The 224,035-nt window shown below is 70.1% G+C and carries 230 protein-coding genes and 13 pseudogenes (1 of these 243 running past the window's edge); 119 read left to right on the top strand and 124 right to left on the bottom strand.

Annotated features, from left to right (window positions below):
* The 4 genes from AMK16_RS26965 to AMK16_RS26950 form a co-directional block, all read right to left on the bottom strand.
* On the bottom strand, positions 1-199 hold the 5' end (the start) of the coding sequence (locus AMK16_RS26965; protein ID WP_073919928.1) for a polymorphic toxin-type HINT domain-containing protein. 1,634 nt of this gene lie to the left of the window's left edge; 199 of the gene's 1,833 nt are visible here — the first part of the coding sequence; it begins with the start codon at positions 197-199; the stop codon falls past the left edge of the window.
* Positions 200-467: 268 nt separating this feature from the next.
* On the bottom strand, positions 468-653 hold the full coding sequence (locus AMK16_RS35945; protein ID WP_143196883.1) for a hypothetical protein: 186 nt from the start codon (positions 651-653) through the stop codon (positions 468-470).
* 148 nt (positions 654-801) lie between these two features.
* On the bottom strand, positions 802-1,104 hold the full coding sequence (locus AMK16_RS26960; RefSeq protein WP_073919927.1) for a hypothetical protein: 303 nt from the start codon (positions 1,102-1,104) through the stop codon (positions 802-804).
* A 1,137-nt stretch (positions 1,105-2,241) separates the two neighbouring features.
* Positions 2,242-2,505: a hypothetical protein gene (locus tag AMK16_RS26950; protein WP_143196882.1), complete on the bottom strand. Its 264-nt coding sequence runs from the start codon at positions 2,503-2,505 to the stop codon at positions 2,242-2,244.
* Between the two features lie 1,296 nt (positions 2,506-3,801).
* On the opposite strand from AMK16_RS26950, the gene AMK16_RS26945 reads away from it, so the two are divergent.
* Both AMK16_RS26945 and AMK16_RS38385 read left to right on the top strand, forming a co-directional pair.
* Positions 3,802-4,257 carry a methyltransferase domain-containing protein gene (locus AMK16_RS26945; RefSeq protein ID WP_199885591.1) on the top strand — a complete coding sequence of 152 codons (456 nt, stop codon included), beginning with the start codon at positions 3,802-3,804 and terminating at the stop codon, positions 4,255-4,257.
* The gene (locus AMK16_RS38385) at positions 4,179-4,454 is read left to right on the top strand and encodes a hypothetical protein (RefSeq protein WP_073919924.1); all 276 of its coding nucleotides are present in this window, start codon (positions 4,179-4,181) and stop codon (positions 4,452-4,454) included. The genes AMK16_RS26945 and AMK16_RS38385 overlap by 79 nt, the downstream gene beginning before the upstream one ends.
* Positions 4,455-5,014: 560 nt before the next feature.
* Here the strand turns inward: AMK16_RS38385 and AMK16_RS26935 are convergent.
* Positions 5,015-5,227: a cold-shock protein gene (locus tag AMK16_RS26935; RefSeq protein WP_073919923.1), complete on the bottom strand. Its 213-nt coding sequence runs from the start codon at positions 5,225-5,227 to the stop codon at positions 5,015-5,017.
* A 679-nt stretch (positions 5,228-5,906) separates the two neighbouring features.
* Between AMK16_RS26935 and AMK16_RS26930 the strand changes: the two genes are divergently transcribed.
* From AMK16_RS26930 to AMK16_RS26915, 7 genes and pseudogenes are all read left to right on the top strand, one after another.
* Positions 5,907-6,158, top strand: coding sequence for a hypothetical protein (locus AMK16_RS26930; protein WP_443333609.1), 252 nt, complete (start codon positions 5,907-5,909; stop codon positions 6,156-6,158).
* A 218-nt stretch (positions 6,159-6,376) separates the two neighbouring features.
* Positions 6,377-6,649: a hypothetical protein gene (locus tag AMK16_RS38380; RefSeq protein WP_079191745.1), complete on the top strand. Its 273-nt coding sequence runs from the start codon at positions 6,377-6,379 to the stop codon at positions 6,647-6,649.
* A gap of 2 nt (positions 6,650-6,651) precedes the next feature.
* A complete protein-coding gene (locus AMK16_RS38375) occupies positions 6,652-6,795 on the top strand; it encodes a hypothetical protein (protein ID WP_338014481.1) in 144 nt (47 codons plus the stop codon).
* A gap of 36 nt (positions 6,796-6,831) precedes the next feature.
* Positions 6,832-7,017, top strand: a complete 186-nt coding sequence (locus tag AMK16_RS38370) for a hypothetical protein (protein WP_338014480.1) — start codon at positions 6,832-6,834, stop codon at positions 7,015-7,017.
* Between the two features lie 274 nt (positions 7,018-7,291).
* Complete coding sequence (locus AMK16_RS37630; protein ID WP_242438922.1) at positions 7,292-7,435, top strand: hypothetical protein; 144 nt, start codon at positions 7,292-7,294, stop codon at positions 7,433-7,435.
* Entirely contained in the window at positions 7,395-7,874 is a 480-nt protein-coding gene (locus AMK16_RS38365; RefSeq protein WP_338014479.1) for an SbtR family transcriptional regulator, read from the top strand. The genes AMK16_RS37630 and AMK16_RS38365 overlap by 41 nt, the downstream gene beginning before the upstream one ends.
* A 23-nt stretch (positions 7,875-7,897) precedes the next feature.
* Positions 7,898-8,608: pseudogene (locus AMK16_RS26915) on the top strand (transposase); the annotation flags it as partial.
* A gap of 309 nt (positions 8,609-8,917) precedes the next feature.
* Here the strand turns inward: AMK16_RS26915 and AMK16_RS26910 are convergent.
* The gene (locus tag AMK16_RS26910; protein ID WP_073919922.1) at positions 8,918-10,996 is read right to left on the bottom strand and encodes a pectinesterase family protein; all 2,079 of its coding nucleotides are present in this window, start codon (positions 10,994-10,996) and stop codon (positions 8,918-8,920) included.
* A gap of 474 nt (positions 10,997-11,470) precedes the next feature.
* On the opposite strand from AMK16_RS26910, the gene AMK16_RS36335 reads away from it, so the two are divergent.
* Positions 11,471-11,614, top strand: coding sequence for a hypothetical protein (locus AMK16_RS36335; RefSeq protein WP_158071247.1), 144 nt, complete (start codon positions 11,471-11,473; stop codon positions 11,612-11,614).
* Positions 11,615-11,735: 121 nt separating this feature from the next.
* Here AMK16_RS36335 and AMK16_RS26905 read toward each other — a convergent pair whose 3' ends face one another.
* Together AMK16_RS26905 and AMK16_RS37620 are read right to left on the bottom strand one after the other, a co-directional pair.
* Complete coding sequence (locus tag AMK16_RS26905; protein WP_073919921.1) at positions 11,736-12,140, bottom strand: MFS transporter; 405 nt, start codon at positions 12,138-12,140, stop codon at positions 11,736-11,738.
* A gap of 63 nt (positions 12,141-12,203) precedes the next feature.
* A pseudogene (locus AMK16_RS37620) lies at positions 12,204-12,308 on the bottom strand (DUF6247 family protein); the annotation flags it as partial.
* A gap of 388 nt (positions 12,309-12,696) precedes the next feature.
* Here AMK16_RS37620 and AMK16_RS35940 point away from each other — a divergent pair.
* Positions 12,697-12,954 carry a hypothetical protein gene (locus AMK16_RS35940; RefSeq protein ID WP_143196881.1) on the top strand — a complete coding sequence of 86 codons (258 nt, stop codon included), beginning with the start codon at positions 12,697-12,699 and terminating at the stop codon, positions 12,952-12,954.
* A gap of 199 nt (positions 12,955-13,153) precedes the next feature.
* Here AMK16_RS35940 and AMK16_RS26895 read toward each other — a convergent pair whose 3' ends face one another.
* Entirely contained in the window at positions 13,154-13,987 is an 834-nt protein-coding gene (locus AMK16_RS26895) for a PIG-L family deacetylase (RefSeq protein WP_073920042.1), read from the bottom strand.
* A 705-nt stretch (positions 13,988-14,692) separates the two neighbouring features.
* Here AMK16_RS26895 and AMK16_RS38360 point away from each other — a divergent pair.
* Positions 14,693-14,865: pseudogene (locus tag AMK16_RS38360) on the top strand (ATP-binding protein); the annotation flags it as partial.
* 158 nt (positions 14,866-15,023) lie between these two features.
* Positions 15,024-15,254 carry a hypothetical protein gene (locus tag AMK16_RS26885; RefSeq protein ID WP_073919920.1) on the top strand — a complete coding sequence of 77 codons (231 nt, stop codon included), beginning with the start codon at positions 15,024-15,026 and terminating at the stop codon, positions 15,252-15,254.
* 47 nt (positions 15,255-15,301) lie between these two features.
* On the opposite strand, the gene AMK16_RS26880 is transcribed toward AMK16_RS26885, so the two are convergent.
* Both AMK16_RS26880 and AMK16_RS26875 read right to left on the bottom strand, forming a co-directional pair.
* Positions 15,302-16,552 carry an MFS transporter gene (locus tag AMK16_RS26880; protein WP_073919919.1) on the bottom strand — a complete coding sequence of 417 codons (1,251 nt, stop codon included), beginning with the start codon at positions 16,550-16,552 and terminating at the stop codon, positions 15,302-15,304.
* 72 nt (positions 16,553-16,624) lie between these two features.
* Positions 16,625-17,311, bottom strand: coding sequence for a hypothetical protein (locus AMK16_RS26875; RefSeq protein ID WP_206780524.1), 687 nt, complete (start codon positions 17,309-17,311; stop codon positions 16,625-16,627).
* A gap of 127 nt (positions 17,312-17,438) precedes the next feature.
* On the opposite strand from AMK16_RS26875, the gene AMK16_RS26870 reads away from it, so the two are divergent.
* Positions 17,439-18,095: a TetR/AcrR family transcriptional regulator gene (locus AMK16_RS26870; protein ID WP_073919918.1), complete on the top strand. Its 657-nt coding sequence runs from the start codon at positions 17,439-17,441 to the stop codon at positions 18,093-18,095.
* A 235-nt stretch (positions 18,096-18,330) separates the two neighbouring features.
* On the opposite strand, the pseudogene AMK16_RS38575 reads toward AMK16_RS26870, so the two are convergent.
* Together AMK16_RS38575 and AMK16_RS26860 are read right to left on the bottom strand one after the other, a co-directional pair.
* Positions 18,331-18,605 (bottom strand): annotated as a pseudogene (locus AMK16_RS38575) (transposase); the annotation flags it as partial.
* Positions 18,606-18,624: 19 nt separating this feature from the next.
* Positions 18,625-19,131 (bottom strand): hypothetical protein, encoded by a 507-nt coding sequence (locus AMK16_RS26860; protein ID WP_143196880.1) that lies wholly within the window; start codon positions 19,129-19,131, stop codon positions 18,625-18,627.
* A 783-nt stretch (positions 19,132-19,914) separates the two neighbouring features.
* Between AMK16_RS26860 and AMK16_RS26850 the strand changes: the two genes are divergently transcribed.
* From AMK16_RS26850 to AMK16_RS26845, 3 genes are all read left to right on the top strand, one after another.
* The gene (locus tag AMK16_RS26850; RefSeq protein ID WP_073919915.1) at positions 19,915-20,508 is read left to right on the top strand and encodes a TetR/AcrR family transcriptional regulator; all 594 of its coding nucleotides are present in this window, start codon (positions 19,915-19,917) and stop codon (positions 20,506-20,508) included.
* A 113-nt stretch (positions 20,509-20,621) separates the two neighbouring features.
* A complete protein-coding gene (locus AMK16_RS37610; RefSeq protein WP_242438920.1) occupies positions 20,622-20,834 on the top strand; it encodes a ketopantoate reductase family protein in 213 nt (70 codons plus the stop codon).
* Positions 20,741-20,983 (top strand): hypothetical protein, encoded by a 243-nt coding sequence (locus AMK16_RS26845; RefSeq protein WP_242438919.1) that lies wholly within the window; start codon positions 20,741-20,743, stop codon positions 20,981-20,983. Before AMK16_RS37610 ends, AMK16_RS26845 begins: the two co-directional genes overlap by 94 nt.
* A gap of 514 nt (positions 20,984-21,497) precedes the next feature.
* Here the strand turns inward: AMK16_RS26845 and AMK16_RS26840 are convergent.
* Together AMK16_RS26840 and AMK16_RS26835 are read right to left on the bottom strand one after the other, a co-directional pair.
* Entirely contained in the window at positions 21,498-22,772 is a 1,275-nt protein-coding gene (locus AMK16_RS26840) for a glycosyltransferase (RefSeq protein WP_073919914.1), read from the bottom strand.
* Positions 22,769-23,233, bottom strand: a complete 465-nt coding sequence (locus AMK16_RS26835) for a tetratricopeptide repeat protein (RefSeq protein ID WP_073919913.1) — start codon at positions 23,231-23,233, stop codon at positions 22,769-22,771. The genes AMK16_RS26840 and AMK16_RS26835 overlap by 4 nt, the downstream gene beginning before the upstream one ends.
* A 512-nt stretch (positions 23,234-23,745) precedes the next feature.
* Between AMK16_RS26835 and AMK16_RS37605 the strand changes: the two genes are divergently transcribed.
* The 5 genes from AMK16_RS37605 (at position 23,746) to AMK16_RS37590 (ending at position 27,711) form a co-directional block, all read left to right on the top strand.
* Positions 23,746-24,063 carry a hypothetical protein gene (locus AMK16_RS37605; RefSeq protein ID WP_079191742.1) on the top strand — a complete coding sequence of 106 codons (318 nt, stop codon included), beginning with the start codon at positions 23,746-23,748 and terminating at the stop codon, positions 24,061-24,063.
* Positions 24,064-24,177: 114 nt separating this feature from the next.
* Positions 24,178-24,654 carry a hypothetical protein gene (locus AMK16_RS37600; RefSeq protein ID WP_079191741.1) on the top strand — a complete coding sequence of 159 codons (477 nt, stop codon included), beginning with the start codon at positions 24,178-24,180 and terminating at the stop codon, positions 24,652-24,654.
* A gap of 24 nt (positions 24,655-24,678) precedes the next feature.
* On the top strand, positions 24,679-26,055 hold the full coding sequence (locus AMK16_RS37595; RefSeq protein ID WP_079191740.1) for a hypothetical protein: 1,377 nt from the start codon (positions 24,679-24,681) through the stop codon (positions 26,053-26,055).
* 339 nt (positions 26,056-26,394) lie between these two features.
* Positions 26,395-26,952, top strand: coding sequence for a hypothetical protein (locus AMK16_RS35920; RefSeq protein WP_079191739.1), 558 nt, complete (start codon positions 26,395-26,397; stop codon positions 26,950-26,952).
* Positions 26,953-27,084: 132 nt separating this feature from the next.
* Positions 27,085-27,711: a hypothetical protein gene (locus AMK16_RS37590; RefSeq protein ID WP_079191738.1), complete on the top strand. Its 627-nt coding sequence runs from the start codon at positions 27,085-27,087 to the stop codon at positions 27,709-27,711.
* Between the two features lie 924 nt (positions 27,712-28,635).
* Here the strand turns inward: AMK16_RS37590 and AMK16_RS26815 are convergent.
* Positions 28,636-28,818 (bottom strand): annotated as a pseudogene (locus AMK16_RS26815) (alpha/beta fold hydrolase); the annotation flags it as partial.
* Between the two features lie 85 nt (positions 28,819-28,903).
* Between AMK16_RS26815 and AMK16_RS26810 the strand changes: the two are divergent.
* The 7 genes and pseudogenes from AMK16_RS26810 to AMK16_RS38570 all read left to right on the top strand — a co-directional run bounded on the left by AMK16_RS26810 (position 28,904) and on the right by AMK16_RS38570 (position 34,102).
* The gene (locus AMK16_RS26810) at positions 28,904-29,407 is read left to right on the top strand and encodes a GNAT family N-acetyltransferase (RefSeq protein ID WP_073919910.1); all 504 of its coding nucleotides are present in this window, start codon (positions 28,904-28,906) and stop codon (positions 29,405-29,407) included.
* Positions 29,408-29,644: 237 nt separating this feature from the next.
* Positions 29,645-29,740, top strand: a pseudogene (locus AMK16_RS37585) (IS5 family transposase); the annotation flags it as partial.
* Positions 29,741-29,756: 16 nt separating this feature from the next.
* Positions 29,757-29,981, top strand: a complete 225-nt coding sequence (locus AMK16_RS26800) for a Tn3 family transposase (protein WP_274535386.1) — start codon at positions 29,757-29,759, stop codon at positions 29,979-29,981.
* A gap of 82 nt (positions 29,982-30,063) precedes the next feature.
* On the top strand, positions 30,064-30,825 hold the full coding sequence (locus tag AMK16_RS26795) for a GNAT family N-acetyltransferase (protein WP_073919908.1): 762 nt from the start codon (positions 30,064-30,066) through the stop codon (positions 30,823-30,825).
* A 414-nt stretch (positions 30,826-31,239) separates the two neighbouring features.
* A complete protein-coding gene (locus tag AMK16_RS26790) occupies positions 31,240-32,562 on the top strand; it encodes an MFS transporter (protein WP_079191736.1) in 1,323 nt (440 codons plus the stop codon).
* 509 nt (positions 32,563-33,071) lie between these two features.
* Positions 33,072-33,245, top strand: a complete 174-nt coding sequence (locus tag AMK16_RS26785) for a CsbD family protein (RefSeq protein WP_073919814.1) — start codon at positions 33,072-33,074, stop codon at positions 33,243-33,245.
* 158 nt (positions 33,246-33,403) lie between these two features.
* Positions 33,404-34,102, top strand: a pseudogene (locus AMK16_RS38570) (transposase).
* Here AMK16_RS38570 and AMK16_RS26770 read toward each other — a convergent pair.
* The 9 genes from AMK16_RS26770 to AMK16_RS26730 form a co-directional block, all read right to left on the bottom strand.
* Positions 34,092-34,634 (bottom strand): GNAT family N-acetyltransferase, encoded by a 543-nt coding sequence (locus AMK16_RS26770; RefSeq protein WP_073919905.1) that lies wholly within the window; start codon positions 34,632-34,634, stop codon positions 34,092-34,094. The pseudogene AMK16_RS38570 and the gene AMK16_RS26770 sit on opposite strands and share 11 nt — an antisense overlap.
* 991 nt (positions 34,635-35,625) lie before the next feature.
* Positions 35,626-36,600: a pseudouridine-5'-phosphate glycosidase gene (locus AMK16_RS26765; RefSeq protein ID WP_073919904.1), complete on the bottom strand. Its 975-nt coding sequence runs from the start codon at positions 36,598-36,600 to the stop codon at positions 35,626-35,628.
* An 11-nt stretch (positions 36,601-36,611) separates the two neighbouring features.
* Positions 36,612-36,845, bottom strand: coding sequence for a tautomerase family protein (locus AMK16_RS26760; protein WP_073919903.1), 234 nt, complete (start codon positions 36,843-36,845; stop codon positions 36,612-36,614).
* Between the two features lie 14 nt (positions 36,846-36,859).
* Complete coding sequence (locus AMK16_RS26755; RefSeq protein WP_073919902.1) at positions 36,860-40,798, bottom strand: non-ribosomal peptide synthetase family protein; 3,939 nt, start codon at positions 40,796-40,798, stop codon at positions 36,860-36,862.
* On the bottom strand, positions 40,795-41,499 hold the full coding sequence (gene upp / locus AMK16_RS26750; RefSeq protein ID WP_199885585.1) for a uracil phosphoribosyltransferase: 705 nt from the start codon (positions 41,497-41,499) through the stop codon (positions 40,795-40,797). Before upp ends, AMK16_RS26755 begins: the two co-directional genes overlap by 4 nt.
* Positions 41,500-41,531: 32 nt before the next feature.
* Positions 41,532-42,722: a questin oxidase family protein gene (locus tag AMK16_RS26745; protein WP_073919900.1), complete on the bottom strand. Its 1,191-nt coding sequence runs from the start codon at positions 42,720-42,722 to the stop codon at positions 41,532-41,534.
* Entirely contained in the window at positions 42,704-43,171 is a 468-nt protein-coding gene (locus AMK16_RS26740; protein WP_073920041.1) for a DMT family transporter, read from the bottom strand. Before AMK16_RS26740 ends, AMK16_RS26745 begins: the two co-directional genes overlap by 19 nt.
* A gap of 3 nt (positions 43,172-43,174) precedes the next feature.
* Positions 43,175-43,645, bottom strand: coding sequence for a DMT family transporter (locus tag AMK16_RS26735; RefSeq protein WP_073919899.1), 471 nt, complete (start codon positions 43,643-43,645; stop codon positions 43,175-43,177).
* Positions 43,642-44,403 (bottom strand): HAD family hydrolase, encoded by a 762-nt coding sequence (locus AMK16_RS26730; RefSeq protein WP_073919898.1) that lies wholly within the window; start codon positions 44,401-44,403, stop codon positions 43,642-43,644. Before AMK16_RS26730 ends, AMK16_RS26735 begins: the two co-directional genes overlap by 4 nt.
* A gap of 1,139 nt (positions 44,404-45,542) precedes the next feature.
* Here AMK16_RS26730 and AMK16_RS26725 point away from each other — a divergent pair.
* Both AMK16_RS26725 and AMK16_RS26720 read left to right on the top strand, forming a co-directional pair.
* Complete coding sequence (locus AMK16_RS26725) at positions 45,543-46,802, top strand: glycoside hydrolase family 16 protein (RefSeq protein WP_073919897.1); 1,260 nt, start codon at positions 45,543-45,545, stop codon at positions 46,800-46,802.
* A gap of 110 nt (positions 46,803-46,912) precedes the next feature.
* Complete coding sequence (locus tag AMK16_RS26720) at positions 46,913-48,577, top strand: glycoside hydrolase family 64 protein (RefSeq protein ID WP_073919896.1); 1,665 nt, start codon at positions 46,913-46,915, stop codon at positions 48,575-48,577.
* A gap of 566 nt (positions 48,578-49,143) precedes the next feature.
* Here the strand turns inward: AMK16_RS26720 and AMK16_RS26710 are convergent.
* Positions 49,144-49,659 (bottom strand): winged helix-turn-helix transcriptional regulator, encoded by a 516-nt coding sequence (locus AMK16_RS26710; protein WP_079191734.1) that lies wholly within the window; start codon positions 49,657-49,659, stop codon positions 49,144-49,146.
* A 100-nt stretch (positions 49,660-49,759) separates the two neighbouring features.
* Here AMK16_RS26710 and AMK16_RS26705 point away from each other — a divergent pair, with 100 nt between their 5' ends.
* Positions 49,760-51,151 carry an MFS transporter gene (locus tag AMK16_RS26705; RefSeq protein ID WP_158071245.1) on the top strand — a complete coding sequence of 464 codons (1,392 nt, stop codon included), beginning with the start codon at positions 49,760-49,762 and terminating at the stop codon, positions 51,149-51,151.
* A gap of 363 nt (positions 51,152-51,514) precedes the next feature.
* Here AMK16_RS26705 and AMK16_RS26700 read toward each other — a convergent pair whose 3' ends face one another.
* Positions 51,515-51,781, bottom strand: a complete 267-nt coding sequence (locus tag AMK16_RS26700; protein ID WP_073919894.1) for a hypothetical protein — start codon at positions 51,779-51,781, stop codon at positions 51,515-51,517.
* A 116-nt stretch (positions 51,782-51,897) separates the two neighbouring features.
* The gene (locus AMK16_RS26695) at positions 51,898-52,494 is read right to left on the bottom strand and encodes a TetR/AcrR family transcriptional regulator (RefSeq protein ID WP_073919893.1); all 597 of its coding nucleotides are present in this window, start codon (positions 52,492-52,494) and stop codon (positions 51,898-51,900) included.
* Positions 52,495-52,663: 169 nt separating this feature from the next.
* Between AMK16_RS26695 and AMK16_RS26690 the strand changes: the two genes are divergently transcribed.
* Together AMK16_RS26690 and AMK16_RS26680 are read left to right on the top strand one after the other, a co-directional pair.
* A complete protein-coding gene (locus AMK16_RS26690) occupies positions 52,664-53,623 on the top strand; it encodes an alpha/beta hydrolase family protein (RefSeq protein ID WP_073919892.1) in 960 nt (319 codons plus the stop codon).
* Between the two features lie 676 nt (positions 53,624-54,299).
* Entirely contained in the window at positions 54,300-54,947 is a 648-nt protein-coding gene (locus AMK16_RS26680) for a hypothetical protein (protein WP_143196879.1), read from the top strand.
* A gap of 78 nt (positions 54,948-55,025) precedes the next feature.
* Here the strand turns inward: AMK16_RS26680 and AMK16_RS26675 are convergent, their stop codons facing one another.
* The 5 genes from AMK16_RS26675 to AMK16_RS37570 form a co-directional block, all read right to left on the bottom strand.
* Entirely contained in the window at positions 55,026-55,676 is a 651-nt protein-coding gene (locus tag AMK16_RS26675; RefSeq protein WP_143196878.1) for a hypothetical protein, read from the bottom strand.
* A 305-nt stretch (positions 55,677-55,981) separates the two neighbouring features.
* Complete coding sequence (locus AMK16_RS26670; protein WP_143196877.1) at positions 55,982-56,455, bottom strand: hypothetical protein; 474 nt, start codon at positions 56,453-56,455, stop codon at positions 55,982-55,984.
* A gap of 274 nt (positions 56,456-56,729) precedes the next feature.
* On the bottom strand, positions 56,730-57,950 hold the full coding sequence (locus AMK16_RS26665) for a GNAT family N-acetyltransferase (protein ID WP_073919887.1): 1,221 nt from the start codon (positions 57,948-57,950) through the stop codon (positions 56,730-56,732).
* A 187-nt stretch (positions 57,951-58,137) separates the two neighbouring features.
* Positions 58,138-58,383, bottom strand: coding sequence for a hypothetical protein (locus tag AMK16_RS26660; RefSeq protein ID WP_073919886.1), 246 nt, complete (start codon positions 58,381-58,383; stop codon positions 58,138-58,140).
* A gap of 53 nt (positions 58,384-58,436) precedes the next feature.
* Positions 58,437-58,565, bottom strand: a complete 129-nt coding sequence (locus tag AMK16_RS37570) for an ester cyclase (RefSeq protein WP_242438918.1) — start codon at positions 58,563-58,565, stop codon at positions 58,437-58,439.
* Positions 58,566-59,223: 658 nt separating this feature from the next.
* Here AMK16_RS37570 and AMK16_RS26655 point away from each other — a divergent pair.
* The gene (locus tag AMK16_RS26655; protein WP_073919885.1) at positions 59,224-59,643 is read left to right on the top strand and encodes an FKBP-type peptidyl-prolyl cis-trans isomerase; all 420 of its coding nucleotides are present in this window, start codon (positions 59,224-59,226) and stop codon (positions 59,641-59,643) included.
* Between the two features lie 504 nt (positions 59,644-60,147).
* Positions 60,148-60,684, top strand: a complete 537-nt coding sequence (locus tag AMK16_RS26650; protein ID WP_073919884.1) for a hypothetical protein — start codon at positions 60,148-60,150, stop codon at positions 60,682-60,684.
* 399 nt (positions 60,685-61,083) lie between these two features.
* On the opposite strand, the gene AMK16_RS26645 is transcribed toward AMK16_RS26650, so the two are convergent.
* Positions 61,084-61,746, bottom strand: a complete 663-nt coding sequence (locus tag AMK16_RS26645; protein WP_073919883.1) for a rhomboid family intramembrane serine protease — start codon at positions 61,744-61,746, stop codon at positions 61,084-61,086.
* Positions 61,747-62,043: 297 nt separating this feature from the next.
* Positions 62,044-62,535, bottom strand: a complete 492-nt coding sequence (locus AMK16_RS26640) for a hypothetical protein (protein WP_073919882.1) — start codon at positions 62,533-62,535, stop codon at positions 62,044-62,046.
* Positions 62,536-62,770: 235 nt separating this feature from the next.
* On the opposite strand from AMK16_RS26640, the gene AMK16_RS26635 reads away from it, so the two are divergent.
* Positions 62,771-64,039, top strand: coding sequence for a PD40 domain-containing protein (locus AMK16_RS26635; RefSeq protein WP_073919881.1), 1,269 nt, complete (start codon positions 62,771-62,773; stop codon positions 64,037-64,039).
* Between the two features lie 430 nt (positions 64,040-64,469).
* Positions 64,470-65,231 (top strand): MerR family transcriptional regulator, encoded by a 762-nt coding sequence (locus AMK16_RS26630; protein WP_073919880.1) that lies wholly within the window; start codon positions 64,470-64,472, stop codon positions 65,229-65,231.
* A gap of 308 nt (positions 65,232-65,539) precedes the next feature.
* Here AMK16_RS26630 and AMK16_RS26625 read toward each other — a convergent pair whose 3' ends face one another.
* The 7 genes from AMK16_RS26625 to AMK16_RS26595 all read right to left on the bottom strand — a co-directional run bounded on the left by AMK16_RS26625 (position 65,540) and on the right by AMK16_RS26595 (position 73,196).
* Complete coding sequence (locus AMK16_RS26625; RefSeq protein ID WP_073919879.1) at positions 65,540-66,922, bottom strand: S41 family peptidase; 1,383 nt, start codon at positions 66,920-66,922, stop codon at positions 65,540-65,542.
* 414 nt (positions 66,923-67,336) lie between these two features.
* Entirely contained in the window at positions 67,337-68,455 is a 1,119-nt protein-coding gene (locus AMK16_RS26620) for a DUF6923 family protein (RefSeq protein ID WP_073919878.1), read from the bottom strand.
* A 491-nt stretch (positions 68,456-68,946) separates the two neighbouring features.
* The gene (locus AMK16_RS26615) at positions 68,947-69,708 is read right to left on the bottom strand and encodes an ATP-grasp domain-containing protein (RefSeq protein ID WP_079191773.1); all 762 of its coding nucleotides are present in this window, start codon (positions 69,706-69,708) and stop codon (positions 68,947-68,949) included.
* A 245-nt stretch (positions 69,709-69,953) separates the two neighbouring features.
* Complete coding sequence (locus AMK16_RS26610; RefSeq protein WP_242438917.1) at positions 69,954-70,478, bottom strand: hypothetical protein; 525 nt, start codon at positions 70,476-70,478, stop codon at positions 69,954-69,956.
* 1 nt (position 70,479) lies between these two features.
* A complete protein-coding gene (locus AMK16_RS26605) occupies positions 70,480-71,064 on the bottom strand; it encodes a TetR/AcrR family transcriptional regulator (protein ID WP_073919876.1) in 585 nt (194 codons plus the stop codon).
* Complete coding sequence (locus tag AMK16_RS26600; protein WP_073919875.1) at positions 71,057-71,893, bottom strand: alpha/beta fold hydrolase; 837 nt, start codon at positions 71,891-71,893, stop codon at positions 71,057-71,059. Before AMK16_RS26600 ends, AMK16_RS26605 begins: the two co-directional genes overlap by 8 nt.
* A gap of 427 nt (positions 71,894-72,320) precedes the next feature.
* The gene (locus AMK16_RS26595; RefSeq protein WP_073919874.1) at positions 72,321-73,196 is read right to left on the bottom strand and encodes a LysR family transcriptional regulator; all 876 of its coding nucleotides are present in this window, start codon (positions 73,194-73,196) and stop codon (positions 72,321-72,323) included.
* A 98-nt stretch (positions 73,197-73,294) separates the two neighbouring features.
* On the opposite strand from AMK16_RS26595, the gene lpdA reads away from it, so the two are divergent.
* The gene (gene lpdA / locus AMK16_RS26590; RefSeq protein ID WP_079191731.1) at positions 73,295-74,755 is read left to right on the top strand and encodes a dihydrolipoyl dehydrogenase; all 1,461 of its coding nucleotides are present in this window, start codon (positions 73,295-73,297) and stop codon (positions 74,753-74,755) included.
* Positions 74,756-74,790: 35 nt separating this feature from the next.
* Here lpdA and AMK16_RS26585 read toward each other — a convergent pair whose 3' ends face one another.
* Positions 74,791-75,768: a quinone oxidoreductase family protein gene (locus tag AMK16_RS26585; RefSeq protein WP_073919873.1), complete on the bottom strand. Its 978-nt coding sequence runs from the start codon at positions 75,766-75,768 to the stop codon at positions 74,791-74,793.
* A gap of 110 nt (positions 75,769-75,878) precedes the next feature.
* Between AMK16_RS26585 and AMK16_RS26580 the strand changes: the two genes are divergently transcribed.
* A complete protein-coding gene (locus AMK16_RS26580) occupies positions 75,879-76,271 on the top strand; it encodes an ArsR/SmtB family transcription factor (RefSeq protein ID WP_073919872.1) in 393 nt (130 codons plus the stop codon).
* 323 nt (positions 76,272-76,594) lie between these two features.
* On the opposite strand, the gene AMK16_RS26575 is transcribed toward AMK16_RS26580, so the two are convergent.
* Together AMK16_RS26575 and AMK16_RS26570 are read right to left on the bottom strand one after the other, a co-directional pair.
* Entirely contained in the window at positions 76,595-77,380 is a 786-nt protein-coding gene (locus AMK16_RS26575) for a hypothetical protein (protein WP_073920037.1), read from the bottom strand.
* Positions 77,381-77,391: 11 nt separating this feature from the next.
* Entirely contained in the window at positions 77,392-78,027 is a 636-nt protein-coding gene (locus AMK16_RS26570) for an ABC transporter ATP-binding protein (protein ID WP_079191729.1), read from the bottom strand.
* A gap of 254 nt (positions 78,028-78,281) precedes the next feature.
* On the opposite strand from AMK16_RS26570, the gene AMK16_RS26565 reads away from it, so the two are divergent.
* Complete coding sequence (locus tag AMK16_RS26565; protein ID WP_073919871.1) at positions 78,282-79,475, top strand: flavin-containing monooxygenase; 1,194 nt, start codon at positions 78,282-78,284, stop codon at positions 79,473-79,475.
* Between the two features lie 107 nt (positions 79,476-79,582).
* Here the strand turns inward: AMK16_RS26565 and AMK16_RS26560 are convergent, their stop codons facing one another.
* Positions 79,583-80,062 (bottom strand): CGNR zinc finger domain-containing protein, encoded by a 480-nt coding sequence (locus AMK16_RS26560; protein ID WP_073919870.1) that lies wholly within the window; start codon positions 80,060-80,062, stop codon positions 79,583-79,585.
* Between the two features lie 106 nt (positions 80,063-80,168).
* Here AMK16_RS26560 and AMK16_RS26555 point away from each other — a divergent pair, with 106 nt between their 5' ends.
* The 6 genes from AMK16_RS26555 (at position 80,169) to AMK16_RS26530 (ending at position 84,821) form a co-directional block, all read left to right on the top strand.
* Positions 80,169-81,035, top strand: coding sequence for an alpha/beta fold hydrolase (locus AMK16_RS26555; protein WP_073919869.1), 867 nt, complete (start codon positions 80,169-80,171; stop codon positions 81,033-81,035).
* Positions 81,036-81,485: 450 nt separating this feature from the next.
* The gene (locus AMK16_RS26550; RefSeq protein ID WP_073919868.1) at positions 81,486-81,968 is read left to right on the top strand and encodes an HIT domain-containing protein; all 483 of its coding nucleotides are present in this window, start codon (positions 81,486-81,488) and stop codon (positions 81,966-81,968) included.
* 219 nt (positions 81,969-82,187) lie between these two features.
* Positions 82,188-82,433: a hypothetical protein gene (locus AMK16_RS26545; RefSeq protein ID WP_143196876.1), complete on the top strand. Its 246-nt coding sequence runs from the start codon at positions 82,188-82,190 to the stop codon at positions 82,431-82,433.
* An 18-nt stretch (positions 82,434-82,451) separates the two neighbouring features.
* Entirely contained in the window at positions 82,452-82,910 is a 459-nt protein-coding gene (locus AMK16_RS26540) for a MarR family winged helix-turn-helix transcriptional regulator (protein ID WP_242438915.1), read from the top strand.
* A 26-nt stretch (positions 82,911-82,936) separates the two neighbouring features.
* Complete coding sequence (locus tag AMK16_RS26535; RefSeq protein ID WP_073919865.1) at positions 82,937-84,415, top strand: MFS transporter; 1,479 nt, start codon at positions 82,937-82,939, stop codon at positions 84,413-84,415.
* 112 nt (positions 84,416-84,527) lie between these two features.
* Complete coding sequence (locus AMK16_RS26530) at positions 84,528-84,821, top strand: DUF1330 domain-containing protein (protein WP_073919864.1); 294 nt, start codon at positions 84,528-84,530, stop codon at positions 84,819-84,821.
* A 45-nt stretch (positions 84,822-84,866) separates the two neighbouring features.
* Here the strand turns inward: AMK16_RS26530 and AMK16_RS26525 are convergent, their stop codons facing one another.
* On the bottom strand, positions 84,867-85,604 hold the full coding sequence (locus tag AMK16_RS26525; protein WP_073919863.1) for a dienelactone hydrolase family protein: 738 nt from the start codon (positions 85,602-85,604) through the stop codon (positions 84,867-84,869).
* A gap of 846 nt (positions 85,605-86,450) precedes the next feature.
* On the opposite strand from AMK16_RS26525, the gene AMK16_RS26515 reads away from it, so the two are divergent.
* Both AMK16_RS26515 and AMK16_RS26510 read left to right on the top strand, forming a co-directional pair.
* Positions 86,451-87,326 (top strand): MEDS domain-containing protein, encoded by an 876-nt coding sequence (locus AMK16_RS26515; protein ID WP_073919862.1) that lies wholly within the window; start codon positions 86,451-86,453, stop codon positions 87,324-87,326.
* A complete protein-coding gene (locus tag AMK16_RS26510; protein ID WP_073919861.1) occupies positions 87,323-88,273 on the top strand; it encodes a sensor histidine kinase in 951 nt (316 codons plus the stop codon). The genes AMK16_RS26515 and AMK16_RS26510 overlap by 4 nt, the downstream gene beginning before the upstream one ends.
* Positions 88,274-88,453: 180 nt before the next feature.
* On the opposite strand, the pseudogene AMK16_RS26505 reads toward AMK16_RS26510, so the two are convergent.
* The 6 genes and pseudogenes from AMK16_RS26505 to AMK16_RS37560 all read right to left on the bottom strand — a co-directional run.
* Positions 88,454-89,134: pseudogene (locus AMK16_RS26505) on the bottom strand (hypothetical protein); the annotation flags it as partial.
* Positions 89,135-89,708: 574 nt separating this feature from the next.
* Positions 89,709-89,852, bottom strand: a complete 144-nt coding sequence (locus AMK16_RS36325) for a hypothetical protein (protein WP_158071244.1) — start codon at positions 89,850-89,852, stop codon at positions 89,709-89,711.
* Between the two features lie 832 nt (positions 89,853-90,684).
* Positions 90,685-91,416 carry an alpha/beta fold hydrolase gene (locus tag AMK16_RS26495; RefSeq protein ID WP_073919858.1) on the bottom strand — a complete coding sequence of 244 codons (732 nt, stop codon included), beginning with the start codon at positions 91,414-91,416 and terminating at the stop codon, positions 90,685-90,687.
* A gap of 101 nt (positions 91,417-91,517) precedes the next feature.
* A pseudogene (locus tag AMK16_RS26490) lies at positions 91,518-92,797 on the bottom strand (IS701 family transposase).
* 156 nt (positions 92,798-92,953) lie between these two features.
* Positions 92,954-93,388 (bottom strand): arsenate reductase ArsC, encoded by a 435-nt coding sequence (locus AMK16_RS26485; RefSeq protein WP_073919857.1) that lies wholly within the window; start codon positions 93,386-93,388, stop codon positions 92,954-92,956.
* Positions 93,389-93,435: 47 nt separating this feature from the next.
* Entirely contained in the window at positions 93,436-93,675 is a 240-nt protein-coding gene (locus AMK16_RS37560; RefSeq protein ID WP_073919856.1) for an arsenate reductase/protein-tyrosine-phosphatase family protein, read from the bottom strand.
* Between the two features lie 238 nt (positions 93,676-93,913).
* Between AMK16_RS37560 and AMK16_RS26475 the strand changes: the two genes are divergently transcribed.
* Entirely contained in the window at positions 93,914-94,228 is a 315-nt protein-coding gene (locus AMK16_RS26475; protein ID WP_073919855.1) for an ArsR/SmtB family transcription factor, read from the top strand.
* A gap of 40 nt (positions 94,229-94,268) precedes the next feature.
* Complete coding sequence (locus AMK16_RS26470) at positions 94,269-95,045, top strand: aquaporin (RefSeq protein WP_079191728.1); 777 nt, start codon at positions 94,269-94,271, stop codon at positions 95,043-95,045.
* A 317-nt stretch (positions 95,046-95,362) separates the two neighbouring features.
* Here AMK16_RS26470 and AMK16_RS26465 read toward each other — a convergent pair whose 3' ends face one another.
* Together AMK16_RS26465 and AMK16_RS26460 are read right to left on the bottom strand one after the other, a co-directional pair.
* Positions 95,363-95,860, bottom strand: coding sequence for a GNAT family N-acetyltransferase (locus tag AMK16_RS26465; protein ID WP_073919853.1), 498 nt, complete (start codon positions 95,858-95,860; stop codon positions 95,363-95,365).
* Positions 95,857-96,225: an ArsR/SmtB family transcription factor gene (locus AMK16_RS26460; protein ID WP_073919852.1), complete on the bottom strand. Its 369-nt coding sequence runs from the start codon at positions 96,223-96,225 to the stop codon at positions 95,857-95,859. Before AMK16_RS26460 ends, AMK16_RS26465 begins: the two co-directional genes overlap by 4 nt.
* A gap of 196 nt (positions 96,226-96,421) precedes the next feature.
* Here AMK16_RS26460 and AMK16_RS26455 point away from each other — a divergent pair, with 196 nt between their 5' ends.
* The 6 genes from AMK16_RS26455 (at position 96,422) to AMK16_RS26425 (ending at position 102,161) form a co-directional block, all read left to right on the top strand.
* Positions 96,422-97,789, top strand: a complete 1,368-nt coding sequence (locus tag AMK16_RS26455) for an NAD(P)-binding domain-containing protein (protein ID WP_073919851.1) — start codon at positions 96,422-96,424, stop codon at positions 97,787-97,789.
* 97 nt (positions 97,790-97,886) lie between these two features.
* A complete protein-coding gene (locus AMK16_RS26450) occupies positions 97,887-98,024 on the top strand; it encodes a hypothetical protein (RefSeq protein WP_242438914.1) in 138 nt (45 codons plus the stop codon).
* A 1,001-nt stretch (positions 98,025-99,025) separates the two neighbouring features.
* On the top strand, positions 99,026-99,844 hold the full coding sequence (locus AMK16_RS26440) for a DUF6042 family protein (RefSeq protein WP_073919849.1): 819 nt from the start codon (positions 99,026-99,028) through the stop codon (positions 99,842-99,844).
* A gap of 484 nt (positions 99,845-100,328) precedes the next feature.
* Entirely contained in the window at positions 100,329-100,727 is a 399-nt protein-coding gene (locus AMK16_RS26435) for a DUF6153 family protein (RefSeq protein ID WP_073920035.1), read from the top strand.
* A gap of 123 nt (positions 100,728-100,850) precedes the next feature.
* Positions 100,851-101,480, top strand: coding sequence for a DUF305 domain-containing protein (locus AMK16_RS26430; protein ID WP_073919848.1), 630 nt, complete (start codon positions 100,851-100,853; stop codon positions 101,478-101,480).
* A gap of 159 nt (positions 101,481-101,639) precedes the next feature.
* Positions 101,640-102,161, top strand: a complete 522-nt coding sequence (locus AMK16_RS26425) for a DUF4396 domain-containing protein (RefSeq protein WP_073920034.1) — start codon at positions 101,640-101,642, stop codon at positions 102,159-102,161.
* A gap of 221 nt (positions 102,162-102,382) precedes the next feature.
* Here AMK16_RS26425 and AMK16_RS26420 read toward each other — a convergent pair whose 3' ends face one another.
* From AMK16_RS26420 to AMK16_RS26410, 3 genes are all read right to left on the bottom strand, one after another.
* Positions 102,383-105,916, bottom strand: coding sequence for an NB-ARC domain-containing protein (locus tag AMK16_RS26420; protein WP_143196875.1), 3,534 nt, complete (start codon positions 105,914-105,916; stop codon positions 102,383-102,385).
* A gap of 106 nt (positions 105,917-106,022) precedes the next feature.
* Positions 106,023-106,679, bottom strand: coding sequence for a hypothetical protein (locus AMK16_RS26415; RefSeq protein WP_073919846.1), 657 nt, complete (start codon positions 106,677-106,679; stop codon positions 106,023-106,025).
* Positions 106,676-107,566, bottom strand: a complete 891-nt coding sequence (locus tag AMK16_RS26410) for an ATP-binding cassette domain-containing protein (RefSeq protein ID WP_073919845.1) — start codon at positions 107,564-107,566, stop codon at positions 106,676-106,678. Before AMK16_RS26410 ends, AMK16_RS26415 begins: the two co-directional genes overlap by 4 nt.
* Positions 107,567-107,888: 322 nt before the next feature.
* Between AMK16_RS26410 and AMK16_RS26405 the strand changes: the two genes are divergently transcribed.
* From AMK16_RS26405 to AMK16_RS26380, 5 genes are all read left to right on the top strand, one after another.
* The gene (locus AMK16_RS26405) at positions 107,889-108,119 is read left to right on the top strand and encodes a hypothetical protein (RefSeq protein ID WP_206780523.1); all 231 of its coding nucleotides are present in this window, start codon (positions 107,889-107,891) and stop codon (positions 108,117-108,119) included.
* 47 nt (positions 108,120-108,166) lie between these two features.
* Entirely contained in the window at positions 108,167-109,090 is a 924-nt protein-coding gene (locus tag AMK16_RS26400; protein ID WP_079191771.1) for an arabinan endo-1,5-alpha-L-arabinosidase, read from the top strand.
* A gap of 1,028 nt (positions 109,091-110,118) precedes the next feature.
* Complete coding sequence (locus tag AMK16_RS26390; RefSeq protein ID WP_079191726.1) at positions 110,119-111,492, top strand: poly(ethylene terephthalate) hydrolase family protein; 1,374 nt, start codon at positions 110,119-110,121, stop codon at positions 111,490-111,492.
* A gap of 270 nt (positions 111,493-111,762) precedes the next feature.
* On the top strand, positions 111,763-113,163 hold the full coding sequence (locus AMK16_RS26385; RefSeq protein ID WP_073919840.1) for a glycoside hydrolase family 43 protein: 1,401 nt from the start codon (positions 111,763-111,765) through the stop codon (positions 113,161-113,163).
* A 49-nt stretch (positions 113,164-113,212) separates the two neighbouring features.
* Positions 113,213-115,210, top strand: a complete 1,998-nt coding sequence (locus AMK16_RS26380; RefSeq protein ID WP_073919839.1) for a ricin-type beta-trefoil lectin domain protein — start codon at positions 113,213-113,215, stop codon at positions 115,208-115,210.
* 137 nt (positions 115,211-115,347) lie between these two features.
* On the opposite strand, the gene AMK16_RS26375 is transcribed toward AMK16_RS26380, so the two are convergent.
* Entirely contained in the window at positions 115,348-115,938 is a 591-nt protein-coding gene (locus tag AMK16_RS26375) for a TetR/AcrR family transcriptional regulator (RefSeq protein WP_073919838.1), read from the bottom strand.
* Positions 115,939-116,049: 111 nt separating this feature from the next.
* Here AMK16_RS26375 and AMK16_RS26370 point away from each other — a divergent pair, with 111 nt between their 5' ends.
* Complete coding sequence (locus tag AMK16_RS26370) at positions 116,050-117,060, top strand: NADP-dependent oxidoreductase (RefSeq protein ID WP_199885583.1); 1,011 nt, start codon at positions 116,050-116,052, stop codon at positions 117,058-117,060.
* A 630-nt stretch (positions 117,061-117,690) separates the two neighbouring features.
* Here the strand turns inward: AMK16_RS26370 and AMK16_RS26365 are convergent.
* From AMK16_RS26365 to AMK16_RS26320, 11 genes are all read right to left on the bottom strand, one after another.
* Positions 117,691-117,906, bottom strand: a complete 216-nt coding sequence (locus AMK16_RS26365) for a DUF6243 family protein (protein ID WP_199885582.1) — start codon at positions 117,904-117,906, stop codon at positions 117,691-117,693.
* A gap of 506 nt (positions 117,907-118,412) precedes the next feature.
* Entirely contained in the window at positions 118,413-119,180 is a 768-nt protein-coding gene (locus tag AMK16_RS26360) for an SDR family NAD(P)-dependent oxidoreductase (protein WP_073919836.1), read from the bottom strand.
* Between the two features lie 63 nt (positions 119,181-119,243).
* Positions 119,244-120,011 (bottom strand): glucose 1-dehydrogenase, encoded by a 768-nt coding sequence (locus AMK16_RS26355; protein WP_073919835.1) that lies wholly within the window; start codon positions 120,009-120,011, stop codon positions 119,244-119,246.
* Between the two features lie 99 nt (positions 120,012-120,110).
* Positions 120,111-120,458 carry a cyclophilin-like fold protein gene (locus AMK16_RS38355; RefSeq protein WP_073919834.1) on the bottom strand — a complete coding sequence of 116 codons (348 nt, stop codon included), beginning with the start codon at positions 120,456-120,458 and terminating at the stop codon, positions 120,111-120,113.
* Between the two features lie 206 nt (positions 120,459-120,664).
* Positions 120,665-121,330 carry an SDR family NAD(P)-dependent oxidoreductase gene (locus AMK16_RS26345; RefSeq protein WP_073920032.1) on the bottom strand — a complete coding sequence of 222 codons (666 nt, stop codon included), beginning with the start codon at positions 121,328-121,330 and terminating at the stop codon, positions 120,665-120,667.
* A 213-nt stretch (positions 121,331-121,543) separates the two neighbouring features.
* A complete protein-coding gene (locus AMK16_RS26340; RefSeq protein WP_073919833.1) occupies positions 121,544-121,954 on the bottom strand; it encodes a (R)-mandelonitrile lyase in 411 nt (136 codons plus the stop codon).
* 25 nt (positions 121,955-121,979) lie between these two features.
* Positions 121,980-122,996: a zinc-dependent alcohol dehydrogenase family protein gene (locus AMK16_RS26335; RefSeq protein ID WP_073919832.1), complete on the bottom strand. Its 1,017-nt coding sequence runs from the start codon at positions 122,994-122,996 to the stop codon at positions 121,980-121,982.
* Positions 122,997-123,290: 294 nt separating this feature from the next.
* Complete coding sequence (locus AMK16_RS26330) at positions 123,291-123,485, bottom strand: hypothetical protein (RefSeq protein WP_073919831.1); 195 nt, start codon at positions 123,483-123,485, stop codon at positions 123,291-123,293.
* 70 nt (positions 123,486-123,555) lie between these two features.
* Complete coding sequence (locus AMK16_RS26325) at positions 123,556-123,993, bottom strand: DUF3592 domain-containing protein (protein ID WP_073919830.1); 438 nt, start codon at positions 123,991-123,993, stop codon at positions 123,556-123,558.
* Positions 123,994-124,052: 59 nt separating this feature from the next.
* Positions 124,053-124,427 (bottom strand): putative T7SS-secreted protein, encoded by a 375-nt coding sequence (locus tag AMK16_RS38565; RefSeq protein WP_443333612.1) that lies wholly within the window; start codon positions 124,425-124,427, stop codon positions 124,053-124,055.
* Positions 124,375-125,505 carry a serine hydrolase domain-containing protein gene (locus AMK16_RS26320; RefSeq protein WP_073919829.1) on the bottom strand — a complete coding sequence of 377 codons (1,131 nt, stop codon included), beginning with the start codon at positions 125,503-125,505 and terminating at the stop codon, positions 124,375-124,377. Before AMK16_RS26320 ends, AMK16_RS38565 begins: the two co-directional genes overlap by 53 nt.
* Before the next feature lie 145 nt (positions 125,506-125,650).
* Here AMK16_RS26320 and AMK16_RS26315 point away from each other — a divergent pair, with 145 nt between their 5' ends.
* Positions 125,651-126,337 carry a TetR/AcrR family transcriptional regulator gene (locus AMK16_RS26315; RefSeq protein ID WP_073919828.1) on the top strand — a complete coding sequence of 229 codons (687 nt, stop codon included), beginning with the start codon at positions 125,651-125,653 and terminating at the stop codon, positions 126,335-126,337.
* A 98-nt stretch (positions 126,338-126,435) separates the two neighbouring features.
* Positions 126,436-126,812 (top strand): annotated as a pseudogene (locus AMK16_RS37550) (hypothetical protein); the annotation flags it as partial.
* Positions 126,813-126,928: 116 nt separating this feature from the next.
* Here the strand turns inward: AMK16_RS37550 and AMK16_RS26305 are convergent.
* From AMK16_RS26305 to AMK16_RS26295, 3 genes are all read right to left on the bottom strand, one after another.
* Positions 126,929-127,420, bottom strand: a complete 492-nt coding sequence (locus AMK16_RS26305; protein ID WP_143196874.1) for a hypothetical protein — start codon at positions 127,418-127,420, stop codon at positions 126,929-126,931.
* Positions 127,421-127,782: 362 nt separating this feature from the next.
* Entirely contained in the window at positions 127,783-128,439 is a 657-nt protein-coding gene (locus tag AMK16_RS26300) for a class I SAM-dependent methyltransferase (RefSeq protein ID WP_073919825.1), read from the bottom strand.
* A 113-nt stretch (positions 128,440-128,552) separates the two neighbouring features.
* Entirely contained in the window at positions 128,553-128,822 is a 270-nt protein-coding gene (locus AMK16_RS26295; RefSeq protein ID WP_073919824.1) for a hypothetical protein, read from the bottom strand.
* Between the two features lie 318 nt (positions 128,823-129,140).
* Here AMK16_RS26295 and AMK16_RS26290 point away from each other — a divergent pair, with 318 nt between their 5' ends.
* Entirely contained in the window at positions 129,141-129,749 is a 609-nt protein-coding gene (locus tag AMK16_RS26290) for a hypothetical protein (RefSeq protein ID WP_073919823.1), read from the top strand.
* Positions 129,750-130,275: 526 nt separating this feature from the next.
* Here the strand turns inward: AMK16_RS26290 and AMK16_RS26285 are convergent.
* From AMK16_RS26285 to AMK16_RS26265, 5 genes are all read right to left on the bottom strand, one after another.
* Positions 130,276-130,680, bottom strand: coding sequence for a VOC family protein (locus AMK16_RS26285; protein ID WP_073919822.1), 405 nt, complete (start codon positions 130,678-130,680; stop codon positions 130,276-130,278).
* A gap of 309 nt (positions 130,681-130,989) precedes the next feature.
* Complete coding sequence (locus AMK16_RS26280) at positions 130,990-131,934, bottom strand: helix-turn-helix domain-containing protein (protein WP_073919821.1); 945 nt, start codon at positions 131,932-131,934, stop codon at positions 130,990-130,992.
* Positions 131,935-132,369: 435 nt separating this feature from the next.
* On the bottom strand, positions 132,370-133,077 hold the full coding sequence (locus AMK16_RS26275; RefSeq protein ID WP_143196873.1) for a hypothetical protein: 708 nt from the start codon (positions 133,075-133,077) through the stop codon (positions 132,370-132,372).
* A gap of 59 nt (positions 133,078-133,136) precedes the next feature.
* A complete protein-coding gene (locus AMK16_RS36315; RefSeq protein WP_073919819.1) occupies positions 133,137-133,322 on the bottom strand; it encodes a hypothetical protein in 186 nt (61 codons plus the stop codon).
* A gap of 1 nt (position 133,323) precedes the next feature.
* Positions 133,324-133,899, bottom strand: a complete 576-nt coding sequence (locus AMK16_RS26265; protein ID WP_073919818.1) for a TetR/AcrR family transcriptional regulator — start codon at positions 133,897-133,899, stop codon at positions 133,324-133,326.
* A gap of 95 nt (positions 133,900-133,994) precedes the next feature.
* Between AMK16_RS26265 and AMK16_RS26260 the strand changes: the two genes are divergently transcribed.
* Complete coding sequence (locus tag AMK16_RS26260; protein ID WP_073919817.1) at positions 133,995-134,441, top strand: DUF1772 domain-containing protein; 447 nt, start codon at positions 133,995-133,997, stop codon at positions 134,439-134,441.
* Positions 134,442-134,474: 33 nt separating this feature from the next.
* Here AMK16_RS26260 and AMK16_RS26255 read toward each other — a convergent pair whose 3' ends face one another.
* Positions 134,475-134,693, bottom strand: a complete 219-nt coding sequence (locus tag AMK16_RS26255; protein ID WP_073919816.1) for a hypothetical protein — start codon at positions 134,691-134,693, stop codon at positions 134,475-134,477.
* A 354-nt stretch (positions 134,694-135,047) separates the two neighbouring features.
* Positions 135,048-135,926: a helix-turn-helix domain-containing protein gene (locus AMK16_RS26250; protein ID WP_073919815.1), complete on the bottom strand. Its 879-nt coding sequence runs from the start codon at positions 135,924-135,926 to the stop codon at positions 135,048-135,050.
* Positions 135,927-136,289: 363 nt separating this feature from the next.
* Here AMK16_RS26250 and AMK16_RS26245 point away from each other — a divergent pair, with 363 nt between their 5' ends.
* The 5 genes from AMK16_RS26245 (at position 136,290) to AMK16_RS26225 (ending at position 140,271) form a co-directional block, all read left to right on the top strand.
* On the top strand, positions 136,290-136,463 hold the full coding sequence (locus AMK16_RS26245; RefSeq protein WP_073919814.1) for a CsbD family protein: 174 nt from the start codon (positions 136,290-136,292) through the stop codon (positions 136,461-136,463).
* Between the two features lie 348 nt (positions 136,464-136,811).
* Positions 136,812-137,390: a GNAT family N-acetyltransferase gene (locus tag AMK16_RS26240; RefSeq protein WP_073919813.1), complete on the top strand. Its 579-nt coding sequence runs from the start codon at positions 136,812-136,814 to the stop codon at positions 137,388-137,390.
* 214 nt (positions 137,391-137,604) lie between these two features.
* Positions 137,605-138,591, top strand: coding sequence for a phage baseplate protein (locus tag AMK16_RS26235; RefSeq protein ID WP_073919812.1), 987 nt, complete (start codon positions 137,605-137,607; stop codon positions 138,589-138,591).
* 207 nt (positions 138,592-138,798) lie between these two features.
* Positions 138,799-139,824, top strand: a complete 1,026-nt coding sequence (locus AMK16_RS26230) for a LysR family transcriptional regulator (protein WP_073919811.1) — start codon at positions 138,799-138,801, stop codon at positions 139,822-139,824.
* A 99-nt stretch (positions 139,825-139,923) separates the two neighbouring features.
* The gene (locus AMK16_RS26225) at positions 139,924-140,271 is read left to right on the top strand and encodes a VOC family protein (RefSeq protein ID WP_073919810.1); all 348 of its coding nucleotides are present in this window, start codon (positions 139,924-139,926) and stop codon (positions 140,269-140,271) included.
* Positions 140,272-140,447: 176 nt separating this feature from the next.
* Here AMK16_RS26225 and AMK16_RS26220 read toward each other — a convergent pair whose 3' ends face one another.
* Positions 140,448-141,731, bottom strand: a complete 1,284-nt coding sequence (locus tag AMK16_RS26220; RefSeq protein ID WP_073919809.1) for an MFS transporter — start codon at positions 141,729-141,731, stop codon at positions 140,448-140,450.
* Positions 141,732-141,787: 56 nt separating this feature from the next.
* Between AMK16_RS26220 and AMK16_RS26215 the strand changes: the two genes are divergently transcribed.
* Positions 141,788-142,798 carry an ArsR/SmtB family transcription factor gene (locus AMK16_RS26215; RefSeq protein WP_073919808.1) on the top strand — a complete coding sequence of 337 codons (1,011 nt, stop codon included), beginning with the start codon at positions 141,788-141,790 and terminating at the stop codon, positions 142,796-142,798.
* An 81-nt stretch (positions 142,799-142,879) separates the two neighbouring features.
* On the opposite strand, the gene AMK16_RS26210 is transcribed toward AMK16_RS26215, so the two are convergent.
* Entirely contained in the window at positions 142,880-143,752 is an 873-nt protein-coding gene (locus tag AMK16_RS26210) for a MerR family transcriptional regulator (RefSeq protein ID WP_079191724.1), read from the bottom strand.
* Between the two features lie 23 nt (positions 143,753-143,775).
* The gene (locus AMK16_RS26205; protein WP_242438913.1) at positions 143,776-144,792 is read right to left on the bottom strand and encodes an alpha/beta fold hydrolase; all 1,017 of its coding nucleotides are present in this window, start codon (positions 144,790-144,792) and stop codon (positions 143,776-143,778) included.
* Positions 144,793-145,296: 504 nt separating this feature from the next.
* Here AMK16_RS26205 and AMK16_RS26200 point away from each other — a divergent pair.
* Both AMK16_RS26200 and AMK16_RS26195 read left to right on the top strand, forming a co-directional pair.
* Entirely contained in the window at positions 145,297-146,847 is a 1,551-nt protein-coding gene (locus tag AMK16_RS26200) for a sigma-70 family RNA polymerase sigma factor (RefSeq protein ID WP_079191769.1), read from the top strand.
* A gap of 504 nt (positions 146,848-147,351) precedes the next feature.
* A complete protein-coding gene (locus tag AMK16_RS26195; RefSeq protein WP_073919806.1) occupies positions 147,352-149,715 on the top strand; it encodes a non-reducing end alpha-L-arabinofuranosidase family hydrolase in 2,364 nt (787 codons plus the stop codon).
* Between the two features lie 653 nt (positions 149,716-150,368).
* On the opposite strand, the gene AMK16_RS37545 is transcribed toward AMK16_RS26195, so the two are convergent.
* Positions 150,369-151,220 (bottom strand): GNAT family N-acetyltransferase, encoded by an 852-nt coding sequence (locus tag AMK16_RS37545; protein ID WP_242438912.1) that lies wholly within the window; start codon positions 151,218-151,220, stop codon positions 150,369-150,371.
* Between the two features lie 444 nt (positions 151,221-151,664).
* On the opposite strand from AMK16_RS37545, the gene AMK16_RS26180 reads away from it, so the two are divergent.
* Positions 151,665-153,281 (top strand): MFS transporter, encoded by a 1,617-nt coding sequence (locus AMK16_RS26180; RefSeq protein WP_107417267.1) that lies wholly within the window; start codon positions 151,665-151,667, stop codon positions 153,279-153,281.
* 305 nt (positions 153,282-153,586) lie between these two features.
* Entirely contained in the window at positions 153,587-154,147 is a 561-nt protein-coding gene (locus AMK16_RS36310; RefSeq protein WP_158071242.1) for a hypothetical protein, read from the top strand.
* A 317-nt stretch (positions 154,148-154,464) separates the two neighbouring features.
* On the opposite strand, the gene AMK16_RS26170 is transcribed toward AMK16_RS36310, so the two are convergent.
* Positions 154,465-154,791, bottom strand: coding sequence for a hypothetical protein (locus AMK16_RS26170; RefSeq protein ID WP_199885580.1), 327 nt, complete (start codon positions 154,789-154,791; stop codon positions 154,465-154,467).
* A 322-nt stretch (positions 154,792-155,113) separates the two neighbouring features.
* On the opposite strand from AMK16_RS26170, the gene AMK16_RS26165 reads away from it, so the two are divergent.
* Positions 155,114-156,304 (top strand): cytochrome P450, encoded by a 1,191-nt coding sequence (locus tag AMK16_RS26165; protein ID WP_073919803.1) that lies wholly within the window; start codon positions 155,114-155,116, stop codon positions 156,302-156,304.
* A 320-nt stretch (positions 156,305-156,624) separates the two neighbouring features.
* Here the strand turns inward: AMK16_RS26165 and AMK16_RS26160 are convergent, their stop codons facing one another.
* The 3 genes from AMK16_RS26160 to AMK16_RS26150 form a co-directional block, all read right to left on the bottom strand.
* The gene (locus AMK16_RS26160) at positions 156,625-157,281 is read right to left on the bottom strand and encodes a fasciclin domain-containing protein (RefSeq protein ID WP_073919802.1); all 657 of its coding nucleotides are present in this window, start codon (positions 157,279-157,281) and stop codon (positions 156,625-156,627) included.
* Between the two features lie 95 nt (positions 157,282-157,376).
* Positions 157,377-158,954, bottom strand: a complete 1,578-nt coding sequence (locus AMK16_RS26155) for a molybdopterin-dependent oxidoreductase (protein ID WP_073919801.1) — start codon at positions 158,952-158,954, stop codon at positions 157,377-157,379.
* 233 nt (positions 158,955-159,187) lie between these two features.
* On the bottom strand, positions 159,188-159,427 hold the full coding sequence (locus AMK16_RS26150; protein WP_073919800.1) for a chaplin: 240 nt from the start codon (positions 159,425-159,427) through the stop codon (positions 159,188-159,190).
* 368 nt (positions 159,428-159,795) lie between these two features.
* On the opposite strand from AMK16_RS26150, the gene sigK reads away from it, so the two are divergent.
* Positions 159,796-160,380, top strand: a complete 585-nt coding sequence (gene sigK, locus AMK16_RS26145; RefSeq protein ID WP_073919799.1) for an ECF RNA polymerase sigma factor SigK — start codon at positions 159,796-159,798, stop codon at positions 160,378-160,380.
* Positions 160,377-161,123 (top strand): anti-sigma factor, encoded by a 747-nt coding sequence (locus tag AMK16_RS26140; RefSeq protein WP_073919798.1) that lies wholly within the window; start codon positions 160,377-160,379, stop codon positions 161,121-161,123. The genes sigK and AMK16_RS26140 overlap by 4 nt, the downstream gene beginning before the upstream one ends.
* A gap of 49 nt (positions 161,124-161,172) precedes the next feature.
* On the opposite strand, the gene AMK16_RS26135 is transcribed toward AMK16_RS26140, so the two are convergent.
* The gene (locus AMK16_RS26135; RefSeq protein WP_073920029.1) at positions 161,173-161,922 is read right to left on the bottom strand and encodes a ZIP family metal transporter; all 750 of its coding nucleotides are present in this window, start codon (positions 161,920-161,922) and stop codon (positions 161,173-161,175) included.
* A gap of 251 nt (positions 161,923-162,173) precedes the next feature.
* On the opposite strand from AMK16_RS26135, the gene AMK16_RS26130 reads away from it, so the two are divergent.
* From AMK16_RS26130 to AMK16_RS26120, 3 genes are all read left to right on the top strand, one after another.
* Positions 162,174-162,623: a helix-turn-helix transcriptional regulator gene (locus tag AMK16_RS26130; RefSeq protein ID WP_073919797.1), complete on the top strand. Its 450-nt coding sequence runs from the start codon at positions 162,174-162,176 to the stop codon at positions 162,621-162,623.
* Positions 162,620-163,105, top strand: coding sequence for an STAS domain-containing protein (locus AMK16_RS26125; RefSeq protein WP_073919796.1), 486 nt, complete (start codon positions 162,620-162,622; stop codon positions 163,103-163,105). Before AMK16_RS26130 ends, AMK16_RS26125 begins: the two co-directional genes overlap by 4 nt.
* A 276-nt stretch (positions 163,106-163,381) precedes the next feature.
* Positions 163,382-163,936 (top strand): hypothetical protein, encoded by a 555-nt coding sequence (locus AMK16_RS26120; protein ID WP_073919795.1) that lies wholly within the window; start codon positions 163,382-163,384, stop codon positions 163,934-163,936.
* Between the two features lie 183 nt (positions 163,937-164,119).
* Here AMK16_RS26120 and AMK16_RS26115 read toward each other — a convergent pair whose 3' ends face one another.
* Positions 164,120-164,851: an SDR family oxidoreductase gene (locus tag AMK16_RS26115; protein ID WP_073919794.1), complete on the bottom strand. Its 732-nt coding sequence runs from the start codon at positions 164,849-164,851 to the stop codon at positions 164,120-164,122.
* A gap of 219 nt (positions 164,852-165,070) precedes the next feature.
* The gene (locus AMK16_RS26110; RefSeq protein WP_073919775.1) at positions 165,071-165,349 is read right to left on the bottom strand and encodes a GlsB/YeaQ/YmgE family stress response membrane protein; all 279 of its coding nucleotides are present in this window, start codon (positions 165,347-165,349) and stop codon (positions 165,071-165,073) included.
* A 263-nt stretch (positions 165,350-165,612) separates the two neighbouring features.
* Here AMK16_RS26110 and AMK16_RS26105 point away from each other — a divergent pair, with 263 nt between their 5' ends.
* Together AMK16_RS26105 and AMK16_RS26100 are read left to right on the top strand one after the other, a co-directional pair.
* Positions 165,613-166,797 carry a PP2C family protein-serine/threonine phosphatase gene (locus AMK16_RS26105; protein WP_107417249.1) on the top strand — a complete coding sequence of 395 codons (1,185 nt, stop codon included), beginning with the start codon at positions 165,613-165,615 and terminating at the stop codon, positions 166,795-166,797.
* Between the two features lie 213 nt (positions 166,798-167,010).
* A complete protein-coding gene (locus AMK16_RS26100; RefSeq protein ID WP_242438911.1) occupies positions 167,011-167,427 on the top strand; it encodes a MarR family winged helix-turn-helix transcriptional regulator in 417 nt (138 codons plus the stop codon).
* A gap of 103 nt (positions 167,428-167,530) precedes the next feature.
* Here the strand turns inward: AMK16_RS26100 and AMK16_RS26095 are convergent, their stop codons facing one another.
* On the bottom strand, positions 167,531-168,727 hold the full coding sequence (locus AMK16_RS26095; protein ID WP_073919792.1) for a PP2C family protein-serine/threonine phosphatase: 1,197 nt from the start codon (positions 168,725-168,727) through the stop codon (positions 167,531-167,533).
* A gap of 228 nt (positions 168,728-168,955) precedes the next feature.
* A complete protein-coding gene (locus AMK16_RS26090; RefSeq protein WP_073919791.1) occupies positions 168,956-169,504 on the bottom strand; it encodes a MarR family winged helix-turn-helix transcriptional regulator in 549 nt (182 codons plus the stop codon).
* 584 nt (positions 169,505-170,088) lie between these two features.
* On the opposite strand from AMK16_RS26090, the gene AMK16_RS26085 reads away from it, so the two are divergent.
* From AMK16_RS26085 to AMK16_RS26030, 12 genes are all read left to right on the top strand, one after another.
* On the top strand, positions 170,089-170,799 hold the full coding sequence (locus AMK16_RS26085) for a GAF domain-containing protein (RefSeq protein WP_073919790.1): 711 nt from the start codon (positions 170,089-170,091) through the stop codon (positions 170,797-170,799).
* A complete protein-coding gene (locus tag AMK16_RS26080; RefSeq protein WP_073919789.1) occupies positions 170,694-171,356 on the top strand; it encodes a PP2C family protein-serine/threonine phosphatase in 663 nt (220 codons plus the stop codon). The genes AMK16_RS26085 and AMK16_RS26080 overlap by 106 nt, the downstream gene beginning before the upstream one ends.
* 317 nt (positions 171,357-171,673) lie before the next feature.
* Positions 171,674-172,081: an ATP-binding protein gene (locus tag AMK16_RS26075; RefSeq protein ID WP_242438910.1), complete on the top strand. Its 408-nt coding sequence runs from the start codon at positions 171,674-171,676 to the stop codon at positions 172,079-172,081.
* A 198-nt stretch (positions 172,082-172,279) separates the two neighbouring features.
* Positions 172,280-172,636, top strand: a complete 357-nt coding sequence (locus AMK16_RS26070; protein WP_073919787.1) for an STAS domain-containing protein — start codon at positions 172,280-172,282, stop codon at positions 172,634-172,636.
* 141 nt (positions 172,637-172,777) lie between these two features.
* The gene (locus AMK16_RS26065) at positions 172,778-172,981 is read left to right on the top strand and encodes a hypothetical protein (protein ID WP_073919786.1); all 204 of its coding nucleotides are present in this window, start codon (positions 172,778-172,780) and stop codon (positions 172,979-172,981) included.
* Between the two features lie 318 nt (positions 172,982-173,299).
* Positions 173,300-173,602 (top strand): chaplin, encoded by a 303-nt coding sequence (locus AMK16_RS26060; protein ID WP_073919785.1) that lies wholly within the window; start codon positions 173,300-173,302, stop codon positions 173,600-173,602.
* A 300-nt stretch (positions 173,603-173,902) separates the two neighbouring features.
* Entirely contained in the window at positions 173,903-174,127 is a 225-nt protein-coding gene (locus AMK16_RS26055; RefSeq protein ID WP_073919784.1) for a hypothetical protein, read from the top strand.
* 181 nt (positions 174,128-174,308) lie between these two features.
* Positions 174,309-174,650, top strand: a complete 342-nt coding sequence (locus AMK16_RS26050; protein ID WP_073919783.1) for an STAS domain-containing protein — start codon at positions 174,309-174,311, stop codon at positions 174,648-174,650.
* Between the two features lie 191 nt (positions 174,651-174,841).
* A complete protein-coding gene (locus AMK16_RS26045; RefSeq protein ID WP_073919782.1) occupies positions 174,842-175,288 on the top strand; it encodes an RrF2 family transcriptional regulator in 447 nt (148 codons plus the stop codon).
* A gap of 95 nt (positions 175,289-175,383) precedes the next feature.
* A complete protein-coding gene (locus tag AMK16_RS26040; protein ID WP_073919781.1) occupies positions 175,384-176,577 on the top strand; it encodes a globin domain-containing protein in 1,194 nt (397 codons plus the stop codon).
* A gap of 136 nt (positions 176,578-176,713) precedes the next feature.
* Positions 176,714-177,142, top strand: a complete 429-nt coding sequence (locus AMK16_RS26035) for a hypothetical protein (protein WP_073919780.1) — start codon at positions 176,714-176,716, stop codon at positions 177,140-177,142.
* A 354-nt stretch (positions 177,143-177,496) separates the two neighbouring features.
* Positions 177,497-178,192, top strand: a complete 696-nt coding sequence (locus AMK16_RS26030; RefSeq protein WP_073919779.1) for a scabin-related ADP-ribosyltransferase — start codon at positions 177,497-177,499, stop codon at positions 178,190-178,192.
* Positions 178,193-178,258: 66 nt separating this feature from the next.
* Here AMK16_RS26030 and AMK16_RS37540 read toward each other — a convergent pair.
* The 3 genes and pseudogenes from AMK16_RS37540 to AMK16_RS26020 all read right to left on the bottom strand — a co-directional run.
* Positions 178,259-178,395, bottom strand: a pseudogene (locus tag AMK16_RS37540) (RNA polymerase subunit sigma-24); the annotation flags it as partial.
* A gap of 8 nt (positions 178,396-178,403) precedes the next feature.
* Positions 178,404-178,811 carry a YciI family protein gene (locus tag AMK16_RS26025; protein ID WP_073919778.1) on the bottom strand — a complete coding sequence of 136 codons (408 nt, stop codon included), beginning with the start codon at positions 178,809-178,811 and terminating at the stop codon, positions 178,404-178,406.
* A gap of 175 nt (positions 178,812-178,986) precedes the next feature.
* Positions 178,987-179,580 carry an isochorismatase family protein gene (locus tag AMK16_RS26020; RefSeq protein ID WP_073919777.1) on the bottom strand — a complete coding sequence of 198 codons (594 nt, stop codon included), beginning with the start codon at positions 179,578-179,580 and terminating at the stop codon, positions 178,987-178,989.
* Between the two features lie 292 nt (positions 179,581-179,872).
* Between AMK16_RS26020 and AMK16_RS26015 the strand changes: the two genes are divergently transcribed.
* Positions 179,873-180,400 (top strand): hypothetical protein, encoded by a 528-nt coding sequence (locus AMK16_RS26015; protein ID WP_143196872.1) that lies wholly within the window; start codon positions 179,873-179,875, stop codon positions 180,398-180,400.
* A gap of 221 nt (positions 180,401-180,621) precedes the next feature.
* Here AMK16_RS26015 and AMK16_RS26010 read toward each other — a convergent pair whose 3' ends face one another.
* The 6 genes from AMK16_RS26010 to AMK16_RS25985 form a co-directional block, all read right to left on the bottom strand.
* Positions 180,622-180,900, bottom strand: a complete 279-nt coding sequence (locus AMK16_RS26010; RefSeq protein ID WP_073919775.1) for a GlsB/YeaQ/YmgE family stress response membrane protein — start codon at positions 180,898-180,900, stop codon at positions 180,622-180,624.
* Positions 180,901-181,018: 118 nt separating this feature from the next.
* Positions 181,019-181,615 (bottom strand): hypothetical protein, encoded by a 597-nt coding sequence (locus AMK16_RS26005; protein ID WP_073919774.1) that lies wholly within the window; start codon positions 181,613-181,615, stop codon positions 181,019-181,021.
* Between the two features lie 327 nt (positions 181,616-181,942).
* On the bottom strand, positions 181,943-182,836 hold the full coding sequence (locus tag AMK16_RS26000) for an SDR family oxidoreductase (RefSeq protein ID WP_073919773.1): 894 nt from the start codon (positions 182,834-182,836) through the stop codon (positions 181,943-181,945).
* 284 nt (positions 182,837-183,120) lie between these two features.
* Positions 183,121-184,092, bottom strand: a complete 972-nt coding sequence (locus tag AMK16_RS25995) for an NAD(P)-dependent alcohol dehydrogenase (protein WP_073919772.1) — start codon at positions 184,090-184,092, stop codon at positions 183,121-183,123.
* On the bottom strand, positions 184,089-184,346 hold the full coding sequence (locus AMK16_RS25990) for a helix-turn-helix transcriptional regulator (protein ID WP_274535381.1): 258 nt from the start codon (positions 184,344-184,346) through the stop codon (positions 184,089-184,091). Before AMK16_RS25990 ends, AMK16_RS25995 begins: the two co-directional genes overlap by 4 nt.
* Entirely contained in the window at positions 184,343-184,771 is a 429-nt protein-coding gene (locus AMK16_RS25985; protein WP_199885578.1) for a hypothetical protein, read from the bottom strand. The genes AMK16_RS25990 and AMK16_RS25985 overlap by 4 nt, the downstream gene beginning before the upstream one ends.
* Positions 184,772-185,008: 237 nt before the next feature.
* On the opposite strand from AMK16_RS25985, the gene AMK16_RS25980 reads away from it, so the two are divergent.
* A complete protein-coding gene (locus AMK16_RS25980; protein ID WP_338014478.1) occupies positions 185,009-185,923 on the top strand; it encodes a hypothetical protein in 915 nt (304 codons plus the stop codon).
* A 93-nt stretch (positions 185,924-186,016) separates the two neighbouring features.
* Here AMK16_RS25980 and AMK16_RS38350 read toward each other — a convergent pair whose 3' ends face one another.
* Positions 186,017-186,370 carry a hypothetical protein gene (locus tag AMK16_RS38350; protein WP_073919770.1) on the bottom strand — a complete coding sequence of 118 codons (354 nt, stop codon included), beginning with the start codon at positions 186,368-186,370 and terminating at the stop codon, positions 186,017-186,019.
* 210 nt (positions 186,371-186,580) lie between these two features.
* On the opposite strand from AMK16_RS38350, the pseudogene AMK16_RS25970 reads away from it, so the two are divergent.
* The 3 genes and pseudogenes from AMK16_RS25970 to AMK16_RS38560 form a co-directional block, all read left to right on the top strand.
* Positions 186,581-186,841, top strand: a pseudogene (locus AMK16_RS25970) (DedA family protein); the annotation flags it as partial.
* A complete protein-coding gene (locus AMK16_RS25965) occupies positions 186,841-187,446 on the top strand; it encodes a phosphatase PAP2 family protein (protein WP_073919769.1) in 606 nt (201 codons plus the stop codon). The pseudogene AMK16_RS25970 and the gene AMK16_RS25965, both read left to right, overlap by 1 nt.
* Complete coding sequence (locus AMK16_RS38560; RefSeq protein WP_443333608.1) at positions 187,443-187,949, top strand: cold-shock protein; 507 nt, start codon at positions 187,443-187,445, stop codon at positions 187,947-187,949. The genes AMK16_RS25965 and AMK16_RS38560 overlap by 4 nt, the downstream gene beginning before the upstream one ends.
* 10 nt (positions 187,950-187,959) lie before the next feature.
* Here the strand turns inward: AMK16_RS38560 and AMK16_RS25955 are convergent, their stop codons facing one another.
* Together AMK16_RS25955 and AMK16_RS25950 are read right to left on the bottom strand one after the other, a co-directional pair.
* Complete coding sequence (locus AMK16_RS25955) at positions 187,960-189,183, bottom strand: PP2C family protein-serine/threonine phosphatase (RefSeq protein WP_073919767.1); 1,224 nt, start codon at positions 189,181-189,183, stop codon at positions 187,960-187,962.
* A gap of 185 nt (positions 189,184-189,368) precedes the next feature.
* The gene (locus tag AMK16_RS25950) at positions 189,369-190,268 is read right to left on the bottom strand and encodes a helix-turn-helix domain-containing protein (RefSeq protein WP_073919766.1); all 900 of its coding nucleotides are present in this window, start codon (positions 190,266-190,268) and stop codon (positions 189,369-189,371) included.
* A 370-nt stretch (positions 190,269-190,638) separates the two neighbouring features.
* Between AMK16_RS25950 and AMK16_RS25945 the strand changes: the two genes are divergently transcribed.
* From AMK16_RS25945 to AMK16_RS25935, 3 genes are all read left to right on the top strand, one after another.
* Positions 190,639-192,075: an ice-binding family protein gene (locus tag AMK16_RS25945; RefSeq protein ID WP_073919765.1), complete on the top strand. Its 1,437-nt coding sequence runs from the start codon at positions 190,639-190,641 to the stop codon at positions 192,073-192,075.
* Between the two features lie 148 nt (positions 192,076-192,223).
* Positions 192,224-192,928: a DUF5819 family protein gene (locus AMK16_RS25940; protein WP_242438908.1), complete on the top strand. Its 705-nt coding sequence runs from the start codon at positions 192,224-192,226 to the stop codon at positions 192,926-192,928.
* Positions 192,929-192,989: 61 nt separating this feature from the next.
* The gene (locus AMK16_RS25935) at positions 192,990-194,000 is read left to right on the top strand and encodes an HTTM domain-containing protein (protein ID WP_107417266.1); all 1,011 of its coding nucleotides are present in this window, start codon (positions 192,990-192,992) and stop codon (positions 193,998-194,000) included.
* 137 nt (positions 194,001-194,137) lie between these two features.
* Here the strand turns inward: AMK16_RS25935 and AMK16_RS25930 are convergent, their stop codons facing one another.
* From AMK16_RS25930 to AMK16_RS25915, 4 genes are all read right to left on the bottom strand, one after another.
* Positions 194,138-194,449: an SCO5918 family protein gene (locus AMK16_RS25930; RefSeq protein WP_073919762.1), complete on the bottom strand. Its 312-nt coding sequence runs from the start codon at positions 194,447-194,449 to the stop codon at positions 194,138-194,140.
* Positions 194,450-194,498: 49 nt separating this feature from the next.
* Entirely contained in the window at positions 194,499-194,903 is a 405-nt protein-coding gene (locus AMK16_RS25925) for a CBS domain-containing protein (RefSeq protein ID WP_073919761.1), read from the bottom strand.
* 46 nt (positions 194,904-194,949) lie between these two features.
* Entirely contained in the window at positions 194,950-196,464 is a 1,515-nt protein-coding gene (locus AMK16_RS25920) for a DEAD/DEAH box helicase (protein ID WP_073919760.1), read from the bottom strand.
* Between the two features lie 332 nt (positions 196,465-196,796).
* Positions 196,797-197,000, bottom strand: coding sequence for a cold-shock protein (locus tag AMK16_RS25915; RefSeq protein WP_073919759.1), 204 nt, complete (start codon positions 196,998-197,000; stop codon positions 196,797-196,799).
* A 425-nt stretch (positions 197,001-197,425) separates the two neighbouring features.
* Between AMK16_RS25915 and AMK16_RS25910 the strand changes: the two genes are divergently transcribed.
* Entirely contained in the window at positions 197,426-197,947 is a 522-nt protein-coding gene (locus AMK16_RS25910; RefSeq protein WP_073919758.1) for a DUF1203 domain-containing protein, read from the top strand.
* A gap of 28 nt (positions 197,948-197,975) precedes the next feature.
* Here AMK16_RS25910 and AMK16_RS25905 read toward each other — a convergent pair whose 3' ends face one another.
* Both AMK16_RS25905 and AMK16_RS25900 read right to left on the bottom strand, forming a co-directional pair.
* Positions 197,976-198,242, bottom strand: coding sequence for a hypothetical protein (locus AMK16_RS25905; RefSeq protein WP_443333607.1), 267 nt, complete (start codon positions 198,240-198,242; stop codon positions 197,976-197,978).
* A gap of 204 nt (positions 198,243-198,446) precedes the next feature.
* Positions 198,447-199,247: an alpha/beta fold hydrolase gene (locus AMK16_RS25900; protein ID WP_079191721.1), complete on the bottom strand. Its 801-nt coding sequence runs from the start codon at positions 199,245-199,247 to the stop codon at positions 198,447-198,449.
* A 61-nt stretch (positions 199,248-199,308) separates the two neighbouring features.
* Here AMK16_RS25900 and AMK16_RS25895 point away from each other — a divergent pair, with 61 nt between their 5' ends.
* Together AMK16_RS25895 and AMK16_RS25890 are read left to right on the top strand one after the other, a co-directional pair.
* Positions 199,309-199,728 (top strand): MarR family winged helix-turn-helix transcriptional regulator, encoded by a 420-nt coding sequence (locus AMK16_RS25895; protein WP_073919757.1) that lies wholly within the window; start codon positions 199,309-199,311, stop codon positions 199,726-199,728.
* Positions 199,729-199,832: 104 nt separating this feature from the next.
* On the top strand, positions 199,833-200,315 hold the full coding sequence (locus tag AMK16_RS25890) for a hypothetical protein (RefSeq protein WP_143196871.1): 483 nt from the start codon (positions 199,833-199,835) through the stop codon (positions 200,313-200,315).
* Positions 200,316-200,401: 86 nt separating this feature from the next.
* On the opposite strand, the gene AMK16_RS25885 is transcribed toward AMK16_RS25890, so the two are convergent.
* The gene (locus AMK16_RS25885) at positions 200,402-201,073 is read right to left on the bottom strand and encodes a hypothetical protein (protein WP_073919755.1); all 672 of its coding nucleotides are present in this window, start codon (positions 201,071-201,073) and stop codon (positions 200,402-200,404) included.
* A gap of 152 nt (positions 201,074-201,225) precedes the next feature.
* On the opposite strand from AMK16_RS25885, the gene AMK16_RS25880 reads away from it, so the two are divergent.
* The 6 genes from AMK16_RS25880 to AMK16_RS25855 all read left to right on the top strand — a co-directional run bounded on the left by AMK16_RS25880 (position 201,226) and on the right by AMK16_RS25855 (position 209,865).
* Positions 201,226-201,969, top strand: coding sequence for an SDR family NAD(P)-dependent oxidoreductase (locus AMK16_RS25880; protein WP_073919754.1), 744 nt, complete (start codon positions 201,226-201,228; stop codon positions 201,967-201,969).
* Between the two features lie 193 nt (positions 201,970-202,162).
* Entirely contained in the window at positions 202,163-202,579 is a 417-nt protein-coding gene (locus tag AMK16_RS25875; protein ID WP_073919753.1) for an SseB family protein, read from the top strand.
* The gene (locus AMK16_RS25870) at positions 202,579-203,136 is read left to right on the top strand and encodes a hypothetical protein (protein WP_073919752.1); all 558 of its coding nucleotides are present in this window, start codon (positions 202,579-202,581) and stop codon (positions 203,134-203,136) included. The genes AMK16_RS25875 and AMK16_RS25870 overlap by 1 nt, the downstream gene beginning before the upstream one ends.
* A 29-nt stretch (positions 203,137-203,165) precedes the next feature.
* The gene (locus AMK16_RS25865; protein WP_073919751.1) at positions 203,166-207,776 is read left to right on the top strand and encodes a putative T7SS-secreted protein; all 4,611 of its coding nucleotides are present in this window, start codon (positions 203,166-203,168) and stop codon (positions 207,774-207,776) included.
* Entirely contained in the window at positions 207,773-208,270 is a 498-nt protein-coding gene (locus AMK16_RS25860) for a hypothetical protein (RefSeq protein ID WP_073919750.1), read from the top strand. Before AMK16_RS25865 ends, AMK16_RS25860 begins: the two co-directional genes overlap by 4 nt.
* A gap of 347 nt (positions 208,271-208,617) precedes the next feature.
* Positions 208,618-209,865 carry a PP2C family protein-serine/threonine phosphatase gene (locus AMK16_RS25855; RefSeq protein WP_073919749.1) on the top strand — a complete coding sequence of 416 codons (1,248 nt, stop codon included), beginning with the start codon at positions 208,618-208,620 and terminating at the stop codon, positions 209,863-209,865.
* A gap of 111 nt (positions 209,866-209,976) precedes the next feature.
* Here AMK16_RS25855 and AMK16_RS25850 read toward each other — a convergent pair whose 3' ends face one another.
* Positions 209,977-210,693, bottom strand: coding sequence for a TetR/AcrR family transcriptional regulator (locus AMK16_RS25850; RefSeq protein ID WP_073920023.1), 717 nt, complete (start codon positions 210,691-210,693; stop codon positions 209,977-209,979).
* A 185-nt stretch (positions 210,694-210,878) separates the two neighbouring features.
* Here AMK16_RS25850 and AMK16_RS25845 point away from each other — a divergent pair, with 185 nt between their 5' ends.
* Positions 210,879-212,519, top strand: a complete 1,641-nt coding sequence (locus AMK16_RS25845; RefSeq protein ID WP_199885601.1) for a CocE/NonD family hydrolase — start codon at positions 210,879-210,881, stop codon at positions 212,517-212,519.
* Between the two features lie 13 nt (positions 212,520-212,532).
* Here AMK16_RS25845 and AMK16_RS25840 read toward each other — a convergent pair whose 3' ends face one another.
* From AMK16_RS25840 to AMK16_RS25825, 4 genes and pseudogenes are all read right to left on the bottom strand, one after another.
* On the bottom strand, positions 212,533-212,898 hold the full coding sequence (locus AMK16_RS25840) for an amphi-Trp domain-containing protein (protein WP_073919747.1): 366 nt from the start codon (positions 212,896-212,898) through the stop codon (positions 212,533-212,535).
* 141 nt (positions 212,899-213,039) lie between these two features.
* Positions 213,040-213,471 (bottom strand): annotated as a pseudogene (locus tag AMK16_RS37530) (helix-turn-helix transcriptional regulator); the annotation flags it as partial.
* A gap of 621 nt (positions 213,472-214,092) precedes the next feature.
* Positions 214,093-214,320 carry a hypothetical protein gene (locus AMK16_RS38345; RefSeq protein WP_073919746.1) on the bottom strand — a complete coding sequence of 76 codons (228 nt, stop codon included), beginning with the start codon at positions 214,318-214,320 and terminating at the stop codon, positions 214,093-214,095.
* Positions 214,317-215,195 (bottom strand): LysR family transcriptional regulator, encoded by an 879-nt coding sequence (locus AMK16_RS25825; RefSeq protein WP_073919745.1) that lies wholly within the window; start codon positions 215,193-215,195, stop codon positions 214,317-214,319. Before AMK16_RS25825 ends, AMK16_RS38345 begins: the two co-directional genes overlap by 4 nt.
* 99 nt (positions 215,196-215,294) lie before the next feature.
* On the opposite strand from AMK16_RS25825, the gene AMK16_RS25820 reads away from it, so the two are divergent.
* Positions 215,295-215,660 (top strand): YybH family protein, encoded by a 366-nt coding sequence (locus AMK16_RS25820; RefSeq protein ID WP_107417248.1) that lies wholly within the window; start codon positions 215,295-215,297, stop codon positions 215,658-215,660.
* A 100-nt stretch (positions 215,661-215,760) separates the two neighbouring features.
* Here the strand turns inward: AMK16_RS25820 and AMK16_RS25815 are convergent, their stop codons facing one another.
* The 4 genes from AMK16_RS25815 to AMK16_RS25800 form a co-directional block, all read right to left on the bottom strand.
* Positions 215,761-216,954 (bottom strand): PP2C family protein-serine/threonine phosphatase, encoded by a 1,194-nt coding sequence (locus AMK16_RS25815; RefSeq protein WP_073919744.1) that lies wholly within the window; start codon positions 216,952-216,954, stop codon positions 215,761-215,763.
* 324 nt (positions 216,955-217,278) lie between these two features.
* Positions 217,279-217,440 (bottom strand): hypothetical protein, encoded by a 162-nt coding sequence (locus tag AMK16_RS25810; RefSeq protein WP_030964779.1) that lies wholly within the window; start codon positions 217,438-217,440, stop codon positions 217,279-217,281.
* 132 nt (positions 217,441-217,572) lie between these two features.
* Complete coding sequence (locus AMK16_RS25805) at positions 217,573-218,196, bottom strand: pyridoxamine 5'-phosphate oxidase family protein (protein WP_073919743.1); 624 nt, start codon at positions 218,194-218,196, stop codon at positions 217,573-217,575.
* Between the two features lie 93 nt (positions 218,197-218,289).
* Positions 218,290-219,555: a globin domain-containing protein gene (locus AMK16_RS25800; RefSeq protein WP_242438907.1), complete on the bottom strand. Its 1,266-nt coding sequence runs from the start codon at positions 219,553-219,555 to the stop codon at positions 218,290-218,292.
* A 921-nt stretch (positions 219,556-220,476) separates the two neighbouring features.
* On the opposite strand from AMK16_RS25800, the gene AMK16_RS25795 reads away from it, so the two are divergent.
* The 3 genes from AMK16_RS25795 to AMK16_RS25785 all read left to right on the top strand — a co-directional run bounded on the left by AMK16_RS25795 (position 220,477) and on the right by AMK16_RS25785 (position 222,592).
* Positions 220,477-221,121: an expansin EXLX1 family cellulose-binding protein gene (locus AMK16_RS25795; RefSeq protein ID WP_338014476.1), complete on the top strand. Its 645-nt coding sequence runs from the start codon at positions 220,477-220,479 to the stop codon at positions 221,119-221,121.
* 131 nt (positions 221,122-221,252) lie between these two features.
* Positions 221,253-221,783 carry a SigE family RNA polymerase sigma factor gene (locus AMK16_RS25790; RefSeq protein ID WP_073919741.1) on the top strand — a complete coding sequence of 177 codons (531 nt, stop codon included), beginning with the start codon at positions 221,253-221,255 and terminating at the stop codon, positions 221,781-221,783.
* On the top strand, positions 221,780-222,592 hold the full coding sequence (locus AMK16_RS25785; RefSeq protein WP_073919740.1) for a hypothetical protein: 813 nt from the start codon (positions 221,780-221,782) through the stop codon (positions 222,590-222,592). The genes AMK16_RS25790 and AMK16_RS25785 overlap by 4 nt, the downstream gene beginning before the upstream one ends.
* Before the next feature lie 193 nt (positions 222,593-222,785).
* Here the strand turns inward: AMK16_RS25785 and AMK16_RS25780 are convergent, their stop codons facing one another.
* The 3 genes from AMK16_RS25780 to AMK16_RS37515 are packed head-to-tail and all read right to left on the bottom strand — an operon-like array spanning position 222,786 to position 223,901.
* Positions 222,786-223,328, bottom strand: coding sequence for an MOSC domain-containing protein (locus AMK16_RS25780; protein WP_073919739.1), 543 nt, complete (start codon positions 223,326-223,328; stop codon positions 222,786-222,788).
* 41 nt (positions 223,329-223,369) lie between these two features.
* Entirely contained in the window at positions 223,370-223,711 is a 342-nt protein-coding gene (locus tag AMK16_RS37520) for a TetR/AcrR family transcriptional regulator C-terminal ligand-binding domain-containing protein (protein WP_242438940.1), read from the bottom strand.
* The gene (locus AMK16_RS37515) at positions 223,602-223,901 is read right to left on the bottom strand and encodes a hypothetical protein (protein ID WP_242438906.1); all 300 of its coding nucleotides are present in this window, start codon (positions 223,899-223,901) and stop codon (positions 223,602-223,604) included. Before AMK16_RS37515 ends, AMK16_RS37520 begins: the two co-directional genes overlap by 110 nt.
* Positions 223,902-224,035: the final 134 nt, after the last annotated feature.

The raw sequence follows: 224,035 nt of genomic DNA, 5'->3' as shown, positions 1-224,035 counted from the left end.
ACTCCTTGCGGCACTTCGGCCGCTCCAGCAGCGGCAACTGCCGGCACTTCGAGTACTGCTCCACCCGGGCCGCTATCTCCAGCAGCGAGGGATCCCGCTCGGCCGGCTCGGCCGCCACGGCCGAGCCGGCGCCCGCGCCCACGGTCAGGCACAGGACCGTAAGCAGGGTGAAAATCTTCTGTTTGACGTGCTGATACATGCGTTCCTCACGGTGCGGACCCGCGAAGGGCCCGCTCCCCCTGGCGGCAACTGCCGTGTGTTACTTGCGCGTAGCGCGCGTGGTCACGACAAACCGTAAGCCGTTACCGCAAGTCATGATCATTTCGTTATGGCTGGCATCGACGAGAGCGGGAGCCGACCGGGCCCTGCACGCACCGGGACCTCGAACCGCTGGTGCGGTTCGAGGTCCCGGTGCGTGGCGGGTCAGAGGTCGATCCGGATGTCCTGGAGGTCGGTGGACTCCACCTTCAGGCCGTGGGCGCGGCGGCCGTGGTGTCGTCGGCGGTGTAGCAGAACCGGGCCGTGGTGGTCAGCACGATGCCGTCGGTGGAGACGGCCTTCTGCTTGGCCTTGGCCCTCAGCTGGGGCGGCCCGCACTTCTCCACCTCGCGCACTGCGGGGGCGGCGCATCGGCACCCATCCGTTCCATCCACTCGCGCACGGTCACTGCTCGCTCGATGCGGCTACGGCGGCCTCCTGGGCCAGGTCCAGGAGACGAGCTGCGTCGACGGCTCGGACAGTGCGGGGAAGCGTCGGGGTCATGTCGCGATGATGCCAAGAAGCCTGTGCGGCGCCGAGAGGTCAGCTGGGCCGGGAAGCCATCTGCTGACGGGCAGGACCCCAGATTTCCTCGAACTCCTCGGAGGTGAGTTGTTCGGGGTCGTGGCCCTCCCATTCCGAGACGGGCAGCTCGGCTGTGATCCCGAACTTGCTGTCGTACTCATCGAGGCGGCCTGCGTCGCGGGCCTCCTGCCACTCGGCGAGGGAGGCAGCTGCGATCGGGGTCAGCTCAGGCCCTTGGAGTTCAACCTGCCGGATCACCCAGCCTTCGGCGTCGACCTCGAAGTAGAACCAGGTGTCTTCCTCGTCCCAGTAGCAGCGCATCCGTGTGGTCACCAGTCCATGATGCCGGGCCAGATGCGCCGCCTGCTCCGCTGTGTCTCATAACTGGGCGGAGAATGTGGTGGATCGGCCGAGCTGGAAAGGAGAACCGCCGGATTGGCTCCCAGCCCAGCCTTGATCCCGTGCCTGTCAAATGCTGGCAGCAACATGAGCTGGGCGAATGGGCGCCGTCTCGACGCCCACCCAGTTACTGGGATGGGCCTGGGCGGTGGGGACGATCAAGTTGCGCCCGGTTGACTGCCGCTGGCCGCTTCGACCCCGTAGTCATCGGTGTCCAGCAGAGTCCCTGCATGGAGGAAGGCTTTCTGAGGAGCCGCCAGCGGTACTCGGTCCCGTCAACGGTTACTGAGGATTTCGGGTTGTCGTCGGGTGGGGGCTTGACCGCTGAGTCGGGCGTTTCGTGAGGGGATCCGGCTTCAGGCCGGCGTGCGTGCACGGCCGCCCTCGCGCCAGGCACGGCGCCATCGTTCCACCGACGGCACACTCACGCCGCAAGTCCTTCGCGACCGCAGCGGCCTTCTCACCCGCCTCCGCTTGTGGAGCGCAACCCGCGAGCAGGCCCCACGCACCGCCGCAGCCCTTGAGCTCGTCCCCCGTACAGAGAGCGAGCTCGCCATCCACGCCGCGCGTTCCACCAGACCGTGATCGGACCTTGGAGGGACGGGTTGCGGCGGAAAGCACGGTCGGCAGGCCGCGGGAGAGGCTACCGGTCCCCGCACGGCGCTGCTGCTCGGCGCCGGACCGGCGCGGAAGCTGCGCGCCGAGGCCGCCGCGTACACCGCACGCACCCTCCCCACCGAGGAAGGCGGCCGCTGAACCCGACGGGTTCGCCGTACGGGTTCGCCGGCCGGCCACGGGAAGGAACCCGGGACCGGCCACCCGGCCCCGGAAGCGGCGGCCGCCCGGGCGCAGCCGGCGCGGACTTGCCGGGCCGACCGGCGGTGTAGAGGGCGTGAGCGTCGTCGTACCCGCCGCCGTCCAGCTCCCCGGCCGTCGGCCGCGCGCCGGCGGCTCAGGTGAGTCCGTGCCTCGTACAGCGGCTAAGGGCTTCATCGGGCCCGGCAGGTACGGCCCAGCAGCGTGGCCGGCGCCGCGCGGGACGCGGCGCCGGGCAAGTTCCTAGGCGGACCTGCGACGCAGCGCTCGGCGGACCAGGTACAGGACCACGATCAGCACGATGACGAGAACCACGACGATGAGGAGGGTCTTGAAGAACCCGCCCTTCTTCTTGCTCTTCTTTTTCTTCTTGATACCGGCGGTGACCCGTACCTGGGCCGACGTCGGTGCCTGGAGGCCGGTCACCACGCCGGCCCCGGCCGGAAGGGCGCTCTGAGGGGCCGCCGGCGCCGCCGCCGCCGCAGGAGCCTGTCGGACGGACGGCACGGCCGCCGTGGCAGCCGCTGCGGAGCCCAACACCAGCCCGACGACTACCAGGAACGGTACAAGTGCAGATGCGGCGCCTCCGAGACGCTTCCTCGGAGTGTGGTGGTTGGTCATTGTCTCCCCCTGTTTCTTCGATGCCCCACGGTCCCGGTGGAGTCCGGGTTACCGGGGCTTTGCAGCATCGTCGGCGAGTTCGACCACCCCGGCAAGGAGATGAGCCCGAGAACACCCCGCCGACCGCCTCCGGGCCCAGCATACGGACCCGTCGGGAAGGACGAGCATGACAGCAGCGCCGCCGCCCGACTGACCACGACCCCAGCCCGCCCACGGATGGCCGCCGGGGTCCCGCCGTCCCCTCGACCGCCCTGCCCGGCACCGCACGGCGACCGAGGGCAGCGCACAACGGGCTTTACGTCGAGGTCTCCTCCCGGCCCGCGGGAGGGGGCGGTCCTGACCAGAGCTTCCGCCAGCTCAGCATCGACGCGGCCATCCGCGGTTCGGACGGCACCCTGCTCCTGTTCCAGAGCCGGCGACCCGGTGCCCCGCCGCCGGGCGTCAGCCAGGACGGCTCCGTCGCCAGCCATCCCCTGAACCTGGCCGATCGGTCGGCTGCGATCTCGGCGTAGCACCCGCGGTCGCTGACCGACCAGCGGCCCCGGCTGCTTCAGATGCTGCAGGCCCTCGTCTTCGCGGATCACCACTGGCAGAATCCCGGGCCGTCTCCCCGCCCGCACCCGCGGGCACCAGGCACTGCCGGCCAGCGACCTCATCAGCTGGCGGACGTTGCCGAGTCGGTGGGACAGGGAGAACCGCAGTTGGCTGCGTGTCCTGCGCTGGACGCACTCCGCAGGAGGACGCGCAGCTCGAGAACTTCGAGAGTCCCCTCGTCGGCGTCCGCCCGCTTGCCGGGCCGCCCGGACAGTACTACGCCGAGGACGCCCGGCTGGCAGCACTCCCCTCGCCCAGGTCAGCCCCTCCCACTGCGGGCCCCGTACCCGCAGCCGATAGCGGCCGGGAGCGCCCGGGGAAGGCGGAATGCAACCCGTCGGACGGCTGAACCCCGGACGCGGAGAAAGCAGAGAAAGCAGAGGACGTGGACGTGGACTGGCAGACTCCCGCGCGCGGCTGGCCGACACCGTCGTCCGGCCGGAGTCCAAGTGGTGGAAGCCGATCGCCTCAACGCCTCGCCACCTCTTCGTCCCACGCTGGTGGGAGCGAGCGGCCGGCGGACGTGTAGCCCGCGACGGGGCGGCCGACACCGGCGCGTGGCTGGCCACCGCCTACGCCGATGACACCGTGGTGACACGCGTCGGCCCCGCACACGCCGACCACGCCGCCCCCGGCACGACCGCCCCCTCCGGCATCCCGACGTCGTCCTGGACCCTGCCGATGCTGGTTGTCACCATGTACCGGCACGCGGTGCTCGCCGACGGCTGCACCACGCTGGTGACGACCGGCACCGGCGACGGCACCGCGCTGGCCTGCCACCGGCTCGGCTCACGGCTGGTGACCAGCGTGGACGTGGACCCGTACCTGGTGCAGGCCGTCAACGAGCGCCTGGACACCATCGGTCTGCACCCGCACATCGCAGTCCACGACCTCACCCGGGCGCCGCTGCCCGGGCACTTCGACCGCGTCGTGTCCACCGCGTCGGTACGGCCCGTGCCAGCCGCGTGGCGGAGGCACTGCGTCCGGGCGGCCGGCTGGTCACCACCATCACCGGCACCGGCACCGGCACCGGCACCGGGCTGATCCTCGTCGCCGACAAGATCCCCGACGGCGGCGGGCGGCGCGGGCGACCTGCGGGCGGCCGGGGGTCGGGCTACTACCGTCTGCGCAGGTACTCCACACCCTCACGCTTGAGCTTGCGGCGTACCCTCTCCCCCATCGCCTCTTCCTGCCCGGCCTTCATCGCGGCCTGCTTCCAGGTGAGCCCCGTCTCCGCGTAGCAGCGGGCGGCCCCTCAGCTCGTCGGGCGAGAGCTTGGCCAGTACGAGGTCGGCCTCCTCTTTCGGTCCCAGGTCCTCATCGACAGCGCCACCGTCCGCGATGAGGTCGACATCGTCCAGCGGCATCACCCGCTGCTGGCGGACGGTGCGCTCCCAGAGCAGATCGTCGGGACATCTCCGCTCGCGCTGAGACCACGTACCGTCGGGAGGCGGCGTCATCTTGTGCTCCGGGACACCTTCGCTCGAGCAGAGGTGAGCCGTCCACCCTGCAACCTCGGCGTCGGCGTCGGCGTAGTCCGTCCTCTCCGCGAGAGCGGAGGTGAACCGCAGGCGTCAGCGCGGGTCTGCGTGCCGATGTAGTCCTCTCCGCGCGAGCAGAGGTAAGCCGTGTGTCGTACATCGGTTCTCCCAGCTGGGTTAGGTGGTGTCCGGTGGCTCTTTGATGAGGTGGTGGAGCCAGATCACGTGGCCGCTGTGGCCAGGGTGCCGTTGAAGATGTAGTCGCGTTTGTCGTCTCGAGTCGCGACCGCCCCAGCGGTTCCCGGCCCCCACGGCGCGGTCTACTCGGGGCGGACCTGTGCGGCCTGCATGCCCTTCTGGCCCTGCTCAGCCACGAAGCTGACGGTCTGGCCTTCCTTGAGGCTCTTGAAGCCGTCGGCCTCGATCGCCTTGAAGTGGACGAACAGGTCGTCGCCACCGCCCTGCGGGGTGATGAACCCGAAGCCCTTCTCGTCGTTGAACCACTTCACCGTGCCGGTCTGTCGATTGCTCACGCGGCTTCCGTCCTTGCTTCATGATGTTGACCAACCGATGGAGATCACTCCCCCGCCGCCGTGGGGGGTAACCCTCCCCCGCCCCAGCCCTGGACGGCCCAGCCGGGAACGAGAGTGAGCAACCCGGCCTTGGCGCTCAAGGACCGAATCCGGGAACCTGCGCCGTCACCGCGTACGCCCCACGCCCCTGGCCGGTGCGGCCTGCTGCCGGTGGGCGGGGACGGCGGCTTCCGTCGGGGCCGGCTGTCAGGCGGTAGGCCATCGCGGCGGTCTGTGCCGCTTCCCCGAGCGCTTCGGCAAATGGTTCGGGCCGGGGCGGGTACGTCATCGGCAGCAAGCTCCGGCCTCGACGAGCTCCGGCTTCGTCGTGCAGCCGGAGGTGGTGGCCCACACCGGCAGGTGCCGCAGGTTCGGCAGCGGCCGAGGCGAGCCGCATGGGGTAGCACTCGACGATTTCCCCGCTCATTCGCCCGGAATCGTTCGGAGCATTCACGGACGGGACACCGGGGGCGGAGGCTAATCAGCAATACACCAACCATAGAAGGCCCCCAGCCCGAGAATCAGAACAATGGCAGCGAATTTGGCAAATTTCACGGTTCCTCCTAGATTTGGAGCCCGGCTTGGCACCTCTCGCCGCAGTCATCGACGAGGGGCGCCCACTGGGTTCTGTGGGCTTCATATGGATCAGCGATTTCGTCTGCTGTGGCCGCTGGTGCGCCGCAAGTTCGAACGGTCACCGTCCGGCCCGGCGTCCGCGGCAGCCAGGCCGTCGATCGTCGCCGCCACCGACGACGTGCTGACCGGGCGGACGGGCGTCGTCATCGGTCCCCGAGCGCGTCCGGTCGCCCCGTTCCGCCCGGCCACCGACCGTCGCGTCGCCGAGGCCGTACGCCGGCTCAGCAACGTTCACGCTCCCCTCGCGGTCAGGTAGGCAGTGCGCCCGCTCCGGGGGACCTCGGCCAGCCCGCCTCAACTCCGCGATGCGGGCCCAGCGCCACCGGTGAACAGCGCCGGGCTCTCGCGCAGCCTTGTCGTTCCACGCCCCGCACGCCGCCGCGCAGACGCGCACGGCCAGCCGCGGCGGTCATCGAAGAACTGAACGCCGCACATCGCTACTCCTGCACGCTTTCGCCAGATGAGGACACCTCCATGAGCGCCCCATTCCCGAACACCCACACCCGCCTCATCCGCGGATCCGGCCCCGGCCTCCTCCCCGCCCACGGCGCGGGCGGCGGGATCGAGGCCAACTACGGGCCGATCATGGAGGGGCTCGCCGCGCAGCGCACCGTCGTCGGGGTCGACTACTCGGGCTCACGAAGGATTCCCGCCACGTCCACGCCCCTGGAACTCGACGTGCTGGCGGACCAGCTCGTCGCCGCGGCGGACGTCGAGGGGCTCGACACATTCGCCGTCTGCGGCTAGTCGTGGGCGGCCTGGTCGCGATCCGTGCCGCGGGCCGCCACCCGGAACGCGTCACCTCCCTCATCCTGACCACCGCGTTCGCCCGTCTGGACACCCGTACCGAGCTGGCCGCCGCGGTCTGGCACCAGCTCTACGAGTCCGGATAGCACGTACTGCTCGCCCCGTATCTGACCCAGCTGACCGTGAGCGCGCTGGTGCTGAACTCCCTCACCCCAGAGCAGGTGGGCGCGGCCGCCGAGCAGGCCGCCCCTGCACTGCCGCCGGGCACCGGGGACCAGGTCGATCTGGTTCGCCGCGCCGACGTGCGCGCAGACCTCGCGCTGATCGGCGTCCCGCCCCCGTCGTCGTCACCATCGCCGACAACCTGATACCCCCTGCCCTCCAGCACCAGCTGTCCGAGGCCATCCCTGGCGCGCGGACCGCCGAACTCGCCACCGGGCACCTGCCCTTCCTGGAGCAGCCCTAGGAGTGGCTGGAGATCATCACTGGCTTCCTCGGCCGGCAGCCGGGCCAGGGCTGACGTCGCGGGCGGGTGGGTCACGCGGCCCGCCCGCCACAGCGCCGACCTCCCAGCCGGGAACGGCTGCGTATGATCGAACGCCGTACATGCATGGTGGGACACGCGACAGGGACTGGCCAGATATGACGACCACGCGGCTACGCAAAGACGCTGCCCGCAACTGGGACCGGATCGTCGCCATCGCCCGCGCCCCGGTCGACCAGGGCGTCACGCTGCAGCTCAACGATGTCGCCCGCCGGGCCGGACTCGGAGTGGGCACCGTCTAACGGCACTTCGCCACCCCCGAGGCGCTGCTGGAGACCGTGGCTACCCCCTGCCTGGAAGGCCTGGCCGCCCACGGCGAACAGGCGCTGGCTGACACGGACCCCTGGCGCCACCCTCAAGGGCTTCCTGACGCGGACCCTCGACGCCCAGATCACTGACGCCTCCCTGGCCCTGGTCACCGCCGCACCTACCGACTCCCTCCCCCGCACCACGGAGCTCAGGCAGTCACTGGCATCGATCGGAACCGACCTCCTCAACCGGGCCCGCGAGGCCGCAGTGGTCCGCCCCGATCTGTCGGTCGCCGATCTCGTCCCGCTGATGTGTGGCATCGCCCACGCCGTGAACGTCTACAACGGCACTCCTGCCGACCGAATCGACACGGCACACCGCTACCTCGCCACCCCGCTCGGCGGTCTGCGAGCCGCCCCGTCGGACAGGTGATGCGCAGTACTACCTGCCCGTGGCGGCGCTCCTTCTGTCACACCTTCGGTCGGGGCCTGGGCAAACATCAGATGGTCCCCGGCTGGCCGTACTCGATCGTCGCCGCGCTGGAGCCGGGCCGGACTTCGTGGACGGCCCGGCTGGACGTGATCCGGCTGGGAGCCGGGCGCCGACTTGGCTGCGGTCACCGCCGACCAGATCCGCGACGTCGTCGAACGCCTCGTGGAAGCCTGCCAGTGGCAGGCAGGGGCGCCGAACATCTTGGTGGTCCTCGACGCCGGCTACGACGCACCCCGCATCGCCCACTCCTGAGTGATCTGCCGGTCGAGGTGCTGGGCCGACTGCGCTCGGACCAGGTGATGCGCAAGCCGGTCCCGGTGCCATGGATCTGCCCGTCTCAGGGCGGACGCACGCCCAAGCACGGCGGTGAGTTCGTCTTTGGCCGGCCTGAGACCTGGGGCGAGGTCACCGCGGTGACCGTCACCAGCACCGACAGATACGGGACGGTGACCGCACAGGCGTGGGACCGCCTCCATCCCCCGCTGACCCGCCGGGTCGCGTGGCTCGACCACAAGGGCCCATTGCCGATCATCGCGGGCACCGTGATCCGGCTGACGGTCGAGAAGCTTCCCAGTGGCGGGGTGAACAAGCCCGTCCGGCTGTGGTGGTCGGGCACCGACGCCGTTCCGGACGACGTCGACCGTTGCTGGCAGGCGTTTCTCCGCCGCTTCGAGGCGGTGCCCGGTGGCTGGCACCGATGCAGGCAGGGGCAGGAAGTGGCGCGGTCTCCCTCCCCGCCGAAGAGCGACCTGATGGGGAGGGAGACCGCGGTGGTGATCGGGTGCAAGCTGCTGATCGACGGCTGGCTCTTGCTGGTCTCGATCTGCGTGATCAGATTCGTGGACACCCGATCTCCCGCGCGAGCCCGCGCAGGCTCATCCCCTGTGCCGTGAGCGCGCGCCGGACGTGTGTGCCGACGGTAAACACCACTACACGCGGGGCGTCACCCGAAGGGGCCCGGGGGGAGCGCCGGATCTTGGGTCTCAGGAGGCGCTGGGTGTCCAGTTGCCCAGCCAGTCGGCGATCTCCTGGCCGGCGGCCTGGGCGTCGGTCAGCTGTGGGCGGTCGCCGCTTGCGCTGCCGGCGCCGGGCCCGGTGTTCTTGTACTCGGCGAACCGGTCCTTCTTCCAGGAGAAGCCGCCCATGTCGCTCCACGGGGTAGTGGTCTTGATGGCGCTGGGGAGGTAGGTGTTGCGCACGGTGGCCTGCGGGCGGAGGCCCGCGTCACCACCCCCGTGCCAGTTGCGGCCGAGGTAGAAACTCCCGTCGGACACGTCACCGTTCACGGTCGAGTTGATGACCAGGAAGCCCTTGCGGTCCGGCGGGGTGCCAGGCGCGAGGATGTAACCGCCCGAGGCGCCGTTCCAGCGCTTCTTCAAGGTGATCACGGACTTGTCCACCACAGCGGTCGCGCGGCCGTAAATGAAGTCGACGCTGCCCACGATGTAGGAGTTGGTCACGTAGACCCGGCTGAGCTTGTCCTCGCCGGCGAAGTCCATCAGCAACGTGTCCTGGTCGCCGTTGAGGATGAGACTGTCGAGAACGACCTTGTCGGCGGCAGTGCGCAGGGCCAGCGCCTGCTGTCCCCCCTTGCCCTGATTCGCGTCCTCGTCGAAGTCGTTGGTGATGGTGAGGTTGCGGGCCTGGAACTCGTCGGCCAGTGCTATGACTGCGGCGCAGTCGGTGCCGTAGTCGCCCGAACCGTCGGGCTTGGGGGTGCCGGTGGATGCGTTGGAGATGATGACGGTGTCGTGGCGGCTGGGGCCCGAACCCTGGATGGTGACGAACGGCTTGTTCGCCGGAATCTTGACATGCTCGCGATAGGTGCCGGGGGCGACCATGATGACGATTCGTGAGGTGTTGTTGGCCGGGACGGCGTTCACCGCTGCCTGCACGGTGGTGTACCGGGCGGAGCCGTCCTGGGCCACGGTGAGGGTGGCTGCGGCGCCTGCCCCTGCGGAGGCGCCGGCCGGCTTACCGAACATGGTCTGGGGCCCGGAACCGGACTTCACGCGTGCGGGCACGTCGGCAGCCGCGTCGAGGGTGTACTTGTAGTACTTCTTCGGATCGAATGCCTCGCCTCCGTGCTCGTTGCGGCCGGTGGTGCCGACGAAGACGTTGCCGCGCTGGACGAGGGCGGCGGTGTCGTCCTTGATGACCGGGTTCCTGAACCCTTCGAAGTAGCTGTTCTCCAGCACCATCTTGGTTTTACCCCGGGCGTAGTTGCCGTAGGACGAGGTGATGGCCGTGCCCGGATCGTCCTGGAGGTAGTTGTTGTAGAGGTGCGCGTGCGCGACGTTGTCGGCGGACGGATTGCGCTGCTCGGTCTCGTGGAACCAGTTGTGGTGAATCGTGATGTCGGCGGTGGTGTTGGGCGTCCAGCCGATGCCGAACGCCTTGTTGTGGGTCCGCAGCCGGTTCCAGGACACCGTCAGGTACGTCGTGTCCTTACGGCTGTCGATCAGGCCATCCGCCATGTGGCTCAGATCGTTGTGGTCGATCCACACATGGTGGGCGCCATCCATCTGGATCGCGTCGAAGTCGTCAACCTTGTCGCTCCAGCGGCCCTGATAGGAGTCACGGATCGTCAGATTGCGGATGATGACATTGTGCACGCCCTGGCCGAGGAAGAACCCGCCGCCGACGATGTGGCCCGAGGTCCCCGAGCCGACGATCGTCTTGTCCGAGGCGACCTTGATCTCCTTGCCCTTGGGATTCATGGTGATCTCCGCCGCCACGACGATGACGTACGGCTTCGTCGCGGTGGCGTACTTCTCCAGGTCGGCGAGGGTCTTCACGGTGACGGTCTCGCCGTCCCGTCCGCCGTACGTGCCCTTCTGACCCATCGCGGTCACGGAGGCGAACCCATCGGCGACCTCGCTCGCCCATGTCGCCGGCTTCGCCGCCTTCGCCGCCGACGCCTGCGGCTGGGCGTCCTTGCCGAACAACCCTGCCGCTCCGCCGTACGCCATACCAGCCGCCAGGACCACCGCCGTGGGGATCCCCACCGCCATGCGGAGCCCGCGCCTGCGGTGCCGCGCCTTGTACTGGATCGTTTCCATCGTCTTGCCCGCCTTGGTGACCGAACTTGAAATCATTGCCTCGGCTAGTTGCCACTGCGGGCGGAAAGGTTGCCGTCGGTTGCGCATCGGTCGGGGAAAACCACTGCTCGGGTGCTGGTGGCGGTGACAGTGGTTCGAGCTGCTGCCACATAGTCGTCGCGTTCGCCGAGCCGCGAGGCGTTCTCTCCATGCGACCGGCACGGTTCGTCCTCGTTCAGCACCGTCCAGTACCGGCCGCCGAAGGCATCCGTACCAAGAAGGGTCGCATCCGTAGCTGCCTGTTTTCCATCACGGGTGCATCTCAGCAACACCTGCGACGTCCGCGACACCGGTTGGGGAACTGTCGGGCACAGGTTCACCGCGTGGAGTGACGCGACAGTGCGCGACCCCTATTGGAACCCAAGGGAACGTTGCCCAGTACCACCTGGTGATGGCCGTGATGCTGGGCCTGGTCTGGGCTGTCCTCCCGCTTCAATGTCCTTCACCGGCCTGGCGGCGGGGCTGGCTGTCTCGGCGGTGACGCATGCGTTCTTCGATCGCCGGTGGCCTGTCCGCTGGCTGCTGGAGCACATCGGCTCCAAGGGGTTCGCGAAGCTAATTGGTCGTTTTCACCTGTGATGCCCGATTATCGGCGGAGTCTCTAGGCGGTGGATGATGGTACGGGTGAGGTCGTGGAGACCGTCGATGTCAGCGGGGCATGGGAGGTAGCGGATGGGGCGGAAAGTGACGTAATCCTGTCTCATCCCAAGATGCCCGGCCTTCGAGGTCGTGTGCTTCGGCCGCCGCTGCCGTGCGCCTGGGCGCCTTCGGCCGCCACCTCGGCGACCCCGTACACCAGGGCCAGCACGACCAGCAGTGCGACACTCGTCAAGTCTGCAACCGTCACGGCCAGGAGGGTGAAGGTCGCGAGCACGCGTATCGCGTTCGCCGCGCGGATGATGGTGGACCGGTTCATCCGGTCGACGAAGACACCGATGAGCAGGCTTCCGAACAACCATGGCAGGTAGCTCGACGCGACAACGAGAGACACCTCGAAGCCGGAGGCACCCCAGGCCAGGGCCAGGAGCGGCAGCAGGATACGGAGCAGCCCGTCTCCGAAATTCGAGGACGCGGTGGATACCCAGAGGCGGTAGAACTTGATCACGTTCGACTCTCTGAAAGGTGTCGCCAGCCGTCGGCAGGAGGGAGCGCGAGGGCAGTCAGAGGGTCACGCGTGGGCGAGGCGGCCCTGCCAGTCCTGGACGAGCTCGTACAGCCCGGCGAGGGAGAACGTCCGGCGGGATTTTTCCAGCGCGGCCGTCCACTCCCCCTCGAAGGCCGGCGCCCACTAGGGGGCGCGCTGGTCGGCGCGCAGCTGGGCGAGGAGTTCGGCTGGGGTGCCGGGTGCGGGCGTGTAGGACGGAGTGGGCGTGTGCTCGGGCGGGGCGTTCACGGGCTCCTCCAGGCGGTTCTCACCGCTACGGTAGTCGTCGCCGTGGCGGCCGAGGAGGGGTTGGCGGTCATTCGCCCTCCCCGGGCAGCGGGTAGCTGGCCACCATGCGGCAGGCGGGCCGGTTGGCGTGGAATTGCGGGACGAGTTCTGGGTCCTGGCCCGGCACGGGCGGCACGGGCGCGAGCCAGGTAGCCGCTGCCGGTGATGCGGTCTGCGCAGTGGGGACTGCCAGCGCGCGGCGGGGAGCGCGAAGGAGGCTTCGCGCCGGGTGAGTTCCGCCCTCAGCTCGTCGGCGGCCTCCTGCTCCTGGCGGTCGTTCGGCGGCGCGGCGGTTCGCTTCGTACTCGGCCTCGGTCTGCGGCGCGGCCTCAAGGGCATCCACGACGTGTGGCCGAATCGGTGGCATCGTCAGCAATCAGCAATTGTGACGGAGCATGGTTTCCTGGCGTTGGCGCCGCAGTACACCGCGCTTCGGCTCAAACGGATGAGCCGAAGCGCGGTAGTTGTCACCGGCAGGGCCACTTGAGCTGGTGGATCAGCCCGGGCGAAGCAAGCTGGTTGTCACCAGTGAGGCACGCGGCTTGCCACTCTGCGGGAGCGGTCGGCGGCTATCGCTCCCGACACGGCTGCTGCTGACCGCCGTAACCGCCTGGCCTGCCTCCCAAGCCCGCTCGATCGCGCCGTGCGGCCGATGAGCTTTCCCGGACCCCAGTCGGACGGGCGGATCAGCGCAGTCCGGCGAAGAGATCGTTCTCGGGTACGGCCGCGCCGGTGGAGTCCTTCACACGTACGAAGGTCTCCATGCCCATCAACTCGCCGAACCTCTCCGTGCCCATCTTGAGGAAGAAGATGTTCTCGCCCTGGCTGGCGTGCGCGGCCAGCGCATCGAACTTCTGACCGCTGAACGCGGTGGTGTCCACCCACGTGGTGATCTCATCGTCGGGGAGACCGATCTCGGCCATCGCGGCGGCCTCGGCGGGATCCGGCTCCGGCATGTCCTCATGAAACTCGCGCATGATCTCCCCGAACCGCTGCATCCCTGAGCGGGGCATCGTCGTCCAGTACACCTTCGGGGTCAGGGCGGTCATCTCCAGCGCCGCCATCGTAATGCGGTGCGCCTGGATATGGTCGGGATGTCCGTAGAAGCCGTTCTCGTCGTAGGTGACGACCACATCGGGCCGGTAGTGCCGCATCAGTTCCGCAAGTCGGGCGGCTCCTTCCTCTACGGGGGTCTGCCAGAAGGATCCGGGGACGTCGTTGCTCGGCCAGCCCATCATCCCGGAGTCGGCATAGTCCAGCGTCTCCAGATCGCTGACCTCCAGGACATCACAGCTCGCCTGGAGTTCTTGCTGGCGCATCAAGGCGACGGCCGCCGGATCGTGCTCGGGATCGCCCGGCTTGACACCCCCCGGTCCGTCACCACAACGGCCGTCGGTACACGTCACCAGAACCGTGCGGATGCCTTCCGCCGCGTACCGCGCGAGGACCCCTCCGGTTCCGGTTGCCTCGTCGTCGGGGTGGGCGTGCACTGCCATGAGCGTCAAAGGCCGGTCGGTCATGAAACAGTCCTCCTGCATAAATACGTCTTGGTCCGATTGGTCCGAGCGCGCGGCGGGCGTACCGCATCCTTTTAGGCCGGATCCTGGTGGGGCGGACGACCATGTGGCCTCCGTGTTCCCCGCCCGTGCGGAGCCGGGCCCTCGGTCGATGCAACCGCGCCGACCGGACCATCTGTTCCCGGCACGGCCGCTTGGCCTACCAGACCGCATGCGTCCTGGCCCGCCTGGCTGGCCCTTTGTGCGGGACGGCCTCTCGTGCCGCGATGAGACGACACCCCCAGTCGGAGTCAGCAGCCCTGTCGATCGTCCAGGGCAGGGCCGGAAACGCCGTGTCGACTGAGCTGCTTATAGGGAGATTCGAGCGGTCCAGCAACTGAACGAAGTCAGGGAGTCACGTGGGGTGGAAACGCGCGTTTCGATGATGAGGCGATGGGGGTACTGAAGGAGGTACGCACGCAGCTGGCGCGCCTGGACGACCCGACAGTGGCGGCGCGGAAGTCGGTGTTCATGGAGACCCGGATGGCGTCCGCGTCCAGCCGCGCCCAGTGCGGGAACGATCCAGGCGCCGGGGTGCGGCCTCCAAGGTTGCGCCGCACGACCAGGAGCAGCAGCACGGCGGCCGCCGCGAGAGCGAGGCCGGCGCGCCCGGCGGGCCCAGATCCACCCCGATGAGTTGGGGGCCAGGGGCAGCTTCTTGTCGGCGAGGCTGGCCGGGCCGGCTACTCGGTCTACTTCACCAGCCTCGACGACATGGTCCGCAACTCAAAGCCGCCGAGGCAGTCGGCCGCCTGGCCAACAAGCTCTGCACCTGCCTGCGGCCGGGGCTCCTCGTCGTCGACGAGGTGGGCTGCGAGATTCTCGAGCGCGGAGAAGCGAACACCCTGCAGGCTGACCAGTAGGTCGCGCGCGAGCGTCCGAACCTGACGCCACCCGACGTCGGTGGCCAGCGCTTCCCTTGACCAACGCTCGGCGTGCTCTATGCCGCTCATCTCCCCGAGCACCGCGTCAATCAGCTGGAGCTCGCCCAAGGCTTCGCGTGGTGGAGCAGGGCGGCGAGGACGCGCTCGCGCTGGGCGAGGGCGTTGGGGCCGACGGGGACGTGGTCCATGAGGCGCCGTACCTCACCGAGCACGTCCGCCGCTTCGGCGAGTACTCCGCCCGCGAACTCGGCATCCAGCCCGAGGGATACGCCCCGCACCTCGACGTCGCCTTCAGTCCGCTGCGCGGCGATGGCCCCGGCGCGGACGGCCATGGCCAGGAGGCCTGACCACCCATGCCATGCAAGGGGGAAGACTCCTGACACCTACTCCCTGATCATCCCGTCACTTCCACGGCAACGCCCTGCTGCGGCCGGGTCCGCATGCCCCAGCGGGCAAGAGGGGGGCCGGCAGCGCCCAGCGTCGCGAAGAACAGCGCCAGCAGCAGCCAGCCCGTCGTGCCGAGGCCGAGCACCACCGTGGTGAGGATCGCGGGGGCAAGGGCCTGGCCCGCGCTGAAGCCGAGGCCGAAGAGACCTTGGTACTGGCCCTGGGCATGGTCGGGGGCGAGACCGAAGCCCAGGGCGAAGCCCGCCGAGGACTCCCAGACCTCTCCCAGGCTATGGACGAAGATCGCGGCCAGGACCAGTCCCGCTGCCGCCCAGACCGGGGTGTACGCCGCCAGCGCCATCATCGGGCAGCTGACGAGGAAGAGCAGCCCCGCCGTGCGAAACGCCCTGCCACCGTCGTGCGGGGTTTCGATACGGGAGCCGATCCTGGTCTGCATCAGCACGCAGAAGGCGGCATTGACGGCGAACAATGCCGCCACCGTCCAGCGCGGCGCTTCGGTGTGTTCGGAGATCCAGATCGGCAGGAGCAGGGAGACCACCGGGTATTGCAGTCCCATGGCCCCGTAGAGGGCGGTGAACGTCAGGAACGGACGGTCTGTGAAGGCGACCCAGCGACGCTGCTGCGGCGGCGCTGGCAGCACCGGGTAGCGGGGCAACAGGAGCAGAAGCACCGCGCACAGGGCGAAGCTCGCCGCATTGCCGAGGATCAGCGTGACATAGGCGCCGCGGGTGTCCGCGGCCAGCGCCAGCCCGGCACCCACCGTTCCGAGAATGACGCCCAGGTTGACGAAGGTGCGCAGCTTCGCCCGGAACAGGGCCGGGCGATCACCCCCGACCCGGACCACCAGAACGCCCCAGGCCGCCCCACCCACCGCCGCGGCGATCTGGTCGACCGTTGCGATGACAGTGAGCGCGGCCCAGCTCTCGACGAGGACGAGGGCCGCCATCGAGATCGCCTGGACGGCGAGGGCCAGCATCATGATCGTGCGCGCCCCGCGCCGGTCGGCGAGATGCCCTCCGGGTACCCCCGCGCACAAGCCGATCACTCCGGCGATGGTGAGCGCGGCGCCGACCTGCACCGCGGGCAGGCCCACGACCGAGGTGAAATAGAGCGCCGACGCCGCGTTGAACAGACCGTTGCCGACCCGGTTGGTGAAACTGGCGGCGATCAGCACGCGCTCCGGCCTGCTGTCCCCCGCCATGCGGCCTATTCGGCCTCCCAGGCCACCCTTGATCATGGACGGCAGGCTAGCAGCGGTCATAGAACCCGCCGCAGTTGCACCACTGTCCGGGGTGCAGCGGTGCCGGGGTCAGGCCGGGTGGGGGGTGTCCTGGCCGGCCGGGCGGACGCGGAGCGCTGCCGGGCGGACCAGGAGGCAGGCCAGGGCGCCCAGGACGAATCCGTACACGGACACGAGGCCGTGTCCGTTGGCCTGGGTGAACCACATGGCCAGGCCGAGTACGGGCACACCGGCCGCGAGCAGGGCTTCCGTGCGCCGCCCTCTGGTCAGGCCCGTGCGCAGGACGCGCAGGAGGAGGGCGGCGGCGAGGGTGGCGCCGAGGAAGTAGGTGGCTCCTGAACTGCCCGCGAAGTTGCGGGGGTCGGTGCTGTGGTGGCCGCCCGCGCCGACGAGTGTGTCGATGTGTTCGGGCAGCACGATCCCGGCGAGGAACAGGCCCAGGGTGAGCGGGGTGCCCCAGAACCAGTCGGCCAGGGCCGCGATGACGGCGAGCGTAATGATGTTCCAGGTCCCGCCGAACAGGCCGCCGTTCTGCATGAACACCGAGGTCAGGACCCGCCACCAGCCCGGCCTGGCCGGGTCGGCGTCCAGGGCGTCCATCGCCCCGGACCAGCACATCTGGAGCGCCGCACCCGCCAGGGCGAGGCCGGTCAGGGTCACAGCGGCCCAGGGGATGCGCCGGCTGCGCAGTGTGCCCTCGCCGAGCAAGGCCAGTCCGCCTTTGAACATCAAAACCATCAGTGCTGCCGTGGTCACGTTGAACACCAGCGCATCCACCGCCACCACCCCCCTTCGATCCCCGGTCGTGTACTTCGGGAACGTCAGTAGCCCGGACTGCCCCAGAATTCAAACACTGTTAGAAAATGCGCGTAGAGTGCCTCCCATGAAGCTGACGCGAGAGCGGATCATCGACGCGGGCATGGCCGAGTTCGCCGTGTCCGGATATCACGGCCTGTCCATGCGCAAGGTCGCGCAGCGCCTGGACGCGCAGGCCGGGAGCCTCTATTACCACGTGCCGAACAAGAGCACCCTGATCCAGCTGATGGCGGACCGCGTCGCGCGCCGGGCCTACGAGGCCGGCACCGCGGCCCTGTCCGCACTGGATGCGGCAGCGGGCTGGCAGGACAGAGTTGAGGCGCAGCTCGTCACCCTCCGCGAGAGCATCCGCCTCCACCCTGGCGGCGCGGTGATGCTGGCCGACAGCCCCCGGGTTCTCAGCACCGGCGCCCTGTCCCTGATGGAACGACTCCTGGAAACCTTGCGCGATGCAGGCATCTCCGCCGAGCACGCAGCGATCGGCGCCGACGCACTCCTGAGCCACACCACCGGCTTCGTCCTGCAGGAACAGAGCGAATCCCCCACCGTGGACGTCAGCGCCGAGGAAGCAGCGTCCCTGCACGCACGCTTCCCCCTCACCGTGGCCGCCGCCTCCGCCTTCAGCGAGGACGACAAGTTTGCCCGCGGCGTGCGGCTCCTGTGCGCCGGCCTCGGAAGCCCCAATCCCGCCGACCCCGCCATGAAAGGCGCAGCCGACGCGTGACCGGGGCGGGGAGACCTCGGCCGGGTGCAGACGGGCGCCGAAGAACCGTAAGCCTGCTCGGCGTCTCGCCTTCAGCGGACGCGTTCCGTGTGGGCGACGGGGCCGTCACCGAGCGGGAGTTCCGCCGTTTTCTGGGCACGTAGGGAAGCCAGGCGTGCCCTGCGACCTGCGGTGCCGTTCGCGCAGTCGGGCCGGCAGCGTCTGCCCCGCGTCCCGGTCGGTGACCGATGCCGCCCATCACCGTCAGCAGCAGCCCGAGGGTGTCCACCACGATGTGCCGCTTACGGCCGTTGACCTTCTTCCCGCCGTCGAATCCCCCGCGACGCGGCCGGCACCGATGCGGCGCCCTTCACCGACTGCGCATCGATGATCCCCGCGGTCGGCTCCCGATCACGGCCCGCCTCCTCGCGGACCCGCGCCCGCAGGCGGTCATGGAACTCGGCGACCAGCCCCCTTCTCCCGCCAGCGCCGGAAGAACGCGTAGACGCGCTCCCGTGCGGGGAACCACCGCCGTCACCCGGGGCTGGGCTCACGGACACCAGGAGCCGCCGCTCTGGCTCGCCCGGGCCTCCACCAGGTAGCCCTGCTCCCCCTCGAATGCCCAGGACACGGCGAGATGGGAGGTGGCGCCGTCGATCTGCTTGGTGAAGCAGAGGCCGATCCGTTCGCCGGCCGGGTCATAGCGCCAGGCGGGCTCGTCCGGCTCGGGCGGGGTGGGCAGCCAGCCGTTGCGGGCGGCGGCCGCCCGGTAGTAGGCGACGACGTCCGCTCGGCGGGCGGGCTCGGTGTACCCCCGGCCGAAATACGCGAAGCGGTCGTCGTCGTCGCAGCCGGAGTAAGGCCCGTCGTCGGCCTGCGCTCCTTGCGGGGTGCCGAGCATCCGGACCTGGTCAGCTACCTGGTCCTGCAGTGCCGCGTCCGCTTCGGTGCAGCCGTAGATCCCGCCGTTGAGGGCCCACCATCCACCCATGACGGTGAGTGCGCCCAAGACCATTCCGCCCGCAACGACGGACACTCCCACCCGAAGATCGTTCACGGGCGGGAGCGTACCGGTGGGCAGCGGCGGGGAGTACCCGGGCACCCGCACCATGAGCAACAAGGCTGCCCCGGCCCCTCAGGCGGATTCCACGCTCACCAGCAGCAACTCAAGGATCTTGTTCGGTACGGCAACGGCTTCTCAGCTCAGGTCAGCTCAGGGGCTGGCGCGGGGCAGCGCTGTGGGAGCCGGCACTGGTGGCTTCGCGGCGGGCGCGCGGCAGTCACTACGCCGATGGCGGCATCTCCCCCTCCATCGGATTCACGCTGGATCCATTGGCGGGCGGTAGGCCCGCCCTGGCCCTGATCATGTCGGCCCGCGCCTCAATCAGCAGAGCGTACGCCTTCAAGATCGCGGCGATCCCTGCCCCGACCGCCGTAGCCAGAGCGCTTACAGACGTGATGACCTGCGCGGTGTCTGAGACTTGGAACCCGTGGTCCGGCACTCGTGCGATCAGCCCTCGTGCCGCCAGGTACGCGATTACATAGCCCAACGCGGCGACTGTGACGAGCCCCAGGACGAACCATGCCCTGACCCGGCGCGGGCGCGGAACTGAGGCTCAAGCTGCGCGGGAGGGGCCGGACACGGGCTGCCTGGAATGGTGCAGCCCACACGGCCTGTGCCCAGCGGCTCTGCGGCCAGACATGTCACCCCCTGCTCTGTCCGGGCACTGTGGTCGGGCCGCCCGTTTGACCGGATGCCCCCTCCGTTTTATTTTCGAATGTGTACGGAGGCAGCATCCGTTTTGATGCGGCCGCACGATCACGCCAGGCAGGAGGGCGCATGAGCGCCGGTGAACTGCGGGGACGCAAGCCCCGCGCGGACGTCCAGCGCAACCGCGCAGCCCTCTTGGAGACCGCGCAGCGTCACTTCCTGCAGCACGGGGTCGGCACCTCCCTTGAGGCGGTGGCCAAAGATGCGGGCCTCGGGCCCGCCACCCTGTACCGGCACTTCCCCACCCGGGAGGCGCTGCTGGCGGCTGTGCTGCAGACGCGTTCCGAGGAGCTGGCGGCCCGCCAGGCGGACATCGAGCAGCTCGGCGACCCGGCCGAGGCGCTGGAGCAGTGGCTGCGGGCGATGGAGGAGTACTTCAGCGCCTTCAGCGGGCTGCCGGACCCGCTCATGGCCGCGGCCAGGGCGCAGGAGCCGGACAACCCGCTCACGATTCCCTGCCACATCCTCATCTCCGCCACCGATCAGTACGTGCGAGCCGCGCAGCTCGCGGGGCACGTGCGGGCGTCGGTGCGGGGGCGCGACCTGTTCCTCGCGGCCTGTTCCGTTGCCTGGATCAAGGGCACCGGCACCGAGGAGGAGTCGCTCGACCGGCTCCGCACGCTCATCGCGAGCGGCTACCGCCAGCAGGACACCCAGGCGTAGACCGCCAGACACCCCGCCCCGCCCCTTAGCGCAGCGCCAGGCGGGACTACACCACCCAGCCATCACATCGCGCGCTGCCCCCAGGGGCGGCACAACCTCTGAAGGAACACATCATGAAAATTACTGTCATAGGCACCGGCGCCATCGGCGGGAACCTCGCTGCCAGGCTCAGCACGGCGGGCCACGACGTCCAGGTGGCGGATGCCCGCGGCCCCGAGGCCATCCGGGCCTGGTGGACGACACCGGCTTCGACCCCTACGACGCCGGCACGCTGGCCGACTCCTGGCGCCAGCAGCCGAACAGTCCCGCCTACTGCACCGAGCTGACCCTCGACGAGCTGCCGGCGGCTCTGGCCGCGGCCGACCGCGTCAAGGACGCGACCATCCGTGACAGCCTCCCGGAACGCTTCGCCGTCCTCGGTGCCGATCCCACCGTCGACGACGTCGTCGAGATGAACCGCGCCGCCCACCGCTGAGTCACCCGGTGCGATTCTCACGCACGCATCGGCACGAGGCGGCAGCGCTGGTACGCCGCGAACACAGACGACGAACACGAAGAGCGGCGCTCGCTTCGGCAAGGTCGTCATCACTCACCTACACCACCGCGTCCGCGGTCGGCTTCAGCCCCGGTCGCGCCGCTGACCAAAGGGAGCCGTGGTTCGCAATCCCTGAGCGGCAGACGCCCACCATCTGCCAGGACTCGGTACGGGCATGGCCGGGGGCCTGCTCCATGCCGAGCCCCTCACGTCGAGGCGCTGTACGGTCTTCGCCGCGCTGGCGGAGTTCATCGGCGTTCCCCAGGACAGGTGCGAGGCTCGCTGACGCTTCCACGCAACCTGGCGGCTGCTGTCACGTGCATCGCGCCAAAGTGACCAAGGGGGAGCCGAAGTCACGAACCGGAAGGAGGGAAAGTCCTCCCCCGTCGGCGCCGGACTCCGTCGACAGGGCCGCACGCCCCACATCGGGACAGGAGGCCGGCGCGCGAGGGGCTCACACCAGCAGCGGGCCGCCGCAGCGCTCCGCGCCGTCCTTCATTGCGATCAAATTGGCCTGCACGTAGGAGATGTGGTTTCTGGAGTGCCAGTCCGTCGGGTAGTAGGTGACCAGCCGCGAGCTCTGGAACCGGGCCTGGATCTCCGGTACGAAGGCGCGGTACTGGTTGTCGGTGTAGTACCAGAAGGAGTTCTCGTTGTAGTAGGCGACATGTGTCGGGTCCTGGTACGCGCCCCGGCCGTCGGAGCTGGGAGTCTGGCTGAGGAGCATGCCTCCCGGTGCCAGCAGCCGGTACAGCTCGTTGATCAGGGGAATCTTCGCGGGCACGTGCTCCAGAAAGTCCACCGCTCGGAGCAGGCCGACCGAGCCGTCCGGAAGGTCCAGCGGATCGGGCAGCGTCGCGACGATGTCGACGCCGTCCTTCGGGTACTGGTCCACGCCCAGGTACCCGGACGGCTTGCGGTGCGCGGCGCCGAGGTCCAGCGCGAGCAGCCCGCGCCGCCTGGTCCAGGCGAGCGCCGCGTCCTCGATGTATTTGTCGTACAGGGCGACGGTCTCGCGCTGGATGTGGGCGTTGACTTCCGTGTCGCGCTGGGTGTTGTCGGGGTGCATCCGCTGCAGATACAGGCATCGGGGGATGCGGTGGAAGTCACCGGCCTGGAAGAGACGGCACATCAGGTCCTGGTCGTCCAGCACCGTGCGCGTGGCGTCGTACCCGCCGACCTGCTCGTAGGTGTCCTTACGGAATGCCCGGACGTGGTTGGGGGCGTACCAGATGTAGGAGACGTTGTGCGGCGTCGGTGCCATGGAGATGGCTTGCAGGAGCCGGCGGCCGTCGACGTCCACTTCCTCGTACTGCCAGCCGTGCGCCTCATTGAACCGCGTGTCGTCCCGGCTTCCGTTCTCGGTGATCTGGGCGGTATGGCTGTAGACGAAGACCGTGTCGGGATTCTCGTCGAACGCCGTCGCCAGTTCCGCCAGGCAGTCCTTCGCCAGCAGGTCGTCGTGGTCGAGTTCGACGAGGATCTCACCGCGTGCCAGTTCGCAGGCGCGACGCTTGGCGGCTCCGACGCCCCGGAGGTCATCCGCGACCTCCAGCCTGACCCGGTCGTCGGGGTGTTCGGGCCGCCAGCGTGCACCGTTGTTGAGGAGGACGATCCACTCCCAGTCGGAGCGGGTCTGCGCTTGCAGGGTCGTGAGGCATTCGTCCAGGAAACGCGGTCGGTGGCTGGGGGTGAAGACAGAGAACTTCGGGGTCGGGGAAGATGTCATCTCGTGGTACCTGTCTCAGTGGCCGTCGATGCTGTGCTCGCGGCGTCCCGGAAGTCATCCGGGACGAACCGCAGGAGCGATGGGTCGGCGCGGACGGCGAGGGCGAAGGCGTCCTCCGCCTCGCCGTCACGGTCCTTCTTCGCCAGGGCCTGTCCAAGGTGCAGATAGGCCGTGGCGGCCTTGGGGTCGGCGCGCACGATGCGCCGCAGGATTGCGATCGTCTGATCGGGGTGGCTCGATTCGATCAGGAGCGCCTTGTTGTAGAGGGCGGATGCGAAATTCGGGTCGATCTTGAGGGCGTGGTCGTAAGCCGTGCGGGCGTCGGTTGTCCTGTTGTCGTGCTGGGCGATGACGCCGAGGTTGTACCAGGCGAGTTTGGTGGCGGGGTTCAGGTCCAGGACCTGCCGGAAGCTACGCGTCGCTCCGGCGAAGTCCTTGTTCTCGCCCTGCTTGATGCCCACTTGGAGCAGTGCCTCCGCCCGCGCTGCACGCTTGTCCGCGGGCGCCTGGGGTCCGGAGACAGATGGAGGAGTGGGCTCGGGGCCCCCTGTGAACAGCTGAACCCAACCGGTCGCCGCATTGGCGAGCACGACTGCTGCGGCGAGTCCGGTCCACAGTACGATCCGCTTTTTCACAGGGGTCTACCTCTACCTCGCCGATGGGGTAACGCGACTGAGCGGGCCGCCGGCAGAGACAGCGGGGAACTCACGGCTTGGGCTTACGGTGTGCATACCGCGTATACGGTGATCGTCCGCACGGTATTCGCGGTGGCCTGCCAGCCGATGGCCGGTGAACCGCCGACAGGGCCGTCGAAGTTGATTTTGGAGCTGCCTCCTCCTGCCGGGTCCGAGTAGCCGCCACCGACGGCGAAGGTTCCTGCGGGGCACAAGGCAACGGCGTTGCCTGTGTCGCTGGCGGCCGTAACGACCGTGCTCTGCGCTCCGGCCCTCGTGCCCTGGGTGCCCTGGGCGCCTTGGGCCCCCTGGAAACCCTGGCTGCCCTGCACGCCGGCGCCGCCCTGACTGCCCTGCACGCCGGCGTTGCCCTGGAAACCCTGGCTTCCCTGCACGCCTGCGATGCCTTGGCTGCCCTGCGCGCCGGTACCACCTTGAACGCCCTGGGCGCCGGCAGCTCCCTGGCCGCCCTGGGCCCCGGTGCCACCCTGGAATCCCTGCGTGCCCTGGAACCCCTGGGCGCCGCGGGCCCCTTGTGCACCGGTGGCCCCTTGGTTGCCCTGGCTGCCCTGCGCGCCGATGCCGCCTTGGACACCCTGCGCGCCGGTAGCCCCTAGGCCGCCCTGGGCCCCGGTGCCGCCCTGCGCACCTTGGGTTCCGGAGCCTCCCTGGAACCCTTGCTCGCCCTGCAACCCCTGCGCGCCCTGGCTCCCTTGTGAACCGGTGGCCCCTTGGTTGCCCTGCATGCCCTGCGCGCCGATGCCGCCTTGGACACCCTGCGCGCCGGTAGCTCCTTGGCCGCCCTGGGCCCCGGCGCCACCTTGGGTTCCGGTGTCGCCCTGGAATCCCTGGGTGCCCTGCAGCCCCTGGGCTCCCTGCGTTCCCTGCGTGCCGGTCTCGCCCTGGGACCCCTGACTGCCCTGGGTTCCCTGCGTGCCGGCGCCACCCTGGAACCCCTGACTGCCTTGAGCGCCTGTGTCACCTTGGCTGCCCTGGTTGCCTTGCGGGCCATTACCGCCCTGGCTGCCCTGGCTGCCGATGTCACCCTGGCTCCCCTGGACTCCGGCCCCGCCTTGGAATCCCTGGCCGCCCTGGAACCCCTGGGTGCCTTGGGCCCCTTGCACGCCGGTGTTGCCCTGGCTGCCCTGGCTGCCCTGGAACCCCTGAGTGCCGGGGCTGCCCTGACTGCCCTGCGGACCGGCTCCTGAGCCCCCCGGGCTGCCCTGCGCACCTTGGGAGCCCTGCGGGCCGATACCACCCTGACTGCCCTGCACACCAGGGCCCCCCTGGACACCAGGACCGCCCTGGAAGCCCTGGCCGCCCTGGGTGCCCGGCGTGCCCGTGTCGCCCTGGGTTCCCTGACTTCCCTGGGTGCCCAGACCCCCCTGGCTGCCCTGGGCCCCGGTATCGCCCTCGCCTCCCTGGCTGCCCTGGAAGCCGGTACCGCCCTGGCTCCCCTGGGTTCCGCTACCGCCCTGGGTTCCCTGCACACCCGTGTCGCCCTGGAACCCCTGGCTGCCCTGGGCCCCTTGCGTACCGGTGCCGCCCTGGAATCCCTGACTGCCCTGCGCGCCTTCGTCGCCTTGGCTGCCCTGCGCGCCGAGACCGCCTTGGCTGCCCTGGGCTCCGGTACCGCCCTGGCTGCCCTGACTGCCCTGCGTTCCCGAGCCGCCCTGACTTCCCTGGGCTCCGGTTCCGCCCTGGCTGCCCTGGGCTCCGGTATCGCCCGGGGTGCCCTGCACGCCTTCGTCGCCTTGGCTGCCTTGGCTGCCCTGACTGCCGGTCCCGCCTTGCACGCCCTGGGCCCCGGTGCCGCCCTGGCTGCCCTGGAAGCCCTGCGTCCCCATGTCGCCCTGGCCACCCTGGACTCCCACACCACCCTGGCTGCCTTGCGGCCCGGTGCCGCCTTGGGTGCCCTGCGCCCCGGCCTCGCCCTGGCTGCCCTGGCTGCCCTGACTGCCGGTCCCGCCTTGCACGCCCTGGGCCCCGATGCCGCCCTGGCTGCCCTGGAAGCCCTGCGTCCCCATGTCGCCCTGGCCACCCTGGACTCCCACACCACCCTGGCTGCCTTGGCTGCCCTGCATGCCGATCCCGCCCTGCACGCCCTGGGCTCCGGTGCCGCCCTGGGCACCCTGAGTTCCGCTGCCGCCCTGGAACCCCTGGCTGCCCTGGAACCCCTGGCTGCCCTGGTCACCTTGCACACCGGTGTTGCCCTGGTTGCCCTGGCTGCCCTGGAACCCCTGAGTGCCTGGACTGCCCTGACTGCCCTGCGGGCCCGCTCCGGAACCACCCGGGCTGCCCTGCGCACCTTGGGAGCCCTGCGGGCCGATACCACCCTGACTGCCCTGGACACCCGCACCCCCCTGCACACCAGGACCGCCCTGGAAGCCCTGACTGCCCTGGGTGCCCGGCGTGCCCATGCCGCCCTGGGTTCCCTGACTTCCCTGGTTGCCCAGACCACCCTGACTGCCCTGGGCCCCGGTACCGCCCTCGCCGCCCTGGCTTCCCTGAACGCCGGTACCGCCCTGGTTACCCTGACTGCCGACAGCGCCCTGACTGCCCTGGCTGCCGGTGCCGCCCTCGGTGCCCTGAGTTCCCTGCGCTCCTGAACCGCCCTGACTGCCCTGGCTGCCGACGACGCCCTGGAAGCCCTGGCTGCCCTGCGTGCCTTCGCCGCCCTGACTGCCCTGCGCTCCGATGTCACCCTGACTGCCCTGGGCTCCGAGACTGCCCTGACTGCCCTGGGCCCCGGTACCGCCCTGGCCGCCCTGGCTTCCCTGCGTCCCCGCGTCACCCTGACTGCCCTGGACACCGGCGCCACCCTGACTGCCCTGGCTGCCGGTGTCGCCCTGACTGCCCTGGCTTCCCTGCGTCCCCGCATCACCCTGACTGCCCTGGACACCGGCATCACCCTGACTGCCCTGGCTGCCGACACCACCCTGACTGCCTTGGTCGCCCTGCGCGCCGATACCGCCCTGGCTGCCCTGCGTGCCCTCACCGCCTTGGCTTCCCTGGGCCCCCGTGCCGCCCTGCACTCCCTGGCTCCCCTGGAATCCCTGGGTGCCCTGATCCCCTTGTGCGCCAGTGTTGCCCTGGACCCCCTGGCTGCCTTGACTGCCCTGGAATCCCTGGCTACCGGGGCTGCCCTGACTGCCCTGCGGGCCGGCTCCGGAACCACCCGGACTGCCCTGCGCGCCTTGGGAGCCCTGCGGGCCGATACCACCCTGACTGCCCTGGACACCCGCACCCCCCTGAACACCGGGACCGCCCTGGACACCTGGACCCCCCTGGGACCCCGGCGTACCGGTGCCACCCTGAAAACCCTGACTGCCCTGGCTGCCCTGGGATCCGGTCCCGCCCTGACTGCCCTGATCACCCTGGCTGCCGGCGCCGCCCTGAGTGCCCTGCGGCCCGGCGCCGCCCTGACTCCCCTGAGAGCCGTCACCGCCCTGATTGCCCTGGCTGCCCTGCGCACCGGATCCGCCCTGACTGCCCTGCGTTCCTAGACCGCCCTGACTGCCCTGACTGCCCATACCCCCCTGAGTGCCCTGACTGCCCTGTGCACCCGCATCCCCCTGACCGCCCTGCGCTCCCGTACCGCCCTGGCTCCCCTGCGCGCCGAGACCACCCTGACTGCCTTGGCTGCCCTGCGTTCCCGCGTCACCCTGACTGCCCTGCGCTCCCGCGTCACCCTGACTGCCCTGTGTTCCCGTGCCGCCCTGACTGCCCTGGCTGCCCTGCGCTCCCGCGTCACCCTGACTGCCCTGCGCTCCCGTACCGCCCTGACTGCCCTGCGCGCCGAGACCACCCTGACTGCCCTGCGCACCGGCGTCACCCTGACTGCCCTGCGGGCCCCTACCACCCTGGCTGCCCTGGCTTCCCTGGCTGCCCGTACCACCCTGGCTGCCCTGGAACCCCTGGCTGCCCGCACCACCCTGACTGCCCTGACTGCCGGTACCGCCCTGACTGCCCTGGCTGCCCTGGAACCCCTGACTGCCCGTGCCTTGAGACCCCTGACTGCCCTGACTGCCTTGGGGTCCTTGCGGGCCTTGGGGGCCCTGCTGGTGAGGCGGGCGTGGGTGCTGATGAGGGTTGCCGCCGCCCTCTTCATGGCCGCCCGATGCGTCATCGTCGTCATCGTCGTCATGGGCCGCCTGCGGTGGGAAAGGCTTGAAATCGGCGCTCACAGCACCGTTCGGGCCTGGCACACGGACGGAGTAAAGGACAGACTCCGCCGCCGGGCTGGCCGGAGCGGGCGTCGATGAAGCAACACTTGCAAACAGGCCGAAAGTACCCGCCGCCGAGAGCATCGTGACGGCCCGGACCCACGCCCCACGAAGAGACTGACGCCTCATTAAGGAACCTTCCTGTCCCAGGGAAGCGAATAAACGGAGAGCAGTCACTTGGCGTGTCGCGCGGGTAGACCCGGCTGGCCGGACAGCAAGAACGCACGCACACTTTGCGCAGCCATACCGGCTTCAGCGCGCAGCGTCCGGATTGCACCGTAACAACGTGGAATTCCGTGCCGTGGTTCATGGCAACGTCTAACAGTGAATATCGCCGCGCTTCACGCGCTTGGCTTACATGCCCGCCTCTGGACCGCTCGGCCGCAGGCATGCGGAGCACGACGGCAACGTCCCCCTCTCCGCCACCTCGGCTACGCACCGAAGGCGCCGCCGCAACCTTGGCGGAGAGCAGGGCGCCCTTCGGCCGGCCCCGCGACGCCAGGTCCGCATCGAGGAGGTGGATCGCGTGCTCACCGGTCGGCCCCCGTACGCAGTTCTACGGACAACAGAAAGGCCGGCGCGGTACCTGCGGGCCGACGGCAGCTGGTGTAGCAGATCCTTCGGTACCCGGGCTCTGAGGCCGACGGCAGCGAGGGAGGGCAGAGACACTCCCCGATCCGGGGCCGGGCGGCCGTCGATCGTTGGAGGTGAGCAGGTTCCCTGCCGCGTCACGGCGACTCACCGCGACCGCCGCGGGCGAGGGCGGCCTGCGCGAACGCGTCCGCTGCCACCTGCACCGCGTCCGCACGAGGGCCGGAGCCTCCGCGGCGCGGGCGGCCAAGAGGGCGCCGAGGGGGGCGGCGTCCCCGGCACCTTCGTCCTGCACGGCGCGGCCCGAAAGCGGGATGCTTCCCGGATCCAAGCCTCGTCCAGCGCCCAGTCGGCCAGGGCGGCGACCGGTTCGCAGAAGCTGTTGGTCAGTTCCTCGCCGAGTTCCGGCCGCTCCGCGTTGCCCACGATCACCAGTGCCATCGCCGCCGACCAGCCCAGGTAGTTCGGCTCCAAAGACTCCAGCAGCTCGTCGATGTCCTCGGCGCTGAACCCGCCGCGGTAGTCCTCGTCATCGACGTAACGGGGAGAGCGGGCACTGCCGGGCATAAGAGCAGGGCCTGGCGGTATACGGGGAGAATCCAGAGGAGCGGACGGCCGCGCGCTGCTACGGTCGGGCGCTATGAGCTGGCTCCCCGACAACTTCGTCCATCCCGTCCTGGTACCGCTGCCGGGCAGTGGTCATCACCTGCGGCCGATACGGGAGGCGGACACCCCGCTCGACTATCCGGCCGTGATGGGTTCGCGCGAGCGGCTGTGGACCATCTACGGCCCAGCCTGGGGCTGGCCCGCGGCCACCATGACCTACGAGGCCGACCAGGCCGACCTGTTGCGGCACGAGAAGGAGATCGCCGCACACCAGTCTTTCAACTACGCGCTGTTCGACGCGGCGGAGACAGCTCTGCTCGGCTGCGTCTACATCGACCCACCGGAGAGGGCCGGCGCGGACGGCGAGATCTCCTGGTGGGTGGTGGACGAGCTGGTGGGCAGCAAGGTCGAGCAGGCCCTCGACGAGCTGGTGCCGCAGTGGATCGCCGCCGACTGGCCGTTCGAGCAGCCGCGCTTCCTCGGCCGAGAGGTCTCCTGGTCGGACTGGCTCGCCCTGCCGGAGCACCCCGACGCGTAAGTGGCTCTTATCGTAATGCTCTGGGGACTGGTGCTCGAACGGCCGTCTCGATTGGGTGGTCGTCGGGTGCTCGGCGCATGCGAAGACGGCCTCCTGAACAGCTCGCTGGTGCCGAATCACCGAGCATCAGGAGGCACTGGTGTCGCAGTCTTGCGTGCCGATGCCCGTGCAGTCCACCGCCGGTACTCGGGAGCGTGACTGTCTGGCTCACCGGGGCGCGGGGGCGCGGTCCTTTCGATCGTCGACCGCAGCGATGACATGCGCGGTTTCGTGGTGCTGCCCAAGCAGTGGATCGTCGAGCGGTTCTTCGCCCACCTGATGGGAACTCGCCGCAGCCCGCTACGCCGGGCTGCGCATGGTCGGCCGCGTGATCCGCACCGTCCACCTGCTGACGTATTCCTCCGACGCGTCCATGCGTCGGCGGGTGACCGCCGGCCCGAACGAGGTTGAGGCGGACAACGGGTTCTCCGAGTGGTTGCACTTCGGCAACCGCGAGGTCGTCGCCGACAATGACCCCATCGAGCAGGAGAAAGCCATCAAACTCCCTGTTCACGAACAGGGCCATCTTTCATAACATTGAAGGTCCCCAAGAAGCCTTCGCCCCACCGGGGGTAATTCGTAGGCGGCCATGGTCCACGGCCGCCTACGCTCCCCCCATGCCGAACTCAGAGCTTCAGCGGGTCAACTCCTTCCTGTCGGCCTTCGCTCGCCGCCAGGCCGCGCGCACCGTCGACCTCCCGGGCGGGTTCGCCGTATATGACGACGCCTTCGCGCATTCCCGCGCGAACAACCAGGTCATCATCGACACGGTCAGCGACTCCGAGGCGGTGCCCGCCATCGCGGAGGAGGCACTGGGGCATCTGCCTCACCGACGGATCTCCGTCCTTGACGACGAAGTCGCAATGGCCTGCGCAGAACCGCTGATCCGGGCTGGATACACCCACTCCACCTATCTGGTCATGCTGCACGCAGGCCCGCTGCCGGCCGCCGGGCCCGCGGAGGAGGTGGACCTCGACGCGATACGCATCCCACTCGCCCGGCGTTGGCAGGGCCTTCTTCCGGATGTCGACGACGAGGTCATACGCCACCTCGTCGAGCGACGCGAGGCCCGCCGCCGCGGGGCCGACGTCGTTCGCTTCCTCGGTGCCCGCACGGAGGAGGGCGAGGTCGCCTCATGGGCCGACCTCTATATGGACCCGGCAACTGGCACAGCCCAGGTCGAGGACCTGATCACCTCGGAGGCCCACCTCAGGCGCGGTTACGCCGATGCCGTACTGACCGCCGCCTTGCGCCTGGCCGCCGACAAGGACTGCGATACCCGGTTTCTGATCGCTGATGCGACGGACTGGCCACGGCACTGGTACGAGCGCCGCGGCTTCTCCGTCATCGGCCACTCCCACTGCTTCGAACGGGGCTGATTGCGAGACACCGGGTGCCGGTGACAGGACGCCCGTGGTCCTCGGCTGCGCGAGCGCGGTGTCGGCTTCACCTCGCTCCGCGAAAACCTGGACACCCGCCCGGTGGGCGTCTGCGCCCTGGACGCCGGTCCCCTCGCGTTCGGCCGACGCCTCTACGACGAGAGCCGCGTCTCCTGCCTTCCCCCGGGCCCGACCCACCGTCGACATCGAGCCGGCCGCGGTCCAGAGCCCCGCAGGTGCGCACTGGCTGCGGATCGCCTTCCGCCAGCGACCGGCCCGTCTTCAAGGCCCGGACCAAGCACTGCGCACGTTCCTGGCGGACCATGCCTGAGGCGTACGCGGACCACGCCTGGGGCGTGCGGCGGCGGGCCGGACAGTTTGGCGACAGAAGAACAGGAACGGACGGACGTAACCATGGCAACTGAGGACCCCACGTCGGTGGCGGAGCCGGCGCCGGCCACGACGCCCGAGCGCCGTTGGCGCGGGCTGCTGACGAACCGTGACTTCATGATCGTCTGGGGCGGGTTCACCGTCTCCTCGGTGGGCACAGCGCTCTCCAACCTGGCCGTGCCGATCCTCGCGCTCGGGCTCTCCGGCTCACCGACCGTGGCCGGCCTCGTGGGAGCCGCCCGACTCGCCCCCTACCTGTTGCTGAACCTCCTGGCCGGGGTGTTCATCGACCGCTGGGACCGCCGCCGCGTCATGATCGTCGCGGACCTGGGCCGCTTCGCCGCGCTGACAACGATCCCGGTCGCCTACGCCTTCGACAGCCTGACCATCGCGCATCTGGCAGCGGTCGCCTTCCTGGAGGGCGTCGGGCACGTCTTCTCGGCCGTCTCCCACCTGTCCGCCCTGTCGAAGCTGGTGCCCCAGGAGCAGCTGGCCTCCGCCAACGCCCTCAACGAGGTGGCCGACTCCGCGGCCGGCGTGGGTGGATCCGCCCTCTCCGGGGCTCTGATCGGCCTGGCCAGGAACTCCACGCTCGGCGCTGTCTACAGCTACGCCGCCGACGCCGTCACCTACCTGCTCTCGGGCGCCTCGCTGCTGTTCGTACGGAAGTCGTTCCAGGAGGAGCGGCCGGCCGACGAACAGCGCTCCGTGATGGCCGACCTCAAGGAGGGGATGTCGTTCCTCTGGCGGCAGCGCCTACTGCGCCTGCTCATGGTGATGGTCACCTTGATCAACTTTCTTCAGGCGCCGCTCAGTCTGGCCACCATCGTCCTCGCCACCGACAACCTCGACATCAACGCCGGACTGATCGGCCTCATCCTCGCCGTAGTCGGCCTCGGTACGGTGGGCAACGCGTTCGCCGCGTCATGGCTGCGTGAGCGCATCAGCCTGCGCACCATGGCACTCGGCTCCGTCGCCCTGTGGGCCGTTGCGGCAGCCATGATGGCCGCCGCACCGTCGATCGTCCTCCTCGCCGCCGGCGTCCTGATCACGAACCTGCTGTGGCCGATCTTCGCAGTGTCGCTGGTGACCTACCGGCTGACGGCCACACCGGACCACCTCCAAGGCCGCGTCAACAGCGCCTTCCGCACCCTGTCGTTCGGCGTGGAACCCCTGGGACTGGCCATCGGTGGTGCCCTGATCGCCTCCCAGGGCCCACGCTTCCTGTTCTGGGGAGCCGCGGCGGGCCTGTTCGCGATCTTCCTGGGCAGCCTCGCCACGTGGCGGCAGACACTGACGCCGGAAACGGCTGCGGCCGCCCTGCCCGAGGATGCCAGAGGGGGCTGAAGGGCCCACACCGGATGAGAGAGGGGGCCTCGGGGGCCCTGTTCGCGGGTAGCGGCGCCGCACCTTGCCGACCACAGCAGGGTGCACCCCGCTGAGGTCTTGAGCCGGGGCGGCTCGTCCAATACCAGACGACTGAGCCCGCTTCCCGATGGCCCGAAGCAGGCACCACGGGCTTCGACCCGTGGCGGATACTGTCACGGTGACCGCCGTGGGGATGCCTCGACGGCGGTACAGCGTCAAGGTCTGCACCGGCAACGACCGCGACACCCACCGCGACGTCTACCAGGACCGCCACCAGTGCCTCTGGGACGAGCGCCACACCACCACGCTCCGCTGCAACCACGGCACCGTCACCGACACCGAAGGCTGGGGCCACCGCCGCCGATACCAGGCAGCACCCACGCGCCTGGCGGCAGCAGCACGCTGCGGGCAGCGCCCGGGGGTTTACGGGCGGCGCTTGCGAGCAGGAGAGCGGCACGACCAATCCGGTACTTCACGAGGAGGTCCCCATGTCGGGCACCGAAAAGAGCAAGGCGCACGCCGAGCAGGTCAAGGGCAAGGTCAAGGAGACCGTCGGCCGCGCCGTCGGCAACGACCGTATGACGGCCGAAGGCCGCGCCGACCAGGCCAAGGGCAGCGCCCGCCAGGCCAAGGAAGACACCAAGGACGCCTTCCGCCACTGACCGCCCGCAACACACTGCGCGCCGCAGACCACTGTATGACGCCGGACCCCGACCCTCCCCCGGGTCGGGGTCCGGTGATGTCCGAGGTACCTGCGCGTGCGCGTTTTTGCCACGTCGTGTATCGAAAGTAGATCTCGAGCTGTAGATGATCTCGGCTCATGGGGCGGGGAGATCTCACGGATGAGCAATGGGCGCTGCTGGAGCCGTCGTTGCCGAGGAGGAGTCAGGTGGGGCGGCCGCCGGTCTGGTCTCGGCGGCAGTTGATCGACGGCATGCGGTTCCGGTTCCGGTTCCGCACCGGGGTGCAACGGCGGGCGTGCCCGTCAAGTACGGGCCGTGGGGCAAAAAGAAACCACCGGGAGGTGCCTTCGGCGAGCCCGGTGGGCATGGGCTGGGGCGTTCGCGTGGGGGGTTCACGACCGAGCTGCACTTGGCTGTCGAGCAGGGACAGAAGCCCATGTCGATCGTGGTGACGCCAGGGCGACGGGGGGACTCGCCGCAGCGAACGGGTGCTGGACGAGGTCCGTGTGCCCCGCATGGGGCCGGATCGGCCTCGCGCCTGCCCCGACCGCGTGCGGACTGACATGGCGTAGGCCTGTCGGAAGAACCGCGCCTGCCTGCGCCGCCGGGGAATCCGCTGCACCATTCCGGACAAGGCCGGCCTGGTCCGCAACCGCAAGGAGCGCGGGCCCAGCGGTGGCCGGCCACCGAAGTCCGACCCAAATGACTACGCGGCCCGGCACGCGGTCGAGTGCGGCATCCATCGCCTCAAGAGGCATCGAGCCGTGGCCACCAGGTACGACAGACTCGCGGTCCGCTACGAGGCTACCGTCCTCGTTGCCGCCATCAACGAGTGAGTGTGGCGTACTCGTCTGACGACAAGTCGAACACCCGGACTCGCCGACCGCCGGTGGGATTGACGGTCTCACGGACCGGATGCATTCCCAGTTTGGTCATGACCCGTTCGGAGGCGTCATTGCCCACTTGAGTGATGCTGACGATCCGCTCCAGCCCCCGCTCCTCGAACCCGAACCGTACAGCGGCCGCAGCGGCCTCGGTGGCCAAGCCCTGCCCCCAGTGGGGACGTCCCAGCCGCCAGCCGATCTCAACCGCCGGCAGCACCTCCGGCAAGAAGTTGGGCACCGAAAGGCCAGTGAACCCGGCAAGCTCGCCGGTGGACCGGATCTCCACAGCGAACAGGCCGAAGCCCTGTGACTCCCACTCGCTCTCCCATGCCTGGATCCCGCCGCGGGTCTGCTGTTCGTCACGGATGCTGCCGTCACGGATCCACCGCATGACCTCGGGGTCGGCATTGATGGCAGCCATGGGCGCAACGTCGTCCTCGCGCCAGCGACGCAGGATCAGTCGGGAAGTCTCGAGCGTGACCATCCCATCATTCTGGATCACAAAATGGGCTCCCCGCCATCCTCACCAGGCACTTTTAATGCAGGGCATGTGGAGTTTCTGGGGATGGGCAGACTGCCTTCGCTTGATCCTGTGTTCCGACCAAAGAGGTACCTGCCCAGCACGAAGGCCGTGGGAAAATGAGGTGACCGGAGGCCGAGGCTCGCCTGCTCCGCTTGCCGAACGCGGCTGGCCGAAGAGACCGCACCCATGCTTGCTTGCCAAGCCACAGAAGACCCAGGGCGCCTCTCCGCGAGGCGCCCTGGGGTCTGTTCAACGCAGAATGGGCCGACGTCCGTGCCGCTCTGTCGGCTCCGGGCCGGCTGGAGGGCCGGGGCCGCCAGTCGGAGGGCTATTACAATGGCAGATGGTCGACGCGATCCGCTAGCGGTCGCGGGCGGTATCACCTGGCGGCCGATGCCAGCAGACTTCCCCGCGCCGGACCACGTCTACGCGCCGTCACCGACCGGGACGCCGGGCAGACCCTGCCGGCCCGGCTGCGTGAGCGGCACTGACGCATCACGCGGTTCTGGGCGGACGGTGGCTACACCGGCCAGCTCGTCGACTTCGCCCGCAGCAAGCTGCGGATGGTGCTGACGGTGGTCAAACGCAGCGACCACGCGATCGGCGTCTCCCGTTGTCCATGACCATGGTCATCAGCCGCAGCCTCGCCCGGCGACGGCACTGAACACTCCCGGACGCCCTCGACGGACAGGCACTCGTTGAGGCCGTCGCTGTGCAGGGCGACCTGGACGTCGTGTGATCTGCGCCGTCACTCCCCTACGCCGTCACCCCCCTCGTCGTGGAGGTCCTCGACCGCGTCCTCACCGGCCGCACCCGTACGGCCGGCATGGCGTGTCCGGGAGGGATCTTCGGCGCCCCGACTTCCCGGGTGCCTTCTCCCCTCACATCGGCCTGGGACCCGCCGGCCGTTGAGGAGCGCGGGGCCGGTCCGGGCGAGCCGCGGAGGTGTACGTTACTGGGCGGCTGCTTCCCGGCGCAGCCTCGCGTGGGCTGCCGCGAGCCGCCCGCCGGTCTCGGCCGTGCTGATCAGAACCGCCATGTTCGCCTGCGAGGTCCGCCCCCCGGTCGTCCTGTCGATCGCCCGCATCAGGTATTTGGTGAGTGCGTTGCCCCGGACCCCGTCCCGCTCGGCGTCCGCCAGGGCTTCTCGCAGGGCCGCCTCGGCAACCTCGCTGTCCACCGCGTCCTGGGGGCGCGGCGGTGTCGTGATGACGACGGAGCTGTTGCTCCCGGTCGCCCAGTGGTTCTCGATCACGCGCGCGATGACCTCCTCGTCATCGATCCGGTGCGGGCTCCGGATGCCGCTCGACGCGCAGTAGAACGCCGGGAAGTCGTCCGAGCGGTACGACAGGAGCGGCACGCACTGGGTCTCCAGATACTCCATCGTCAGCCCCAGGTCGAGGATGTTCTTCGCTCCGGCACAGACCACCGCCACCTTGCTACGGGTGAACTGCACCAGGTCGGAGGAGATGTCCATCGTCGTCTGGGCGCCCCGGTGCACCCCGCCGATCCCCGCGGAGGCGAAGAACGGGATGCCCGCCAGCTCTGCCGCGACCAGCGAGGAGGCCACCGTGGTGGCGCCCTTACCGCCCCGGGCGAGGACTACCGGCAGGTCACGGCTGCTCACTTTGGGAATGCCGGGCGTGGACGCGAAACGCTCGATGTCGTCCTCGCTCAGCCCGATGAGGAGGCGCCCGTCGTCCACGCCGATGGTCGCGGGGACGGCGCCGCCCGTGCGGACGGCGGCCTCGACCTTGCGGGCGGTGGCGGCGTTGTCGGGGTAGGGAAGGCCGTGGGTGATGACGTTGGACTCCAGGGCCACCACCGGGTCACCCGCGTGGAGGGCTTCGGCGACCTCGTCGGAGTAGATCAGCGGGATGGGGGTGTGCGGGGCGGAGAGGGGCGGGAGGGAGGGGCTCGGCGACATCTGTTTTCTCGTCACTTCTGTTCGTAGTCCGGGTACTTCAGGAGCGTCGAGCTCCGGCCCTCGATCTCGGGCGTGTAGACGGAGGTCTGCCACTCCTTCGGATCGACGGCTTCCAGGGAGATGGACACGGCCCCGGAGGACGTGCCGAAGCGCTCCGCGATCAGCGTGGTGAGCGCGTCGGCAAGCTCGCGTTCCTGCGCTGGGGTGAAGTCCTTCGGAAAGTGTTTGATGGAGAGGTGGGGCATGGCGAGACCTTTCGTCAGCCTGTGGAGTGCGCCAGGCCCGTGGAGTGCGTCAGGCCGGTGGAGTCCGTCGAACCTGCGGAGGTGGAACGGATGGCTTGCGCCAGCTCGGCGACCCCCGACTCCTTGAGCACTTCGTAGTGATCTCCGGCGAGGTCCACCACCACCGGAGGCGCGGCGGCGTAGCCGGAGCTGGAATCGATGAAGGAGTAGTCGTCGCCCCGAGCTCGGAAGAGGGTTACCGGAGCCCTTAGCCGGCGCTCGGCCAGTTCGCGGAAGCTGTACTCGAACTCGTAAGTGGCGCCGACGAGCTTGGTGATCCTGCGGATCATTTCCGGGTCCAGCTCGGGGACCGCCGTCCGTACGCAGTCGGTGAAGCTCTCCTCGTCACGCGTCCGGCTCAGGCAGCGTTCCAGTTCGGGTCCGCTGATGGTGCCGGTGAAGACGGAGAAGAGGATGGTGACGTACGCCGGATCGGTGAACGCCGCAGTACGGCCGTGCGCCGCCGCCCCGGCCGGGCGGACCTTGGGATTGCCCGGGCAGATGAGCAGAAGCTGCGCCACCTCCTCGCCCGCCTGCTCCAGCTGCCAGGCGGCCTCGAAGGCGACCCGGGCGCCGAAGGAGTAACCCCACAGGGTGTACGGGCCGTGCGGCTGGGTCCGCCGGATCTCCGCGAGGTCGGCGGCGGCCGTTTCCCGGACCGTGGCATACGGGTCCTCCCCGGGGTTGAGGCCGTGGGCCTGCACACCGTAGAAGGAGCGGCCCTGTGCCGCCTCGCGGGCGAGGTGGCGAAGGTTCATCGGATAGCCGCCGAGCCCCGGCCAGCAGAACACCGGGCTGCTCGCGTCACCCCGGTGCAGCGGCACCAGCCGGCCGACAAGGGTATCGGCGTCACCGTCGACCCGGGCGGCGAGCTCCGACAGGCGCGGGCACTCGAAGATCACCTGGAACGGCAGCCGGGTGCCGTACCTGCGGTTGACCGCGTTGACGAGCGCGACCGCGGAGAGGGAGTTGCCGCCGGAGGCGAAGAAGTCGTCGTGCGCCGAGACCCGTTCGCACTTCAGCACCTTCTGCCACTTCTCGGCGAGCCAGCGCTCGGTCGGGGTGGAGGGCTCGGAGTACGGTCTGTCCGGAGCGGGTGCGCGCACCTTCTCCGAGGCCGCGAGCGCCCGCGTGTCGATCTTGCCGTTGGCGGTGAGCGGCAGGGCGTCCAGGACGAGGACCCGGCTCGGGAGCATGTACTCCGGCAGCAGCTGCCCGAGCTCTTCCTTGATGAGCTCGGTGGGGCCCTTCATGTGGACGGTGTCCTCGTACATGCCTTCGCTGAGGATCTGCTCCTCGCTGACCCGGCCGCCGACGAAGAAGTACGAGGCATCGGCGGGGGCGTGTCCGGCATCGGCGAGGATCGTGTCCAGGCGCCGTGCCGTTGGCAGCGGGTGGCCGGACCGGGAGCTGTAGCCGGAGGACATGAAGCCGATGCCGATGTCGTTGCGCTGGAGCCGGTGGAGGGCCGCACCGAGTTCCACGTAGGCGAGCCAGGGCGCGCCGCCCCGGCTCACCGCGGTGATGCCGAAGGAGGCCCGGTCGTACACCCGCTGGTTGATGGCGATGACGTGCTTGCGCAGGATCAGCTCGCCGCAGACCCGTTCCAGCGAACCGCCGCGGCGGTAGCGGTACTGCCCGGCGGCGAGTCCTGTCACCCCTCCCGGGTGCACCTGGAGGTAGAACTCCACGGAGTCGGGGTGGGCGGCATCACGGGGGGCGCCGTCGTGCGGGGCACTGGCGCGGGAGGGGGCGTCGTAATGCGGGACAAGTGCGAACGTCCCGACGTAGTGGTCGTCGTCGGCGACGTCCAGGAGGGCCTTGGTGGCCGGGGCACGGCCGACGGGCCGGACGTCGAGGCCGTACTCGGGAAGGACTTCCCTGAGCACTCCGAGCATGTGCCCGGCCTCGAACTCGACGACCTCGTCGATGTTGTTGCGGTACACCGGTTCGATGGCGCTCCTGCGCCCGCAGAAGTGCACCAGCGGAGCGGCGTCAGGAGCCAGAGCGCTGTCGCCCACGCGTACCAGGGTGTGCGTGAGGGGGTGGTGGTAGTAGACCCCCGCGGCGAGGCCCGCGATCGCACCCCCGGTCTCCAGGTAGAGCTGGGTGGCGTACAGGGCGCCCGGCGAGGCGTACACGTACTTCGGCAGCAGCCGCCCCGTGCTGTGGAACTGACCGAACCAGCGCAGCATTTCGCCGAGCCCGGCCAGGTCGAGCGTCTCGCTCCCGTGGCCGGTGACGGTGGTCGGCGCGAGCAGTTCCAGCAGGTCGTCCTTGTCGACCGGACCGCCCTCGTAGAAGCGGTACGTCTTGCGGGCGAAGGCTGCCGCGCGCTGGCGCCCAGTGGCTCCGGAGCCCGCGAGCGCCACAACGGTACGCCCGGCCAGCTCGTCGGCGCGGCGCAGCCCGGCATCGGCGAGCTGCGCCTTGACCTGGTGCTTTCCTGACTTGGAGCGGTGGTGGCCGGCGTCGTGCCCCTGGTCCATCAGGGCGGCTTCCTTCGGATCGAGCTCCACACAGGCGACCATCTGCTGGTGTCCGGTGCGCTCGTCGTCGACCACGACCGCGGCAGCCCTGCGGACCCAGGAGTGCTGCTCGATGGCGGTGGCCACTTCCTCCAGCTCGATGCGGTGACCGCGGAGCTTGACCTGGTTGTCGGCGCGGCCCGCGAACTGGATGGTGCCGTCCGGATTCCAGTGGGCGAGGTCCCCCGTGCGGTACAGGCGCTGCGTCGGGTTGAACGGGGACGGAACGAACCGCGCGCGGGTCTGCTCGGCCTTGTGCAGATATCCCCGGGCCAGCTGGGTGCCGCCGATGTACAGCTCCCCGGTCTCACCGATGCCTGTCGGGGCGAGGTTCTCGTCCAGGATGAAGCAGGGGGTGTTGTCGACGGGGGTGCCGATGGGCAGGGTGCCGGCGCCCTCAGGTATCGCCTCGGGGTCGACCACGTGGGCGGTGGCGTTGATGGTCGTTTCGGTGGGCCCGTACAGGTTGACCAGCGAGGCGCCGGGCAGTTCGGCGAAGAAGGCCCGGGCGAGCTGCCTGGTCAGCGCCTCCCCGCCGGAGAACAGCCGGGTCAGGGTGGTGCACCGGCGCAGGCCCTCGGTGTCGATGAGTGCCTGGAGGAGGGTCGGGACGCACTGGAGGGTGGTGACCTCGTGGGCGATGACGGCGGACAGCAGGGCCTGGGGGTCCCGGTGGCTGCCGGGAGCGGCGGTGACGGTGCGGCCGCCGAGCGCGGGGGCGAGGATCTCCCACTGGGCGGCGTCGAAACTCATCGGGGTCTTCTGCAGGACCGCCGTGCCCTCGCCCAGGTGACCGTGGGTGTGCATCCAGCGCAGCTGGGAGACGACGGCCCGGTGCTCGACCATCACGCCCTTGGGTCTGCCCGTACTGCCCGACGTGTAGATGACGTAGGCGAGGGAATCGGGCCGCCAGCCGGCGGACGGCAGCTCGTCGGTGGGGACCGCGTCCGCGAGCGACACGATCCGGGTACCGGGCGGGGCGAGCCGCGCGAGGTCACCGGCGAGGTGCTCCTGGGTCACCACGACCCGGGTGCGGCTGTCCTCGATCATGTAGCGCAGCCGGTCGTCCGGGTACTCGGGGGAGAGCGGAAGGTAGGCGCCTCCCGCGAAGAGGATGCCCCACACCCCGGTGACCAGGTCCGGGGAGGGCTCGGCGTAGAGGCCCACGACGTCGTCGGGGCCGATGCCGAGCCCGGCCAGGCGGGCGGCGAGCCCACTGGCGCCGCGCACCAGTTCCCGGAACGTCAGGCCCCGGGCGGACCCGGTGACGGCGACCGCTTCGGGGCGGCATCTGGCGCGGTCGATGAGGAGGTCCGGCAGTCCGGCGTGGACACCGGTTCGCAGGGGGGTGCCCGCCAGCGCGATTTCCTGGTAGACGGTGCTCATCGCACCACCCCGGCGTCCGGGGTGCCGAAGTAGCGGTCCCCGAAGTCCCCGATGCCCGGGATCATGAACGCGTGCTCGTTGAGCCGCTCCTCGATGGAGGAGGTGACGATCTGGACCAGGGGGTGTGCCTCGTGGACGGCCCGGATGCCCTCGGGGGCGGCGAGGAAGTCGACGAGGACGATGTTCTCCTCGGGTACGCCCGCTTTCAGCAGCACCCCGATGGCCGCCTTGGCGGATCCTCCGGTGGCGAGCATCGGCTCCAGGAGCAGCACATGGCGCTCGGCTATGTCGGAGGGGAGGTGGGAGTAGAACAGCTGGGGCAGTTTCGTCTGCTTGTCGCGCTGGATGAGTACCTTGCCGATGCGTATGGAGGGGTGGAGCTCGCGCAGCTCGGCCTCCATGCTCTCCCCGGCCCTGATGACGGGGACCGCGCACAGCTTCGATGTGAACTTCAGACCCGGGTAGCTCTCGCCGACCGGAGTGCGTACCTGGTGCTCCTCGAACGGGAGCTGGTCCAGCGCGTGCTCCAGGAGGAGGCGGATGATCCTGCGTGCGTACCGTACGAAGTCCTCGCGACGGGCGTCACGGTCGCGTATGACGGTGTGCAGGGCGCGCAGCTGACGGGTCTGGGGCAGCAAGTGCACCCGATCGCGGCCGGGCTCGGCGGGTAACGCGGCAGCGGTAGTCGGATTGACTGACATGTGAGGGGTTTCTCCTGTCACCATGCGGCTTTTCAGTCGGCGGGGGGCGCTTCGAAGGTGTGGGGGAGTTCGGGGGTCGCGGTGAACTGGGCGGCCGCGACCCGGTAGAGGGACCGGCGGTCGCCGCGCTGCCACACCTGGCGCAACGCGTGGACGAGCTTGGGGTTGTGCTCTTCTTCCTCCAGCACCGCGCGGGCTACGGTCTGTCGCCAGTCCTGCTCCAGATACGCGTCGGGCGCGGTGTCGCGGGCGTCGGCGAACAGCTCGTGCAGGGCGGCGAGTTTGTGGCGCTCGGGGAAGTCGCCGCCGGAGAAGACGATGCCGAGCAGCCCGGTCCAGAAGCACCGCACGGCGAACTGCCTCTGTCCGGCGGGGAGTGCGGCGCAGATGTGCTCGACTGCGTACAGCGAGGTGATCAGGTGGAGCAGGATGAAGTCACCGGGGCGCGCCAGATAGAGCAGCGTCGCCGCGTAGTACAGCTCCTCCCACTCGACCGGGGCGGCCTCGTCGGCCGCCCACGCCTCGGCGGGGCGGATCAGCGCAGGGCCCGCATCCAGGGTCCGGGCGATACGGAACTGCAGTCCGGAGCGCAGGAGTTCGGGGTGGATACGGCCGTCGTCGACCGGGCGCGTGTCGGCGATCAGTTCGGCGACCGACCGCTTCAGCTCCTCACGCCGCTCGTCCCAGGCGCCGGCGACGCGCAGCAGCGAATCGATCGGCGTGGCCTCCTCGTACCGGTCCACGATCCGTTCGGGGTGACAGTCGACGTAGGTGAAGGCCATGTAGGCCAGCCCTTCGATCGCCATCCAGCGGCTGCCGTACTCCAGTGCCCAGCCGAGGTGGATGGTGGCGTGGGTGAAGGCCCCCGCCCAGCCGGGCAGCAGCGCGGGCACGTAGCGGCGGACCACCTCGTCCAGCCCGAGTTCCTGGACGCGCCCGTCGAAGAAGGCGGTGTACGACCAGAAACTGGAACGCTGCCCCAGGTGGGTGCGCCAGTTCTCCTCGGTGATGGTGACCCGGTCGGGTTTGGGCGGCTCCAGGCCGAAACCGTACGTGGTGAGCTTCGCGTAGTTCTCGTAGTACGCCTTGATCCGGGGCGCGGGCACGCCGAGCCCGGCGAGCGCGACGACCGCGTGCTTGGAGTGGTTGGTGAGATGTCCGTTGAACTCGATGTGGTACGTACGGTCGTCGAGGAGTTGGTCGATCAGTTCTCGGTCAGACATTGGGTGGAATCCTTGTCCCGGCTGGTGCGGTAATGGGCTTTGATCCGGGGCAGGCCCAGGCCCAGGAGGACGAGCGCGACACCCAGGAGGCGCAGCGCCGAAGGGAGTGACCGCTGCTGGACGCAGTCGATGGCGACGGCGGAGAGCACCTGGCCGCTGATGACCAGCAGCGAGGCGTTCATCGCGCCGAGCCGGGGGAAGACGTGGCTGTTGACGGCGACGAAGAGCGCGCCGACCACTCCTCCCAGATACGCGGTGAGGGGAACGGCTCCCAGATCTGGCCAGCGGAAGAACGCGAACAGGACCACAGTGAGGAAGGCGAAGCCGACCACGTGGTTCCACACGGATGCCCGGAAGGGGCCCACACGTGTGGAGAGCTGGCCGTTGACGGCCCTGCTGGTGGCGATGAGGACACCGTTGAGGAGCGCGAGAAGAACATAGAAGATCACGGATCAGGCTCCTACGACGATCAGCACACTGCCGGCGAGCACGCATCCGGCGACCGTCAGGTCCATGCGGGTGATGGGCCTTCGGGGGGTGCGCAGCAGGCCCCAGCGGTCGGAGACGACGCCGAAGAGGATCTGCCCGGTGAGCATGAGGGCGACCGTCCCGGCCAGTTCCAGAGCGCTGTTGACGCTGATCGCGGAGAGCATCACCACGACCGCGCCGGCGATGCCGCCGAAGTAGAACCAGAGCGGCGCCCTGCCCGGCGCCGGTCCGTCGGCCGGCAGCTCCGGGCGGCGCAGCGGGCGGACGAACAGGGCCACCAGCACGAGCGCCACCGCCGCGCCGAGGCCGTGCGCCGCCCACGAGGCGAACACGGGGCCGGTGTGGTGGGCCAGGTCACCGTTGAACTGGGTCATCAGCGTGAGCAGCACGCCGCCGCTGACGGCCAGCAGCCAGTCGGCGGCGCGCCCGGTCATGTCGCGGCCCCCTCGGGTGCCAGGGTGAGTGCCGCCTCGGGTGCCCGGGGCAGTGCGGGCTCGGAGGCCGGTAGCAGTGCGGCCTCGGAGGCCGGGAGCAGTGCGGCCTCAAGGTGGGCGACCACCTCGTCGAAGGTGTGGGCGGTCCAGGTCGGCGCGGCGGTGGCGAGCTCTTCGGGGCTGTGAATCCCGTAGGTGACGGCGACGGACCTGAGCCCGGCGGCGTTCGCCATCAGCAGGTCGTGTGTGGTGTCGCCGACCATGACGGCCCGGTCGGCCGGGACGTCGAGGGTGCGCAGGATCAGCAGACCTGATTCCGGGTGCGGTTTGTGGTTGCTGACGTCGTCGGCGCCGACCACCTGGGCGAAGAGTTCGCGCAGCCCGGCTGCGCGCAGCAGCGCGTCGGCGCTGGCGTGGAACTTGTTCGTCGCGACGGCGAGCCCGATGCCCTGCGCGTGCAGCCTCCGCAGGCCCGACTCGACACCCGGGTAAAGGAGTTGGGCGGCGCGGGGTAGAATGAGCTCCCGGAAGTGGAGCTGGTACTGCTCGACGCCGCGCCGCACGTACGGGTCTTCGGGATCGACACCCAACAGGCTGCCGAAGGCCCGCTCCAGGGGGATGCCGATGGTCGCGCGGATGGCGGCGGGGTCGGGAACGGGCTCACCCAGCGAGGCGAAGGCCGCACTGAAGGTCTCGACGATGGCTCGGGGCGTGTCCACTAAGGTTCCGTCGAGGTCGAACACGGCCAGGTGGCGCATGGGGGGTCCTTTCGGCGTTACGGGTGGAGCGACAGGGGCCCGTGTGACGACAGTGCGCCACTTCTGCTCCGCGACCGACCACAGTCGGCCGTTGCTGGGGCGTTCACTGCGGACATCACGGGACAGCGGTGCCCCCGTCCACGCCGGGGCCCCGGCCCGCGGACTTGTGCAGCGGTTCTGAACCAGCCGACAGATCCGAGGACGTGGCATCGCTTCAGGGGGCTGATCTTCATCGCCCGCCCCAGTACGTGTCAAGGCCAGCCATCAGCACTGATGACCGGTTGGACGGCACGTCCGGCCGCCTGATTGGCTCGTTGTCGGGGGTCGCTCGCATCACTTCTCATTCTTCGGCCGAGAGTGACGGCGGGGCGCCTCGCGGCTGTACGCCGGTGGGACATGGAGTCAACATCCCGGGACCGCCCCGATCGTGACGGAACGGCCTCCGGAATGGAACTTCCCCTTCCGGTAACCCAGTTGGCTGATTCGCGGCGGCGCGGGTGAGAGACAGAACACGTCACGCACCCGCGTCGGCGACGGCTGCCGCAAGTCCGGGGTGTCTCAAAGCCACGTGCTCCCGGGGTACGTGCTGCCAGGGCGCGGGCTCTCGGGGTGCGTCGACCAGCCGTCGGCGGAACCGGAGGTAGGCAAGCCAGGCGCTTTACGTGTCAAGGCCAGCAAGTGCCCGTCGCGCGGCCTTCAGGGCGCCCTCAAGCAGTCCCACGGCCTCGTCCATCGACGGTCCCCGTGTCATGACCGCGTACCGGCTGCGCCGGACACCGGCTCGTGGACGAGAACCGTCCGCCGGGGCTGGGTTCGTGGCCGGGAGGGCGCAGTCCGACGGCCTCCGACGGACGCGCGGAGTACCCGCAGCGGCCGTCCGGCCGTCGATCACGGAACTCCGATCCACCCCGCTCTGCATCAAGCCAGCCTTAAGAGAGTGTTAAGCCGAAGGCCACGAGAGAAAACCGCAGCTCAGAGGCGGATAAGGAGTGACGCCTGACGTTGCCATGGCATTTACCCTTCCGTAATACTCACTGCCTCGGGGTGACATCGCGTCACGTTTGAGAGCGCTCTCGGACCACAACCCCATGACTCGCCCTGCCCGGCCGCCTCTTCCCCCCAGACAAGGAAGCATGCCCATGGCTGCTGCTCATCACGCACGTCGCCGCTCCTTCGGCGGAGTGGTGCTCCTCGTCACCACCGCCCTGGTCGCGGCGGTGCTCATATCCTTCACCGGCTCGGTCGCCCCACTGGCCGGTGCCGCAGTCGCCGCACAGACGTGGTCCGACGAGTTCGACGGCCCGGTCGGCCGCGCTCCCGACGCCGCCAAGTGGACCCTGGAGAGCGGCGGGTCGGGCTTCGGCAACCACGAGCTGCAGTACTACACCGACAGCACCTCGAACGCGGCGCTCGACGGCCAGGGCCACCTGGTCATCACTGCGAGAAAGAACATCGACGCCGGCCTCGGCTGCTGGTACGGGCAGTGCCAGTACACCTCGGCCCGGCTGAACACCGCCAAGACCTTCACCCAGGCTTACGGCCGCTTCGAGGCCCGCATCAAAATCCCGCGCGGCCAGGGCATCTGGCCCGCCTTCTGGATGCTCGGCAACGACCTCGGCACCGTGGGCTGGCCCAACAGCGGCGAGATCGACATCATGGAGAACATCGGCCGCGAACCCCATACCGTGCACGGCACGGTGCACGGCCCCGGCTACTCCGGAGCGGGCGGCCTCGGCGCCGCGTACGACCTCCCCGGAGGCCGCGCCTTCGCCGACGACTTCCACGTGTTCGCCGTCGACTGGAGCCCGAACTCCCTCGTCTGGTCGGTGGACGGCACCACGTTCAAGACCCTCACGCCGGCCGACACCGGCGGCAACAAGTGGGTTTTCGACCACCCGTTCTTCGTCATCCTCAACCTGGCGGTCGGTGGGGACTGGCCCGGCAGCCCGGACACCTCCACGTTCTTCCCGCAGACGATGACCGTCGACTACGTCCGCGCCTCCTCCGGCAGCGCCCCCGCCGCACGCCCGATCCGTGGCATCGGCGGCATGTGCCTCGACGTCGCCGGCGGCTCCGACGCCGACCGCACCCCCATCCAGCTGCACGACTGCACCGGCAGCGCTGCCCAGCAGTGGACCATCGGCGGCGACGGCACCGTCCGCGCCCTCGGCAAGTGCCTGGACGTGGCGGGCGGCTCCACCGCGGACGGCGCCGTCGTCCAGCTCTACACCTGCAACGGCACCAACGCCCAGAAGTGGGCGTACACCGCCGCCCACGACCTCACCAACACCGGCGCCGGCACATGCCTGGACGCCAAGGGCAACTCCTCTGCCGACGGCACCCGGATGCAGACCTGGACCTGCACCGGCGCCGCCAACCAGAAGTGGACGGTCGGCTGACCGACCAGCCCCGCCGCCCTCCCTCCTCCCCCGTCCTTGTGTCCGACCGCTCCCCCCACCCGACCTCACGAAGAACGGACTCCACCGTGACGGCTCGCCATCAGCGAACGATGCCCCGCAGAAAACTCCTCGCCGCGACAGCGGGCCTGGCCCTGGCAGTACCCGCCGCGGCCACCTGGTTCGAGGTGAGCGCCAACGCGTCCACCACCGCCACGCTCCCCCTCGACCTGGTCAACACCACCGGCAACAACACGGTGTACGCCTACGTGCTCGGCCGCGACCCCGCGGCCGGCGGCAACTGGGCCTTCATCCAGACCAACGGCTCCAGCCTGTACCACCCGCCGGCCCCGGCCAACGATCAGACCCCGCTCGGGGTCGACTGCGCCATCCCGCTCAACGCGTCCGGCGCCGGGGCACGAAGGGTGACGCTGCCGCGCCTGGACAGCGGCCGCATCTACTTCTCCGTCGGCACGAAGCTCACCTTCCTGATGAACCGCGGCGGCGGCCTGGCCCTGCCGTCGGTGAGCAACCCCACCGACCCCAACGCGAACGTCCCCCACGACTTCTGCGAATTCACCTTCAACAGGGACCAGTTGTACGCCAACATCACATTCGTCGACATGGTCTCGCTGCCGATCGCCTTCCAGCTGGAGACCGGGCAGGGCACCCAGACGGTGCGCGGGCTGCCCGCCGACGGACTGTCCCGGGTCGCCGCCGCGCTGCGGGCCCAGTCCGCCGCCGACGGCAGCGACTGGAGCAGGCTGATCGTCGCCGCGGGCGGCCGCGACCTGCGCGTACTCAGCCCCAACCTGGCGATTCGCGGCAACAGCGCCTTGTTCCGCGGCTACTTCGACGGCTACGTCGACGAGGTGTGGAACAAGTACCGCTCCACCGACCTGCGCATCGACACCCAGTTCACCTGGGGAACCGTCACCGGCCGGGTGAACGGTGACATCCTCGCCTTCCCCGGAGTCGGCAGCTTCGCCAAGCCGTCGACCCTGTCGATCTTCTCCTGCAGCGACGCGCCCTTCACCACGGGCAACGACCTGATGGGCAATCTCAGCGCACGGCTCGCCGCTGCCTTCAACCGCACCACCCTGCTGGACAATCCCCGCCAGCCGACCGCCGAGAACCCCGCCGCCTTCTACACTCGGCCGCGCACCAACCACTACGCCCGTATCCTGCACCAGACCACCCCCGACCACCTCGGGTACGCCTTCCCGTACGACGACGTGCACCCGGCCGGAGTCGACTTCGAGGGCAAGGTGCAGTCCGGCAGCCCCGGCCGCTGGACCATCACGGTCGGCGGTGTGGCCGGCGGCGGCACACCGACCCCGACGCCGACCGCCACCGCCACGGGTGGCGGAGTCAGCGCCTTCACCACCATCCAGGCCGAGGCGTTCAACGCCCAGTCCGGAGCGCAGGTCGAGGCCTGCTCCGACAGCGGCGGCGGATCCGACGTGGGCCATCTCTCCACCGGCGACTGGCTCAAGTTCTCGGCCGTGGCCTTCGGCTCCACCGGCGCCACCCGTTTCGACGCCCGCGTCGCTTCCGGCGCCGCCGGCGGAGTCAGCGGCCTGGTCCAAGTCCGCCTCGACAGCCCTACGGCCACCCCGGTCGGCGGCTTCGCCGTCGCCAACACCGGAGGCTGGCAGGCCTGGCGCACGGTCCCGGCCGACATCGGCCGCACCACCGGCACCCACGACGTCTATCTGACCTTCGACAGCGGCCAGCCCGCCGACTTCGTCAACATCAACTATTTCTCCTTCGCCTAAGGACTGTCCCGTAAATGATCTCCGAGGCGCCTCGGGCGAGGCCGGTCATCGTGCGAGTCCGCCGGCCTGCCCGGCGAGGGGGAGGTCGTGCATCCGGGTGATGCCGAGCATGGTGTCTGGTAGCTGCCGTCGGCGATCGTGGTCGTGTTGCCGGCGGCGGCCTTGGCACCGGATTCCTCCCAGCCGCGGGAGTCGTGCGGGTAGCTCGACCGGTGGGCCTGTATCCAACGCATTGGGATCGACGCCGTGAGCTCCGGCTTGCGGCTGGTATCGAGGGCCACCGCGATCGGCGTCTCCGCTCTGTCGCCGTGCTCGGCCAGAAGGTCCAGCAGCAGCCGGCAGCCGTCCAGGTCGTCGTAGATCCGGCACCTTCAGGTGCAACCCTGCTGCGGCTCCTACCGGCTGCCGCGGTGCTCGTAGACCGATGCTTTCGCCATCGCAGACGATCGGGCAGAACGGCCGGCTCTTCTCGATCCACTTGTTGGGCATCGGGTCACGCTTCAAAGGGGCTGCGCTGCCCATCGGGCCAATCCAGGCGCCCCCTTCACTCCTGATCGCTGCTGAGTTCAGAAGTCTTTGAGTGGCCCGGCCCGGTCCCATCCAGGCGCTCTCACGTCGATCGTGAGACTTCCCGACCCGACCTCCTCCCCGCAGGTCCGGCATGTCGATGCCAGATCGAGGTCGTGCTCGGAGCCGGGGCCGCCGCGATGCCGGAAGGCGACCGGCGGCGTGTCCACCGCCCAGCGGTCGCCCCAGGTCAGCAGTGCGCGCATCACCGGTGCGAGATCGCGGCCGGCTTCCGTGAGGTGGTATTCGAAGCGCAATGGGCGCTCGCTGTAGGCGCGGCGCTCGACCACGCCTGCCTCTGCCAGCGCGCGCAGTCTGGCGGCGAGACGGTCGCGGGGGGCGCCGGTGTTGCGGACGATCTGGTCGAAGCGCTGGTTGCCGTAGAAGATCTCGCGGATCGCCAGGAGGGCCCAACGTTCGCCGACGAGTTGCAGCGCGGCGGCCACCGAGCACGGGCGACCGGGCAGTTCGGGGTGCGGAACCGAGTTCTCGTCCTGCTTCGCGTTCGAGGTCACGCCCCCATCCTCTCCCGAGTCCGTTGTGTTTTCAAACTCGTGTGGCTAGCCTTCGATCATGAGAGTTGGTATTTCAAACCCACAAAGGGCGTCGCGAGCCGTGTTCGCGACGGTCGCGGCCGCGGTCTTCATGTCGAACCTCGACCTCTTCATCGTCAACGCGGCCCTCCCGGCGATCGGCCGCTCGTTCGGTGGCAGCGGCCTCGGCTCCCTGTCCTGGGTCCTCAACGGCTACGCGATCGTCTTCGCGGCGCTCCTCGTGGTCGCCGGCCGTGTCGCCGACCGCTCCGGCCACAAGCCGGTCTTCCTTACCGGATTGGCGCTGTTCACCCTCGCCTCCGTCGGCTGCGCACTCGCTCCCGACGTCGCAACGCTGGTCGCGGCACGGCTCGTTCAGGCAGCCGGGGCCGCATTGCTGATGCCTACGTCGCTCGCGCTGCTGCTCGACACGACGGCGCCCGAGAAGCGCGCCGGGGCTGTGCGGGCCTGGGCCTCGATCGGCGGGATCGCCGCCGGACTCGGCCCGGTGGCCGGCGGCCTGCTGGTCGAGGCCGGATGGCCCTGGGTGTTCATCGTCAACCTGCCCGTGGGGATCGCGGCGTTCACGCTCGGCGTCAAGGTGCTGCCGTCGCCCGCTGGGGCGGAGAAGAGTCCGCTGCCCGACCTGTTCGGCGCCGCCCTTCTCACCGCATCGATCGCAACGCTCGCGCTCGGTCTGATCAAGGCTCCCGACCGGGGTTGGACGAGCACCGGGACCCTCGGCGGCCTGGCTGCCGCGGTGCTGCTCGGAGTCTGGTTCGTCCTGCGCTCGGCCCGCCACCCCGCTCCGATCGTCGAGCTGCCGCTGCTCCGGGTTCCGGCGTTCGCATCAGCCGCGGCCTCCCTGACGCTGTTCACCGTCGCGTTCGCCGGAATGCTGCTCGGCACGGTGCTGTGGTGTCAGGGCGTGTGGGGCTACTCGGCTCTGCGCACCGGTTTCGCCATCGCGCCGGGACCATTGCTGGTGCCGCCGGTCGCGTTGCGGATCGGACCCGCCGTCGCCAGATTCGGTGCGGGCCGCATCGCGCTGGCGGGAACCGTCCTGTTCGCGGCCGGCATCCTGTGGTGGGCCGCCACGCTCGACACCGGCTCGGCCTACGCGACCTCGCTCCTGCCCGGCATGATGCTGACCGGCCTCGGCGTCGGCATGACGCTCCCGGTCCTGACCGGGGCGTCGGCGGCCGCCCTGCCACCGGCCCGCTTCGCCACCGGCTCGGCCATCACCTCGATGGGCCGCCAGATCGGCGCCGTCCTCGGCGTCGCGATCCTGGTGGGCATCCTCGGCACCCCGGCCCCCGGAGACGCTGTCGCCGCGTTCCAGCACTGCTGGTACGCGGTCGCCGCAGCGTCCCTGCTCGCCGCGTGCGCGACGGTCCCGCTCGTCCGCAAGCCACAACCGGCCGCCACCAAGGCGGCCGACGTCATAAAGGCCGCAGAGGCCGGCGCCGCCTGAGAATCATGTCCCGTCCGTCGATGGACGGAACCTCCCCATGCAGGGCAGCCGGTACGCCGCACGATGAGGTGGTGCGGTGATCGGGAGCGCGGCGCACCACCGAAGCGCACCGGTGGGGTGGGGCGGGAGTGCACGACATCGTCGGCGCGCGCACGGTGCGCACGATGCTGCGCATCGTCACCACCCGGTGCGCACTGGATGCCGGGATGTCGTGCACTCCCCCACCGGCCGATGTCCATCGGGTGGAGAAAGCCCCCTTCCACCCGATGGACATCGCGGTGGACCCCGCCCCCACCGGGGTGCTCGCCACGGGGGGCTCCCCTCTCCACTCGATGCAGCCCGAACACGTGCGGTTGGGATCCCTCACCGGGCGCGGCCGGGTCCCGTGCCCTGGTCAGGCCGGGCGGTGTGGTGCTGCTGCTGAGCGGTAGGGCGGACCGCTGCCGTGGCCGGTTGCCCGGTCTGCTGGAGATGCCCGGGGACGGCCCGGCGGCGGGTGGCGGCGTCTTGGCTGCGCGCGGCGGGGCGGGCGATGTCCTCCGGGGTGCGGGCGGCGGGGCGGGCGATGTCCTCCGGGGTGCGCAGCCATGTGCCGGGTCGCCTCGTGCGGCCCCAGGTACTCCTCGGCATCGCGGCCTGCTGGTGGGCAGCTCAAGGGCACTGTTGCTTGCCGGTGGGTCCGGCTGCCGAGAAGCGGCCGTTCAGATCGCGCGGCAGTGTCCGGGGCGCGATGTTGCTCGTCGGGATCAGGTCGCCTGGGATCGCTGGAGTCCCTGGAGGAGGAGGGCGATCAGGCGTCGGGGGTCGTAGCGGGGGTCGTTGTCGCGTCCGATACAGAGGTTGCCGATGCCGCGCATCAGCTCGTAGGGGTGCGTGCCGGGCCTGATGTCGCCGGCCTCGACCGCGGCGTCGAGCAGCTGGGCGCAGACGGGCAGCAGGCGGTCGAGGAAGTAGGCGTGCAGCGCGGCGAAGCGGTCGCTGTCGGACTGCAGGGCGTCGGCGAGGCCGTGCTTGGTGACCAGGAAGTCGACGAAGAGGTCGATCCATTGGCGCAGTGCGTCGAGCGGGGAATCGGCGCCGGCCAGCAGGTTCGGGCCGGCTTCGGCGCATGCCTCGATCTGGTGCTGGTACACGGCGGTGACGAGGTCCGCCCGGGTCGGGAAGTGGCGGTAGATCGTGGCCATCCCGACGCCCGCCTGGGCCGCGATCTGGCGGATCGGGGCGTCGACGCCGGAGGTGACGAACACCTCGGCTGCGGCAGTGAGCACCGTCTCCCGGTTGCGCTGAGCATCGGCACGCTTGCTTCGGGACGGCGAATCGCCTGCAGGACCCTCGGCGGCCATCACATTCTCCTTCGACACCGGTTGACAAAACGGAGCGACGCTCCGGATACTAAGTGGAGCATGGTTCCGTTTCAGCTTAGCCGAAACGGGACACCCCTGACCGCCTTGTCCGCCCGCCGACCGCAGTAGACCGGCGGACGGCAGGCGCCACCGAAAGGGAACCCACACCGTGAGCACATCCACCGCCGCCGGGGCCCTGGGCGCGCCCGTCCCGGTCCTGTCCTTCAGCCCCGTGGTCCTGTCCGTGCCCGGACGTCCCGTGGATCTCCAGGTGCGCGTCTCCGCACCCTTTACCGGCACCGGCCTCCCCGTCATCCTCCTCTCCCACGGCCACGGCCCCTCGAACAACCTCTCCTCGCTCAACGGCTACGCGCCGCTCGCCAACTTCTGGGCAGCACACGGATTCGTCGTCGTCCAGCCCACCCACCTCACCTCCAGGACACTGACCGACCTGGTCGCGGACGCCGCCGGAGCACCTGACTTCTGGCGCTCCCGCGCCGAGGACATGACCCACATCCTCGACCGGCTCGAGGTGATCGAGAACGCCGTGCCGCAGCTCGCCGGGCGGATAGACCCCGCCAAGGTCGCCCTCGCCGGACACTCGCTCGGCGGCTTCACCGCCGCCCTCCTGCTGGGCGCCGGACTCACCGACCCCGACACCGGGAACCTGGTACACCTCCTCGAGCCCCGCATCAAGGCGGGTGTACTGCTCGCCCCGCCGGGCAGGGGCGGCGATGTCTTCAACGGACCCATGGCCGAGCACTGGCCGGTCATCGGGGCCGTCGACTTCTCCACCATGACCGCACCCGCGCTGGTCGTCACCGGCGACAAGGACAACCCCCGGCACTTCACCGACATGGGCCCGGACTGGCACGCCGACCCCTACACGCTCGCCCCCGGCCCCAAAACCCTGCTCACCCTGTTCGACGCGGAGCACGGACTCGGCGGGATCGCCGGATACGACGCCGCCGAGACCACCGACGAAAACCCCGGCCGAGTCGCCGCCCTCGCCCAGCTCACCGCGGCATATCTCCGCACCCAGCTCCACCCCGGCGACAACGCCTGGCAGACAACCTACGAGGCACTGACGACCGGACCCAACCCGGCAGGACGAGTCGAATCCAAGTAGGCCCCTGCCGCGTCGGCCTGAGGGGATGAATTGGGGTCACTCAGTGGGCTGGTACTCGACGACGGTGTCCGGGCAGCGAGCCGCCACGGCGTGAAGTCCACCGCCGATCAGGGCCATCGCGACGAGCAGGTGGATCCCGGCGACGCCGAAGGTCCTTGAGGGTGTCGCCCACCCGGTCGGCAAGCTACCCGAACCGCTAGGTTCTGCCCCGCCGATCGTGGACCGCGAAAGGATGCCGTCCACGATGTGCATCTGGAGGAGCCGTGCCGCCAGGCACTACTCACTGGTCACTACGTCCCGCTGCCGTCGGGCGCGGGTATAGGGCCTCCGCCACTGCGCCGGTACGCCTGCGGGCCGGCGCCGCGGCGAGGCCTCCCGGAGCCTGCGCCAAGAGCAGGCTGCCAGGGCACGCGGCATCGCGAAGGGCCGCCCCCGACGAGATGGGGGCCCTCGGCCTGCGCAGCCCTGCGGGGCGGGGGTGAACTCCACGTCGTACCGCCGCAGCCGGCTGGGATGTCCAGCAGCCGGTCCCGCTCCGCATCGTCGACCGCGAGCCCCCACCGGAGCTTCGTCGGCGTGCACTCGCCGCGTCCGAGCAGGGCCGTGCATCATGCCTGAGCCGCCTGGCGCCGCGCGCGCCCTTCCCCAACGGGTGACGCCGCCCTAACGTTGTGTCATGAACAGCGTGCGGATCGACCGTTCGAACCCCGACGTGGTCGACCTGGTGCTTCGCGAGGAAGTCGGGCCGCTCGTGTTCGCCGCCAAGCGTTGGCCCGGGGAGGTAATCGGGTCGCTCGCAGCCGGCGCCCTCTACGGCACCCCGGTCTATGCGGTCATGGCAATGGTCCTCAGTCAAGGGCCCGGCCGGATCTGGGCTGCGGTCGGGATCGCCGCCGCGGTGGGACTCGTCGTCAACACGTTCGTGATCTTGTACGGGGCCTTCCGGAGCGTAACCCGGTTGCGGTTCTCGCCCGTAGCCGCCCCGGAGACCATGACCCTCGTCCGGGGCTCCCGTACGGACCGGCCGCGGCCCCTTACCGACGTACAGCAGATCTGGATCGACCATTCCATCATCGAGTCGCACGATGGGGACCGGAAGCCGGTGTCCGCCAAGATCACCCTGTACGTGCTCCTGAAGAACAGCCGCCTGATCCGGCCTATGCCAGTCCTCCCGTGGACAACCGACACCACGGCCCTCCACCAGCAACTGCAACAGACACTCGCCCCCGCCGCCGTCCAGGTGGACCTGGTCGTCCAACGCCGCGTGCAGTCCCCTCCGTGGATGGTCGCAGGCCACGGCGGCTCGACCGGCAGCGGAGGCTGACAAGCTGTAGCTCCGCTGCACACCTGGGTGCGCGTGATCACCCAGATCTACGTCCTGTTTGCGCCGCAGGCCACGGCCTCAGGCGGCGAACGGGTGCGCGTGGCCGGGCAGCTGCTGCCCCGGGCGCAGGAACCGCTGGTCGCCTTGTTCGTCGCGTACCGCGAGGAACCCGGCGTCCGTCAGCCGCTGTGCGATCTTCCCGCGGCGGATCGCGCCCACCTTGAACGCCACGGTGATGAGCAGCGCGACCGCCGCGCCGGAGGCGACCGCTTCGACCGGCGATCTGTCGATGAGCAGGAGGACGGTCAGGACCGCGCAGGCGAGGTAGCCCATCACCTTCTGGCTCCGGTCGGCGACGTACAGGGCCATGACGTCGAAGGTGATGAGGTCCTTCAGCACACCCACGGCACCGACCGCTTCGGGGAGCGGCTTCAGCGAGCCCTGCTCCAGCCCCGGTGCTGTCCCGCCGTTGCCCGCCTGCGGATGGGCGGTGATGGTGGCCGCCTCGCGGACACGGGCGTCGGGCTGGGGGTCCCGGTACATCCGGACCTGGACGAGCGAGTTCTTGAACCCGGTCCTGTACGCCATGCCGTACGTGTAGCCGTACTGCTCCGCCACGTGCGCCAGGGCCGCTGCCTTCGGCGTGGAGCCCTGGGGGGCGATCTCGACGATGTCCTGCTGACGGGCGATCTGCTGGAGCATTCCCGCTATGTGACGTTCTACGGACATCCTGTTCCCCGCCAACTGGGACCCCGCGCCTGGGGCCGGCCGGCGCACAGCCTAGGGGGTGCGCCGCCGATCGGAACACGCGCGGTCCTCCGGCCGTGGACCGGGAGACCTCGCGTCCGGCGGGGTAAGGCCCCTACGGGGTTGCGGGCCGTGACGATGAGCTGCACCTGGTTCGTGCCCTTGGCTCCGGCCGCAGGATTTCGGGGAGCCGTCCCAGAAGACCCTTGGGCAGGCCCGGGTGTGGACGATCGCGTTGTTCCCCAGAGGTAAGGTCACGTAATTCCCCGGGTCCTGGCGGGGGAGGGCTAGGTTGCGCCGGGCAGCCCCAGGGCGACGATGAGGGCTGAGGCGAGCTCTTCCGCGAATAGGGCCGACCCGGTGAGCGTCTGCCGGATGGCTTCCTCGTCGGGCGTCAGTCCGGAAGCGGCCGCCCAGGCGAGTGCGCCGGCCACGGCGGGCTCGACGGGGAACTGCTCCAGAGGTATCTCATAGCTCATCGCCTTCTCGCGGTTCAGCAGGCCTTCCCAGCTGTTGCCGCCGGGCGTGAGGGCCTCGATGAACCCCACGTCGCTGTCAAGGAAGGACACCATGACGGCTGGTGTCTCGGTTTTCTGGACGAGGGCTGGCAGGCTGCGCCGTCCGGCGTCGGCGAAATGCGTCGTCTGCCAGCCCTCCGCCAACGCCTCTGTGTCGTCAATGCCCGTGAAGCCGGCTGCCCGCATGAGCTGGTGCAGTTCGCCCGTGGACCGGGTCGTCAATGATCCGCCTGAGTTTCCCATGGTCCGCAAGCTAACCGATGCCTCTGACAGGCCGGTTTGCGCCCCTGCGAAGCCAGCGGCAGCAGCCGCGAAGACTGGCCTGGTGACCTGAGTCCGAGATTCGATTGCAGTAGGCGGCCGCGGGAGCAGGCGGCCATGGGGCCGATCGGGCGGCCTCGGACGTGGTCGCCGGTTCGATCCGATCGGCCACGCGCCGCCATTGTCGCTCGCACCTGGAAGGCGACCAGCGTGTAGCCCGGCCCACCAGCCTTCTGCGGAGTCGGCAGGTGCGCGGTCAAAACCATTGCAGACAGTGCGGGGAGCGTTCGGCGCGGAAGAGAGCGTCGGCGAGCGCGGGCGCGCCCGGGCGGTGGGCCCGGATGTGGCCGGCGCGCACGAGCGTGCTCGGGGCGGTGCCGCCGAGGTAGACCGAGCCCAGGTCCCTCACGTCCAGGGACAGGTCGGGCTCCCGTTCCGTCGGGACGCAGTCGGCCTTGCCGTTCCGGACGGTCAGCAGATAGCGGTCGCGCTCGCCCAGGAACGGGTCGTCGACGTCGAGAACGAGCTCGCCGTCCGTGAACCAGCCGCGTGCGGTCAGCGCACCCGGGACGTCCAGCAGCCGCACCCAGAGCCAGTCGGTGTCGCCGCTCAGCTGACTGGCGTTGAAGTCCGCGAGCTGCCAGCGCAGCGGGTGGTCGGGCGGGAAGTGCTTGAACACGACCTGATCGACGAGGTCGTGTACCAGTACGAACCGGGCCAGGGCCGAGGAGACGGCGTCGTCGATGGCGATGGTCTCGTCGACCGTCAAGGTGTCGGACTCGCCGAGCGAGTAGCTGGCGTATCCGTCCGGGACACCCTCCGCGTCGCGGTGGACGGCGACGTAGCGCGGTGCCGGAGAGACCGGGGGCTGCCCCGCGCCCAGGGCCCACCAGCGGTGCGGCCGGGACAGTGCGCCGGGCTGGGCGCGGCGGTACCGGTCGTAGACCTCCTCCAGGATGCCGCCGCACTCGGCACGCCGCAGCACCTCGACCGAGCCGGTGGCCGGGGCGTCGGCCCCTGCGCGCGCCCGGGGGCGGGCGAGGGCGGCCCGGTGGCGCGGCACCGTCAGCCGCCGCGTGTAGGTCGCCGGACCGTAGCCGAACCTGCCGTAGATCAGGGCCTCGGAGGCCAGCAGCACGGAGAGGAACTCCCCTCGGGCGCGCAGCGCGGCGAGCTGATGCCGCATCATCGCGCTGAGTACGCCCTGGCGTCGGTGCGAGGGCAGGACGCAGACGCCGGTCACCCCGGTGACCGGGACGAGGGCCCCGCCGGGCAGGGTGAGCTCGAAGGAGTACGCACCTGCCGTGCCGACGGGCCGCCCGTCCGCTGCAACGGCGAGCAGGTTGCGGTCCATTTCGTACGCCGACCACAACAGCCCCGCGCCCTCGGCCGGAGATTCCCGCAGGCGCCCGAACGCGGCAAGGATCGTGTCGACGAAGACCTCGCGGTCCTGGTCGGTCGTGGGACGGATCTCCATCACCGCTACTGCCTTTCCGGGGTGCCGGCACCACTGCTGTGGCGCCTGGCCACAGTGCGGCGTCGATCACTTGAGGGTGCTACCACGTGCCGAACGCGGCTGCCGCCACCACCTCGCGCCCGAACCGCCTTCAGGACGCATCCGCTTCCCCGGGTACCGGGCGCACGAGGTGGCGCATCGTCGCGTCCTACTCCTCGGGGTCCCAGGCTATGAGCTGGTCGAAGAGGCTTCGGTCGCCGTCGAGCTCCAGGGAGTCCAACGCGATACGGCCGTAGAAGACGAGGACCAGCTCACCGGCCGTGCCCCGGAGGGAGGCGCCCGCCGCTGCCGGGGCCTCGCCGACAGCGGTGCCGGGCGTGGGGATGCGGGCGGCGCCACATCCCTGAGCCCCCGGCCAGGGTCTGTTGTGAAGGTGCTGGTCACAGCCATTCATTGATGGCTGTGACCAGCGCGGTCACCGCGTGGCTACTCAGTCTTCGGCCACTCCTATCCAAACTGGAGCAAGAGACCGAGGCGGTCACTCACGGCACGGATCTCGATGATCTTGCCCTCGGCCAGGGTGAAGATCCAGATCGCCTCGTTCTCGAAGCTCCGGCAGTTGGCTCGGGCATGCACGGGTGGGTCCCACGCGTCGAACGGGGCAGCCAATCGCCGAGTTGCCACCACGCGAGGTCTTGGCGCTCGCGGTCGAGGGGGACCAGCTGGTGGGCGAGGTAGCCGAGCGGGCTTTCGCCCCGCGCCGGGTCCGAGCACGGCGCCCTGGGCTGTGGGCCGACAGCGTCCCGTTCCGGGGCGCGGCGCCGGTAGACCGCAGGCACGAAACCCGCCGGCAGGTGTTCGTCCAGGCTCTTCACCGAGGGGAACCGGGTGGCCTCCAGGAGGTCGGCGGGATTCCGGTCGGGTGGTCTGGCTGCACAGGCCGTTCCACCCCTGCCCCGACCGCCGCGGCGGCGCCGGGCGCCGGGGCAGGCGGCTCCGGTCGGGGCGGCGGTCCTCTCCACTCGCTCACCGGCAATCCGCCGCCCATCAGGGGGGCGGGTGCATGGGGCGGCCGGCAGCCACCCCGGACCCGCACGCACCGTAGTCGGCGCCTCGGAACACGACGGACATCGGCTCACCCTGGTGAGGTGAAGCGCCTGTGCGGGGCCCTCGCAAGGCTCCTTACCGGACGTCTCGAAGATTGCCGTAGCGTGATCACCGGCTGCATGGAGTGTCCATGCGTCCGGCTGGTCCGTACGACGGCTGTCCGGCGGCGAGGGATGGGCCAACCGCAATGGGTGAACTGACGAAGCCTGAGATCGATGTTCCGGAGGGTGATGCCCCCACCGAGCTGACGACCCGGGACCTCGTGGTCGGGGACGGGGCTGAGGCCAAGCCGGGCCGGGTCGTCCAGGTTCACTACGTCGGGGTCACGTTCGAGACGGGGAGGGAGTTCGACTCCTCCTGGGACCGGGCCCAGCCGTTCAAGTTCGCCGTGGGCGGGGGCAAGGTCATCAAGGGCTGGGACCGGGGCGTGAGGGGAATGAAGGTCGGCGGTCGGCGGGAGATCATCGTTCCCCCGCGTCTGGGCTACGGGAAACAATCGCCCTCCCCGTTGATCCCGGTGGGCTCGACACTGATCTTCGTCGTGGACCTGCTCTGCGTCTGGGGCGGGCCCACCAGTGGGACATCGGGATCGACTCGCTCGGCCTGACCTGGGGCAAGCTCGCAGTCACGGCCGGCGGGGGTGAAGAGGATCGCGCGGTGGCCGTCGAACTTCTGTTGAACAGTCCGCGAGTACTGTCCGGGGCCATGCGGATCACGGGCTGGCGGGGCCCTTCACTCGCCGCGAACGCGACGTGGCCCCCGGTGGCCACGCCGTTGACCAAATGATCAAGGAGTTCAACGGCCTGTTCACGCGGCTGACAAGGGCTGGACGACCACCGTGTACCCGAGGGCGAGCCGTTCCTGCTCGCCCCGGGAGGCCGCCCGCCGTATGGACCATCACCAGCACGTACTGCCCGAGCGGCTGCCGCAACTCCGCAGTGCCCAGCTTCAGCCCCAACGCATGCACCCTGAAGCGCACTTCCTGACGACCGCGACCACCAGGGCAGCGAGGCCGAAGGCCCGGATCGGCGGCAACCCGCCCGGGCATGCGGGGACGGAGGAGGGGTACTCGACCTCAAAATCCCCTGTGCAGTCCGGGAGTTGATGGCGTATGAGAGCAGTGAACGTGTGGCTTGCCGAGCATGTGTGGGCTCAGGTCCTGCTGACCGTGGCCCTGTCCACGACGGTCATCATGGTGATCAGCCCCGGCCGTTCCCCCCTCGAGGTCCTCCTGCCCGTGGCCACGGCGTCACTGGGCGGCCTGGGCATCTTCCTGGCCCGGCGGCGCAAAGAACAGCGTGCGGCCCGCACCTCCACCCGGGAGTGGGCCTCGCTGGACGACCGGCTCCGGCACGGGGAGGTACCGCAGGAGGCGGACGAGCGCGCGTCCATGCGGCGGCTGGTCCAGCAGCGAGCGCACACGACCCGGCACCGCCGGCTCGCCCTGGCTTTCCTGTACGTGCTGTTCCTCGGCATCACGGTCCTCGTGGGCGCCTCCTCCGGCATCCGCCAGAGCCTGGCCTTCGGCCTGTTCTCCCTGGTCTTCCTCACCTGGGCAACCTGGCAGAGCCTGCGGCAGCGCCGTGTCCTGCAGGAGATGACCCGGGCTCTCGGGGCGGCCCCGGACCCCGGTCCGGCCCCGCACTGAGCTTGCGCGCCGAAGCGAGCAATCCCCGGGACCGGGCAGGGCCACCACTCCGCTTGACCGTGACAGCGGTGGGGTGCTGGTCAGGCTACTTGCGTGACCTCGGCGGGACTCCGCCACCAGCCCCGGGCGCAACAAACACCACGTCCAGGGCATCACGGCTCCCCCACGCCGATGCAAACCGCACACCCTCCCACGGATGCCCGGGCATCGGGCCCCGATGCCCGGGCCCGATGCCCGCCCCCTGCTGAGCCTGCGCCGGGCGCCGCCGCGGTACCGGCCGGCCGACCACGCCCAGGCGTCCGGGTGGTAGCGGCCGAGGACGCGGATCTGCGGGCGGGCGAGGGTGCCCGCGATGACGCCGGTGACCGCTTCGGTGATGTCTCTGCGGGTCACACTGAGTCAGGCCGCCAAAGCTGAGCGGGCGAAAGTTGCTGCCAGCCCGACTCCCAGCAAGCTGCCGACGAGGAGGCCTACTCCGTGGTTGTTGGAGAGGAGACAAAGGACAAGACCTGCGGCGGGGATGAGGCAAGCCACTCGCCGCACGGCGACGGCGCTGCCACGTACCGCGTACCACGTGGCCAGTGCGCCCACGAGGCCGCAGATCGCCACCGAGTCGCCGCCGCCTTGGCGGCTCCAGCCGGCCATGCTCACCGCCTGCGCCGTCACACCGCTTGTCGCGAAGACCAGCAACATCCGCCAGGATCCGAACCGCCGCTCGGTGATCGGAGCGACAACGGCCAGCGAGACGAGGTTGAACAGGAGTTGCAACCATCCCGACGACTGCACCGTCAACGCAGTCACAGCTCGCCACCACGCACCACCGGGGTGCCGCTCCAGCGCATCGATCATGGCGGGGACAGCCAACTGGGCCACACCGAGCGCCGCCATGATGCCCACCAGCGCCGCGGCGGCTCTCGGGACCGGCCGCCGCCACGCCCGCAGCAAGGCCAGCGGAGCAGGCGCCTCCTCACAGTCCTCCAGGGCGAGCGTCACCAAGAGCCGGATGCCCACCGTGACGACGATTGCCGCACACCCGTAGAGCAACACACTGTGCATGTTCATGATCGAATCCTGTCAGACACTGCGACGCCTGCAAGCGTCCGCAGTCGCACCCCCGGCCCGTCAAAGACGCCGAAACCACCGGTCGCCAGCCAAAATCTACGCACGCGCGCATGAGCCGAGCATCCCGGCGGATCCGGCGCGGTCGCGACAGGTTTCCGGCCTCTCGGTGGGTGGCCGTCTCGGACAGCGGGCCCCGAAGCCCTGTCAGGATCGCGTGGCAGAAACCTGCTGCCATCGAGATCACTTGGCGATCGGTCAAGATCACCTGTCGGAGGACACCGCCGGCCGATGGGGGGTCTAGCAGCTGGGAAGGGCGTGACGCGGTGGCCGGTTTTCGGGCACCTGCGTGCGGAGGCCGGCGCGCGTGGGGCTCACACCAGCAGCGGGCCGCCGCAGCGCTCCGCGCCGTCCTTCGTTGCGATCAGATTGGCCCGGGGCGGCCACGGACGCACAGAAGTCGACGGGCATCCCGGCCAACCGTGGATCGGTGGTCGCCGCGATGGAGGCCTCCTGGCGCACCCTTCGCCAGGTCGCGTCCACCCCCTGCAGGGCCGGGGTGACCATCCCCAGTCCGATGACGGCGATCTGCGCGCCGCTCACCCACCGACAGCCACGGGGACGCCACCTGGCATCGATTGCCGCTGCCACCTCGACGAGCGTGGCGTCCTTCCCACGTCCTCGCCGCTCACCTGGCCCGACCCCCTCCTGCACGATCGCGGCGAGCTCGGCCACCGCCAGGGAGTCCAGCTCCAGATCGGCCAGGCTGACACCGGCCCGCACATCGGCCACACACGAGACGTTTCACCAAGATCTGTGCCGCACCCCGCAGTGGGCGCGAGAGGAGCCGGAACCCTGCCCTCACCAAAGGGGGGATGGTCGGCGGATACCCGCTCATCCGCGACGGGACCCGCGCCCGCTCCCCCGATGCCCGTGGTCCTCGTCGCGGTTCGGCAGCTGAGCCAGGCCCTCGCGCAACAGCATTACAATCACCATTTTCTGATCAAGTGTCTGACGGGGGATGGGCATGCAGTTCACGCATCGGGTGTCGGCCTTCGCAGCGGCAGTGCTCGCGCTGCCGCTGCTGGCGGCCTGCGCCAGCAGCGGCACGACAGGGACGACGGGGGCGACCGGGACCGTGCCGCCGGGCAGCGGGGCACCGGCAGCCCCGAACGCGGCCGGCGGGAGCACCGGCGACGCGACGTTCCGTGGCAAGGACCTGGTGATCAGCGCTGGCTGCACCGTGCCCGCCTCCCGGCCCGCCACGGTGTGGGTCCAGGGATTCGACCCGTCCACCTGGAAGAAGGTGGCCTCGGTGGAGTTCACACTGCCCGCTCAGGCGGTGATCGACAAGCGGGACGGGGAGGAACTCAGCGCCCTCTACTCCTTGTGCGCGGAGAACCTCCCACACGAGGAGCCGGCCGTCGGCCTCGCAGCCTCCGACATGGCCTTCGGCCCGCGGGTCCGGCAGCTCTTCGACCGCGACTTCACCAAACTCGCGGTCGTCACCGCCGACGACAAGGCAGGCGCACGCCACGTCGGATACGTCGACCGCACGGGCAAGTTCACCGACCTCACCGGGGACGGCAGTGGCTTCTCCACCACCCCGAAGGAGCAGGACGCCCTCTTCGCCCCCGACGGCGAAAGCGTCTGGTTCACCCACCTCGACGCCACCCGCCAACAGCACATCGCCAGCCGCTCCACCTCCGGGACCCACCAGCTCACTGAACAGTGGGCCAGCGAGAAGCCCGCCACCGTCGACAGCATCCTGATGCTCGGGGGCACTCCGCTGCGGGGCGTACTCGGCGAGAGCCCGCGCTTCAGCCCTGACGGCAAGCGCGTCGCCGATTTCATCCTCGGGCGCGGCCGCAGCATCGCTCCCGTCACCGCGAACGGCCCGTTGCCGACCAACAGCGCCGTCCCCCTGCCCGACTTCGAGTGCCAGCCGTCCGGGTGGCTCGACGACCACACCCTGCTCTGCGCGCACGACGCGTCAGGTCGTGACCTCAAGCACGTCAACAATTTCTGGACGGTCGACGTCGACCGGCTGCGCCCCGAGAACTCCAGCCAGGCCACGGACGGCGCGGGCCCCGACCTGCTCCCGGTGACCGACCGCAAGAACCTCCCCCTCGCCGTCTCATCGGACGGCAAGCGCCTGCTCTTCCGCTCCGTCCAGGGCAAGGTCGAGCAGCCGTACGTCACCGCCCTGACCCCGGGGGCCCAACCCCAGCAGATCAGCGCTCAGGACGCCGCCACCGCACTCGGGTACGGCGACGTCGTCCTTGAATGGCGTTGAAGCCACGACGCCGAAGATCAGATTGAACAACTACACCACGAAGATCCTTGGGATCTGGGTCGAGCCATGGGGCGAGGACTACTGGATGCGCCTCGACGAGCAGTTGACGGCGCATGACTCCGGATAGGTGCTCGGTCATTCGTCCCGGCGGCCGGCGGCTCCGCCGGAGCCGGCTGCGGCGGAACCAGCTCCGGGCCCAGTGCCTGCACTGGGTCTTCGGCGCGTGGTCAGGTGGCCGGGTGGGAGTTGTCCCTTCGTTCGGTGAGTAGGTCGCGGACGTGGGGCCAGTCGTCGCGGGTGACGGAGTACAGGGCGGAGTCGCGTCAATTCCGCAATCTGGTGCCGGTTCCGGCTTGCGGTTTCCGCTGCGTCAACTTCTACCGTCTTCGGTGTGGCCGGAGAGACCGGCCCGGTGATGGGAGGCGGGGCAATGGCCTGGTCGATCGCGGATGTGGCCCGGATGTCCGGGGTGACGTCCCGGACGATGCGGCATTACGACGACATCGGTCTGCTGCCGCCGGCGTGGATCGGGAGCAACGGGCACCGCTACTACGAGGAGGCCGATCTGCTGCGACTGCAGCAGATCCTGCTGATGCGGGAGCTGGGCCTGGGACTGCGCGAGATCCAGGGGGTCCTGGACAGCCAGGTCGATCAGCTGGCCGCGCTCCGCGCGCACCACCGACGGCTGCTTGCGGAACGCGACCGGTTGGAGACGCTCGCCCGCACGGTCGGCCGCACCATCGCCGAACTGGAGGAAGGGAAGGACGACAGCGACATGGCAAAGATCAACAGGCCGGAGAACCTGTTCGAGGGCTTCGAGCCCGGTCGCCACGAGGCGGAGGCGCGAGAGCGGTGGCCGGAGCAGTGGGAGCAGTCCCAGCGAGCCATCGCGGGGATGACCCCCGAGGATATGGAACGGTGGCAGCGTGAGGTGACGGCGCAGATGATCCGCATGGCGGCGTTCATGGTGGCCGGCACACCCGTCGCCGATCCCGCGGTGCAGGCCGAGGTGGACACCCACTACCAGGGCGTGTGCCGGTTCTGGACCCCGTGCGCGGCCGCGTACAAGGGACTGGGCCAGACCTACGTCGACGACCCTCAGTTCCGTACGAATTTCGACAGGATCACCGACGGACTGGCGCTCTACCAGCGCGACGCGATGGCCGTCTACGCCGATGCACGGCTGAGCTGACCAACGGCTCACACGGCCGGGGGGGCTGCAGACCCCTGGCGGCAAGCATCGGCGGATACCACCAGAACGACCGGACCACCACAGGCCACCCGGCACGGAGCCGAGAAGAGTTCAGGGTGACCCGGTGCGGAGACACCACGGGGGTGTGGGTCCGCACCGGGCATCACCGACACCCTCTCGTGGGCTCCCTGCCGGTGCCGGTGCCGGTGTCACCACCGGTCGCTTTCCCCGAACCGACCTCGCCCCTCCCAGCAGGTTGAAGAACAAGCCAGGCGGGCGGGGCCTGGGCGCCTGCGGGATGAGCCGTCCTAGTCCCGCAGGACCTTCACGGCCCGGTCGAAGGCCGAGTCCTTGTTCTGGTCGAACTCCTCCGTGGTGAAGACCGGCTCGGTGAGGTGCGGCGGGATGCCCGTGCCGTCGAAGGTCCTGCCCGACCGGGTCAGCATCTCCTCGTTCGGCAGCCAGACCGACATGCCGTTGGGGAGCTTGCGCACCATGACGTCCGAGAAGACGCCCTGCGTGGGCTGCCCGATCCGCACAGTCCGGCCGGGCCGGTCCATGAGGGCCTGGGTGAAGGTCTCTCCCGCGCTGACCGTCGAGCCGCCGGTCAGCACGGCGACCGGTCCGACGTAGCGCGGGACCTGGGCGGGCGTGACGTACAGGGGTTGGGGACGGGTGTGCCGGGTGGGGTCCGCGGGATCGTTGCGGGCCCGCTTGGAGTAGGCGAGGTAGGGGGTGTCGGTCAGCCGCCCGGCGATGTGGAGCCCCATGGCGTCGGAGCCGCCGCCGTTGACCCGCAGGTCGATGACCAGGCCCTTCAGGTACCGGGTGCGCTCCTGACCGAGGACCGTGTCCAGCGCCTTGTCGAGCTCGGCCAGCTCGGCGGCGTAGGAGGCCTTGCCGCCCGCGTAGCCGCCGAAGCCGGAGATCCGCAGGTAGCCCTGCCCGCCGGGGAGGTCGGCGTAGGTGATCCGCCCGGCGGCGAAGTCCTGGATGTTCCGGGCGTTCTTGAGGTCGCGCTCCACGACGAACTTCTTGACCTCGGCGTCGAGCTTCCCGTCGGGCCGGACGGTGCCTGGGCGGACCTGCGCGAAGGCCCGGTCGGGGTCGCCGTCGCCGTCGCCGTCGACGTCCCAGACCGCGATGTGGGCGTCGTGGAGCGGCTCGACCATCTTGCTGAAGACGGCGAAAAGTTCGTCCGGGGTCGTCCCTTCGTGGACCGTGGGCCGGTACCGGTCTCGTACGGCGTGCCAGTCGATGCCCTTGGCGGCGAAGAAGGGGTAGTTCTCCTCGAAGGTCTGCCAGAAGACGTCGAAGGAGGCGACGGGACCCCCGGGGGCGGAACGCGTGCAGGCGTCGGGCAGTTCCGTCATCCGGCGCACATTCCGCTCGCCGACGTCGCCGTCGAGCCGTACGGAAGCGCGGTCGCGGTCCCCGCGGGTGCCCACGGTGAGGACGGTGCCTCCTGGCATGGTGTAGGCGCCGGGGCCGGTCTGCCGCGCGGTGTCGCCCGCGATACAGCTGACGGCGGTGGTCTGGTACTCATGGAGGGTTCCGTTCCGGATGGACAGCACGGTGCCGTAGCCGTCGGTGCGCCAGATTCCGTCGGTGGCCGGCTGGTGGGCGGTGGCGGCCGGCGCGGCTGCGCCGACGAGGGCCAGGACGACGGCGGTGGCCGTGACGATGCGCACGATCTTGCCTTCTCTGTAGGCGAACTTGCCGGGTACCGCCCCACCGTCGCCGACACGGCACCCACCGGGCCATCCGGCTGTCCGGACGATCGGGGGTGGGGCCAGCCCCCGCTACTCGCGGTATCCCGGGGCCACACACCTGGCAACCGGCGCGCCACAGCGGGCGTTCCGCGCCTCCCTGTGCTTCCTCGTCGAGGGCCTCGACATCACCGGCGAGCGGGGCGTGGAGGCGATCTGCTTCACCGACACCCCCGGCTCACCCAGCCCGGCACCCTAGGCCACGTCCCACCCGTCGAGTACGAGACATTCAGAGGCCCTCTCGGGCTGGAGGTTCCACTTCGATGTGTCGTAGATGTGTGGGAGGTGACGCCTGGCATCGATCCGCGACCGAGGTGGTTGTCCAGTCGGACGTGATCAGCGGCTGGGCAGGCGTGTGGCCTTGAGGCCGTCGAGGGGGTACTCCTGGGGCAGGTGAGCCGGGTCGCCCGGGACGGTGATCTGTACGGTGATCGGCCGGGACGTGCCCGCGGCAAGGAACTGGTCGTTCTGGGACTGCAGGTATGCCTTGCCGTCCTGGGCGATGACATCGACGCCGGATGCTTCGGCTTTCGCGCCCTTCACCGTGGGCAGGTCGAAGGAGATCCGGAACCTTTTGACGTCCTCGGCTTCGCCGCTGTCTTTGGTGACGGCGGTGAGCGTGAGATCGAAGCTGTACACCCTGCCCCGGGGCTCGCTGCTCTCCCACGTCCGGTTGAACTTCTTGGACACGGCGATCTCGTCATAGCTGGGCGGGACCGGCAGGGGGGTGATACGCCCGGCCCCGTTCACGATCTCAAGGTCGCCGACGGGCACCCTTCCCCGCCCGATGCGCTGCGAATGGTTGGGGGTCGCGGCCGTGGTCAAGTCGAGGTGGTTGACGTTGCCCGCGGAGTCGACCGCGTAGAAGTTGCCGTCCTGGTCGAAGAAGGTGGCCGAGTAGGACTTGCGCGAACCTGTCGCGGCGCTGGCTTCCGCCGGCGGGAAGACCCGCTCCTTGAGGACGGTCTTCATGGGCTGCCGGCTCGGATCGACGAGCAGCAGGTCGCCGTTGTCGCCCTCCACCGAGATCAGCCGCCCGTCCCTGGGGTGGTAAGCGAAGTCATCCCACCGGCCGCTTCCCGGTGCGTTCCGAGGCATGGCCTTCCGGGCCGCCACGTCGATGGCATAGCTGGGTGCGTCAGGGTTGCCGACGGCGAAGAGGATCTTGCCGTCGGGATCCATGTCACCGTCGAACCAGGGTCCGTTCGGCAGCCCGTCGATGACCTGGTCCTTCAGGGTGCCGGCCGCCACGTCGATGGTGATGAGCTTGTTGTGGCTCACCGCCAGCAGCAGCGGTTCCTTGTCATCGCCGCGGTACTGCGCGCCCATGGCGGTGTAGCCGGGCTCGTAGGGCGGGACATTGTCGACGACGCGGGTGTCACCGTCGATGGGGTCGAAGCGGTAGATCCGGGTGTTGGTCCTGCCGACGGCGAGATACACCTTGCGGTGAGCCATGACCTGGGCGTCCTTCCACGAGACTGAGGGACCACTCATGATCCGCTCACGCTCACGAACATCGCAAGCACCCTACGTGTCCGTTCGAACACAATGAGCCACCACTGAGGGCATCTGGGCAGCGGGAGATCACCATCGGGAGGCGGTGGTCGTGATGGGCAGGGTGGATAGCCATGACCGCGGCCTTTGCCGTCATCGGTGCCGGGTTCGCCGCGGTGGTGGTCACAGCCACCGGGACCGTCGTCGGCGATGCGCCGACCGGATACGCCGGGGTCCTCGGTGGGCCCAAGCAGACTGCCAAGGTTCGCCTCGTACCCGGCCTCGGTCTGCGGATTCGGGAACGGCGTGCCGACGCAAGACGGCTGTCACCAAGATCGGTAGCGGCCTGCGGGATCCGCGTAGCTGAAGCGCAGCAGTTGTCCCGGAGCGGCACGGCACTGGGCGCCGAGCCTCGGGGCGGCACGGTTGTTGTCACTGGTCACACCGGCATCTCAGCCGGCGAGGTGAGCGTCCTCGATGTTCTGGCAGAACCGGCGGTCTCGCTCCGCCATCTGTGCCCGCGGACCAGCTGAGCGCAGGACGACGTCCAGTACCCGGTCAGGATCCGCGGCATAGCAGTTGCTGAACCACGCCATGTTCGCCTCGACCACCGCCCACTGGTCGGCGGCGCCGTGCTCGGGTGCGGCCAGGAGCCCGACGTCCACCACCACCGCGCTGGGCAGGCCATCGCCGCATGTGGCGAGGAGATCATCCGCGAACTCCAGGACAGCGTCTTCGTAGCGGTGCCCGTCCAGCCGCTCGGCGTCGAGACGGCCGAAGGTGGCGTACTGCGAACCAGTGCGGACCTCGCCGTCCAGGAGGTACAAGCGAAACTCCGCCGCCCAGGTCACCACGTCGCTGATCTGTACCGGCACGTCCAGTGACAGCTCCGGCCGTGTCGGGAGGCAACTGCCGCTGGCGTAGACGGCGGCCGGGAAGCTCTTGTCACTCGGCGGCTTGACGAACGCCGGCCGGGACAGACAGCACGCCTCGCCCAGGGTCGCCATGGCGATGCGCCGTCCGGTGTACTCGCGGGGCAATGTGGCCAGCCAGTCGTCAGACGGCTCCAAGAGTGCGACCTCAAGGGCATCCACGACGCGTGTCGCGAAAGCGGGGCCGCCATAGTAGTGGCCACCGCGCCTGCCCATGGCGGTGCCCACACCGCCATGGGCGGGAAGTACGTCTACATCCATCCCCCGCCGATGCGCCGACATCGAGAGCAGCTCGGATGTCGTGGTGTACTGCGGCGCCAACGCCAGGAAATCATGCTCCGTCACAATTGCTGACGATGCCACCGATTGGGCCGAACAGTCCACAGCAGTCCGGCTGCCTTCGTGACGCTCGGCGGGGCCGCCCTCTACATCAGAGCGCAGACGTGGCGCGGAAGGACCTGTTCGACGACCTGCCCACGGCGCGGCTGATCGTACAGTCCACTCTGACAGAGCCCAGGTCTCCGCGGTCACCGGCGCGCTGGGCGCTCAGCTTGATCGTGGGTCGCACTCATCAGGGCTCGCCAGCGCGGTAGCTCGGTAAACGGCACGACCAGGCACAGGACGGTCACCGTTGCGGCGATCCACGTCCCCCACAGCGCCCACGCAGACGCTGCCGCCGCCACCAGATGGAGCACGACCAGCAAGATGGTGACGATGCCCGGCACCGCAACGGGGGCGTCTGCGCCGGGCCGGTCGCCCGGGGTGCTGAAGACGGCAGGCAGCCCGATCAGCAGCAGGACGGCGCCGATCGCCAGCGGGATGGAGTGCGGCCACAGGGCCCAGGGGGTGCACACCCAAGCGGTCAACTCGCCGGCGAAGCGCATGCCGCCTCGGACGTAGTCGTGCCCCGGCGGTTGCGTCCTGGTCCTCACGGTGCTGACGGCGGCCTCCCGACCCCGGTCGGCGAAGGGCGCCTCGGACAACGGTTCGGCCGGAGTCTTCCCGTTCACAGGTATCTGTGGGGCGGACAGGGAGGGATCGGTGGCGGCCATGTCATCCTTCGGAGGCGTGATCAGGAGGGTCGGCCTGGAAGCCGGCGATCAGGGTGTCGACGAGGAAGTGGAAACTCCGCGTGGCGTCGCGGGCCATCCGGAAGCCGCCGGCGCCCTCAAGGGTGACGAACCCGTGAAGTGCTGACCGCAGCGCCCGTGCGGAGTCCACTACCCGCTCGTCGGGCAGGCCGAAACCGGCGAGGACGTCGAGCAGGACCTGCAACGCCGCTTCGCTGACGCGGCGGTCCTCCTCGTCACCGGCCGCCGGAGCGGGGATGGTGGCGGCGTAGCGGCCGGGATGCTCCAGGGCCCAGTGACGGTAGCTGTCGGCGAACGCCCGGACCGCGTCCGGGCCGGAACGGCCGACGGACTTCCGGGCCAGCTGATGGGCGAATTCACGCTTGGCCTGGACGGAGATGCCGTGCCGCAGTTCGTGCAGGGAGCCGACGTGCTTGTACAGGGACGGCGGCCGTACGCCGAGCCTGTCGGCCAGCAGACCCATGGTCAGGCCCGCCAGACCGACCTCGTCGGCGAGCGCCGCTCCCGCCGCGACGACGGCGCTCGTATCGAGGCCCGCCCTAGGCACGGGCGTGTGCTTTCAGGAAGGCCAGCATCAGGGACGCCGTCTCCTCGGGGTACTGGTCGTGCGGGTAGTGGCCGGCTCCCTCGATCACGGCGAGCTCTCCGAGACCGGCCGGCATCGCAGCCACGATCGCTTCGCCCTCGGCGCGCGGATCGACCCAGTCGGGGTCGAGCGAACCCTGCACGATCAGGGCAGGGCACCGTACGTTGCCCAACTGGGCGCCGGCGTCGGTCGGCGCCGACTGCCCCATCTTCTGCATCGCCCGCATCCGGCCGGGCTCGCCCAGCATCGCTTCTATGCGGGCCAGGCGGTCGGTCCAGTCGGCCGGCTTGCGGCCCGGGTAGGCGTGGTCGAGATAACGGGACCACAGTCCCACGCTGCCGAACAGGCTGGCGCCGAGCAGCCGGAAGGCACCCTTGCGGTAGCTCTTCGAGCGGAAGTCGCCGAGCTTGATCGACTGCGCGCGCGTGAAGGGGCCCAGCTCGATGATGCCCCTGACCAGGCCGGAATCCTGGGCGGCTGCGATGGTGGCGGCGCCGCCGGAGATCGAGTGGCCGACCAGGACGGCCGGGCCGCCGTCGATGTGGCGGATCACCGCGAGCAGATCGCCCGCGATGTCGGTGCGCGAGTAGGAAGGCCACTGCGCGCTCGACTCGCCGCAGCCCCGCAGGTCGACCGCGGCCACTCGATACCCCGCCGCCGCCAGACGCGGCAGGACGAACCTGTACGCCGCGCGGCTGTCCCCCATGCCGTGGGCCAGGACGACCAACGGGCCTTCTCCAGCGACCTCGTAGGCGATGGTGCCGCCCGGGACGGAGACGAACTCAGCCATGACATCTCCCTGCTCGTTAAGCGCAATAGCTATAAGCTAATGCGACTAGCTAGAAGCTAATGCCAGTAGCCAAGAGAGTCAACCCCGGCCGGGTGCCAGGCGAGGGCGAGGGGGGAAAGTCCGGCTCAGTCCGGGGTGGAGCGGTAGGGGAATGAGCTGACGCGCAGCTCGGCCGGGTCCGCGTCGTCGTCATTGCGGTGATCCCCGTTCGGGAGGCGCCTTCCCGATCCCCCGAGGGCCTCTGCGTGCGCGGGGCAGGCATGCCCGCTCAGCAGCCGGTGCTGAAGCCGGCCAGTACTTGCCCACTCCTCGCGCTCCGGCGGCGAACCGGAAACGGACGGGATCAGTCGAACTGGCGCTGACAGTTGGGCCGTTACCCCTGAGCAGCCCACCGCTGCGGCCGGGACATCACGCCTGAGACGATCAGTTAGGGCGTTTCTTCCAACAGGTCCGTGAAAGACCGGGCCGCGCCGGTCAGGGGCTGCCGGGAGAAGACCGCCAGGGGGCGGTGCCACGGCGGGTCGACCGGGAGCAGGACACAGTCCTCGCCGATCGCGCTGCGGGCCAGGTGGGCGGGGGCCGCCACGATGCCGATGCCCGCGGCGGCCATCCGTACGGCGGTGGAGGTGTGTTCCGTATGCACCGCGGTGCGCGGGGTGAACCCCGCCAGGCCGCACACCCGGTCCAGGAAGGGTTCGCCCTGGACCCGCGGTTCCATGGCGCAGCGGATCCAGTCGCGGTCGGCGAGTTCGGCCAGGCGGACCGCGGCGCGCCCCGCGAGCGGGTCGTCGAAGGGGACGACCAGGACGATCTCCTCCCGGCCCGCCGGGATCAGCGGGCCCGTCCAGTCCTTCGGCTCCGGGCCCACGGCGAGGTCCGCCGCGCCGCGCTCCAGCTGTTCCTCCAGGGTTTCGGTGGAGGCGTACTCGCGCAGCACCAGCCGGACCCCCGGGTGCAGGGCGCGCCAGCGGGCGACCACGCCGGGCAGCAGGCCGACGGCCAGCGCGTGGACGGTGGCAACGTGCAGTTCGCCCCCGGCCGCCCCGGTGGCGGCGCGGGCCGCGCGTTCGGCCTGGCGGGCGCTGCGTACGGCGAGTTGCGCGTGCGGCAGGTAGGCCCGGCCCATGGCGGTGAGCCGGACGCCGCGCGGCATCCGTTCGAGCAGGTCACCGCCAAGGGCTCGTTCCAGCGCCTTGATCTGGTGGGACAGGGCGGGCTGGGTGACGTACAGGATCTCGGCGGCCCGGGTGAAGGAGGACTCCTCCACGACGGCGAGGAAGTACTCCATCTGGCGCAGGCTCATGATGGGCCATCATGCGCTACGAGCCATGAGGGACGTACATGGAACCTACAAGATCATTGACTTGGACTCCCCGCGGCCCGGCGCCGCACGCTGGAGCCATGAACACAGATGGCGTGACCGGAGCGACCGTGACCGAAGCAACCGTGACCGAAGCAACCGTGACCGACGTGATCGTGATCGGCGGCGGAACCGGCGGGTACAGCACCGCCCTGCGCGCCGCGGCCCTCGGCCTGAAGGTCGTCGTCGCGGAGCGCGACAAGCTCGGCGGCACCTGCCTGCACCGCGGCTGCATCCCCAGCAAGGCGATGCTGCACGCGGCGGAACTCGTCGACGGGATCGGCGAGGCGCGCGAACGGTGGGGTGTGAAGGCGACCTTGGACTCGGTGGACTGGTCCGCGCTGACCGCCACCCGCGACGACATAGTCGGGCGCAACCACAAGGGCGTCGAGAGCCACCTGAGCCGTGCCGGGGTCACCGTGGTCCGCGCCGCCGCGCGGCTGACCGGGCCGCGTTCGGTACGGACCGAGGACGGCAGGGAGTTCACCGCCACCCGGGGGATCGTGCTCGCGACTGGATCGCGGCCGCGGCTCCTGCCCGGTCTGGAGCCGGACGGCAGGACCGTCGTGACCAGTGACGACGCGCTCTTCGCCCCCGGTCTCCCCGAGTCGGTGCTGGTGCTGGGCGGCGGGGCGATCGGAGTCGAGTACGCCTCCTTCCACCGCTCGATGGGCGCGGAGGTCACCCTCGTCGAGGCGGCCGGCCGGCTGGTCCCGCTGGAGGACGTGGACGTGTCCCGCCACCTGGCGCGGGGGTTGAGGAACCGCGGGATCGACATTCAGACGGGGGCCAAGCTGGAGGGCGCCGTGCGCACGGCCGACGGGACCGGGGTGCGCGCCACCGTCCGCACCGCCCGCGGCGAGCTGCGTGAGATGACCGCCGAGCGGCTGCTCGTGGCGGTCGGCCGGGTGCCGGTGACGGACGGGCTGGACCTGGAGGCGGCCGGAGTGGCGTTGGACGAGCGGGGGTTCGTGGCCCCCGCCGACTGGTCGCGGCTGGAGACAGCGGTGCCCGGCGTCCACGTGGTCGGCGATCTGCTGCCGCCGCCCTCTCTCGGGCTGGCGCACGCCTCGTTCGCGGAGGGGCTGCTCGTCGCGGAGACCCTGGCGGGGGTGGTGTCGGCCCCGGTGGACTACGCGGCGGTGCCGCGGGTGACCTACTCCTCCCCGCAGACGGCCGCCGTCGGACTCACCGAGGCGCAGGCACGGGAGCGGTCCTACGACGTGGTGGTCAACTCGATGCCGCTGACGGCCGTGGCCAAGGGCATGGTGCACGGGCAGGGCGGCGTGGTGAAGGTGGTCGCCGAACGGGACGGGCGGGTGCTCGGGGTACACCTGGTCGGGCCGCACGTGTCGGAAATGATCTCGGAGAGCCAGCTCATCGTGGGCTGGGACGCCGAACCGGCCGATGTGGCCCGGCACGTCCACGCCCACCCGACCCTCTCGGAAGCCGTCGGCGAGGCCTTCCTGAGCCTGGCGGGCCGCGGCCTGCACCAGCAGTAGATCCGGTCGGACCGGGGAGACCTGGGTGTATGCGGTCAGCCGGTGGCGCGCAGCAGCAGCTTGCCGGTGGAGGTGCGCCCGCCCATCAGCCTGTGGGCGCCGGCGGCGTCGGAGAGGGGGAATTCGGCGGTGACAGGCAGGGACACCGTGCCTTCGGCGACTGCGCGCAGGGCGGCTTCGGTCAGGGCGCGCACGGCGCCGGGTGCGCTCTGGGCGAGCGCCAGCACGGAAAAGCCGCTGATGGAGCGGCCCTGCGCGTACAGTTCGGGCTGCCCGACCTGCCATGGCGCGGCGCCGCTGGCGTTGCCGAACGACACCAGGCGCCCGAAGACGGCCAGTGCGCCCAGCCCGCGGCGCAGCGTGTCACCGCCCACCGGGTCGAGGATCAGGTCGACCCCCCTGCCGCCGGTCGCGCGACGGACGTCCTCGGCGAAGGTGTCGGCCCGGAACACTTCGTCGTAGCCGTGCCGGAGGGCGTAGTCGGCCTTGGTGTCGGTGGAGACCACGCCGTACACCGCGCCGGCGCCCGCCGCCCGCGCGAGCTGCCCGACCGCCGTGCCGATGCCGCCCGCCGCGCCGTGCACCAAAACACTCTCCCCGGCGCGCAGCCGCCCTACCTCATGGATGAGGGCGTGCGCGGTCGGCAGCACGGTCGGCACTGTGGCCGCGATCCGCAGGCCGAGTCCGTCGGGCAGTGCGAACACGGACGCGGCCTCGGCGACGACCACCTCGGCGTAACCGCCCCCGTTGACGAGCGCGGCCACCTCCTGCCCCGCCCGCAGCGCCTCGACGCCCGCGCCGACCGCCCTGATGCGCCCGGAGACCTCCAAGCCGGGCCGGTGGGGCAGCGACGTGACCCGGTAGCCCTCGGCGCGCGCTTTGATGTCCGCGAAGTTCACCCCCGCCCAGGCGGTATCGATGGTCACCTGGCCCGGTCCGGGCTCGGGAACTTCGGCCTGCACGACCTGTAGTACCTCGGGGCCGCCGTAGGTCTGGAACTCGACCGCACGCATGCGTGAACCACCCTTCCATCAATGTTCAACGGGAAGCGAACATCGCCCAATGTAAGATGGATATCGAACATTGCACAAGCAGGTGTGACCGCCACGAAGGAGCGAGAGGCATGTCGGACCAGGCTCCACCCACGGGACACAGACCGGCGCCCGTACACACCCACCCCGACAACGTCCCCCTCCTCTCTGCGCTCTCGGCTCTCGCCGACCCCGTACGCATCCAGTTGGTCCGCGACCTGGCCGGCCACGCAGACTGGACCCTCAGTTGCAGCGACTTCGACGTCCCCGTCGGCCGGGCGGCCAAGAGCCACCACTTCGGCGTCCTGCGCGACGCCGGCCTCGTAGAGCAGCGCGACCAGGGCACCAAGCGCTTCAACCGGCTGCGCCGCGAAGAATTCGATGCACGCTTCCCCGGCCTCCTCGACCTCACCCTTCGCACCGACGACACCGCCCGAACAGCGACCAACCCTGTGCTCAACCCTTCCGGGACGGCCCTGAGCTGACTCCCCCGGCATGCAGCGCTTGGGTCACCGCGGCCGGCGACTCGGACATCGGCGGGATCCACCCGTAGGTGGCCGGGTTCTGGGCAGGCCATCCCCCGTAGAGGTACAGGTCAACAGCTCGCCGTCGAGGACCAGGCCGTCGGGAAGCTGCTGCTCCACGGCCACCGGATCAGGGAAACGCTTGGTGTCGGTCCGTCGTGATCGTCGCAGTGCGCGGTCTGCCGGGCAGCGGCCGCTCCCGCCGGCGCAGGCACGCGTCGCAGACCAAGCCCGGCCGGCGACCGGCGGGGACCGGCGACCAGGGGCCGGGAGGAGGGCCGTCCCTACGGTGACCCCCCTGCCTGCACCCTCGTCCTGCGGGACCACGGGGAGCGGGAAGGGCGGTGAGTGTGGAGGACGAGGAGCGCCAGGGTGCCGGTCGCAGCGGACCAGGTGAGGGAGAGCAGGCCGTGGGACCAGGGGGCGTGCGGGGTGAGGGCTGCACTCAGCGCGAGCTGGTTCACGCCGTACAGAGGAAGGGCGGACACGCCTGCCACATCCATGAGCGTGTTGAAGACGGGATTCTGCAGGCCGGTGTCGACCAGGCTGAGCATGATGATGAGGAAGAAGCCCTCCAACTCGCCGTGGACCAGAGAGCCGAGCAGAAGGCCGATGCCGCCGTAGGCGAGGCCGGCGCCTGCAAGGGCCAGCGCCAGGGGGCCCGGATGGCGTACAGGCAGGGAGATCCACAGCAGGATCGTGGTGTAGCACGCCAGCAGAGCGGCGGTGAGGGCGACGGCAGCAAGTTTCGCCAGCAGTATCGGCAGCCGGGGGTAGCCGGCCAGCAGCAGGCGGCGGTCCATCTGCCGGGACTGAAAGGTCTCTGTGAAGGTGATGAAGCCTGCGACCAGAGTGACGGCGCCCAGCGCGCTGGCCACCTGGCCCACCTGGCTGGCCCGGGCGGAGACGGAGGCGCTGATGGCGGCCAGCCAGATACGCACCACTTCGTCGGACGTGCACAGGCGTGCCACGGTGATCCAGACCGGAATGAACGCGACCGCCAGAGCCAACGCCAACCGGTTGCGCAGATGGCCCAGCAGAGTGCAGCGCAGCAGTTCGGTGAAGGCCATCCAGAAGAGTTTCAACGGTTGGTCTCCTCGAAGTGCAGACGCCCCTGGCGCAGATGAGCGATCGCGTCGAAATGGTGCAGGTCGTGCAGCAGGTGCGACACCACGATGATCGACCGGCCCTGATCACGGAGATCGGCGGCCAGGGCCCAGAACCGCTGATGGGTGTCCCAGTCGAAGCCCTGGTAAGGCTCGTCCAATACCAGCACCTGCGGATCGTGCATGAGAGCGATCAGCAGGTTCAGCTTCTGCCGCGTTCCGCCGCTGAGCTCGCCGACCTGCTGTCGCCGGCAGCCGGTCAGTGCCAGCAGCTCCGTCAATTCGCCGGCGCGCTCCAGCGTCGGCAGCCGGTAGGCCATTTGGAACAACCGCAGATGCTGTCCGACGGTGAACGCATCGTTCAACACCGCTCGCTGTGGGCAGTACCCCACTGACCCGGTCCGCGTCACTGTCCCGCGGTCGGGTGCAAGGTGTCCTACGGCGATTTGCAGCAGAGTGCTCTTCCCCGCCCCGTTCTCGCCGACGATTCCCACCAGCGTCCCGGCGGGCACATCAAGGTCGACGTCGCGCAGCACCTGCCTGCCGCCGTACTCCTTGCACACTGCGTTGATCTGCAGCCGTGGCGGGTGGCACGTCGTCACTGCCTGCACATGAGCCCCTCGAAAGATCGGACAGTCGCAGCGAGCCAGCCCCGAGGACGAGGCGGCCCCAGAAGCCCGGGCCGAACAGGCTCATGCCCCCGGCCCGCGAGGTGAGGCGCTACCGCTCGGTGTCAACGAGTCCGTGCCGCCGGTGTAACGGCAGCCACCCGCTGCTGCGGTGAACAGCCGGCACCGCCAACCCACAGGCTGTATGCCTCCCCGTTGAGCGTGACGTGAGCCGCGGTCCGCCGTTGTAGGAGGCGATGCCACCGACACCACAGCGAGACTTCGGCGCTCCCACGATCGTGATCGGAGCCGGCCCCCACGGCCTTGCTGCGGCCGCACTGCTGCGCCGCTCCGGAGTGCCGGCCGTGATCCTGGAACGGTCGGACCGCGTGGGAGCGAGCTGGACGCAGCGCTATGACCATCTACGCCTGCACACCACCCCCGGCGCCTCGAAACTCCCCGGCCTGTCGGTGCCGCGCCAGGCGGGCCCGTGGGTGAGCCGGGACGAGTACGTGCGATACCTGGAGCGTTACGTCGTCCATCACCGACTCGATGTCCGGGTGGCCACCCCGGTGCAGCGCATCGAACGGGCCGAGCCGGGTCGGGGCACACAGTGGCTGGTCCACAGCTCCGACGGCCCGGTGCCAGCTGGTGCGGTCGTGGTGGCCACCGGCCGCTGCCATACCCCGAACCTCCCCCACTGGCCCGGGCGTTCGACCTTCACCGGCACGCTGCTGCACTCGGCCCACTACCGCTCACCGGCCCTCTACCGCGGGCAGCACGTCCTGGTGGTCGGCGCCGGCAACAGCGGTACCGAGATCGCGAGCGTCCTGGCCGGAGCCGGTGCCGGACGGGTACGGATCGCAGTCCGTACCCCACCTAATATCCTGCCCCGCTCCAGCGCCCGATGGCATGCGGTCGGCCGGCTGACGGAGGCCCTCCCGCTCGCGTGGCGCGACCGCACCTCCCTGCTCACACAGCGTCTCGCGGTGCCCGACCTGACATCACGGGGACTGCCGCGGCCCCGCGCCGGCCTGTACACCCGCAATGTCCGCGAAGGGGTCAACCCGGTGCTCGACCATGGCTTCGTGGACGCTGTGCGGTCCGGGCGGGTCGAGCCGGTCGAGGCCGTCCAGGCGTTCGACGGCCCCGACGTGTTACTGGCCGACGGCACCCGGCTGCGACCCGACACGGTCATCGCCGCCACCGGGTACCGGCCCAACCTGCACGACCTGGTCGGGTCCCTGGGCGTACTCGACGAGGCCGGACAACCCCTCGCCGTCGGGGCACGGACCCATCCCGAAGCCCCGCGCTTGTACTTCGCCGGATACACCAATCCCCTCACGGGTGTCCTTCGCCAGGCGGGCATCGAGGCGCGCGCCATCGCCCACGCATTCCGAGGCGAGACGGCGCGGTCACCCCTTCCCGCCCCCAGGTCGGCGACCGCATAGCCGGCACGGCCGAGAGCCAGGATGCGCTCCGCGGTCTCCTCTCACGACACAGCACATCATCGCCGGTCGGACAGGCCCGCGAAAGCATGATCCGATGGGACGGGACATCAGCGGGTGCGTTCGTAGTGGCGGCGCGCCTTTTCGCGGTTACCGCAGACGGCCATCGAGCACCAGCGGGCACGGTTGGCGCGGCTGCGGTCGAGCAGGAACAGCCGGCACTCGTCGTTGGCGCAGGGGCGCAGCCGGCCGGGCAGTTGCTGCTCGGTGGCGGCCCAGGCGAGAACCACCTCGACGGCCAGCCGGGCGTGCGGAGGAGTCTTGATCATCCACTGAAGACCATCCGACGTGACCTCCGGGATTTGGTGGACCCCTTCGAGTAGCGGGCTCAAGGCGGCGGGCGAGCCTTCTCCGCGCACTATGTCCCGCAGGATGTCCCGCGTCTCGCGCAGCAGCGCCAGTTCCGCGGGGCTGCCTTCGCCGCCGTGCTCCCGCGCCCAGCGCCTGCCCCCGGCCGGGTCGCCGAGCGCGTCCTGCTCCTCGCCGTTGACCAGTGGCCTGCTGTTGAGCAGGTCCAGCAGCGTGTCCATCGGATCCCACTCCCTTTCTAACCTGATTGAGTCGCTTGACAGGTTAGCTCATGCCGTGCTTGCATGACGAGGAACTAACCGGATAAAACATTCGAAGGGGTTAGACATGAGCTCGGTGCACCACCGGACCGCCACCGTCGACGGCCACGAGATCTTCTACCGTGAAGCCGGCCCCGCCGACGCCCCCGCGATCGTCCTGCTGCACGGCTACCCGACCAGCTCGTTCATGTTCCGCGGACTCATCCCGCTGCTGGCCGACGACTACCACGTCATCGCCCCGGACCATCTCGGCTTCGGCCACTCCGACGCTCCCCCCGCAGGGGAGTTCGCCTACACCTTCGACGCCCTCGCCGAACTCACCTCCGGACTGCTCGACCAACTGGGCCTGGACCGCTACGCGCTCTACGTCCAGGACTACGGCGCCCCCATCGGATGGCGCCTCGCGCTCAAGCACCCCGAACGCATCTCCGCCCTCGTCACCCAGAACGGCAACGGCTACGAGGACGGTTTCGTCGAGTCGTTCTGGACCGACGTCTGGGCCTACGCGGCGAACCCCGGCCCCGACACCGAACCCGCCGTCCGCGCCGCACTGAGCGTCGACGCCATCCGCTGGCAGTACGTGCACGGCGTGCCCGACCCGAGCCTGGTCAACCCGGACACCTGGGAGCACGACTTCGCCCTCGTCTCCCGCGAGGGCAACGACGAGGTCCAGCTGGCCCTGTTCCGCGACTACCCGAACAATCGCCCGCTGTACCCGCTGCTACACGAATTCCTACGCACCAGCGAGGTCCCGGTGCTCGCCGTATGGGGCCGCAACGACGAAATCTTCGGCCCGGCCGGCGCGCGAGCCTTCGCCCGCGACGCCAAGGACGCGGAGGTGCACCTGGTAAATGGCGGTCACTTCCTGTTGGAGAGCCACCTGGACGTCGTCTCGGGTTACCTGCGCGGCTTCCTCGGGCGGGTGCTGGGTTGACCGGGCTGCGCCGAGGGGCATCGTCCACGTGCTCTGCAAGAGCGTGCGCTGGCAAGGCTCTGGTCTGGGCAGAACCCGCTGGGTCGTCGAGCAGACCCTCGCCTGGCTCCACCGCCAGTTCACGAGCTTCGGACCGCTGCCAGATACGTGCAGACCTTCACCTCGCACTGCTCAGCAGGCGTAGAGCACAGCCGAGGAAGGGCGGCCTCGCCCGGCCGCGTAACCGCAGTACCCCCGGCAGGACGCACGCGATGACACGGGAGTCGGGAAGTTCGCGCAAGATGGCGGGGGTGGCTCCGGCTGCGGCAGCCTGCTGCTCGGTGACCATGTCGTCGCCCTGTCCCCCTGCAAATCGGGGACAGTTCCGATGATCTTTGACATGCGGCGAGCCCATAGCCGGACTCTGAGACTGCCTCCAGAAGCTCGCGGTTCTCCTGATATCCATGGGGCATGGGTCACTGGACAGATGATCGGTTGGGCGCCGCCGAACGAGGCGAGAACCCGACGGTGCTGGCGCGTATGCAGACCGGCTGGGCCGTGATCGGCGACATCCAGCACCTGCCTGGATATTGCCTGCTGTTGTACGCCGGCCAGGCGAACCACCTCACGGATCTGCCCCGCGCCGAGCGGGCCCGCTTCCTGCGCGACCTCTCTTTGCTCGGCGAGGCCGTCGAGACCGTGTGCAGCGAGCGGGACCCGGACTTCCGCCGGCTCAACTACGAGGTGTTGGGCAACTCCTGGGAGCACCTGCACGGCCACATCCATGCGCGCTACCACTGGGAGCCGCCGCACCTTCTGCACGGCCCCGTATGGCGCTACGGGGAGCAGCGGACCGCTCCCGAGCACCGTCTCGGGCCGCGCCACGAAGAGCTGCAGGCGGAGATCACACGCGCGTTGACGAGCGTTCTCGCCGAGGCGTACGAGCAGGACTGAGACCGTCCAGCCTGGCAAGCCCAACGACGGATCAGCGCCTGCAGAGGGTCATTGCCGGGGCGGCGGTCCATGACCCTGGCGGCTCCGTTCTCGAGGCGCTGCCGTCGATGCCACCGCGGTCGCGGTTGACGTCGCGGCTGCGTCCTCGGTCGGGAAGCGGTCGCCGACCGCGGACGGACGGTGGTGCAGGCCGCGCGCGACTTCTAGGTGTCGTGGCCGGTGGCGAACACCGCGTTCACGGCCGCGGCCGAGGCTGCGCTGCCGAAGGACCCGCCGCCGGTGACGCACCTGGGGATCGACGAGACCCGACGCGGGAAGGCGAAGTTCCGCCTGGGCAAAGTGCCCGACGGCGGTGAGACCTGGGAAGTCGTCGCCGACCGGTGGCACGTCGGGCTGGTTGACCTGGTCGGCGGTGCCGGTCTGCCGGGGCAGGTCGAGGGCTGCACACATAAAGGATTCATATAAAATTGCTATGCTTCAGGCATGAGTCACCGAGACGCCGCGCACGGCGCTTCCGATGCCATCGGGTCAGCCCTCTACGGTCTGGCCACCAGGGCTGTGAGACACCTTCCCCGCGACATGAGCCTGACGTCCGCCGCCACCTTGGCCACCCTGGACAAGACCGGCCCGCGACGGATCACCGATCTGGCGGTGGCCGAGGGCGTCACCCAGCCCGCGATGACCGTCCTGGTCCGGGTGATGGAGAAGTCCGGGCTGGTCGAGCGGAAGGGCGATCCGTCCGACAAGCGCGTCACGCTGGTGTGCCTGACCGAGGCCGGCGCGTCGTACGTCCGGACGCGACGCCAGGCGGGCGTCGACGCGTACGCGCGGTTGATCGACGAACTCACCGGTGACGAGGTCGAGGCCTTGGCGGCGGCCCTTCCGGCGCTGCTGCATCTGGCGGAGCTCGAAAGCCACGCCCGAGAGGAGTCGGACCGGTGACCGCGGTCCAGGCTCATGACCAGCCTATGAGCACTGCCCTGATACGTGCCGAGGCACGTCTGCTGGTCCCCGCCCTGGCGTTCATCGCCCTGGTCGTGGCGGCGGTCGCCAGCCTCGGGACGCCGCTCATCACCAGCGTGGCGACCACGTTCCACGTCTCCCTCGACAGCGCGCAGTGGACGCTGACCATCGCCCTGCTCAGCGGCGCCGTCGCCACACCCGTCCTCGGCCGGCTCGGAGCCGGTCCGCACCGGCGTGCCACGGTTCTCGCCACGCTGGCGGTCGTCGTCGGCGGCAGCGTGCTCACCGTGCTGCCGCTGCCGCTGCCGCTGCCGTTCGCCTGGCTGCTCGTGGGCAGAGCGGCCCAAGGCGTCGGACTCGGTCTCACGGCGCTGATGATGGGCGTGGCCCGCGACCATCTTCCCGAGGAGCGCAGCGCGGCCACGATCGCCCTGCTCTCGGTGGTCTCCATCATCGGAGCCGGCGTCGGCTACCCGCTGGCCGCGCTGCTCGCCGAGTTCGGCGGACTGCGGGCCGCCTACGGCCTCGGCCTGCTCGTCACCGCCATCGCCTTCGTGACCGCGTGGCGCTCCATGCCCGCAGCTCCCGAGGGCCGCTCCGCTCACGTGAACGTGGCCGGTGCGCTCGCCCTGGCGGGTGGACTGCTCCTCGTCCTGTTCCTGGCCGGCGAGAGGAACCTGTGGAGCCGACACCTCGCCGTGGCGGTGACCCTTGGCGTCGCCGCCGTACTCCTGCTCTGCGTCTGGACCGTTTCCGAACTGCGAACCAAGACGCCCCTGGTCGACGTCCGGGCGGTACGGCACCCGGCCGTCGCCGGGGCGAACCTCGCCATGTTCGTCGGCGGGAGCGGCATGTACCTCCTGCTCACGCTCATCACCCGCTACGCGCAGACGCCGCACGGCGCCGGCTACGGCTTCGGACTGACCACCTTCGTGGCGGGGCTGATCCTCATCCCGTTCTCCGTGCTGGGGTTCGTCGCCGGCAAGATCACGCCGCGGGTCCGGACGCGGATCGACGGCCCCCTGCTCCTGGCCGGCAGCGCCGCCGTCGTCGGCGGCGGGTTCGTCCTGTTCGCCACCGCCCGGTCCAACCTGGCCGAACTGCTCGCGGCCATGGGCGTGCTGGGCTTCGGCGTCGGCAGCTTCTCGGCCGCCATGCCCGGCGTCATCCTGTCCGTCACCCCCAGGAGCGAGACGTCGAGCGCCATGAGCTTCAACTACGTCGTCCGCAGCGTCGGGTACTCCGTGGGCAGCGCCATCGGCGGTCTGGTCCTGGCCGCCGGCACCGCCACGGGCCGCCTCTTCCCGAACGACGACGCCTACACGAGCGCGGCGCTGGTCGGCGTCGCCGCGATGGCGGTCACGACGATGGCCAGCCTCGCCCTCGCCCTCGTCCTCGCCCGCCGGCGCTCACCCGAGACCAATCCGATCACAGCCGCAGTCGGTGTGCCGGACCTGGGTCGGTCGAATCGACCCGGAAGCTGAGGACCGAAGCCGTCCGACTTCGACGCCGTCTCCGTCGGCTCGCTGACCCCCAGCGCGCCGGCCATTCATCTGAGCATGCTTCCGAGCAGCAATTCCCAACACAGGAGGTACCGTGGTCAAGGGCTATTGGGTCAGCGCCTACCGCATCATTGCGGACCCCGAGAAGCTGGCTGCCTACAACAAGCTGGCTGGTCCAGCCGTCGAGGCCGCGGGCGGGAGGCTGCTCGCCCGCGGCAGCCGGGTCGTCGCACACGACGCCGGAATCGCCGAGCGCACCGTCCTGATCGAGTTCGACAGCTTCGAACAGGCGGTCGCCGCACATGCGAGTGCGGCCTACCAGGAGGCGCTGGCCGCGCTTGCCGACGGCGTCGAGCGCGACTTCCGCATCGTCGAAGGCCTCGACTGACGATCGAGGCTGCGTCGGCGACGAACACGAAGCCGACTGCCTGGGTCATGCCCCCAGGTCCTCCCTCACAGGCAGGCACTCGGCGAGCAGGTCGACGACGTCACGCCAGGCTCGCTGCGCGTGCTGTGGGTGGTAGCCGACGCCGGGGACCACGGGGTGGTCGACCGGCGGGTGGTGGAAGGCGTGCAAGGCTCCGCCGTACACCGCGAGGCGCCAGTCGACGCCCGCGGCCTGCATCTCAGCGGTGAACGCGTTTCGTTGCGCGGGCGGCATGATCGGGTCTTCCGACCCGACCCCGGCCCACACCGGGCAGCGAATGCGCGCCGCCTCGCCCGGTCGGCCCGTGGTAGTTGCGTTGACTGTCCCGATCGCCCGCAGGTTGACGCCGGCGCGCCCGAGTTCCAGCCCGACGGCGCCCCCGGTTCCGTAGCCGACGGTGGCGATCCGGTCGGGGTCGGTCCGGGGCTCGGTGCGCAACACGTCGAGCGCCGCATGGCCGATCCCCCGCATCCGGTCGGGATCAGCAAGCAGTGGCATGCAACGGGCCAGCATCTCCTCGGGGTCACTCAGATAGCGCCCGCCGTGAAGGTCGAAGGCCAGCACTACGTATCCCAGCTCGGCGAGAGCATCGGCCCGGCGGCGCTCGACGTCGCTGAGCCCCATGCCCTCCGGTCCGAGCAGCACCGCGGGCCGGCGGTCGACACCGGCCGGGAGCGCGAGGTGCCCGATCATCGTCAAACCGTCGGCCGGGTACTCGACCGTACGCGTCGTGATCTTCGTCATGGGACTGGACTGTAGTGATCGTCGAGCCCGGTCCGGCCGGTGTTCTGCCGCTGGCAGAACTGCGCGGGTGTCCCTCTGAAATACGGGGGGTCGGAGCCAGTCCCTTGTGCGACGCGCACAAAGCCGCGCGCCGGGCGCAGTACAGGGGCTGAAGCCGTGTCCGTCCTGCCGGTCCCCCTGCCTCGACTGCGGACGCCTCTCACCTACCTGCGCGTCGAACTCGGCCGGGCCGAGAAGGCCCTGGCCGCCGCCGAGGAACAGGAGAATCTCGCCGCGTCCAGACGGCCGCCACAGGAGCCGCCCGCGTGGCCGGCCGAGCGCGGGATCGCAGACGGCCGACTCCCGGCCGATCTCCCCACCACGGACAACGGCAGGGAAGAAGAGGGTGGTGACGGTGCGCAATTCGATGCGAGGCGCCTCCCCGCGGGCGCTGCCGCTGCGGCCGGAGCTGACCGCCGGAACGACCCTTGCGGTCAACGGTGACGGTCGGCGACGAACGAACCCCTTCGTTGCCCCCTCGCCGCCCACGACATGCCGGCCCTTACCGGCGGCCTGGACACAGACGCGGGAGACGGGTCCGGGACCGTCCGGCCTCGAGTGCGTTTACGCTGTCCTCATATGCGCGGCCGTCGAGGTGGCCTTGGAGGTACTCCCGGGCATCCCCGCCGGCACCAGAATCCGGAGCGACGGGACCTCATGAAGCCGAAACGGGTGGTCCTCTCCGGTAGCACTCAGCCCCATCGCCGTGGAGGAGTGACTAGTTGCGGGTGCACAGGACGGTCTCCCCGACCGGCACAGCACGGCCACGGAACGTCCTGATCCGGCCATGACACTGGGAGCAAAGGCGTGACCTCGGACTCACATGGGCCTGTCGGGCAGGTGCGCGGCCACCTGTGCGATGTCTACAACGACGACCAAGAATGGGCGCGTATCGCGACCGGATTCGTCCGGGAAGGCTTGGCCTACGGGCAGCGCGTCATGTACATCACCGACGACCACTCGCCGCAGGCCGTTTTTGACGCCCTGCGCGATCGAGGGGTCGACGTGGAGGCGTTCGTCGGCCGGGGCCAGCTCCTCGTCGAGGAGGCCGCTCGATCGTATCTGCAGGAGCTCCCGTTCGATCCGGACAGAGTCCTGGCGGGAATGCGGTCGGCGTGCGAGGAAGCGCTGGGGCTGGGGTTTCCGGGCCTGTGGATCGCGGGTGAAATGAACTGGTGCGCCCGCCAGGTGGCCGGTGCTGAGAGGATCCTGGAGTACGAGCTGCGCCTTGACAGGGAGGTCTTTGCTGATCTTCCGCTGACGGGCCTGTGCTTGTTCGGCAGTGAGTCCGCCCCTGATGCCGCGTTGGCCGTCGCCTCCCACCATCAATTCGTGCCCGCCCCTGGCGTCCCGCAAGGCTTTGCGGCGCAGGATCTGCCGCTGTCCGTCAGGCCAGCCCCCGACGGTCGCGGTGTGAGGCTGCGGGGGCACGCGGACCTCGATACCCGGTCCGCTCTCGCGCTGGTTCTGCAGAATGTCGCCCAGATGCCCGGCCCCGTGGTGCACCTGGATCTGGCCGCTATGGATTTCCTGGACGTCGAAGCTCTCGCGCAGCTGGTGTCCACGACGGAGTCCCTCCAGGAGCAGGGCCGACGCCTGGTACTGCAGAGCCCGCCGGCAAGCCTGGTGCGCGCCGCTGCGATGTTCCCCGACGAGTGCGATGTCCTGGAGTTTGCCGCATGACGACCACCGTAACCACGTCCCCCGATTCCGGAACGTTCGTCCACCCGGCCTTGTTCTACAGCACCCAGGACGAGTACGTGCGCGAAGTGGGAGGCTTCGTGCGTACCGCGGTGGAGGCCGGTGAGCCCACTTTCGTCGCTGTTCCCGGGGACAGGCTCGCTCTCCTGCGCGACACGCTGGGAGATATTGCCGCAGCGGTGGATTTCGCGGACATGACGGTATTGGGCCGCAACCCGGGCCGGATCCTGTCCGCCCTCCAGGCCTTCGCCGACAAGGCTGCCGGGCGGGCGGCGCGTATCGTCGGAGAGCCGATCTGGCCTGCCCGTACCCCTGCGGAAATGCTGGAAGCCACCCGCCACGAGGCTCTGATCAACACGGCGTTCGCCCACCGCGACGCCACGATCCTGTGCCCCTACTTCGTGCCCGGTCTGCCGGAACACGTGCTTGCGGATGCCCGGCGCACCCATCCGACTCTCATCGTTGACGGCCACGACCACATGAGCGAGGTCTACGTCGACGCCTCGGTGGTCTGTACTGACTGCGACCAGCCCCTGCCGCCTCCGCCGGCTCACGCGCTGATCATGGCCTACACCACCGGGCAACTCGGGGAGGTACGCGACCGGGTCACCGGCTGGACAGCGCACACCGCCCTGGACCCGGCCAGAGCCGGCGATCTGGTCCTGGCGGTCAGCGAAGCGACCACCAACTCCCTGCGGCACGGCGGCGGCGCCGGCACCCTGCAGCTGTGGACGACGCCCGACGGCACCGTCATAGCGGAGATCCAGGACGCCGGACACCTCCGCGACCCCCTCAAGGGCCGCAGCCGGCCCACTCTGACCTCCACCAACGGCGGCCGCGGCCTGTGGATGATCCACCACCTGTGCGACCTCGTCGAGATCCGCGCCACCCCCACCGGCCTGACCCTGCGCCTCCACCTCATCCCCTGAAGGCAAAGGGCGCGGAGGCGGCCTCCGTCACCTCCCTGGCCCGCTGAACGCCACCGGCACAGCGCTCACCGCTCACCGCTCACCGCTCACCGTGGCCACACTGAGCGGGCCGTTGGTGTTCTGGAGGGCCAGGTGCAGGTCACAGGTGAATTGCACGGCTGTTCTGCAAGCTCGGGCTCAGACCCGGTTCATCGGCATGGAGCCATCGGTGTGACTGTGGAGCATGCCGCAGCTTGCCGGTGCGGTGGCTTCCTGAGGGAGGTTCGGGTCGAGTTCACTCTTGCCCTTGCCGAAGTCGTACTTGCCGTTGCCGTTGGGGTCGATCCCGTGCTGCACCACATGCAGGTTGGCGATGTGGTCGGCCACGGCCTGGGAGACCTGGATGGTGCGCGTGTAGGACACGTTCCCGTTGTGGTCCGCGACAGGCATCCGGGCGACGGCGAGTCCGCTGGCCTTGGAGGTGTCGCCCGACGTGGTCAGCGAGATGTTGATGTCTCCGTACGCGGGCAGTCCCTCTGCGGTGGTGACGATGCCGTCGCCGTTCTTGTCCGCGCTCGCGTCGGGGCAGCGGAAGTCGTGGCCGGTGGTGGAGCCGTGGATGTGCTGGGCGTGCGGCTGTCCGGGGACCAGGCCATGGGCGTTGATTTTCACGGTGAGCTGGCGTCCGTGGAGACTGAGGAGCGCTGTGCCGCTCGCGCCCGAGTGGTTCAGCGGGCGCAGACTGACCTGGTAGTCCTGGCTGTGCCTGGAGTGGGAGCCGCTGCTGTGTCCGCCGGCCAGGGCTGGGGCCGCGAGGGCCACGGTGAGGGCCGCAGGAACGGCCATGAGGGCGATCAGACGGGTTGAATGCTTGGCTGTCATGGCAACGCATCTCTTCCGGGGAGGTTTCACCGGCTTGAGGCCGGTATCCATGTTTGGGCGTTTAATCCCTTTCGGGTGCTATTCGTTGCCGCCGACGAGAAGGATTGCCCGGGATGCCGCTGGGACTCGGGCCGGGAAGGTGACGCTGGCTTGAGCCGGACGTCGCGGGTTGTCGGCGGCTGCTGTGGGCTGGAGCCCCACCGGAGTCGTCAGCCGGCGGGGACGAGTCCTTTCACCGTGGGGGCCAGTCCGACGATGATGAACAGGCGAGGTCGCCCCAGGACGGCTTGGCTGGGAGAGCTTGCGAAGCGCCTGCTCATGTCGTGCTTGGGGGATGGTGCGCGGGTTTCGTCGCGCAGCGGGCGAATCCGGCGAGGGTGAGGTCAGACAATGCCGAGGCCGTGATTGGCGACAGGGCGTATCCGCAATGCTTCTGACGTTCGCTCTGTCGTGACTGCCCGTCCGGCGGGCTACGGTTCTGGAGCACGTGCGTAGCCTCGATGGCCCCCAGAAGCACCCCCGTGCGCCTCCGCCGGCGGCTTGTACCGCGCGTCTTGGGTCCGCCGTGAAGCCCTCAGTGGGCTGACGCTCCGAATTCCGCGTGCTGCGGATGAAAGGCGTACTCCGCATCGTCGTCGCAGGAGGGCGGAGGAAACGAGATGCGGTGTACCTCCACCCGCGCTTCCGCCATGAGATGTTCGAACTCTTCGTCAGCCACGTACCTCACCTCGCACATTCTCCTACAGGTGATTCGCGGCATGACCTCTGCCGGATTGGCCCGGTGCACAAGCGGGGAGGGCGCACACGGCGGATCTCCCGCCACCGCACCGGTCGGCTCACCAGTGCCTGAACCCGAGTAGGACGCCGGACATCAACTGCATCACCACCCTGTCGGCGGCCGCCCCTGCAGAGCCCTTTTGCGATCGCCAGAGCGTGATCAAGCAGGCTTCGCCGACCCGCATGCCGTCGGCGTGCAGGGTGCTCTTCGGCGCCCCTGACCTGGTGTAGGCACAGTTGGGCTCCGCTGTGTGACCTCGGGACGCTCCCGAGTCGCGTCGTGCACTCCGTGTACCCTCCCTTGACCTGTACACATCCCAGGGGGATCCCTTGTCCACTCGTCTTTCCGCTGTGCCCATCGGCCTGTGCATCGCTGCCCTCAGCCTCGCTGCCTGCGGGCCCCCAGAGTCGGCCTCAGGCGGTAGCAGTCGTGCTGCATCCACGTCTATGCCAAGCGGGACGCCGAAGCATTGCGGTCTGCCCTGAAGGGGACGAAAGAGCAGGAGGACGCGGCGGTCGAGCGGGTCGCCGGCCGCTGGATCAAGCTGGGCGCCGATCAGTCGGAGGCCAAGGGCCTCGCTTACGGGTGCCAACTCGCGCATCCCACCGTCCTTTTGGGCGAGGTCGGGGAAGCACCCGAGGTGTCCAGGGGTGCTTCCGCCCCTGTCGACGGCTAATACTCCAGTGCGGTTTCGTAATCCACCCAACGACTCGTGGCTGAGCACCGCATTGGCTGGTGGGCATGGGGTGCCGGTGCCCCGGTGATGGCGCACTCAGCTGACGGCAGGGAGCTGCCGAGCGAAGCGGCGAACGGCATCGGTGAAGGCGTCTGGGTCGTCGAAGTTCGCGAGATGTCTTGCGCGCGGGATCAACTCGACGCGAGCGTGGGGATGTGCGCGGGCGAAGTCCGCCTCGCCGCCCCGGAAGACGGCGTCCTTCTCGCCGTTCAGGATCAGTACCGGAGCCTCCACAAAACGCATCGCACCCGCGTCGAAGCGTCCCAGTACCTCGCCCCAGGCTGCTGGCAGGGTATGGAAGGCGTAGCCGGAATGGATGGTCGCCTCCACCACTTCTGACGGGTAGAGCCGCCGCAGTAACCGGTCGTTCCACTGGGCAAGCCAATCCGCCGGTATGTGAGGGACCAGCCTGGCTACCCACCGATATGGCGCTGCCCAGATGCCGCGGGTGGAGGCGCTGGCTCCCGCGAGGATCAGCCCGCGCAGTTGTTCTGGACGACGCCGCGCGAACTCCAGCGAGGCGTATCCGCCGAGCGAGTGCCCGACGACCAGGGCTGGCCCACGGTCGAGCGAGTCCACCGCGGAAGCGATGATCTCTGTCGCACTGCTCAGGCTCCAGGCTTGAGCCGAGCGCTCCCCATGGCCGGGCAGGTCGACGGCGGCTACCGGGAACTCGTCCCGGAGTTCAGCAATCTGCACGCTCCACTGCCCCGCGCTGAAGCGCGTCCCGTGAACGAAGACTATGGGCACTGCATCCGCTGCCGTCATCAGTTCCCCCAGGGTGGTACCGTCCAGACGACTCTACCGGCGCGGTCTCCCTCGCAATCAAGGGAGCTAGGAGTGCTTAACCAGTCAACTGTGCTGGCTGGTCACTCGTGTTCATCGGTACACCGTCGTCGGTAGTGGCTGCGACGGGCTGTTGCCTGGTGCGTCTGCGCCAGGTGGACCAGTGCAGCAGTCTGGCCGCGGTCACGGCCGGTGGGTCGAAAAAGGCAGCGAGCAGATGGCGGATCTCGGGGACAGTCAAGGTGATCAGGTCGTTGTTGCTGGCTGAGTGGTGCGGGTCGGCAGGCCGGTTCGGAGCCGCGCTGGCGGCGACGGCGGTCAGGAAGGCGAGGGCGAACATGGCGAGCGTGATATGCCGGTGCCATGAGGTCCAGTGCCGGACCTGGTAGTGGTCGAGGCCGACCTGGCTCTTGGCGGCCTGGAAGCACTCCTCGACGCTCCAGCGTGCACCGGCGACGCGGACAAGTTCGGACAGCGTCACCGTGGTGGGTGACCAGCACAGGTAGAAGGCGAGTTCACCACTGGTGCGGTTGCGGCGAATCAGCAGATGGCGGTGGCTGTCGCTGCCGATGTGGATTCAGGCCCAGTCGTAGTAGCGCGGGCCCTTCGCCCCGGGACCGGCGCTGTGCCGCTACCAGGCCGTGGCGGGTAGACGCGGGGCGAGGACACCGGCGCGGGCAGGAGTGCGGCCGTGATTGATGCGGACCCGAGTGGAGCAGGCCACGGCCAGCACGTAGCCGATGCCGCAAGCCTCCAGGGCAGTCCGCAATCGCGAGTCCTGGCCGTAAGCCTCGTCGCCGGTCACCCAGGAGGCGGTGATGCCAGCGTCCAGCGCGGCGATGATCATCTCCTCGGCCAGGCGGGGCTTGGTCGCGAACTGCACCGTCTGGGGTATCCCGGCCGCGTGGCGACGCTCGTCATCGGTACACCACGAGTGCTCGGGCAGGTAGAGCCGGCGGTCGATCAGGGCCCGCCCCCGGCTGGTGGCCAGGGCGAGGAACACGCCGACCTGGGAGTTCTCGATGCGTCCCGCCGTCCCGGTGTACTGCCGCTGCACCCCCGCCGAGGTGCGACCCTTCTTCACAAAGCCGGTCTCGCCCACGATCAACACACCGCCCTCGGTGCCGAGGTGGTCGGCAACGTAGGTGCGCAGGTCATCACGAACGGCATCAGCGTCCCAGCGGGCGTAGCGCAGCAGGCGCTGCATCGGCCCGGGTCGGACGTGGCCAGCCTGCTCGGCCAACTGCCAGCAGTTCTTGCGCTCGACATCCGACAACAGCCCGAGCAGATAGGCGCGGGCCGTGGCCCGAGGCTCAACTCGGCCGAAGCGGCCCGCGATCCGGGCCATGACTTGGTCGAACATCGCCCGCCAACGGACAGGGTCTACGCTATGGCCCGCGGCCACCGCACGATCTTCGTTTGTCCACACACCAACCGATGATCATGCGGTGGCCGTACCCGTTCCCAGCCGGGTCCGCCGCAAGATCGCGAAACCAGACTGGAGTACTAACCGTGTGCCTCAGGCCTTCGACTTGGCGTCGATCTCGGCGATCAGGCCTTCGATGAGGCCCTTGATCTCGTCACGGATGGGGCGGACGGCCTCGACGCCCTGGCCGGCCGGGTCCGCGAGCTGCCAATCGAGGTAGGTCTTGCCGGGGAAGTACGGGCAGGCGTCGCCGCAGCCCATGGTGATGATGTAGTCGGATGCCTGGGCGGCCTCGGGGGTGAGGACCTTGGGCTTCTGATCGGAGATGTCGATGCCCAGCTCGGCCATGGCGGCGACGGCGGAGGGGTTGATCTGCTCCCCCGGCATGGAGCCGGCGGAGCGGACCTCGACGCGGTCACCGGCGAGGTGGCGCAGGAACCCGGCCGCCATCTGGGAGCGGCCCGCGTTGTGGATGCAGACGAACAGGACGGAGGCGGCAGAGGCGGAGGCGGCAGGAGCGGAGGACATCTGTTCTTCCCTTGGGTGAGGCGACCGCGGTGGGGATCTGTGGGCTTTCAGGGGGCGAGCTGGGTGAGGAGCTCGGCGCATGGGGCGTCGATGGCGTCTCGGATGTCGCGGACGGCGGCGATCGGCGCTCCGTCAGGGTCCGCCCGGTGGGCGAGGAGGGCGGCCGCCATCTGGGAGCGGCCGGTGTTCTGGCTGCACACGAACAGCACCCGGGCCGGTCCGCTCGCCAGCCCTTGGGCGCGGGCGAGGGCGTTCAGGGGTTCGGCGGTCAGCCGTTCCGCCGCCACGACCAGGTGCGTACGGAGCCTGCTCGGTATGACGCGTGCAGGAGTCGGCGAGCAGACCCGGCACGGTTTCCGGCGCGAAGTGGCCGACATAGCGAGTGGCGAGGCGAGTGGCCCCCGCGGCCAGGCGGTCGTCCGACAGGAGGGGCGAGGAGGGCGAGGGCATGGCGATCCCGTTCAAGGAGCCAATGAGGTCAGTGCGGGCTGGTGTCAGCCCCAACTGATGTGACAGTATCAGTCCATGATGACGTCAGTCGACACTGAGCTGATCCGGGTTCTGGCCGACCCGCTCAGGCTCCGGATCGTGATCCTGCTCGCCCGCGAGACGCTCTGCACCACCCACCTCGTGAAAGAGACGGGCGCCAAGCAGACGAACCTCTCCAACCACATGAAGGTGCTGCGGGAGGCGGGGGTCGTGGAGACGGAGCCATGCGGAAGGTACATCTACTACCGACTGCGTCCGGAAGTCATCGAAGCCCTCGCCGGTCAGTTCGCCGACCTCGCCCAGACCGCGCGTGCCACCGCCGAAGCCAACCTCAAGCGGTCCTGCCCGTAGCCTTCCGTGCTTTGCCTCACCTGCCCGAGGAGAACCAGCCGTGACCGCCACCGAGCCCGTCGGCACATCGATACCTGCCGACGTGCCCCAGCCCGCCCCCGGCGCGATCCCGCCCCGCACCCCGCTGATCGCCCGCGCCGCCGCCGAGCTGCTCGGCAGCGCAGCCCTCGTCGCGGTCGTCGTCGGCTCGGGCATCCAGGCAACGAAGCTCACCCAGGACATGGCCCTGCAGCTGCTGGCCAACTCCACCGCCACGGTCTTCGGGCTCGGCGTGCTGATTGCCCTCCTCGGCCCCGTTTCGGGCGCCCACTTCAACCCGGCCGTCACGTTGGCCGAGTGGTGGACCGCCCGCCGCGGCGGCGCAGGAGTCAGCGCCGGCGAGGTCGCCGTCTACGTGCCCTCGCAGATCGCCGGTGCCATTGCGGGCGCGATCCTCGCGGACGCGATGTTCGGCGAGCCGCTGGTCAAGTGGTCCACCCACGACCGCTCCGCCGGGAACCTGCTGCTGGGCGAGGTCGTGGCGACCGCGGGCCTGATCCTGCTGATCTTCGGCCTGGCCCGCACCGACCGCCTCCGCTTCACCCCCGTCGCCGTCGCCTCCTACATCGGCGCCGCGTACTGGTTCACCTCCTCCACCTCCTTCGCCAACCCGGCCGTCACCATCGGACGCGCCTTCACCGACACCTTCGCGGGCATCTCCCCGGCTTCGGTACCTGGCTTCATCTGCATGCAGCTTGTCGGTGCCGTGGTGGGCCTGGCCCTGGTGGCGGTCGTCTTCATGCGCGGAAAGACGGACAGCGGGACACCTTCGGCATGACGGCGCGCACCGAGGTAGTGGTGATCGGCGGCCAGTCCGGGCTCGCCGCCGGCTGCCAACTGCGCCGCTGGGCATCGAATTCTTCATCCTCGACGCGACCCTCGGAGTGCTGCTCACCCCCCGCTCCGAAGGCGGTCGGTCCGGGGACGCCAGCACCCTGCCCATCCACGGAGACCTCGAAATCCCGCCGGAGGACCTGGAAAGCTACAGCGACGTGTGGAACCGCGCCTTCGAAGGTGGCGATGTGGTCGACCACGACCCAGCCGAAGGACCCACTGCACCGACTGCGGGGTGAAGCCGGCTTGCCCTGACCGCTCTCACCCGACGTTCGGGCTGCGGCGCTCCAACAGGACGACGTCCCGCCAAACGCCGTGGTGACGGCCGATCCGCTCGCGGGTGCCGATGACGCGGAAACCGGCCCGTACGTGGACGGTGAGGCTGGCGGTGTTCTCGGGGAAGATCCCGGACTGGATGGTCCAGGTGCCCGCGGCCTCGGTCGAGGAGATCAGGGCGTCCAGGAGCGCGCGGGCGACGCCGCGGCCGCGCGCGTCGGGGTGGACGTAGACGGAGTGCTCGATCACACCCGCGTAGGCGCACCGGTCCGAGACCGCGCTCGCCGCGACCCAGCCCACGACCCGGCCGTCGTCGCCGACGGCGACAAAGCGGTGGTCGGGCAGCTTGGCCTTGTCGAACGCGGCCCAGTCGGGGGCCTGCGTCTCGAAGGTCGCATCGCCCTCGGCGATTCCCGCCTGGTAGATGCCCAGCACCTGCTCGGCATGCTCGGGCAGGAGCTCCTCGATCCGCACGTCGGTCATGCCGCCTTCCCGGCGCCGGCCAACAGCGCGCCCATGGCGGCGAGTACGGACGGCTCGACCCGGTAGTACACCCACGTCCCGCGGCGCTCGGAGGACAGCAGGCCCGCCTCCTTGAGCTTCTTCAGGTGGTGGGAGACGGTGGGCTGGGAGACGCCGACGTCGGAGATGTCGCACACGCACGCTTCTCCGCCCTCGTGCGAGGCGACGGCGGAGAACAGCCGTAGCCGCACGGGGTCGCCGAGGGCCTTGAACATCTTCGCGGCGACCTCGGCCTCCTCGGCCGACATGGGGCGCTCGTTCAGCGGCGGGCAGCAGGCCGCGGCGGGGTCGGGTTCCAGGAGCGGCAGAACCTTCGTATTCGACATATGTCTATGTTGACATACATCGAACTAGTGCGGCGGGGGGTCAGCTGCGGGCCAAGCGCGCGGGCAGGCGGCGGACCGCTCGGGCCGCGCCCGACAAGGTTACTTCGACAAATGTCTATGTTGACGGACATCGAAACAGGTGGGATGCTGGCAGCGCAAGCCATCGACAGACATCGAAACAACCAGGGAGCCGACCGTGAACGCGCCAGCCATCACCGACCTGCCCGTCGTCGTCATCGGAGCCGGCCCGGCCGGTCTCGCGGCCGCCGCCCACCTCACCGGCCGCGGCATCGAACCCCTCGTCCTGGAAGCCGGCCCGGTGGCCGGAGCCGCGGTCCGAGAGTGGGCGCACGTACGGCTGTTCTCCCGCTGGGGCGAGCTCGTCGACCCCGCCGCCGAGAAGCTCCTTGCCCCCACCGGCTGGGTCAAGCCCGCCGGGGACACCTACCCCTCCGGCGGGGACTGGGCCGACCTCTACCTCCAGCCCCTCGCAGACGTCCTCGGTGAGCAGGTGCGCTACGGCGCGACCGTCACCGGCGTCTCGCGCACCGGCCGCGACCGCGTCGTCGACGCCGACCGCGAGGCCCAGCCCTTCGTCGTCCACTACGAGAGTGTCGACGGCCGCGAGCAGCGGGTCCTGGCCCGCGCCGTCATCGACGCCTCCGGCACCTGGTCCGCCCCCGGCCCGGCCGGGGGCAGCGGCCTCGCCGCTCTTGGCGAGAAGGCCGCCGCGGACCGGATCACCTACCGGGTACCGGACCTGAAGGATCCCGCCGTCCGAGCCCGGTACGCGGGCAAGCGGATCGCGGTCATCGGCTCCGGCGCCTCCGCCTTCACCGCACTCGCCTACCTCGCCGATCTCGCCACGTCCGAGGACGGCAAGGGAACGCACGCCACATGGATCCTGCGCCGAGGGATCTCCGGCTCCACTTTCGGCGGCGGCGAGGCCGACCAGCTCCCCGCCCGCGGCGCGCTCGGCCTCGCCGCCAAGGCAGCCGTCGACGGCGGGTACGCCGACGCGGTCACCGGTTTCCGCACCGACACCTTCGAACGCGATGGTGACGGCCGCCTTGGCCTCGTCGGTGAGGACGGCCGCCGCCTGGGCCCGGTCGACGAGGTCGTCGTCCTCACCGGCTTCCGTCCCGACCTGGCCTTCCTGGACGAGCTCCGCCTCGGTCTCGACGAGCGCCTGCAGGCCCCGAGCGCGCTCGCCCCGCTGATCGACCCCAACCAGCACTCCTGCGGCACCGTCTACCCTCACGGCCAGGCAGAGCTCTCCCACCCGGAGAAGGACGTCTACCTGGTCGGCATGAAGTCCTACGGCCGCGCCCCCACCTTCCTCGCCATGACCGGCTACGAGCAGGTGCGTTCCATCGCCGCCGCCCTCGCCGGCGACCGTGAGGCCGCGGAGCGGGTCGAACTCACCCTCCCCGAGACCGGCGTCTGCGGCGGCGCCGGCCTCTTCGACGAGCCGGCGGCCGCGGAAGCGACCGGTGGCGGCTGCTGCGCCGCGCCGGCCACCCTCACCATCGGCAGTGCGCCCGCCTCCTCCGGCGGCTGCTGAACGTGCCCGACACCCAGGCCGGCGTGGCCGCGACCGGAACAGGGGACCGGTCGCGGCCACGCGCCGTCCTGCCATCGGCGCCAACATCCGCTTCACCATGACCATGGCCGCAGGCTCGATCCTCGGCGCAGTGCTGGGCGGACTACGGCTGGGAGTCTTCCCGGACCTCATCCTCATCCCCCTGCTGACCGTGATCCTGCTCGTCTCCGCGATCAAGCTCGCCCGCCACGACTGACACCGCCGAAACGATGTGTCGTGACTCGCGGCTATCGCGAGGAAGGGCACCTCATGCAGTTGAGCCGTCAAGCGGAGGCCAGTCCCTGGCGGAAGTCGGGTACTCGCCGCGGATACGGCCTGAGAGGCTGTGGGGGTGGCTGAGACGACCCCCTACGACGCCGACCGTGCCCGATGCACCCGTCAGGCGCTGGCGCGTCTCGTCCTGTGCTGGTTGAACAGGTGCCGCAGAGGCTGCATGTGCCAGCCCCCACCGGCCCGGTGGAGTCCGCGCCGGATGAACCGCTCAGGGAGGCAAAGGCCCACACGTGGCCGACCTGGTTGAGCCAGTTGTTCCTCACGAAGCGGCGCCCGACGTGACGGCGTTTACCGGAGGCCCGCGTGATCGGGGCCGAGCCGGCGTGGGCCTTCAACCCTCCGGCCGTGGCGAACCGGATCCTGTCGTCCAGGGACGGCCTCGCCGCGTAGCCCCCAGGCGGGCCGTGGCCGCCGTCGAGTTGGACGCCCACGTGCCGAGCGGGATGCTCGCGACCGTGCTGCCGCCGAGGGGCGCACCGACTTGGACGAGGGGCGTCGCAGCGAGGCCGCCACGGAGGACGCCCGGCTGCGCGCAGAGTTCGTCGCTCATAATCCGGAGCTTGGAGCTTGCCGCCGTCAGCCCGACGGTCCCGTTCTGACCCTGAGGGCTGGATTCGTCCGGATCTTGCCCTCAACTGTCGTTGCGACCGCCAGGATGTCCGCATGCTGAAGAGACGCAGTCCGCGCGCGCAGCCCGTCCTCTCGAACCCGAAGCCCTCGATGCCGGCCTGTCGCTGTATGACCTCGGCTTGTATGTGCAGGTCAGCGAGTGGCTCCCGGACGTCGACGACGACGTCAGCGCCGACGACTTCATTACTTGACGACCAGAGGGATGGCCCACTCGCCCATCTTCTGGCCGAGCGGATCAAGAACCTCCCGCCGTACTCCCCGCCTTCCCAGCAGCTCTCATAAGGAGATCGATCCATGTCTGTCGACCAGGACACGAACCGGGACAGCGACGGTCACCTGGCCCTGCACAACGGCTGGTTCCCCAGCGGATGGCCGAACTACCTGCCGCAGCACCAGGCGATGATGCTCTGCATGGTCTTCGGCACAGCCGCAGTCCGCGGACTGCGGGGCAGCCTCGATGAGGTCACCCAGCAACTCTTCAACGGCGAGCCCGGCGCCTTCTTCGGCCGGCCCGGAGGCACTCTCGACTCCCCCGTCGTGTGGAGGGACGACGACGAACTGGAGTACCTCGAGACCGACGAGGACAAGGACCAGTTCCGTACGGATGCCGCAGAGCACCAAGCCAGGTGCGAGGGCCTGTTGCGCGCCGCAGGCGTGGCGGTTCCGACGACCGTCCGTGAACTCGCGGACACCATGCTCGCGCTGGGCATCGCCACGGTGCAGGACGGCGTGTGGTCCATGCAGGACCCCATCCCGGGACCCGAGACGATCCTCGACCTGACGGACGCCGAGCTGGCTCGGATCGCCGACATGCGTCGCGTCTGGGAAAGCGGCCCCGCAGAGAGCACGCTGCTCAACTACCTCACGGACGTCCTGGGCCAGCCGGACGAGGTCTTCACCTCTGTCGACCGGCTGGCCCAGGCGTCGAAGCTCAGGGAGGACGACGTCCGGTACGTGCTCGGCCGAATGATCCAGGAGAACGAGGCCCGGGTCGAGCGCGGCACCCCCCGCAAGCAGGTGAACCTCGACGACCTGAAGAACCACGAACGGTTCCACCTCGTGGCGGACTGGCAGCACTTCAACGAGAACCGCATCATGATCATGCGGGACTGACCCGCAACCTCCCGACGCTGGGGCGCCCCGACCAGGCCCGCCCCGGCAAAACACTCAACTCGGAGGAGCGTGGCCGGCCTCGGTGGCCTCCATCAGGTCTGCCCGCTCTCCGTTCGCCGGGTGGACAATCCGGATGAGACCGCGGTCGTGGATGAGACGGCGGTCGTGCAGATCGATGCGATCAGGCACAGCACCAGTGCGGTCGGCGCCGACGGGCCTCCGGCAGTGCCAGAAGCCGCGTCCGCCATTCGGCGGCGCGGGAGGCGGCCGGGCGGCGGGCGGCGCGGACGGACCGCCGGCGCGAGGTGGAGCAGCGCGGCGGCCCAGCGGCGGGACGGGTCCGCAGGGTCGTGATACACGCCGACTGCCGGCTTGCAGATCACGCGGCCGTGCCCCGGCGATCCCCAGGGGCAGGTGAATCCCAGCCGGCAGGGAGAAGCGAAGTGGCCGGGCGGGATCGTACGATGACCGCGTGACCAGCACGATGCAGCCGTCGACCCGTCGCCCTGCCGGGCGTGGGTTCGTGCTGCTGGTGCTGGCGGTGCTGGCCGGTGTGCTGGCGATGCACGGCCTCGGGCCGGGCCCCGCTCCCGCGAAGGCGCCGACGGCCGCCGGTGGCCACGTCGTCGCGATGGTCCACGAAGAAGCCGACCAGCAGGTGGCGGGTCACTGCTCGCACACTGATGGCGGGATGGGCCACGCGGACCATGCGGATGCCACGTGTGCGGCGGCCGGTGTCGGCGCCGCGTACGCGCCTCCCGTCCTGGCCGCAGCTCTCGATGCCGGGCCCGTGCCTGTGGCGCTGCCCGGCAGGGCGGCAGGGATCCCGGAGGGCGGGCGGGCGCCGCCCGATCTCGCCGAGCTGCAACTCCTGCGGATATAGGACCGCCCGCGCGGCACCTCCTCGCCCCGGCTTGGCCGGCGGGGGCTGCCGTGCTCCGGCACGTCCCCCTTTCTGTATCGGCGCCTGCCCGCTCGGGCCGGCGCATCAAGGAGTCGCACCACCATGCACAAGAACCTCATCCACCGGACCGCCCTCGTCGTCGCCGCGGGCGCCGCATCCCTCGTGCTCGCCGCGTGCGGGTCGAGCGACGACACCTCCGCCGGGCACAGCGGTCACGGTCCGTCGTCGCCGTCGGCGTCCCCGTCCGCTCCGACCTCCCAGGGGCAGCACAACGCGGCCGACGTCGCGTTCGCCAAGGGCATGATTCCCCACCACCATCAGGCCGTGGAGATGGCCGGCCTCGCTCCTACCAGGGCAGAGTCCGCTGAGGTCAAGAAGCTCGCCGAGGAGATCGAGAAGGCCCAGGACCCGGAGATCAAGACCCTCTCCGGCTGGCTGACCTCCTGGGGTGAGCAGGTTGCCGCCGAGGACGCCATGGACCACTCCATGCACGGGGCCGACGGCGCAATGATGACGCCCGAGGAGATGGACAACCTGAGGAAGACGTCCGGCAAGGCCTTCGACACCGCCTTCATGCAGCTCATGATCAAGCACCACACGGGCGCGGTGGCGATGGCGAAGACGGAGAAGGCCGACGGTTCTTTCCCTGAGGCCAAGACGATGGCGGCCGCGATCATCACTTCGCAGACCGCCGAGATCACCCGGATGAACGACCTGCTCGGCAAGAGCTGACCCAGCCGGCCGGAGGGGGGTGGGCGGGCTGAATGCCCGCCCACCCCCCTCCGCTTTCTGCCGGGCTCAACACCTCGCGGAATACCCTGGGGGGGTATAAGGTTGTGATGTGGGTCCGCTGGAGCGGAGTCACACTGGACGGGATTGGGGATGACGGGCATGGACCACAGCGCACACCACACAGCCGCCGCGAACGACCACAGCGCGCACCAGGCGCACGCGGGACACGGCGGGCACCAGACGGGCCAGGTGACCTGGGGGGCAGCCGCGAAGGCGACGCTGCACTGCCTGACCGGTTGCGCCATCGGCGAGATTCTCGGCATGGCTATCGGCACTGCCCTGATGTGGGGCAACGTCCAGACGATGGTCCTGGCGATCGTCCTGGCGTTCGTCTTCGGCTATTCGCTGACCCTCTTCGCGGTCCGCAAGGCCGGCCTGGACTTCAAGACCGCGGTCAAGGTGGCCCTGGCCGCCGACACCGTCTCCATCATCGTCATGGAGCTCGTCGACAACGGCATCATCGCCCTGGTCCCCGGTGCGATGGACGCACACCTGAACGAGACCCTGTTCTGGACGTCGCTGCTCGGCGGCTTCGTGATCGCCTTCCTGCTCACGACCCCGGTCAACAAGTGGATGATCGGCCGCGGCAAGGGCCACGCCGTCGTCCACGCCTACCACTGAGCGCCCGCGATCACCGCGCCCGGCCGCACCCCTGGGGGTGCGGCACCATCGGCGACGGCAGCGGCTTCCCCAGTGCCGCCGACCTCGCCTGCTGGAGTGAACGCCTGGCGCCGAGCCGGCGGTCCGCGGCATCCCGCCGGACAGCTTCTTCCTGGTATCTGCACGCAATCCGGCTCGGCGGCCTCACCGCGCTCGCCGGAGAGATCAATCAAGCGACAGCCCTAAGCAGGCCGGAACGCGTAGACGTACATCCCCCGCTCCCCGCCGATAGCGAGTCCACCGCCGTCGGGGCGCCAGCTGCACGTGTGCAGCGCGCCCTCCGTCCGCTGCGCGGCCACCAGTTGTCCCCCTGTCCGGTCCCAGATCCGCACCGTGGCGTCGTCACCCACCGAGGCGATCCAACGCCCGTCCGGGGAGATGGCCACCGACCGCACGGGCCGGGCATTGCCGGTGCTCAGTCCCCGGTACGCACCCCTGCGCGCGTCCCAGAGGCGTACGGTCCCGTCGTGTCCCGCACCGAACAGCCAGCGGCCGTCCGAGGTCATGGACAGCGCCCACACCGCCCCGCGGCCGCCCCTGAGCCGCGCGGTCCGGCTCCGGCTGAACAGGTCCCAGATCCACACGTCGCCGTTCTCCTCACCGGTCACCAGGCAGGACCCGTCCGGGGAGAACAGGACCGCGTGCACCTGGCTGAGGGTGTCGAGCATCTCCGGCGGCTCCCCCGAGACGGGATCCCACAGCCGTACCCCCCGGTTCGTGCCTGCCGCCAGCAGGCTGCCGTCGGGTGCGCTGGCCACCGCATGGACGACGGCGTGCCCGTAGTGGTCAGTCTGAGCCCTTCGGCTTCCGGATACCGGGTCCCATATCGCCAGCGTGTCACCCCTGCCGCCACACGCCAGCCAGGACCCGTCCGGGGCGAAGCAGATCGGCGCTGCTGTATAGCCGTCGTCGGCGAGTCTCGCCGCCACCACGCCGTCCTCCGCCCGGTGCAGCAGCACCGCACCGTCGTAGTGCGCCACCGAGGCGACGCGGGCGCCGTCCGGTGCGTAGGCGACGGCGGTCACCTTCCGGTTCTGGTGGCCGTCGGCCCCGGTCACCGGCCGCCCGTCCGTCGTCTCCCACACCCGCAGTCCGCCGAACTGCCCCACGGCGGCGAGCCAGGAGCCGTCGGGTGAGATCGCGAGGGCGCGGACGGTGTTGGTGTGGCCCGTCAGTACCGCGCGGGGGCGGCCGTCGGGCAGGTCCCACAGGCGCACCGGCCCGTCGCTGCCGGCGGTCGCGCACCAGGAGCCGTCCGGTGCGACGGCCAGCCGTCGCACCGGACCGGCGGCGCGGGTGACGAGGTGGGAGGCGTCTACGCCGAGCTCCCCGGGGAGTTGACCGGAGACCGGCCACCGGCGGACGACGCCCCGCTCGTCCGCGGAGACCAGGAAGGCCCCGTCCGGAGAGAAGGCCGCGGTGCACGGGGACGTGCGGCTCGCCTGGATACGCGTCACGGGCCGGGGTGATCCCGTGTCCCACAGCGTCATCCGTCCGCCCGCGTCGGACGCCGCCAGCAGTCGGCCGTCCGACGAGGCGGCGAGCGTGTCTTTCAGGCTGACGCCAGCCGATCTACCGGAAGTCAGGCGAGTCGCCGGATCCTGATCCTCCACGCGCACATGTCCGTTGGACGCCTGCTCGGCGTACCAGCTGCCGTCCGGGGCCACCGCCACGAGGTTCACTCCTTCGGCGGCGGTGACGAGGGGCACGGCGTCTTGCGGGCGCAGCGGGTCCACCCGCAGCACCGTCCGGCCCGAAGCGACGATGAGCGACCCGCCGGCCGGATCGGTCACCACGGCCGACACGCCGCCGGGGTACCGATGGCGGGCCAGTACGGTTCCCGTGCGGGGCTCCCGGACGACCAGCTCGCCCGTGATGTCGCCCGTGGCCACCCAGGCTCCGCCCGGTCCTGCCGCCATCGTGAGCACGGCGTGGGCGGGATCTTCCGGCCCGGTGAGGCTGCGCAGCAGCGCGGGGTCCGGTGTGTCGGGCAGCGGCCAGTGGTTGGTGAGCAGCGGGCGCAGGCCGGGGTCGGTGGCCTGGCGTACGGATATCTGCCGGTCCCAGTGGGCGAGGCCGGCCAGGCGGCTGTGCAGCACGGCGGTCAGGATCCGGGCGGGCTCGACGGGGGTGAGCAGGTGGGCGATCCGGCTGAGGTCACGGGCCAGGGTGGCGGCGCCCTCCGTGGGGATGCGGGCGAGGTCGTTCCAGGGCGCGGACGGACCGCGCTGGTGGAGGCGGGTCTCCACCCACCGGAGGTCCCCCGCGATCCGTTCGGCCCGGGCGCTCTCCCCCGCCGCCATGAGGTGCTCGATCAGGTGGTCCAGCAGGTAACCGTCCGCGGCCGCAACCCGAAGCGTCCCGGCCACGTCGGCGGCGGGGAGGGCGGCGGTCCCCAGGGCCGACTCCACCAGGGCGGCGTTCAGCTCGCGCAGCGCGGTGGCGCCCAGTTCGCCGCGCAGGTAGTCGCGCAGCACGTCGTGGAGGGTGATCCGGCCGCCGTCCCCGGACGACAGCGTCACGAGGGAGAGCCGGTCGAGATCCGCGCACAGGTCCCGGGAGCGTGCCTCGGCAAGGCCGGCGGTGGCCTCCCACAGCCGCACCACGAGCGGTACGGGGATGGACTCGTCCTCCACGAAGACGCCCAGTTCGGCGAGCCGTCGGGCTCCGCCGGCCGGGAGCAGGGTCGTCGCCGCCTCGACGGTCGCCCGTACGGCCCGGGAACGGCGGACGGGTTCATCCAGGTCGAGTTGCCCGGCCTGGGTCTCGCCGACGGCCGGGCCCCCGGTTCGCAGATCCTCCAGTGCCTCGGCGGCCGCCGTCGCCGGGTCGGCGCCGGTCGAAGTGCGGCGGACGATCAGACGATTCGTCAGCCGCAGCAGGAGCGCCCACCGGCCGGTGGCGCGCAGCAGCCCGCCGACCGTCTCCTCCGGCAGGTCGGGCAGATCCCTGGTCAGGACCGCACGGGCCTGGTCCGAGGTCATCTCGTCCACCCGCAGCCGCGCGGCGCCATCGGGCAGGACGGCCGGCACGCGGGTCGTGACGAGCCGTACGCAGTTCCGCCCGCCGCGCAGGAAGGGGGCCAGTTGTTCCGGTTCCCACACGTCGTCCAGGACCAGCAGCGTGCGCGGCCGGTGGTCCAACAACCGCCCCAGGTGGTCGCCGGCGCGGTCGGGGTCTTCGAAGGCCGTGGAGTCGCCGGTGATGAAGGCCGTGGTCTCCACGACCTTGGCCGCGATCGCGGCGCGGGCGCGCACGTCCCGTCCGATGGTGACGGTGTAGACGCGGCCGCGGAAACGGCGACGGACCCGCCGGTTGGCGCATACGAGCGTGGCGAGGGTCGTCTTGCCGAAGCCGCCGGCCCCTTCGAGGGCGGTCGTGATCCCCACCGCGCCGGCGCCGCGCCCGCAGACGGCGGCGACGGCCAGGCGGGTCTCCGCGCGTCCCACCACCCAGGCCGGGACAGCGGGCGGGCCGGGCGGCGGCGGGTCCTGGGCGCCCCCAGAGGGCTCACGGCCGAGCAGGGCGGCGGTCACGGCCAGGGCCACCGCCCCGGCTCCGAGCCAGCCGACCCAGGGCCAGGGAGCGGCACGGACGTTGTCGAGCACGCCAGGCCAACGGTCCTGCGCGGTCGCGGCGTTGGCCGCGAGCGAAGCCAGCACGGCGACCACGGCTGTCACCGCCGCCGCCAGGCAGATCGCCACCGTTCTTCCCACGTGCCGCATCCCCCAGCACCCCCTTGCAGCGGAGGCTACCGCCACGTGATGCCTGCGGCCGGAGTTTCGCGGAGCAAACGGTGGCCGACGGCAGTTTGCGGGGGTTTCAGTCCTTGCGCGTGGCGATGTATTGCGTGAGCGCCGTGAACGCGGCAAGGACGACGGCGGAGACGACGAGCATGCGGCCGGCGGGTGCGAGGAGGTCTCCGGAGTTCGACGACGTCGCCATGAGTCGGAACAGCTGGTTCACCGGCGGCAGGTTCTTGGTGAAGACGGTGACCATCACCAGGGCGATCGCCGCGGCCAGGGCGTACCCCTGGCGCCTGAAGACCAGCCGGGAACACAGCACGCCGATCGCGATGCCGGCGAGTGCGCAGGTGAGCTGGGCCTCCGTGCCCAGCAGGAAGTCGACCGGCCGCACGTCGTAACTGCCCATCCACAAAGGGAAGAACAGGCCGAAGACCATCAGGACGAGGCAGCTCAGGAGAGTTGTGCCAATGGCCGCGAGGAGAACGCTGAGGGATCGGCCCGCGGCGACCACCATGATCGCCCGTTGTGCCGTGTCATCGAGACTCATCAGCGCGACGGTCAGCCAGGTCGAGCAGACGAACAGGGCTCCGGCGGAAGAGGCGTAGGCCGGGGGGAGCGAGCCACTGCCGTTGACGGTCAGCACACCCATGAGTCCCGTGAACAACAGCACCGGTGCGAGATAGCGCTGGGTGTGGAGCGCAGTGGCGAACGTGTAGCGGATGAGCGCGATCAATGCCCGTCCCCGTCCGTGACGGTGTGCGTTCGATAGCCGGCCACGGATGCCTCGGCCACCCTTACGACGGACCAGCCGTACTTCAGGGCGGTGAACAGCACGGAGTCCACCCACTCCCGGTCGACCCGCAAAGTGACTCCTGTGGACTCCGGGTGCACGGAGAGCACGCCGTCCAATTCCTCCCAGGCCAGGGCGCCGGGCCCGGGCCCCCGGGCGGGAACGGCAAGAACGACGTCGGCCATGGGACGGAGCGCCGGCGGCGCCTCAGCCTTGGCCGCACCCAGCGTCACCCGCCCGCGGTCGACGGCATAGGTCCGCGTGGCGCGTGCGCGGGTGACCGATTCCCGGTGATCGGTGAACAGTACGGTGCCGCCGGCGCCCGCCACCTCGGACATGATCTCGGCCAGGACCCCGTGAGCATCGGCGTCCAGGCCCGACCACGGCTCGTCGAGAACGAGCAGGCCCGGATCAACCATCACGGCCTGGGCGAGCGCGACTTTCTGCGCGTTGCCCTTGGACAGGCTGCGCAGCGGGGCGGCTTTGCCCCCGATGAGGGAGAGTCGGTCCAGCAAGGCATGCGCACACCGCACTGCGGCCGGCGTGGCCAGCCCGCGCACCCTGCCCATGTGCGTCAGGTACGCCACCGCGGACATGCTCTCGTTGGGAGAGAAACGGTCCGGGACGTAGCCGACGGCCGCGGGCCTCCCGGTCACGGTGCCGCGCGTCGGCCGGGACAGCCCCACCGCGATCCTCAGCAATGTCGATTTCCCGGACCCGTTCCCGCCCGTGAAGGCCACGATCTCACCTGGGGAAGCTAGCACGTCAACATCCTGGAGGATCCAGCGCCCTCTGCCGTAGCGCTTCCCGACGGCCTCAAGTCGTAACAAAACTGCTCCTCTTCGGCACCTGCTACTTCGGATGAGCGCAGGCTACAGGCACCATGCTCCAGGATCTGGGGGACCAGCTCGCTGCGAAGCCCCCGACCCGGTTGCACGTCACCGGCATGCCCAACGGTCGTATGGCGCACGAGTCGGCAGCCACTCGCATCCTGTACGCCGGGAATCGGAGCGTTGAAGCGGCAACCTTTCGCGCCGCCGCGGCAACCAGCTGGTGTCACTGCCACCGATCTGTGAGGTCCCGCTGTCCCCTGCCCATCCCGCAACGCACCGTCGCCGCAGGGGCCGCCTCCTCACGGGGGCTCTCGTCGACGTGCTACCCGCACCCGCCAACAAAGAGACGAAGGCCTTGGCCGCCGCCCGGATCGGGGAGCGCCTCGACCGCGGGCTGGTCGCGGTACTCACGGACGGCGGAACGCTCGTCACCTGGCGTTGTTCGGCGTCGACCCGGAAAAGCGTCTCCTTCAGGGTCTACCGGGGCGGGAAAGCCATCGAGACGACACAGAAGGTCATGTCCATCTCTACTCGAAGGAGAAGCGCGTGAGCCGCACTCTGCGCAGATCTTCGTTCCTCGCCCTGCCCGCCGCCGTCATGCTGGCCCTCATGCCGTCGACCGCGTCCGCCTACCCCGGACCCGGGAGGGTCACCGGCGACGTCATCGTCCACGACCCGACCATGCTCCGCGCGCCGGACGGGCGTTACCTGCTCCATTCCACCCACGGCTACCTGGAGTTCCGCACCTCCACCGACCGTGTCGCCTTCAGCCGGAACGGCAACGCGTTCTCCTCGCCGCCCCGTTGGTGGTCTCGCTACTCGCCCGAGAACGATCCGTGGGCACCCGACGTCTCCTATCACGGCGGCCGGTACCTGATGTACTACGCCGTTTCCGGATTCGGAACCACCAACTCGGCCATCGGCCTCGCCACCTCCACGACCGGGACGCCGGGCAGCTGGAAGGACCAGGGCATCGTCTACTCCTCCACGTCCAGGAGCGACTACAACGCCATCGACCCCGACCTGTTCGTCGACGACGACGGCAAGTGGTGGCTGGCCTTCGGTTCCTGGTGGAGCGGTATCAAGATGATCCGGCTCGACCCGGCGACCGGCAAGCAGTACTCCGGGGACACCACCCGCCACTCGCTCGCCTCGCGTCCCACGGGGACGAAGGCGGTCGAGGGCCCGACCGTGGTCAAACGAAACGGGTACTACTACCTCTTCGCCTCGTACGACACCTGCTGCAGCGGTACCGCCTCCACCTACAAGATCAAGGTTGGCCGGGCCACCAGCCCCACCGGGCCCTACTACGACCGCAACGGCGTCGCGATGAACAACAACGGCGGCACCGTGGTCATGGCGTCACAGGGATCCGTCATCGGCCCCGGCGGGCAGGACATCATGCCCGACACCGACGGGGACCTGATCGTCTACCACTACTACGACGGCAGTGACAACGGCGCGCCCAAGCTCGGTATCAACCGGCTGAATTGGAGCGGCGGCTGGCCCACCGCGTACTGACCGGGGCTCGGTAACAAGGCGCAGGCGGTTCGCGTGAGGACCGCCTGCGCCAGGATTCCGCGCGGGATGGGCGCGTGCGGCCTGCGTGCCGTGCCGCGGTGTTCCGCCGTGCCGCAGTGTCCCGCCGTCCCGCGCCCCACTGCACGGGCCCTGCCGGTTCCTGGTATGCCTTCGGCGTTCCGCCGGTGCGTGGTACGCCGCGCTGCCGGGCCATCCGGCCTGGTGCTCAGGCCCGGTTGCGGCCTTCTGCGTCCGTGACTCGGTCTCGACGCTCTCGGACAAGGAGTTCAGTATCTCGCCGTGTGCAGACTTCCAGGTAGTGGGTGTGTAGCTGTGCACTCCGGGATGGCAGGCCGGGTGGGCTCTTGACGGACCATTTGGATCAGCTTAAGTTCGGCCCATTCCATGTGAGCGCTAACATCCACCCCACTGTGAGGCGCAGATGGCCCGTTCTGGACTGGTATCGAACAGTTCCCGCTTAACCCGTAGCCGAACGGGACGGGTCAGCTCAGCTCGGTGTCGAGAGCGAGCGGGGTGAGGTGGGCCCGGTAGGGGTTGCGGAGGAGACCACGGCCGAGAAGACCGCTTCGCCTGGTCGGAGGCAGTGATCGTCTCGGCGCTGCGGCACGGTGATGATGCCGGCCGTGGCGGCGGGGATGCCGGGCTCGTTGCGGGCCTTGTCGGCGAGAACACCCGGTAGTCCGGCCCGGTGGCGACCTCGGCGCCGCGGACCATGTCGCTTGTGGAGACGTCGAGGAGGTCGAGGAGGTCGACGCCGTGGGCGCGAAGTTCCCTGGCGAGGCGGACGGTGTCGTCACCGGTCCAGCCCTTTCGCCGCCCTCGGGTTCTCGGGGTTCTCGGTCAGCCATCTTCCCCGCCGGCGCCACGGGCACCATCCCCCGGCCGTGGCCCGACTCCACCACTGACGCGCCCTCGACCCAGCGTCTGTCATGCGCACGCCATTCACAAACGGCCGTCCGTCCGGCGCAACGCCCGCAACCACCACACAGGCATGGAGGAACAGGACGATGCACCCGAGCATCACCGGCGTCCCGGCGTCCGGCGGCGCCGCCACCCGCCCGCCGAGATCCAGCAGGAGGAGCGGAAGGAGCAGGACGGTCACGTTGAAGGCGGCCGTGGTCGCGGCCGTGACCGGCCTGCTCACCGCACTGGTGGCGATCCAGCCGGCGCCGGCCCAATCATCGTCGGCCGCGGCCAACCCGTACGAGCGGGGTCCCGCTCCCACGGTGAGCAGTGTCGCGGCCCAGCGGGGCACGTTCGCGACGGCGGAGGTGACCGTGCCGCCCGGCAACGGCTTCAACGGCGGGAAGATCTACTACCCGACGGACACCTCTCTGGGCACGTGGGGTGCGGTCGCAGCCGTGCCCGGTTACACCGCCCGGTGGTCTGCCGAAGGCGCGTGGATGGGGCCATGGCTCGCGTCCTTCGGGTTCGTCGTCATCGGCATCGACACCAACAGCCCCAACGACTACGACACCGCCCGCGGCACCCAGCTGCTCGCCGCGCTGGATTACCTCACCCGAAAGAGCCCGGTGCACGACCGCGTCGACCCCAACCGGCTGGGTGTAATAGGCCATTCCATGGGCGGTGGCGGCGCCATCAGCGCGGCCGAACGGCGGCCCTCACTGAAGGCCGCGGTGCCTCTCGCTCCCTTCTCCCCCTCGCAGAACCTGTCCAGCCTGCGCGTGCCCACGATGATCATGGGCGCGCGGGACGACGGTACGGTCACCCCCTCCTACCTCGACGGGCTCTACAGCGGCATGCCGGCCGCCACGCAGAGCGCCTACATCGAGCTCACCAGCGGCGGCCACGGCTTCCCCACCTGGGGCAATTCCCACGTGACGCGCCGCGCGATCCCCTGGCTCAAGATCTTCCTCGACAATGACACGCGCTATACCCAGTTCCTGTGCCCGTCGCCGGCGGACAGCAGAGAAGTCTCCCGGTCCCAGACCAAGTGCCCGTACGTGCCGCCCGGCGGCACGACCACTCCGCCGAGCGGCGAGCAGATCGTCGGCGCCGCCTCCGGCCGCTGCCTGGACGTGGTGAACTCGTCGCAGACCAGCGGCGCCCAGGCCCATCCGTGGGACTGCGCCGACCGGCCCGGTCAGAAGTGGGCGCGCACCGACGCCGGCGAACTGCGCGTGTACAGCAACAAGTGCCTGGACGCCGAGGCCTCGGGAACGTCCGCCGGCACCCGGGTCGTCATCTGGGCCTGCCACGGCCGGCAGAACCAGCGCTGGAACGTCAACGCCAACGGCACCATCACCAGCGTCCCGTCCGGCCTGTGCCTCGACACGTACAACGGCGGCACCGGGAACGGCGCCCAGAGCGTCCTGGGGAACTGCAACGGCGCGTCCACCCAGCGCTGGACCCTCCGGTGACGAGGACTCCCTTGTCCTCGCGCGGCCGCGCCGTGCGGCCGCCCCTGGCCCGCCCGCACGGACAGGCGGGCCCTCGCCTGAACGGCGGAGATGCGGTCACGACGGAGTGGTCCGCCCCGCGCCGCAGTCACACACATCCACCGTGAAACGCCAGAACCGTTCGACCAACGTTGTCCCACTTCTCGCTCCTGACCGAATCACCGAACCCCGTCCGATACGCCGAACGCGCAGCGGTCCTCGTCCGCCGCGCACTTCTTCCTTGGAGAGCAGATGAACACAGGTTCCCCGACTGGCTTTCGGCCGTCACGCCGACGGTTCCTCGGCATGGCCGGCGGCATCCCGCTGGCGGCGATGACCGCCAATCTGACCTTGGGGGCAGGCGCTGCCCACGCTGCGGACTCTGCTTACGTCATGGCCTACTTCACAGAATCCACCACCATGCTGGAGGCCAACTACGGACTCCACCTGGCAGTCAGCCGGGACGGTCTGCAGTGGATGCCGCTGAACCAGAACAACCCCGTGGTCACTCCCACCGAAGGCTCGCTCGGACTGCGCGACCCGTTCATCCTGCGCAAGCAGGACGGCACCTTCGTCGTGCTGGCCACCGACCTCATGGGGACCGACTGGAACTACGTCAGCCAGTACGTCCACGTGTGGAACTCCACCGATCTGCGCACCTTCACCGGCTATCACCGGCTGAAGCTGCACGACATGAACACCCACAGCTGGGCGCCCGAGGCGTTCTGGGATGCGAGCCGCGGTCAGTACGCGCTCATCTACTCCGCCGTCAACGCCAGCGGCCACAACGTCATCATGGTCAACTACACGACTGACTTCATCACCGCCTCCGGCCCCCAGGTCTTCTTCGATCCCGGGTACGACGTGATCGACGGCGACATGGCCGTCGGCGTGAACGGTGTCAACTACCTGTACTTCAAGAAGAACGGGACCCTTGTCGGCGCCAGGTCCACCTCGCTGAACCCGGGCAGCTTCACGCCGTTCAGCACCGCCGTCTCACACGGCGGAACCGAGGCCCCGACGCTGGTCAAGTCCAACACGTCCACCGCCTGGTACCTGTGGGGCGACACCTACACCCCCAACGGCGTCTTCTACGCCTGGCGGTCCACGGACCTGTCGGCAGGCACCTGGACCGCGCTCGACCAGCGCCTCTACACCCAGCCGCTCAATTCCAAGCACTGCGGCATCCAGCCGATCACCTCGACCGTGTACGAGAACCTGGTCGCGAAGTGGGGCGCCCCGGTCTGGAACAGGATCAAGTCCTACAACCACCCGGGGCGTTTCGTCCGGCACTCCGACTCCATCGGCCGCATCGACCCGTACCCCTTCGACCCGTACACCGACTCCCAGTGGAGGATCGTGCCCGGTCTCGCCGACCGCTCCGGGGTGTCCTTCCAGTCGGTCAACCAGCCGACACGCTACCTGCGGCATTACAGCTACCAACTGAGGCTGGACGCGAACAACGGCACCAGCACGTTCGCCCAGGACGCCACCTTCCACAAGGAGGCCGGCCTGGCCGACTCCGCCTGGACGTCCTTCCGTTCCCACAACGTGCCGACCCGCTACATCAGGCATTCCGGCTACGTCCTGCGCATCGACCCGATCGCCACCCCCACCGACCGAGCGGACGCGACGTTCTCCATCGTCTACTGACGCTCCACAGCTGATCAGTACTCTTCCCCCTCCCCCTCTGGAGAGCCGCATGCCCCACACCGCTCCCCGACAATGGATCAGACGCATCACCGCCCAGACCCTTGCCTTCGGACTCGCCGTCGTGGGTCTGGCGACCGTCGACCGGCAGGAGCCGACTCCCCTGCCCGCCGCGTCGGCCGCCGTGAGCACCAGCCAGATCGACGTCACACCCCCGCCGATGGGCTGGGCATCCTGGAACACCTTCTTCAGCAGCATGGATTCCAGCGTGGTCAAGCAGCAGGCCGATGCTCTGCTCTCCTCCGGCATGGCGGCGGCCGGCTACAAGTACGTCAACCTCGACGACGGCTGGTGGCAAGGCGCCCGCGACACGAACGGCAACATCGTCGTGGACGAGAAACTGTGGCCGGGCGGCATGAAGGCGACCGCCGACTACATCCACAGCAAGGGACTGAAGGCCGGCATCTACACGGACGCCGGGAAGCAGGGCTGCGGCTACTACTACCCCACCACCAGGCCGGCCGCCCCCAACACCGGTATGGAGGGCCACTACCGGCAGGACCTGGAGACCTTCCAGCGCTGGGGCTTCGACTACGTGAAGATCGACTGGTGCGGCGGCCGTGTGGAGGGCCTGGACCAGGAGACCCAGTACAAGCAGATCGCCGCCGCGAATGACGCCGCGTCGGCGGTCACCGGCCGCAAGCTGGTGCTGTCCTTCTGCGAGTGGGGCACCGGACTGTCCTGGAACTGGGCGAGCGGCCACGGCGACCTGTGGCGCACGAGCGACGACCTTCTCTTCTACAAGGAGACGCCGGGGCTGACGAAGATGTACCGCAACTTCGACCAGGCCCTGCACCCCGCCGCCCAGCACACCGGCTACTACAACGACCCCGACATGCTGATGGTCGGCTTGAACGGCATGACCGCCCAGCGCAGCCGGCTGCACATGAGCCTGTGGTCGATCGCCGGCGCCCCGCTGCTGGCCGGCAACAACCTGGCCACGATGAGCGCCGAGACGCGTGACATCCTCACCAGCCCCGAGGTCCTCGCCATCGACCAGGACCCGCGCGGACTGCAGGGCGTGAAGGTCTCCGAAGACACGCGCAATCTACAGGTGTACGGGAAGGTGCTCTCCGGCTCCGGCAAGCGGGCAGTGATGCTGCTCAACCGCACCGCTTCCGCCGCGAACATCACCGTCCGATGGGCCGACCTCGGCCTGACGCCGGCCTCCGCCACCGTGCGCAACGCCTGGACCCGCACCGATGCCGGTACGTTCGCCACCGGCTACACCACCTCCGTGCCGGCCAACGACGCGGTGCTGCTGACCGTCTCCGGCACCGAGGCCTCCGCAAGGACCTACGAGGACACCACTCCCGCCACCACCCCGACCTTCGCCGGCGTCACCGCCGCCACGGCGGGCACCAAACTGGTCGACATCACCTACGCCAACGGCGGCAGCACGGCCCGCAGGGCCACCTTCCAGGTCAACGGCCAGTTCACCTACGTCGTGGCCTTCCCGCCGACCGGCTCGGCCACCACCTACCGCACCGTCTCCGTGCTGGCACACCTGGCCAAGGGCACCAACACGGCCGGATTCGCCACCGTATCCGGCAGCGCGGCACCCGACATCGACGCCGTGCGGGTCCAGGACATCCCCGGCACCGACGGCGCCGCCCTCGTCGGCTCCGCCTCGCGCCGCTGCGTGGACATGGACAAGAACACCTACATCACCGGCACCCAGGCGCAGATCTGGGACTGCTCCGGCGGCCACAACCAGACCTTCACGAGGACCTCGCGCGGCGAGCTGCTCGTCTACGGCAACAAGTGCCTGGACGCCGACAACAGCGGCACCACCGACGGCACCAAGGTCATCATCTGGGACTGCACAGGCGGCAGCAACCAGAAGTGGACCGCCAGCTCCGACGGCACCCTCACCAACGGCCTCTCCCACCTCTGCCTCGACGCCTCCCACGCGGCAACCGCCAACGGCACCAAGCTGATCCTGTGGACCTGTACCGGAGGAGCCAACCAGCGGTGGACCCTCGGCTGAGCCCGTCACACGTGTGAACACCACCGGCGAGGGTGCGTCAGCGCCCCCGCCGGCCGGCCGGGGACCGCCGGCTCCACCGGGGCTCGTGTACAAGATCGGCGGAGGTTCTCCCCCGGGTCTGTCAGCGTGTGGCCATGTCAGCTGCGGGTCCGAGGACTGCGTTCTTCTTGGGCATGGCTGCTCCCGGCGCTCAGGATCGCGCTCGCGACGACATCGAAGAGGCGGTCGGCGCGTGGCGCGAGCGAGGGTTGATCGCCGAGCCAGGCGAGCATGGCTATCAGCGCAAACACATCGGTGCCGTCGATATCGCTGCGCGCCACGCCCGCGGCCTGGGCGCGGGTGAGGAGCCGCGCACCGGCTGCGCGCAGGGTGACGCACGAAGCGTGGAGTGCGGATTCGGGGTCCTCGATGGCGGCTGCCATCAGCACGGTCACGCCCCGGTATTCGGTCGTCCACGCGACGCAGTCGCGTAGCCACGATACGAGAGCGTCTTCGGGCGAGCTCGCTGTCTCGGCCTGGCCTGCCCTTGCCGTCAGTTCGTCGAAGCTCGTGCGGAGCAGAGCCTCGAGCAGCGCCTCGCGCGTCGGGAAGTGACGCAGCAGCGTCGCGAGCCCGACATCGGCCCTGCGCGCGATGTCGCGCAGTGACACGTCGACGCCTTGCTCGGTGATGGCGGTGCCCGCGACTGCGAGCACGTGGTCGCGGTTCTTCCTGGCGTCGGCCCGCATCGGTTCCCCTTGACTATCCGGATCAGTGGTCCATATATTCGGATCAGTGGTCCACTTATATGGACCGCTGATCCGGATAAGGCTATCCCGCAACGGGGGCAGGAGAAGACGATGCCGTTACCCACGATGAGGGCGGTCCGGCTCCATGAGCACGGCGGCCCTGACGTTCTGCGTTACGACGAGGTGCCGGTCCCCGAGCCGGGGCCGGGCGAGGTGCTCGTTCGCGTGCACGCGGCCGGCATCAATCCTCCGGACTGGTACCTGCGCGGCGGGCTGACCAGGATGCCCGGGGAGACGGAATCGACGGTCAGCCTGCCATTGATTCCGGGGACGGACGTGTCGGGCGTCGTCGAGGCCGTCGCGGCGGACGTGGACAGCCTCGCCGTAGGGGATGAAGTCTTCGGTCTTCTGCGTTTTCCCGGCTTCGACGGCAGCGCATATGCCGAGTACGTGGCCGCGCCCGCGCCGGACCTCGCACGCAAGCCGGCCGGCCTCGACCACGTGCACGCCGCCGGGGCGCCCATGGCCGGGCTCACCGCGTGGCAGTTCTTGATCGAGGCCGGACACGATCACCCCTCACCCTTCCAGGAGGCGCGGCATCGTCCGACGGCACTCGACGCCGAAACGACGGTGCTCATCAACGGCGCCGCGGGCGGCGTGGGGCACTTCGCACTGCAACTGGCGAAGTGGAAGGGTGCGCGAGTCATCGCGGTGGCATCGGGCGCGCATGAATCGTTCCTGCGCGAGCTCGGCGCCGACCGGTTCATCGACTACACCAAGAGTCGTCCCGAGGAACTCGTACGCGACGCCGACCTTGTTCTCGACACCGTGGGGGGCCCCGACAGCAAACGCTTCCTGCGTACGCTGAGGCGCGGCGGCGCCCAGTTCGCCGTCCTCCCCGGCGACTTCGATGAAGGAGAGACCGCGAAGCTGGGCGTCACGGTCTCGAGCGCCCAGGTCCGCTCGAACGGCGCGCAGCTTGCCGAACTGGGGCGCCTGCTCGACGCGGGTACGGTCAGCGTCGCGATCGACAGCACGTTCCCGCTCGCGGATGCCCGAGCCGCGCACGAACGCGCCGCCCGAGGACACATCCAGGGCAAGATCGTGCTCACGGTCACTTAGAGGTGAGCCGTTTCAACGACGCGTCCGGCGACCTTCCGCAGGGCGCCGGTGGCCATCATCACGCCGATGCGGAGAGCTTGAGGCCAGTCTGGTGACCAGGCGATCGCGACACTCGTTCCGCTGGACCGAGCCGGCCCCGCGCGGGGCCGGCTCGGTTACCGCGGGAGATCGCCGAGACGGTCGCATTCCTGACGCCGGTGGAAGGGCAACATCGCCGGCCGGCACATCACCGTCGCCGACAGCAGCGGTCCGGCGTCCGGATGGTGAAGCGGTCGGTCGCAAGGCTCGTCACTGACACCGCCCACAACGATGTGCCTTCACCAGCTGCGGTGTCCCCCGGGTTGGGCACGGGGAAGGCGCTGGTGGTGACGCTCTTGCTGCCGCTCGGGGTGGTGTAGGTGACGGGGCTGCTGAATGTGCGGCTGCTCCGGGTGGTCGGCTGAGACGCGGGGGGGCGACCGAGAGCTGAGCGGGACCGGCCGCGCCCGGTGCGACAGCAGAGGCCCGGTACGGCAGCAGGGCCCGGTACGGCAGCAGGGCCCGGTACGGCAGCAGGGCCCGGACCACGCGTCGCCGCGCCTCGTGGTCCGGGCCCTGCCCCGTGCGGTGCCGCCCTGCGGCGGCGGTGCGTCAGCTCTGTGCGCTGTCGTCGCCCGCCTGCCCGGCGCCCTCAGCTGCGCCTGCCTTCTCGCGCATCTTGCGCACCAGCTCCGCCTTCTGGTCGGCCGCACCCTGGCGGTCGAGGTTGCGGTGCGGACCGTTGTTCTGCCGCTCGGCGCGGGACAGCTTCTTGCGCTGGCCGCCGCCCATGCCCACGGGATTGTCGATGTTCTTGCTCACGGTCACGGGTTCTCCCGGTAATGAAAGTGGTCTACGGAGTCATCAGTGGGGGGACGGGCGGCGACGTCGAAGGACGTCAGCAGGGGCCCATCACGCTCTCACTCGTCAATCGGCGTCTGGAAGAACATGACAAAGACGTTACCCGGTTCCGTCGGCCCCGCCCACCAACCTTTTCGCCGCCCGGCGTCGGACGGGCCTTCGGCGAGCGCCCGGGAGCGTTTCCGCAGGTAGCGGCGGTTGCTGAGGGAGCGGGACGGCCTTGTCAGCGCTGACACCGCCGGGTCGGGTGCGGCGTCTGCCCGGGCGGGCGCAGGGTACCGAGACTCTCCGCACCACCGCCTCGAACTGCCCTGTCCCCGCAAACTCCGGGTGTGAGGACCGGTGAGAGAGGGCGGCACCGGCCGTCGGCGGACAGGGTGATCTTCGTGGTGGAGCCGCCACGCGAGCGCCCTGAGCTCTCGCCTGCCGCACCCCCTCCCTCAGTCCCCCACTCCCCCAGGCGAACAGGGTCGTCACTGGGCGGTGTAGCCGCCGTCGACGGGGAGGGCGATGCCGGTGACGAAGCTGGCGCCGGGGCTGCACAACCACAGGACGGCTTGGGCGATCTCATCTGCGGTGCCGAGCCGGTCGATGGCCTGGCCCGCCGCGGCCTGGGCGCGGTCGAGTTCATCCTTGCCGACCATGGTGTCGACCATGGGGGTGCTGATGGTGCCGGGGCAGACGGCGTTGATGCGCACGCCCCGGGATCCGTATTCGAGGGCGGCGCTCTTGGTCAGGCCGATCACGCCGTGCTTGGAGGCGTGGTAGGCGGCGCGGCCGGGGTTGCCGACGAGCCCGCCGAGGGAGGAGCAGTTGACGATCGCGCCGCTTTCCCGGGTGCGCATGTGGCGCAGTTCGTGCTTCATGCTCGCCCAGATGCCGCGCAGGTTGATGGCCTGGACCCGGTCGAACTGGTCGGCGCTCTCGTCGGCGGCGTCGGTGGGCGGAGGCATGATGCCGGCGTTGTTGTAGGACATGTCGAGGCGGCCGAAGGTTTCCACGGTGTGGTCGACGGCGGCGGCGACCTGGTCCTCGTCGGTGACGTCGCAGATGACCGCGATGGCCCGGTGGCCATCGTCGGTGAGCTGCTTGATGGCGGCCGTGAGGGCGGTCTCGTCGATGTCGGCGAGGGCGACGGCAGCGCCGGCCTGGGCGAAGGCGCGGGCGGTGGCCAGGCCCATGCCGGAGGAGGCTCCGGTGACGAAGGCGGCCTGGCCGGTGAAATCGTAGGTGGGGTTCACGGGTGCGGCTCCTTGTACGGTCCGGGTGGTCAGACGGTCTGGGCGGTCAGACGGTCCGGGTGGTCAGACGGTCTGGCCGCCGTCGACGACTAGCGCGGTGCCGGTGGTGAAGGCGGCGTCGTCGGAACACAGCCACAGCACGGCGGAGGCGATCTCCTCGGGCTTGCCGAGCCGGCCGACGGGTTCGTCGGCGATGAGCCCTTCGCGTCCACCGGGGCGGGTGTCGCCGAAGCGGCGGATCATCTCGGTGTCGATGATCCCGGGGCAGACGGCGTTGAGGCGGATGCCGTCGGCGGCGTGGTCGAGGGCCGCGGAGCGGGTGAAGCCGATGATCCCGTGTTTGGCGGCGGCGTAGGCGGCCTGGCCCTTGAAGCCCTTGACCCCGGCGCCCGAGGACACGTTGACGATGGCGCCGCCGCCGTCCTGCCGGAGCATCTGCCGGATCTCGGCGCGGGTGCACAGGAACGCCCCGGTGAGGCTGACGCCGAGGATGCGGTCCCAGTCGTCCTTGGCGGTGTCGGCGGCGGGCTGGACGGGCTGTTCGACGCCGGCGTTGTTGAAGGCCGCGTCCAGGCTTCCGAAGCGTTCGACGGTCCGGTCTACTGCGGCCTGGACGTCTTCTTCACTGGTGACGTCACAGGTGAGGGTGAGCGCTTCGCCGCTGGCCGCGTCGATGAGGCGGGCGGTCTCCTGCAGGCCGTCGCCGGCCAGGTCGGCGAGGGCGACCCGGGCGCCCGCGCGGGCGAAGGCGAGGGCGGTGGCACGGCCGATACCGCCGGCGGCGCCGGTGACGAAGGCGGTCTTGTCGTGAAAGTCGTAGGTGATGTTCACGCGTGTTCTCCCAGCGATTCGCGGGGATGTGGTCAGGGCCGAGGTGCGGGTTCTCCTTTTGCTGAGGGCTATTTCTCCTTCTGCTGAGGGCTGCCGGGCTCAGCGGGCGGCTTCGATGGTGATGCGTTCGCCCCGGCCGAGCTGGTCGGCGTTGACGTCGAGGTGGCCGAGGACGAGCAGGTCGGCGGAGGCGGCGGGCCCGTCCTGGTAGAAGAGGGCCAGGTTGCCCCAGGGCGCGTAATAGGCGATGTCACCGGCCTTGGCCGCGGCCGGTCCGGGGGCGCCGGCGGTGTCCAGCTTGCGCGGCAGGTCGGCTACCCGCTCCGTGTTGTGGAAGTCCTCCAGGTCCAGGGTGAGCGGGAGCAGCTCGGCGAAGTCGAGGGCCGCGGGACTGTCGTTCAAGCGGGCCGCGACAGAGCGGCCGTCGAGCGTGACCCGGATGTCCATGGGAGTACTCCTTTCGGAGGCGGATGGCGTGGTGGAGGCCGTCGTCTCCTGCCTCGGGGAAGCGGAGGCGGAAGATGCAGAGGGCGGGGTGGCTTCCGGTGAGTCGCTGGAGCAGGCGGTCACGGCCAGCAGCTGTGCGGCTGCCGGAGCGGCACGGACCAGACCAGGGCGGACTGCGGAATTCACGAGAGGTATCCGGAGGGTCGTCATGCGGGCATGGGCTCGGCGTAGTGCCGAAACCCGCCGCGCTCGGTGTGGATCGCGTACAGCCGCTCGGCGAGGGCCCGGGGGCTGGAGTGTTCGGCGTCCGACCGGATCGCGCCGGGGACGATCAACTGGGCGACGTGAATGTTCTCGCCGGCGAGGGCGTCGTGGAGCATCGCTGCGTAGGCGCTTTCGGCGGCGAACGCGATCGAGGTGCCGGCCACATTGGGGTTCGGGCGCACGGCACTGGAGCCGTTGACGAACAGCAAGGTGCCCCGGCCCAGCTCCCGCATCCCCGGCAGGACGGCGTTCACGCAGGTCACGGGACCTTTGACGGAGAAAGCCAGCGGGTCATCCAGGTCAGTGGCGGCGGTGTCCAGGACCGGCTTCATGAAGTCGCCGCGGGGGACGGGACTGAACTGGAGGATCTCGACGGGCCCCAGCGTGTCCGCGGCTTCGCGCAGGGCCGCGGTGAGAGAGGCGGGATCGAGGACGTCGGCGTTGAAGCCGCGGGCGTGGATGTTTTCCCGGGCCAGTTCGGCCGCCAGGTTGTCCTGGTGCTGGGCGCTGCGCGAGACGAGGGCGACGCGATGGCCGGCGGCACCGAAGCGGCGGGCGGCGGCCAGTCCCAGGCCGGGGCCGGCGCCGATGAGGGCGAAGGTGGTCACGGTGGTTCTCCTCAAGTACGGCGTAGGCGGGGTGGACCGTTTCCGGGCCCGCCCGAGGAAAGAGCGGGGTGGTTCGGGGGCGAGGGGGGTCTTGATGCCCCGGCGCTCGTCCATGGCCCTGTGGCCCTCGGCGACCCGGTCCTGGGGCAGGGTGAGGTCGAAGGTCAGGGTGAGGTCGAAGGGCATGGAGGGGTCGAAGAACTTGCCAGGGTTTCAGCCGATGGCCGGGGCTGTGGCGTACTCCTCGACGGTCACGGGGTTCAGCCAGTGCACGACATCGTGGTCGTCGTCGCCTTCGTTGATGGCGAGGTGAACCATCAGCCGGTTCGGGGCGGCGCCGTGCCAGTGCTCCTCGTCGGCCTCGAACAGGACGCGGTCACCGGGCCGGATGACTTCCACCGGTCCGCCGCGGCGCTGGCACAGGCCGATTCCTTCGGTGACGAAGACGGTCTGGCCCAGCGGGTGGCGGTGCCAGTGGGTGCGGGCGCCGGGCATGAAGTGCACCAGGGAGGCGGTGACCCGGGAGGGGGCCGGGGCGCTGGCGACGGCGTCGATGTAGACGTCGCCGGTGAACCAGTCGGCCGGGCCTTTTGCCGTGTCGATCGAGCTGCGGGTGATCTGCATGATCGCTCCTTGGACAGTAGGCGGCTCAGGGCTTGAGGAGGGCCTTGACGGCGCGGCGCTCGTCCATGGCCTTGTAGCCCTCCGCGACCTGTTCCAGGGGCAGGGTGAGGTCGAAGACCTTGCCGGGCTCGATCCGGCCCGACAGGACCCGGTCGATCAGGTCGGGCAGGTAGCGGCGTACGGGGGCGGGGCCGCCGCGCAGGCCGACGTGGGAGAAGAACAGCTCCTGCCCGTCGATCGCGACCTCGTGGGGGACGCCGACGAAGCCGACGTTGCCGCCGGGCCGGGCCGAGTGCAGGGCCTGCCGCATGGCCTCGGCGGTGCCCACGCACTCCAGGACGCTGTCGGCGCCGATCCCGCCGGTCAGCTCCTTGATCCGGGCCACGCCCTCCTCGCCGCGCTCGGTGACGATGTCGGTGGCGCCGAACTCCCGGGCGAGCTCCTGCCGGGATGCGTGCCGCGACATGGCGATGATCCGCTCAGCGCCCATCTCCTTCGCCGCGATCACTCCGCACAGGCCCACCGCGCCGTCGCCGACGACCACGGCGGTCGAACCGGGCTCGACCTCGGCGGCGTCGGCCGCCCACCAGCCGGTACCCATCACGTCGGACACGGCGAGGAGACCGGGCCACAGCTCCTCGCCGGGCACCTCGTCGGTGGCGACCAGGGTGCCCTGGGCGTTCGGGATGCGCACGTAGTCGGCCTGACAAGTTGACATGAACTCACGGTGCAGGCAGTTCGACTGGAAGCCGTTGCGGCAGTTGGCGCAGGTGTTGTCGGAGGTGGCGAAGGAGCCGACGACGAACTGGCCCGGCTTGACCGATGTGACCTCGGATCCGACCTCCTCCACGAAACCGACGTACTCGTGACCCATCGGATGGGGGTCGCCGATCGGCTCCAGGCCGCGGTAGGGCCACAGGTCCGAGCCGCACACGCAGGTTGCGGCCGTACGGATGACGGCGTCCGTGGGGTGCAGGATCCCGGGGTCGTCCAGCGTTTCGAAACGGATGTCACGGGGAGAGTGGATCACTGTGCCGCGCATGAGGGTGACTCCTTCGCGTGCCGGGGCGTGGGGTACGAGGTGCACCGGCTGCCGCCGAGGGCAGGGGCAGGTGCAGGTGCAGGTGCCCGCCCGCCCGGCCTTCGAGGCCGGGCGGAAGGCACCACCTCATCCAGGTAACCCGCACTTCGGGCGGGCAGCGAGTCACTGACAAGGGGCGTACCAGCAGTACACCCCTGCGACGGAGCATGGCACTGCCTTGCTGCTCCGCGGCTGCTCCGCGCACTTGAACTGCTCGAACCAGCTGTACTCCGCCCCCGTGCCACACCCTCTGTCTCAGAGGAACGCCGTGTCCGGGTCGGGGCCGATGGCGCCGGCCGAGCGCAGCGAACACCCGAGGTCCCCGACGCGCCGGCGGGCTCGGTACGGGGCGCCGCCTCCGGCCGCGCCTGACGAGTCCGTCGAACCGGCCGTGCGGCGGTGTTCGGCGTTGATGGGCTGGGCTGCTTGGCGCTGGTCTTCCAGGATCACCGGTCCGGCAGGCCGGCTCCGCCGGACTGCCCTGGTGGATGAGCTGCCGGGCGGGGGCCGTGATCCGCAGCTAGAGCAGGCTCAGCACCGTCAGGAGGACGCCGACCAGCCCGAGGGCCACCAGAAAGAGGAGGGTCAGCACCGTGCGCACGGTGCCCCGGCCCGCTTCGAGGAGGACTGCTCGTTCCGGGCTCGTCGGGAGGTAGCGCAGTCGCACCCGCGCCCCCAGGGGCCGTCGTCGATCGGTGTCGAGGTCGAGCCGGTACTCGCGCCCGTCGGCCGCGCGGAAGCCCACGATGGCGTGCTGGAGGCCCGCCCGGCCCTGGTCTCCCGGCAGCACATAGGCATCCACCACTGTGGCGTCGGCGGGCAGCCCTTCGTTGAACGTCCTGCGGGCGAGCAGCCATCGGCTGCAAGTCCGCACCGCGAGCGCGACGGACACCGAGAGGGCGAGGAGCCCGAAAGCGGCAAGCAACAGCCGGTGGCCGTCCTCGCGTAGGAATTCCATGGCGCCCTTCCCCCTCGACCTCCCGCCAGGCCAGCGTCCGTGGCGCGGCCGGACGAAATCTACCGGCTCTTGCTGCCGCCAAGGCGCGGGCAGCGCCAGCGCGGACCGCACTGGCGGCGCCCGCCCGGACCGGGCGGCCCTGGACGGCGAAACGGACGGCGAAACCGGCTCATGGAACAGGCCGGCTCGGCGTTCTTCCTCGAACCTGGATCGATGCCCGCCTTCGCCGCCGCCTTGTAGACATCGGCCTTCGCCACATATGCGGCATGGGCGTCCTTCACGGCCTTGACCGCTTTCCTGTACAGGTCGATGGCCTGCTGCGCCTGCTGTTGCGACCAGGTGTGCTGTGCAGAACGTCCCCTGTACCGCGCTCCGGCCCGGTCAGCCGTCCATCGCCACGCGGTACAGGGTCGCGAGCGCGTTGTCGATGGGATGCGGTTGCGGCCTGCCGGAGGAGTCGAGCTTGTTCCACCTCTGCATGTTGACCGCGACCGTCATCTGCCGCTTGCCGTCGGCGCGGGTCATGGCCAGCGCTCCACCACCCCAGACAGTGCCGCCATGGCCCCAGAAAGTGCTCTGACCGGGACTCTGGCCGGGACTCTGTATCGGGTGCAGGCCGAGGCCGTAGTCGATGGTCCTTCCCTCCTGGGAGATGACGGGGACGGTGCGCTGCATCTGCGCCAGCGATGACGGGCTGACGATGTCTCCGGCCAGCAGCGTGCCGAAGAAATGGTTGATGTCGGTGACGGTCGAGATCAGCGAGGCCGCGGGCCCCACCCACGACATGTCGTAGACGCTGTAGTCGCGCGGCGGGTCGATCATGCCGAACCATGACTCGTAGAGCTTCGCGTGCGGCCCCGTGACGTGCGGTCCGGCGGGGAATTCGGTGTCCCGGAGCCCGGCGCGCTCGATGATGTCGTGGGTGATGCATCGCTCGGCCGTAGTGCCGGTCGTCCGTTCCAAAAGCTGGCCGAGAAGCAGGTAGTTGGTGTTCGAGTACACCCCCGGTGTACCGCCCGGGGTGCCGACAGCAGGTGCGGTGACACCCATCTGGATCAGCTCAGTGGGATCGAACCGCGTGAACCGGTGGTCCTCCAGACTCTGGGGGCCGGTGGCTGCCAGGGCGGGGAACGCCCTGAGGGAGGGGTAGGCGTAGGGGAGGTATTCGGCGAGGCCGCTGGTGTGGTTGAGCAGCATCCGGATGGTGATCTCGTCACCGCGTTCGCCGGGGACCAGTTTCGGAAGGTACCGGCCGATCGGGGTATCGAGGCCGATCTGACCGCTCTCGACCTGCTGCAGGACTGCTGCGGCGGTGAAGGTCTTGGTGATGCTGCCGACTCGGTGCCGCATGCCGGCGGTGACGGGGCGGCCGGTGGCGACATCGGCCACCCCGGCGGCGCCGCGCCAGATTTGATCTCCCACTCGCACCTCGGCGAACAGGCCCGGTATGCCGGCACGGTGGACGTCTTCAACGGCGGCGTCCAGCGCCGCGGAATCCAGCGGGTCCTTCACGTCTTGCGTCCTTTCGTCTGCTCCCCGGACGGCACGGCACGAGCGGCATGCCGACCAGCCCGGGCAGGCCCATGACCCCATTATGCACGCGGTGCGTGCAACACCAAGTGCACAGGTAGGCTGGTTTCCTGGCGAGAGGAGCCACATGGCAGGCCGAAGGCGTTGGTCAACCGAAGAAATCCTGAATGCGGCGGCGGAACTGCTGCGCACGAGCGACGCGGACTCGTTCAGCGTGCGCAAGCTGGCTGCGGCCCTCGGGACCGATTCCTCGAGCCTCTACCGGCACTTCCGCAGCAAGACGGAATTGCTGCGCGCGGTTGCCGACCGGATTCTCCTGGCCGCGATGGACGGCTACCGCCCGGAGGGCGACTGGAAGCAGCGCCTCACGTCCCTGGCCCTGCGCGTGAGGGAAGCCTTCGAACAGCAGCCCCAGCTCGCCGCGATATGGGGACGCTACGCATCCAGCGGCACCGGTTCCCGCCTGGTCATGGAAGAGGTGCTGCAGGCTCTGCGCGCCTCGGGGCTGCCCGACGAGGAGGTCCCGGCGCGCTACCACCGGATCGCGGTACTTCTCGCCGCGCTGATCGCCTCCGACGCCGGGGTCAGCACCGTCTCCCCGGACGAGTACGAACAGGGCATGGAACTGTTCCGCGTGGCGGTTCTGGGCGCTGATCCCGAACGCTTCCCGGCCCTGGCCCACTTCGCCCGCGACGTCCGCCCCCTCGGAGTGGAACGCCGTGCCGCGTTCGAGGAGATCCTCGCCGCCCAGCTCGCCCACATCGAAGCCGCGATCCGCCCGAGCTCGTCCGCTTCGCGGGGTGAAAAGCCGTAGGAATGGGTCGTGAAGCGCAGGCACGTCACCAATGCCGAGTGAAGTGGCTGGAGTCGTACCTGCCGATCGGTAGGTACGACCCGTACCCGGAGCGGTTCAGCGTGGACTCCCCCCAGGTCCGCGCCCCCCATGACGCCACAGGGATGCGCGTCGACAAGGACGCCACAGGGATGCGCGTCGGCAAGGACCGCATGGCCGCCCTGGAAGAAGCCGCGCAGGAGCAGGATGCGGCCTGACACAAAGGGGTGGCTGGGCAGGCCCCGGAACCGGACCGACCGGCAGGATTCACCTAGCCTCGGACCGCAGGTGCCGCCCGCTCGCACGGGTGCTGACCGCCGGCCGGGCCGGGGACGCCCGCAGTTCATCCCCCGACTCGACAAGGTGGGCGTGGGCGTGGGGGTCCGCCTGCCGGTCGGCCGTCCCCGCAGCCACGCCCGGCGCGGTCCCGGCGGACGATGCCTACTCGTCCCGCGGGATGCCGGCACGACCGGGCACCCGCACCCCGGCGCCGCGCCGTCCGGGCGGCGGGGCCGAGTCCGGGGCGGCTGAGTCCGGGTCGGGCCAAGGCCGGGGCGGGGGTCGACGTACGTGTCAGGAGGCTGCGGCAGCCTTCTGGATACGGGGAACGAAGATCCGGGCCAGGGAGTGGGCGGTGGCGGGATTCAGAGAACTGCCTCCCCCTTCCAGCCTCACCTGGGCGATGACCGTACCCAGGCACATGGTGAGGTCCAGGCCGTCCAAGTTCCCGGCGTTGCGGTAGTAGGCGTGGCTCGCGGCCCCGGGGACGGGTGGCACCTCCGCCTTTCCGTAGGTCGCCGACCAGTCCTTCTCCCTGCCGCACGCGGCTGCGGCGGCCTTTTTGTCGGCATAGGCCTGGATGGTGAAGTAGGCGGTCTCGCCTACTGCCTCGAATTTCGTCACCCCATTCGCGAGGGCGGTGCAGTCCCAGTGCGCATCCGGACCGCACTGCTCCGCGGACTTGGGCTGCTCCTCGACCTCCGCGCGGCCGGTCTTCGGTGTCCAGCCCTTCATCGATGCCGGATCCGGCAGTGCCTGCTTGATCCGGTCCTCGGTGTTGAACACGGTGTCGAAGTCCGTGTTACCGCCTTTCGGCGTGTCCGATCCACTCCCCGTGCCTGCGTTCGCCCCTGATGCCGACTCTTTCGTCACCTGCGGCTTCCCTCCGGCCGCGTCGGAGCCGCCGCCACAGGCGACAGCGAAGGCCGCCAGCGCCATCAGGACCGCCGTCTTCGAAGCCACACCAGACCTCAACTGCATTCCGGTTCCCCCTAGCTCGTCTAACCGACCCGACAGTCTGTCGAATCGTCAGATGATCCTGGCAGTCGACGTCATCGTGATCAAATGCCATGGACGTTGGACCAACACAACGTTCGTGCCAGCGAACCTAGTCGACGACTGGCAACGCCTGCTTGCTTTGGAGCCCGTCAGCTGTGGTGCCAGACGAGTGTGTAGCGCCAGAACAGACGTCGGCGTGGCCGAACGCCGGGCAGAACACCCCGAGCCCCACCGAGGATCTCGGCGAAGCTCATGGTCGCTGGCCGGGTGGGCGCCGTCATCGAAACCGGCCGTGGCGCCCTACGTCCCTTGCTCTTGATCCAGGCCATGGCGACATTCATCGGGATGGCGGCAGCACCGAGGAGGTGATCGCTGCGTGACTGCGCACGCGCGACCCCTACGACGACCAGGATCCCACCTGGTGTCAGGTGCCGGCGAAGGTGGGTGAGAGCGTCGGAGAACGGCAGATGGTGGAGGGTGGCGACACACGTGATGACGTCATAGGAACCGGGCGGTATCTCGGTCAGGGCGTCTCCGGCAGTGAACCGCACTGGAAGGGCGGCGCCGGTGAGCTCCCGTGCCCGAGCAACCATCGCAGGGTCGGCGTCCAGACCCTGCACGGATGTGGCACGCGAGGCCAGAAGTCGGGCCAGATCACCGCTGCCCGACCCGACGTCCAACGCCCTTTCGAAGTGTCGGGGGAGCTGCCGCATGATCCAGCGGTGGTAGTGGGCGTTGTGGTCCCACGGGTGGAGGGCATGGAAGCGGTCAAGCGCCCGAAAAAGGCGCGGCAGCAGTGTCGTCATCCCGCCAGTCCATCATGATCAATCTTCCAGGGACACCATCACGTACTTCTCAGCCAGAGACCCCGACCAGGGCGGTCCCCGTTCGTCGGCACAAACCTTGCGGTGGTCCAGCTTCAGTGGCCGTCGTCACGGTTCGTTGTCACAGGACAGGCGGCACCAACCGTGTGAGTGCTCTGGCCGTGGGCCATGCCGTTGCGAAGCCTGCGTCCATCGTGGTGGAACCCCGCCTGCCGGACCGTCAGGAGTTGCAAGGCGGCGCCCGGCTCGATGGGCTGGTGCAGCGGCAGATGGCGACAGCGCACCACGACGGTATCCGGTCCGGCCGCCAGCACATCGAGGATGCGGGAAACGCAGTCCTCCCGGGCGGACGACTTAGGGGTCACGCTCCTCCTCCGTGCTCCGGTGTCCGGGCCCTTCGGCGACCGGGGCCGCCGGAGGGACAGGGAGGGTCGTTGTTCGATCAGCAGCAGGACGAGGAAGGGAGGGTTTTCCATCATTCCGAATGCTGCCCTTATTCGGACCGGCGAGTTGATGGCGCAACAGCGGCCGGCCCGGCCGAAACGAGCGGGAAGGTTTTTCTGACATTGCTCACGACTTGCATGACAAACGTCATGGAAATCCTCCCCGAAGTCCTTTTCTGAGGCAGGGGAGCACGGCCGGCGGCCTTAGAGTGACGCGCAGACCCGTGAACAGGAGGCCCCATGGACCTGATTTCCCGCACCGGACGCGCTCCCCGCGGCGTGACGGGTGCACCGGCCCGGCGAGACCCCGGAGCGGGCCGCGGCCCGCTGATCGGGGCGGCCTTCGGAGGGGTGTGGTTCCTCATAGGCCTCGGCGCGCTGCACGGCGGCCCCCGCCGAGCCGCGGCCGTGGCGGGGGCCGTGCTCGCCGTCGCCGTGACCTTCGCCGTACTGCGTGCCCGCAGCAGGCCGGTCGCCCTTCAGGCCGCAGCCCCGCAGCCACGCGGGCGCGCGTTCGTCCGGCTGATCGTGATCCAGGCCGTACTGCTCGGCGTGGGCGCCGGGCTGGTGAACAGTCGGCTCGACAAACCCCAACTGGCTTTCTGCTGGGCCGCTCTCGTCGTCGGCGGCCACTTCTTCCCGCTGGCCCGCGTGCTCGATGCCCCCCTCCTGCGCGTGCTGGGCGCGGTGATGGTCGCGGTGGTCGCCGCGACCGCCGCAGTGGCCCTGGCGGCTCCGGGCACCACCCCGTGGATCTGGCAGGCACTGCCCGGCTTCGGTTGCGCGTGCGCGCTGTGGGCAGCCGTCCTCGCCACCGGGCTGCGGGCACCGTCCCGCCGGCAGGGGTGACCGGCCGCCCCTGCTGGCACGTCGACCGCGGATGGCACTTGTCACGCCCTCCGTGCCAAGTGTGAGGAACATCCCGGCCGGGCCGCACCTGCCTTCTTCCGGCGGACAGCATGCCGCCGTGAAAGAGCGAGGCGTGACGGTGAACCTGGAAGACGGTGCCGAAGGCCTCGTATAAATTCGCGCATTGAGTAGGGTTCCGATGGCCCCGAGATGGGTTGAGGTCGTGCCGCTGCGCGAGCCGGCCGTGTCGCGGATGACGGCGCCCGCGGTGCACTGCCTGGAGTCATTGTCCCCGGACCCCGGGAACGCGCTGCTGCGGATGGCGGAGGCGTTCACCGCGCTCGCCTCGGTACACCTCTTCAGAGCGCCGCACGGCATGTTCTCCCTCCGTTTCCACGCGGAGGCCTTCTTCATCCGGGTCGGCCCCGGCAGCCGCCGATGCGGACCCGCCTCCACGAGCCACCCTGTTGCAGAGCGCCCGTGGGCCGGAGTGGCGGACCAGGAAACCCCCTGGCCCGCCGCTGCGTCACGAAGCCGTGGGGGTCTGCTCGTGGCTGCCGTAGGGCCGCGTGATGATCTCCATGCCGTGCCCGGCCGGATCCATGAAGTACAGTCCGCGCCCGCCGTGGTGGTGGTTGATCTCTCCGGGCTGCTTCAGATGCGGATCGGCGTAGTAGGCGATCCCGGCCTGCTGGAGTCGCGCGAAGGCTGCATCGAACTCCTCGTCGGAGACGAGGAACGCGTAGTGCTGCGCGGTGATCGACTCGGCCGGGATGGCGGCGAAGTCCAGGGTCACCCCGTTGCCGGTGAGCACGGGAACGAACGGGCCCCACTCGGTCCCGACCTCAAGCCCCAGGATGTGTGCGAGGAACTCGGCCGACTCCCGGTTGTTCCGGGCATGGACGATGGTGTGATTCAACTCGACTGACATGTGTGGAATGCCTCCGTAAGGCAATCTCACGGGCACCTCCATGCCTCACCCGGCCGGTGACCGACACGCGATGCCGTGCCCGTGATTGTAAGCAACACCGGTCCGGGCGTCGAGGCCGCACCCGGGACGAAAGGCCTCGACAGCGATCACCAGCCATCCGGCCGCGTTTGCGGAGGCGGATCGTACCTGGCCCCGGCGGGCTCGGTGGACTCGGACGACGGGTGACCGACATCCGCGCAGGGCCTGGCTGACCTCCCCCTCGTGGCGGCGGTCAGCACCACGGCCCGCGTCGATGCACCCCGGCCGGCCTCAGACCATGCGGGGCAGGGGCGGTACGGCCGGTGCGGCTTGATCCGCGGCACGCAGGGCTCGCGCCAGCCACTCCAGCTCCTCGGACGCGTCGGGAGATGCATACTGTCCGCGCACGCGGGCGACGAGCCCGCGGTAGCGCTCCGCCCCTGCCTCGATCCCGGCCTCCAGGCTGCGCAGCACGGCGGCCCGATCGGCGTCGCCGAACAGATCGGACAGCACTTCGGCCGCTGCCGGTCCCTCAGGGGTGATCCCGCGCCCTCTGACCTCCGCGACGGTCTGCACGACCTGCCTGGCCCACCAGATGGTTGCCCCGGGGGGACGGCCCTGCCCCGGTGCAGGCGTGTTGAGCTCCATCCATGTGCGCATCCGGCCGCGGAAGCCGGAGTCCCGCACCAGCTCGGCCAGTTCGATCCAGGCGTCGACCTGTTCGGGTGTGGGGTCGTCGGGCAGGTCGATACTGAAGGTGCGCATGCGGTCGCGCAGATGCGGGTCGACGTCGAGACCGCCGAACACCTCCTCCTTGAACTCGTCGATGATCTGCTTGCGTTCGGCGGCGGAAAGCCGTGCCAACCGGTTCATCAGTGCTGTCTCCTGAGCGGTCGAACCACGTTTCGATACGGTGGACAGGACGGCCCGGCTCACCTTGAGTGAGCGGATCTGCGCGTCGAGCGCGGCCACGTGCGCGTCGGCGACTTCGGCGACCGTGGTGCGGCCGCTCAGGACGCGGCACACGTCGTCGAGCCCGAGGCCCAGCTCCCGCAGAGTGCGGACCAGTTCGACGCGGGCCACGGACTCGGCGTCGTACAGCCGGTAGCCGCTCGCGGAGCGATCCACGGGCGGCACCGCTCCCTCGTCCGACCAGAAGCGCAGAGTGCGCACCGGAAGCCCGGTGCGGTGCGCGAGCTGGCCGATGGTGAGCACGTCGGGGTGTTCGTCTTCCATGGGCGAGATCCTGGACCCTCCAGCCGCTGGAGACTCAAGCGCCCGGGCGCGCGAGCCAGTGGATCTTGACGGCGAGGGGCACGTGCGCCGCTCGCCGTGGCGGTCAGGCGGTCCGCATGAGCCCGTAAGGGCCCGGCATACTGCGGGGCTCATCGAAGGCGCATCAGTCCTGGCAACACCACCTGCCGTGGATGCGCACCCCGGAAGACGACGGACCGCCCGCTGCTCGACACCCTCGCAAGCGGGGGATCCAGCACCCGATTCGCGGTTCCTAAGGGCTGTCCCGCAATCCCCGGTGGACCAGCGCACGGCGTCAGATGCGGTGCATCGCAAGGCGGAGGGGCGCCCTCATACTGGGCGTATCGGGGCGTTCCGACAACGCCGCGAGGCGCCGTAGCTGGCGTCGTGCGCCCGCCGGGGATTGCGGGACAGCCCTTAGCGCCGGGTCCGCTCGATCGCGGCGATCTCCGCTGCCGTCGCGGTGGCCCGCCGGCCCGCCTGGACCTGCTGGAGTCGTTTGAAGGTGGCAGCCAGCACGTCGTGCGCGTCCGTGGGATCCGCGCTCGCGTCGTCGACGCGGACTCGGGCGATGACGGTGCCGGACCGGCTGTAGGCGTCAACGGTGCCGGTTTCACTGTGCGTGAGGAAGGCCGATTCCTCTCCCACCCGAGAGGACACCTCGACGGGAGTCCACCCTTCCTTCTCCAGCCATTGGTCATACGCCGTCTTCGCGTGCGCGGCATTGTCGAACTGGCAGACCTTGAGCTGGATGCCTCGTGAGCTGGTCGACCCCTGGTAGTCGTAGTCGCCCCTGCCCGCCTGCTGCCAACCGGCCGACGCGGAACCATCCTGACGGGAGCAGTCGTCGGGGTCTCCTGGCGTTCTCTTGTGCAGGCTGCCCGGGTAGTAGCCGGGGACCACGTCCTTGGCATCGGGAATTGCCTGGGTGAGCTCGCCCCGGGTGAGTTGCTTGGTCAGCGGTACGTCGGTGTCGTCCCGGAAAGGCTGCACCTCGCCTGCTCCGCTCGCGGCGGGCGCTCCGACCGGTGATGGCGCTCCTTCCGACACCTTGTCCGACGAACAGGCGGTCAGGGTGAGACAGGCCATGAGGGCTGCGGCGATGCCGAAGTGACTGCGTGTCATGTGATCAACTTAGTCCGCGTCGCAGCCACCCGGATACCTGGAGTCCGGCCATCCTCGCGTCACAGCCCGATTACGTCGGTGGCGGTGTTGTCGAACAGCTCGCCCTCGGCGACGTAGACGACATCCTGGTGCGTACTGATGCTGCGTCGGTGGAGCAGTGCCTCGAAGCCTGCCTGCCGCGCCTGCGTGAACTGGGCTTCTCTTTTCCCGGGTGACGAGGCATGCCGGCTGGAGTGGAGCGACAACTCACCGTGCGAGGCGGTCCACCAGTAGCTCCACCCTCCGCTCGGCGTCCCCCGGCGGCAGCCGTCCCGCGCGGTTCAGGGTCGCCAGCCCGTGCAGGGCCGCCCAGAACACCTCGGTGAACAGCTCCGGATGGACCCCGTCCCCGGCGACCTCGCTGAGGCTCTCCAGCAGGGCGGCGAAGGCGTCTTTCAGCGGCTCCGGGGTGTCCTCGCTCGCGAACGCCAGGCCGCCGTCGAGCTGGAACACGGCGTCGTAGACCGCCGGGTTGCGCTCGGCGAAGTCGAGGTAGGCGCGGGCCAGGGCGGCGGCCCGGGCGCGCGGGCCGTCCGCGGCGGAGGCCGCGGCCCGCAGCGCTGCGGCCATCTCGGCGGCACCTTCGAGGGCGACGGCCCCGATGATCTCTCGCTTCCCGCGGAAATGGCTGTAGAGGACGGGCTGGCTGTACTCGATGCGCTCGGCGAGCCGACGGGTGGTGACCGCGTCCCAGCCCTGTTGCTCGGCGAGTTCGCGGGCCGTCGCCACGATGAGGCGCTCGCGGCCCGCCCGTTCGCGTTCCTTGCGTTCTTGTACCGACATGATGCGATCCTAGCATCGCTAGACAATCGAGCGGCAGCAGGGCTAGCGTTGCCTCATCATCTAGCGACGCTAGGTCGATCTCAGGAGGGGTCATCATGCTCAGTGCACTCGAGGTCTTCACCACCGTGGTCGTCGGCGTGATGGTGGGGGTGGAGTTCTCCGTCGCCTTCTTCGTCAATCCGATCCTGAACGGCCTCCCCGGCGACAACGGCCTGCGCGGCCGCACGCACGGGGCCCGGCTGCTCGGCGCCGTGATGCCAGTCTGGTACATCGGCTCGCTCGCCCTCAGCGCGGTCTGGGCCATTGCCGGATGGCACCACCACGGCGCCGGCCTCGTCGCCACCGCCGCCGCGCTACTGATCCTCAGCGTGGTCATGTCGATCCTGCTGCTCGTCCCGATCAACAACCGGGTCAAGACGTGGACCGCCGACGGCCTGCCCGCCGACTGGAAGCAGCAGATGAACCGCTGGGACCGCTTCCACTACGTCCGCGTCGCCGTCATCATCGCCGCCTTCGCCCTGATGGTCGCCGCCCTCGCCTGAGCCTGCGGGCATTGTCAAGACGGTCCGTCGCTTCTACCGGACCGGCGCGCTGGAGCCGCCGTCACCGGGGCGCCGCAGACGCAGGATGACGGCGGCAGTGCCCCCGAACAGCTCGATGATGCCGAACACCGGCAGGTCGGCGAGGGCGAGGCCGGTCGCCAGGATCATGATGATGACGACGACAAGGATTTCTCCGCCGGTGAGCGGGCGGCTGCGGGGGTGAGGGGACCCCGATGGGGCGATGATGCGCATGAGGGCTTCCCTGGGTAGTCGATCAGCACCAGCCGCGCCTCCGCCTGAGGATGCGCGACTGATGTTCGGCTGCACCGAACAGGTCCGGCGGGGGCTTCCAGACCCTGAGCACCGGACCGGTGGGATCTTCTCACCAGTAATCCTTCGATCACCAGCTGTTCCCCTCCCGGGGGCGGAGTTGCTACACAGCCGACCCGGCAGGGAGAGCCCCACGGGGGTGAACTGATGGCCGGAAGAAGCGGAAGTCAATCCGAAAGCGCTGCTCAGGCCCCGCAGGCCCGGGGTGTTGGTTGACTTTCGGCCAGATCGGCGTCCTCTTGAAGGGGCTCCACGGGATCATTCCCCGGGGCCGACTCACGGGCGGTCCGCGTCGATGTACGACTTGATGGCCTCGGTGATGAACCGGTGGCTGCCGTCAGGGTCCAGGGCGCGGGCCTGGAGGTGGTCGTAGATCTGGCGGTAGCGCTGCACGTCGGATGGCTTCTCCAGGTGGACATCGCTGGTGAACCGCTCCAGATGCACTACCCCCGCCACACCCGCCCCGGGGCCCTCAGCGGACCTCAGGAGGGAGAACTGCCCTGACAGCCCCGGGTGAGCCCCTGCCGTATGGGGAAGGACCTGCACGGTGATGTGCGGCTCGCCGCCGAGCGTGTTCAGGTGCTCCAGTTGCTCGCGCATGACGTCCGGGCCACCGACGACACGGCGCAAGGCCGACTCGTCCAGGACCACCCACAGGCACAGCGGGCGTCCCGGGTCGTAGATGCGGTGCTGACGGCGCAGCCGGACCTTCAGGCGCACGCCTTCCTGTTCGACGGTGAGCGGGGGGATCGTTTCACCGATGACGGCCTGGGCGTAAGCGGGGGTCTGCAGCAGGCCGGGGATCATCAGGGGCTCGTAGGTGTGGATCGAGGCGGCGTCGCTTTCCAGGGCGATGTGGACGCTGTCGGGGAGGTCGCCGTAGCGGTTCCACCAGCCCTGCCCGCCGGATTCCCTTGCCATCTGCATGAGCGAGTTGATGACCTGCCGGTCCGTCACTCCGTACATCGCGCACAGATCCAGCACATCGCGGGGGTGGATGGCGCGGCGGCCGTTCTCCAAGTGGCTGATCTTGGGCTGCGAGACCATGAGCCGCTCGGCCACCTCGATGCTCTTGAGCCCACACTCCTGACGCAGCCGGCGCAGCTCGGCTCCCAGACGCCGTCTCCCGACGGTGGGATTACTGATCGCCACCACGGGCGGACAACCTCCAGTCTCACTGCACTGTCCTGACCCGCAGATTGCCACGGGAAGAGACTTATCGATCACGTGCCATGCCGTCGAGCCCGGAAGCATCCGGAGGGGGCTCAGCGTGTGACTCCCCGGCAAGGGCGCCGGGACCGTCCGGAGCCACCAGGTCTGCGCGAAGCCGGGCTGCCCCTGACGGTTTTGAGGGGCCATCCTCGTGTCTGCTCCTCCTGCCGTCCGCCGCATGCCCCGCCGCGGTCCTCGCTGTCGGCGCTCTGCACGCACACCGGGGCGTGCGCCCGGGGGTTTACGGGCGGCGCTTGCGAGCAGGAGAGCGGCACGACCAATCCGGTACTTCACGAGGAGGTCCCCATGTCGGGCACCGAAAAGAGCAAGGCGCACGCCGAGCAGGTCAAGGGCAAGGTCAAGGAGACCGTCGGCCGCGCCGTCGGCAACGACCGTATGACGGCCGAAGGCCGCGCCGACCAGGCCAAGGGCAGCGCCCGCCAGGCCAAGGAAGACACCAAGGACGCCTTCCGCCACTGACCGCCCGCAACAGACCGCTGTGCACACGGGGCCCCGACCCTTCCCCCAGGGTCGGGGCCCAGTCATGTCCGGATAAGGGCAGCGGCGCGTCCGCGTCTTGGCGAGGGCGGTGCAGGAGGACGAGGGCACTACGGGAGGAAGGCCCGCTCGGGGCGTCGTGCTGAGCCTGCGGCTGCGTGGGAACCGGGGCAGGCGTTGGAGCGGCGGGCGTCGTTCTCCGGACTGGGGACGTCGACCCCCAGTTCAGGGATCCCGGGGCAGAGAGACGGCCCACACGCTTGCCGAAGAACGCGGCGCCGTCCCCCCGGTGACGGGTGCTGTGGATCCTCGCCTGCCAGGATCAGTGGCATGTCTTCGTCTTCCAGCCCTGCCCCTTGGCCCGTTTCGCTGAGCACGGACCGACTTGTCCTGCGCCCGATCGAGCGCGGTGACGTCGCTGCCCTGTCGCGGCTCTGGACCGACTCTCAGGTGCGCCGCCATCTCGGTGGGCCCGTGGCCGGGGAGACGCTCCGTGCCCGCGAGGAGGGGTGTGTCGCTGCCTTCGGTGCGTTCACCGTGGTCCTGACCACGGACATGTCCGTGGTCGGTCTGGTGTCGGTCGAACCATGCTCGCGCCGGGAAGGCCGGACAGAGGTGTCGTATCAGCTGCTGCCAGAGCACTGGGGCTGCGGATACGGCCGCGAGGCGGTCGTCGCCGCGGTGTCCTGGGCCCTGGACACCGTCACATCCCAGCGGCCTGAGGTGGTCGCCGTCACCCAGAAGAGCAACGAGCGTTCGCGTCGGCTGCTTGAGTCCATCGGGATGCGCCCGATCGACACCTTCGTGGAGTGGGACGCAGAGCAGGTCATGTACTCCACCGACCGAGCAACATGGGTTCGGGGCACGTGCGGTGATGAGCGACGTGTCACATCCGAGCCGCACCCATGACCGGCCGTGACCGGCCGTGACCGGCCCTGCGGAAGTACTCCGCTCGTGGCGGCGAACATCCCGTCCGCCCGAGGCCGCCGCGTCGAAGGAAGGGCGGCTCGCCGACCGGTCCGATCCGGGGGATCGACCCGGCCGGCCATTGGCATGGAGCCGCACGTCAGGTAATTCTTGATCTTCATCTTCACTTGTCCGGCATCTGCCATCGGAGGGGCCCGTGTTCGAAAAGTCGTTGAGCCGTCGAGGACTACTGCGCGCGGGTGGAGGTCTCGGCCTGGCTTCGCTGGGGCTGGGGCTGGGAGCGGGGCCCGCGTCGGCCGCGGTGCCGGCCTCGAAGCGCTTCGACCTGACCCAGCCTTCACACGACCTCTTCCGCAGCAAGGCGCTGCACGATGACACCGTCCAGCAGGGCTTCGCCTTCGACAGCGTCAACCGGCGGTTGTTCGTCGCCCAGCGTCGCAACGGCACAGCCGAGAACGCCGGCGACTTGTGCATCACCCAACTCGACTTCGACGGCGACCAGGTCGGCTCGACAGGCAGCGCGTACGGCCACATGCACCTCACCGGCTTCGGCCACGGTGTCTCGTTCGGCGCCCAGGCCGTGGGCACCTCCACGTACCTGTGGACGGAGGTCGAGGCCAACGACAACGGCTACGGAGCGCGCCTCGCACGCTTCAAGTTCACCAAGGGAACGACCCTGTCGAACACGTCGTCAGCGCTCACCAAGTTCACCCCGGTGGCAGGTGCCTCGGAGCACACGTGCGCCATCGACCCGGTCCACCAGCGCCTGATCGTCCGCTACCACCGCAGCGGAGCGAAACACCTGGCCGTGTACGACCTCGCAGAGGCCGCGAAGGGGAACTTCACCAGCCCCCTCGCCGACTTCGCACAGCCGGATCTCGGAACGCGGAAGTTCCAGGGCTACGCCGCTTACGGCAGCTACCTCTACCTCCTGACCGGACACTCGTACCTGGAATCCGGCAACGTGGTGGACTCCGAGATCACCAGCGTCAGCATGAACACCGGCGCCGTCATCCAAGGCCCGGTGATCACCAACGCCGGGTCCACCCTGGTCTTCCGCGAGCCGGAAGGCCTGGCCGTCTACAAGACCGCGGACGGAGAGACCCGTCTCTTCCTCGGCTTCGCCTCCGGGCTGGAAGGTGACCGCCGTTCCAACCTCTTCTACAAGAACATCCTGGTCTGACCAACCCGACAGGACGCCGTGGGGCCGTTCCAGGACTCAGGCGGCACCGGCAGGTCGTGCTCGCGTCGGCGCCCGGCTCCTTGGGCAACTGCTCCCACCGGATGCCGGTGTGCAGCACGAACGGGATGCCGCACAGCCCTCCGGCCCCTTCGACAACGGCCTCGGCGAACCCTGTCGCCCGTCGCCGTCAGTGGGTGAAACTGAGGCGTGCGTGATGTCACTGATCCCCGGCTGCTGCGGGCTTTCCTTGTTGTGGCGGAGGAGCTGCACTTCACTCGCGCCGCTGCCCGGTTGTTCGTCGCACAGCAGACGCTCAGCCGCGACATTCAGCGGCTGGAGCAGGCGTGGGGGCGTGTCTTGTTCGTGCGGGACACCCGGCACGTCACCCTCACCGCCGAGGGGAGCCGCCTGCTGCCGACCGTCCGCCGTGTCCTGGCAGCCCATGGCGAGTTGAGCCGAGAGCTACGCACCACGCCGGGGTCCGGCAGCGACCGGCCGCTGGTCGTCGATGTCGCCAACAGCACGTCGACCGGCACCCGGGTGCTCGATCTGGCCCGCAGGGACGCTCCGGGGCTGGACTTCGTCCTCCACACCCGCAGCGGACTGACCCGGGCCGTGGCGGAGATGGCGGACGGACACCTCGACGTCTCCTTCGGTCGTGTCGCCGGAATCCCGCACGGGCCCCGGGGCACACTGGAGCACCGGCTCATCCGCTTCGACCAGCTGGCGGTGATGGTGCCGACCGATCACCGGCTCGCCGCCTTGCCCCGGGTGCCGCTGGCCGCGCTGGCCGGCGAGACCCTCTACGCCGCGGCCGGCAACGAGGACACCGCCGAGTGGACGGACTACGCGCGCTCCTTGTGTGCGGGGCGCGCCATCGAGCTGGCGCCGCCCTACCCCAAGATCGAGGGTGAAGTGGAATTCAGCCGGACCATGCGCAGAAACCGTTGGCTTGTCCTCACCAGCCTCAGCTTCATGACCGTTCCTGAGATGGTCCTGCGCCCCCTGACCGATCCGGTGCCCCTCACTGCGGTGTCCATGGTCTGGCGCCGCAGTCTGCGCCACCCAGGAGTGAAGGCCCTGGCCGACGCCGCGCGGACCCTCGGTGCTGCCGAAGGCTGGCTGGAACGCCCACCGGGCTCCTGGCTTCCCGAGACGGACCTGCGTGTCGTAGAACGGCCTCACGACAGCGCGGGAGCCGTCGAGGGGCCGGATGCCCGCCGGCCCCGGTAGCCTCCCATGGCGCGTGCGGCGGCTGGTGTGGCGTAGTAGTCCTGGAGGTCCTGGAGGTCCTGGAGTGGCAGGCATGTCTGTTCTCACGTGGAGTTGCCGATGACCGTTCGTCGTGTCGTACCCAATGTCCAGTCCCAGGCCCTGCAGGAGAACCGGGAGTTCTACGGCCTGCTCGGACTGGAGGAGGTCATGAATCACGGCTGGATCATGACGCTCGCCTCCCCCTCCAGTCCGGCGGCGCAGATCAGCTTCATGGCCCGCGACAAGACCGCACCGGTCCCGCCCGACATGAGCGTCGAGGTGGACGATGTGGACGCGGTCTACGCCGTCATCCGGGACAGCGGGGCGGAGATCGTGCACCCCTTGCAGGACGAGGAGTGGGGAGTGCGCCGGTTCTTCGTCCGTGACCCGAGTGGCCACGTCATCAACGTGCTGGGCCACCGCTGACCGCGGTCCCGGCCCACGGAGGGATCGGGCTGCGCGCCGGCGGCCAATACGGGCGATCGCACGGAATCTCGATACGGTCCCGCCGATGGTCTGATGTCGCCGGTTCATCGGCGACCGCGTCGGACGACTCACGTGGCGGCCGGCGCAGCCGGTACGTCCGCGCAGCTCAGGGCGTGTCACATCTCGTCGGTGGGTGGCACGGCCGATCGCCCGCTCGGCGTGGTGGCCGCGTGAAGATCTCGTCGCATGCGGACGGGGGAGCAGAAGACGGGGAGGAAGGCGCCGGCCAGACAGATCGCGCCCACCCAGACCGCCGCCCGTACGCCTGCCGCCTCTGCCACGAGGCCACCGAGGGCGGAGCCTATGGCCAGAGCCCCGGTGAGCAGGAAGCGGAACGTGGCGTTCATGCGACCGAGCAGCGGGCCCGGGGTCAGGTGCTGTCGCAGGGTGACCCCGAGGACGTTGTCGATGCCGGTCTTGGTCATGACCGCGAGCCACCCGGCGCCGGCTACCCATAGCCACGGCCCGTTGCCGAGCAGCGTGACGGCGAGTGCGGCGGGTGCGAACCAGAGCCCTGCCAACCCCAGGGTGCGACCATGCCCCAAGCGCGAGGCGAGGCGTGGGGCGAGACGGGCGCCGAGCAGGATGCCCAGGCCGCCTGCCGCCCAGTACGCCCCGAGCGCCCCGGCGGGCAGGTGCAGTTCCTGGGTGAACAGCACGGGCAGCACGGCGTTGATCATCTGTGCGCCGAGGTTGGCGAGGCTCGCGGTGAGCGCCAGTGCGCGCAGCTCGCGATGGGCCAGGACGTGTCGCAGCCCTTCCGCCATGTCGGCACGCAGCCGTCGCCGGTCGGCCGGCTCCCGGGAAGGGACGTGGCGGCGGCCGATTCCCGTGAGGCCGGCGGCGGAGGCGAGATATGCGACGGATCCGCTGAGGATCGCCAGTGGAGCGGTGAGGAACTGGACCAGGAAGCCGCCGGCTCCGCGGCCGGCGATGTTGGCGCCGGCCATCAGGCTCACGAGGGCGGCGTTCGCCGGAACCAGGTGCTCGCGTCCTGCCAGTTCGGGCAGGACGCTCTGCGAGCCGACGTCGAAGAACACCGTGGCGCAGCCGTTCAGCAGCACCACCGCGTACAGGTGCGGCAGCGAGAGCGTACCCAGCCACCAGCTGACCGGGATCGAGGCGAACAGCAGGGCTCGGGCGGCGTCGGCAGCCACCAGCACCCGGTGGGTGGGCAGGCGGTCCACCCAGGCGCCCGCGGGCAGGCCGATGAGGAGGAAGGCGGCGGTGGACAGTGCGGCCAGCGCACCGGCCTGGCCGGGGCCCGCGTCGAGGGCGGTGACCGCGAGCAGCGGGATCGCCACGTAGCCGATGTTGCTGCCGAGGTGGCTGAGGGCGCTTGAGGCGAACAGGACGCGGAAGTCGCGCAGGCACCAGGGGGAACGGGGGTTTTCGGTCATGCGCGGTACGGTGCGCGACCGCTCGCGGCTCCACCTATTGATTTATTCTGGGCTGAATGATTGCGATCGAACTGGGCTTGGAAGACGTGGCCCGGACGCGCTTCGCGATCTCCCCGCTGTGGGAGGTGGTGGCCAGCGTCCGGGTGCTCAAGGGCGCGGACGAACACGGCCTGCATCGCATCTGGGCGGAAAGGGTGCGCCCGCGGCTGGCGGCCTCAGGCCTCGACTTCAGCCCATTGTTCGACCTCGTTCCCGTGCCCGCGCGCTCGCCTTGGGCCGGCCGCGTTCCGGGGTTCATCTGCCCGCCGCCCACGACGCCGTTGCCTTCGCTGGATGTGGAACTGGCCACGGTCCGGGCCACCCCTCCGGCGCTGCTGCACACGACGGCCGAGGTGCCGCGGGCGCGGATGGCGGCACTGCGCGCCGACCCGGCAGCCGAACTCGGACGGCTGGCCGAAGTGCTGGAAGCGTACTGGGAGCTGGCCCTGGCTCCGTACTGGTCGCGGATCCTCACCTTGCTGGAGGAAGACATTCGCTACCGCGCCGGCCGCCTGGTCGAAGGCGGCACCCAGCAGCTGTTCGCGGATCTCGACCCGCAGGTCACCTGGGCCGGTGGCACGCTCCAGCTGGAGCACCGCACCGTGCGCGGAGCACGGCGGCTCGACGGCCGGGGCCTGTTGCTGGTCCCGTCCGCTTTCGTGTGGCCGCGCGTCTTCTCCGTGCTCAACGAACCGTGGCAGCCCTCGCTGCGCTACCCGCCGCGCGCCATCGGAACGCTCTGGCACGCGCGACCCGCGACCGTCTCCGACGCCCTGGCGGGTGTGCTGGGCCGATCCCGCGCGACCCTCTTGAGCGAGCTGAACTCCCCCGCCTCGACCACCGTCCTCGCCCGCCGCACCGGGCTGACCGCCGGCGGCGTCTCCCAGCATCTGACCGCCCTGCGCACCGCGGGTCTCGTCAGCGCCCACCGTGCAGGCAGAGAGGTGTTGTACGCACGCACCCGGGTCGGCGAGAGCGTCGTGGAGGCCGCAGGCGGAGGGCCGGTCCCCTTTGCGGGCCGTGTGTGACCTGGCATCCGCGCCTGCGGGATCAAGGTGGACACCGAAACCGGGGCCTGCGCACTCGCCCCGGCAGGAGCCCGCCTGTCCTCACCCCTCACGCCGGTAACGCCGCGCTTCCGGCTGCGCTTTCGCCTGAGCTTCCGGCATGTTGGCGCCACATTCCGGCTGCCACATTCCGGCACCGCCCGGTGCTGGGCCGATGCGTTCGAGCTTGGTCCAGCCGGTCCAGCCGCGCTTCTTCATCAGCTCGACCAGATGACGGGCCGATGGCATGGCCTGGAACGCCTGGGTGTCCAGCAACTCGGCGAACGCAGGATCGACGTCGACATCGTCGACGTAGTCCTCGCCCAGCTCGTCGGCCATCCGCGTGATGTAAGCCGCCACCTCGTCGGCCAGCTCGACCAGCCGGGGGTCGTCGTCGGCCCGGTCGAGCGCCCGGCCCAGGTCGAGGTAGAAGGTGATGAGCTGCGGGTCGGCGATCTGCTCCCGTTTGCGCGCCATCCACTGCGGGACTCGCCCGGGTGAGTGCGCGGCGAGCGCGATCCAGCCGTCGCGTTCGGCCCGGACGATCCGCTCGTCGATCCCCAGCGCCCGCAGCTGTTCGAGGAACACGACCACCTCCGCGGGCAGCGCCAGGTGGTCCCCGGCAGCGAGGCGGGTGACCCGCTCCCGGTGCCGCTGCCGCTCCCGGATCTCCGCCTGCAGCCGCTTGTCGATGTCCGCCACCGCCGCGGTGAATTCCTCCTCGTCGGCCTGCAGCAGTTCCCGCACGCGTGCCAGCGGGACTCCGGCTCCGGCGAGGGTCCGGATTCTGATCAGCTCGACCACGGCGCCGGCGTCGTACCTGCGATAGCCCGAGTGGTCCCGCTCCGGCTCCGGCAGCAGCCCCTTGGCGTGATAGTGCCTCACCGCACGGACCGTGACTCCGGCGTACGACGCGAGCCTGCCGATGGTCAGCATGGGAACAGTCTCCCGGAAGCCGCTCACGAAGTTGGCCGGTCCGCTGGATGGTGTGCGCTCCTGATGACCTCCGCGATTTCCGGGGCGTGGGTGAAGACCAGCCTGTGGTCGGTGGGGAGCCAGGACGTGGAGATGTGCGGCCGCGCGCGGACGAGCCGTTCGACGCCGGCACGCCAGAGCTGGTTGTGGCGTGGCGCCCGCCCTTCGGTGCTGTCGCCGGCGATGGCGGTCGACATGATCATGCTGATCGGGTGGTCGATCCTCCGGTACCGGTCGAGGATGCCGGACCGCACCACGTCGAGTTCGAGTTGCAGGTCGAGTACGTCCTGGGCGGTGAGCAGGACTTGACGCGCAGTACCCTTCGCCGCCTCGGTCTCTCGACGCGCCGCCGGGTCCTTCAGCATGGCGTGGAACTCCGCCCGGTCGGCGTCGGTGATGAACGGTTCGGGCAACGGGTTCGCCCCGTCGACCAGGACGAGCCCGGCGATGGTTTCAGGACACTGGGAGGCATAGTGCACGGCCAGGTCCGCGCCCAGCGAGTAGCCCACGAGTACGGGAACCAAGGGCAGGTCCAGGCGTCCCAGCTCCGCCATCACCGCTGTGAGATCGCTCAAGAACGCGTCGAAACGATACCCGGCGCCGGCCGTGGCGGGCGAGGCGTAGCCGTGTCCCCTCAGATCGAAGGTCACCACGTCGTAGTCGCGTCGGAGCAACCCGGTCAGCTCGTGCAGGTCAGCCTGGGTCGAGTGCAGTCCGGGACACAGGACCAGCGGCCGTCCCCGGCCGCCGCGGGATACCGGGATCGTGATGCCGTCGTGCCGGACCGTGAAGTGCCGGACCGTGAAGTGCCGGACCGTGAAGTGCCGCACCATCGTGTCGCCCCTCTCACTGCGCGCCCCGTCGTTGCCGGTCGGCGGCATGTCGGTGATCGTCCCTCGGCGAGGTCGCTGATCGGATCCTGCCGCGACCTCGTGGTCGCCGTACGGCTTGCCCAGGCGGGCGGTCGCGATCGGAGCGGTTTTCCCCGTCCTGCCGACCATGGTGAGAGGTTGCCCTTGCGTCAGGGTCAACCATCGCGGAGACGTCACCTCCTCACCGGCGCGGCCTCCGTCCTTTGCCCACACCGACGCGGGGGTTTGTCGAGGCCGGCGCCCGGCCCATCGAGGCGTTTCGCGACGGTAGAGACGTCTCAGGCCGCGCAGGGGCTCGCCACCCGGCCATACAGGAGGCTCCGGGCCGCCGAAGGCCGGTGGCGCGGCCCCCGCCCCCACCTCCAGGCCGCAGGTCGCCACCGGCTCGCCCCGCAGACCGGCCCCTTCCGGTCAGCGGCCACAGACAGCCGCCGGTCCCACCCTGTACGCTCGCTCACCCAGAAGGTGCACCTGTTCTTGCGGCGGATCCGACCTAGACACTCGGATCCTCCCAGCTCAGGGGCACCTTCTTCTGACGTGACGTCAGATTACCAAGACCGGTTGATACACGAGGGCAAGGTGTGGCGCCGTACTCGGCAGATCGCTCCCCTCCGGGAGGTGGGAATGGGGCTCATGGATGCGGACCACGCGGGGCTGGTCGTCGCGGCGCAGGCCGGTGACGACCGGGCGCGGGAGAAGCTGATCGCCGCGTACCTGCCGTTGCTCTACAACATCGTGGGGCGAGCGCTGAGCGGACATGCGGACGTCGACGACGTCGTCCAGGAAACCCTGCTGCGCGTGGTGCGCGACCTGCCTGCCCTGCGTGCCCCGGAGAGCTTCCGGTCCTGGCTGGTCTCGATCACGCTCCGTCAGATCAACACCCACTGGCACCGGCAACGCACCCTCGCCGGCCGGACCACGATCATCGACGAGGCACTCCAGATACCGGACGCCGGCGCCGAAATCGAGGACGTGACGATCCTGCGTCTGCACGTGTCGGACGAGCGCCGTCAGGTTGCCGAAGCCGGACTGTGGCTCGATGCGGACCATCGGGTGCTGCTGTCGCTGTGGTGGCAGGAATGCGCCGGCTCGCTGAGCCGTGACGACATCGCCGCCGCGGCGGGGCTCACCGTCGCCCACGTGGGAGTACGCCTGCAACGCATGCGCGAGCAGCTGGAACTGAGCCGGACGATCGTCGCCGCGCTGGAGGCCGATCCGCGCTGCCCGCAGTTGGACGAGACCGTCGCCGGCTGGGACGGTCTTCGTACATCGGTGTGGCGCAAGCGGATCGCGCGGCACACCCGCGGCTGCCCGGTCTGCATGGCGACGACGACAGGACGGGTTCCGGCCGAAGCACTGCTCCTCAGCCTCGCTCCGCTGGCCGTCCCGGCCGGACTCATCGCCGCGCTGGCCGCCAAGGGGGTGCTGTCGGGTACGGCCGTGAGCGCCGCCGGGCTGGCCACGGCACCCGTCGCCGTCGCCGCGGCGACGGGGGGAGGCGGTCTGCACGGCGCGCTGATCGGCAAACTCCACGCGGTGACCGCCCATCCGCTGGTGGGCCTCGCCACCGGCGCGGTGCTCGTCGCCGGGACCGCCACCTACGCGACCTGGCCCGAACCGGCGCATCGGGTGCCCGGCGTCATCTCCGCTCCCACGGTCGGCAGCCCCACGCCGATCCCGTCGAGCACCACCACCTCGGCCGGACCGTCCCCGGTGGATCCGTCCGCCGTCGCAGGCACTGTTCCGCTGGGCGCACAGTCGCTGGAGTCCGTGGACGACCCCGCCCTGTACCTCACGTATGCCGACGACTTCGCGACGCTCGGCCGGGTCTCCGCGTCCAGCAGCGCTCAGGCACGGCAGCGGGTCACCTTCGTGGTCGTCCAGGGGCTGGCCGACACACGGTGCGTCACCTTCCGCGCCGCCGACGGCCGCTACCTGCGCCATCGTGAGCTGCGACTACGGCTGAGCACCCATGACGGCAGCCAACTGTTCCGTGAAGACGCCACCTTCTGTCCGCGCCCCGGGGCGGTCGCCGGGTCGGTGACCCTGCACGCGCACAACTATCCCGGCTCGGTCCTGCGTCACCGCGACGGTGGCATCTGGCTCGACGGCTCCGACGGTACCCGGGCTTTCGCCGGCCAGGCTTCCTTCATCGTGCGCAGGGCCTGGGCTACCGCTCCTTGAGCATGTCGGACCGCGTCGCGCAGTGACAGCCGGTGACCGTGCGCCGCGAACTGAAGACTGATCAGCGCGACCGCGACCGCCACGGGTCCCATTGAAGGGACCTTCACTGATGGCCAGTGCGGCGCGCCCTTCCACAGGGACGACCAGACCGCGGGGCCTGGCGTAACACTTTTTGCCGGCGAGATGCATCACTGCGCAATCGTCGGGGCGGCGCGACTTTTTTCGTTACGAGACCGCGAGTGCGGAGGCCTCCATTGCATGGGGTGCTCTTCCCGCCGCTCACCATGACGGGCCGGCGTGGGAGGTTCCCCGACTTGCTCCGTTGACGTATCTCCTGAAGAAAGCCCTTCCCATGACGCGACCCACTCACGAACCCCGGGCGACCGGTAGGCAGGAACGGCGCCACGTCCTGCACCGCACCCACTCCGCGGCGGACCAGGCCGCACCGGCCGGTGCGCGCACGATCTCGGCACCCAGGGTGACCCGCGACCACCTAGGAGAATCATGAAGGGCCTGCACCGGCTCGGCCGGCGTCGCCGGACACTGACGATAGGGCTGTCGGCCGCGGCGCTGGTGGCCGGCGTCGTGACGCTCCTCCCCAGCTCCGCCGGAGCCGCGAACCTCGGTACGCAGGCGGCCCCTTCGGGCAGGTACTTCGGCACCGCTGTGGCCTCCGGCAGGCTCGGCGACCCGAAGTACGCCGCGATCGCGGACCGGGAGTTCAACATGATCACCCCGGAGAACGAGATGAAGTGGGACGCCATCGAACCGTCCCGCGGCAATTTCAACTTCGGCCCCGCCGACCAGATCGTCAACCGTGCCATGGCACACGGCCAGCGCATGCGCGGCCACACCACGGTGTGGCACTCGCAGCTCCCGTCCTGGGTCAGCTCCATCGGCGACGCCAACACGCTGCGCAGCGTGATGAACCATCACATCACCACCGAGATGACCCACTACAAGGGCAAGGTCTACGCCTGGGACGTGGTCAACGAGGCGTTCGCCGACGGCTCTTCGCAGCACCGCAGCTCCGTGTTCCAGAACGTGCTGGGCAACGGCTTCATCGAGGAAGCGTTCCGCACCGCCCGGGCGGCCGACTCCTCGGCCAAGCTCTGCTACAACGACTACAACATCGAGAACTGGTCGGACGCCAAGACCCAGGGCGTCTACAGCATGGTCAAGGACTTCAAGTCCCGCGGCGTGCCGATCGACTGCGTCGGGTTCCAGAGCCACTTCGGCCCCGGGGGCCCGCCGGCCAGCTTCCAGACCACCTTGTCCAATTTCGCCGCCCTGGGCGTTGACGTCCAGATCACCGAGCTGGACATCGCCCAGGCTTCGCCCACCCACTACGCCAACACGGTCAAGGCCTGCCTTTCCGTGGCCCGGTGCACCGGCATCACGGTATGGGGCATCCGTGACAGCGACTCCTGGCGCAGCGGCGAAAGCCCCCTGCTGTTCGACAACAACGGCAACCCCAAGGCCGCCTACACCGCCGTCGTGAACGCCCTCAAGGCCGCCCCCGGGACCACCGGCGGGACGGGTACCGGGGCGATCAAGGGCGTCCCCTCCGGTCGTTGTATCGACATCAACGGCTCCACCAGGGCCAACGGCACCCAGGCGCAGCTGTGGGACTGCAACGGACAGGCCAACCAGCGCTGGACCTACACCTCCGGCAAGCAGCTGATGATCTACGGCAACAAGTGCCTGGACGGCGTGTCCAAGGGCACCGGCAACGGCGCCGCGGTGGTCATCGAGGACTGCAACGGCGGCGCCGGCCAGCAGTGGAACATCAACACCGACGGCACGATCGCCGGTGTCCGGTCCGGGCTGTGCCTCGACGCCGTCGGCGCGGCCACCGCCAACCGCACCAAGATCCAGCTGTACTCCTGCTGGTCCGGCACCAACCAGAAGTGGACCGGCCCGTCCGGGACGCCGACCCCGACGACGCCCGCGCCGACGGGCGGCACGTGTGCGCTTCCGTCCACGTACAAGTGGACGTCGACAGGTGCGTTGGCGCAGCCGGCGAACGGGTGGGGCTCGCTGAAGGACTTCACCAGCGTGGTGTACAACGGCAAGCACCTGGTCTACGGGTCGAACGTGTCGGGATCGTCGTACGGCTCGATGATGTTCAGCCCCTTCGCGAACTGGCCGGACATGGCGTCGGCCGGCCAGACCGGGATGAGCCAGCCCGCGGTGGCGCCCACGCTGTTCTACTTCGCGCCCAAGAAGATCTGGGTGCTGGCGTACCAGTGGGGTGCGTGGCCCTTCATCTACCGCACGTCGAGCGACCCCGCCAACCCCAACGGCTGGTCCGCGCCGCAGCCGCTGTTCACCGGCAGCATCCCGGGCGCCGCACCGATCGACCAGACCCTGATCGCCGACGACCAGAACATGTACCTGTTCTTCGCCGGTGACAACGGCAGCATCTACCGGGCGAGCATGCCGATCGGGAACTTCCCGGGCAACTTCGGCTCGGCGTACACGACGGTCATGAGCGACACGGTGAAGAACCTGTTCGAGGCGCCGCAGGTGTACAAGGTCCAGGGCCAGAACCAGTACCTCATGATCGTTGAGGCTCGGGGTGCCAATGAGCAGCGCTACTTCCGCTCGTTCACGGCCTCCAGCCTGAGCGGTTCGTGGACCCCGCAGGCCGCCAGCGAAAGCAACCCCTTCGCGGGCAAGGCCAACAGCGGTGCCACGTGGACCAACGACATCAGCCACGGTGACCTGGTCCGCAGCAACCCCGACCAGACCATGACCATCGACCCCTGCAACCTGCAGTTCCTCTACCAGGGCAAGTCCCCCACCGCGGGCGGCCCCTACGACCAACTGCCGTACCGGCCGGGTGTCCTCACCCTGCAGCGCTGACCTGCCCGGTCCGCGGTGATCGCGATCGGGGGCGGCCTGCCGGCGCGGAGGCGAGCGGTGTGCGGCACCGGCGCCTCCGTCTGCTGACCGGTACCCACCACTTCGAGGAACCCCAGCCGTTCGTCGGCTGGGGTTCCTTTCCGCGACGGTCGTCTCGGCCTCCGGCCGCCCCGGCACCGTTACCCCGATGGCCCCTGTACTCCACCGGCTGGGCATGCTCCCGGCACATCATCGTCAGGCCGGCGCATGGACGACGAGCCGGTTCTGCTCCCCATCGGGGACTGTCGACCACCTCCGCGATGCCGTGCGGCCTGCTGGTGTCTGACCACGCGTCGAGGTTCCTGCCAAATCCTGGGGCCTGTCCCGCGATGATCGCGGATTCGAGCCCGGAGCTGCCCGAAGGCCGGGCGCCTGCTCAGTCGGTGGCTCGTGGCGTGTCCGTAGATCCGGCGAAGTCGGCGAGCGCGTGGAAGTCGTCCTCGCGCAGACCGTGCTCGCCCGGGCGAACCTGATGGCGCTCGGCCCCTCCGTTCTTCCCTCTGCGTCACTCACTCATTTTCGGTGTCCGGAGAAGGGGGTTTCTACCGCCGCAGCCCTCACCGTCTCGCTCGGAGCGAGAAGCGGGACAAGCCGACCGACGTCGCTGCCGGGTTTCACGGGAGGGTGAAGCGCCAGTGGTTGCTGGGGTGGTGTTGGCCTGGGGGGTATTCGTGCACCAGTTCGGCGAGGAGGGTGAAGCCCATCGCACGGCAGACCGCGTTCGAGGCCGTTTTTGTCACACGGGGAAAAGCGTCAATCGCCGTGCGACGGTGCGCCGAAGGGAGGGCAGCCAGGTGGGCAAGGAGGGCTCGGACGGAGACCGTCGCCCAGCCTTGGCGTTGGTATTCGGGCAGGACGCCCCAGCCCACCTCAAAGATCGACTCTCCCTCATGCTCCTTGGGTGTGAAAGAGACCGTACCCACGGTTTCCCCCGTCGGGGATTCCACGCGGAACACCCGGCCCTGGTGCGGAGCGTTCGCGCTCATAGCCGTCCACCGACGGTGGCGGGCGAGGAGGGCAGTGTCCGGTTCGGGTCCGCCGAGGTGGGTCGTCATCTCCGGGGTATTGCGGCGCCTGAGCAGCCAGAGGTCGTTGTCCGCCCAAGGCCGCAGACGCACCAGTCTGGTCGTGTGCATGAGGTGAGGAAACAGTCTCGGGCCAGCGACCCGCACCCATTTTTCGACCTTGGACGGCAGGAGACGGTCCGCGTCGGCGGGGCGAACGCTCCAGTCGGCCTCGCTACCGGCAGCGTCATCCACGCCGGCCCGCACCCGTCCCGCCACCGCCGAAAGCAAGGTCCTCGACGAACAGGGCAAACTCATCGCCCACGCGACCACCACCTGCATGATCCTGCAGGTCGCCCGGCCGGAGGCGCGGTCTGCAAGCTGCCGGCGCAGCATCCGGTCCTCGACCGTGCCTCCGAGACCCGGCGAGCGCGAGTTGACCCTCCCCTTGAGGTCCCTCACCGCCGAACGGCTTGCCGACTCAACCGACCACGATCTGATCCAGCAGGACAGGGATCAGTCCGGGCGTAATGGAGCATTGAGCCGGTCATCGATTCCCGAGGGGCAGCCCGGGCGACGTAAGGCGAAGCGAAGGCGCGCAGACCGGCCCCTTGATGCGAAGTGCCGTGCTCCCCCGCGCCGTGACGGGGTCAGGGCCGGCCCCGTTCCGCCGGGTGGTGGACCGGTTGTGGTGCGATGTCGGATGACGGACGGTCGTTGACCGTCTGGGACTCGTTCTCGGGGGTGTGGCTCTGCGGCGGGTTGCTGCACGACTCGATGCAGGAGGCGGCGGTCCTGGATGCGCCGGCGGGGCGCGTGCGAGCCGACACCTCCGTCGTACTGGTTGACCGCCGCGCCCGGCGGGTCGTGCGTCCGCCGCCCCGGGCGGCTGGGACGATGCCCGCCATGGCACCGGGAACAGGCACTGCCGAAGGATCTGCGAAGGCGCGACTCGTCCTGCTGGCACTGGCGGCCGGCCAGTTCCTGATGGCGCTCGACAGCTCTGTCATGAACGTCTCGATCGCCACGGTGGCCGAGGACGTCGGCACGACGGTCGCCGGAATCCAGGGAGCCATCACGGCCTACACCCTGGTGATGGCGATGTTCATGATCCCCGGCGGCAAGGTCGGGGCATTGATCGGCCGCAAGCGCGCGTTCATGATCGGCTGCGTCGTCTACGGTTGCGGCTCCCTGACCACCGCTCTCGCCCCGAACCTGCCCGTGCTGCTGATCGGCTGGGCGTTCCTGGAGGGGATCGGGGCCGCGCTGATCCTGCCGGCGATCGTGGCACTGGTGGCGGGCAACTTCCCCCCGGAGCGCCGTCCCGCCGCCTACGGGCTGGTCGCCGCGGCCGGCGCGGTGGCCATCGCGGTCGGGCCTCTCATCGGTGGTCTCGCAACCACGTACTTCTCCTGGCGATGGGTGTTTGCCGGGGAGGTCCTCGTCGTACTGGGCATCCTCGTGCTCGCCCGTCCGATCACCGATGCGGTCAGCGAGGAACGGTCGCGTATCGACCTCATCGGTACCGTGCTCTCGGCCCTCGGGCTCGGGAGCTTCGTCTACGGTGTGCTCCGCTCGGACGAGTGGGGCTGGTTCCAGCCCAAGCCCGATGCACCCGCGCTGCTCGGGATCTCCCTGACCGTGTGGCTGATGCTCCTGGGCATCGGGCTCACGTGGCTGTTCCTCCGGTGGGAGGTTCGCCTCGTCCGGCAGCACAAGGAGCCCCTCCTCGACCCCGCCATGCTGCAGAACAAGCAGCTGACCGGCGGGCTGACGATGTTCTTCTTCCAATACCTCGTCCAGATGGGCGTCTTCTTCGTCGTCCCCCTCTACCTCTCCGTCGCCCTGGGCCTGTCCGCGCTCGCCACCGGCGCCCGCCTCCTCCCGCTCTCGGTGACCCTGCTCGCCGCCGCCGTCCTCATTCCGCGCCTCCTCCCGGACGTCTCGCCGCGACGAGTGGTACGGATCGGGATCACCGCGCTGCTCGTCGGTGCGGTGATCCTGATGGCCGCGCTCGACGCGGACGCCGGAGCGGAAGTGGTCACGGTCCCCATGCTGCTGATCGGGTTCGGGATGGGCGCACTTGCCTCGCAGCTGGGATCGGTCACCGTCTCCGCGGTGGCGGAGGAAAAGAGCGCGGAGGTCGGCGGTATCCAGAACGCCGTCAACAACCTCGGGGCCTCGATCGGTACCGCACTCGCCGGATCGATCCTGATCGCCTCCCTCACGTCGTCCTTCCTGGCGAGCGTGGAGCAAAATCCGGCGGTCCCCGCCAGTGTGAAGAGCCAGTCGGCCGCCGAACTCCAAAGCGGCGTGCCGTTCCTCTCCGACGCCCAGCTGCAGAGCGCCCTCGACGAAGCGGGCACCAGCGAAAAGCTGACGCAGGACGCACTGGACGCGAACGCGGCCGCGCGACTCGACGGACTGCGTGCCGCACTCGCCATCCTCGCCTTCGCCGCACTCATCGCCCTGTTCTTCACCCATCGCATCCCCACGACCCAGCCCCGCTCGACCGAGCCATGACCAGACCCAAGGTGCTCGCTTCCCCCTGCGGGCGCGGGCCGTGGAAGAAGTCGCCGGAGGGTCGGCCGTCCAGATCCTTGAAGTCCTCGCCCGTGCGCTGAGCTGACGAACCGCCTCGGCGATCAGCGGGTCGTCGAAGTCGATCGGCACCACGTCGCCGGAGCGCCGGCGCTCCATCGTCCGCTCTTCCCGGGTCCACGGGCCGGACAGGGATGACCCGGCAGACGCCTGGCGCGTCATCCATCCGAGGGGCCGGCCGGGGCCGTCTGGCGAGCGGGAGGGCCTCGGTGCGGCAGGGTGGCGGCATGCGCCGCTGGTCTCTGCCCCTGCTCCTCGCCGCCCTCCTCGCCGCCTCCGGATGCGTCACCGTCCACCCCACCTCGCTCCCGCCCGCCGGCGCCCGCGCGGCGGTGGCGGCCGACCACAAGATCCCGGCCGCCTCCCGGCCCCTACGGCCCGGAACCGAGGTGGCACTGCCGCTCTCTCCCCTGCCCGCGTCATCCTCCACCGCCCCGGCCGGTCAGGCTCCCGAGCAGGACCGTGCGCCCGGCCCCCACAAGCCGGCCGAAGCGGACCGCGAAAACACCGGGAGGGCGCGGCACACCGGACCCGCGCTCCGCCCGACGGCCGGACCAGGAACGGCGCGGCCCCGCGGGGCCACCGCAGTGAAGCGGACCACACACCCCACAGCACGACCGAAGGCCAAGGCGAAGGCGCGGCCGAAGACCCCGGCGCCGCACCGCCGGGCCCGGCCCACGGGACCCTGGCACATGAAGGACATGAAGGACATGAAGGAACTGTGCCGGGTGGCCGACGGCGTCACCAGCCCCGCCATCACGTCGCTGTGCCACCAGACCTACCGCTGACCCTGTTTTCCGGGCGGGTGAGGCGGACCATGGCGCGTTAAAGGGCGGCCGGTGCGGGAGCCTCGGGCATGTGGAGGCAGCGGGGCTTCCGCATTGGCGCAGGAACGGAGCATGGGCAAGACGGGGGCGTTGCCTGACGTCGGGACGGCCTCGGCGCCACTCGTGTGGACCGGCTTGCCGACCGCCCCGCGGGCGGCCGTCAGTTCCCCGGCGAGCTCGACGGCGCGCCCATGGCTGCCGACATTGACGAGCAGTCTGCGTGGGCGGCCTGTGGGTGCGCCGGACACCCGCATCCTCGTACCGTCCGCCCCGCAGACTCACCCCGAGAGCTCAGCCCGCCACTGCCGTGGCCACTGCCCCGATGGCGGCGGAGCCCCTTCGATTCCGAGATCACGCCGCGCACTCTCGTAGAGGGCATCCCGCGCGGCACTCACCAGTCGGTGGGCCCTGGTCCACGTTTCGGCATCGCCCGGTGCTTCCCGTACGAGGAGCTCGACGGTCCAGATCGTCTCGTGCCAGCGTCGCGCCGCCGCGATCGTCGTCGCGTCCCCGACGAGCAGGACGGACTCCCACTCGGTGGCACGGCGGGACTCCGCCTCGGCGAGCAGAGGCAGACCGTCGGCCGGATCCAACGGGTCGGCCACGTCCGTGAATCCGCGCCCGCCTGCCGCTCGGCGGCCGCCATCCCCGTAGCCATCTTCGGCACCTGTCCTGTCGCAGGTACCCCGGTCGCCGAAGCGGGCTTCTGATCGGTCCGGGGTCACGGTCGTTCTCCAGCCCACCGTGCGGGCAGTTTTGCTTTCACTTCCATTCATTGCAATGGACCATTGCATTCGGCCTCAGCCCATTGCATCAATTTGCGGGGCTTGACCAGCATCGACAACATTCAATGGATTGACGACATCTCGAACGCAACGTAGCTTTCAACCAAAGCCGAACGCGTAATATCGCGAAATGAGGAAAGTCATGAGCGGATCCCTGCACACCGTCACGACACCGCCCACGGCGCGTCAGCCCGGCTGTCCGTTCGACCCTCCGGCAGAACTGACCGAGGCCCGCCGTCACGGCCCCATCAGCCGCTACATCCACCCCGGTGGCATCGACGGTTGGCTGATCACCGGATACGACCTGGTCAGATCGGTCCTGGCCGACTCGCGGTTCAGCTCGCGCAAAGAGCTCCTGAACGTGGTCGACTTCAAGCTCCCTCCGGCGCCGCCCGGCGAGTTCCTCCTCATGGACGAGCCCCAGCACTCGCGCTACCGCAAACCCCTGGTCGGCAAATTCACCGCCCGGCGCATGCGACTGCTGACCGAACGCATCGAGCAGATCACCGCCGACTGCCTGGACGCCATGGAGCAGGCCGGACCGTCGGCCGACCTGGTGAGCGCATTCGCCAAGCCCATCCCCACCATGGTCATCTGCGAGCTGCTGGGAGTCCCGTATCAGGACCGGGAATCCTTCCAGGAACAGATCGACATGTTCATGAACGGGGAAACGAGCGACGAGGACCTGATCGCGGCCTACACCGCGACCCAGGACTACCTCGCGCAACTGGTCGCCGCCAAGCGCGCGAACCCCACCGACGACGTCCTCAGCGAACTCACCGACAGCGACCTGACCGATGAGGAGCTGAAGGGGATCAGCCTGATCCTGCTGGCAGCCGGTTTCGACACCACCGCGAACATGCTGTCCCTGGGCACCTTCGCCCTGTTGCAGAACCCCGCGCAACTGGCCGCGCTGCGGGCCGACCCCGCGCTGATCGACGGGGCCGTGGAGGAGCTGCTGCGGTATCTGAGCGTCGCCAAGTCGTTCATGAGGACCGCCCTGGTAGACGTCGAGGTCGGCGGCCAGACCATCAAGGCCGGCACGACCGTCGTCCTCTCCTACCACACCGCCAACCACGACACCGAGCGCTTCACCGATCCCCACGTACTCGACCTCCACCGCCAAGACGGCGGCCACCTGGCCTTCGGTCACGGCATCCACCTGTGCCTGGGCCACCAACTGGCCCGCATCGAGATGCGGCTCGCGCTGTCCGCACTGATCGACCGCTTCCCCACGCTGCGCCTCGCCGTACCGGCCGAAGAGGTGGCCCTGCGCCCGGAAACCGCCGACATCTACGGGGTGAAGAGCCTTCCCGTCACCTGGGACGCCTGAGGAAAATCGTCCCGCCGGAGAGGGGGTACCGGTGGCAGCGGCAGCGGCCCGAACTCCACCTTCCTGCGTGACTCGCCTCGTCCGGGGGCTACCTCCGATGTGGCGGGCGGTCCGCGGTGACATCGCCCCTCCGGTCCTCCCCTCTCGGGGGCAGCCATGAATCGATCGTGACGGCGAAGCCGGGCTGGGCCGGGGACAGGCCGGGCCGGGCCGGGCCGGGGACGGGTTTGCCCGCAACCGGACGGCACAAGCCCGTGGGCCGGACTCCCTGCGAAGGGAATCCGGCCCACGAAGCGCTGTCCAGCCGTCGGGCCCGGGTGTTACTTGGGCATCAGGACGGTGTCGACGATGTAGACGTTGGCATTGGCGGTTTTGACGTTGCCGCAGACGACGTTGGAGGAGTCGTTGACCTTGTAGGACTGGCCCGAGCCGCTGGTGGTGAGCTTGCTCTTCTCCAGGGTGTCGAAGGAGCCGTTCTCCAGCTGCTGGGGGGTGAGCTTCTGGCCTACGACGTGGTAGGTGAGGATCTTGGTGAGGGTGGCCTTGTCGGCGAGGACCTTGTCGAGGTCGGCCTTCGGGATCTTGGCGAAGGCGTCGTTGGTCGGGGCGAAGACGGTGATGTCCTTCGCGTTGTTGAGGGTGTCGACGAGGCCGGCCTGCTTGACGGCGGCGACCAGGGTGGACAGGGCCGGGTTGTTGGAGGCTGCCGTCGCGACCGGGTCCTTGGCCATGCCGTCGAAGGAACCGGCGCCGTCGGCAGGAACACCGGCGCAGGCGGGGCCGAACGGCTTGTCCATCGCCATCGAAGTGTCCGGGGTCGCGGGCTGGGAGGCGGCGGGGGCCCCGCTGCTCTTGTCCGCGGTGGATCCGGAGGCGGAGTCGCTGCCGGAATCCGAGCAGGCGGCCAGCGCGAAGGGCAGGACGGCGGCCGCGGCGACGGCGAGGGCGGTACGGCGGAAACGGAGCGTGCTGGACATGAGGTATCTCCTGTTGTTGTGAAACGGTTCACTGGGGATGGAAGGTCTTGGGGGGCCGGTTCGGGGCCGGTCGCCGCGGGCTGTCCGGCCGCGGGCTATCCGGCGGTGACGAAGACGCTGTGCCAGCCGCTGGCACCGTCGGGGATGGTCCGCGTGCGTTCCTCTCTCTGCACCTGGCCGGTGCCGTCGGTGGCGCGGACGGTGAGGGTGTGGCCGCCGGGGGTGGTCTTCCAGGGGTAGGACCACTGGCGCCAGGTGTCGGCGGTGGCCTGGGGGGCGAGGTCCGCGTCCTGCCAGGGCCCGTCGTCGATGCGGACTTCGACGCGCTGGATGCCGCGGTGCTGCGCCCATGCCACGCCGGCGACGATGACCACCTCTCCGGTCGGCCGCCCGAAGGGCTTGGGGGTGTCGATGCGGGCCTGGGTCTTGATGGGGGCCTTGCGAGCCCACTTGCGTGCGACCCAGTACGGGTCGTAGGCGTCGAAGGTGGTGAGCTCGATCTCCTCGATCCACTTGCAGGCCGACACGTAGCCGTACAGACCGGGGACGAGCATGCGTACCGGGAAGCCGTGCTCGAAGGGCAGGGGTTCGCCGTTCATCCCGACCGCCAGGATCGCGTCGCGGCCGTCCATCACGTCCTCGACGGGCGAGCCCAGCGTCATGCCGTCGACCGAGCGGGCGACCAGCTGGTCGGCCTCGCCGCCCTTGGACGGCGGTGTGACCCCGCATTCGTGCAGCAGGTCGGCCAGGGGAACGCCGAGCCAGCGGGCGTGACCGATGTAGGGGCCGCCCACCTCGTTGGAGACGCAGGTCAAGGTGATGTCCCGCTCGATGAGCGGACGCTTCAGCAGCTCCTGGAAGGTGTAGGTGCGGGGACGGGTGACGCCCTTGCCGCGGATGCGCAGCCGCCAGGTGTCCGCCTCGATCCTGGGGACGACCAGGGCGGTGTCCACGCGGTAGAAATCCTTGTTCGGGGTGGTGAAGGAGCTGATGCCCTCCGCATGCAGCTGGACCCCCTTGGGGAGCGGCTGGGCCGGGGAGGCGGGTGCGGGCAGCTTGACCGCGGTCCGGGAGGCGACGGCGCCCTGTCCGCGGCGGCCGGTCAGGGTTCGGCCCACGGCGCCCGCTCCCGTCGCGGCGACCGCCGTAACCGATGCGGTCAGCAGGAAACCGCGCCGTGACCAGCCGTCCGTGCCGGCTTCGGAGGCTGGGCCGGACGACAGTTTCCCGGCCAGGAAGTACAGGATCGCGGCGCCCGCGGCAGCGCCGGCCATCGAGGGCAGAGCGTCCGCGGCTCCCTGGGTGTCGGGGCGGGTGAGCGCGGCTGCCGCGCCGATCACCCCGAACAGGAGGACACCTGCCGCGCCGGCGCGCCGGTAGCGCAAGGAGACGATCCCGAGGACGGCGCCCAGGAGCGCGAGGGCGGCGAGGATGCCGAGCTGGAGGACGAGTTTGTCGTTCTCGCCGAAGGTGCGGATCGCGAAGTCCTTGACCGCAGGGGGTGTCCGGTCGATGGCGGCGCCGCCCACGACGGTGACCGGTCCGGCCTGCGGCCGCACCAGCGAGGCCGTCAGCTCGGCCACTGCCAGCGCCGTGTATCCGGCCAGCAGGCCGGACACGGCCCCCAGGGCAGTGCGGGTGAAGGACTTGCGGGAGGTGCTCACACTGGCCATTCGCTGTGCTCCGTCCTGCGGATTGGTCCTTCTTTCGAAGCGCGCCTCTTCTTCTGTCCGAAGCGGGCGGGCACCGCGGGTGGCGGTCTTGACCGCCACCCGCGGCGGATCCCCCTCAGATGCGCTCACCCGTCGGGGCGCAGGAGCGCACCGGGCGCTCCTGAGCGTGTCGAGGGGGATCGTCCGGCCCGTGACTCCCCGTTGTAGGCAACGGGCCGGAGCCGGAAGGGGGATCAGGCGTTGATGCAGGTGTTGCCGAAGGCGGGGTTCAGCAGTCCGATGACGCTGACGGAGTTGCCGCAGGCGTTGACCGGGATGTGGATCGGGATCTGGATCAGGTTGCCGGAGCCGACGCCCGGCGAGTAGGCGGCGACGCCCTGGGCGCCGGCGTCGGCGGAAGCCGCCGATCCGGCACTGAGCACGGCCGCTGCGGCGGTGAGGGCCAGCGCAGCACTCTTGAGAACACGGGACATGACTGCCTCCAAAGGTCGGTGACGAAAGCCCGGAACCCGTCTTGGGCCCCGGCGAGGCGCTGCCATCGGGCCTCAATGCTGGTTTCGGTGCCGTGGGGGCAGCGGCTGGGCGGGAGCGGCCCGTTTCGCTCGATCGGGTGACTACCGGGGTGCGGCGTTGCCTGCCGCTGAGCAATCCGCACGGGTGGCCGCTACGAAGAACGCACGTGCAAGACCAGCAGGACCCATACGGCCGGCCCCGGACATGGACAGGGGCCGGTCCTTCTCTCGGCGAAAGAGCGGTTGATGGCATCGAGGCGCAAGGGGTGGCCGGGTATGCGCGGCGCGGGGCCGCGGCACGGCGTGCGGCGGCATGGGACGGGGTGGCAGTGACACAGCCGCTGCAGTCCGGGAACGCCGGGGCGGGCGGTCCGCGGCTGGAGGAGGTGATGGAGCGGGTGAGTCACGGGGACGAGGACGCCTTTGCCGTCCTCTACGACGCGGTCGCCTCTACGGTGTTCGGGATCGCCGTCAAGGTCGTCCGGGACCGGTCCCAGTCGGAGGAGGTGGCCCAGGAGGTGATGATCGACGTCTGGCGTCAGGCCGCCCGCTACCGCCCGGAACAGGGGTCCGTCATGACGTGGGTGGCGACGATCGCCCACCGACGGGCCGTGGACCGCGTCCGGTCCGCGCAGGCTGCCGCCAACCGTGAGCACGCAAACGCCGTACGGGACCAGGAGACGCCCTTCGACGACGTCGCCGAGCAGGTCGAGACCCGGCTGGACAGCGAGCAGGTACGCCGCTGCCTGCGGGGCCTGACCGAACTCCAGCGCCAGGCCGTGACCCTGGCCTACTACCAGGGCCTGACCTACCGCGAGGTCGCAGAAACACTGCGGTCTCCGCTTGCGACCATCAAGACCCGGATGCGCGACGGACTGATCCGGCTGCGCGACTGCATGGGGGTGACCACATGAGGCACGACGAACACCTGCACACCCTCACCGGCGCGTACGCACTTCACGCGCTCACCGGCGAGGAACACCATGCCTTCACCGCCCACCTGCGGCACTGCGAAGCGTGCCGCAGGGAAGTCGGCGAGTTCGAAGCGACGGCCGCGCGTCTGGCCGCTGCGGCCGGTCTGTCCCCGCCCGCCCCGATGAGACAAGCGGTCCTGCGCCATATCGACGACGTCCGCCAGACGCCCCCTCGTACCCAGCTCCAGGCCCGGGCCCGGCTGACCACCGTCCTGACACGCAAGGCCGGCCCCTACGTGGTCGCGGCGAGCATCGCGGCGGCCGCGGCCTTCGGCGGACTGGCAGCCTGGCAGCACCGGCAGACCGAGCAAGCTCATACCCAGGCTCAGCGTCTCGCCCGGCAGGCCCAGGACCTGGCCGCCGTCCTGACAGCGCCCGACGCCCGGACCGTGCAGGGGCGCACCACGGGCGGAGCCGCCACCACGGTGGTCACCTCCACCCAGCGCGACCGGGCCGTCTTCGTCAGCAACGGCCTGCCCACCCCTCCCGACGGCAAGACCTACCAGCTGTGGTTCGCCGACCACGGCGCCATGCGCCCCGCCGGCCTCCTCCCCCGCGACGGCGCCACCGTCATGCAGGGCGCCCTGGCGGACGCCCAAGCCGTCGGCCTCACCCTGGAACCCGCAGGCGGCTCCCCCCAGCCCACCACCGACCCCCTACTCCTCCTCACCCTCCCCGCCTGACGACCCCTCAGCCGCCGGCGACACGACCGGACTGCGCGGAGCGATGGCCCTACAGGTGGGAAAGCGCAAAAGCGGACAGGAACCCGACCACGGTGACGAGCCCGGTCAGAAGGTGCACCTTGCTATAGGCCTCGGGGATCATCGTGTCCGCGATCATCGCGAGGATCGCACCACCCGCCACTGCCGTGATCACGGCCATCACCGACTCGGACGCCCCACCCAGCAACGCGTACCCGGCAAGCGCGGCCAGACCGCTGATCACGGCGATGCCTCCCCACAGGGTGAAGACATACCGCCGGCTGCGCCCGGCACTGCGCATCCCCGCGGAACTGGCCAGGCCCTCGGGAAGGTTGCTGATGAACACCGCCCCCACCGTCGCCACCCCGATCTGTCCACCGCCCAGCAGACTCGTACCGATGACAACGGACTCCGGGATACCGTCCAGCAATGCCCCGAGCGCGATGGCATTCCCGGAACCCGGAGACTGGGCCTCGGACGGCTGCTGCTCGCCCGAGCGCTTGCGGTGCTGGGCTCCACGGCGGGCCAGTAGGGCATTGGCACCCGAGTACAGGGCGGCACCACCGATCGCTCCAGCCACCACGGGGGCCAGACCGGAGCGTTCGTACGCTTCGGCGATCAGCTCGAATGACACCGCGGACATGAGCACACCGCTGCCGAACGCCATGACCAGGGCGATGAGCCGAGGTGGAACCCGCACCAGTGAGCCGACGGCCGCGCCCACCAGCAAAGCCGCGCCCGCGAACAATCCCCACCCGCCTGCAACCAACGCTCCGGCCACGATCGCCCCTTCCAACGCTGCTGATAGATGCACAGCACCTACCCGCCAGAGACGAAATGAGCCCGGTCCGGAGGTCGCCTCACCGGTCGGCGACGGATGACAGGGTTCACGCCGACGCGCTCGGCGCCCAGTACCACCGCGGCACTGGCGTATGCCCGGACCACGCCGATCTGGCCCACGGCGCTCATGGCTCACCACCGGTTTGATTGCGGATTGACGAAACCGGAATTGTGGATCCTATAATTGCGGATATGGAATCGGTGGAAGCGCGGTCCAGCTGGACGTTCGTCACGAACCATGCCCGGATCCTGGCGATGCTCCTGCGGAATCCGGAACTGCGGATGCGGGACATGGCCGACGCCTGTCAGATCACCGAACGCGCCGTCAGGGCCGTGGTGACCGACCTGGTGAGCGCCGGCTACCTGACCCGGGTCCGCCATGGTCGGCGCAACCACTACCAGGTCACCAGCGGCACCGTCTTCCGCCACCCGGCGGAAGGACCTCACGAGGTCGCCCGCCTTCTCGAACTGCTCGCCGACCTCCAGCCGGCACGGCCCCCACGACCAGGGCCGCCCGCCCACGGCCCGGCCGCGGCCCGGCCCTCGCCGGACAGCCAAGCCGCCGGCCAGGGCGAGAGTCAGCACCGCCCGACCGCCACCGCCGCACACCGCACGGTGATCGAGAAGGGAGAACGGCCATGACGCACCCCGACCACGGCGCCGCTCCCGGCGGCGGCACAGCGCCTCGCGTCACCGTCGAGATCACGCCCGGCCCCCGGCGGGCCACCGCGCGGGTCGGCGGAGAGATCGATGCGGACAACGCTCACGAAGTCCGGGCGGACCTCACCGCAGCCATCGATGCCAGCGAGGCCGGCATCGACCTCGATCTGGCTTCGCTGAGTTTCTGCGACAGCTCCAGCCTCCACCTCCTGCTCGACCTCAGTCACCTGGCCACCGTTACCGGCAAGACACTTGTCCTGGAATCGGTCCCCCCGCACCTCTCCCGGCTCCTCGACATCACCGGCACCGCCCGCGCCTTCACCATCCGCACGTCACCCGGCGACCGCGAACACCCCCTCGCCAACCGCCCAGGCAGTCGCGGCGAGGCCGGGGCGGTGGGAACGGAGGCCCCCCGACTCCCCCACAGGGTCGACCCCGCGATCGCGTACGGCGACGAACCCTGACCAACCCCTCCTGCTTCGCCCCCTCCGCACGGACGCCCTTCCACCCGCAGCGGCCCATGCGCCCAGCCCCGGACCCGGGTGAGCAGGGATGCAGGGGTGCAGGATGCAGGGATGCAGGGGGCGGCGCCCGCAGATGTTCACCAGCGGGCCGCGCAGTCGGCGGACCGACCCAGGCGAAGGTTTCCCCCGGAAGGCCGGAAGGCCGCGCAGACCGGGACCGGTGATGCTCGCTCCGGCGGCCTGGGACTGAGAGCCCTCCCGCACTACGCTGCGGCCATGATGTCCCCCTCCCGCCCCGAGCGTGCGCCCCACGTCGCACTGGCCGCGGCCGCCATTGGGGTCGCCGCCCTCGCCTTCTGGCTGTACCAGGACCGCACGCAGCAGGGCGACTTCGCCGCGGACCCGCGTCCCTGCACACTCGTCTCGGCGGAGACGGCCGGGCGGCTGCTGGCCGGGCCGACGGACGCCGTGGAGGCGTTGCCGTACTGCAACTGGGCGGTTCCCGGTCTCGGCAGCGACGCACAGCCGGTCCTGCAGATACAGGTGAGCCGCTCGGGCCTGGACGAGGCGCGGGTCAGCTTCCAGCGCACGAAGGAGGAGCCGGAGGGGAAGATGGGCCCGATGACGACGGACCTGTCGGACTTCGGCGACGAGGCGTTCTCCCGCGTCCGGTATCCCGGCGGGGGCCGGGTGACCAACGAGGTCTTCTTCCGCCGGAGCAATGTGGTGGTGGCCGTCCGGTACGCACCCGTCGGCGACGACATCGACCATGCCCAGGCAGGTGCCTACGACGTGGCCGCGGAGGCGGCTGCCACGCTCGGCAAGGGATAGTGACGACCCCGGATCGTTCACACGCTCCAGCCACGCCCGCCACATCGGCGCGGGCAGCCGCACGCAATCACCGAGGCCCTCGGCCCATGTGATCGGAGAAACCCAACGCTCCGCGGGCTGCCGGGGCCGGGGGCAGCCGCCGACCGCCCCCGCCGGCGTCAGGCAGGGGCGGCCGGCCCCGTGTCAGGCGGCGTGACCGCCGTCGACGGAGAATTCGGAGCCGGTGATGTAGGTGGCTCCGTCGTCGGCGAGGAAGGTGACCATGGCGGCGATCTCCTGCGGACGGCCGAACCGGCCCAGGGCCGTCATCGCGGCCTGGGTGCCCGCGTAGGGTCCGTCGGCGGGGTTCATATCGGTGTCCACCGGCCCGGGGTGGACGATGTTGGCGGTGATGCCCCGCCCTCCGAGCTCGCGGGCGAGGGCTTTGGTGAGTCCGGTGAGCGCGGACTTGCTCATCGTGTAGAGGGTTCCCCCGGGGCCCAGCACCCGCTGGGACATACAGGTGCCGATGGTGATGATCCGGCCTCCCTGGCCCATATGGGCCGCCGCCGCCTGAGCGGCGAGGAAGACACCCCGTACGTTGACCGCGAGCACGCGGTCGACCTCGGCCAGGGTGAGCCCCTCCAGCGGACCGATGACCCCCACGCCCGCATTGTTGACCAGTACATCGAGCCGGCCCAGTGACTGCGCCGCCCAGTCCACAGCGCCCGCCGCGTCGGCGACGTCGCCCGCGTCCGCCCTGACCGCGATGCCCCGGCGGCCGAACGCCTCCACCTTGCCGACCACTTCCTGCGCCGCCACTTCATTGGCCGTGTAGGTGATGGCCACATCGGCTCCCGCCTCGGCCAGCGCCAGCGCGATCGCCGCACCGATCCCCCGGCTGCCACCCGTCACCAGTACCGCCTTGCCGTCCATGTGTCCTCCTCGTCGTTGGTTGCTGATTCAAGGAAACGAGAAAGCGGCCCTACGCGCTGGCGGGAATCCGACCTGGCATTCGTACCGCTGCGCCTTCCCCGTGCGCCGCGGCCACCGTCGGCGACGTGGCGGTACTGGTTCGTGGGCAAGCGGAACGGCTCCACCCTCGGGAGGAGGGGGAGCCGTTTCCGTCTGGGGTCGTTCTGGGGTGGGACTGTGTCAGGCGTGGCTGTGGTGACGCTTGTTGCCGGTGACCAGTCGGTAGACGGCGAGGAGGATGACCGAGCCGATGATGGCGGCGATCCAGGTGGAGAGGTCGAAGAAGCCGTCGATGGAGTCGACGCCGAAGATGACCTTGCCGAGCCAGCCGCCGAGCAGACCACCCGCGATGCCGATGAGCATCGTGATGATGACGCCACCGGGGTCCTTGCCCGGCATCAGGGCCTTCGCTATGAAGCCCGCGAGCAGTCCGATCAGGATCCAGGCAATGATGCCCATGCGCTTCTCCTACCTCGATGAATGAAGCCGGTGAATAAAGCCGGTGTCAACGATCGTCTGCACCGCGCCGAGGTTTCCAAACGTCCCGATCCTTCGATCGTCGCGTTGGCGGGGGGTGGTGGATGGATGCTCGGAGTGGATTGACGTCCCCGCCGCGGCCTGCAGGCGGTAGAGTTGAGCAACAGTTGCCTGATGGCAACCTTTTGGGCGATGAAGAGCGGTCTGCGGTCGGAGACGGCTCCACAAGCCCGCTTCTCGGAGAAATGACGCTCACGATGACGAATTTCCTGGCTGTGGAGCGCGCCCTGCGCACGGCCGCGCCGCATGACCTTCTCCACGCGGTCCGTGCCGCGCTGATGGCGCACTATGACGCTCTTGCAGTCGACCTCCTGATGGCCGACTACAGCCTGAGCGTCCTCCAGCAGGTCACTGCCCTTCCGCATACGGCTGAGCCCCTGCCGGTGCAGACCACGCCGGAGGGCCGCGCTTTCGGCAGCCAGGAGCCCTATGGCCAGTACTCCGCCCAGAACAACGCCCTGGATCTTCATCTGCCGGTGACCGTACGAGGAGACCGGCTCGGGATTCTCACGGTGCGCATGCCTGAGCACCTGTGCACGCGGGAGACCGTCGCAGAGCTGACTGACCTGGCAGAGCTCCTGGGGCATGAAATCGTCGTGGCGGAACGGGATACCGACCTGTATCTGCAGGCCCGGCGCGCGAGCCGGCTGACGCTGGCCGCCGAGATGCAGTGGCAGCTGCTGCCCGGGAGGGCGTGCGCCCGGCCGGAGTATGCCATCGGAGCCCAGCTGGAGCCCGCCTACGACATCCACGGCGACAACTTCGACTGGTCCACCACCGCGGAGACCCTGACCATGACGGTCACCAACGGGATGGGTGAGGGGATCCAGGCCTCCCTGCTCACCAACCTGGCCGTCAACGCCCTGCGCAATGCCCGCAGGGCCGGGATCGGCATCGAGGACCAGGCAGCGCTGGCCGATCAGGCTGTCTACGGCCAGTACCGGGGGCGGGAGTACGTCTCGACCCTCCTGCTGTCCTTGGAGCTGGCTACGGGACGCGGCCAGGTCGTGGATGCCGGCTCTCCGCAGCTGTGGCGCTACCGGGACGGATCCGTGGAGAAGGTCGAGTTCGAGGCGCAGTTCCCGCTGGGCATGTTCGAGGAGTCGCACTATGCGGCGCAGGCCTTCGACGCCCTTCCGGGGGACCGTCTGGTCTTCGTCAGTGATGGGGTGTACGGGGCCGCGGGCGAAGGCGGGGAAACGTACAGCGCGCGTGCCCTGGCCCGCGCCATCCACGCCACCGCTCTCCTCCCGGCCGCCGCGGTACCTCGCGCAATCTTGCAGGAGCTGGCGGCCTACCGTGACGCCGCCGCCGAGGACGACGCCCTGGTGACGTGTCTGGACTGGTTCGGTCGGACGCCGACGGCTTGATCCCGCTATCCCACCTTCACCGGGCAAAAATGCCGCCTGCCGGGGATACTTTCGCCACACAGGGCAGACGACGCGTGTCCCCTCCAGTCGGAGAACCGTCACCGGCGGCGTGACCTGGAAAGGGACGCACCACCTGCTTATTGGGGAGTGACGGCCACCATGGACCGTGCGGGACTACCCGAAGAGGACCCTCTGTGTGCTGTGGCGCGGGAGGTGACCGCCGCCGCGGCGGGCCTGGTCGACTGCTGGAACCGCATCGCACACACGGCCTCCCCGCGGCTGTCGAGCCTGCAACTGCGGGCCCTGAACGCCATACACCGCAGCCCCGGCATCAACCTCACCCGGTTGGCCGAGGAAGTCGGTGCGGGAGCGCCTGCCGCCAGCCGACTGTGTGACCGGCTAGAGGCCGCTGGTCTGCTGCGTCGCAGGCGCAGCCCGGACAATCGACGCGAAGTCGGACTGGTCTTGACACACCACGGCCACGAGGCGTTGGACGTCCTGTACGAGCGGCGCTCCGAGGCGTTGCGTGAGGTGCTGCGCCGCATGCCCGCAGCTCAACGCCGCTGCTTGCTGGACGGCCTGCGCGCTTTCACCGAGGCCACGGACACCACGCCCGACGCCCCGCACTGAGCAACGCCCGGTGAAGCGCCTACGCGGGCCCGCGGTGCTCCCGCAGCGCAAGCGCGGGGGCTCACCGTGCCGTCGTGCTCGTCCCCGGCGCCCGGGTCGGGGGTCAGCCCGCAGCGGTGCGCCGGCCTCGCCAGTCCATGCAGACGACGGCCGCGTCCACGGGAAGTTCACCGCCGCCGTGGTACTGCGTGAGGGCGTCGACGAGCGCGTGGGCGGTCTCGTGAGCGGAGGACCTGCCGGTGGCGGCGATGGTCTCCTTCAAGGCGCGCTCGCCGAAGGCGCTGCCGTCCTTTGACGGGGAGCCGTGGACCCCGCTGCTGACGATCACCAGGCGGTCGCCGGGGACGACGGTGAACGGCTGCCCGCGGTAGTCGGTCTCCTCGAACATGCCCAGCGGCGTCTGAGCCTCGAACGTCACGCGCTGCACGATGCCGTCGCGCAGCCGGAACAGCTGGGGCGACCCGGCCTCCACCGCCTGCGCTTGTCCGGTGGCCAGGTCGAAGCGCAGCAGGAGGGACGGCGCATAGCGTTCTCCGCCGTATTCGGCGTAGATCGCCTGGTCGGCCAGGCAGGCTTGGTCTTCGAGGGAGATATCCGCACGGCGGGCGTTGCGCAGGGCGCTGACGGCGAGGTTCGTCAGCAGGGCCGCGTTGATGCCGTGGCCCTGTCCGTCGGTGACGGTGATGGTCAGGGAGTCGTCGGTGGTGCTCCAGTCGAAGTTGTCGCCGCCGATGGCGTAGGCCGGCTCCAGGTGGCCGCCGAGGGTGTACTCCTCGCGGCTGAATCCGCGTCCCGGCAGCAGCTGCCACTGCATTTCGGCGGCCAGGGTGAGGCGTCTGCGGCGCCGGGCCTGAAGGTACAGGTCGGTGTCCCGGTCGGCGACGACCAGTTCATGCCCGAGCGCGGTGGCGAAGGCCGCCAGCTCCAGCACGCCCGGGGCGCCCTCGGCGGGTTCGGGCAGGCGTACGGAGAGAACGCCCAGCCGGTCGCCCCGTACGGTGATCGGAAGGTGGGCGACGACGGTGCCCGGGTCGGCGGTGACTTCGACGACGGGCGCTTCGGCGGAGAACGCGCGCCCGGCTGGAGCGCCGTCGCGGACAGGCACCTGTGTCCCGGTGTGGGGCAGGTGCGTGACCGGTTGCAGCACGGACAGCCCGTAGTCCGCCAGCAGCAGCGTCACCTCGCTTGCCTGGACGTAGGCGGCGAGCAGTTCGCGGGCCGCTGACAGCAGAGCGGTGGGCGGTGCCGCTCGAAGGGCGCTTTCCGCAGCACCGAGCCAGGCTTGGGAGTGGTTGCGCATGGCCTCTTCCCTCGTTGCCCCGGTTCGGTTCGGCTGGCACCGGCCGGAGGAGTTCCAGGCCCGCCTCACAGAGGGCATGACCATATCCTCCCCCCTCCGGCGCTCGCGCGGCCAGGTCGGGAGGTCAGGGTTCGACGGTTGGGCTGCGGGGCCTGCGCGGGCTGCGAGGCCTGCCTGCACGGCGGTGCGCCGGCGGCCGGGGCCGTCGGGGGTGACCTTGCGCCGGGTTCAGGCGGTGTCCGGCAGGTCGTCCTCTGCCCCGTCGCTCCTGTCCCCGTCCCTTTCCTCGTCCCCGTCTTCGACCCTGTCGTCCCTGGCGTCGAGGCGGACGTGGGTGAGAGCGGCATCGCGGAACGCGCTCAGGCCTTCCCCCAGCGCCTGCCTGCGCCGGGGTGACATCCGCTGCAGCACTTCTGCGATGCTCTGCGCCCTGCGGGCCCGCGTCTGCGCCAGCACGGCGCGGCCTCGTCGGCTCAGGCTCAGCTCGACTTCCCGCCGGTTCGTCCGGACGCGGGAGCGCTGCACCAGGCCGGCTGCTTCCAGGCGGTCGCACAGCCGGCTGATCGACGGCGGAGTCGACCCGAGGGCTTCTCCGAGGTCGCGCAGGTTGATCCCCGGCCGCCGTTCCAGGATGGTCAGGGCGCGTAGCTGCGAGGGCGGCAGTCCCTCGCCGGGGGCTTCCTGGTGACGCCCCCACAGGACCTCGAGCATCTCGGCGACGGCGCACGCGTCAAAAGCCTCCTGCTCCTGGGTGAGGGAGTGGAAGGCTTTGGGCATTGCACCACTGTGTCACCCGGGCGCCCGTTTGTCAGGCGCGGTGCCACGCCGCCCTTCCCGTCCCGCCCGTCTCTCAGGTGCTTTCGGCAGCCGCACGGCGGTGTCCCATGATGCGGCAGACACGCGCATGGTTCGCCATGGCTTCGGGCATCCCGACGCCGCGACCGGGCCAAGGACTGCCCCTCTCTCTTCCTGTGCGCCACCCCGTAGGCAATACTTGTCGCAAGACAACAGTTGCCTCCCGTGGAGTCGACCTCAACGTATCCGCTGATCTGCGGCGCGGAGCAGTGGGAGATGCGTACAGATGGCCACGCCCGGCAACGAGACCGACAGTGCCGCCCAGCTCCGGGCAGCGTCCTGCGACCCGCCCACAGACATGCTCGCCGAAGTGTTCGAGTGCCTGCCCGACGCCGTCACGGTCGCCGTGGCCGTACGGGACGCCGCCGGCGCGGCGGTGGACATGCGGCTGGAGTACATGAACGCGGCCGCCCGGGCCGGCCGGCCCGGGGGTATCGCGCCCCTGGGAGAGCTGTGCAGCCAATCTGTGGCCGCAGGAGGTACAAAGCGGCTCCTTCGCGGCATGCATGCGCGTACTGGACACCGGAAGGCCGGAGCAGGGGGCGTTCCTCTGGACCCGGTCCGGTACCGGCCGGGCGGCCGACTACGAGTACCAGGCCACGCGCGTCGGCACGGACCGGCTCGTGTGGGTGCTGCGCGACAACAGCGAGCGCGTACTGAGGGCGGAACTGCTGGCCCAGGTCACGGCCGCTTTGGCCACGGCCGGCACACTCGCCTGCGTCATGTCGATCCTCACCGAGCAGATCATGCCCGCCGTCGGGGCGACGGTCGGCGCCGCGGTCCTCAACGAGCCGGGCAGCGACCACTACACCGTGCGCCACATCCACGACCGGGAACGAGGGCCCCAGACCCCCGCACCCTTCAGTGTCAGCGCGCCCTACCCCACGGCCCACACCGCCAGAACCGGCCGGGCCCTGTTCTTCGCCGACCCGGCCGAGAGAACCGAGGCGTTCCCCGCGGCCGCTCCCTTCTTCACCGACCGGTACCACTCCACCGCCGTCCTGCCCCTCGCCCTCGAGGCACGGCTCTTCGGCGCGGTCAGCTTCCACTTCGACGAGGGCCACGAATTCACCGACTCCGAGCGCAGCTTTCTGACCGCACTGGCCGGGCAGTGCGCACTGGCCATCGAACGCGCACGGCTGCACCAGGAAGCCGCCTGCAAGCAGGCCCAGCTCGAAGCCCTCGCCGCGCCACCGGGCCCACCACCTGGACCCTGACCATCGGCGACGTCTGCGGCAAGGGACCGGAGGCCGCTGCTCTCACCGGGCTGGTGCGGCATACCGCACGCGCCGCAGGACGATGGGACAGCGATCCGCGCACCGTCCTGCAGGCCGTCAACACCGCGATCATCGCCGACCGCCCCGCCCGCCCCTTCTGCACCGCCGCCTACGCCGAACTGGACCTGGCCACCTCACCCGTGCGACTGCGCCTGGCTCTGGGCGGGCACCCCCACCCCCTGCTGCGCCGGGCCGACGGAACGATCGTGCGCCTGGGCAGAGCAGGCACCTTCCTGGGCATCCTCGACAACCCCCCGCTGCACACCACCGAGGACGAACTGCACCCCGGCGACCTCATCCTGCTCTTCACCGACGGCGTCACCGAACGACGATCGGGCACCACCATGCTCGGCGAACAAGGCGTTCGGGACCTCCTCGGCCACGCACCGCACGCATCGGCCGCCGAGACCGTAGCCGCTCTCGAAGAGCACATCATCGCCTACAGCCCGACGCCCCCGGGCGACGACATCGCCATCCTTGCCGTGCGCCTCACCTGAGCATCGCCTCACCTGAGCACCGGGCCGACCGGCTTCAGGCATACGGGGTCCGGCCGGGGAACAGCCCGCAGTCACGGGCCCTGCTCGCTGCCCTCACGAGCCGCACTTACCGGTCGAAGGCCCGTAACGGAGAGTGACTGCATCAGTTGTAACATGATCGTTTGCTCATAGTCGGCATGAATGTCAGTAAGGTCCGGGGTGGCTTCGTCTACTGGAGACGGAGCCGTCAGGAATCAGGACGGGCCGACCCCATGGATGAGACAGGCGAAGAGATCGGTCTGCGCCCCCCGGCGCCCCGTTCCATGGAGCTCTCCGCCATGTTCGACGGCAGCGAGGTGATCGCCGAGGCCCGCCGTCTGGCCCGCTCGTTCCTGAACGAGGTGCAAGGCGTGTACGGCCTTCGGGTCTCCGAGCGCGCCCTGAGCGTGGTCGAGTTGATCGTCAGCGAGCTGTTCACCAACACCCGCAAATACGCGCCGGGCCCCTGCCGGATCACGCTCAGGGTCCACGACGGCTGCGTCGAGGTATCCATTTGGGACAGCAACCCGAACCCACCGGCCATCCTGCCGGCCGACCCCCTGCGGATCGGCCAGCACGGCCTGGAGATCGTCGTCGCCGCCTCCCGGTCCTTCCACATCCGGCCAGAACACGCCGGCAAACGCATCACGGCATCCATCGCACTGGATGACGACCCGGACCCAGACCTCGCAAGCCGGCGCCACTGACGGACCCGGCACCCCGGCCGGGCCGCCTGCGTCGATCGGCGCCCCCGGGGCCCTGCCCGGCCTCGGCGTGCGGACGGCGATGAGCCCCTCTGCGCAAGGGGCGCGCTCTTCGACGGTCGTGGGGTGGTGTGTGAGGATTCAGAGCGGGGCAGCTCGTAATCCATCCCAGCCGGGAAGGGCCGAAGCCGGCCCCCGAATGTGAGGGAGACAGCCATCGACGGCGACCGCGTAGAGGTACTGCCCGACGAGGACGGTACGCGCGTGATCGTGTGCCGGGGTGCCTTCGACATGGACACCCTCGCCCCGCTGACCGAGGCCACGCACGCCGCCACGGCCGATCCCACCGTCCGCCGGATCATTCTCGACATGGCGCAGGTGACCTTCGTCGACTCCTACATGCTCAACCTCCTCGTCAGAGCCCACCGCACCGGACGCCTCGTCCTGGCCGGCCCCCTCCCCGAGCAGGTCACCCAGCTCCTGCGGCTCACCGGCGCGGACGCGGTCTTCACCATCTGCGACAACCTCCCCCACGCCCGGAACCTCCCCCTCCCCTGACCGCCCGCCTCCGGGCCGAGGCGCGCACGGCCGGGCGTCCTTGAGACCGCTCCGGCCAAGGCCGCAAGCACCGTGCTGCCGGATGCTCCGGCTCGTGGCAGCGTTGAACGCAAGACCCTTCCTTACGTGAGGAGCCACCCCATGGGCGGTACACAGGACAAGCGGCCCTGGTCCGGCAAGGGACCCGACGAGATACGGCCGGAGTCGGAGGTCCCCGAAGGGCAGGACCCGGCCCACCCCCGGAAGCCCGTCCGGCCCGGCAGCAAGGAGAGCGACGCCAAGCGCCGCCGCGAGGAGGACATGCGGGGCGAGGACGACGTCCTCGGCGGCTACGACGAGCTGTGACACCACCCAAGGCCGGCCCGTCCGGCCGTCGGCTTCGGCGTGTGGCGTGTGGTGTGTTCTCGGGCTGCGTGCAACGGCGTCGGGTGCCGTGGTCCTGTCCGGTCCGACCGGGCCGCCGGCGGTCCGGGAGGACGCCGCCCCAGGGGGCCAGGGGTCTCCCACCGCGCCAGGTCAAGAGGCGCGGCGCGGCACCGCTGCGCAGGAGAGGGCCGCAGGTCACTGCTTTGGCCCAGTCCCCGTAACCGGCGCCGCGTTCCTCCTGTTGGACGGACTCCATGCCGCAATCCGTGCGGCAGACCCCTCCACAAGGAGACATGCATGTCCCGTATCGCAAAGGCCCTGGCCGCGACCGCCGCAGCCGCTGCTGTCCTGGTCGGTGGCGCCGGCGTGGCCGCCGCGGACGCCACTGCCGAGGGCGCTGCCATCGGCTCCCCCGGCGTCCTGTCCGGCAACGTCCTCCAGGTGCCCGTCCACGTCCCGGTCAACCTCTGCGGCAACAGCATCAACATCGTCGGCCTCCTCAACCCCGCCTTCGGCAATACCTGCATCAACGCCAGCGGTGACAACGGCGGCCACCACAAGGGCGACCACCACAAGGCCGACCACCACGGCGAGCACTGAGCACCACACGGCTGAGCCGCGAGCAGGCACGACCGTGCTGAAACGCGCAGATCACCCCCCGCTCTGAACCAGCCGCAGGGCGCACGCCCTGAGCGGTCCGGCCCCCCGGCTCGGGGGGCCGGACCGCCACGCCACGCCACGCCACGTCACGCCACGCCACGCCACGCCACGCCACGGCAGCGTCAGCACCGGCGCCGGAACGTGCCCCCGCACCGGGGGGCAGGAGTTGCCCGGAGATCCCGCCCCCGGCGGCCCGTCCCTCCGCATGCCGAACGAGCCGGATCCTTGCAGGCTGGCTTCATGCCGGATCAGACCGAAATCGTCATCCATCCCGTGTCGCCGCAGGGCGGTCGCAAGGTCACCATGCACGCATTGGGCGTGGACACCGACCTCGGCCGCGCCCACTCCCCCGCCGACGTCTCGGAACTCCTGCGCCGGACCGGCCTGGAGGACGTGGACCTTGCCGTAGGCGGGCCCGTCCGCTGGGAGGGCGGCGGTCCCGAAGTATGGACGGCTGACATCTGATGCCACCCGCGCGACGGCCTTCCGGCCTGCCTTGCGGGCGTCGCCCCGAAGAGTCGCCGGGGTAGGCCCCCACCCGCGCGTCCCCCGGCCGCGGGGGTGTGTGAGGATCAACGCGGGAGCATCATGTGGTGGCTCCGACTCGGGGGCTCACTGCAACACGCGCGTGAAGGGGCATACGAGTATGGACAACGACGGCGTGCGGGTGCTGCCCGATGAAGATGACGCGCGGGTGATCGTGTGCCGGGGCGAGCTCGACATGGACACCCTCGCCCCTCTTACCGCGGCCGTCCAGAGGGCTGTAGCCCATCCGGACAGCAGGCGGATCATCATCGACGTGGCCGATGTGAGCTTCGCCGACTCCTCCATGCTCAACCTCCTGCTGGCCGCCCATCGCAGTGCACGCCTGGTCCTCGCAGGGCCTTTGCAGAAACAGTTCGTCCGGCTGTTGGAGACGACCGGCGCGAACAGCATCCTGACCATCGCAGACAGCCTCCCCACCGCCCGCACCCTGCCCCTCGGCTGACCGCGAACCGGCGTCACCGAGCTGGCAGGCGGATCCACTTGGCCCTGCCCCGGATCACAAGCGTCGCACCCGACGGCGGTCCGGATTCGGGGAGAGCTGGACTGCTCAGCAGCCCCGTCCGTGACGCACTTCACACGATCCCGAACCTCCTCAAATAGTCGTGTCATATGCGCCTTTGCTAGCTTCCAGCTGTGAGGCTGACGAAATTCACCGACCTGGCACTGCGCTCCGTGATGCGCCTGGCGGTCTCCGGAGAAGGCGCCGACCCGCTGACCACGCGCGAGGTGGCGGAGGCCATGGAGGTGCCCTACACGCATGTGGCGAAGGCGGTCTCACGCTTGCAGCACATGGGTGTCGTCGAGGCCCGGCGAGGCCGCGGCGGCGGACTGGAGCTGACCCACCTCGGCCGACGGGCATCCGTCGGCTGGCTGGTACGGGAGCTCGAAGGCGAAGGTGAGGTCGTCGCCTGCGAGGGCGACTCCCCGTGCCCCCTGCGCGGAGCCTGCCGGCTGCGGAGGGCGCTGCGCGACGCGCAGGAGGCGTTCTACGCCACGCTCGAACCGCTGACCGTCGCCGACCTCGTCAGCTCGCCGACCGGGCCGGTACTGATGGCACTGGCCGCCCCACCCGCGCGGTAGCCCGCACCCTCACGCGCACAGCCGCGCGTCGCGTACGGGTGCCGCAGTGCCCCACACCTCAAAATACGAAGATCAACTACCAATAAGGAGCAGGAGTGCTCTCCGATCAGTCCGCCCCGGTCGTCCGGGCCACCCTTCCCGCGGTCGGAGCCGCCATCGGCGACATCACCGAGCTGTTCTACCGGAAGCTGTTCGACGCCCATCCCGAGCTGCTGCGTGATGTGTTCAACCGCGGCAATCAGGCCGGCGGGGAGCAGCAGAAAGCTCTGGCCGGCTCCATCGCGGCGTTCGCCGGCCTGCTCCTGGACAAGCCGGACGCCCGCCCTGATGCCATGCTGGCCCGGATCGCGCACAAGCACGCCTCGCTGGGAGTCACCTCCGCCCAGTACAAGGTCGTCCACCGCCACCTCTTCGCGGCGATGGCCGAGGTACTCGGCGACGCGGTGACGGTTGAGGTCGCCGCGGCCTGGGACGAGGTCTACTGGCTGATGGCCAACGCCCTGATCGCCATCGAGGCCGGCCTCTACCAGGAGGCGGGCGCGGCCGAGGGTGAGGTCTGGCACCGCATGGAGATCACCGAGCGGCGTCAGGAGACGCCTGACGTCGTCTCGTTCCTCCTGCGGCCCGGCGATGGCCACCCGGCTGCGTCCTTCCGGCCCGGTCAGTACGTCAGCGTCCAGGTCGAACTGCCCGACGGCGCCCGGCAGATACGCCAGTACAGCCTGTCCGCCGCTCCCGGACAGCAGTTCTGGCGGATCAGTGTCAAGCGTGCCCACGACGCGACGAAGCCGGACGGCGAGGTTTCGTCCTGGCTGCACGAGCACGCGCAGCCGGGTGACGTTCTGACCGTGTCGGCGCCGTTCGGTGACCTGGTCCTGCCGGAGGGCGAAGGTCCGCTGCTGCTGGCGTCCGCGGGGATCGGCAACACACCCATGCTTGCCATGCTCGACCACCTGCTCTGCACGGGATCGGCCCGCCGGGTCATCGCGGTCCACGCCGACCGCTCCCCCGCCGACCACGCACACCGCGACGAGCAGCTCGCACTGGTGCGGGCGCTGCCGGACGGACGTCTGCACCTGTGGTACGAGGTGGCCGGGGAGCAGGCGCCGAAGGCGGCGACCGGCCGGGCCGATGTGAGCGGCCTGGACCTCCCCGAGGACGTGAGCGCCTACTTGTGCGGCCCGCTGCCGTTCATGCGGGCACTTCGCGGCGACCTGCTGCGGCGCGGTGTACCCGCGGAGAGGATCCACTACGAGGTCTTCGGCCCGGACCTCTGGCTGGGCCAGTAGGAGCCGACGGCCGGGGCGGTACGCACCACGGGCGCACGTGACGAGCGCGCGCGACGGGCGCACCGCCATCGGCCTGGGGCATCGATGTGAGACCGGCTCACAGTCCGCACGGGACGCCGTAGAAGGAGAGACACGCATGGATGCCACGTCAGCGGCTGTGGCCGCCGCGGCTGTCTTCGTCTGGCTCGGGATGGTGCTGGCCATCTCCTTCCTGGAGGCGCCGCTGAAGTTCCGGGCCCCCGGGGTGACGGTGCGGATCGGCCTCGGCATCGGACGTCTGGTATTTCGCGCGCTCAATCGCGTCGAGGCCGTCCTGGCCGTCGTAGTGATCGCGGCCGTCGCCGCGGGCGACCCGCCAGCGGCCGTTACGGTCCTGACGGCCCTCGTCGCCGCGCTGTTGGTGATCCAGCTCGTGGGCGTCCGGCCCGCCCTCAACCGCCGGTCCGACCGAATCCTGTCCGGGGAGGAAGTCCCCCGGTCGCGAGCACATCTGCTCTACGTGGCCGGCGAGGTGGCCAAGGCCGTCGCCCTGTTCGCACTGGGCACGACCCTGCTCGCGAGCTGAACGTCATCACCTCCCATCCCGTGGGCAACAGCATCGCGGTGCGCGGCACCGATGACCTCGGGAGCGACCGTCGGCGCTCTGGTAGTCGCCCAGCGACGCCGACGCGTGGCCGTCTCCCGTCCTTGTGGGGCGGCGGTCGGCGAGCGGCTCGACGACCGGGCGGCGCCCCGCGATACGGGATCCGAGCGGTCACCGTGGCAGGTCATGCCGACGTGCGCGCGACCCCTCGGCGAATCCTTTCCCCGGTATGACTGTTCCACCCGGGCGGGTGGACGCGCCGGTGCGAGGGCCGCCCGGGAGGAGGCGTGCGCCTATAAAGAGCCCGTCATGTTGCTCAACTGATGGGTACTCACCGTGTTGCAGGCAGCTCTCCGGGTCCTCGCCGCCGTCTCCCTCGCCTCCGTCGCCGGCATCACCCCGGCAACCGCCGCTCCCGTCGCGCTCGACGACGAATCGACCAAGCCCTGCGGACCGACCGTCGAGTACCGACCCTGGGACTGGTACCGCACGACGACCGACAAGGCCATCGACCTCGACGTCGCGGCCGGTGCGGCCGACGAGCACTGGCAGTGGCGCAACGACACCAACGTCCTGTGGCGCGGTGACACCAGGGAGAGCGTCGAGGAGATCTTCAAGTCCGGCTTCACCCCGCGCGGCAAGGAACTGACCCCGCTCGCCGAGTACATCGTCAAGGGCGGGGGCCAGAACAGCGCGCACCTGAGCACCAGCTGTGAGAAGTGGGTGGCCCAGAAGTTCGCGACCTACGGGGCCGCGAAGACGGGCTGGGTCTACGAAATCTACGCGCCGGGCGGGATCGACGTGAACGCCACGGCACACCTGAACACCTACAACTCGCCCTATCTGTGGAACAAGGAGATCGACTTTCCCGGCGGCGTCAAGGGCCAGTACATCAAGGGCGCCTGTAAGTACCACCTGACGTACACCGACCCGGAGACCAAGGTCAGTACCTGGGAGGAGCTCGGCTGCAAGAGCAACGCCGGCTTCGCGCCGTACAAGATCGACGTGGCCGCGCTCGCCGCCGCGCGCTGAGAGCGCACACCCAGGCCGATCGCCGACGGATCACCCACCGGTCACCGACGGATGACCGACCGGGCGACGGGTGGGCCGGCCAGACCCTGAGCGCCTTGACCAGCGTCCTGCACGGCGTCCTCGGCCGCCGCGGATTCTGCTCCGTGACGGCCGGGGACGGTGAGCACGCTCGGTGTGAGGTTCCCGAGCAGGACCGCACCCACCGGTGACCTCACTCCGCGATGATGGGGGGCTCGGCCAGGAACGGGCGCAGCTCCAGCCACTCGTGGATCGGCTTGCCGCCCGCCCCGGGGGCGGCCGACAGTTCCCCGGCCAGCTCGACGGCACGCTCGTGGCTGTCGACGTCGATGATCATCCAGCCGGCGATCAGGTCCTTGGTCTCGGCGAACGGTCCGTCGGTGACCGGCGGGCGGCCCTCACCGTCGTAGCGGACCCACGTTCCCCCGGGGGAGAGCGCCTGGCTGTCGACGAACTCGCCTGTCGTCTCCAGGCGGGCCGCGAAGTCGTTCATGTACCGCATGTGGGCTGAGATCTCCTCCGGGCTCCACTGGTCCATCGGCGCGTCATTGACCGAAGCCGGGGCGCCACGGTAGTGCTTCAGCAGCAGGTACTTGGCCATGGTGGTTCTCCTCAGTGCTCGTGCGACCCACTCTGGCCGCGTTCACTGCGGGGACGGAGCCGGAGGCGGGTTCTCGACATCGCCGTCCGCTATTTTTTTGGGTTCTCGTGGATGAGCCGGGCGGAGCCGTCTCGCGGTGTCCGACCGCGGTGCCGTTCCCACACTTCGCAAGGTACTAACTCGGCGCCGGTGTCTCACCGGACATCTCGATGCCTGCCTGCCGGAAGTCGTCCAGGGTGGAGGCGATGGTCTCCGGGGCGACGCCGACCGAGTAGTCCAGGCGTACCCGGGTGCTGAACCCCGCCGCAGCGGCGTCCAGTGCGGTGGCGCGCACGCAGTGGTCGGTCGCGATGCCCACCACGTCGACGTCCCTCACCCCCCGGGCGCGCAGCCAGTCGGCGAGAGAGGTCCCGTCGGCGTCCGCGCCCTCGAAACCGCTCTTGGAGGCGCTGTGGGCGCCCTTGAAGAAGACGGCGTGGACCTTGCCGTCGGCGACGGTGGGGGCGAAGTTCGGATGGAACTCGCCGCCTTCGCCTCCGGCCACGCAGTGGACGGGGAAGCTGTCCTTGAAGTCCGGGTTCGAGGAGAAGTGGCTTCCCGGATCGATGTGGTGGTCCCGGGTGGCCACGATGAACTGGTAGTCACCACCCGCGCTCTGATCCACCAAGTCGGCGATCGCCGTGGCGATCCGAGCGCCTCCCGCGACGGGAACGCTCCCTCCCTCACAGAAGTCGTTCTGCACATCCACGACGATCAAGCCTCGGCTCATCACGAACACCCTTCAGTACGACGCGACTGTCCCGGCGTTCTACAGGCCTCCTCACCTGCGCCGCAGACACAGCGTGCTGCGCTGGCCCACACGGCCGATGACATTCACCGCAGGAACGATTCGCGCCGCCGCAGACCCTGCCGGGCTCGGGGCCGTTGCCGTCCGCCTGTGGGCGCATGCGGCTCCCCCTCCCGGGGGAGCCCTGGTGCGGATGACGCGACTGCAAGCCGACGTGCGACGGGGGGCCTGCCTCTAGCGTTCTGAGTGTCGATCTTTCCGAGGAGGCTGCCCGATGGTCCGCGTACCCGACACAGGCATACCCAGGGCCGGATCCGGACGACCGATGTGGGTCGTGCCCGCCGCCTACGCCTGGGTGGCGGGGTTCGCGCTGATCCATGCCTTCGCGATCGTCTCCAACGGTGGGCACGGCATCGGCGTCGACCCGGGCGAAGGCGACAGCGGCCTCGACTGCGTGCTCCCGAACGCGGTCGTCATCGCGATCTGCCTCGTCGCCGTAGGCGTGGTCCACCGCACGACGGGTCCGCCGCGCCCGCTCGTGCCGGGCTGGACGGTCTTTGCAGGGGCGTGGATCGGCATGCCGCTCTTGGTGTTGCGCGGCGCGGCGACCGCCGTCGACGAATGCCTGAGGCTGACGGGGGTGATGCCGTACGGAATCTTCGACCAGCACGAGGACGCCACTTCGGGCTGGGCGCAGTGGTCGGGGCGCGCTGTCGACGTCTACTTCATACTGGGCGCGGTCGTCCTCGCCATGGCGCTCGGCCCCTGGCTGAAGGAGTCCCGCAAGCGGCGGTTGCCGTAGGCAGGCGCCGTACGGGTGCCCTACGGAAGGTGCGGGCCACCCCAGAGCAGGGGTGGGCCTTGCACGGTGCGGACCCTGATCCAGGGGCGGGGCGGGGTGGAAGGGCTTGCCGTGATCGGCCGCCCCACGCGGCCCCTGTGTGTCCGCCGCAGCGGAACGGCTCCGCCCTCGGAAGGAGGGGGAGCCGTTTCCGTCTGGGGTCGTTCTGGGGTGGGACTGTGTCAGGCGTGGCTGTGGTGACGCTTGTTGCCGGTGACCAGTCGGTAGACGGCAAGGAGGATGACCGAGCCGATGATGGCGGCGATCCAGGTGGAAAGGTCGAAGAAGCCGTCGATGGAGTCGACGCCGAAGATGACCTTGCCGAGCCAGCCGCCGAGCAGACCACCCGCGATGCCGATGAGCATCGTGATGATGACGCCACCGGGGTCCTTGCCCGGCATCAGCGCCTTCGCTATGAAGCCCGCGAGCAGTCCGATCAGGATCCAGGCAATGATGCCCATGCGCTTCTCCTACCTCGATGAATAAAGCCGGTGTCAACGATCGTCTGTACCGCGCCGAGGTTTTCAAACGTCCCGAGTCCTTGATCGTTGCGCGCATGCCGGGCCAGGCAGGGGGACTTCAGTCGCCCAGGTGGTGCCAGTGGTCCGCGTACGGCAGGTGCGGAGACAGGCAACGGGCGCGCTGCCACATGCCCTGTGCCTGCTCGGCCGGACGCTGCTGCTCCCCGTGCAGGGCATTGAGGACCAACAGGCCACCGGTCACCGCCGGAACCACCCACTGCGCGTAGGACAGCTGCCGTTCCGCTTTGCCCATGTCGAAGGAACCGGCCGCCTCCTCCGCGTCCTGCGGGTCCCGTGACGAGGCGAGTTCGATCTTCTTGCCCAGCATCCGGGCGTATGCCGTGGCAGCCAGGGCGACGCCGGTCAGCAAAGTTTTGGCCACCGTGGAAGCGGCCACCCCCTGCTGAGTGGCGACCCGGGCGGCATTGGCCGCGAGCAGCCCGCTGCCGCCGACCAGGTGCGCGCCGATCGCGACCGCGCTGACCGGCGTCCACTTCGCCCAGCCGGCGCTGGCGATCCGCGCGTTGTCGCGCCAGCTTTCGCTGTGACCCTTGGCGGCGCCGTTGAGGCCGACCGCGCCCATCAGCGATCCGCCGAACCAAGCGGCCAGGCCTACATCGTGCATGCTGCGAAAGACGGTGTTGCGTTCGGACATGGCAGGGGCTCCTCACCGGGCACGTCGCAGGCCGGCGCAGGTGCCGGTGCTGCACTCAGCGTCGCCCACGGCCTGGTCCGCCGCCATACCGGCTGCTCCGAACGGCCGACCGATGACCGTTCACCGGCCGTTTCCACAGGGGGCTGCGCCACTGTTCAGGCGGCTGGGCCGTTCGCGTGACGGCTGCCTGTTCACGGGCCGTGCCGGTCCAGGGGGAGTGCCGGTCCGGGGGGAGGACGATCGCGCCGCCTCCCCCGGGGCGGCGCCGACATCCAGCAGCTCGCCGTACCGCCCCGGGGTCGGCCCGCCGGTATCCGGGGCGCCGTGTCAGGTCTCGCGCGGCCCGGGTTGCGTCGCGTCCCGGTCGGCTTGTCCGCCGGCGCCCAGCAGGCCGGTGGGCTCCACCTGGCCGCGCTCGGCCAGCCGCGGAAGTGCCCGGCGGGAGACCGCGGTCACCGCCATGGGGAGGAGGGGCCGCAATGGCTGGACCCAGCGCAGCCGGGGCGGTGCGTACACGGTTGCCGAACGGTGGTCGACGCCCCGGACGACCCAGCCCGCCACCCGGGACACCGGGTAGGTGCGGCGGGCACCCGGCGGCATGTGCGCGCGCAGTTCCCGCAGCACGGTGTGCTCGTCGGCGTCACGGATCATGTCCGTGTCCGTCCAGTGCACGTAGGCGATCCCGACGGCAACGCGCTGGTGGGCGAGTTCGGCGCGCAGGGACTGGGCGAACGACTCCGCGCCGGCTTTCGAAGCGCAGTAGGCGCTCATCAGCGGTGCCGAGCCGAACGCCGCGGTGGAGGCGATCTGAAGGAAGTAGCCGCGCGAGGCGAGCAGGCCCGGGAGGAAGGCGCGGGCGGTGACGGCGCTGCCGACCAGGTTGACCTCGATGACCCGTCTCCACGTGGCCGCGGGCGAGGTGGCGAAGGGGCCGCCCTCGGCGATCCCGGCATTCGCGATCACGACGGAGGGCGGGCCCAGCGTGTCCGAGACTGCCCGGGCGACGTGGTCCATCGCCTCGTCGTCGGTGACGTCGACCGCGTAGCAGCGGGTTTCGACCGGCAGGGTGCGGGCGACGTCCTCCAGACGCGCGCACTCCCGCCCCAGCAGCGCGACCCGCATCCCGCGAGCGGCCAGCTCAGAGACCAGGCCCGCGCCCAGGCCGCGGGCGGCGCCGGTGACCACAGCCGTACGGCCCCGCAGAACGTGTTGCCGGCTCATGGAGATCCTTCCCTTGGAACGCACTCCTGGTCGGTATCAGCAGATGGACTCATACGATCACAAACCTGCACGTAACAGGCGCACGGCACAACCAGCAACGCCTACGGGACACCCCGCGTCTGCGGTACGACCGCCGGGGCCGGCTCCGGCGCCTGACCGATACGGTGCTCGTCCTCGACTCCCCCGCAGCCCGTCGTCCTCATCCGCCTGTCTGCCGGGCCCGCTCCGGGCGCAGCGGTACCGGCCGACCGCACGCAGCCGGCACCCGCGGTGGCCTGTCGGGCCTACACGCGGATGACGATCTTGCCGCGTGCCCGGCCGGCCCGCAGGCGGTCTATGGCCAACGGGACTTCGGCCAGGGGGTAGGTACGGTCGAGGGCCGGGGTGAGGGCTCCGGATTCGATCAGTTCCCCGAGGGTGCCCAGGTCCTCGGGCCGCGGAGTGGAGGCCAGTCCCCGCAACCGGTGAGGGACGAAGGGGGACAGCAGGAGCGCGCAGAGCTGTCGTTGACCGCCGCCGATCCAGCGGCCCCCGGTTTCGCCCCCGACGATGACCAGGCTCCCCCGCGGTGTCAGGATGCGACGGAGCCGGGCCAGCGGGCGGTTGCCCGCAGTGTCCAGGACGAGGTCGTACCGGTGGCCGCTGTCGGCGGGGTCCTGAAGGGTGTAGTCGATGACCGCGTCGGCGCCGAGGGAGTGGACCAGGTCCGCTTTGGCGCCGCTGCAGACGCCGGTGACGTGAGCCGCTCCGAGGGCCTTGGCGATCTGCACGGCGTAGGTTCCGACCCCGCCGGCGGCTCCGATCACCAGCACGCGGTGGCCGGGCTCCAGTCGGCCGAGGCGCAGCGCCTGGAGCGCGGTGCTCGCGGAGACGGTGACGGCCGCCGCCTGTTCGGGCGTGAGACGGGCCGGCCGCGGAGCCAGCTCGTCCTCTTTCGCGCACGCGTACTCCGCGAAGGAGCCGGCGCAAGTGCCGTACACCTCGTCGCCCGGCCGCAAGCGGGTGACGCCGGGGCCGACGGCCTCGACGCGGCCGGCGACGTCCATGCCCCGCACGCGCCGCTTGGGCGTGCGCAGGCCGAAGCCCGCCGCGCGGATCGCGTAGGGCTTGCCCGCCATCAGGTGCCAGACACCCTGGTCGACGCCGGCCGCGTGCACGCGCAACAGCACCTCGCCCCGGCCGGGGACGGGCTGGTCGATCTCTTCGAGGCGCAGGACGCCGGTCGGTCCGTAGACGTCCTGGACGATGGCTTTCACGGAGTGTCTCCCTCGTTGCCGGTTCCGGCCGGGCTGGTGGGGTGCGCCGCGTACCGGAAGACGCTTTCCAGGGGAACCCCGAACGCCTGGGCGATCTGGAAGGCCATCTCCAACGACGGTGAGTAGCGGCCCTGTTCGATGGCGATCACCGTCTGGCGGCTGACGCCGATGCGGCGGGCGAGTTCTGCCTGGGTCATCTCGCCGTGGGCGAACCGCTGGGCCCGGATGGTGTTGGTGACCCTCGTCGCCTTCACCACGGGTGGAAACCGAACCGGTAGGAGACGATCTTGACCGCCGAGCCGAGCACCGACGACAGGACGAAGGCGAGGAAGATGGCGTTGGCGATCCAGAAGGGCGCGGCCCCGGCCATCGCCAGGACCAGGCCGGCGATCCCGCCGACGACGACGAACGACTGTCCCACGTACTCGCCGAAGCGGTGGATCTCCCGGTCCCGCTGGTCCTTCGCGGTCGCCTCGCGCGGTGTGAAGGCGGCGATCGCGGTGTGCGCGGCGATCGACGCGACGACGGACAGCCCGACCGTCCACAGCAGGGCTCCGGCGTAGGGCGTACGGGACAGCGGGACCGCGGCGGGGCGCCCCAGGACCACGCACAGGTACACCGCGTACGAGCCTGCCGCGATCATCAGCATGCTCCAGGCGCGTTTCTCTTCGACTGCCACTCCCGCTCCTCGTGTCAAGAAAACCAGACATCTGGAGTGTCAAGCAGAGACGACACGATGTCAAACATTCTCGACTTCCCAGCCGCCCCGGACGAAGATCGCGTCGTGGTGACGAGGCCTCCCGTCGCCGCCGGCGTCCTGCGCCGCGTGGCTGGTTTCTCCCCCGCCTTCTTCCGTACTCCCCGGGGGCTGCCGACTCTGGTCGGGAAGCGGACCCGAACCCCGAGGGGAACAACCATGAGCGGTATGCCGAACAGGGAATCCGGGGACATCGCCGCGGGCGGCTCGGCGGCGCCGCAGGCGCCCCTCCCGGGCGGCATGACACCATTCGACGACATCTACGATCAGCCGGATCCCCGGGGCTACTTCCGGGCACTGGGCGCACTGGACTACCAGGCACCTCATCACGGACAGAGCGTCTTCCGGCGGGCGGTTGCGGCCCTCACACCGACAGCCCGCGCGGGGGAACCGGTGACCGTACTGGACATCTGCTGCTCCTACGGCATCAATGCCGCCCTCCTCAACCATGAGGTGACGCTGGACGACCTCTACGCCCACTACACCTCGCCGCAGGCCACCGCCCTCACCACGGCCGACCTGATCGAATGGGACCGCAGTTATTACGCGGCTCGACGGCGCCGTGACCCGGCCCGGGTGCTCGGACTGGACATGGCCGTGAACGCCATCTCCTACGCGTGCGAGGTCGGCCTGTTGGAGCAGGGCTTCGCCGAGAACCTCGAAGCCGCGGCGCCCTCCGCCTCGCTGCTCCGCGCCGCGGAGCACGTCCGCCTGATCACGATCACCGGAGGGGCCACCTTCCTGTCCCCCCGTACCTTCCAGCCGATCCTGACATGCGCCGAGGGGCCGGTGTGGGTCGCGGCCCTGGTGCTGCGCACCACCTCCTACGAACCGATCGCCGCATGCCTGGCTTCAAACGGCCTGGTCACCGAGACGGCCACCACGCGCACGTTCCGGCAACGACGCTTCACGGACGCCGACGAACAGCGCTACGCCGTCCAAGCGGTGACCGCGGCCGGCCATGACCCGCACGGCAAGGAGACCGACGGCTACTTCCACACCGTGCTGCACCTGTCACGCCCGCCACACGACACGACGGCATTCCCGCCGGCCGGTCTGACGCCGAACCCGTGAAGCCCTGAAGCCGTGAAGCCGTGAACCCGTGAATCCACAACGGTGCGCGGGGTGCGGGAACCGGGGCCCCGGACTCGCTGCCACCCGCGCCGGTCAGCCGTCCTGCCCTTCACCCTGCGCGATCTCCACGTCGTGGTGCAGGCTCACGAGCCCGGTGGCGGCTCCCGCACCCGTCGCGGCCGAGCAGGCGAGCAGCAGGCAGGCCACCGCGAGGGCCAGGCCGTGGTGGGTGGCCGCCGGCTGGAGCAGGGCTTTGACGCGTTGCGGTACGGGGCCGCCCGCGGCTCCCGCGGTGAAGGAAGGACGGGCGGACACGCCGGCGTTCCCGGCGAGGGCCGCGCGACCGATGGCCCGTGCTGTCAGGTTGCGGTCGCCGACCACCGTCGCGGCGGCTTCGTCGGCGACGCGCTCGACGGCCAGCCCGATGGCGTCGCGCAGTCCGCTCATGGCGGGATGGCAGCGGGCGGCGAGCTCGGAGGCGTGCCAGGGGGGACACGGTGAGTGTGCCGGCGAGGAGGAGGGCGCCGAGTGCTGCCAGCCAGCCGCCTGCCAGCACACATGCCGTGGCGGTCAGTGCCCACATCGCGGCCGCGGGTCGCAGGCGTGGAGCGGCCCACCGCGCGAGCGCCGGCGCCGTGAACGGCATCAGCAGGGGTCGTGGTGCGCACGGTCCTGAACCCGCTCGCCGGGGCGCTCGACGTCCCGGCCCGGGTCTTCACCCTCTGGCAGGTCGCCGGTGGCCTGCTCTGGACCTTCGCCCTGGTGCTGGCCGGGTACGCCCTCGGCTCTTCCGTCCCCGATGTCGACCGTTACCTGCTGCCGATCATCGCCCTGCTCGTCGCCGTGTCCCTGCTGCCGCCGGCAGCCGAACTCCTCCGCTCCCGGCGGGCCGCCGCACGCCGCAATGAGGCCCCTTGATGAATCCCGCATACGACGGCTCGGCGATCGACGGCCCGGCCTATCTCGACATCGTCGGCCTCGCCCACCGGGCCCCCGGCTGGGTCGACAGTCTGATCGCCGGGTGGTCGGCCTACGGGCTGGGGGTGTTCGCACTGCTGATGCTCGTCGCCTGGTGGCAGGCCCGCCGCGCGGGCACCCCGGCCGCGGTCACCGCGCTGGCGGCCCCCGTGGTCACCGTTCTCGCCTTCGGCGTCGACTCCCTGCTGAAGCTGGCCGTCCGCGAGGACCGGCCCTGCCGGCAACTGCACGTGCTCACCCTCGAAGCGTGCCCCGCACCCGGTGACTGGTCCTTCCCCAGCAACCACGCCGCCCTCGCCTCGGCCTCTGCCTTCGCGCTGCTCCTCGTGTCGCGCCGGCTGGGCGTCATCGCCCTGTCGGCAGCGGCCTTGATGGCCGCCTCACGGGTGTGGGTGGGTGTGCACTACCCGCACGACGTCATCATCGGGTTCGCCGTCGGCGCCCTCGTCGCGGTCCTCGCCACCGGCGCGGTGCGCCGCAAGGAGAGCGAGCTCGCCACCCGCTTCAAGGAAGGCCGGCTGCGGCCCCTGCTGGCCGCGACGTGAGCCCGGCACTGGCGACGAGGACGGGCCGCTCCAGCGCGTGGTCCGCCACGGGCGCCTGCCGAGTGCACTCACGCTGGGCTCCGCTGCTTCACGCCCCCGCTCACGCCCTCCCCACCGGTCGGCATCGGGCGGACAGTGTCGCCTTCTGGATCCGAGCAGAGCGGAGAGGGGCAGGCGTGTCACCCTGCGGCGTCGTGAAGTGGTTCGACCCTGACCGGGGCATCGGTGTCATCAGCCAGGAGGGCGCCGGACCTGACGTTCAGGCAGAAGCCCTGGCGATCCGTGACAAGGACGGCCATCTGCGCCAGGGCGAGGAAGTCCTGTTCGACGTCACCTTGGACAGTGCGGGCCTGCGAGCCGACGACATCCACCGGCCGGTCCGGGGTGAGACCCGGCCCGAACGGATCGAACACGGCGGACAGGGGGTCTGCCGAACGTGGCCGTGTCCGTACCGAGCGGCTGTATCCGCACCTCGCCGCCAGGCGCGGTTTCCCTGTTGTTGACGTCGCGGCTTCAGCGAAGAACCGCGAGGTGGTCGCCGGCGCCGCCGCGCCATTCGATCATGAAGAGGGTGGCGTCGTCGCTCGTGCGTCCGCCGCGTTCCCTCTTCAGCGTGTGGGAGAGCCGGCGCAGGTCCGCCCGCATCCCACCGGACGGGTCGGCGCCCAGGCGGTTGACGCAACGGATGAGGCGTTCCTCCCCGAACTGCTCTCCGCCGGCGACGTACTCCTCGATGATGCCGTCGGTGTAGCACAGCACCCGGTCGCCCTGCTGCAGCAGATGCTTCCTGATCTGGGGCATCTCACCGCCGAAGCCGACGGGCAACGTCGTCGCGCTCTCCAGCTGCCGCACGACCTTGCCGCCGCGGATCAGCAAGGGCGCGGGGTGGCCCGCATTGACCAGCTCCAACTCGCCGGTGGCGATGTTCACGTGCATCAGCTGCGCCGTGACGAAGTGGTCGGGACCGAACTGCCGGGATACGGCGTCGTCCATGAACACGTACTTCTCGGCCAGGCTGATGAACACGCGCCGGGCGTGCCGGTAGGCACCGATGGCCACGGTTGCCATGGCGGCGGCGTCCAGACCGTGGCCCATCGCGTCGATCACGGCCGCGTGCAGGATGTTGTCGTTGAGGGCGTAGTCGAAACTGTCACCGGCAACGCGGTAGGCGGGTTCCAGGGTGCCGGCCACCGCTACCTGCGGCACGGTCATCGTCAGCGGCGGCAGCAGGCCCCACTGGATCTCCGCGGACACGCTCATCACCTCCCGACGCCGGGTCTGGAAGAACTGGTCGGTGTAGGCGTTCTTGACGACCAGTGTGTCCGCGACCAGGCCGGCCAGCCGGCGCAGCATCCGCCGGTCGTCGTCGCTGACGGTGTCGAGGGTCAGGGCCAGCACACCCACCTGGTCGCCGCCGTCCAGCAGCGGCAGGTACATCCGCACGCCGTGCTCTTGCGGCACCTCGACGACGTCCGCGCTCAGGAAGGCCTGGCCGGCTGGGGAGTCGTCCACCGGCTCGGGCCGGCCGACGTGCAGCTTTTCACCCCGAAGCGGCACCAGCAGCTCCTGCGCGTAATCCTGGAGCAGGAGGGAGACATCACGGCCACCGATCATGGCCACCCCCTCCGCGATCAACGGGGCGATCAGTTGCGGTGGCATCAGCTGCGCCCGGTCCAGCAGCAGGCCGAGCAGCCGCTCGCCGAACCCCTCCGACCGGTTCTCGCTCTCCTCACCCATGACGCGGTGTGTCACCTCCTCCCTGCCTGCCCACGCCGGTCACCGCTTCCGCACACCGTGGCCCGGAAAGCCGTCGGAGCGGCTCATTACGCCCATGCGCGGCATGTCGGCCCGTGCACTCCGCGGCGGAACACCGGGCCGCACGGCCGGTACCGGAACGCCGTTGACGGATGCGCCCCGCCAGGTCATGGATGGGGCGGGAGCAACGGGTCGTGGGACGTGGGGAATTGCGTGTCGCCGTACGCCTCGATGCTTGCGGTGATGAACCGCGTGGTGCTGTCCGGGCTCAGCGCGCGGGCCTGCAGGTGGGCGTACATATCGCCGTAGAGCCGCACATCGGAACGTTTCTCCAGATAGAGGTCACTGGTGAACCTCTCCAGATACACCACGCTCGCATCGGTGGCGTCGGCGAATTCGAGCAGTGTGAACTGTCCCGAGGCACCGGGGTGGGCCCCCACCTCGTGGGGGAGGACCTGAACGGTGATGTGCGGCTGGGCGCCCAGGTGGGTCAGATGTTCGAGCTGTTCGCGCATGACGTCCCGGCTTCCTACGACGCGCCGCAGAGCGGATTCGTCCAGCACGGTCCATAAGCGCAGCGGGTCGAGGGCATTGAGCCGGTCCTGGCGCCGCATGCGTACCGTGAGGCACATGGCGGCCTGGCCGGCGGGGGCGTGAGGGATCGTTCCTGCGATGACCGCCCGGGCGTAGGCGGGGGTTTGCAGCAGGCCCGGGATCAGCATGGGCTCGTAGGTCCGGATCGTGGCGGCCTCGGCCTCCAGGCCGATGTAGGCGCCGTAGGGGACGTCGCCGTACGCGTTCCACCAGCCCTGCCGGCCCGATTCCCGGGCGAGCTGCATCAGGTCGTCGACGAGTTGTCGGTCCTGAATTCCGTACAGCCCGCAGAGATCTCGTACGTCGCGCGGCTTGACGAGGCGGCGGCCGTTCTCCATGAGACTGATCTTGGGCTGGGAGATCAGAAGTCGTTGGGCCACTTGCTGCGTTGTCATACCGCTCGCCTGCCGGAGCCGGCGTAGCTCCGACCCCAGCCGACGCCTGCTGACGGTGGGATTGATGTCGACGCCCACAGAGTGCGTTCCTCCGCTCCGAAAAACCTTGTTCTGATGACCAGAATGGCACGCCCCAGGGGTAGTTGGATTCCCCCTCCGTACCGTGTCGCGCCGACGGGGCAACCGTTTCTCCGCCGCCGCCGCCGCGCCCCTTCCCGCCGTCCCGACCGCGACGCCACACGAATGTCCACTTACTGCACAAGGCTCATCGGATCCATTTAATTCTTTATATGATTTCCTGTCGGCGCAAATGGTGAATTTCGAGAAACCGCCCGATGAATGCGGGCCGGTGCGAGTTTCTCCGTAATATGCCATCGACAAAGACGGTCCTGTGTGTGTCCGGGACCGTCGATGACGCGACCATCCACTCACAGGAGTTGGCCCCTCGATGACGCTGAAAATCTCCGGCGCGGCGCTACGGCGCACCACGCCCCTCTGGATCGCGACGGCTCTCGCCACGGTGATCGCCTCGGCTGTGGTTGCGGTGACGCCGACCCCCGCGGAAGCGATCGCATCGCCTGTACCCCTGGGCACAGCCACCAGCTTCGCCGTGCTGGCCGGCTCGGAGATCACCAATACCGGCCCCACGGTGATCACCGGTGACCTCGGAGTGAGCCCGGGAACTGCCATCAGCGGATTCCCGCCCGGCACCGTGATGGGCACCCTGCACTCGGGGCCGGTCGACCCGGTGGGCCTCCAGGCCAAGAGCGACCTGGTCGTGGCCTACAACAACGCCGCCGGACAGGCCTCGGACGCGATCCTTCCCCCGGACGTCGGGGGCCTGACGCTGGTCCCGGGCGTGTACACCGCCCCCTCCACCCTCGGACTCACCGGCACCCTCACCCTGGACGCCCAGAACAACCCGAACGCGGTGTGGGTCTTCCAGGTCGGTTCGAGTCTGACGACGGCATCCTCCAGCAGCGTCTCCCTCATCAACGGGGCCTCACCCTGCAATGTGTTCTGGCAGATCGGGAGTTCGGCCACGCTCGGCACCGACACCGACTTCATCGGCACCATCATGGCCCTGACCTCCATCTCTCTTACCACGGGGGCGGACCTCGACGGACGGGCGCTGGCCCGTAACGGCGCGGTGACGATGGACACCAACGTGATCAACCGCGGGACGTGTGCCGCAGGCACCACCGGCGGGACCACCGGCGGGACCACGACCACGGGCGGTCTGGTCACGGGTGGTGTCATCGCCGGCACCACGAGCGGGACCACGGGCGGGACCACGGGCGGCACTGCGACCGGTGGTACGACCGCCGGCACTGCCACGGGAGGTGTGCTCGGCGGCGTGCTGGGCGGCGCGACGACGGGCGGCGGCGTGCTCGGCGGCGTGCTCGGCGGCTCGACGACGGGCGGCGGCGTGCTAGGGGGCGTGCTCGGCGGCTCGACGGCCGGTACCGTCGCGGGCACCACGACGGGCGGCACCGCGGGCCCGACCACGGGTGGAACGCTCGGTGGCACGACAGGAGGCGGCTACCCCAAGCCGCCCGGCAAGCCCGGTCACCACACCCCGGGCTTCCCGGGTCACGGCATTCCGGGGATCCCCGGTCACGAGATGCCCGGCAAGCCTGGACACGGCGGCCACGACGAGCACGGCGGACGCGGGGAGCACGAGGGACCCGGCGGGCACGACGAGCACGGTGAGCACGGCGATCACGGTGAGCACGGCGGCCACGACGAACACGGCGGGGACGACGAGCACGGCGGCCACGACGAGCACGGCGGACGCGGGGAGCACGAGGGACCCGGCGGGCACGACGAGCATGGCGGGCACGGCGAGCACGACGGCCACGACGGCCACGACGCGCGGGCGTAAGTCGCAAGGCGGGCTGGCTGCCTGGGCAGTCAGCCCGCCTCGTGCGGCTGGGACGGACGGCGCCCGGAAGCCGGAAGGAACGCAAACATGAACAGTCGAGACGGGAAGGCCGGGTGGGGCCGTGCTGGGTGGTGTGACATCAGCCGACGTGAAGGAACCGAGGCGCTGCGAGGCCGGGGCGGGGGCCGATGGGCGGGGCGGTGAGCCGCAGGCGTACGGGGGTGAGCGCAGACCGCGCAGTCCGCTCACGGCGGGTACCGCGGCCGTGGTCGTCCTGTGTCTGGCCACGGCGCTGGTCCATGTCCTCCTGGTGTTTCTGCACGTGGCGCCGCCGAACGCGGTGTCGCAGCTGTACAGCCGGCCGATCAACGCGTGGGTCCATCCCCTGTTCGAGCAGAACTGGCGACTGTTCGCCCCGGACCCGGAATCGGTCAACCGGCAGATCTCCGCGCGGACGAGGAGGACGGCCGCCGACGGCACCACGGAGGTCAGCGGCTGGTTCGACCTGAGTGCCGTGGACACCTCCGCCGTCGAGCACAATCCCTTCCCGAGTCACACGGAGCAGAACATGCTGCGGCGGGCCTGGAGTTCGTACCTCGAAGCGTTCGGTGGTGACGACCAGCCGCGTTCGGAGCGGGCCGTGATGATGCAGACGTACCTGCGCAACATCGCGGCGGATCGCGTCGCCGCCCACCGGCGCGGCTCGTTCGACTCCATCCAGCTGCGGGTCATCACGCTCCCCGTCACCACCCCGGACCCCGCAGGCGGCGCTCGCCAGGCCGCGGCGGGCCCCAAGCCCCTGGAGACCCGTTACCTGCCCTGGTGGAAGGTGGCCTCCCATGCCGCAGACTGACCCGACACCGACACCGGCAGCCGCCTCCGCCCGCCCCCCGGCTCAGCGCGTGCTCGACCGCATGGGCGCGCTGCTGTCCCTGCTGGTGGAGCGGCCGGTCTCCCTGTACGCCGCAGCGGTCCTGCGCATCGGATACGGGCTGCTCTACCTCGTCTTCCTGTTGCGGGAGTTCCCGCACCGCGACGAGATCTGGGGCCCGGGCTCGCCGTGGACACCCGCGCTGGCGGAGCAGCTCTTCGACCAGACGGGGTGGGCCAGTGTCCTCACCCTGTCCGACAGCCGGGCCTATTTCGAGGTCTGTTACGCGGCCGCCGTGCTCACGTCCGCACTCTTCATGCTGGGCTGGCGTACCAGGGCCGTGTCCGTCCTGTTCGCGGTGGTGGTGGCGTCCTTCCACGCACGGGCGATCTTCATGACGGACGGAGGCGACAACCTCATCCTCCTCATGTCCGTGTATCTCGTCTTCACCGCGTGCGGCCGGCACTGGTCCCTCGACGCGCACCGCAATCGCGGTCCGGCAGCGGACGGCGGCCGTCCGGGCAGCCGGTTCCACGACTTCCGCCGGACGGCGGGCACCGTGCTCCACAACTGCGCCATGCTCGTCATCGCCGCACAGGTCTGCTTCCTCTACGGATCCGCCGGCCTGTACAAGGTGCAGGGCAGCTCCTGGAGCAACGGGACCGCCCTGCACTACGTGCTGAACCTCGAACTGTTCCGGCCGTGGCCCGCACTGTCGCTCATGCTGGACGAACACCCGGTCGTGATCGCCATCGCCGGCTACCTGACGGTGCTGCTCCAGGTCGCCTTCCCGTTCGTCCTGTTCGGCAGGCTGAAATACCCTGTGCTGACGATGCTGTTGGGACTGCACGTGGCCATCGCGGTCCTGCTGGGACTGCCTCTCTTCTCCGCCGTCATGATCGTCGCGGATGCCGTTTTCCTCCCGGACCGCTTCTACCGGTCCCTGGGCCGACTGCGACCGCGCACCCTCCGGGCGGCAGGCTCGGGGAAGAGACCGGATCCGGCCCGGAGGCAATCCGCACTCGTACCGGCGCAGACCCACCCTGGCGGCTGAGCGCCCGGGCCCGGGCATGACGCCGACGAACCCGCTGGTACGCGCAGAAGGCCCGACCGGCATCCGGTCGGGCCTTCTCACTGTGCGGGTGTCGACGCGTGCGGGTGTCGACGCACACCATGCCGTCGGTCAGACGGTCAGACGGCCACCGGGATGCCGAGCATCGCGGAGGCCTGCTGGAGCGGGCTGAGGACGCGCGCGGGCGCGGCGACCCGGGGAAGGCCACGGCAGGTGAAACCGAGCTGGGTCATGGCCCGCAGGACTTCCCCGATGCTGAAGTCGCGGCGGTCCTGACGTGTGATGACCTGCCCCACCTGCTTGACGGGGTAGGTACGACGACCGATGATCACGGACTCGCCGATGACCGGCTCGGGCTTGACGCCCTTCATCGATTCCAGGACGCCGCTCTTGGTCAGGTCGAACGGGAAGCGGGCGATGACGCAGCGCATGATGCCTCACAAGGAGAGGGGGTGAATGGTCCGACCGCGGTGAGGTGGTTCAGCGTGCGAGCGCGAGGACGCCCAGCGCGCTGCCTTGTTCGTCGACGACGGGCAGCGCGACGAGCCGGCGGTAGTGCATGGCATGTTCGGCTTCGGCCATGCTGGTCAGGGGCGAGGTGAACGGTCCGCGCTCGCCGAGGACGTCCCGCAGCCGGATCCGGTCGCTGTACGCCTCGCTGTCACGGACGGCGACGAGCCGGGTCTGGGTGACCAGTCCGGTGCACAGACCGTCCTCGTCGCAGACGAGCAGATGGCCCGCCCGGGCACTGGCCATGACGGACAGGGCCACCTCGACCGTCATGTCGTCGCAGACCTGTGGACCGGCCGCCTCCATGGCGTCGTCCACCGTCCGGAGCACGGGGTTGGCATTCACCGAGCGGGGCTGCATCTGGACCAGCGTCAAAACATGCCTCCTGCAGAGATGGGTCAGTTTCCTCAGCACGTGGTGCTCAGGCCGCCGCGTCAAAGGCGGACTGGCGCACACTCACGCGCCGGGCTGCCGACGCGGGACTGCGCCGGCCCCGGGAGGCCGCGCTCCGCCTGGGCCGCTCGGACACCGGTGCGGTGATGGTGACGGGGATACCGGAGGGGGCCTGGGCGCCGGTGATGCGGTGGAGGGCTTCATCGCCCGCGCGGACCTGGGTGGTCTGCGGGGTGATACCGGCGGCGGCCATGAGGCGGGTCATGTCACGGCGCTGGTTGGGGGTGACCAGGGTGACCACGCTGCCCGACTCGCCGGCGCGGGCGGTGCGGCCGCCGCGGTGCAGGTAGTCCTTGGGGTCGGTGGGCGGGTCCACGTTCACGACGAGGTCGAGGTTGTCGACGTGGATGCCGCGCGCCGCGACGTTGGTCGCCACCAGGACGGTGACGTGCCCGGACTTGAACTGGGTCAGGGTCCGGGTCCGCTGAGGCTGCGACTTGCCCCCGTGCAGGGCTGCGGCTCGGACCCCGCTGTCGAGGAGGTCCTGGGTGAGGCGGTCGACGGCGTGCTTGGTGTCCAGGAACATGATCACCCGGCCCTCGCGGGCGGCGATCTCGGTGGTCGCCGCGTGCTTGTCCGCGCCGTGGACGTGCAGCACGTGGTGCTCCATGGTGGTGACCGCGCCGGCCGAGGGGTCGACGGAGTGCACGACCGGGTCGGTCAGGTAGCGGCGCACGAGCAGGTCGACGTTGCGGTCGAGGGTGGCGGAGAACAGCATCCGCTGGCCCTCGGGGCGCACCTGGTCGAGCAGGGCGGTGACCTGCGGCATGAAGCCCATGTCGGCCATCTGGTCGGCCTCGTCCAGCACCGTGATGCCGACCTGGTTCAGCCGGCAGTCGCCCCGGTCGATGAGGTCCTTGAGGCGTCCGGGGGTGGCGACGACGATCTCGGCGCCGTTCCTGAGCGCGTTGGCCTGGCGGCCGATGGGCATGCCGCCGACCACGGTCGCCAGACGCAGCTGCACGGCGCGGGCGTAGGGCGTCAGCGCGTCGGTGACCTGCTGAGCGAGTTCCCGGGTCGGCACCAGGATCAGCGCCAGGGGCTGGCGGGGCTCGGCGCGTCGTCCGGCGGTGCGGGCCAGCAGGGCCAGGCCGAAGGCGAGGGTCTTGCCGGAGCCGGTGCGTCCGCGGCCCAGTACGTCGCGGCCGGCGAGGGTGTTGGGCAGGGTCGCGGCCTGGATCGGGAACGGCACCGACACGCCCTGGGCGCCGAGCGCGGCCAGCAGCTCCGCGGGCATGTCGAGGTCGGCGAAGGCTTCGACGGCCGGCAGGGCGGGAGTGATGGTCTTGGGCGGGGCGAATTCACCCTGCACCGCGGCGGGTCGCCTGCCGTAGCCGCCGGAGCGGCCTGCGCCGCCCGAGCGGCTCGGGGCGGGGGAGCCGAAGCGGCTTCCCCGACCCGAACCGGATCCGGAATCGAGAGCAGGACCGCCAGTGCGGCTGCGAGTACGGGCAGAGCGGTCGTTCGTACGTGTGGGGTTCATGCAGAACCTTCCTTGATACGGCACGTATCAAGGAATTCCCGCAGCGGCAATGCAGCGCGGGGAATCACAAGAACGGGCCGGTGGAATGCGAAAGCGGAACTGGCGCACGGAAGATCCGTGTCGGCGCAGGCGCTGAAAATGGGGGTGATGCGGCAGGTACGTACATGCAGGACATCGCCATGGGGAGCGGCGCCGAGGAGGCCCGTGATCAGGTGAGAGGTCCGTGGGGGGCGGTCATCCCGCGGGCGAAATCACCGCGGAAAAGTCCCGCAGCAGCGGGGATCCGCACCTCGAAGGGTGCGGGCCCCGGCTACGACGTCAGGTGTCGGGCGTCAGGCGGGAACGATGTTCTCGGCCATCGGGCCCCTCTGGCCCTGCGCGATGTCGAAGATGACCTTCTGGCCTTCGAGGAGCTCGCGGAAGCCCTGGGCGGCGATGTTCGAGAAGTGGGCGAACACGTCAGCGCCGCCACCGTCCTGCTCGATGAAGCCGAAGCCCTTCGCCGCGTTGAACCACTTCACAGTGCCGGCAGCCATGTCATATCTCCTTTGGGGCAGTACGCCGGCATCCGTGAGGTACGGCTGCCGGGTCGCCGCGATGATGCCCCGCCCGGAAAACCGAGATGTAAAGCGCTTTCAGCGACCGGAACATACGGGTGAAAACGCTTGAAATTTTGGGAACCACGACTGCAACTGAGATCGACAGTAGCATGTCGTAGCGGTCCGAGTACGTTAAATCATTCCCCTTTGTTTACTACGCCAAAAACCCTTCCCGCGCAGAACGCCAAACCCTCATCTCGCGGTCACAGATATTGGCCCACTCGAAGCACAGCATCCTGGAGAACGCGCGCACCTCCCCGGCGGATCAGCACGAGGCCGCCTCCCGGCGTCGTGCGGGTGCGCACCGACGCGACGTCGCTTTCCTGCCAGCAGGTCCACGGGCGTCGGACCAGCATGGACGCATGACCAGGTACACCGTGCTCCCCATCGACGCAGCCGCCCTCAGGGAACTGCGGACCGCCGACGACGCAGGCCGTTCCTGCGTCCCGTACACCGCGACCCGCGACGACACCGGCTCCCCGCTGCGCTGTTGCCTGAGCCCCATCGGGCTCGGTGAGCGCATTGCCCTCGTTTCGTATGCTCCGTTGCGACGCTGGGCCGCCGCGGAGGGTGCGCTCCCGGGCGCGTACGACGAACAGGGTCCCGTCTTCATCCACGCCGAAGACTGCGGCGGGTTCACCTCGGGCGAGAACTACCCCTTCGACCGGCCGGGCGCCCTGCGTACCGTGCGCCGCTATGACGCCCGGGGCCGTATCGCCGGTGGCCGCCTGCTGGAGATCCCGGTCGACACCACCGCCGGCTTCGAGACGGCCTTCGACGATGCGTTCGGCGACCCGGACGTGGCGCTCGTGCACGTCCGGGCCGTGGAATACGGATGCTTCCACTTCGAGGTGCGCCGTCCGGCCGCCGGGGGACGCGGATGAAGGGGGTCTCCCGGCGCCGCCCCTCGGGTCAGGGAGTGTCGCCGTCCCAGAGGAACGGTCCCTCACGGTCGTCGGCCGCCGCGGGACTGTAGAGGGCGCGCCCACCGGGCCCGAACAGGCCCCGGTCGGTGACCAGGAGCACACCCTCCACCCGTTCCTGTTCCGGCAAGTTGGTGACGTCGAGCAGCTGGCCGTCGAGAGGACCGCCCACCAGCCGCACGTACGCCCGCCCGGGAGCAGGCCGCACCCAGTAGCCCTCGTCGCCGCAGTACACCCGCTCATCCATCGTGCCCATCCCGCCCGACTGCCCTCCCCAGGGTCCCGACCCCCTCCCCGAACGGGTCGACCCGCGCATGCCCGCTCTCAGGCAAACGCCGTCCGGGTGGCGGCGGCCCCACTACCGGGACCATCTTCCCTCACTCGTCCACACGGGGCGGGCGCGGGCAGCCGGCCGACCCGCTTGCGACCCATCGGCGGGGAGGGGAGGGGCCGTCAGCGGTCACCCGGTCGTGACGGAGCCGGTACTCGTCCGGCGCAGGTGGGCTTCGATCAGGGCGAAGGTGGCTTCCGGTTGTTCGATCTGCGGAAGGTGGCCTGCCTCCGGGATGACCTCCAGCCGGCCGTTGCCGAAGGCTGCGCTGTACGCGGCGCCGTAGGCGGGCGTGACGATGCGGTCGCTCTCCCCCCAGAGCAGGAGGGCGGGCACCTGGACACGTCCGAGCCGGCACAACAGTTCCGGGTCGTGCATGGAGGGGTCGCCCGCGAGGGTTCGCATGGTGGCCATGTTGCTCTGCCGGATTGCGAGCTGGTCGGCCGGGATGTCCGCGGGGTCGAGGTAGTAGCGGTCCGGGTCGTGCCAGGAGTGTTCCGCTACGCCACGGGCGTCGAGGGCGAAGAAGTCCGTGATGGGTTCCGTGGCGATGTGCACGCCGACGGGGTCGATCAGGACGAGACCGGTGATGACTCCCGCGGTGTCGCGCACGGCCATCTCGGCGGCCGTCCAGCCGCCGAGCGAGGATCCGACGACGAGGACGTCGCGCAGCCGGCGCTCGTGCAGGAGGCGCAGGTAGGCGAGGGCGAGGTCGTCGATGCCGGTGAGCCAGTCGGGGCGGTGGGTGCCGTCCCAGCCGGGGTGCACGGGGGTGATGGTGTGCGCGTTTCGGGAGAGGCGCCCGGCGAGGCCGGAGACCGTCGCCGGGCCCCCGCCGCCGTGCAGGATCAGGACGGGCCTGCCGGCTCCGGCCTCGGACAAGGTGAGGGACAGGTCGCCGTGGACGGCTGTGGTGAGGTCTGCAAGCATGCCCCCACCCTAACTAAAGATGTTTAATTAAACTAGCTGGCATCGGGCGTAGAATCGGTCCATGCATGGCGAACTGCAAGAACTAGGCCGAGCGGTCAAGCAAGTCCAGTACCGGCAGCACCGTGCGCTCGACGGCGCCCTGTCGGCCGTCGGCACGACGCTGGCGCAATGGGACGCCCTGCGCGCCATCAGCCGCTCACCCGGGGCATCGGGCCGCGCCCTGGCCGCGGCGACGTTCCAGACCGAACAGGCCTTCGGGGCGCTCGTCGGCCGCCTGACGGCCAAGCGTCTGGTCGAGCGCCGGCCGGGACACGGGCGGCGCATCGAGCACCACCTGACGCCCGCGGGCGAACAGATCCTGGCGGCCGGCCACAAGGTCGCCGACGAGGTGCTCGCCCGCTGTTTCGCCGCCTTGTCCGCCACCGATCGCGCGGCCCTGCTCGACCTGCTCCAGCACCTCATCACGGAACCGGACGCATAGGCCGGAGGGCCGGCCGGACCCACCCGATGGGCGCAGGTCAGGAGCGGAGGGTTCCGACCACCCCGGCCCTGGCCCCCGAGGCCGCCAGATCGCATACTCCTCCCATGAGGGGGATGGACGACAAGCCGCGCAGCAGCCCGTTGGTACCCGACGCGGTGGCGGCGGAGATCGCACGACACGACTGGGAGTCGGTGGAGTGCGGGTGCGGGCGTTCCGCCCTGCACCTGGAGGACACGTTGTGGGCGGCGGCCGAGGGGCATCCGGCGGCGTTCCGCGCGCTGGAGGGGCACGCCTTCGCGGGGAAGCGGCTGGCTCCGCCCGCCCCGGCGGTGTCGGGGGTGCTGATGGCCGTGTGGGAGGCGGGACCCCCGCGCCGGGCGACCCGCGAGGCACTGCTGTGGACGGTGCTGGCACTGCTGGGCACGGAGGACGACGGGAGCTCCCACGAGGCGGGCCTGTACGGGCAGTCCACCGCGTTCGTCCGCCGAGGGCTCCCGGCGATCCACCGGGAGGCGGCGCACGCCCCGGGCACGGTGTCCGCCGCCTACGCCGGGGGCATCGTGGACATCCTCGGTCTGCGGGCGTGAGCGCCTGCGGCGCGAGGGGGGGCCGCGCGGCCGTCACCCGCCGGTTGCGCGGGACGGTAGCCCCTCCCCCTCCCCCCTCTCTCCCCTCACGCCGACAGGTCGACGCCGATGGCGTAGCCGATGCTCGCGGCTTCGTCCGCGACAGTTGCGAAGGGCACCGTGCTGTTGAGAGCGCGGACCGTCTTCCGGCTGAGTGGCCTGAGGGCATACACCTCGCGTACCGCCTCGATGTCGACCGTGGTTTCGTAGTAGGCCTCGGCGAACCGCTGGAACGCCTCCGGCGCCGGGTCGAGCAGCAACTGGAAGAGCCAGCCGGAACCGTCGGGATCCGCGTGGCCTTCCGGGAAGTCGATCTCGCCTGCCTGCCACCGCTCGCTGCCCGCCTCCCGCCATATGCAGGCGGTCACGCGCGGGACGCCGTCGTCCGTGAAGGCCGGCTCCTCGACGCAGCCCTGGAACACCTCGGGGACCGAGTCCACCACCCCGGGCCATGGCACGTCGTTGACGTAGGGGCTCATCGGTGACTCGTGGTCGAAGCCCCGGAGATACGCACCCGCTTCGCAGAAGACGATGTCGAACTCATCGCCCGCGCCATTGCGCATCGAGGCGGTCTCCTCCGTCTGCGACCGCGTCGCGCTGAACGAGTAGTACCGCTCACCATCCGGGTTCAGTACCGCCTCCACCATGGCCATGGACCGGCAGAGGTCCCGGAGCACCGGGACGTCGGGGAGCGCGCGGGCGACATCATGAGCAGTCATGCGGACATCCAAGCGGACGCCACTGACAGGGCCAGCGTGCGTCGGCTCGAGGACAACCCGCTTGCGGCGGGCCGACCTCGTGCTGTGCCGGAGAAACTCATGTAGATCTCGTCCGAGCGAAGTGGCCCTTCCCGCCTCGATGAGGAGACCTCGTGGATCACAGGACCAGCCGGATTCTGGTGACGGGTTCCGCCGACGGACTGGGGCGGGCCGCAGCCCACTCCTTGCTGTCCGCGGGACACGAGGTAGTGGTGCACGCCCGCAGCCACGAGCGCGCGGCCGGCCTCGCCCCTCTGCTGGAACGTGGAGCAGGCATCGTGGTGGGCGACTTCACCGACCGCGCCGCCGTACGGCGCATCGCGGCGGAGCTGAACGACGCGAAGCCGCTGGATGCGGTCATCCACAACGCCGGCGTGTGGAGCGGCCCCGCGGTCATGCCGGTCAACATCATCGCGCCGTACCTGCTCACGGCCCTGCTGCGCGCACCACGACGGCTCGTGTACCTGAGCAGCGGTTCGCACTTCGAGGGTCGCGCCCACCCCTCTCTGGCCGGCATCGACTGGCAGGGTGAGCACGCGGGCTCCTACGCGGACAGCAAACTGTTCGTCACGGCGCTCGCGGCCGCTGTGTCCCGCCTGCGCCCTCGGGTGCTGAGCAATGCGGTGGATCCGGGCTGGGTGCCGACGAAGATGGGCGGCTCCCAGGCGCCGGACGATCTCGAACTCGGCCACCGGACGCAGGAGTGGCTGGCGACGAGCGACGATGCCCAGGCCATGACGAGCGGCGGGTACTGGTACCACCGCCGGCGCCGGCAACCGCACCGCGCGGTCCACGACCGGGCGTTCCAGGACCGCCTGGTGCAGGCGCTGGCCGACGAAACGGGCGCCTCCCTCTGACCGTGTGCGGTACGCACCCTCGTGCCCGCGGACGCCTCCCGCCCGGCGCCCGAGACGTTGGGCGGAAGGACCGGCGTCCCGTCCACAGGCGCCCTGTGCGCAGCCCTCCCCGACGGACCGTGCCCGGTCCCGACAGACGGTCACGGTACTGTCGTGTCTTGGGTGTCGATCGCTCTGGAGGGGGACACACGACATGGAGCTGACGGCCGAGATAGCCGCCTACCGGGCGGGGACGGGCGATCCGGGGCGCCTGGTGGGTGAGTTCCGGCGGGCTGTGCTGCTCGTTCCGCTCGCCGAGGGGTCCACGGATCCGGAGGGCGGGCTGATGTCGGCCGTCTCGGGCGGGATCCGCTGGCTGTACGCGTTCACGGACGAGGAGGCCCTCGCCCGCTTCGCCGGGGCCCGCGGGGAGGCCGACCGGGAGTGGCCCTACCTGGCGGTCCTCGGTGCGCGTCTGACAGATGCGGTCGTTCCGGAGGCGGACGGGCCCGCGGGAATCGCGGTGAACGTGGCGGATGCGGACGGGTCGATGCTGTTCCCGCCCGTCGCCGGGATCGTCCCCGATGCGTGTGCCGTGGACGTCGAGGGCGGCCTCGGGGACGTGGCCTGATGTCCGGCGACGGTGACCTGGAGGTCTCGCCGCAGGCGGTGGCCGCGGTGCAGAAGGGGTTGCGGGCGGCGATCTCGGAGCTGCGCGAGTCGGGGGACGCAGCCGGCGCCTCGCAGGGCGCGGGTTTCGAGAACCTGTCGATGACCGCGATGGAGACGGGGCACGGCGGGCTGTCGAAGGACTTCGAGGACTTCTGCGAACGCTGGGAGTGGGGCGTGCGCAGCCTGGTGCAGAACGCCAGCACGCTGGCCCGCTCCCTCGGTATCGCGGCCGGCACCGTGTGGGAGGAGGACCACTACGTGCAGGGTGCGTTCAAGGTGGCCGCGAACGCCGCGTACGGCAATCCGCATGCCAGTGAGGACGAGATCGAGGAGAAGTCCTGGGGCGACATCTTCCGTGCGGACGTCTACAAGCCGGATTACAGCAAGGAGTCGTTCGACAAGAGCGCCGAGGACATCGAGAAGACCTGGTCCGACACCAAGGACAAGGTGACCTCGACGGGGAAGATCGGGTCGCTGAAGGATCTGCTGGATCAGACGAAGGGCAACGGGGGCTGAGGGCTGATGGCAACGGGGGTTGAGAGCTGATGGGCTGGCGGGATTTCGTACCGGACTCGGTCGAGGACGTCGTCGAGGACGGCGCGGAGAAGGTCGGCGACTTCGTCGAGTGGGGCGGGGACAAGGTCGCCGACCTGGCCGATGACGTCGGGCTGGAGGACGCCGGCGACTGGGTCCGCGACAAGAGCCGCTCGGCCGCCAACCAGCTCGGCGCCGACGTCTCCGAGCTCGAACTGGGCCAGAGCGACGACCCCCGGAAGCTGGTGTACGGCAGCGTCTCCAAGATCCGTGCGCAGGTGTCGCACCTGAACGACTTCAAGGCGGCCTTCGAGTCGGTCGGCAACGGCCTGAAGAGCATGACCCAGCCCGAGGGCCTCAAGGGCAAGACCGCGGACACCTTCCGCGAGACCGTCGCCAAGGAGCCGCCGCGCTGGTTCAAGGCTGCCGACGCGTTCGGGAAGGCCGCCGACGCCATGGGACGGTTCGCCGAGACCGTCGAGTGGGCCCAGGGCCAGGCCAAGGAGGCCTTGGAGGACTACAACAAGGCCAAGAAGGCCTCCCAGGACGCCTACGACGCGCACAAGAAGCTCGTCGACACCTACAACGACGCCGCCAGGGCCAAGAGCGAGCACCTGCCGCCCCGCCCCTCGGAGACCTACGACGACCCCGGCAAGGCCATGGCCTGCGCCGCACAGGACAAGCTCGACACCGCCCGCAAGCAGCGCAACGAAGTCGCCGAGAGTGCCGCGACCGCGGTGCGCGCGGCCCGTGACGCCGCTCCGCCCAAGCCTTCCTACACCGAGCAGCTCGGCGACGGCCTGGACTACCTCGAACTCGCCAAGACGCACCTGGCCGGCGGTGTCGTCAAGGGCACGGCCGGCATCGTCGACTTCGCCCGCGCCCTCAACCCCACCGACCCCTACAACCTGACCCACCCGGCCGAGTACCTGACCCATCTGAACTCGACCGCGGCGGGCCTGGTCACCATGGCCAACGACCCCTGGGGCGCGGGCAGGCAGATGCTCGACGAGTTAATGAAGGACCCCTCCGAGGGCGTCGGCAAGATGCTGCCCGAACTCATCGGCTCCAAGGGCCTCGGCTCCCTCAAGAAGGTCGGCTCCGCCGCCAAACACCTCGACGACGTGCCGAGCGGCAAGGGCCGCAGCGGCCACAACGGCGATCCCGAGGGCACGGGGCGCCGGGGCAAGGAAGTCGTCTGCGACGGGGACCCCGTCGACATGGCCACCGGCCGGATGGTCCTGCCGCAGACCGACATCGCGCTGGCGGGCTCGTTCCCCATGGTCTTCACCCGGACCTTCGAGTCGTCCTACCGGGCGGGCCGGTGGTTCGGGCCGTCCTGGTCCTCGACCGTCGACCAGCGGCTGGAGATCGATTCCGAAGGCGTCGTCTTCGTGTGCGAGGACGGCAGCCTGCTTGCCTACCCGCACCCGGCGCCGGGCGTACCCGTGCTGCCGGCGCACGGCCGCCCGTGGCCCCTGGACCGCGACCGCGACACGTACACGGTCACCGACCCGGAGACCGGCTGCGTCCGCCACTTCACCCGGCACGACGGGGAGCTGGCGCTCCTGACGCAGATCGACGACCGCAACGGCCGGTGGATCGCGTTCGAGTACGACGGGGCGGGGGCACCGCAGGCCGTCGTCCACCACGGCGGCTATCACCTGAAGCTCACCACCGCCGGCGACCGCGTCACCGCCCTGCACCTTGCCGGAGCGGCGAAGGACGGCGCCGACCAGGAGATCCTCCGGTACGGCTACACCGACGGTCACCTCAGCGACGTCACCAACTCGTCCGGCCGCCCCCTGCGCTTCGGTTACGACATGCACGGGCGGATCACCTCGTGGACGGACACCAACGGCGGCCGGTTCGACTACGTCTACGACGAACGCCACCGCTGCACGGCCCAGGCCGGAGGCAACGGCCACATGGCGGCCCGGTTCACATGGGACGACACCGACCCGGAAACCGGCCTGCGCATGACGTCCATCACCGACGGGCTGGGAAACACCACCCGGTACCTCGTGAACGACCGTGTCCAGGTCGTCGGGCAGATCGACCCGACCGGAGCGGTCACCCGTTCCACATACGACCGCCACCACCGCCTGCTCTCCCGGACCGACCCCCTCGGCCACGTCACCGTCTGCGCGTACGACGACGAGGGCCGGCTGAAGGAGGTCGTGCGCCCCGACGGCCGGCGGACGCGCGCGGAGCACGACGGCATCGGCCTGCCCGTGCGCCTCACCCATGCCGACGGCACCGTCGTGCGTCAGAGCTACGACGAGCGGGGCAACCGCACCTCCTACACGGACGTCACCGGGGCGACCACCCGCTACACCTACGACGAAGCGGGACACCTCACCTCGGTGACCGACGCGCTCGGCGCCACCACGACCCTGCGGTGCAACGCGGCCGGCCTGCCGGTCGAGATCACCGACCCGTTGGGCGCCGTCACACGCTACGAACGCGACGCGTTCGGCAGGCCGACGGCCATCACCGACCCGCTGGGAGCGGTCACCCGCTTCGAGTGGACGGTCGAGAGCCTGATCGCGGCATGCACCGAGGCGGACGGTGCGCGTCGGACGTGGACGTACGACGGCGAAGGCAACTGCCGCAGGCACACCGACGCCCTGGGCCGGGCCACCGAATACGCATACACGGACTTCGACCTGCTGGTGGCCCGGACCGACCCGGACGGGGCACGCTACGAGTTCCGGCACAACGTCAACCTGCAGCTCACCTGCGTCACCAACCCCCAGGGCCTGACGTGGGAGTACGAGTACGACGCCGCGGGCCGCACCGTGTCCGAGACCGACTTCGACGACCGCTCGCTGCGCTACCGGTACGACACGGCCGGACGGCTGACCGAGCGGGTGAACGGGCTCGGTCAGACGACCCGCTTCGAACGCAACGCACTGGGCCAGGTCCTGCGCAAGGACAGCGAGGGCGCCGTCACCACCTATGAGTACGACGTCTTCGACGAACTCGCGGTGGCGGCCAACGCCGACGTCACCCTGGTACGCCTGCGCGACCGCTACGGACGGCTGACGTCGGAGACGGTCGACGGCCGCGAGCTGACGTACGACTACGACGCACTGGGCCGGCTCACGCAGCGGACGACGCCCAGCGGCGCCGTCACCACGCGAACCTACGACGCGGCCGGCCGCCCCGCCGAAGTCACCGCCTGCGGCCGCACGCTCGCCTTCGAGCGCGACGCGGCCGGCCGCGAGCTCGTCCGGCGCATCGGCGGGACGGTGACCCTGGCCCACCGCTTCGACGTGAGCGGACGCCTCGCCGAACAGCAGGTCACGGGTGGTGGCCGCACCCTGCAGCGCCGGGCGTACTCCTACCGCGCCGACGGGCACCTGGCCGCCGTCGAGGACCGGCTTTCCGGGACACGTTGCTTCGACCTGGATGCGGTGGGCCGGGTGACCGCCGTGCACGCGCCCGGCTGGTCGGAGACGTACGCCTACGACGCGGCGGGCAACCAGAGCGCCGCGGCCTGGCCCGCGAACCATCCTGGACAGGAGGCGACCGGCCCCCGCGCGTTCGAGGGCACCCGCATCACCCGGGCCGGTGACGTCCGCTACGAGCACGACGTGCAGGGCCGCACCGTCGTGCGACGGAAGACGAGGCTGTCGCGCAAGCCGGACACCTGGCACTACACGTGGGACTCGGAGGACCGGCTGATCTCCACCGTCACCCCGGACGGCACGGTGTGGCGCTACCGCTACGATCCCCTGGGCCGCCGCACCGCCAAGCAGCGGCTCGCCGACGACGGCAGCGCCGTCCTCGAGGAGACCCTTTTCACCTGGGACGGCGCCACGCTGTGCGAACAGGTCAGCCAGGGCGCCGCGCTGCCCCTGCCCGTCGCCCTCACCTGGGACCACCTGGGCCTGCGCCCGGTCGCCCAGACCGAGCGCAGGCTCGGCGGGGACACGCCGCAGGAGGCCGTGGACGCACGGTTCTACGCGATGGTGACCGACCTCGTCGGCGCCCCCACCGAACTCGTCGACGAGTCGGGCGACCTCGCCTGGCGGACCCGCAGCACGCTGTGGGGTACGACGACGTGGGCGAGCGGGAGCACGGCGTACACGCCCCTGCGCTTCCCCGGCCAGTACTTCGACCCCGAGACCGGCCTGCACTACAACCTGCACCGGCACTACGACCCCGAGACGGCCCGCTATCTCAGCACCGACCCCCTCGGGCTCGACCCCGCCCCCAATCCGGCGACCTACGTACACAACCCGCACACCTGGTCCGACCCCCTCGGTCTGAAGCCCTGCAAGATCCGGGTGTCCCCGGTCGCCTCCGACTGGGCGACGAAGGGCGCGCACATCCACATCCCGCTGAAGAAGGGGAAGGAGCACGAGGTCAGCATCACCGTGGACAAGGACGGCAACATCCAGGGCGCCCCCATCCGGCTGGAGGACGGCTGGGCGTCCGACAAGAGCGTCCAGCAGGCCGTGGACGCGGTGAACAACGACCCCAAGCTGCGCGCCGACCTCCTGGCCAAGGCCAAATCGGCCAAGGAACACATGGACACCCACAACTGGGGCAACTCGCAGAACCGTTCCGCGGAGATGCAGGCCCTCATCGACAAACTGGAGAACTGGCCGTGACCGGCATCGAATTCCTCGCTTCCTTCCTCACGACCGGGCGCCTGCACGGCATCGGCATCGGTTCCACCCTCGGCGAGGTCGACCGCGCCCTGCCGCACCGCTGCGTCGATGTCACCGGCGAGGGCGGCGCCTCGCTGCGCCGCGACTACGGGTTCGTCGAGTTCTACTTCAACCCCGGGGAGGAGTGGGTGATGTCCGGCGGGTCGATCGAGCTGCACCGCCTCGCGAACGCCCCCGAGCTGGCGGCGCGGTGGGCCGGGAGCACGGGTGTCGACTTCACCCCGTACACCGCCTGGGCCGACGTACGGGAGGCGCTCGGCGCCGCGGTCCCGGAGTTCACCGTCACCGACCAGGGCGGCTTCGTGGAGTACCGGGCGGAGGCCTCCTGTGTCTCCGTCCTCGTGGTGGACGACGAGGAGGAGGAGAGGGGCTACCACGCGGGCCACGGGGACGTGTGGAGCGTCAGCCTGTGGGCGCCCGTACGGGCGAACTGACACCGGAGCCGGCGCCGGACGTGCTGCCCCCTGACCCGCAGAAGCCGGCCCGGAGCCCCGCCATCCGTGCAGCCCCAAGCCTTCACCGGAGAAGCGGCACTCCGACCGTCACGACCCGCACCCCGGTCCCGGACGGGCCGGCGGCCGGGCGGGCGGCGGCGGGGCCCTCAAGGGCTCGTGGTGCAATGTGACCGGTGCGGTGCTGGACCGGCACGGGCCTTTCGCGCATCCGGGACATGTCCTGGCCGTCGTCGAGCAGTGAGGTGTGAGTCGCTGTGACCGCAGAAGAGTCGAACGGCGGACGGGCCCCTCGTCCCGCTGGGGGCGAGAGCAGCCGGGGCAGGGCGATGACCTTGGCGGGGACGCTGGAGGCGGCGGAGGCCGCGGCGCCCGTGGAGTCGCTCGACGTGGTGGCGCGCATGCTCAAGGAGCAGCTCGGGGCCGCGTCGGTGTCCTTCCTGATCACGGACTTCACCGGCAGTTCGGTCGTTCGGCTGGGGGCCGCGGGCAGTGTGGAGACCGGTGAGCCGGCCCGGCGCATCTCGCTGCGGGGCACCCTGTACGACGACGTGATCCGCACCCAGCAGCCGAGGGTGGAGGACGGCGGCGGGGGTGCGCTGGTGCGGGTCGTCGTCCCGGTGACCAACCGGGGGGACGCCATCGGGCTCCTCGAACTGTTCCTACCGACGGCGCCGGGCGAGGAGGTGCTGCGGGAGATCGGCGAGACCGCGCACGCGCTGGCGTACATCGTCATCGCCAACCGGTCCTACACCGATGTGTACCAGTGGGGCCGCCGCACCAGCCCGCTGAGCCTGGCCGCGGAGATCCAGCACCGGCTGCTGCCGGCGTCGCTGGCGTGTGAGGCGGCACAGTTCGCGGTTGCCGGGGCGCTGGAGCCCGCCGCCCACGTGGGGGGTGACACCTTCGATTACGTGATCGACCGGGACACGGTCCAGCTCTCGGTGACCGACGCCATGGGTCACGACGTCGGCGCCGCACTGCTGGCCACCCTGGTGATGGGCGCCCTGCGGCGGGCGCGGCGGGCGGGCGCCGGCCTCGCGGAACAGGCCCGCCAGGCTGACCAGGCCATGCGGGAGCACGGCGGCCGGGGATACGTCACCGGCCAGCTGTTGCGCATCAGCCTGATCGACGGCCGGACCGAGTTCGTCAACGCCGGGCACCCCTGGCCGCTGCGGATGCGGGACGGGGAGGTACACGAGATCGTTCCGAAGGTGGATCTGCCGTTCGGTCTCAGCTACCAGGTCTCGAACGCCAACACCTACCGGGTTCAGGCGCTGGACCTGCGGCCGGGTGACCGGCTGGTGATGGTGACGGACGGCATGCTGGAGCGCAACGCCGAGAGCCTCGATCTGCCGGATCTGATCATCCGCACCCGCGCGCTGCATCCCCGCGAGGCCGCCCGCACCCTCATCGGGGCGATCGTCGACGCCGGGCAAGGCCATCTGGACGACGACGCGACCGTCATGTGTCTGGACTGGCACGGCATCGCCAACTCCGAGCGTGACGCGGCCACCGGCGCCGACCTCACGGACGCCTCACGACCGTCGAGGACGGGACGGCTCTCTCCCGGGTGACGGCTCCGGACGGGTGACGGCTCCGGACGGGTGCCTCCGGATGTGGGGACGGGCCCGTGCTGCGGGGCCGCCGGGGGCGCCAGGGGTACACCCCGTGACAGGTGCGTGGGATCAGTCGGTGTCGAGTCCGTCGACCAAGCGGTTGAGGAACCGTGCGAAGGTGGCTTCTGGGGTGAGGGTGCGTCCGGGGGCACTGAGCGCTTCGGCGAGTTCTGGGTGGCATCCGTCGGCGGCGACAGCGGCGAAGTAGCGCGCCTCGGCGGCGGCCCGCTCCGGGGAGCGTGAGGCTGCGGCGTGCCCGATCTCGTAGGTGACGTGTCCGGCCACGAATGCGGTGAGCTGGGCGAAGACCTCCAGTTTCGCCGCGCCGTCCAGTCCGGTGGGCCGCAAGACGGCGAGCGCCTGTTCCAGGAAGGCCAGCGTGCGCGGGCCCGGCACGCGGCGGGTGGACAGGGCGGCGGGCAGCCAGGGGTGGCGCAGCATGTGGGCGCGCTGGAGGTGGGCGACGGTCTTCAGGTCGGCACGCCAGTCACCGGTGGGTGGATCCGTGAGGGTCAGTTCGCCGCTGACGTGATCGACCATCAGTTCCAGCAGGGTCTCCTTGTCGGGGGCGTAGCTGTAGAGCGACATGACACCGGCTCCGACGTGGGCGGCCACTCGCCGCATGGTGACCGCGTCGAGTCCTTCGGCGTCCGCCAGGGTGACGGCTGCCACGGTGATCGCCTCGCGGCTGAAGGAGGGCCTGCGGCCCCTTCGGGGCTCGGCGGGACGCAGCCAGAGCTGTTCGGGGTCGACGCCGGCGGCGCCGGGCCCTGCGTCACGGGACACGGTCTCGCGCTCCTTGTCTTGATCTTCATTGCCGGGGCGGCTTGCGAAGACCATCCAAGCATCCTCTATTCTCGTACAACGTACGGAATGAAAGAGAGGGAACGATGCACCCCTACACGCCCGAGACCGAAGCCGGATCCACATGGGTGCCGCCTGTCGGGAAGCCGCCGCTGTCCTCCCGGATCATGAGGGCCACCTGGCGGGGCCTGCCGGCGAAACGGCACGAGGTCGGATGGGAACCGGGCCTGGTGGTACCGGCCGCCGACGGGAGCCCGTTGATCACGGACCATTACTTCCCGCGTGCGGAGGGCGATTTCCCCACCCTTCTGGTCCGCTCCCCCTATGGGCGCGGCCTGCCGTGGTCTCCCCAGTACGGCCTGCTCTTCGCCGAACAGGGCTTTCACGTGGTCCTGCAGAGCTGCCGCGGCACCGGCGGCTCGGGAGGCGCCTTCCACCTGTGGCGCAACGAGGCCGCCGACGGGCGGGCCACGGTGTCCTGGCTGCGCGAGCAGTCCTGGTTCAGCGGAACACTGGGGACCGTGGGCCCCAGTTACCTGGGCTACGTGCAGTGGGCGCTCGCTCTGGACCCGCCGCCGGAGCTCAAAGCCATGGTGGTGCAGGTAGGGCTGCACGATCCTCACGCCCTGTTCCACACGGACGGTGCGCTCCGCCTGGAGAACGCCCTCGCCGTCGGCGCGGGCATGACCTACCAGCACCAGGGCATGGCACCGTTCCTGAAGGCGACGCTCCGCCTGCAGCGCCGCCTGGGCGCCGTCACCTCCGCACAGCCCCTGCGTGGTGCGTACGTGTCCGCCCTCGGGGCCGAAGTGCCCTGGCTGGACGAGGTGATGACACACCCGGACGCCACGGACTCCTTCTGGCGTGGCGCATCGCTGGCTCAGTCGGCGCAGCGGCTCGGCGTGCCCACAGCGCTGATCACCGGATGGCATGACGCGCTGGTCGACCAGACCTTCGAGCAGTACGACCGGCTGCGGCAGGCGGGATGCGAGACCGCCCTGCTCGTCGGCCCCTGGACCCATACCTCGGCCTTGCAGCAGGGCTGGCCCCAGGTGTTCGCCGATAGCCTCGCCTGGTTGCGCGCCCACCTGTGCGACGACCCCTCCGGCCTGCGCCCCAGCGCGGTGCGCGTGCACATCGGCGGCGAGAACGCCTGGCGGGACCTCGACGACTGGCCGCCGCCCGGCCCCGGTGCCATCTCGTGGCACCCGGCCCCGGGCGGGCACCTCACCCGGCAGACCCCCGTGGACTGCGTGCCGCTGACGGCGTTCCGCTACGATCCGGCCGACCCGACGCCGTCCCTCGGGGGCCCGCTGCTCTCCCGCACCGCCGGCCCGCGCGACAACAGCACCCTGGAAGCCCGTGACGACGTCCTGACCTTCACCGGCCCGGCCCTGACCGAGGCCGTGGACGTCCTGGGACCGGTCTTCGCCCGGCTGACCATGTCCACGGACTCCGGGTACGCCGATGTCTTCACCCGCTTGTGCGACGTGGACGCACGAGGCCGGTCCGTCAACGTGTGTGACGGGCTCGGCCGGCTGCGAACGACTGGAGGTGAGCCCTCACAGACCACCGTGGCCATGAGCTCCACTGCCCATCGCTTCGCCGTCGGGCACCGCATACGCTGGCAGATCAGCGCGGGCGCCCATCCGCGCTACGCCCGCAATCCCGGCACCGGGCAGTCGCCGGTGGACGCGACCACCTTCACACCGGTGCGCATCACGCTCCACACGGACTCGGCACTGCTGCTCCCCCACAGCTCCGGAGGCTCCGGAGGTCCCCTTCCCACCACTGCCACCGCGGGCTGAGAGCAGGGCCTGCTCAGGACGCCGGTGGGGCCGATCGTTTCGCGACCTTACCGCCGGCGGTGCCCGTTCTGCGGCCGGGCTTGGACGCCACCCTCTTGCGTCTCGGGGCCTCCTCCGTGCCTGCGCCGGCCTGTGAGGGCGTTGTCTGTGCGGCGGCGGTCGGCCACTTGAACTCGATCTCCAGCTCGATCTGCCCGTCGCCGATCTCGACTTCTATCTCGCAGCGAAGGTCGTCGGGGACCCGCAGGCTCAGCGTCGCGGTGCCCAGTTTCAGTGCGGCGTCTGCGCCCTCCCTCAGCGCGTTGGCGATTGCCGTGAGCTGGTCGGCCGCCTCCAGGCGTGACAGCGAGCGCTTCTGCTCGAACTTGAGGTCTTTCATGCAAGTCTCCGATCTGGCAGAGAGAGCGCATAACACCGATTCTGAGGCCATACGGAGGATCGGACATCTTCACGGGCGGACAGGACGCAAGAGCCGCCACCCGTGCCGCCCGGCCGCAGTGCGACGGGCGGGTGCGGAGTCTCAGTGTCCTGCGCCGTCCCCTTCGGCGCGGTGCAGCAGCCGGGAGAGCTCCGTCCGCGAGCGCACCCCGAGCAGGGCGAAGACGTTGCGCAGGTGGTGGTCGACGGTGCGGGGGCTGACCGAGAGGCTCAGCGCCACCTCACGGTTGGTGGCGCCCTCGGCGACACACCGCGCGATGCGCAACTGCTGCGGTGTCAGCCGGGCCAGAGCGCCCGCCGGTGCGGGGGCGGATGCGTCACCGGTGGCCCGCAGCTCGCCGCGGGTCTGCTCGGCCCAGGCCGGGGCGCCGCAGCGCTCGAAGGCGACGAGGGCGTCCCGCAGCCGGCTCTTCGCCTCCGCCGGACGGCGTCGGCGGCGCAGCCACTTCCCGTACAGCAGCAGGGTGCGGGCCCGCTCGAAGTCTCCGTGCGCCGTTTCGTGCCGGGCCAGGGCCAGGGAGGCGTCCGCGCCGCCCGCGCCGGGGTCGGGTTCGTGGGCGGCCGCCGCCAAGAGGAGGAGCTGTCGCGTGGGGTTGGGCAGCGGGGCGAGGCGGCTGCCGAAGGTGGCCCACAGGGCGCCGCCGTCCAGGAGCGGGCGGGGCAGCGGGCGGTGGCCGCCGAGCTCGTCCGGCGTCAGGCGCTGGGCGAGGGCTGCCAGGACGGCGGGGTTTCCTTCGGCCTCGGACAGCAGCTCCGACCGTACGCAGGGGTCCACGCCCGCTCCGGCGAGGTCGTGGAGCAGGGCGGTCGCCGCGGCGTCGTCGAGGGGGCCGAGGCGGACCACGGGAAGCCCGGTGAATTCGGGTTCGTCCGCGCGGTGCTCCGCTGTGGTGAGCAGGAGTCCGATCGGGCGCTCGGGGTCGGGGTGACGTGCGGCCGAGGTGAGGACGGCCCGCGAGGGCGCGTCCCACAGATGTACGTCGTCCACGCAGAGGAGCAGCGGTTCTTCCCCGGGGCAGAACCGTCGCAGCAGCCCGGGCAGATCGGCGGCGGGAGGCGGGCCCACGCCGGACGCGGATCGCGGGGGCGCCGCGACCCTGCCCTCCGTCCGTGCCGCCCTGCTGAGCCTGAAGTCCTACGACAACGGCTTCGGGATCACCCATGACTTCTCGGACCCCGAGGCGCCCTCCACCCGGCAGAGCGTGATCATGAAGCCCGACGCTGCGGTCCCCGGTGGCATGAGGGTGGTGAAGGAGGCCGCCGCGGCGCCCGCCGCGACGACGTTCACGCCCGCGCCCTGACCCCGGGGGACCGTGATGCGGCGCCGGTGGCGGAGGCGGCCGGCGGCCGGGGTGGCCGTCACGGGGTGAAGGCCCGTCGGCTGTGGGTGAGCATCGCGCGCACTGCGGGGTGGGGCGCGCCTTTCCAGACCAGGGCGAGCAGGGCGGGGGTTTCCAAGTCGTCGATGGCGCGGGCCGTGAGGCGGTCGCGATAGGCCGCGGCCATGGATTCGCTGAGGACCGCGACACCGAGCCCACGGGCGGCGAGGTCGGCGATGGCGTCCGCGGCGCTGGCCTGCAGCGCGATCGCGGGCCGCAGGCCCTGTGCTCGGCATGCACTGTCGAAGACCGTACGCAGGCCGGTGCCGGGCGGCATGCACACCAGGGGATGGCCCGCCAGGTCGCGCAGGGTGAGCGCGCGCCGCTCCAGCAGGCAATGCCCCGTCGGCACCGCCGCGACGAGGCGTTCACTGATGATGGTCAGAGCCTCCAGGCCTTCGGGGGCGGCGCTCGCCGTCCCGACGAGGGCCACGTCGACGGCGCCGGTGCGCACCCCCTCGACGAGACGGTCGGAATGGTCCTCCAGCAAGGAGATCTCGACCCCGGGGTGCGCCCGGTGGAACGCGGCGAGGGCGTCGAACAGCGGGGTCACGGTGCAGCCGATGACCATCCCGACGGTGAGGCGCCCCCGGATCAGGTCGGTCACCTCCCCCACCGCCTGGCCCACCGCCCCGGCGGCGGCGAGCGCGGAGCGGGCGTGTTCCAGTGCGGCCTTGCCCGCCACGGTGAGGGTGGCGGTGCGCGCCGACCGGTCGAACAGCTCCGCGCCGAGCTCCCGTTCCAACTGGCGGATCTGCGCGCTGACGCCGGACTGGCTGATGTGCACCCGCTCCGCGGCCCGGGTGAAGTTCCGCTCCTCGGCGACGGCGACGAAGTACTCCAGCTGCCTCAGTTCCATAACCCCTGATTCTAGCTCTCAGCAATACCATCTGTTGGACTACTGATCGGAGGGCGGGCAGGCTGGGTGTGGAAGTGAAACCTGACGCACGGAGGAACAGTGACCGCCTACGAGAAGGCCATGCGGCCCGAGGACATCACGCGTCTGTTCGTCGAGCGTTCCAACGCCGGTGACGCCACCGGTGTGGCCGCGCTCTACGAGGAGGAGGCGGTCATGGCCTACCCGCCCGGCGAGCTGACGGTGGGCCGGGAGGCCATCCGTGAGCTGTGGGCGAAGGTGCTGGTCCACCGCCCCCGCTTCGAGCCGGAGCAGCCCCTGCCGACGCTGGTCAGCGGTGGCATCGCCCTCACCTCGACCCCTCCCCGGGACGGGTCCGGCGCCCGGGCCCAAGTCGTACGCCGCCAGCCGGACGGAAGCTGGCTGCGCCTGCTGGACCAGCCGGAGTTCGCCCCGCCCGCCGGCTGACCCGCGCCCCTCACGCTGTCCACCGGCCGGGGGCGTATCCGGAACGCGGGCCGGGCGAACCACCGCACCGATCTGTGGGCGGAGGGGAAGAACGGCTGCCTCAGGCTTCCTCGGGTCTGTGTACGGGCCGGGGGCCGCGCCAGTCCAGGCACAGGACCGTGGCGTCGTCTCGCGGCGGCCGGCCGTCGTAGGCGTCACCGACCGCGGCGACCAGGGTGCGCACGACCTCGCGGGGGTGCTCGGACGCGGTCTTGCGCAGGAGGCCGGGCAGATCGACCGCCGCCGCTTCGCGTTCCTGCATGCCGTCGGTGTACAGCAGCAGGCGGTCACCGGGGCGCAGGTCGAGGTCCTGGACCCGGTAGGCACCCTGGAGGGCGACGCCGAAGGGCATGTTCACCGCCAGGCGGAGTACCTCGACCGCGCCGTCACGCAGGCGCAGGGGCCAGGGGTGGCCGGCGTTGACGAGCCGGGCGCCGCTGCCGTCGAGGGCGATGCGCAGGAGCTGGCCGGTGGCGAAGGTGCGCCGCCCGTGGTCGAGGAGGGCCTGGTGGGTCTGGCGGGCCTGCTCGGCGAGGTCCTCTCCGGCACGGCGTGCGCCGCGGGAGGCGTTGACGAGCAGGGTGGCCATGAGGGAGGCACTGACGTCATGCCCCATGGCGTCGGTGACGGACAGGTGCAGGGTGCCGTTGTCGAGGCTGTAGTCGTAGGTGTCACCGGCGATGTCGGAGGCCGGGACGAGGGCCCCGGCGAGCATGAACTCGGGTGCTTCGCAGGACGAGGCCGAGGGCAGGAGCTGGCGCTGGATCTCCGCGGCCAGGCTGACCGAGGTGGTCCGGTTGCCCCAGTGGTAGAGGTCGGTGAAGCGGCGGTCGGTGACGATGATGTACGCCAGTGCGTGAGCGGCCTCCTCGACCTGCTCCAGCACATCCGGTGTGACCTCGGTGAGGAAGAGTTCCAGGACGCCGATGGTGTCGCCGCGGTTGGTGACCGGGGCGAGAACCCGGTGCCCTCGGCCGTGATCTGCTGCCAGCACCGGCTTCTGGGTACGCAGGACCTCGTCGTAGACGCCGCTGCCGGCGAGGGGAACCTGCTCGGCACGCTGTTCCTTGTGGGCGGCCTCCGTGTCGTTGACCCGGAGCAGCCGGCGGCCTACGACGTCGACGAAGAGGAACGACACGTAGCGCGCACCGAACCGGTCGCGCAGATTGCGCGCGACGACATCGAGGGAGTCCACGGGTGCGGCAGCCTCCGCCGCCGCCAGCACCTCGGCCAGTCCGATCCGATCATCCGCCACATCAGCCTCCAGGGGTTGCGGACTCTCCTGCCCGCGAATCGACAGATTCACAACTTCGACAGCCGCCTTGCGCACCGTGGCAAGAGACATGATCTTCGTGGCATGACCCGCGGATTCGCTGTCGCGCCAGGGTGGTCGCCATGCCGCAGCGGGGAACTGTCCCCTGCCCCTCCCCGGTTCCGGATTTCACCCGGCGCCGGTCGGGTACGGCATCGGACAAGGCGACATGGCGGTGGCCCGCACCCCTGGGACAGGGGGCAGGCCACCGCCATGCAGTACCGGGACCGCGCTGTTGTCGTACGGCTGGTTGTACGGCTGGTACCGCTACCAGCGGTACCAGCGGCCGCTGCTGCCCTTCGGGCGGGCAACGAAGCCGATCAGCCACAGGATCAGCACCGCGATCGCGACCCACCAAAGGATCTTCACCGCGAAACCGGCACCGAAAAGGATCAGGGCGAGCAGAAGAACAAGAAGCAGGGGAACCATGATTATCAACCTCCGAGGCACCTAGTGCCCCGCCATTCCGCTCCCATGCATTCGATTTTCCCGCGCGTTTCCTCCTCCTGCGGACGGGCAGGAGAATGCGCCCGATTCCGCAGAATCCCCACAGAAAGCCATTCAGTGAGGAGCATCCCATTCCGTCATCCGGTGTTCCGTCGTCCGGGCCGCTTCGGCGTATCGGCCGTGCGTCACCGGGTCGGCCGGTGCCGTGCGGGAGCCCGTGAAGTAGTCCGCGTCCTTCGGGCGGTCGGCGCGATGGCCGGAGCGGGCGCCCGGCACCAGGTGCGGTATGTACTTGGAGCAGTGGATGTAGGCCTCTTCGACGGTCAGGTGAACCCACATCTCGGGTCCGCGCCCCGGTGCGACGTCCATGGGCAGGCCGGGCTGCGCGGAGCGGAGTTCTGCGTCGTGGTAAAGCCGGGCGACACCGTTGACGTGCAGACCCACGTGGTGGTGGGTGAAGTCGACGAAGAGCATGCCGAGGTGGGGGTTCTCCGTCATGTTGCCCGCGCTGGCGAGCACACCGTTGCCCCGGAACTCGGGGTAGGCGAGGGTGTGTTCGTCCAGCACGTGCACGAAGCCGGGCGGCCCTGCCCGGAAGCTGGCGTCACATTCCCCGCGGGAGTCTGCGGTGGCCAGGAAGACCATGCTCTGGCGGCCTATGAACTCCTGCATCTCGGCCGTGAGGCAGGGGCGCACCTGCTGGTCGTAGAACCGGGCGGCGCGATCGGCGCTGCCCATGTGCTGCTGCAGTCGGCGTTCGCCCGCTGATCCGAAAGACGGTGGGGGCAAGGTCACGGGGCGTTCTCCTGGCTGGATCGGCAAACGGGTGGCTCAAGGAGCGGACAGGACGGGCGTCTCGAACGGGTCGTGGTGGATGCGGTCGGGCAGGGTGCCGTGCTGCGTGAGGGTCTCGCTGGCGGAGACCACCATCGGGGCCGGTCCGCTGAGGTAGACGTCGTGCTGGTACCACGGCCCGTACTCGGCCAGGACCTGCGGCAGGGATCCACGGATGCCGGGGATGTACTCGTGGGAGACGGCGCCCCTGATGGACAGCCAGTGGTACTGCTGCGCCATCCGCAGCATGTCGTCGACCCCGTACAGCTCGGCGCCGGTCCGGGCCCCGAGGAACAGGTCGACCTGGTGCCGTCCGCCCCGGCGGGCCACCTCCTCGACGAGGGCGCGGATCGGTGCGAGACCGGTGCCGCCCGCCACGCAGAGCAGGTCGCTGTGGACGGCGGCGTCCAGCACCATGTCGCCCATGGGCGGGCCGAGTTGGAGCACGTCGCCCACGGCGGAACGGTGGACGAGCGCGTCACTCACCGAGCCGCCGGTCACCGCGCGCACGTGGAAGGTGAGGGTGCCGTCCCGGCGGGGTGCGTTGGCGGGCGAATAGTAGCGCCACTGCTTGGGCCACCACGGCGTCTCGAGACTGACGTACTGCCCGGCCGCGTACAGGTACGGCATGTGGGGCCGTACGGTGATCTCGGCGATGCCGTGTCCGCGCAGGACTTTGTGCACCACCGTGGCGGGCCAGACCGCTGGCCGCTGCGCCTCGTCCTGCTCGGCGGCGCTGATCATGACGTCGGCGACCACACCGTACGCCTTGGTCCAGGCCGCGGCGATCTCTTCGGTCCAGGCGGGACCGGCGTAGCGGGCCAGGGAGGCGAGGAGGCACTCTCCCACGGCGGGGAAGTGCGCGCTGAGGGTGCCGAACTTGCGGTGGTCGCGGCCGAGGTGACTGCAGAAGCGGACCAGGCTCTCCGGGTCGTCGACCAGGTCCACGATGCGCAGCAGTGCGCGCAGCAGGCGGCCTCGCTGGGCGTCCATTCCCGCGGGGAACATCGGACGGACCTCGGGGTAGCGGGCGAAGAGGACCGCGTAGAAGTAGACCGTCATGTCCGCGGCGAACGGTTCGACTACGGAGACGGAAGCCCGGATGAGGGCTGTCTCGTGGGGCGAGAGCGGCGGTTCGGCGGTGGCCGGCTCGCCACTGGAGGCGCCTCGGGCGGGAGCCTCGTGGGAAGCGGAGTCCTGCGGGTACGGGTGGGCGGGCGGGTGTGTGGGCGGGTGTGTGGGGCGTCCGATCCGGAACCTCAAGGGACCAGTACTCCTCCCGTCGCTATGCAGCGTGGACGCGATCGTCCGGCGGCGGTGCCATGCAGGAGGCCGTTGTCCGTCGACAGCGTGCCGGGGGCGGAGCGCTCGCCCGATCTGCCTCTCTGGAGGGCGGCGGTCGTGACGGCGAGGGGGGCGGACATGGGGCTCCTGGTGGGGCGTGGGCATCGAAACGGACCAAACGGTTCCGGAGGCTACATGATCGCGCGTGTGACTCAGAAGTAGTAAGGGACCGGGATAACCGGCGCGGCCGATTCCGCGCTCGACAATTGGTCTCATAAGAGACATTTCAGAACGGCTTCGTGACGTGCGTCCGGAAACAGGACGTGTGCGCGACCCGGGCGGGAGCAGGCGGCCCGCCCTGACCGGCCCGGCCCAGGGGGCCGGCCGGGCCCGGCTCCCGGAGGAGGCCGGCCAGGCGGGCCATGTGGGCCTGACGGCCAAGCGGGCCTGGTGGGACTGGCGGGCCAAGCGGGCCTGGAAAGAAATCGGCGTGGTAGCGGCAACCTTTTCGTCTTCCGCGGCCACCAAGCAGTGCAACCGACGTCGACTTGATCTACCGAATGGATGGGCATGAGGGCAACGAAACACGCCGCCCCGCGACCGTGGCGCAGACGCGGGCTGGTCGCGGGCGTACCCTTCGCGCTGGCGACCGTCACCCTGGTGGCGTTCCTCGCCGAATCGCCGCTTCCCGGGAGCGGAGCCGGTGGCGGACGACCCGCTGCCGCGTCCATCGCGGCCACCGCGCCCACCGCGCCCACCGCGGCGACCCAAACGAGCGTGCCCCCCACCGCCGGCGTCCCGGCTGGTGCCACGCCCCCGACGGCGCAGCCCGGGCCGACGCCCCCCTCGCCGTCTTCACCCTCCGGGACGCCCTCTGTCACCGCCTCGGCCGGGAGCGGCATGCGCACGACCTCCGCCCCGGCTTCCCGGGCCGGCCGGATCAAGCCCTCGGTGACCTACCAGGGTGTCGCGACTTCGTACGCCGCGGGGGACGGCGGCGGCGCCTGCCTCTACGGCCCCTCGGGTGATCTCATGATCGCGGCGATGAACCACACCGACTACGAGTCGGCCAGGGCATGCGGGGCGTACGTCCTCGTCCGCGCCGCCAACGGGGCCAGCATCACGGTGCGGATCGTCAACGAGTGTCCGCTGCCGTGCGCACCCGGACAGCTCGACCTCAGCCACGAGGCCTTCGCCAAGCTCGCCGATCCGTCGCTGGGCCGCCTCCCGATCACCTGGAAGCTGGTCAGCCCCGACGCACCCGATGCGATCTCGGTCCGGTACAAGACGGGGTCGAGCCGGTCATGGTGCGGGATCCAGGTGATCGGCCACCGGAACCCGGTGGCGGCGCTCGAAGTGCGGACCGCGAACGGCTGGCGGCAGCTCTCCCGCACCGAATACAACTACTTTCTCTCCCCCGACGGCAGCGGGTGCGGTGGGGCGATCAGGGTCACCGACATCTACGGGGAACAACTGACGGTCGACGGGGTGGCGTTGCGGCCGGACGTCGTGCAGCCGGCCCGCGTCCAGTTCGCGCGGCATTGACCGCGCCGCTCATCCACCGGCCGTCGCGGGCCCGCCCGAGGGCCGACCGCCATCCCGGTCCGGTGGAGGACACTGTTACGCTCACGCTGGCTGTTAACGCTCACACTGCAGGGAGAGGGCGACCGGGGGACATGCTCGTCGATGACACCTCCGCGGAGTTCCACGAATTCTTCGAACGCCACTACACCGAACTCGCCCGTCTCGCGTACCTCCTGACCGGCGAGACGGACGCGGCCGACGACCTAGCCGCGGACGCCCTGATCGCCCTGTGGCAACGCTGGGACCGGCTCCGCGCCGCCGACCACCCCCTCGCCTACGCCCGTGGGGTGGTCGCCAACATGGCCCGGGAACGCATCCGCAGCGCGGTGCGCGAGCGGCGCCGGATCGCGCTCTTCTGGTCCCGCGATCCGGAGAAGACCGACGGCCCCGACGTGGCGGCCGTGCTGGACGTCCGAGCAGCGCTGGCCCGGCTGCCGTTCCGCAAGCGGGCGTGCGTGGTGCTGCGCCACGCCTTCGACCTGTCGGAAAAGGACACCGCACGGGCTCTGGGCATATCGGTCGGTACGGTGAAGAGCCAGACCTCGAAGGGAATGGCCGAGCTGGAACGGGTACTGGACGCCCGCGAGGTCGGAGAACTGGTGACAGGGAGGAGGAATCGGTGAACGAGGACATCAGCCGACGGCTGCGTGAGGCCGCCGCGGCCCACCAACCGGACCGCGCGAGGATGCTCGCCCGCGTCGAGCTCGCGCGCGACGCACACGGCGCGTCTCGTTCCACGGCACCTCACCGCACGCTGCCGCTCCTGCGATCCTGGCCCAAGGCCGCGCTCGCCTGCCTCGCCACGGCCGGGATCCTCGCGACAGGTGGATTCGCCGTCGCCGGCATCGTCCGGACCCCGCCGCCGTCGGACGCCCCCACCGCTCCCGCCGCGCCCTCCCCTACGGGTACCTCCCCCTCTGCGTCCCCTGCCACCGCTCCTCCCCCCAGGACGTCGGCTCCTTCCCCCTCCGACGGCCCGGCCCCTGCCGCTCCCACCCCGGGCGGCTCGCGTCCGACCCCGTCGGCGAACAGCCGGGTCCAGAGCGGGCCGCTGTGGTCGGACGGCTCGATCGACCCGCACAGCTCCGTCTACTGGGCCCAGAGCAACGTCACCCTCAGGACCGCTCAACCGCTCACCTCCCTCACCGTGGAGGTCCGCATCGCGCAGACGGGCGGCGTACGGGACACCGGGAACTGGCGCACGCTGCCGAGCGACGACTTCAGCGTCACGGTGCAGGAGACCGGCAGCGCGCTGGTTTACCGCTGGGTCCTCAAGCCGGGCCGTACGGTGCCGACCGGGCAGCACATGTTCGCCGCGCAGTACAACCACGCCACCGGCGTGCGCAGCGCCGCGGACGACAGCTACCGCGTCGACGCGCAGAGTGCGGACAGTGCTGTCGGGGTCTGGGGAGGATTTTCGCGAGCCGGGTAGGGAGCGGCAAGCACTGTCGGGGATACCGGCTGGGGGCTGCCGTCCGACCGGGCGGCAGCCCCCAGCCGGTGCGAACGCGCAAGCTTCTCCGGGAGCCGCGGCCCTGCGGACCACGAGTGCGCCATCCATATCACTCGGTCAGCGGCGCACCCGCGCGGCCATCGACGCGTCACGGCCTGCTCGGGCGGGGAGGTCAGACCCGGTCGAGGGGCCGATGCGGGCCGGCCGGGAGCTCCACTGTGATCGTGTCACCGGGACGGACCTCGCCGCCTGCCTGGACGACGCCCATGATTCCTGCCTTGCGCACGATGTTCCCGGCCTCGTCGCGGCCGACGACCTTCTTCAGCAGCCCGTCCTGGAAGTGGTCGATCTGCAGACAGGGATTGCGCAGGCCGGTGACCTCCACGATCGCCTCGTCGCCGATGCGCAGCCGCGTCCCGACGGGCAGGCAGAGCAGATCGATGCCGCTCGTGGTGATGTTCTCGCCGAGATCGCCCGGCATCACGTTGAACCCCTCTTTGCCGACTTCGGTCAAGAGCTCCTCGTGAATGAGATGGACCTGGCGCAGGTTCGGCTGGGTGGGGTCCTGCGCGACACGCGAGCGGTGCTTGACCGTGACACCGGCGTGCACGTCTCCCTCCACACCGAGCCCGGTGAGCAACGTGATGCCGGCCCGGTTGGGCTTGGTGAACGAGTACTCGCTGTTGCTGCTGACTGCCATGACCGTCCCGCTCATCCGGCGGACCCCCTGTTCGATAGCGATGACTCGCCACGAGCCTAGCCCGCAGCCCCAGCGCACGGCACCCTGCGATCAATCGCGGGTCGACCCGTGACCCGGGGCCCGGCCGGCCGGAGGCCGTCAGCCGGCCGTCCCGACCGCCCGCGCGACGAGGTCCACCAGCGTGTCCACGAAAGGGCGTCGGGCATCTCCTGCTCGCCGATCAGCCGGAAGATCGGCGGCGCCGCCACCAGGGTGGCAGCGGCCCGCACATCGGTGCCGGGCGCCACGTCACCGCGGGCGATGCCCCGTTCGAGGATGTTCCTCGTCTCGCACGTGGTCCGCGCCGTGTACTGCGCGTACTGGCCCCCTACCGCGCCCGTCTCGGCCGCCGCCCCGATGAGGCCCGCGATCAGCCGGCCGGAGCCGGGCAGCCGGGGAGGCCTTCAGACGAGCGGTGAGTACGAAACGGAGCTCGGCGCGGAAGTCCCCGGGGTCCGGCACCGAGAGGACTCCGATGCGGGTCTCGGCGGCAGCGATGATCAGACCCTGTTTGGTGGGCCAACGCCGGTGGACCGCGGGATTGCTCACCCCGGCCCGCGCCGCGACGGCGTCCAGCGTGACCGCACCCCGATGCCCTCTTCCGTGACCAGGTCGACGACCGCGTCGAGGACGGCTCGGGTGACCCGCCCCTCCCTCGGCCGTCCCCGCCCCCGTACCGGCAC

The sequence above is a fragment of the Streptomyces sp. CB00455 genome (assembly GCF_001905445.1).
Classification (GTDB): domain Bacteria; phylum Actinomycetota; class Actinomycetes; order Streptomycetales; family Streptomycetaceae; genus Streptomyces.
The sequence above is the reverse complement of the archived record's forward strand: the minus strand, read 5'-3'. Positions and strand labels throughout refer to the sequence as shown.

Coding starts and splice junctions, on each gene's coding strand:
- AMK16_RS26025 (WP_073919778.1), bottom strand. CDS start 178,811: ATGGCCAAGTACCTGCTGCTGAAGCACTACCGTGGCGCCCCGGCTTCG.
- AMK16_RS26325 (WP_073919830.1), bottom strand. CDS start 123,993: ATGGAATTCCTACGCGAGGACGGCCACCGGCTGTTGCTTGCCGCTTTC.
- AMK16_RS26160 (WP_073919802.1), bottom strand. CDS start 157,281: ATGTCCAGCACGCTCCGTTTCCGCCGTACCGCCCTCGCCGTCGCCGCG.
- AMK16_RS26510 (WP_073919861.1), top strand. CDS start 87,323: ATGACGACCACCGTAACCACGTCCCCCGATTCCGGAACGTTCGTCCAC.
- AMK16_RS26120 (WP_073919795.1), top strand. CDS start 163,382: ATGATGTCCCCCTCCCGCCCCGAGCGTGCGCCCCACGTCGCACTGGCC.
- AMK16_RS25905 (WP_443333607.1), bottom strand. CDS start 198,242: ATGGGCACGATGGATGAGCGGGTGTACTGCGGCGACGAGGGCTACTGG.
- AMK16_RS36310 (WP_158071242.1), top strand. CDS start 153,587: ATGCGCCGCTGGTCTCTGCCCCTGCTCCTCGCCGCCCTCCTCGCCGCC.
- AMK16_RS26660 (WP_073919886.1), bottom strand. CDS start 58,383: ATGAATGGCTGTGACCAGCACCTTCACAACAGACCCTGGCCGGGGGCT.
- AMK16_RS26585 (WP_073919873.1), bottom strand. CDS start 75,768: ATGCGTGCGGTCGAGTTCCAGACCTACGGCGGCCCCGAGGTACTACAG.
- AMK16_RS26760 (WP_073919903.1), bottom strand. CDS start 36,845: ATGCCCCACCTCTCCATCAAACACTTTCCGAAGGACTTCACCCCAGCG.
- AMK16_RS26150 (WP_073919800.1), bottom strand. CDS start 159,427: ATGTCCCGTGTTCTCAAGAGTGCTGCGCTGGCCCTCACCGCCGCAGCG.
- AMK16_RS26565 (WP_073919871.1), top strand. CDS start 78,282: ATGCCACCGACACCACAGCGAGACTTCGGCGCTCCCACGATCGTGATC.
- AMK16_RS36335 (WP_158071247.1), top strand. CDS start 11,471: ATGTCCTTCACCGGCCTGGCGGCGGGGCTGGCTGTCTCGGCGGTGACG.
- AMK16_RS26615 (WP_079191773.1), bottom strand. CDS start 69,708: ATGTCGGCGCATCGGCGGGGGATGGATGTAGACGTACTTCCCGCCCAT.
- AMK16_RS26300 (WP_073919825.1), bottom strand. CDS start 128,439: ATGACGACACTGCTGCCGCGCCTTTTTCGGGCGCTTGACCGCTTCCAT.
- AMK16_RS26260 (WP_073919817.1), top strand. CDS start 133,995: ATGCTCAGTGCACTCGAGGTCTTCACCACCGTGGTCGTCGGCGTGATG.
- AMK16_RS26635 (WP_073919881.1), top strand. CDS start 62,771: ATGCAGTTCACGCATCGGGTGTCGGCCTTCGCAGCGGCAGTGCTCGCG.
- AMK16_RS26840 (WP_073919914.1), bottom strand. CDS start 22,772: ATGACATCTTCCCCGACCCCGAAGTTCTCTGTCTTCACCCCCAGCCAC.
- AMK16_RS26090 (WP_073919791.1), bottom strand. CDS start 169,504: ATGCCCAAAGCCTTCCACTCCCTCACCCAGGAGCAGGAGGCTTTTGAC.
- AMK16_RS25805 (WP_073919743.1), bottom strand. CDS start 218,196: ATGGGCAGCGCCGATCGCGCCGCCCGGTTCTACGACCAGCAGGTGCGC.
- AMK16_RS38355 (WP_073919834.1), bottom strand. CDS start 120,458: ATGGACATCCGGGTCACGCTCGACGGCCGCTCTGTCGCGGCCCGCTTG.
- AMK16_RS25980 (WP_338014478.1), top strand. CDS start 185,009: ATGAGCGGTATGCCGAACAGGGAATCCGGGGACATCGCCGCGGGCGGC.
- AMK16_RS26440 (WP_073919849.1), top strand. CDS start 99,026: ATGTCTGTCGACCAGGACACGAACCGGGACAGCGACGGTCACCTGGCC.
- AMK16_RS26245 (WP_073919814.1), top strand. CDS start 136,290: ATGTCGGGCACCGAAAAGAGCAAGGCGCACGCCGAGCAGGTCAAGGGC.
- AMK16_RS26075 (WP_242438910.1), top strand. CDS start 171,674: ATGTTCGACGGCAGCGAGGTGATCGCCGAGGCCCGCCGTCTGGCCCGC.
- AMK16_RS26095 (WP_073919792.1), bottom strand. CDS start 168,727: ATGCGCAACCACTCCCAAGCCTGGCTCGGTGCTGCGGAAAGCGCCCTT.
- AMK16_RS25825 (WP_073919745.1), bottom strand. CDS start 215,195: ATGGAACTGAGGCAGCTGGAGTACTTCGTCGCCGTCGCCGAGGAGCGG.
- AMK16_RS26645 (WP_073919883.1), bottom strand. CDS start 61,746: ATGAACATGCACAGTGTGTTGCTCTACGGGTGTGCGGCAATCGTCGTC.
- AMK16_RS38350 (WP_073919770.1), bottom strand. CDS start 186,370: ATGAGCGGACTGCGCGACGCCATCGGGCTGGCCGTCGAGCGCGTCGCC.
- AMK16_RS26555 (WP_073919869.1), top strand. CDS start 80,169: ATGAGCTCGGTGCACCACCGGACCGCCACCGTCGACGGCCACGAGATC.
- AMK16_RS26435 (WP_073920035.1), top strand. CDS start 100,329: ATGCAGCCGTCGACCCGTCGCCCTGCCGGGCGTGGGTTCGTGCTGCTG.
- AMK16_RS26035 (WP_073919780.1), top strand. CDS start 176,714: ATGGATGCCACGTCAGCGGCTGTGGCCGCCGCGGCTGTCTTCGTCTGG.
- AMK16_RS26655 (WP_073919885.1), top strand. CDS start 59,224: ATGGGTGAACTGACGAAGCCTGAGATCGATGTTCCGGAGGGTGATGCC.
- AMK16_RS26165 (WP_073919803.1), top strand. CDS start 155,114: ATGAGCGGATCCCTGCACACCGTCACGACACCGCCCACGGCGCGTCAG.
- AMK16_RS26005 (WP_073919774.1), bottom strand. CDS start 181,615: ATGTCCGAACGCAACACCGTCTTTCGCAGCATGCACGATGTAGGCCTG.
- AMK16_RS26105 (WP_107417249.1), top strand. CDS start 165,613: ATGACGCTCACGATGACGAATTTCCTGGCTGTGGAGCGCGCCCTGCGC.
- AMK16_RS25935 (WP_107417266.1), top strand. CDS start 192,990: ATGGGCGCGCTGCTGTCCCTGCTGGTGGAGCGGCCGGTCTCCCTGTAC.
- AMK16_RS26535 (WP_073919865.1), top strand. CDS start 82,937: ATGAGCACTGCCCTGATACGTGCCGAGGCACGTCTGCTGGTCCCCGCC.
- AMK16_RS26810 (WP_073919910.1), top strand. CDS start 28,904: ATGAGCTGGCTCCCCGACAACTTCGTCCATCCCGTCCTGGTACCGCTG.
- AMK16_RS26795 (WP_073919908.1), top strand. CDS start 30,064: ATGCCGAACTCAGAGCTTCAGCGGGTCAACTCCTTCCTGTCGGCCTTC.
- AMK16_RS26115 (WP_073919794.1), bottom strand. CDS start 164,851: ATGGACGGCAAGGCGGTACTGGTGACGGGTGGCAGCCGGGGGATCGGT.
- AMK16_RS26850 (WP_073919915.1), top strand. CDS start 19,915: ATGAGCGCCGGTGAACTGCGGGGACGCAAGCCCCGCGCGGACGTCCAG.
- AMK16_RS25920 (WP_073919760.1), bottom strand. CDS start 196,464: ATGAACCCCACACGTACGAACGACCGCTCTGCCCGTACTCGCAGCCGC.
- AMK16_RS25945 (WP_073919765.1), top strand. CDS start 190,639: ATGACGCTGAAAATCTCCGGCGCGGCGCTACGGCGCACCACGCCCCTC.
- AMK16_RS26460 (WP_073919852.1), bottom strand. CDS start 96,225: ATGTCGAATACGAAGGTTCTGCCGCTCCTGGAACCCGACCCCGCCGCG.
- AMK16_RS25875 (WP_073919753.1), top strand. CDS start 202,163: ATGGAGCTGACGGCCGAGATAGCCGCCTACCGGGCGGGGACGGGCGAT.
- lpdA (WP_079191731.1), top strand. CDS start 73,295: ATGAACACAGATGGCGTGACCGGAGCGACCGTGACCGAAGCAACCGTG.
- AMK16_RS25915 (WP_073919759.1), bottom strand. CDS start 197,000: ATGGCTGCCGGCACTGTGAAGTGGTTCAACGCGGCGAAGGGCTTCGGC.
- AMK16_RS26335 (WP_073919832.1), bottom strand. CDS start 122,996: ATGCGCGGCACAGTGATCCACTCTCCCCGTGACATCCGTTTCGAAACG.
- AMK16_RS25955 (WP_073919767.1), bottom strand. CDS start 189,183: ATGGGTGAGGAGAGCGAGAACCGGTCGGAGGGGTTCGGCGAGCGGCTG.
- AMK16_RS26055 (WP_073919784.1), top strand. CDS start 173,903: ATGCCGGATCAGACCGAAATCGTCATCCATCCCGTGTCGCCGCAGGGC.
- AMK16_RS26695 (WP_073919893.1), bottom strand. CDS start 52,494: ATGGCCGCCGAGGGTCCTGCAGGCGATTCGCCGTCCCGAAGCAAGCGT.
- AMK16_RS26880 (WP_073919919.1), bottom strand. CDS start 16,552: ATGATCAAGGGTGGCCTGGGAGGCCGAATAGGCCGCATGGCGGGGGAC.
- AMK16_RS26680 (WP_143196879.1), top strand. CDS start 54,300: ATGAACAGCGTGCGGATCGACCGTTCGAACCCCGACGTGGTCGACCTG.
- AMK16_RS26870 (WP_073919918.1), top strand. CDS start 17,439: ATGAAGCTGACGCGAGAGCGGATCATCGACGCGGGCATGGCCGAGTTC.
- AMK16_RS25910 (WP_073919758.1), top strand. CDS start 197,426: ATGACCAGGTACACCGTGCTCCCCATCGACGCAGCCGCCCTCAGGGAA.
- AMK16_RS26225 (WP_073919810.1), top strand. CDS start 139,924: ATGACCGTTCGTCGTGTCGTACCCAATGTCCAGTCCCAGGCCCTGCAG.
- AMK16_RS26675 (WP_143196878.1), bottom strand. CDS start 55,676: ATGTCCGTAGAACGTCACATAGCGGGAATGCTCCAGCAGATCGCCCGT.
- AMK16_RS26425 (WP_073920034.1), top strand. CDS start 101,640: ATGGACCACAGCGCACACCACACAGCCGCCGCGAACGACCACAGCGCG.
- AMK16_RS26130 (WP_073919797.1), top strand. CDS start 162,174: ATGGAATCGGTGGAAGCGCGGTCCAGCTGGACGTTCGTCACGAACCAT.
- AMK16_RS26155 (WP_073919801.1), bottom strand. CDS start 158,954: ATGGCCAGTGTGAGCACCTCCCGCAAGTCCTTCACCCGCACTGCCCTG.
- AMK16_RS26255 (WP_073919816.1), bottom strand. CDS start 134,693: ATGCGCATCATCGCCCCATCGGGGTCCCCTCACCCCCGCAGCCGCCCG.
- AMK16_RS26275 (WP_143196873.1), bottom strand. CDS start 133,077: ATGACACGCAGTCACTTCGGCATCGCCGCAGCCCTCATGGCCTGTCTC.
- AMK16_RS37610 (WP_242438920.1), top strand. CDS start 20,622: ATGAAAATTACTGTCATAGGCACCGGCGCCATCGGCGGGAACCTCGCT.
- AMK16_RS38365 (WP_338014479.1), top strand. CDS start 7,395: ATGTCGCCCGCCGGGCCGGACTCGGAGTGGGCACCGTCTAACGGCACT.
- AMK16_RS26930 (WP_443333609.1), top strand. CDS start 5,907: ATGGATCAGCGATTTCGTCTGCTGTGGCCGCTGGTGCGCCGCAAGTTC.
- AMK16_RS26315 (WP_073919828.1), top strand. CDS start 125,651: ATGGCAGGCCGAAGGCGTTGGTCAACCGAAGAAATCCTGAATGCGGCG.
- AMK16_RS26560 (WP_073919870.1), bottom strand. CDS start 80,062: ATGGACACGCTGCTGGACCTGCTCAACAGCAGGCCACTGGTCAACGGC.
- AMK16_RS26790 (WP_079191736.1), top strand. CDS start 31,240: ATGGCAACTGAGGACCCCACGTCGGTGGCGGAGCCGGCGCCGGCCACG.
- AMK16_RS26650 (WP_073919884.1), top strand. CDS start 60,148: ATGAGAGCAGTGAACGTGTGGCTTGCCGAGCATGTGTGGGCTCAGGTC.
- AMK16_RS26280 (WP_073919821.1), bottom strand. CDS start 131,934: ATGGAAGACGAACACCCCGACGTGCTCACCATCGGCCAGCTCGCGCAC.
- AMK16_RS26200 (WP_079191769.1), top strand. CDS start 145,297: ATGGATGCGGACCACGCGGGGCTGGTCGTCGCGGCGCAGGCCGGTGAC.
- AMK16_RS26240 (WP_073919813.1), top strand. CDS start 136,812: ATGTCTTCGTCTTCCAGCCCTGCCCCTTGGCCCGTTTCGCTGAGCACG.
- AMK16_RS26525 (WP_073919863.1), bottom strand. CDS start 85,604: ATGACGAAGATCACGACGCGTACGGTCGAGTACCCGGCCGACGGTTTG.
- AMK16_RS26770 (WP_073919905.1), bottom strand. CDS start 34,634: ATGGTCACGCTCGAGACTTCCCGACTGATCCTGCGTCGCTGGCGCGAG.
- AMK16_RS26180 (WP_107417267.1), top strand. CDS start 151,665: ATGGCACCGGGAACAGGCACTGCCGAAGGATCTGCGAAGGCGCGACTC.
- AMK16_RS25865 (WP_073919751.1), top strand. CDS start 203,166: ATGGGCTGGCGGGATTTCGTACCGGACTCGGTCGAGGACGTCGTCGAG.
- AMK16_RS26580 (WP_073919872.1), top strand. CDS start 75,879: ATGTCGGACCAGGCTCCACCCACGGGACACAGACCGGCGCCCGTACAC.
- AMK16_RS26285 (WP_073919822.1), bottom strand. CDS start 130,680: ATGTCAGTCGAGTTGAATCACACCATCGTCCATGCCCGGAACAACCGG.
- AMK16_RS26220 (WP_073919809.1), bottom strand. CDS start 141,731: ATGACCGAAAACCCCCGTTCCCCCTGGTGCCTGCGCGACTTCCGCGTC.
- AMK16_RS26765 (WP_073919904.1), bottom strand. CDS start 36,600: ATGTCGCCGAGCCCCTCCCTCCCGCCCCTCTCCGCCCCGCACACCCCC.
- AMK16_RS26015 (WP_143196872.1), top strand. CDS start 179,873: ATGGTCCGCGTACCCGACACAGGCATACCCAGGGCCGGATCCGGACGA.
- AMK16_RS26210 (WP_079191724.1), bottom strand. CDS start 143,752: ATGCTGACCATCGGCAGGCTCGCGTCGTACGCCGGAGTCACGGTCCGT.
- AMK16_RS26630 (WP_073919880.1), top strand. CDS start 64,470: ATGGCCTGGTCGATCGCGGATGTGGCCCGGATGTCCGGGGTGACGTCC.
- AMK16_RS25900 (WP_079191721.1), bottom strand. CDS start 199,247: ATGCTTGCAGACCTCACCACAGCCGTCCACGGCGACCTGTCCCTCACC.
- AMK16_RS25855 (WP_073919749.1), top strand. CDS start 208,618: ATGACCTTGGCGGGGACGCTGGAGGCGGCGGAGGCCGCGGCGCCCGTG.
- AMK16_RS26195 (WP_073919806.1), top strand. CDS start 147,352: ATGAAGGGCCTGCACCGGCTCGGCCGGCGTCGCCGGACACTGACGATA.
- AMK16_RS26265 (WP_073919818.1), bottom strand. CDS start 133,899: ATGTCGGTACAAGAACGCAAGGAACGCGAACGGGCGGGCCGCGAGCGC.
- AMK16_RS26290 (WP_073919823.1), top strand. CDS start 129,141: ATGGACCTGATTTCCCGCACCGGACGCGCTCCCCGCGGCGTGACGGGT.
- AMK16_RS26050 (WP_073919783.1), top strand. CDS start 174,309: ATGGACAACGACGGCGTGCGGGTGCTGCCCGATGAAGATGACGCGCGG.
- AMK16_RS26060 (WP_073919785.1), top strand. CDS start 173,300: ATGTCCCGTATCGCAAAGGCCCTGGCCGCGACCGCCGCAGCCGCTGCT.
- AMK16_RS38380 (WP_079191745.1), top strand. CDS start 6,377: ATGAGCGCCCCATTCCCGAACACCCACACCCGCCTCATCCGCGGATCC.
- AMK16_RS26910 (WP_073919922.1), bottom strand. CDS start 10,996: ATGGAAACGATCCAGTACAAGGCGCGGCACCGCAGGCGCGGGCTCCGC.
- AMK16_RS25845 (WP_199885601.1), top strand. CDS start 210,879: ATGAGGGCCACCTGGCGGGGCCTGCCGGCGAAACGGCACGAGGTCGGA.
- AMK16_RS26785 (WP_073919814.1), top strand. CDS start 33,072: ATGTCGGGCACCGAAAAGAGCAAGGCGCACGCCGAGCAGGTCAAGGGC.
- AMK16_RS25790 (WP_073919741.1), top strand. CDS start 221,253: ATGCTCGTCGATGACACCTCCGCGGAGTTCCACGAATTCTTCGAACGC.
- AMK16_RS25795 (WP_338014476.1), top strand. CDS start 220,477: ATGCGCACGACCTCCGCCCCGGCTTCCCGGGCCGGCCGGATCAAGCCC.
- AMK16_RS26720 (WP_073919896.1), top strand. CDS start 46,913: ATGCCCCGCAGAAAACTCCTCGCCGCGACAGCGGGCCTGGCCCTGGCA.
- AMK16_RS26700 (WP_073919894.1), bottom strand. CDS start 51,781: ATGCCGAGGAGTACCTGGGGCCGCACGAGGCGACCCGGCACATGGCTG.
- AMK16_RS26390 (WP_079191726.1), top strand. CDS start 110,119: ATGCACCCGAGCATCACCGGCGTCCCGGCGTCCGGCGGCGCCGCCACC.
- AMK16_RS26375 (WP_073919838.1), bottom strand. CDS start 115,938: ATGCGGGCCGACGCCAGGAAGAACCGCGACCACGTGCTCGCAGTCGCG.
- AMK16_RS26000 (WP_073919773.1), bottom strand. CDS start 182,836: ATGAGCCGGCAACACGTTCTGCGGGGCCGTACGGCTGTGGTCACCGGC.
- AMK16_RS26745 (WP_073919900.1), bottom strand. CDS start 42,722: ATGTCTGACCGAGAACTGATCGACCAACTCCTCGACGACCGTACGTAC.
- AMK16_RS26735 (WP_073919899.1), bottom strand. CDS start 43,645: ATGACCGGGCGCGCCGCCGACTGGCTGCTGGCCGTCAGCGGCGGCGTG.
- AMK16_RS26370 (WP_199885583.1), top strand. CDS start 116,050: ATGCCGTTACCCACGATGAGGGCGGTCCGGCTCCATGAGCACGGCGGC.
- AMK16_RS26400 (WP_079191771.1), top strand. CDS start 108,167: ATGCTGGCCCTCATGCCGTCGACCGCGTCCGCCTACCCCGGACCCGGG.
- AMK16_RS25965 (WP_073919769.1), top strand. CDS start 186,841: ATGAATCCCGCATACGACGGCTCGGCGATCGACGGCCCGGCCTATCTC.
- AMK16_RS26600 (WP_073919875.1), bottom strand. CDS start 71,893: ATGGCTGAGTTCGTCTCCGTCCCGGGCGGCACCATCGCCTACGAGGTC.
- AMK16_RS26725 (WP_073919897.1), top strand. CDS start 45,543: ATGGCTGCTGCTCATCACGCACGTCGCCGCTCCTTCGGCGGAGTGGTG.
- AMK16_RS26610 (WP_242438917.1), bottom strand. CDS start 70,478: ATGGCCGCCACCGATCCCTCCCTGTCCGCCCCACAGATACCTGTGAAC.
- AMK16_RS25810 (WP_030964779.1), bottom strand. CDS start 217,440: ATGGTTCCCCTGCTTCTTGTTCTTCTGCTCGCCCTGATCCTTTTCGGT.
- AMK16_RS26140 (WP_073919798.1), top strand. CDS start 160,377: ATGAGGCACGACGAACACCTGCACACCCTCACCGGCGCGTACGCACTT.
- AMK16_RS26085 (WP_073919790.1), top strand. CDS start 170,089: ATGCGCGTACTGGACACCGGAAGGCCGGAGCAGGGGGCGTTCCTCTGG.
- AMK16_RS26065 (WP_073919786.1), top strand. CDS start 172,778: ATGGGCGGTACACAGGACAAGCGGCCCTGGTCCGGCAAGGGACCCGAC.
- AMK16_RS26670 (WP_143196877.1), bottom strand. CDS start 56,455: ATGGGAAACTCAGGCGGATCATTGACGACCCGGTCCACGGGCGAACTG.
- AMK16_RS25890 (WP_143196871.1), top strand. CDS start 199,833: ATGAGGGGGATGGACGACAAGCCGCGCAGCAGCCCGTTGGTACCCGAC.
- AMK16_RS25840 (WP_073919747.1), bottom strand. CDS start 212,898: ATGAAAGACCTCAAGTTCGAGCAGAAGCGCTCGCTGTCACGCCTGGAG.
- AMK16_RS26550 (WP_073919868.1), top strand. CDS start 81,486: ATGGGTCACTGGACAGATGATCGGTTGGGCGCCGCCGAACGAGGCGAG.
- upp (WP_199885585.1), bottom strand. CDS start 41,499: ATGTCAGTCAATCCGACTACCGCTGCCGCGTTACCCGCCGAGCCCGGC.
- AMK16_RS26340 (WP_073919833.1), bottom strand. CDS start 121,954: ATGCAGATCACCCGCAGCTCGATCGACACGGCAAAAGGCCCGGCCGAC.
- AMK16_RS26380 (WP_073919839.1), top strand. CDS start 113,213: ATGCCCCACACCGCTCCCCGACAATGGATCAGACGCATCACCGCCCAG.
- AMK16_RS26895 (WP_073920042.1), bottom strand. CDS start 13,987: ATGACCGACCGGCCTTTGACGCTCATGGCAGTGCACGCCCACCCCGAC.
- AMK16_RS26960 (WP_073919927.1), bottom strand. CDS start 1,104: ATGCGCTGCTACTGGGACGAGGAAGACACCTGGTTCTACTTCGAGGTC.
- AMK16_RS37630 (WP_242438922.1), top strand. CDS start 7,292: ATGACGACCACGCGGCTACGCAAAGACGCTGCCCGCAACTGGGACCGG.
- AMK16_RS26485 (WP_073919857.1), bottom strand. CDS start 93,388: ATGTCCTCCGCTCCTGCCGCCTCCGCCTCTGCCGCCTCCGTCCTGTTC.
- AMK16_RS26465 (WP_073919853.1), bottom strand. CDS start 95,860: ATGACCGACGTGCGGATCGAGGAGCTCCTGCCCGAGCATGCCGAGCAG.
- AMK16_RS26125 (WP_073919796.1), top strand. CDS start 162,620: ATGACGCACCCCGACCACGGCGCCGCTCCCGGCGGCGGCACAGCGCCT.
- AMK16_RS25895 (WP_073919757.1), top strand. CDS start 199,309: ATGCATGGCGAACTGCAAGAACTAGGCCGAGCGGTCAAGCAAGTCCAG.
- AMK16_RS26010 (WP_073919775.1), bottom strand. CDS start 180,900: ATGGGCATCATTGCCTGGATCCTGATCGGACTGCTCGCGGGCTTCATA.
- AMK16_RS26430 (WP_073919848.1), top strand. CDS start 100,851: ATGCACAAGAACCTCATCCACCGGACCGCCCTCGTCGTCGCCGCGGGC.
- AMK16_RS26665 (WP_073919887.1), bottom strand. CDS start 57,950: ATGGAGATCCGTCCCACGACCGACCAGGACCGCGAGGTCTTCGTCGAC.
- AMK16_RS26575 (WP_073920037.1), bottom strand. CDS start 77,380: ATGGCCTTCACCGAACTGCTGCGCTGCACTCTGCTGGGCCATCTGCGC.
- AMK16_RS25780 (WP_073919739.1), bottom strand. CDS start 223,328: ATGAGCGGGACGGTCATGGCAGTCAGCAGCAACAGCGAGTACTCGTTC.
- AMK16_RS25870 (WP_073919752.1), top strand. CDS start 202,579: ATGTCCGGCGACGGTGACCTGGAGGTCTCGCCGCAGGCGGTGGCCGCG.
- AMK16_RS26110 (WP_073919775.1), bottom strand. CDS start 165,349: ATGGGCATCATTGCCTGGATCCTGATCGGACTGCTCGCGGGCTTCATA.
- AMK16_RS26495 (WP_073919858.1), bottom strand. CDS start 91,416: ATGACGGCAGCGGATGCAGTGCCCATAGTCTTCGTTCACGGGACGCGC.
- AMK16_RS26595 (WP_073919874.1), bottom strand. CDS start 73,196: ATGAGCCTGCGCCAGATGGAGTACTTCCTCGCCGTCGTGGAGGAGTCC.
- AMK16_RS26020 (WP_073919777.1), bottom strand. CDS start 179,580: ATGAGCCGAGGCTTGATCGTCGTGGATGTGCAGAACGACTTCTGTGAG.
- AMK16_RS26450 (WP_242438914.1), top strand. CDS start 97,887: ATGACCATGGCCGCAGGCTCGATCCTCGGCGCAGTGCTGGGCGGACTA.
- AMK16_RS26620 (WP_073919878.1), bottom strand. CDS start 68,455: ATGGCTCACCGCAAGGTGTATCTCGCCGTCGGCAGGACCAACACCCGG.
- AMK16_RS26730 (WP_073919898.1), bottom strand. CDS start 44,403: ATGCGCCACCTGGCCGTGTTCGACCTCGACGGAACCTTAGTGGACACG.
- AMK16_RS26540 (WP_242438915.1), top strand. CDS start 82,452: ATGAGTCACCGAGACGCCGCGCACGGCGCTTCCGATGCCATCGGGTCA.
- AMK16_RS26205 (WP_242438913.1), bottom strand. CDS start 144,792: ATGGTCGGCAGGACGGGGAAAACCGCTCCGATCGCGACCGCCCGCCTG.
- AMK16_RS26475 (WP_073919855.1), top strand. CDS start 93,914: ATGATGACGTCAGTCGACACTGAGCTGATCCGGGTTCTGGCCGACCCG.
- AMK16_RS26755 (WP_073919902.1), bottom strand. CDS start 40,798: ATGAGCACCGTCTACCAGGAAATCGCGCTGGCGGGCACCCCCCTGCGA.
- AMK16_RS25930 (WP_073919762.1), bottom strand. CDS start 194,449: ATGCGCTGCGTCATCGCCCGCTTCCCGTTCGACCTGACCAAGAGCGGC.
- AMK16_RS26385 (WP_073919840.1), top strand. CDS start 111,763: ATGAACACAGGTTCCCCGACTGGCTTTCGGCCGTCACGCCGACGGTTC.
- AMK16_RS25885 (WP_073919755.1), bottom strand. CDS start 201,073: ATGACTGCTCATGATGTCGCCCGCGCGCTCCCCGACGTCCCGGTGCTC.
- AMK16_RS26215 (WP_073919808.1), top strand. CDS start 141,788: ATGATTGCGATCGAACTGGGCTTGGAAGACGTGGCCCGGACGCGCTTC.